We start from the raw sequence: 230,686 nt of genomic DNA, 5'->3' as shown, positions 1-230,686 counted from the left end.
GGATCATCGGCACGAAGATGTCCGAGGGGTCGACATGCAGGGCGCTGGCCGCCCGGGCGGTAGGGCCGCCCCAAGGAGTCATGTTCATCACCCCGCCAGCCAGGATAATCAAGCCGGCCATGATCCGCGGGCTCATGCCGATGCGGCTGTACAGCGGCAGCATGGCGGCCACGCAGATCATGTAGGTAGTGGCGCCGTCACCGTCCAGTGATACCACCAGGGCCAGCACCGCGGTACCCACCGAGACCTTCAGCGGGTCGCCCTTGACCAACTTGAGGATCTTGCGCACGGCCGGGTCGAACAGGCCGGAGTCGATCATCAAGGCAAAGTAGAGGATGGCGAACATCAGCATTACGCCGGTGGGCGCAAGCTTGGTGATGCCCTCGAGCATCATCGGGCCGATCTTGGGCGCGAACCCGCCGAACAGCGCGAACAGAATCGGGATCACGATCAAGGCGATCAAGGCCGACAGGCGCTTGGTCATGATCAGGAACATGAAGGTGATAACCATGGCAAAGCCAAGGAAAGTCAGCATGGTAATACTCCAGGCCAGGGGCTACGAAGGCAGGGCGAACGGGTGGGTTCAGCGCAATGCGACGAGGGCGTGGAATAGGCAGGCGGGTGCAGCGACGGGACGGGAAGCGCAGGACATCAGGATCACCATTGTTGTTTTTGAATCAGCCGGTCTGTGCCGGTGGTGGGGCGATGCTAATGGGCGAAGCTTTCAGCCAGCTTTCGATGTGGGTTTGCCGACCGGAGGTATGTATCTGAATGAGTGGTGGGTTTTACGCGGATGAACCGCCGCTCCCGTAGGAGCGGATTCGTCCGCGAACCAGGCAACGCGGTCTATCAGGGCAACTCAATCCCGCCTGCAGCCTTGTGCAGTGCGCGTAGGTGTTCGCTCATCTGCTTGAGGTTTTCTTCGCTGGCGGCAATCTCGGCGGCGCGCGATGGCTCGAGCAAGGCGCGTACCTCCTTGTCCAGGTCCACGCTCAGGCTTTGCAGTTGTTTCTGGCGCTCGCTGCTTTCCGATTCCAGGCGCTGCCATTCGGCCTTCTGCGGCAAGCCGTAGCCGCCGCTGTCGAGCAGTTCGGCCGGGCGGCTGAGGAAGCCGCTATTGGCAAGGATCGCCTGCAAGGTCTTGTTGGCACTGGCCAGGCTGTTGTCGCCCTGGTCGCGGCCGGCCAGGTAGCGCTTTTTCACCTCTTCCTGGGCCACCAGCAATTGCCGGCGAAAGCTGGCCTGCTCCAGTAGCAACATCGCCGCGCTGGCACGCAGGTCGGCCTGGGCGAACCAGGGCCGGCGCTTCTCGGCTGGCAACTCCAGCCAGTCTTCGACCTTGGCCTGTGGGATCGGCAAGCGCTTTTTCAGGACATCGAACATGGCCTGGTAGCGATCGCGGTAAGAGTCGAAGTGATAACCCAGGCGCAGTGCCCTCTTCTTGTCATCGAGCACGCTGGCATCTGCCATGCCTCGGGCTTCCAACACCTTGAGCAGACCGTTGGGCACAATACTGTCCAGGTCGGCCAGCTTAGGGTTGTTGGTGCCGGCGCGCAGCAGCTTGAGGGTCTCGACCGCACAGTTGTTGGACACGAAATAATAGTTGCCGTCGTAGCTCCAGTGCATCTCGGCGGCATGGCGCACCAGCGACTCGATCTCGGCGCGGGTCAGCTTGAGCGGCACCGAGGCCAGGCTGCGCAACTCGGTCTTGGTGTACTCGTCGATCACCTGGCCCAGCGGCAGCACGAACAGCCGCGACGGGTAGCCCCCGGTCAGGCCACTCCAGGTGGACAGTTGCACGTCATTGACGAACGCGCGGTACGACAGCACCAGGCTGCGGTCCAGGTCCAGCCGGCAATCAGGCCCGCGTGGGCGCCCTGGCGCGCAGATCACCAGGCGCAGCATGCTGTGGCCCCAACGGCTGACCCATTCCTGGTTGGCTTCGGCCAGCAGGTAGTCCACTTCGTACACGCGCTCGGGGTCGATCTCGCCCAAGGGGGTGCGGCCAAAGTCGTTACCGGCGTTCAGGAATGGGTAGGTGGTGGGGCATGTCTCTTTGTTCGGCGGTGCCCAGCCAAAATGTGCCTTGTAGTATTCGTACAGCTCGGGCCGACGGCAGGCGTAGGCCGGGTCGAGCAGGAAGTACTCCATGTTCACTGCCACGAATTCCAGCGGGCTGGTGGTTTCGTAGATATCGGGGCTGCGCACGATCTGGCGGTTCTGTTGCTGACGATCGCCACGGGTGCCGACCGATTGTGGCCAGCCGGCCAGGTCGAGCAAGCGCGGGTCGTCGCTGAGGGTGAAGCGGCGGTCGGTCTGGCCGCGGCATTCGCTGGGCAGGCCGACCTTGCCCATGCTGCTGTCATAACGCTTGCAACGGGCAAACAGCGTGCGCTGGTCATCGGGCCAAAGGCGCGCGCGGTCGTAGATATGGGTCAGTTCATGCAGCACGGTCGCCAATAGTTCTTCGCGCACGGTGCCGTGGGGGCGATTGGTCTTGGTGGTGGCGGCGCTGCCATCGGTGAGGCTGGGCAGCAGGCTTATGTTCAGGTCCAGGCTGGAGACCGCGGACGCCTGGCCGTAGGCATTGCTAGGCATGTGCGACGTCCAACTGACGTCGATGCGCCGGTCCAGTTGCTCGACGAAGCGTGGCGGCAGGTCGCGCATCGCTTCGTCAAGCAGCGCCTGGCTGGCTTGCTGCTGCTGCGCGTTCAGGCCATCAGTCTGAAGGTGCAACTGCAGTGCGGCGGATGCGGGGTTGCCGACCATCAGCAACCCGCAAGCCAGTAGCCAGGCGCCAGGCCACCTCACAGTGCGAGGATGGCTTCGGCGAGGTCCTGGTCGCTGGCGCCTTGGGCCTCCGGCACGCGGGTACGCAGGGTGGCGAAGGCGGCTTCCAGTTGCGAGCCACGGATATCACCGTTGCTGGCGACGAAGCTGGCGGCGTCGTCCTTGGCTTCTACAACCACTTTGGAGTCACGTACCGAGGTGGTGGTGTCGGAGGTGAAATTGATCGAGCGGCCAAAGGCGCGAACGATGATGTTACTGGTTTCCACAAGGGTGTGTGCCTGAGCCACGTCGGCCAGCAACAGCAGGCCGAGGGTGGCGGCAATCAGCGGGGTACGCATGGGGGGTCTCCAGAAAAGCGGATATCAATATTGAGCGAGTATGGCCTGCGCCAGTTCCGTGTCGCTGGCTTGAAGCGTCGGTGAATTGTGCCGCAGATAGTGCAGCGCAGATTCCAGCCGTGCCCCTCTCAGTTGGCCATCAGTGGCAATGAACGCTGCAGCGTCGTCCTGCGCGGCAATTAACAGCTTTCTGTCGAAGGGCGCCTTGGTCACTTGACTGGTGACGTAGCCACTGACGACAAGGTTCTGCGTCGTAAGGTCGAAGGCTTGGCTCGACGCAGACCAACACAGGGCCAATAGTACTGAAAACACATAACGCATAGGACTCAAAAGCGCTCCAACCTGCTGCCAAGGCGAGTGGAATGCGCAGGCCAGGCATGCGCGAACATAGCGGCTGATCAGATGGCCAGGATGGCTTGGGCCAACTGTTCATCCGAGGCCTCAAGCGTTGGGGCGCTGCGACGGATCTCGGCAAAAGCACTTTCCAGTTTCACGCCACGGATATCACCGTTGCTGGCCACGAAGCTGGCAGCGTCATCGCGCGCTTCACGGATGATTTTTTTGTCACGCAGCGACGACGAGGCGTCGGAGGTGGCATTGGAAGAGGCGTTGACCGCGCGCACGACGGCGTCGGTGGTGACCACGAAGCTCGAGGCTTGCGCGCCGGTAGCCATGGCCAGCAGCAGTGTTGCGCCCAGCAGGTGGGAACGGGACATGATGAATCTCCTGTACATGGACATTATTTGACCGACTTACGTAGGTCAGACGCTACTTGCGCCTGTTACGCCACGTCCTGGCCTGCCCGCCCCTTGCCTCTGGTGCGGTGCTCAGCGCCAGAAGGGTTTTTCGAGCTCGGCCATGCGATCGGCATGGCTGACGCCGATGTCAGACAATTGTTGCTCATTTAGTTCCGAGAGTAACCGTCTGGTGCGAGAAGTTTCATGTAACTGATTGAGTCGGCGCAGTACGCGAGTCAGTAGATTCTTGAGTGTGCGGATCATGGCGGCAGTCCTTTTCGGGCCAAAATGGCCTTGAAGGCACCATGTTCCGCTGCCGAAGCAGGACCATAACAGATACAGGTATGCAATATTGTACTGGTTCAATTATTGATTAATTAAAACTGTACCTGTCCGTGGGTATAACAATTGTATGCCCGCCCATCCTGCGCCGCAGAAACGACAAAGCCCGTCGGCAGTAACCTGCGACGGGCTTTGTTTTACAAATTAGAGGCTGGCGAGAGGACTGCGCGTCCAGGGGCCAGCTAGTCCAGCATTAACGCCAGAAAGGCTTGCTCAGCTCTTCGCAACGTTGTGCTTCGCTGATACCGGCGTCGGCCAGCAGGCGAGCATCCAGACGGGCCAATTGATGGCGGCTGGAGATGCGGCGCTGCCACAACATCAGGTTGGCGAGCAGGCGCAGAGGCAGTGCAGCTTGGCTGGTTTCGGTGGTGCTGGAGAATTGCAGGTCGGAACTGAGTGTACGTTCCATGGTTGACGTCCTTCCGCTTGTGGCGGGTTTAGGTAGTGGTTTTAACTGAGATCAATGATCCTCCACTCGCGTCACTATTTGCAGGCACAGTTCACTTCAATTGTGATGGTCCAGTTAACTGTTTATGAGCACTGTTGTGATCAAAAATGAGGCAACTGTACTGGTCTGCACCGTATTGGCGCATTTTTGTACAATGAGGGTTATTTGGAGGGGGAAAAAGGCGGGAATCGACCGGTACAGCAGTACAGTTTTATTCAGAATCATTTGGTAGGCCGGCAAACTGATGCAAATGCACTTGCATCAGTCGCCAACTGTTCCGGCCTACACCGCCAGCATGCGCCCGGTTGTTTCCAGGTTGTCGTGCCAGGCCAGTGCATCGCGCAGGATGTGCGGGGTGTGCCCGCCCTTCGCACAGGCCGCGGTGAAGTACTGGTTGAGTGCGTCGCGGTAGTCGGGGTGCACGCAGTTGTCGATGATCACCCGTGCTCTTTCGCGGGGCGCTAGGCCGCGCAGGTCGGCCAAGCCCTGCTCGGTTACCAGGATGTCGACATCGTGCTCGGTATGGTCGACGTGGCTGACCATGGGCACGACGCTGGAGATCGCGCCGCCCTTGGCGATGGACTTGGTGACGAAGATCGCCAGGTGCGCGTTGCGGGCGAAGTCACCCGAGCCGCCGATGCCGTTCATCATGCGGGTGCCACACACGTGGGTGGAGTTGACGTTGCCGTACAGGTCGAACTCAAGCGCGGTGTTGATGCCGATGATACCCAGGCGACGGATCACCTCGGGGTGGTTGGAGATCTCCTGCGGGCGCAGCACCAGCCGGGATTTGTAGCGGCTGAAGTCGCTGAATACTTCTTCATGTTTTTTTGCCGACAGGGTCATGGAGCTGCCCGAGGCGAAGCTCAGCTTGCCGGCGTCGAACAGGTCGAAGGTCGAATCCTGCAGCACTTCGGAGTACATGGTCATGTCGCTGAACGGTGAGTCCAGCAGGCCGTGCATCACCGCGTTGGCGATGGTGCCGATGCCGGCTTGCAGCGGCATCAGGCTGTTGGTCAGGCGGTCTTCGCGCACTTCGTTCTTGAAGAACTCGACCAGGTGGTTGGCGATGGCCTGGGTTTCCATGTCGGGCGGCAGCACCGTGGAGGGCGAGTCGGCCTGGTTGCTGATGACGATGCCAACGATCTTGGCCGGGTCGATCTGCACCGCGGTATTGCCGATGTGGCTGTCGGCCTTGAGTACCGGGATCGGCAGGCGGGTGGGGCGGTAGCTGGGGATATAGATGTCGTGCAGGCCTTCGAGCTCCAGCGGCTGGGACAGGTTGATCTCGATGATCACTTCCTTGGCCAGGATGGCGAAGCTGGCGGAGTTGCCGACCGAGGTGCTGAGCACCAGGTGGCCTTCCTCGGTGATGGCAACGCATTCGATCACGGCCAGGTCCACGGCCTTGATCTGGCGGTTGCGCAGTTGCTCGACGGTATCGGACAGGTGCTGGTCGATAAACATCACCTTGCCGTCGTTGATCGCCTTACGCAGGGTGCTGTCGACCTGGAATGGCATGCGTCGGGCCAGCACGCCGGCTTCGGTGAGCTGCTTGTCGAGGTCGTTGCCCAGGCTTGCGCCGGTCATCAGGGTGATTTGCAAAGGGGTCTGCTTGGCCCGTTCAGCCAGTGCGTGGGGCACGGCCTTGGCTTCGCCTGCGCGGGTGAAGCCGCTCATGCCGACGGTCATGCCGTCCTGAATCAGGGCAGCGGCGTCGGCCGCACTCATCACCTTGTCTTGCAAGGAAGCTAAACGGATACGGTCACGGTACATGGATTGTTATCTCGGGTAACGGAAGCAAGTGCGCAGTCTAGTGACTTCAAAAAAAATCGGCGCGCTACGTTGGTCGTAGGTGGACCGCCTATTTAGAGCCTTTGGTCGGGTTTCACAGGAAATAAAAAACCCCAGCCTAACCAGCACCGGGGTTTTTGGTATTGCGCCAGATCAAGCTTTAATCAACGGCCTTGACCATGTCTTCGATGACTTTCTTGGCGTCGCCGAACACCATCATGGTCTTGTCCAGGTAGAACAGTTCGTTGTCCAGGCCGGCGTAACCACTGGCCATCGAGCGCTTGTTGACGATGATGGTCTTGGCCTTGAAGGCCTCCAGGATCGGCATGCCGGCGATCGGCGACTTCGGATCGTTCTTGGCCGCCGGGTTGACCACGTCGTTGGCGCCCAGCACCAGCACCACGTCGGCCTGGCCGAACTCGGAGTTGATGTCGTCCATCTCGAACACCTGGTCGTAAGGCACTTCGGCCTCGGCCAGCAATACGTTCATGTGGCCAGGCATACGGCCGGCTACCGGGTGGATCGCGTACTTCACGGTCACGCCTCGGTGGGTCAGCTTCTCGGTCAGCTCTTTCAACGCGTGCTGGGCACGGGCCACGGCCAGGCCGTAGCCAGGCACGATGATCACGGTGTCGGCGTTGGTCAGCAGGAACGTCGCGTCGTCGGCCGAACCGGATTTCACCGGGCGAGCTTCCTTGGCGCCGGCGGGGCCTGCATCAGCCACTGCGCCGAAGCCGCCACCGATCACGTTGAAGAACGAACGGTTCATGGCCTTGCACATGATGTACGACAGGATCGCACCGCTGGAGCCCACCAGGGAGCCGGCGATGATCAGCATCGAGTTGTTCAGCGAGAAGCCGATACCGGCCGCCGCCCAGCCCGAGTAGCTGTTGAGCATCGACACCACGACCGGCATGTCGGCGCCGCCGATCGGGATGATCAGCAGCACGCCCAGCACGAAGGCCAGGGCCAGCATGATGGCGAATGCGGCGTAGCTGCCGGTGAACATGAAGGTCAGGCCGAAGAACAGCGTGGCCAGGCCGATCACCAGGTTGAGCTTGTGCTGGCCAGGGAACTGCACGGGTGCGCCTTGGAACAGGCGGAACTTGTACTTGCCCGACAACTTGCCGAAAGCGATCACGGAACCGGAGAAGGTGATAGCGCCGATGGCTGCACCCAGGAACAGCTCCAGGCGGTTACCGGTAGGGATCGCGTCACCCAGTTGGGCAACGATGCCCAGCGATTGCGGCTCTACCACGGCGGCGATGGCAATGAACACCGCTGCCAGGCCGATCATGCTGTGCATGAAGGCGACCAGTTCCGGCATCTTGGTCATTTCGACGCGCTTGGCCATGATGGAGCCGGCAGTGCCGCCCACCAGCAGGCCGACGATCACGTAGGCGATGCCGCCGGTGGCCAGTTCCGAACCGAGCTTGTAGATCAGGCCCACGGTGGTCAGCACGGCCAGGGTCATGCCCAGCATGCCGAACAGGTTACCGCGCCGCGACGTGGTCGGGTGCGACAGGCCCTTGAGCGCCTGGATAAAGCAGATCGAGGCGATCAGGTAAAGGATGGTTACCAGGTTCATGCTCATTATTTGGCAGCCTCATCCTTAACTTTCGGAGCTTTTTTCTTGAACATCTCGAGCATGCGGCGCGTTACCAGAAAACCACCGAATACGTTCACCGCCGCCAGGGCCACGGCCAGGGTGCCCATGATCTTGCCCAGTGGGGTCACGGTGAGTGCGGCGGCCAGCATGGCGCCGACGATCACGATGGCCGAGATGGCGTTGGTCACCGCCATCAGCGGTGTGTGCAGCGCGGGGGTCACGTTCCAGACCACGTGGTAGCCAACATAAATGGCCAGCACGAAGATGATCAGGTTGTAGACGCCGTGGGAGATCAGCATGTCTTCCATTGTTTTTATCCTCAGCCGTTCTTGCGGATGACTTGGCCGTCGCGGCACATCAGGCACGCAGCGACGATGTCGTCTTCAAGGTTGATCTCGAACTGGCCTTCCTTGTTGAAGACCAGTTTCAGGAAGTCCAGCAGGTTGCGGGCGTACAGCGCCGAAGCGTCCGCACCGACCATGGCAGCCAGGTTGGTGGGGCCGCAGATGATCACACCGTTCTGGACCACGACCTGGTCGGCCACGGTCAGCGGGCAGTTGCCGCCTTGCGCGGCGGCCAGGTCGATGACCACAGAGCCTGGTTTCATCTGGGCAACGGTATCTGCGCTCAGCAACGTGGGCGCTTTGCGGCCAGGGATCAGCGCGGTGGTAATGACAATGTCAGCCTGCTTGGCGCGCTCGTGCACGGCCTGGGCCTGACGCTGCATCCAGCTTGCCGGCATGGGGCGTGCGTAACCGCCGACACCCACGGCGCACTCGCGCTCTTCGTCTGTTTCATACGGCACATCGATGAACTTGGCACCGAGCGACTCGATTTGTTCCTTCACCGCCGGGCGTACGTCCGAGGCTTCGATCACCGCACCCAGGCGCTTGGCCGTGGCGATGGCCTGAAGGCCGGCTACGCCGGCGCCCAGGATGAGTACGCGGGCGGCCTTTACGGTGCCGGCAGCGGTCATCAGCATGGGCATGAAGCGCGGGTAGTGGTGGGCGGCCAGCAGCACGGCTTTATAGCCGGCGATGTTGGCTTGCGAGCTCAGCACGTCCAGGCTCTGCGCACGGGAAGTACGTGGGGCAGCTTCCAGGGCGAAAGCGCTAATACCGCGCTCGGCCATCTTGGCGATGGTTTCGTTGTTGAACGGGTTCAGCATGCCGACCAGAACGGTGCCGCTCTTGATCTGAGCCAGCTCGCTGTCGTCCGGTGCCACCACCTTGAGGATCAGCTCGGCACCAAAGGCATCGCTTGCGCTGCCAATGGTCGCGCCGGCGGCTTCATAGGCACTGTCCGTAACGCTGGCATTGACGCCTGCGCCGCTCTGGACGGTGACCTTGTGGCCTTGGCCGATCAGCTTCTTGATGGTTTCCGGGGTTGCAGCAACCCGTGTTTCGCCCGTCTGCGTTTCGAGAGGAACACCAATGTGCACGTCAAATCTCCTGCGTGATCTTATTGAGTTAACCAGCGCACTACGGATGGCGCAGCTGGGGCGGCCGATCAGCACGATCCCGCCAAAAACAGGCGGGGCGCGGCATTTTGCAGGCGTTATAGCGTGCCTTCAACCAGTTATGAAAGGTGACGTCGCTATAACTACAAGTCACCCCGTGACCGAATGTCGCAAGCAACCCGCTGCAAGCCACAAAACATGGGCTTTCCAGCCTTTTTGTAGGGTTTTTACTTTTTTTTACATTTGTGGGGTGAATAGCCGACGATTGGCTGATTGATAGCCTTGCAGGCCACGTAATCAGAGGCTTTTAGCTGCTTCAAGATGCCGCAGGCACAGTTTGCTTAAATGCGTCATAGATTTATATCTGTAGGGCTTTGATTTTTCTGACTACGGGGTCAGCAAATGATTTTTCCCTTTATGTTCAATGGTATAGAGATCGGCTTCGGCCACCAGCCAGTCGCGAAAAGCCTTTAATGACGCGGATTCGACCTTTCTTTCGGGAATCATCAGGTAATAAGCCTTGTGACTGGCCAGCGCATGGGCATTGGCAACCACCAGGCTGCCCTCCCCCAATTCGCGCTGGATCAGGAATGGCGGGATCAGCGCGATGCCCATTTGGTGCGACGCTGCCTGGGCCAGCATGGAGAATAGTTCATAGCGTGGGCCTGTCATGTCGCGGCTGATGTTCAGCCCCAGTGAGTTGAACCACTGGCGCCAGGCGTACGGCCGGGTGGTCTGCTGCAGTAGCGGCAGCGTGGCGATGGTGTCTGCCGCTAGCGTGCCACCGGCCCCCAGCAAAGCCGGGCTGCAAACTGGCACCGGGTTCTCACCCATCAGGCGGTGCGATTGGGTGCCGGGCCAATCGGCATCGCCGAAGTAAATGGCGGCGTCGAACGGTGTGTCGGCAAACAGGAACGGGCGCGTACGGTTGGTCAGGTTGACCGTGACCTCGGGGTGCGCCTGCTGGAAGCCTTTGAGCCTGGGCAGCAGCCATTGGGTGCCGAATGTGGGCACCACGGCCAGTTCGATGGCGTTGGCGCCTTGCTGGCCCATCACCGAGAGGGTGTCGCGCTCCACGGCATCCAGTTGGGTTGCTACGCGACGGCTATAGGAAAGTCCGGCTTCCGTCAGCTTTACCCCGCGACGCGAGCGTCGGAACAGTTCCACATTGAGAAACTCTTCCAAGCCGGCTATCTGTCGGCAAACGGCCCCCTGGGTGAGGGAAAGCTCCTGGGAGGCCTTGGTAAAGCTCTCGTGGCGGGCGGCGGCTTCGAAGCAAACCAAAGCAGTGGTGCTGGGGATTTTGCGGCGCATGTACGGCAACCTCACTGATAGAGGCGCGTATTGGGCTTTTATGGCCTCTCGGAGTGAGAAATTAGCACAACAGCATGCGAAATCCTCGTTTGTCGGGTGGCGGTATGCGGCCTAGGCTTAGCTCATACCTATCTACCTTTACCCGAGGAGTCGACATGGGCGCCAAAGCAAGCTTCAACTGGATTGATCCGCTGTTGCTGGACCAGCAGCTTACTGAAGAAGAGCGCATGGTTCGCGACAGTGCCGAGCAGTTCGCCCAGGGCAAGTTGGCGCCGCGTGTACTGGAAGCTTTTCGCCACGAGAAGACCGACCCTGCGATCTTTCGTGAAATGGGTGAGATCGGCCTGTTGGGCGCGACCATTCCTGAGCAATACGGTGGCAGTGGCCTCAACTATGTGTGCTACGGCCTGATTGCCCGCGAGGTTGAGCGCATCGACTCCGGCTACCGTTCGATGATGAGCGTGCAGTCCTCCCTGGTGATGGTGCCGATCAACGAGTTCGGCACCGAGGCGCAGAAGCAGAAGTACCTGCCCAAGCTCGCCAGTGGCGAGTGGATTGGTTGCTTCGGCCTGACCGAGCCTAACCACGGCTCCGATCCGGGCGCGATGATTACCCGTGCGCGCTCCGTGGAGGGCGGCTATCGCCTGAGCGGCAGCAAGATGTGGATCACCAACAGCCCGATCGCCGACGTGTTCGTGGTGTGGGCCAAGGACGACGCCGGCGACATTCGCGGTTTCGTGCTTGAGAAAGGTTGGCAGGGGCTCAGTGCTCCAGCGATTCATGGCAAGGTTGGCCTGCGGGCATCGATCACCGGTGAAATCGTGATGGACAATGTGTTTGTCCCCGAAGAGAACATCTTCCCGGACGTGCGCGGCCTCAAGGGCCCGTTCACGTGCCTGAACTCCGCGCGCTATGGCATTTCCTGGGGAGCATTGGGGGCGGCCGAATATTGCTGGCACACCGCGCGCCAATACACCTTGGATCGTCAGCAGTTCGGTCGCCCATTGGCAGCCAACCAGTTGATCCAGAAAAAGCTGGCCGACATGCAGACCGAGATCACCATGGCGTTGCAAGGTTGCCTACGTCTGGGGCGCATGAAGGATGAAGGCACCGCGGCAGTGGAAATCACCTCGATCATGAAGCGCAACTCCTGCGGCAAGTCCCTGGACATCGCCCGCATGGCCCGGGACATGCTGGGTGGCAATGGCATCAGCGATGAGTTCGGCGTGGCCCGCCACCTGGTCAACCTGGAGGTGGTCAACACCTATGAAGGCACGCATGACGTGCATGCGCTGATTCTGGGGCGCGCGCAAACCGGCATCCAGGCGTTCTATTAATAGGAGCTCGGCCATGGGTGCTTTGTCTCATCTGCGCGTGCTTGACCTGTCGCGGGTACTGGCGGGCCCCTGGGCCGGGCAGATCCTTGCCGACCTGGGGGCTGAGGTCATCAAGGTCGAACGGCCCGGCAACGGCGACGACACGCGTGCCTGGGGGCCGCCCTTCCTCAAGGACGCCCGCGGCGAGAATACCAGCGAGGCGGCGTACTACCTGTCGGCCAACCGCAACAAGCAATCGGTGACCATCGACTTTACCCAAGCCGAAGGCCAGCGCCTGGTGCGCGAGTTGGCAGCCAAGTCAGACATCGTCATCGAGAACTTCAAGGTCGGTGGCCTGGCAGCGTATGGGCTGGACTATGCCTCGCTCAAGGCGATCAATCCGCAGCTTATCTATTGTTCGATCACCGGCTTCGGCCAGACCGGGCCCTATGCCAAGCGCGCCGGGTATGACTTCATGATCCAGGGGCTGGGTGGGCTGATGAGCCTGACCGGGCGCCCGGAGGGTGATGAGGGCGCCGGGCCGGTGAAGGTTGGCGTGGCGCTGACCGACATCCTCACTGGCCTGTATTCCACGGTAGCGATACTGGCCGCCCTCGCCCACCGTGATCATGATGGTGGCGGGCAGCACATTGACATGGCGTTGCTGGATGTACAGGTGGCCTGCCTGGCGAACCAGGCCATGAATTACCTCACCACCGGCGTGCCCCCGCGCAGGCTCGGTAACGCGCACCCTAATATAGTGCCCTACCAGGACTTCCCTACCGCCGATGGCGACTTCATCCTGACGGTGGGTAACGACGGGCAGTTCCGCAAGTTTGCCGAAGTGGCCGGGCAGCCACAGTGGGCTGATGATCCGCGCTTCCTGACCAACAAGCTGCGGGTGGCCAACCGAGGGGAGCTGGTACCGTTGATTCGTCAGGCGACGGTATTCAAGACCACGGCGCAGTGGGTTGAGCAGTTGGAGCTGGCCGGTGTGCCCTGTGGGCCAATCAATGACTTGGCCCAGGTGTTTGCCGACCCGCAGGTGGTTGCCCGTGGGTTGGCGGTTTCCATGCCTCACCCTTTGGCTGGCACCCTGCCCCAGGTCGCCAGCCCGATCAGGATGTCGCAGACGCCTGTGGAGTACCGGATGGCCCCTCCTCTATTGGGTGAGCATACCGACCAGGTGCTGGCTGAGTTGCTTGGGTTGCAGGCTGAAGACTTGATGCGCTTGCGTGAGCTAAAGGTGGTGTGAGCGTTGCTTCTATATAGAAGGGGGCTGGAAAGCCCTTTTCTGGCTGTTTCAGGCTATTTCACAAAACTGTCAAATAAGCGCTTGACGCCCCCGTGGATCTGTCTATAATTCGCCCCACTTCCGGCGCAGACGAAACGGAAAACTTCTTTGGAAACAAAGAGTTAACCGAAGTAAGCAGTGAGGAAGCCGCTCTTATAACCGAGAGCATGTTGTAGATCGGAAGCGGTGAAAAAAGGTGGTTGACAGCGGTTTGAAACGCTGTAGAATTCGCCTCCCGCAACGAGAGATCGAAGCGAGCCAAGTGTTTGAAGTTGTTCGGAAAATTCTGAAAGACTTCAAAATAAACGCTTGACAGGCTCTGAGGAAAGCGTAGAATGCGCGCCTCGGTTGAGACGAAAGAATCAACCAACCGCTCTTTAACAACTGAATCAAGCAATTCGTGTGGGTGCTTGTGACTCAGACTGATAGTCAAAAAGATTATCAGCATCACAAGTTACCTCCGCGAGAAATCAAAGATGTAACCAACGATTGCTGAGCCAAGTTTATAAGGTTTTCTCAAAACCTAATTGCAGTATTGAACTGAAGAGTTTGATCATGGCTCAGATTGAACGCTGGCGGCAGGCCTAACACATGCAAGTCGAGCGGATGACAGGAGCTTGCTCCTGAATTCAGCGGCGGACGGGTGAGTAATGCCTAGGAATCTGCCTGGTAGTGGGGGACAACGTTTCGAAAGGAACGCTAATACCGCATACGTCCTACGGGAGAAAGCAGGGGACCTTCGGGCCTTGCGCTATCAGATGAGCCTAGGTCGGATTAGCTAGTTGGTGAGGTAATGGCTCACCAAGGCGACGATCCGTAACTGGTCTGAGAGGATGATCAGTCACACTGGAACTGAGACACGGTCCAGACTCCTACGGGAGGCAGCAGTGGGGAATATTGGACAATGGGCGAAAGCCTGATCCAGCCATGCCGCGTGTGTGAAGAAGGTCTTCGGATTGTAAAGCACTTTAAGGTGGGAGGAAGGGCATTAACCTAATACGTTAGTGTTTTGACGTTACCGCCAGAATAAGCACCGGCTAACTCTGTGCCAGCAGCCGCGGTAATACAGAGGGTGCAAGCGTTAATCGGAATTACTGGGCGTAAAGCGCGCGTAGGTGGTTTGTTAAGTTGAATGTGAAATCCCCGGGCTCAACCTGGGAACTGCATCCAAAACTGGCAAGCTAGAGTATGGTAGAGGGTAGTGGAATTTCCTGTGTAGCGGTGAAATGCGTAGATATAGGAAGGAACACCAGTGGCGAAGGCGACTACCTGGACTGATACTGACACTGAGGTGCGAAAGCGTGGGGAGCAAACAGGATTAGATACCCTGGTAGTCCACGCCGTAAACGATGTCAACTAGCCGTTGGGAGCCTTGAGCTCTTAGTGGCGCAGCTAACGCATTAAGTTGACCGCCTGGGGAGTACGGCCGCAAGGTTAAAACTCAAATGAATTGACGGGGGCCCGCACAAGCGGTGGAGCATGTGGTTTAATTCGAAGCAACGCGAAGAACCTTACCAGGCCTTGACATCCAATGAGCTTTCCAGAGATGGATTGGTGCCTTCGGGAACATTGAGACAGGTGCTGCATGGCTGTCGTCAGCTCGTGTCGTGAGATGTTGGGTTAAGTCCCGTAACGAGCGCAACCCTTGTCCTTAGTTACCAGCACGTTATGGTGGGCACTCTAAGGAGACTGCCGGTGACAAACCGGAGGAAGGTGGGGATGACGTCAAGTCATCATGGCCCTTACGGCCTGGGCTACACACGTGCTACAATGGTCGGTACAGAGGGTCGCCAAGCCGCGAGGTGGAGCTAATCTCACAAAACCGATCGTAGTCCGGATCGCAGTCTGCAACTCGACTGCGTGAAGTCGGAATCGCTAGTAATCGCGAATCAGAATGTCGCGGTGAATACGTTCCCGGGCCTTGTACACACCGCCCGTCACACCATGGGAGTGGGTTGCACCAGAAGTAGCTAGTCTAACCTTCGGGAGGACGGTTACCACGGTGTGATTCATGACTGGGGTGAAGTCGTAACAAGGTAGCCGTAGGGGAACCTGCGGCTGGATCACCTCCTTAATCGACGACATCAGCTGTATCATGAGCTCCCACACGAATTGCTTGATTCATTGAAGAAGACGATAGAAGCAGCCCGAAATTGGGTCTGTAGCTCAGTTGGTTAGAGCGCACCCCTGATAAGGGTGAGGTCGGCAGTTCGAATCTGCCCAGACCCACCAATTTTGTGTGGGAAACGCCTGTAGAAATACGGGGCCATAGCTCAGCTGGGAGAGCGCCTGCCTTGCACGCAGGAGGTCAACGGTTCGATCCCGTTTGGCTCCACCACTACTGCTTCCGCGTTAAAGCTTAGAAATGAGCATTCCACCAAGACGGTGATGAATGTTGATTTCTAGTCTTTGATTAGATCGTTCTTTAAAAATTTGGGTATGTGATAGAAAGATAGACTGAACGTTACTTTCACTGGTAACGGATCAGGCTAAGGTAAAATTTGTGAGTAATTACAAGTTTTCGGCGAATGTCGTCTTCATAGTATAACCAGATTGCTTGGGGTTATATGGTCAAGTGAAGAAGCGCATACGGTGGATGCCTTGGCAGTCAGAGGCGATGAAAGACGTGGTAGCCTGCGAAAAGCTTCGGGGAGTCGGCAAACAGACTGTGATCCGGAGATGTCTGAATGGGGGAACCCAGCCATCATAAGATGGTTATCTTAAGCTGAATACATAGGCTTAAGAGGCGAACCAGGGGAACTGAAACATCTAAGTACCCTGAGGAAAAGAAATCAACCGAGATTCCCTTAGTAGTGGCGAGCGAACGGGGACCAGCCCTTAAGTTGGTTAGAGATTAGCGGAACGCTCTGGAAAGTGCGGCCATAGTGGGTGATAGCCCTGTACGCGAAAATCTCTTTTCAATGAAATCGAGTAGGACGGAGCACGAGAAACTTTGTCTGAATATGGGGGGACCATCCTCCAAGGCTAAATACTACTGACTGACCGATAGTGAACTAGTACCGTGAGGGAAAGGCGAAAAGAACCCCGGAGAGGGGAGTGAAATAGATCCTGAAACCGTATGCGTACAAGCAGTGGGAGCAGACTTGTTCTGTGACTGCGTACCTTTTGTATAATGGGTCAGCGACTTATATTCAGTGGCGAGCTTAACCGAATAGGGGAGGCGTAGCGAAAGCGAGTGTTAATAGCGCGTTTAGTCGCTGGGTATAGACCCGAAACCGGGCGATCTATCCATGGGCAGGTTGAAGGTTGGGTAACACTAACTGGAGGACCGAACCGACTACCGTTGAAAAGTTAGCGGATGACCTGTGGATCGGAGTGAAAGGCTAATCAAGCTCGGAGATAGCTGGTTCTCCTCGAAAGCTATTTAGGTAGCGCCTCATGTATCACTGTAGGGGGTAGAGCACTGTTTCGGCTAGGGGGTCATCCCGACTTACCAAACCGATGCAAACTCCGAATACCTACAAGTGCCGAGCATGGGAGACACACGGCGGGTGCTAACGTCCGTCGTGAAAAGGGAAACAACCCAGACCGTCAGCTAAGGTCCCAAAGTTATGGTTAAGTGGGAAACGATGTGGGAAGGCTTAGACAGCTAGGAGGTTGGCTTAGAAGCAGCCACCCTTTAAAGAAAGCGTAATAGCTCACTAGTCGAGTCGGCCTGCGCGGAAGATGTAACGGGGCTCAAACCATACACCGAAGCTACGGGTATCACCTTCGGGTGATGCGGTAGAGGAGCGTTCTGTAAGCCTGTGAAGGTGAGTTGAGAAGCTTGCTGGAGGTATCAGAAGTGCGAATGCTGACATGAGTAACGACAATGGGTGTGAAAAACACCCACGCCGAAAGACCAAGGTTTCCTGCGCAACGTTAATCGACGCAGGGTTAGTCGGTCCCTAAGGCGAGGCTGAAAAGCGTAGTCGATGGAAAACAGGTTAATATTCCTGTACTTCTGGTTATTGCGATGGAGGGACGGAGAAGGCTAGGCCAGCTTGGCGTTGGTTGTCCAAGTTTAAGGTGGTAGGCTGGAATCTTAGGTAAATCCGGGATTCTAAGGCCGAGAGCTGATGACGAGTTGCCATTAGGCGACGAAGTGGTTGATGCCATGCTTCCAAGAAAAGCTTCTAAGCTTCAGGTAACCAGGAACCGTACCCCAAACCGACACAGGTGGTTGGGTAGAGAATACCAAGGCGCTTGAGAGAACTCGGGTGAAGGAACTAGGCAAAATGGCACCGTAACTTCGGGAGAAGGTGCGCCGGTGAGGGTGAAGGACTTGCTCCGTAAGCTCATGCCGGTCGAAGATACCAGGCCGCTGCGACTGTTTATTAAAAACACAGCACTCTGCAAACACGAAAGTGGACGTATAGGGTGTGACGCCTGCCCGGTGCCGGAAGGTTAATTGATGGGGTTAGCTAACGCGAAGCTCTTGATCGAAGCCCCGGTAAACGGCGGCCGTAACTATAACGGTCCTAAGGTAGCGAAATTCCTTGTCGGGTAAGTTCCGACCTGCACGAATGGCGTAACGATGGCGGCGCTGTCTCCACCCGAGACTCAGTGAAATTGAAATCGCTGTGAAGATGCAGTGTATCCGCGGCTAGACGGAAAGACCCCGTGAACCTTTACTATAGCTTTGCACTGGACTTTGAATTTGCTTGTGTAGGATAGGTGGGAGGCTTTGAAGCGTGGACGCCAGTTCGCGTGGAGCCAACCTTGAAATACCACCCTGGCAACTTTGAGGTTCTAACTCAGGTCCGTTATCCGGATCGAGGACAGTGTATGGTGGGTAGTTTGACTGGGGCGGTCTCCTCCTAAAGAGTAACGGAGGAGTACGAAGGTGCGCTCAGACCGGTCGGAAATCGGTCGTAGAGTATAAAGGCAAAAGCGCGCTTGACTGCGAGACAGACACGTCGAGCAGGTACGAAAGTAGGTCTTAGTGATCCGGTGGTTCTGTATGGAAGGGCCATCGCTCAACGGATAAAAGGTACTCCGGGGATAACAGGCTGATACCGCCCAAGAGTTCATATCGACGGCGGTGTTTGGCACCTCGATGTCGGCTCATCACATCCTGGGGCTGAAGCCGGTCCCAAGGGTATGGCTGTTCGCCATTTAAAGTGGTACGCGAGCTGGGTTTAGAACGTCGTGAGACAGTTCGGTCCCTATCTGCCGTGGACGTTTGAGATTTGAGAGGGGCTGCTCCTAGTACGAGAGGACCGGAGTGGACGAACCTCTGGTGTTCCGGTTGTCACGCCAGTGGCATTGCCGGGTAGCTATGTTCGGGAAAGATAACCGCTGAAAGCATCTAAGCGGGAAACTTGCCTCAAGATGAGATCTCACTGGAACCTTGAGTTCCCTAAAGGGCCGTCGAAGACTACGACGTTGATAGGTTGGGTGTGTAAGCGCTGTGAGGCGTTGAGCTAACCAATACTAATTGCCCGTGAGGCTTGACCATATAACACCCAAGCAATTTGAGTCGAACGACCAGATTGCGGTGTTGTGAAGACGCATTATCCGAAAATTTGTAACTCACAAACATCACATACCCGATTCGCTGGAGTGCCCGCAACGGCATCCTGGCTACAGAATTTCTTGACGACCATAGAGCATTGGAACCACCTGATCCCATCCCGAACTCAGTAGTGAAACGATGCATCGCCGATGGTAGTGTGGGGTTTCCCCATGTGAGAGTAGGTCATCGTCAAGATTAAATTCCGAAACCCCCATCTGCTAACGCAGGTGGGGGTTTTGTCTTTAAGTAGAAGCTCCATATCTTTTTCGCTGGCACGTCACTGCGGTGACGGATCGGCATACAGAGTTTCTTGACGACCATAGAGCATTGGAACCACCTGATCCCATCCCGAACTCAGCAGTGAAACGATGCATCGCCGATGGTAGTGTGGGGTTTCCCCATGTGAGAGTAGGTCATCGTCAAGATTGAATTCCGAAACCCCCAGCTGCTAACGCAGCTGGGGGTTTTGTCGTTTAGGCCATTGGGTTTTCGCAAGGTGCGCGCTAGGTTCGACGCCTGGCTTGCCACTTGCGCCACCAGATGTACACCCCCGTGCCCGAGAGCACCGCGATCACTACGCCTAATATCGATATCAGTACCTGCCCGGTAAACCCGATAATCCGCCCGCCGTGTATCGGCAGTTGCAGCCTGTAGAAGCGCTCACCCAACGTTCCCTGGCCGGCAATCTCCTGGCCCAGTAACGAGCCGTCCGTGCCGTGCAGGAACAGCCAGGACTTGCCCTGGGCATTGGTGTCGTGGTGGCCAAACCCTGCGCCATAGAAGTTGTACTCGAAGCTGTAGTACAGCTCGCCAATGGCAGCTGTCAGCCCCAGGCGTTTGCCTTCCTGCTGTGCCAGCTCGTAGGCCTGTTGATAACTCAAACCAGTGACTCCCAGGGAGGAAGCCGGCATGCGCCCGCGTGTTTCATAAACGCTAGGGGTGATAGGGGAGACCAGTGACACCACCGGCTTGAATACTTGCGCGGGCAGGTTCATGGCCACGCTGCTGATGGCCACCGGCACCAATAGCAGCCATAACCACAACCCTCCCGCCCTGTGGATATCCATGTTCAGGCGATAGGCATGGGCGCCGCGCTTGATCTTCCAGGCTTTGCCCCACTTACCCCAAAAGGGCTTGCCGCGGGGCAGGGTGAGGATGATCGCCACAAAGCAGTCCAGCACCCACAGCAGCGCGACGATGCCCATCACCCATAGGCCAATGTGCTCGGGCAGTGCCAAGGTGTAGTGAAACTCCAGCAGGAAGGGCACCAGGTTTTGCGCAGAGAAGCAGCATTCGCCCCAATAGCGCTTACCCAGCGCTATACCGGTAACCGGATCAAGGTAAAAGACTTGGTTTTTCTCGGCAAAGGGTTTGCCAGTGGCCGGATCCATACGCGCAACGGCCGCCAGTAGCGCAGGGTGCCCGGCCTCCTGTGGATATTCCATGTACCAGACCTGCAGCCGCGGATGCTCGCCCTGCAACTTATCCACAAGCTGCCCTGGCGGCATCACTCGCCCTTGGCCTTCGGCCTGGTAGAAGTGCGGGTTAAGCCATTCATCCAGCTCGTGCTGGAAGGCCAGGATACTGCCGGTCAGCCCGGCCAGTAACAGGAACAACGCAGTCGCCAAGCCGACATAACGGTGCAGCCACACATACACATTTCGCATCATTTACCCCACTGCAGAGACGACAAAGCCAGCACCGTTTACCGGCGCTGGCTATGGGGATTACTAAACGGGTGGATCAGAACTGATAGCTGACGGTGGCCGCGACATTGCGTTCTTCGCCCTGATAGCAGAAGTTCAGACTCGCGCAGGTAGCGATATAGCTCTCATTGGTCAGGTTGTTGGCATTCAGGCGCACGTCGACACCCTTGAGGCCGACCTTGCCCAGGTCATAACCCACCGAGGCATCGAACAGCGTGTAGGCCGGTACTTTTTCGGTATTTTCCGCGTCGGCCCAGCTGTAGCCCACGTACCGTACGCCGCCACCCAGGCGCAGCCCGTCCAGTACACCGCTGGCGAATTTGTAGTCTGCCCACACCGAGGCCATGTGCCGGGGGGCCTGGGCAGGCGAGTTGCCCTTGTTCTCGATCACGTCGTCGGCCGTGCTCAGGGTGCTGATCATCGACTTGGAGTACTCAAGGTCGGTGAAGGTGTAGCTGCCCAACAGCTTCAGGTTATCGGTGACCTGGACATGTGCTTCCAGCTCAACGCCTTGTGAGCGAACGGCACCGATTGCGCGATAGAAGTTTTCTTGCGGCAGTTTGGTGGCCAGGTTCTCCTGATCGATACGGAACACCGAGGCGGTGAACAGGTTTTCGCTACCCGGTGGTTGATACTTCAAGCCGGCTTCCCATTGCGTGCCATCGGTGGGTGCCAACGGGTTGCCGGCGGCGTCCGAATAAGAGTTGGGGTTGAACGACTCGGAGTAGCTGATATACGGCGCGATACCGTTATCGAATAGGTACAGCGCACCGGCACGGCTGGTCAGCTTGGTGCGGTCGTCGCTGATTTCGGTACCCAATGGCCGGTTGTATTCGGCGACACGGTTTTCATCCGAAGTCTTTACCCAGTCCTGGCGCACGCCCAGAGAGAAGCGCCACTTGTCCAATTCGATCAGGTCTTGCAGGTACACGCCGGTCTGCTGCAAGCGTCGCAGATAGCTGGTGGGGTCGTAGTAGCTGATGGCGGCATTGCCATACACCGGATTGAACGCATCGATCGGCGCCAGACTGCCGCTGGCCCAGTCGACCACCGTCTTGCGCCGCTGATAGTCCACGCCCAGCAGGGTGGTGTGCTTGGCGGCGCCGGTGAAGTATTCGGCCTGCAGCATGTTATCGATGATGAAGGCGTGCAGCTTTTCGCTGGCACCGGAGTAGTAGCGGTTCAGCTCATTACTGGTCGGGGTCGTCCAGCCATAGGCATACACCTGGTCCAGGCTGACCTTGGAGTCCAGGTAGCGGAAGTTTTGCCGAGCCGTGAAGACGTCGTTGAAGCGGTGCTCGAACTGATAGCCAAAGGACTGCTGGTCGCGACTGTATTGGTCGATGCTCGGCTCACCTTCGAAGAAGTGCTCGGAGATGCGTTGGCCGTTGCGCTGATGCAACGCGCCGTCCGCTGGCAAGCCACCGTGGTAGCCGCCCTCGGGATCATGTTGCAGGTAAGCCTGCAGGGTCAGTGAGGTGTCTTCGGTGAAGTCGATGCTCAGCGTCGGGGCCAGGGCGTAGCGCTTTTCTTCGTTGTGATCGAATTGCGTGTCGGACTGATGCGTCAGCCCGGTCAGGCGATAGGCAATGCGCTTGTCTTCGTCCACCGGGCCGCTGAAGTCGAAACCCACGCCGCGTTGCCCTTGGGTGCCAACCGTGGCCTGTATCTCGTGGTAAGGGGCAAACAACGGCTTCTTGCTGGTCAGCGCGACCAGGCCGCCGGGTGAGCTGCGGCCATACAGTACCGACGACGGCCCCTTGAGGATGTCCACCCGTTCCAGGAAGTACGGGTCAACCTGCATGGTGCTGTAGGTACCGCTGTCGCCCATCGACTTCAGGCCGTCGAGGTAAATGTTATCCACGGAGCCGTCGTTGAAGCCGCGCATCGCCACGTAGTCATAGCGGTGTGTGGCGCCATAGGGGTTGGTGAGTACGCCGGGGGTGTAGCGCATGGTTTGCGACACTGTCTGCGCGCCTTGGTCGTCCATCTGCTGGCGGGTGACCACCGACACCGATTGCGAGGTTTCCAGCAGCGCGGTGCTGGTCTTGGTGGCGATCTGGCTGTGGGTGGCGTTGTAGCCGTCCATGCTGCCCAACGCGTTGCCCAGGGCAAAACCGCGGATGTCGGTGGAGGGCAGCGCCAGGGCATCGCCATTTGCTGCAGGGCGCAGCACGTAGCTGCTGCCATCTTGGCTCACGGCCTCAAGGCCCGAACCCGCCAACAATGTTTGCAAGGCCGCGTCGGGGCCATAGCTGCCCTGTAGTCCAGGTGACTGAAGGCCACGGGTTTGATCCGGGGTGGTGGCAAGGGTAATCCCGGCTTGGCGGGCGAACTGATTCAGTGCCTCATCCAACGGGCCGGCGGCGATGGCGTAACTACGGCTGCTGCCGATCGCAACGGCTGAGTCGGCCGCAACGGCCAGCATCGGCAAGTTGGCGAGCCCCAGGGCTGTGGATAACAGAGCACCGCGAATCGCGGTGGCGAGCAACGTTGCATCAGTGTGCTTGGCAGGCTTGGATGGGGCGCCGGTCATGGTGAAATCCTGAAAGTCAGCAAGGCAGAATGGAGGTGATTACTGTCTTAGCCGGACTCACTCGCAAAACCCGCCAAAATAAATGTCAGGCCTGGCGCTGCAGGCGTGCCCACCAGCGGGTGTGGTAGTTCAGTTGTACGGGCAGGGTATGAGGCAGTAGCTGCAGCAGTTTGTCGGTGTCCTCCAGGCGAAACACGCCCGACAGGCGCAAGTCGGCAATGTCGTCGCTGCAGGTCAGATAACCCACCCGGTAGCGCGCCACTTCGGCCAAAAAGTCGCGCAGGCGCATGTTTCGAGTCACGATCAGGCCGTCGGCCCAAGCGCCCATGTCCATGCTCGGCAACTCGGCCAGCTGTGCGGCACCCGGGGTTACCTGCCAGGTTTGCCCGGCCGTGGCCTGAATGGCCGCGCGCCCGGCGAGCAGAATGGCGACCTGGCCTTGGCTTACGCTTAACCGGGTGCAGTCGGCCTGTTGGCGGACCACGAAACGCCCTTGGGTACTTTCGAACGCCCCATCGCGGTTGCTGACCCGCAGCGGTCGACCCTGGGCGTCCGGCACGCAGTTGAGCATTAGTTCGCCATACCGGAGGCTGACCAACCGCTGGCGGGCATCGAAGTGCAGATTGGCAGCACTGTGGGTATTGAGGTCCAGGCGCGAGCCATCGGGCAGCAGGAAACCGCGGCGCTCTCCGGTTGCGGTGGCAAAGTCGGAGGTCCATTGCTGCCACGTGGTCATGTCTTTGCCCAGCCACGCTGCCGAGCCCACCATTGCCAGGCCACCCAGCAGCTTCAAGGCGCGCCGGCGGCTCAGTTGCACGCTGCCGCTTTCCAGGGTCTGCAGGGCGACGCCAGCCCCAGGCACGGTGCGGTACTGCCCGGTAAGTTCCTGATTCAAGGTTTGCACGCGTTGCCAAGCCAGCTCGTGGGAGGGGTGAGCCGCCCGCCAATCGTCCAGTTGTTGCTGTTGGCGCGGGTGTGGTCGGTTGTTACCCAGGCGCAGCATCCAGTGGATGGCCTGCTTGACGACCTGTGGCTCGGGGGGGGCTAGGTGCTCACTGCTCATAGCGCACCAGGTAGCAGTGATAAAGCGCATCGGCTACGTGCCGCTCCACCGAACGCAGTGAAATACCCAAGCGCTCGGCCACTTCGCGGTGGCTGAGGCCTTCGCACTGCGCCAACAAAAAGGCCTGGCGAACCTTTGGCCTCAAGCCTTCGAGCATGCGTGCGATGGCTTCCAGCAATTGCAGCATCACTTCACGGGTTTCTGCCGAAGGCACCTCGGCCTCGGGCAACCCGGCGATACTGTCCAGGTAGGCGCGGTGCAGTTCCTCGCGGCGCCAGTGGTCGATGACCAAGCCACGGGCGATGGTGCGCAAGAAAGCACGCGGGGCGATGACCTCGAGTTTTTCGGTGCGTTGCAGCAGGCGCAGGAAGGTGTCCTGGGCCAGGTCAGCCGCATCTGCCGCGTTGCCCAGGCGGCTGCGCAGCCAGCTGTTGAGCCAGCCGTGATGATTGCTGTAAAGCGTTTGCACCGCGAGCGCAGGACCGGACATGAGAAAGTGTCATGAATGATAATTAGTCTCATTGTTATCAGGCATCACGCTTTTTGCAACTGCCACGAACAATTTTTCCTGAACGGCAAAGCGCCCGCCCGGCAGAGCTGCCGGGCGGGCGCTGGGCAACGCTGTCAGACCAGCATCTGCCTGACGTTGTTCATTGCGTCATCGGCAAAGCCCTGTAGGAAGGCCTGAAAATCAGGCAGGGCTTCGGCGCCGCCGGTCCAGGGTTCGGCCTGGATCGTCCAGGTGGCCAAGGAGCGGCCCGGCCCGGTGCTGCTGACTTGCATCGAGGCCCACAGGTTGCCAATGTTCAGGGTGGTGTAGATCAGGCTCCAGGTCATGCAGCGGTTTACATGGTCATGGCTGTTGAGTTGCTCGATCACGACGTTTTCGCCATCGGCAAAATGTTTGACGCGGACCGAACGCACGCCGCTGCCGTGCATGTCGATGCGTTGCAACGCCGGGATGAATTTGTCGAACCCGGCGAAGTTGCCGACGATGGCCCAGACCCTATCGGCCTCGGCATTGATCTCGACTGCCGAAACCACGCGGCAGCCTTCGGGGTTGCGAACCAGGGTGTCCGGTTTGAGTACGCTCATGATGTTGCTCCTTGCGGGTGGGGGGTTAGATGAACTGGATTTCGCGCAGGTAGGCACAGCCCTTGCTGAGCAGCGCCGGGGTTTTGCGGGGGTAGCGCTCGCCCATGCGCAGCACCCCGGCCAGGGCGTTGTGGTGGTCGATGCGCGAGATGTCGCCGATGTCCTCTTCAAAGCCGTCCAGGTAGAAGCCGAGCACGCCAAACAGCGCGTTGTCGTGACCCACCCGGTTGAGTTGCTGCTGCCATTGGCCGACGCTCACCAATTCGAACTCCCGGCCTGCCGCGCGGAACGACGCCACATAGCTTTCCCAGCTCAACGGCTCTGGGTTATGCAGGTTGAACACCGCATGTTCGGCCTGGTAGCGGCTGCTGTGGAAGGCGATGAAGCGGGCCAGGAAGTCCACCGGCATCAGGTCGAAATTCAGGCTCAGGGCTGGCACCTGGCCCAGTTGCAATGAGCCCTTGAGCATCAGCATCAGGCGGTTTTTGTGCGGCTGGCAGACGCCCGTCAGGCTGTTGAAGGTAATATTCCCAGGCCGGTAAAGGTTGACCCAGGCCCCCTGTTCGCGCGCGCGCTGCAAGATGCGTTCGGCTACCCACTTGGACAGGTTGTAGCCATTGCGGATGTAGATCGGCGGGGTGTCTGCCGGGGGTTGTTCGAGCACGCTGCCGCTGGCATCGATGGCACTGGAAGCGGACAAGGTAGAGATGAAGTTGAAGATCTTTTTGCTGCGGCCCTCGCACAACTTCAGGCATTCGAACAACGGCTCGACGTTATCGGCGGCCAGCGCCTCGTAATCCAGTACGTGGTTGACGTGGGCGGCGTTGTGCACCAACGCTCCGTACTCCTGGTCGATGCGTGCGTACACCGCCTCGCTCAGGCCCAGCCGCGGCTGGGTGATGTCGGCGGCATAGACGTGCACGCGGCTCATGTCCAAGTGTTCCAGGCGGTTGTCGCGCAGGGCCTGGGCAAAGCGTTCGGCCGCCGGGCTCTCGGCGCTATCGCGGACCAGGCAGGCCACCTCGCTGGCCCCCCAAGCCAACAGGGCCTCGACGATGTGCACCCCCAGAAAGCTGTTGGCGCCGGTGACCACCACCTTGTGCACGTCACCTAACTGGCTGAGTGGCAAAGGCTGCAGGTCGAGCTCACGGTAGGCGTCGACAAATGCCTGGGGGCTGAGGGTCTGCGGGTCACCTTCGATGCCGCTGACCAGCGCCGCCAATCGTTGCAGGGTGGGCTGCTCGATGAAGCGGTTGATAGAGATCCCACGGCCAAACTGCTCGCGAATCGCCAGCAGCAATTGCGATAGCAGGATGGAGTGACCGCCCAGATTGAAGAAGCTTTCGTCCGTGGAAATTTCGGCTGCAGGCAGGTCCAGCAACTGGCTCCAGATCGCCAACAGTTGCAGCTCCTGCGGGGTCTGCGCTGGACGGTGCGCCGCCCGCGCCGGCAGTGAACGAGGCAATTGCAGCAGTGCCCTGCGATCGACCTTGCCGTTGGCGGTGGCCGGTAACTGCGCAAGCTCGGTGAACTGCTGCGGGCGCATGTAATCGGGCAGTTGTTGTTCGACCTGTCGGCGCAGTGCGTTGAGTGCCTCACCGGGTTGACCGTCGCGGGGCTGCGCGACGAACGCCAGGATGTGCCGTTGGCTATCGATGGCCACGGCCACTTGGGCGAACAACTGGCTGCTGCGCAGGCAGTGCTCGATTTCTTCGGGCTCTACCCGAAAGCCCCGGATCTTCACTTGGTTGTCCCGCCGGCCGCAGATTTCGATGCCGTTGGCCATCCACTTGCCAATATCACCGGTACGGTAGGCCCGCAGGCTGCCTGCGCCTGGCAGTTGGAGGGTAAGGTAGCGCTCGGCGGTCAGCGTCGGGTTATTCAGGTAGCCAGGCCCCACGCCGGCGCCGACGATGTACAACTCGCCCGGCGTGTCGTCCGGCACCGGCTGCAGGTCATCGTCCAAAATCAGCAATTGCGTGTTGGCGATAGGCCGCCCCAGGTCGCGGTTATTGGCCGTGGGTGTCAGCAAGCGGGTGGTGGCCAGCACCGTGGTTTCGGTGGGGCCGTAGATATTGTGCATCTGGCAGTGCCGGGCAAAGTGTTCGATCACCGCGGGCTCGCAGACGTCTCCGCCGGTAATCAGGTGCGCCAGCCCCAGGGGCGCCTCTTGCGGCAGGATACTCAACAGCGCCGGTGGCAGGAACGCATGGCTGACACGCTGCTGGCCGATCAGCTCGACCAGGCGATGGGGGTCGCGGCGCTGGTCTTCGCCGGGCACCACCAAGGTTGCGCCAACGATCAACGTAGGGATGATGTCCAGCAGCGACGCGTCGAAGCCGATGGTCGAGAACTGCAGCACCCGGCTGTGCTCGGTCAGTTGCACGTGGGCCGTGTACCAGGCCTGAAAATGGCTAAGGTTGGCCTGGCTGAGCAGCACCCCCTTGGGCTGCCCGGTGGTGCCGGAGGTGTAGATCGCAACACAAGGCTCATCTGGCCCAGGCTGACGGTCAAACAGTGAACCCTTGGCCGCCTCGGGCAGTTGCGTCAGGTCCACGCATTGCAAGCCGTCAACCTCAAAGGCCGTAGGGCCGCTATGCAGCAGCACCTGGGCGCCGGCATTTTCCAAAATGGCCCGCAGCCGCTCTGGCGGATGGCTGGGGTCCAGCGGCAGGTACACGGCCCCGTGGCTGATCACGGCCAGCAGCGCTGCGTACAGCTCGGCGGACTTGGGCAGGCACACGGCAATCATGCGGGCGCTATCGGGCAAGGTTTGTCGTACCTGCAGGGCCATCCGGTGCAGTTGTCCGTAGCTCAAGCTGTGGTGTTGCAATTGCAGGGCCGTGCGCCGTGCATGTTGCTGCAGGCTGTGTTCCAGGCGCTCGCCAATCGGCTGGCGAGCCTCGTGGAGCAAGCCTTCGTTTGCGTTGTCATTGAGCCGATGCTGGTAGGCCAGCGGCTCCAGGGCCAGCAGGCCCTGCTGGCGCTCCAGCGCCGCGGCGTCGCAGCTCTGTGCCTGGGCGAAATGCTCGGGGTTGCGCGAGTAACGGCTGATTTCCAGCGCCATGCGTGCAACCAGGTCGGCGATTGCCGCCTGGCGCAAGCCTTGGCCGTTGCCGCCAGGGTCGGCGGCCACGGCTTGGCGAATGATCAGCCGCTGGGCCCGCGCACTGCCTGCCCAGCACAGCCACTCCAATGCTGGCGTCAGGCTGATGCGCAACCCAAGGTGCACGCAGCGCAGCGTGGGGTGTTGATTCAGCGTCAGGCTGGCGTCTTCGATCAACACGTCGGCACGTGGCAGGGCGCCTGCCAGTTGCGCCTGGGTCGCCAGGTGCAAAAGCTGATGGCCGTGTTCGCTCAATTCACGGCCCAGCGCAATGAGCGCCGGGCTGTGGCCTATCAATAGAATATCGAGGCGTCTCATGCGGTGTTCCTCAAGGCAGGTATTCGGTCAGCGCGGCCTGGACACAGGGCGTATCGAGCAGTGAACTGGCGCGAAAAAACCGCAGGATGTTGCCCAGCAGCGGGTGCTGTCGGTTGATCGGGAACGCCAGCCCCCTCACTTCGAGCAGTAGCGCCTGACGCACGGCGGCATCCACAGGCAAGTGTTCGATCAGGCGTTGGTCGAAGGCTTTCTGGATGTCATTGGTCAGGTACTGGCCGATGAACACCGGCAGAATCCGAGCGATGTGCGCGTGTTCCTCAGGCCCCACGCTGTGCCAGTAGATGCGCACCAGCCGGGTCCAGAAGGTTGAGTGGCGGCCTTCGTCGAGCAAGTGATCGGCCATCAACCCCTTGATCGAGTCCTTGACCGTTTCGTCACGGGCAAATGCGGCGACATCGTTGGTCAGGGTGTTTTCGGCAATGGCCACGCAGATCAACTCCACCACGCTGCGCAAGTGTTCCGGAGCCAACGCCAGGGCGGCCGGGATGGCCCGGCTCAGCTCGATTTCGTCGGGCAAGGGGATGGGCTCAATGCCGGTCAATTCGATGGTTTGCTGCATGAAGTCCATGGCAACCAGCGCGTGGTAATCCTCGTCCACCACCACGGTCATGGCGTCGTAACGGCAGGCGAAGGGGTAGCGGAAGGCGAAGTTGTCCTTGGCGATGCTGCGAGCCACGTGGTCGACGATTTCGGTTTCGAAGATCACCACATCGTTGATGAACTTGTAGAGGCTCTGCACCAGCACGAAGTCGCGCAGGTGCGGGCACGCTTGCTGGAACGTGGCGCTCAGTACCAGCGGTTGGCGGCTGAGTGGGTAAATCAGCCGCGCGTCATTCTCCACGCGCCGCCTTGGGCGCGTGCGAATGGTGGCGCGGCCCTCCCAGGCGTCGGCGAATGATTGGTAGTCGGCGGCTTTCATGCGCTCACCTTGGCAACGCTGGCCTGCATCGATTGGCGTAGGCGGTCCCACAGGGCGATGCGGCTGTTCACGGCGGCGATGGCGGCGGCAAAGACCTGCTGCTGGCGCTGGTCGTCACCCTTTACCAGGCGGTCCAGCAACGCTTCGGCGGCGGGGCCGTGGTCTTCGGAGTCCACCTCGATGTGGCGCTCAAGGTAGTAGTGAAAGGTGGGGGCCTGTTCCTTGCTGATGCCCCAATGGCCAAGGATGCGTTGGAACATCTGCGGGATCACGCTCTCGCGGCCATGCAGGAACGCCGCGGCCACGCTGTGCGCCGGAGCATGCAGGGCGATGTCCAGGGTATCGGTGACGAAGGCGATGGCCGCGGGGTCTGCGTCCACGCTTTGCAGGGCCGTGTGGCAACTTACGCCTTCGCGCTGCAGCGCCACGAAACGTTCGGCTGCCGTGGTGCTGGCGCCGATTTCGCGCATGGCGTCCAGGTACAGTTCGAAATGGCTGTAATGGCCGCCGTGCAGGGTATCGTCGGACTCTTCACCCAGCACGATTTCATTGATCAGCCTGGCTGCCTTGGGGTCGGTGGGGGGCAGCCACGGCAGTGACACGCAGGTTAATTCACGTTGCAGTCGTTTGGTCAGTGACATGAAGTCCCAAACAGCAAACACATGCGTTTCCATAAACCGGCGAAGTACCGGTAGAGAATGAATCTCGGCAAAAATCGGATGGGTTGAAAGTTCGGATTTCTTATTGTCCAGTTCGATCTTTTGCAGGGTCATGGCATTTTCCTTATGTCGTGATAGGCGTGATCGCAGTTACGGCTTGTTACTTGTTCGCCACTTTTCAGGCGAGGGTGTGGGGCGGTTTTAAATTTCGTGTAACTATTTGTACGTACGCTGGTTTTTCGAATGTTCCATTGCAACCTGGCGGGTGCACTGGCTGGGCTGGCGAGGCTGTGCGCCGCCAGGCCTTTTCAAATTAAGCCGTTAGGAAACTTCATTTCAAGTATTTTTTTATATAAATCAAGTAGTTATATATTCGAGGCGAACGGGGGGCATATAAAACTTAAGGGCTAAGTTTTAGTGGGGTGAGCGCCGCCCTTTCGACGCAGTAGCGTCAAAATAAATAAGGGGAGGGTTAATTACCCTGATCGAAGCGCTCAGGGGCCAAACAGTTAGTAATGGAAATTTTGTAGGCGCTGGATCGAGCGAACTTTCGATCCTCAATGGCCCGTGCGGCGAACTCCTTCTGTCACTCAATAGACCGGGGTTTAGTCTGTTCGCGGTAAAGCCCAAAGGCTTCTACAGACCCGCTTAGAGTGTGCCGAAAAGGCGCGGCTTGCCATCCGTGATAGCCAAGGCGGCTAACGGAAGGGTGCGGGGGGAGGGGCGTTGCTTCGCCGGCCTGCCAAGGCCGGCGTATAGGCGGGGAAGTTATTGCTGGTTACGATTGTCCAGGAATACCTTGACCGTGCTGGCGGCTTTGGCCAAATGCTCATGCAGGATGCCGACTGCGCCTTCCACATCGCGCTTTTGCACGGCGTCGACCAACTCGGTGTGGTCCTCCTGGGTCGGCTTGCCCAAGCCCATTGAGGACAAATGGAAGCGCAGGAAGCGCTCTTCTTCGTTCAACTCGCTTTCGATCAGGCGCAGCAGCTTGCGGTTCTCGGTCTTGGCATAGAGCGAGAGGTGGAACAGGCGGTTGAGCCGACACATCTCATGCAGGCTGGTCTCGGTCTCCAGTTGGTTGATGTAGCCACGGGCCTTGGCGATGTCTTCATCGTCGAGCAACGGGATGGACTGGCGCAAGGCTTCGGTTTCGAGCAACTGGCGCAAACGGTAAGTGTCTACGGCGTCTTCGTCGATCAGGGGTGCCACCACTGCGCCTTTGTGCGTGACCACCTTGAGCAACGATTGCGCCTCCAGTTGGCGCAAGGCTTCGCGCACGGGCATGCGGCTGACGCCGAACAGCGTCGCCAGTTCCTGTTGGCGCAGGGCCATGCCGGGCGGCAGGCGGCCATCCAGGATGGCATTGCGCAGTTGCTCTTCGATGACGGAACGGGCCAGGTGGGCAGGGACCTGCTCACTGATCAGAATGCTGCTCAAGGGCTTTTTTACGGTCACTTTCGGCTTCCTGATCATTTATTTACAGACTGGATTCATTGGATCCATATAAACCTAGTTCGAGGACCGGAGTGCGTCAATTACGACGGTCCGTCGATCCCCCGCAAGCGCCCGCATTATAAGGCTTGCGTGGGTTTTCAGGGGCTATCGTGACGGAGTTTTCGACAGAATGGAAGCGGCCCTTCATGACAGCATGGTTCTGATGAAATTGATGGCAAAATGCCGTAAATACGCGGCCTGATATTGTTTTTTCGCGCGCCAGCGGCCACCATCCAACGCCTCTACCTTACCGTCGGTTGATCGCATTGGCGGCATCCACTTCCTCGCGCGGCACAGTGCTACGGTTCGCCCTGGGCGTGCTGCTCGGTACCCTGTTGCTGACCAACCTGCACGCCGATTGGGATTTTGCCCTGATCAGCAGCCGGGCGCAGGCGCTGTATGGGCCGCTGGGCGAAGGCAAGGGGCGGATTGATCAGTGGCAGCGTTTGTTGGCCACCGACAAACAACTGAGCGAACCGGAAAAACTCAAGGTGGTGAACCTGTTTTTCAACCACCAGATCCACTACGCCGAAGACATTGACGTGTGGCACGTCGAGGACTACTGGGCGACACCGGTGGAAGCCTTGTGGAAAGGGCAGGGTGACTGCGAAGACTATGCGATCGCCAAGTACATGACCCTGCGCCACCTGGGGGTAGACCGCGACAAGCTGCGCATCACCTACGTCAAAGCCCTGCAACAGAATCGCGCGCACATGGTCTTGACCTACTACGCGAGCCCGAATGCCATGCCGCTGGTACTCGACAGCCTGATGGACCCGATCAAGCCAGCCAGCCAGCGCCCCGACCTGCTGCCGGTGTATGCCTTCAACGGTGAAGGCCTGTGGCTGACCGGTGCCGGCGGCAACAAGAAGATGGGTGATACCAAGCGGCTGTCGCGTTGGCAGGACGTGTTGAAAAAAATGCAGGCCGAAGGTTTTCCAGCCGAGCCCGACAATTAACCGGGAGTACCGATGTCACTGTTCAAACAATTGCTGCTCGCCATTTGCCTGTTCCTGGTGGTCGCGTTCAGTGGCAGCTTCATGGTCAGCCTGGAAAGCTCTCGTGCCCAGGTGGTTAACCAACTGCGCTCCCATGCCCAGGACGCGGCCACCGCATTGGCGTTGTCGCTGACGCCCAATATCGATGACCCGGCGATGGTCGAGTTGATGGTCAGCTCGATTTTCGACAGTGGCTACTACGCCAGCATCAAGGTCATCGACCTGGGCGACAACAAGGTGTTGGTCGATCGCAGTGCCGAAGCCGACGCCGGCGGCGTACCGGCCTGGTTCGTCAAGCTGATCGGCCTGCAGCCGGCCGGTGGCGATGCCATCGTCAGCCGTGGTTGGCAGCAGGCAGCCCGCGTCGAAGTGGTCAGCCACCCGATGTTCGCCCTCGCCAGGCTTTGGGAAAGCGCCCTGGGCAGCCTGGGCTGGCTGTTGTTGTGCGGCGCGGTGAGTGCCGGGTTGGGCGCCTTGCTGCTGCGCCGCCAGCTCAAACCCCTGGACTACATGGTGGCGCAGTCCCAGGCCATTGCCCGTCGCGAGTTCCTCAGCCTGCCGGAACTGCCCCGCACACCGGAGCTGCGTCGCGTGGTGCAGGCCATGAACCTGATGGTGGAGAAGCTCAAGGCGCTGTTTCGCGAGCAGGCTGAGCGCAGCGAAAAATTACGCATAGAGTCTTACCAGGACGGGCTCACGGGCCTGGCCAACCGGCGTTACTTTGACATGCAACTGAACGCTCGGATCAGTCACTTGGACGAGGGCGGCGGTGGCTATTTGCTGCTGCTGCGGGTCAACGACCTGACGGGCCTGAACCAGCGTCTGGGCGGTGCCCACACCGACCAGCTGCTGCAAGCCATCGCCCAATTGCTGGTGCGCACCTGCGCACGGTTCCCGGAGCCGCTGAACCTGATTGCCCGCAGCCGCGGCGGCGAGTTTGCCGTGCTGGTGCCGGGCCTTGAGCGCGACGAGGCGATGCAGCTGGCCCGCGAGCTGGAGGCTGGCCTGGTCAGCCTGCACGAAACCGGTGCCTGCGATGTCAGCCCCGTGGCGCACATGGGCCTGGCCCCTTACAACGCCGGTGATGTGCCCAAAGCGTTGCTGGCGCTGGCCGACGAGGCGCTTGGCCAGGCCGAGAGCCGTGGTGAAGGCAGTTGGGTGTGCCTGGACCACAGCGTGATAACGGCGGCGGGCGACGATCACCGCACCTGGCATGGGCTGCTGGACCAGGCGCTGAGCCAGGATCAGTTCCAGTTGTTTTTCCAGCCGGTGGTGGCCAGCGCCGATACCGCGCAGGTGATGCACTTCAAGGTGCTCTCACGCCTGCTCGACGGCCAGGGCCAAAGCATTGCCGCAGGGCGCTTTTTGCCCTGGATCGAGCGTTTCGGCTGGGCCACGCGGCTTGATCTGTTGATGGTGGCGCGGGTGCTCAAGCACCTGCAACAGCACCATCACCCCTTGGCGCTGAACTTGTCGGCGGCCACGCTGGCCGATCCGCAGGCGCTGGAACGGCTGTTTGCGCTGTTGGCGCAGCAGCCGTTGCTGGGCAAGTACCTGACGTTCGAGATCGGCGAAGAGCAATTGCCCGAGCAGAGTGTGCTGGAAACCCTGACCAGGCGCCTGCGCGCATTGGGTTATAGCCTGAGCCTGCAGCGCTTCGGCGGGCGTTTCAGCATGATCGGCAACCTGGCGCACTTGGGCCTGGCTTACTTGAAGATTGACGGCAGTTACATCCGCGCCATTGACCAGGAAAGCCACAAGCGCCTGTTCATCGAGGCTGTCCAACGTGCGGCACACAGCATTGATCTGCCGTTGATCGCCGAGCGCGTGGAAACGGACGGGGAGTTGCGGGTTATCCGCGAGATGGGCATACAAGGTGTCCAGGGGCGCCTGGTAGGCGAACCGGCCCCTTGGTAACAGCGGCTCAGCCCTGAGCCTGGGCGGGCTTCAGATCAAGCCCGCTTCATCATCGTTGATCAGGTGGTTCAAACCGCCCAAGGCTTCACGTGCCTGGGTCCGGTCCATCAGCTTGGCCTGGGCCGCCGCCGGCAGGTCGGTGACACGGATCACGCCCTTGCTGGTGAGTACCTGAATCAAGTCGTCGAGTACCCGGATCATGTCCAGGTCGCTCTGCTTGAGTTGCTTGAGGCTGGTTTCCACGGTGTCGTTGGCGTACCACGACTGGATCTCATGGTGGTCGGCCGGCAGTGTTTCAGTGGCGCCGGCGTAGGGCGCGGCCTCCACGCGGCTGAGTTGCCCCTGTGCATCGCGTTGCACGTAGAACATGGTGTTTCCCTCGAATTTGAGTCCCTGGCCTGCACCCAGCAGCATAGGCCAACCTGTGCGGCTGTGCGTTAAGCACGACAGAGTATGCGACTGGCTGCGCGTGTGCTGCAAAATTCGCCGACAGCGCGCCAACAGCCCTGAGGCTGCCGGCGCGTACCGCATCAGTGCGAGTGATCGACCTTGATGGTCGGGTCGGAGCCGGCGATCAGCGAGCTGACCGCGGTGTGGGACCAGTCATTGCCGGTGAGCTTGATGGTGACATCGGCGTTGGTCACGCCGCCGGCATCGTTCAGCTTGCCGGTGCTGCTGACCTGCAAGGTCGAGACACCATCGGTGGTGGTGATCTTCAGGTAGCTGTCGATGTTGTTTTCATTCTCGCCCTGCAGCAGGTCGCTCAAGTCGATCTTGTCACCGTCGCCAATCTTGAAGTCGGTGATGGTGTCCTTGCCGGTGTCACCTTTGAGCCAGACGAACGTGTCTGCCCCGGTGCCGCCGGTCAGGGTGTCGCCACCACGCCCGCCGACCAGGATGTCGTTGCCGGCGCCACCGTCCAGTTTGTCGTCGCCTGCCTGGCCGAACAGGATGTCGTTGCCATTGCCGCCCGACAGGTTGTCACTGCCACCCGCGGTGCTCGAGAGGTTGAACTCGCTGACATGGTTGGTGATGTACTGGTGAAGTTGCTGGTCGGTGACCGTACTGCTGTCGCTGATGCCGCTTTTGGACGCGACATACGCTTGCAGCGCCTGGATGCCGTTGGTGCTGCCACCCAGGTTGACGATGTCACCGAACAGGATGTCGTTGCCGTCACCGCCATTGATGATGTCGTCGCCGGGAGCGATCGAGGTGGTCGAACTCTTGATAGCGGCAGCCAGGTCATTGGCGTCCACGCCGATTTTCACCACGTGGTCGGTGTCGAACAGCTGCAGCGTGGCTTTGTTGATGCCGTTGTTCAGGCCAATCGCCTCTACCGTCGAGATCGCGCTCAGAGCGTCGTAACCTTCGGTGGCATTGCTGATCGAGGCCGTAGTCGGGGTGTTCGAGCTGCTACCCGTGGTCAGGCTGTACTCAGTACCGCCGTAGCCATCGGCGTGGGAGGTCAGGGTGCCGATGGAGTGGCTGCTGAACGTGCCATTCTTGTTTTCCACCAGATCGTAAACCACGCCGGCCGCGGTGATCAGGGTGTGCTTGCCATCGGCAAGCGTCACGGTCAGGTCCTTGCCAGGCGTCCACTTGGCGATGTAGTCGCTCAGCGCCGAATCGGTGCCTTTGCGGTAGTCGACGACAGTCGCGGCGGTGTCCTGGTAATAGTTCGGCTGCCCATCGGTGATGAAGAAGGTCAGGTTGGTGGCGCCGGTGTTGCTGGTGGCTGTGTCGGTGTGGAACCAGTTGGCCGCGGTCTTGAAGGCGTCCTCGTAGTTGGTCACGCCGTCTGCCTTGATGGAATCGAGCAAGGCCGTCAGCTTGGTCAGGGCGTCCTTGTCAGACAGGTCGACGGATACTGACTTGCCGGCGTTGGTGTCGAAATCCAGCAGGTAAACGTTGACGGTGCCCGCCTTGATGCCGTTGGCGGTGTCCGACAACTGGGCGAACACCGTCTTGAGCTGGGCAACGGCTGCGGCCAGGGAGCTTTGCATGCTGCTAGAGCTGTCGAGGATGAAAGCGATGTTGTAGTTCTTGCCGGCGACGATCTCGGTGCCGTTGGTATCGCCGATCAGAATGTCGTTGCTGGCGGTGCCATTGATTGGCGTGGTATCAGTGCCCGCATTGCCGACCTGATGCTCGTACACGCCCGCAGTCACGGTGATGTTCAGCGCCGTGGTGGTGGTCAGCGACTGGGTGGTGTGGTTCTCGGTCGACACAGCGGTCACGGTCAGCGTGTCGGTGCCGTGGCTGTACGGTGCCGGGGTGTAGCTCAGCTTGCTCACGTCCCAGCCGCTGAGGCTGACTTCAGACTGGCTGCTGGTGGCGGTGAACGTGTGGGTGCCGTCAGTGAGGGTGGCGCCTACCGGAATACCGCCGATCTTGGTGATGGTCTGGGTTTCCGAGCCATCGGTGTCCAGCGAGGTGACTTTCAGGCCCAGCGCGAGGCTGTTGTTCTCGACCACTTGGGTATTGCTGGCAGTGACGATCGGCGCATCCACCACCGGAGCGATGTCCACGGTGACGGTAGCCACGGCGCTCTTGTCGGCGCCGTCGTAACCCTGCACCTGGAATTGCGCGTAGTCGGCCTTCTGGTCGCCCAGGCCGGTAGCGCTATAGTCGGCACCGCCGGACTGATGGGCAACCGGCACGAAGGCCAGGCCGTTGGCATCGATGATCGCCTTGCTGATCAGCATGCCCACGGTCACGTCTTTCCAGCCCGTGCCATCGTTGTAGATCAACTTGCCGGCAGCGGCGTCAGGCAGCTGCGTGACGATGATGCTCAGCTTGCTGGCGGCGCTGTCGTTGTCCGTCACATGCAGGCTGTCCCAGGTCAAGGTCAACTGGGTGCCTTCGCTGCCCTTGACCAAGCTGTTGGCAACCACTGGCGCCTGGTTGATGGCATCGACGGTGACCGCGATATGGGCCACATCCGATGCCGTAGAGTTGTTGCTGACCTCGGTGGCCGTGGCCGTCACGGTCAGGTTCAAGGTGCCGGTGAAGTCGGTCGGCGGCTTGATGCTCAGGGTCTGGGTGTCCCAGCCGCTGAGGTTGACCGCGCCGGTGGACGTGATGACCAGGGTCTTGCCGGTACCATCCATCAATACCGAGTTCACCGGGATCCCGCTCAGGGTGGTGACGTGGGTTTCCGAGCCGTCATTGTCGGTGTAGGTGGCCGTGATCGGGCTGATCTTGATGAAGGTGTTTTCCTGGCCATGGTTGATCGAGGCAACGGTGTAGTAACCCTCGCCGTTCAAGCCATGCAGGTCCGATACGGTCAACCCGGCCTTGGCAATGTCGTCGACGCTGGTGAAGGTCGACAGGTTGCTGGCGCTGAGGGCGGTCGCCGTAGCGCCGTTCACCGAAACAGTCAGGTTGTAGTTGCCCGGGCCGTTCTGGTTGAAGTGGTAGATGTCCAGGGTGTAGTAGCCCGAGACCGTCGGCGTGAAGCCGTCGCCACTGATCTTGCCGCTCTGATTGCCCCAGGTTGCGCTGGCGACCGTCGTGCCGCCCACGGTCACGGCCAGGCTGTCATCGGCGGTGCCGCCGAAGGTGTAGGTCTTGCCGGCTTCCAGGTAGATCAGGCCAGTGGCCTTGGTCGCGGTGCCCTGCACCACGTTGGCGGAACTGAAATCGCTGACCGTGGTGGTGCTGGCCGGGGCCGCTTTGTAGCCGTTGATGCCAGCGATCAAGGTGGCTGCGCTGGCGCCGTTGCCACCTGAGCCCAGGGTGTTATACAGCGCGGTGCTTGGCGCCCAGACCTGCTCGGCAAGGCCGGTGGAAGCATAGGTCGGCGTGGTCGCCACGACGCTCGGCTGGTCGGCTACCGCCACGATGTTGATGCCCAGGCTGCTGCTGGAACCGGTATTGGTGGTGTAGGTGATGTTTGGAACGCTGCCGCTCCAGTCCTTGACCGGGGTAAAGGTGTAGTCACCGTTGGCGGCGATGGTGATCGAACCAACCCCACTGATGGTCGTGGTTTGGCCGGCGTTCACGGTGGTGCCGTTGACGCTGAAGGTCGCGACGCTCAGCACGTTATCCACGTCGATGTCGTTGCTCAGCACGTTGCCTGTGGCGTTATGGTCTTCGTTGGCGCTAGCGATGTCGGCTTTCAACACGCTCGCATCATCTACGGCGGCAACGTGCACGGTCAGTGGCAGCGAGGTGCTGGCTGGGGCGGCCGTGCCATCGGTGGCGGTAGCGGTCACGGTCAGCTTGATGTCACCGTTGAAGTTGCTCGGCGGCGTCAACTTGAGTGCCGACAGGTTCCAGGCGGTGATATCGGCTGTGGTCGAGCCGGCTGATGCGGTGAACGTGTGGGTGCCATCGGTCAGCGTGGCGCCTACCGGTATACCGTTGAGCGTTACTGCCAGGGTTTCCGAGCCGTCCACGTCGGTGCTGTGGGCGTTGATGGTCGACAGCAGGATCGCATTGTCTTCCAGGCCCGAGTTCAGCACCTGGGTGACGTTGATGTTGTCCAGCAGGCCGCCCAGCGAGTTATCGTCGACGGCACGGAACTCCAGCTTCTGGGTACCGTCGGTGGTCACCGGTACATCGAAGCTGTAGTGCTGCATGCCCGCAGTGGTGGTGTTCAGGGTGGCAATCAGCTGGCCGCCCCAGTACACATTGATGACCGAGTTATCCAGCGCGCCCACGCGCGGCGCGTAGTCGAACGCCACGGTGTAGGTGGTGCCGGCCTTGGCGCTGATATTGGTGTAGAGGTTGCTTGGGTCGCCGGTGTTGCGCTCAAGTTCGATGACCTGGCTGTTGGTGCCGGTGCCATAGACGCTGCCCTTGCCGATTTCTACCGTGCCACCGCTGTTGTCGGTGTGCCAGACGCCATTGCCGAGCTTGCTCACATCGACGCTGCTGACATTGGCTACGGTGACTTCCTGCAAGTCTGTCGAGGCAACGGTGCCGCCACCGGTCAAGGTCAGGCTTGGGGTGTCGGAAACCGGGTTCACCACGATGGTGCCGGTGGCCGAAGCGGCCGAGGTCAGGCCCTGGTTGTCGGTGCTGGTGTAGGTGAAAGTGGTGGTGCCGCTGTAGTCGCCGGTTGGCTTGAAGTACACCGTCGTGCCGTTGGCAGTCGCGCTGATCACGCTACTGGTGGTCAAGGCGATGGTGCCCGCGGCGTCTGCGAAAAAGGCACCATGGGCTGGCAGGCTGGTCAGGGTGAAGTGATCGATGCTGCCGTCCACGTCGCTGCCGCCCAAGGTGACGGCAATGGTGTGGTCTTCATCGCCCGAGGCCTGGGTGGTATTGACCAGCGGCGCGTCGTTTACCGAATTGACGGTGATGGTGAGCGTGCTGGTCGAACCGGTGTTGGTGGTGTATGTGACGGTGGGAACGGTGCCGTTCCAGTCCTTGACCGGGGTAAAGGTGTAGTCGCCATTGGCAGCGATGGTCAAGGTACCGATACCCACGATGGTCACCGGTTTGCCCGCGTCGGTACTACCGCTCACGCCGTTGACGCTGTACGTGGCGACAGTCAGCACGTTGTCCACGTCCAGGTCGTTGTTCAGGACGTTGCCAGTAGCGGTGTGATCCTCATCGACTGTGTTGGTATCGGCCTTCAACACGCTTGGGTCGTCGACCGCAGTTACAGTGATGTTAAGGGTCGATTCCACGTTTGTGCCCGAGCCGTCTGTCACGGTGTAGCTAACGGTGGGGACGGTGCCGTTCCAGTCTTTGACGGGGGTAAAGGTGTACTCACCGTTCGCACCGATTACCAGGGTACCGACGTTGGCGATTGTCGCGGTGGTGCCAGCAGCGTAGGTGGTGCTGCCGATGGTGAAGTCCACCACGCTGACCGGGCCGTCGACGCTGGAGGTGCCGGTCAATACGCTGCCGGTGGCGACGCTGTCTTCTGGGCTGGATACGATTTCGCTGGCGTCGGTAAAGCTGTCATCGACTGGCGTGACGTTGATGTTCAGCGTCGAGGTGACATCGGAACCCGAACCATCGGTGACGGTGTAGCTAACGGTCGGCACTTCGCCGTTGTAGTTGGCGACCGGGGTAAAGGTGTATTCACCGTTCGCACCGATTACCAGGGTACCGACGTTGGCGATGGTCGCGGTGGTGCCAGCGGTATAGGTGGTGCTGCCGATGGTGAAGTCCACCACGCTGACCGGGCCGTCGACGCTGGAGGTGCCGGTCAATACGCTGCCGGTGGCGACGCTGTCTTCTGGGCTGGATACGATTTCGCTGGCGTCGGTGAAGCTGTCATCGACCGGAGTGACGTTGATGTTCAAGGTCGACTTCACGTCGGCACCCGAACCATCGGTCACGGTGTAGCTGATGGTCGGGACGGTGCCGTTCCAGTTTGTGGTTGGAATGAAGGTGTAGCTGCCATCAGCGGCGATGGTCACGCTGCCGATCGTTGCGTCCGAAGCAGTTTCGCCGGCCTTATAGGTAACGCCGCCGACGGTGAAGTCCACGACACTGACCGGGCCGTCGACGCTGTGGGTACCTTCCAGTACGTTGCCGATGGCATTGTGGTCTTCCAGCACGGTGACCTTTTCACTGCGGTCGGTGAAGCTGTCGTCCACCGGGGTCACGGTGATGTTCAGGGTGCTGGTGGAACCCGTGTTGGTGGTGTAGTTGATGGTCGGCACGCTGCCGTTCCAGTCCGGCTTGGGTGCGAACAGGTAGGTCCCGTTGCTTTCCAGAACCAGGATGCCGACACCGGCGATGACCACTGGTTGGCCTGCCTTGAAGGTGCCGTTCACGCCGTCGATGGTGAAGGTGGCGACCTTCAAGACGTTGTCCACATCCGAGTCATTGCTCAGCACGTTGCCGATGGCAAGGTGATCTTCGGCGATGGCCTTGAGGTCGGCTTGCAGCACGCTCGGGTCGTCGACCGCAGTGACGGTGATGCTCAGGGTCGACTTGACGTCGGTGCCCGAGCCATCGGTCACGGTGTAGCTGATGGTCGGTACGGTGCCGTTCCAATTCGCGGTCGGAATAAAGGTGTAGCTGCCATCGGCGGCAATGGTCAGGCTGCCGATTGTTGCGTCGGTAACAGTTTCACCGGCTTTGTAAGTGACACCGCCAACGGTGAAGTCGACCACGCTGACCGGGCCGTCGACGCTGCTGGTACCGGTCAGGACGTTGCCCACGGCACTGTGGTCTTCGTCGATGGTGACCTTTTCGGAGGCATCGGTGAAGCTGTCGTCGACCGGCGTGACGCTGATGTTCAGGGTCGAGGTGACGTTATCGCCGGAGCCGTCGGTCAGGGTGTAGCTGACGGTGGGTACCGTGCCGTTCCAGTTGGGTGCCGGGGTAAAGGTGTAGCTGCCATCGGCGGCAATGGTCAGGCTGCCGATTGTCGCGTTGGTAACAGTTTCACCGGCTTTGTAGGTGACGCCGCCGACGGTGAAGTTGACCACGCTGACCGGGCCGTCGACGCTGCTGGTGCCATCGAGTACCGAGCCTTTGGCCACGGTGTCTTCGTCGATGGTGACCTTTTCCGAGGCATCGGTGAAGCTGTCGTCGACCGGGGTGACGTTGATGTTCAAGGTCGACTTCACGTCGGCACCCGACCCATCGGTTACGGTGTAGCTGATGGTCGGTACGGTGCCGTTCCAGTTTGCAGTTGGAATGAAGGTGTAGCTGCCATCGGCGGCAATGGTCAGGCTGCCGATTATTGCGTCGGTAACAGTTTCACCGGCTTTGTAAGTGACGCCGCCGACGGTGAAGTCGACCACGCTGACCGGGCCGTCGACGCTATGTGTGCCGTCGAGCACGTTACCGATGGCGTTGTGGTCTTCCAGCACGGTGACCTTTTCACTGCGGTCGGTGAAGCTGTCGTCCACCGGGGTCACGGTGATGTTCAGGGTGCTGGTGGAACCCGTGTTGGTGGTGTAGTTGATGGTCGGCACGCTGCCGTTCCAGTCCGGCTTGGGCGCGAACAGGTAGGTCCCGTTGCTTTCCAGAACCAGGATGCCGACACCGGCGATGACCACTGGTTGGCCTGCCTTGAAGGTGCCGTTCACGCCGTCGATGGTGAAGGTGGCGACCTTCAAGACGTTGTCCACATCCGAGTCATTGCTCAGCACGTTGCCGATGGCAAGGTGATCTTCGGCGATGGCCTTGAGGTCGGCTTGCAGCACGCTCGGGTCGTCGACCACAGTGACGGTGATGCTCAGGGTCGACTTGACGCCGGTGCCCGAGCCATCGGTCACGGTGTAGCTGATGGTCGGTACGGTGCCGTTCCAGTTCGCAGTCGGAATGAAGGTGTAGCTGCCATCGGCGGCGATGGTCAGGCTGCCGATCGTGGCGTTGGAGGCGGTTTCACCGGCTTTGTAAGTAACGCCGCCAACGGTGAAGTCGACCACGCTGACCGGGCCGTCGACGCTGCTGGTACCGGTCAGGACGTTGCCCACGGCACTGTGGTCTTCGTCGATGGTGACCTTTTCGGAGGCGTCGGTGAAGCTGTCATCGACTGGCGTGACGCTGATGTTCAGGGTCGAGGTGACGTTCTCGCCGGAGCCGTCGGTCACTGTGTAGGTGACGGTCGGCACGATCCCGTTCCAATTGGGTGCCGGGGTGAAGGTGTAGCTGCCATCGGCGGCAATGGTCAGGCTGCCGATTGTCGCGTTGGTAACAGTTTCACCGGCTTTGTAGGTGACGCCGCCGACAGTGAAGTCGACCACGCTGACCGGGCCGTCGACGCTGCTGGTGCCATCGAGTACCGAGCCTTTGGCCACGGTGTCTTCGTCGATGGTGACCTTTTCCGAGGCATCGGTGAAGCTGTCGTCGACCGGGGTGACGCTGATGTTCAGGGTCGACTTGACGTCGCTGCCCGAGCCGTCGGTCACGGTGTAGGTGACGGTCGGCACCGTGCCGTTCCAGTTGGGTGCCGGGGTGAAGGTGTAGCTGCCATCGGCGGCAATGGTCAGGCTGCCGATTGTTGCGTCGGTAACAGTTTCACCGGCTTTGTAAGTGACGCCGCCGACGGTGAAGTCGACCACGCTGACCGGGCCGTCGACGCTATGTGTGCCGTCGAGCACGTTACCGATGGCGTTGTGGTCTTCCAGCACGGTGACCTTTTCACTGCGGTCGGTGAAGCTGTCGTCCACCGGGGTCACGGTGATGTTCAGGGTGCTGGTGGAACCCGTGTTGGTGGTGTAGTTGATGGTCGGCACGCTGCCGTTCCAGTCCGGCTTGGGCGCGAACAGGTAGGTCCCGTTGCTTTCCAGAACCAGGATGCCGACACCGGCGATGACCACTGGTTGGCCTGCCTTGAAGGTGCCGTTCACGCCGTCGATGGTGAAGGTGGCGACCTTCAAGACGTTGTCCACATCCGAGTCATTGCTCAGCACGTTGCCGATGGCAAGGTGATCTTCGGCGATGGCCTTGAGGTCGGCTTGCAGCACGCTCGGGTCGTCGACCGCAGTGACGGTGATGCTCAGGGTCGACTTGACGTCGGTGCCCGAGCCATCGGTCACGGTGTAGCTGATGGTCGGTACGGTGCCGTTCCAGTTCGCAGTCGGAATGAAGGTGTAGCTGCCATCGGCGGCGATGGTCAGGCTGCCGATTGTTGCGTCGGTAACAGTTTCACCGGCTTTGTAAGTGACACCGCCAACGGTGAAGTCGACCACGCTGACCGGGCCGTCGACGCTGCTGGTACCGGTCAGGACGTTGCCCACGGCACTGTGGTCTTCGTCGATGGTGACCTTTTCGGAGGCATCGGTGAAGCTGTCGTCGACCGGCGTGACGCTGATGTTCAGGGTCGAGGTGACGTTATCGCCGGAGCCGTCGGTCAGGGTGTAGGTGACGGTCGGCACGGTGCCGTTCCAATTGGCGACCGGGGTGAAGGTGTAGTCGCCGTTAGAGCCGATCACCAGGGTGCCGACGTTGGCGATGGTCGCGGTGGTGCCAGCAGTGTAGGTGGTATCGCCGATGGTGAAGTTCACCACGCTGACAGGGCCATCGACGCTGCTGGTGCCGGTCAGAACGCTGCCGGTGGCCACGGTGTCTTCGTCGATGGTGATCTGTTCGGAGGCGTCAGTGAAGCTGTCGTCCACCGGGGTCACGTTGATGTTCAGGGTGGACGTTACATCCGAACCCGAACCATCAGTCACGGTGTAGCTGACGGTTGGCACTTCGCCGTTGTAGTTGGCAACTGGCGTGAAGGTGTACTCACCGTTCGCGCCGATTACCAGGGTGCCGACGTTGGCAATGGTCGCGGTGGTGCCAGCGGCGTAGGTGGTGCTGCCGATGGTGAAGTCCACCACGCTGACCGGGCCGTCGACGCTGCTGGTGCCGGTCAGCACGCTGCCGGTGGCGACGCTGTCTTCGGCGCTGCTAACCGTCTCGCTGGCGTCGGTGAAGCTGTCATCGACTGGCGTGACGCTGATGTTCAGGGTGCTGGTAGACCCGGTATTGGTGGTATAGCTCGCCGTCGGCACAGTGCCGTTGTAGTTGGCGTCCGGGGTAAAGGTGTAGTCGCCATTGGCGGCGATGGTCAGGCTGCCGACCCCGTCGATGATGGCGGTCTGGCCCGCGCTGAACGTGCCGTTCACGCCGCTGACGGTGAAGGTGGCCACGCTCAGCACGTTGTCCACGTCGCTGTCGTTGCTCAGCACGTTGCCGCTGGCTGCGGTGTCTTCGGCCACGGTGTTGCTGTCGGCGACCAGCACGCTGGGGTCGTCGACCGCGGTCACGGTGATGTCCAGTGTACTGGTGGCGCCGGTATTGGTGGTGTACGTCACCTGCGGCACGCTGCCGTTGTAGTTGGCGTCCGGGGTGAAGGTGTAATCGCCGTTGCTGCCGATCACCAGGGTACCGACGCCGGTGATGGTCGCGGTCTGGCCAGCGGCAAAGGTGCCGTTCACCCCGGCGATGGCAAAGCTGGCGACGCTGAGCGGGGTATCGACGTCGCTGTCGTTGCTTAGCACATTGCCGGTGGCGATCGAGTCTTCCGCCAGGGTTGCAGTGTCGGCATTAAGCACGCTTGGGGCGTTGGTTGCCGTCGTGGCCCCAGCCGCCAGCAGGTTGGCATTGGCGCCGCCGTTGCCCAGGCCGTCGGTTGGGAAACCGATGGTCGGGTCTACCCGGCCTGCGGTGGCGTCCAGCACGACAAAGCTGTGGCTGCCACCGCCGTCACCGGCTGCGCCTGCTGCGGTCGGGCCTGCTGCCGTGGCTTCAAGGTCTTTGGTGGGGTCGGCGCCGGCCGCGATCGCTTGCTGCAGTTCGGCAACCGACGGTGCGTTCTGCGCGGCGGCTTCCTGCAGGTTGGCGGCGGCGGTGTCTGGCGTATTGGCGCTCCACTGCGTATCGCGGCCCAGGTCGATGGTCCGGCCATCCTGCAATTCCAGGCTCACGGCACCTGCCAACCCAGTGTCTACCTGATCCCCGGCAAACAAGCGATCGCCCTCAATGAGCACTCGACGAACCCCTTCCGGGGACACAGCGACGACTTGACCAACAATGCTTTTGACGATGGCAACAACACTGCTCATTGGGACTCTCCGGAATACAGCTCAGATGACTTCCATGGGACCGACCGGCTCTTGTGCTAGCCGTTTCAGACTGAAAATGGACGTTTAATTTTGACAGGGTTAATCGTCAATTTATTGGCTATAATTTTTCGCGATTAACTTTATGCCAAAGTATTGACCTATAGCGCGCCATCCTAAACAATCCGCACCGCAATGTCACATTGATATTGATCCGGCGTACCGTCTCCCATTGTGTGTTCCAGTTCGCACCCAGAACTCATCGACATCCAGTCCATACGGTTGCCCTTTTTTCCAATGCAGCGACCAGTTTTGCTGTGCTTCGAGACACGAAGTCTTCGGGATAATAACCACAATGCGTGCGCACCTTTTCAAGGCTATACCCTTTGTTTTAGCGGCCAGTTTCGTACAAGCCCAGACCCTTCCCGAGGCCATGCAGCAGGCCATGGACGTGCACCCGGACATCCAGGCCGGCGTGAACAGCCGCCTGGCTGCCGACGGTCAGTTGCGGGCTGCCAAGGGCGGCTACCTGCCGAAGGTCGACGTGCTGGCGGGCTATGGTCGCGAGGGTTCGGACAACCCCACCACCCGTGCCGACCTGGGCACGGACAAGTGGCAAACCCTTAACCGGGGCGAGGCCAGTGTGCGTCTGCAGCAAATGCTTTTTGACGGTTTTGCCACTTCCAGCGAAGTCGGGCGCCAGCAAGCGACCGTGAATTCCCGTGCCTACTCGCTGCTGGGTACCTCGGAAAAAACCGCGCTGACCGTCGCCCAGGTCTACCTGGACGTACTGAACCGCCGCGAGATGGTGCAACTGGCCGAAGAAAACTTGCGCAACCATGAGCGCGTCTACGATCAGATCAAGCTGCGCACCAGCCGTGGCGTGGGGCGTACCGCCGACCTGGATCAGGTCGAGGCGCGCGTGGCTCAGGCCCAGAACAACCTGATCACCGAGCAGACCAACCTGGCCGACGCCAAGACCAACTACCTGAGCGTGGTGGGCTCGCTGCCCGACGAGTTGGAGCAGCCCCAGGGTTTCGTCGCAATGTTGCCGGCGACGCTGGACGAAGCTCGCACGCAGATGGTAGAAAGCAGCCCGATTTTGCGCTCGGCCGAGTCCGACATTACTGCGAGCGAAAAACAGTATGACGCCGCCAAGTCGACGTTCTACCCACGCTTCGATGCAGAACTGGGCCGCACGGCCGATAACAACATTGGCGGCGAAGAAGGCCATAACAATGGCTGGGAAGCCATGGTGCGCATGCGCTTGAACCTGTACTCGGGTGGCAGCAACAAGGCTGACCTGGAATCCAAGGCTTACCAGGCCACCCAAGCGCTGGATATTCGCAACAACGCGCTGCGCCAGTTGAACGAAGAACTGGGCCTGGCCTGGAACGCCTACAACAACGCCAACGCGCAATTGCCCAACGCCCAGCAGTACGTGGACCGTACCAGCATCGTGCGCACTGCCTACCAGAAGCAGTTCAGCCTGGGCGAACGTACCTTGCTCGACTTGCTCGACAGCGAAAACGAGCTGTTCACCGCGCGCCAGCGCCTGGCGCAGGTCAAGACGCTGCAGCTGTACACGCAGTACCGTATCAAGGCCACCATGGGCCAGTTGTTGAAGAGCCAGGGTGTGGTAGCGCCGATGGCCACCGTGGTGCAGAACGATGTAAAGCCCAGGATCAATCTGCCTGGCATGAACTGATTCCACTGAATCAGATCGTCAATCGCTTAAGTTGAGAGTGTCAGCGTGGAATCAGAAGTTAGTCGAGTTCAACTCAGTCATGATCCACGCAGCCAGCACGACGACCCGTTGCTCGACGGGTTGCTGACACTCTGTTCGCTGCACCAGAAGCCTGCCAGCCGGTCGATGCTGACCACTGGCCTGCCGCTGCCCTCGCAACGCCTGAGCCCCGAGCTGCTGCCCCGCGCCGCCGCCCGGGCCGGCCTGCAAGGGCGGTTGATGCAGCGCAAGTTGGAGCAAATCCCTGCCATCGCCTTGCCAGCCATGCTTTTGCTAAAGGAAGGCCGCAGTGCCATCCTGGTTGGCTGGAACGGTGACAGCGCACGCCTGCTGCTAAGCGAAAGCGACGGTGGTGAAGTACAGGTGGGGCGCGACGCCCTGCTGGAGGACTACAGCGGCCGGGTTTTTTTCGCCCAGCCGCAACACAAATTCGACGTGACCCATGGCAGCCTGATCCCTCGGGCCCGCTCGTGGTTCCGTGACACCCTCAAGCGTTCCCGTTGGCTGTATGCCGACGCTATCGCGGCGAGCCTGGTGATCAACATCATCGCCCTGGCCGCCCCGCTGTTTGTGATGAACGTGTACGACCGCGTCGTGCCCAACCAGGCCACGTCCACTCTATGGGTGCTGGCGGCAGGCATTACCGGCGCCTACCTGTTCGATTTGTTGCTCAAGGGCCTGCGTGGCTTGTGCCTGGATTTGGCTGGCAAGAAGACCGACCTGATCATATCGGCCACGCTGTTCGAGCGCATCGTCGGCATGGCTATGAAGAACCGCCCGGCGCGGGTCGGCAGCTTCGCCCAGAACATCCATGAGTTCCAGGGCATGCGCGACTTCCTCACGTCGCTGACCCTGACCAGCCTGATCGATCTACCGTTTACCCTGCTGATCCTGCTGGTGATCGCGATCATCGGCGGTCACCTGGTGTGGATACCGATCGTGGCCTTCCCGCTGGCGCTGGGCATTGGCCACCTGCTGCAAAAACCGCTGACCGCGACCCTGGAGCGAACCATGGCCCTGGGCGCCGAGCGCCAGTCGAGCCTGATCGAGACCCTGGCCGGCCTGGATGCGGTCAAGGTCAACAACGCCGAGAGTGAACGCCAGTATCAGTGGGAACAGACCATCGGCACCCTGAGCCGCCTGGAGCTGCGCGTGAAGGTGCTGTCCAGCCTGGCGATGAACATTACCTTGCTGATCCAGAGCCTGGCCGGCGTTACCATGATCATCTGCGGGGTTTACCTGATCATTGCCGGCGACCTGAGCATGGGCGGCCTGATTGCCTGCTACATGTTGAGTGGTCGTGCCTTGGGGCCTTTGGCTTCACTGGCCGGTTTGCTGACCCGTTACCAGCAGGCCAAGGTGACCATGGTCTCGGTCGACCAGATGATGGAGCTGCCCCAAGAGCGTAACTTCGAAGAGCGCCCCATGAGCCGCCAGGTGCTGCAAGGCGCGCTGGAGTTTCGCAACGTCGACTTCACCTACCCCAACCAACAGAACATGGCACTGCGCGGCCTGAACCTGAGCGTTCAGCCGGGCGAGAAAATCGGCATCATCGGCCGTAGCGGCTCGGGCAAAAGCTCGCTGGCCAAACTGCTGGTGGGCCTCTACCAGCCCGATGCCGGCGCGTTGCTGGTGGACGGCGTGGACGTGCGCCAGATCGACGTCAGCGAATTGCGCCACAACATCGGCTACGTGCCCCAGGACATTCAACTGCTGGCGGGCACCCTGCGTGACAACCTGGTCAGCGGTGCTCGTTACGTCGAGGACGAGCTGGTGCTGCAAGCGGCCGAGCTGTCTGGTGTGCACGAATTCGCCCGGCTGCACCCGCAAGGCTACGAGCTGCAAGTGGGCGAGCGCGGCCAGAACCTTTCCGGTGGCCAGCGCCAAAACGTAGCGCTGGGCCGTGCACTGCTGCTGAACCCGCAAATCCTGCTGCTCGACGAACCGACCAGCGCCATGGACAACACCGGCGAAGAGCGCTTGAAACAGCGCTTGCAGGCCGTCATCGAGAAAAAGACCGTGATCCTGGTAACTCACCGCGCTTCGCTGCTGTCATTGGTCGATCGCCTGATCGTCATCGACCGCGGGCAAATACTTGCCGACGGGCCAAAAGCGGCCGTGATGGAAGCGCTGAAGAAGGGGCAGATCGGTGTTGCTTAAATCTGGCCCAGGGCGTTTCAAGGACGCCATTACCCGTTACTTCAAAGGCACCGAGTCACTCGAAGGCCAGCCGCTGCCGGAGGTCAACAAGGCGTTGATCGACGACGCTCCGCGCATCGTTCGCCTGACCATCTGGGCGGTGATCGCATTCTTCCTGTTCCTGTTGGGCTGGGCCCACTTCGCGGTCATCGATGAAGTGACCCGTGGCGAGGGCAAGGCCATCCCGTCCTCGCGGGTGCAGAAAGTGCAGAACCTGGAAGGTGGCATCGTCGCGCAAATCTACATTCATGAAGGGCAGATCGTCGAGGTTGGTGATCCGCTGTTGCGTCTGGACGATACCCGCTTCGTTTCCAATGTCGGTGAAACCGAAGCCGATCGCCTGGCCATGGAACTGCGCGTCGAGCGTTTGAGCGCCGAGGTGGATGACCGCCCGCTGAACTTTACCGATGACGTGCGCAAGAAGGTGCCCAAGCAGGCCGCCAACGAACAATCGCTGTACCAGAGCCGTCGCCAGCAGTTGCAGGACGAAATCGGCGGGCTGCAACAACAGATGGTGCAGCGCCAGCAGGAGCTACGCGAATTCAGTTCCAAGCAGGCGCAATACCGCAGCAGCCTGGCCTTGCTCAAGCAAGAGATCGACATGTCGGAGCCGCTGATTTCCCAGGGCGCTATTTCCCCGGTGGAAGTGCTGCGCCTCAAGCGCTCGGAAGTTGAAACCCGTGGGCAAATGGATTCCACCACCTTGGCCATCCCGCGTGCGGAAGCGGCCATCAAGGAAGCCCAGAGTAAAGTCGATGAAGCGCGCGGTAAATTCCGCAGCGATGCCCTGACCCAACTGAACGAAGCCCGTACCGACCTGAGCAAGGCCCAGGCCACCGGCAAGGCGCTGGAAGACCGGGTCAACCGCACCATGGTCACCTCGCCGGTGCGCGGCATCGTCAAACAGCTGTTGGTGAACACCGTGGGCGGTGTGATCCAGCCAGGCAGTGACCTGGTGGAGATCGTGCCGTTGGACGACACCCTGCTGGTAGAAGCGCGCATTCGCCCGCAAGACATCGCCTTCCTGCACCCGGGCCAAGAAGCCATGATCAAGTTCACGGCGTATGACTACACCATCTACGGCGGGCTAAAAGGCAAGCTGGAACAGATCGGCGCCGACACCATCCAGGACGAAGAAAAGAAAAACACCTTCTACGTGATCAAGCTGCGCACCGACCGTAGCCACCTGGGTACAGACGAGCATCCGCTGCTGATCATTCCCGGCATGGTGGCTTCGGTCGACATCATCACGGGCAAGAAGAGTGTGTTGAGCTACCTGCTCAAGCCGATCATTCGGGCCAAGGCCGAGGCGTTACACGAGCGCTGAGGTGAGCCCTTCGCGGATAAATCCGCTCCTACAGGTAGGAGCGGATTTATCCGCGAAGCAAACCCCACGGTCTGTGGTCGGATTTATCCGCGAAGCAAACCCCACGGTCTGTGGTCGGATTAAACCGCGAAGCAAACCCCACGATCTGTGGTCGGATTAAACCGCGAAGCAAACCCCACGATCTGTGGTCGGATTAAACCGCGAAGCAAACCCCACGATCTGTGGTCGGATTAAACCGCGAAGTAAACCCCACGATCTGTGGTCGGATTAAACCGCGAAGCAAACCCCACGATCTGTGGTCGGATTAAACCGCGAAGCAAACCCCACGATCTGTGGTCGGATTAAACCGCGAAGCAAACCCCACGATCTGTGGTCGGATTAAACCGCGAAGCAAACCCCACGGTCTGTGGTCGGATTAAACCGCGAAGTAAACCGACGGTCTGTAGGAGCGGATTTATCCGCGAAGCAAGCGCTACGGTTTCAGTTCGGCGGCGTAAACTGCGAAGCCAACTCGCGCAGCAGCACTTCTGCCTCCAACACCTTGGTCACCACGTCTTCAGCCTTTTCGCGGCTCAGGTCCAAGCGTTCGAACAGCTCGTCGGGGATGGTTTCGTCCACGCCCGAGCCGATGCCGCGGCTGCGCAGCAAACGCACGGCCAGGCAGACGAGATTGGGGTACTGGGCGAATTCACCGTCGTACATCGGGTCGTGCTGGAAGCGCAGGGCGTTGGACAATTCGTCCGGCATGTCCCAGTTGCGCATCAGCCAGGCGCCAATCTGCTCGCGGGTGATGCCCAGCAAGTGCTGCTCGACATAGGTGTGGCACAGGTGCGGGTTGGCTTCCAGGTGGCGACAAATCAGCGAGAAATGCGGCGGGAAAACGTGCGCCAGCAACAGGTAGCCAAAGTTGTGCAGCAGGCCGGCCAGGTAGGTCAGGCCGGCTTCCGGGCGCTCGGCGCGGGGGATGGCGCGGGTCAGGCCTTCGATCACCGCGGCGGTGTAGATCGACTGCTGCCAGTAGGGCGTGGCGTGTTGTGGCTGGTCCTTGGGCAGGCTCAGGGTTTTGCCCAAAGCCAGGCCGAGTGCCAGGTTGATCACCAGATCAAAACCCAGTACGCGGACGATGGCGTCCTCGACCGAGCGGATCTTGCCGGGTGAAGCGTAGTAAGGCGAAGCGGCCCAGCTGACCACCTGCGCGGCCAGTGCCGGATCTGTTTCGACCACGCCAGTGATGTCATCGATGGTCGCGTTGGGGTCCACCCGCAACTTGATGATCTTCTGCGCGGTTTCAGCCAGCGGCGGGATCTCGATGGTCGCTTCCAGGCGTTGCTGGATGCGGCGGGCGGTGAAGGCCTGCATGGCCTGGGTGATTTCCTTGCGGTCGTCATCCGGGCGGTCGAGGTTGGGGCGGATGGAGCTCAAGGGTTCGCCGAACGAGGCGGCACTGGCCTTGGTCAGCATTTTCTTGAAGTCGTCGCTGCGCACTTCCAGCAGCAAGCCCGGTTCCCCGGAGTTGATCAGCAGTTCGGGCTCGCGTAGCAGGGCTTCTTCGTACAGGCAGGGCGAACTGGTCAGCGATGGCAAGCCCGGCAGAACGCTCAGGTTATGCTTGCCGAGCATCTTTTCCAGGCGGTCCAGCTTGATCGCCGTCAAGGTCCGGCCGGTCAGCTCTGTCAGGCGGCTGAGGTCCAGCAGGTGGTTTTGCGGGAACAGCACCATGAGGGCGCCCACCGAGTCATCGAGTAGCACGGCCTGTACCTTGCGCGCAGGGTTCAGCGCCGGGTGGTCGGCTACCTCGCGGTAGGCGATGCCCAGCTTGCCCAGTAGCAGCCGGATGACGGATGGGGCGTGCGGGGTTGCGGTGTCCAATGCAACTTCAGTCATGGCCTGTATCCATATACGTACAATCGCGACAGTATAACCAGCTTATCGGGTTTGCTGGCTCTGTCTGCTGACAGTCTTTACACCTGGCCATATTGTTGGCCATGGCGCAGCCAGCGATCCAGTAATGGGCTGACGTGATCAGGCCAGCGGGCCAGCAGGGCTTGGGCCGCATCGCGTACTGCCGGCAGCAGGTCGGCATCGCGCATCAGGTCGGCAACCTTGAACTGTAGCAAACCGGTTTGACGGGTGCCGAGCATCTCGCCCGGGCCGCGTATTTCCAAGTCTTTTTCCGCGATCACGAAGCCGTCATTGGTTTCGCGCATGATGCCCAGGCGCTGGCGACCGATCTGCGAAAGCGGCGGATGGTACAGCAGCACGCAGTGGCTGGCGGCACTGCCCCGGCCGACCCGGCCGCGCAGTTGGTGCAGTTGAGCCAGGCCCAGGCGTTCGGGGTTCTCGATGATCATCAGGCTGGAGTTGGGAACGTCCACGCCCACTTCGATCACCGTGGTTGCCACCAACAACTGCAGGTTGCCCTGTTTGAACTCGGCCATCACCGCAGCCTTTTCCGCAGGCTTCATGCGCCCGTGGATCAAGCCCACGCGCAGTTCGCCCAAGGCGCTACTCAGTTCTTCGAAGGTGGTTTCGGCCGCCTGGCAGGTCAGCTCCTCGGACTCTTCGATCAGCGTACACACCCAATAGGCCTGGCGCCCTTCGGCGCAGGCGGCGCGAACGCGCTCGACCACTTCGATGCGACGGCTGTCGGCGACCAGCACAGTGTTGACCGGGGTACGTCCGGGCGGCAGTTCGTCGAGGATCGAGGTGTCCAGGTCGGCGTAGGCGCTCATGGCCAAGGTACGCGGGATCGGCGTGGCGGTCATGATCAACTGATGCGGGCACATGCGCCCGCCCACGCCTTTCTGGCGCAGGGCCAGGCGTTGTTGCACGCCGAAGCGGTGCTGTTCGTCGATGATCACCAGGGCCAGGTTCTTGAACTGCACCTCCGGCTGGAACAGCGCGTGGGTGCCGACCACCATGGGTGCGCCGCCGGCGATTTGCTCCAGCGCTGCGGCGCGGTTCTTGCCCTTGAGCTTGCCAGCCAGCCATGCTACCTCGATGCCCAGGGGTTCGAGCCAGCGCTGGAAGGTCACGTAGTGCTGTTCGGCGAGGATCTCGGTGGGTGCCATCAGTGCCACCTGGTAGCCCGCTTCCAAGGCCTGCAACGCGGCCAAGGCGGCCACCACGGTCTTGCCTGCGCCCACGTCGCCCTGCACCAGGCGCAGCATCGGTTCATGCTGGTTGAGGTCGTAGGCGATTTCTTTGCCCACCCGCTGTTGCGCGCCGGTGGGGGCGAACCCCAGGTTCTTCAGGTACTGGGCCGGCAAACGCTTGGCCGGCGGCAGATTGGGCGCGCGTTGCGAGCGCAGGCTTTCGCGCAAGCGCTGCTGCGACAACTGGTGCGTCAGCAGCTCCTCGAATGCCAGCCGGTGTTGCGCCCAGTGATGCCCCAGGGACAGTTCCTCCAGGTCCGCATCGGCGGGCGGGTGGTGCAGGTAGCGAATGGCGTCGGCGAGCGGCGCCAGTTGGTAGTCGCGGGCCAGTTCTTCGGGCAGCCAGTCGGGCAGGCTGCGTGGGCCAAGCATGCCCAGGGCCTGTTCGCACAGTTGGCGCAGGCGTGCCTGGGTCAAGCCCTCGGTGGTCGGGTAGATGGGCGTGAGGGTTTGCTCCACCGGGTAATGCTCGTCACCCGTCAGGGCGCGGTATTCCGGGTGGTAGATCTCCAGGCCCGAAGCTCCGGGGCGAGCTTCACCGTAGCAACGCAGGTGGGTGCCACGTTTCATGGCTTCCTTCTGCGCGTTGCTGAAGTGATAGAAGCGCAAGCTCAATGAACCGGTGCCGTCACCCAGGCGCACCAGCAGGCTGCGACGCTTGCCCATGGCCACGTCGGCACCGCTGACCACGCCTTCGATCACGGCATCCTGACCAGGCCGCAGTGCGCCGATCGGCACCACGCGGGTGCGGTCCTGATAGCGCAATGGCAGGTGGAACAGCACGTCCTGGAGGTTTTCCAGGCCGACTTTGGTCAACTTTTCGGCCATGGCTTCGCCAATGCCTTTGAGTGCCGTTACCGACACTTTGGACAGCTCTGTCATGTTGCGGTTTTACTCGCCACGGTCGGTTTGGCGACCGAACACAGGCGGATCGAGTCAGCGAGGATCTCGATGGCCTTGGGCCGCGGGAAGCTGGCGCGCCAGGCGATTGCCACGGTGCGGAACGGCGTGGGTGGCGTCAGCGGGCGCACATCGATCACGCCGGGGGCGTAATGATGGCTGTCGATCGCCGACAAGGGCAGGATCGATATGCCCAGCCCCGAGGCCACCATGTGCCGAATGGTTTCCAGGGAGCTGGACTCCACCGTGGTGTGCTTGTTGCCGTCGGCACCCTTGGCCAGGGTGGGGCAGGCTTCCAGCACCTGGTCGCGGAAGCAGTGGCCTTCGCCCAGCAGCAGCAGACTTTTGTCGTTGAGCAGCGCCGAGTCGATGGTCTCTTTCTGCGTCCAGGGGTGCCCGGCGGGCATCAGCACGTAGAAGGGCTCGTCGTACAGCGGCAGGGTCAGCACGTCGGCTTCGTTGAATGGCAGGGCGATGATCACCGCGTCCAGTTCACCGTTACGCAATTTGTCGCGCAGGATGTGGGTGAAGTTTTCTTCGATGTACAGCGGCATCTGCGGCGCAACACGGTGCAATTGCGGGATCAGGTGCGGGAACAGGTAAGGACCGACGGTATAGATCGCGCCCACCTTGAGGGGGGCGGTCAGTTGGTTCTTGCCGGCCTGGGCCAGTTCGCGGATGCCTTGGGCCTGCTCGAGGACCTTTTGGGCCTGGGCGACGATGCCCTCACCGACGGGCGTCAGACGCACGGCACTCTTGCTGCGCTCGAAAATCAGCACGCCCAGTTCGTCTTCGAGTTTCTTCACCCCCACCGAAAGGGTGGGCTGGCTGACATGGCAGCGCTCGGCGGCATGGCCGAAGTGTTGCTCTTGGGCCAGGGTAACGATGTAGCGCAATTCTGTGAGAGTCATAACGTGCGTCCATGAAGTTGCCGGCCCAGCATAGCGGCTGCAATCGATAGACGCACGTTATCAACCGTGCTTGTGTGTATCAAAACGACGTATTTATCGTTTATCCAGCGAATACACGAACGGAGCGACCACTTCCAGGCTGCCGTTGTTGAGCAATTCCTTGGGTGGCGGAGGCAGCGGCTGCGCCCGGCGGATCATTTCCAGGGTGGCTCGGTCCAATGATGCACTGCCCGAACCACCGGCCAGCGAGTAGGACAAGACCTTGCCTTCGCCGTCGACCACGAAGCGCAGGCGGTTGACCCCCTGCATGCCGCGGCGGCGCGCGTCGTCCGGGTACTTCTTGAACTTGGCCAGGTGACGCAGCAAGTCGCTTTGCCAGGTCGGCAGGGCATTGCTGTTGGTGGCGACGCTTGGCTGCGGCGCAGCGGATTTAACCGGTGGCGCGTTGGTGGGCGGCGTATCCACGGTCTGCTCTGCAGGCGGCTTTTCCTGCGGCGGCTCCGGCTTTTTCTCAGGCTTGGGCGGTTGCGGCTTGGCCTTGGGCTTCACAGGCTTTGGCACTGCAATCGTCGGCTTGGGGGCCTCGACCAGTTTGGGCAGCGGCGGCTCTTCGACCGGGGCCGGAGGTTGCGGCGGCTGCACCACTTTGGGCGGTGGCGGCGGTGCGGGCTCTGGCAACGGTGCCATTTCCACGACCATGGCCGCAGGCGGCAACTCCATAGGCTGCGGCCGCGACCAGTTCAACGCCAGCACGATGGCCACGGCGTGGATGCCCAGCACGACCGCGAGGCTAGCCCCGTAACGCGTCAGCTTTTGGCGCGTCGTGATCATTTCTTGGCTGCCGTCTCAAGCCCTACCAGTCCGACTTTCAGGTAGCCGGCGGCCCGCAGGGAGTTCATCACTTCCATCAACTGACCGTAGTCCACGCCTTTGTCGGCCTGGAAGAAGATCGTGGTGTCCTTCTTGCCTTTGGTCTTGGCGTCGAGGATCTGGCCCAGTTGTGCGCGGTCGACTTTCTCGTCGCCCACGAACAGGTTCTGGTCTGCCTTGACGCTGAGGAAGATCGGCTTCTCCGGCCTTGGCGCCGGTTTGGCGGTGGAGGCGGGCAGGTCGACCTTGATGTCTACGGTCGCCAGGGGCGCCGCGACCATGAAAATGATCAGCAGTACCAACATCACGTCGATGAACGGCGTGACGTTGATTTCGTGGTTCTCGGCGAGGTCGTCGCCACCTTCGTTCAGATGCAGGCCCATGGATTACCCCAGTTTGACCATGTGCGGCGGAGCGGAGCGCTCGGCCGGCTGATGGTCCAGGTCGCGGCTGACCAGCAGCAGGACCTGTGCGGAGGCGTCCGAAACCTGCGCCTTGTAACCGGCGATGGAGCGGGCGAAGACGTTGTAGATGACCACGGCCGGGATCGCGGCAACCAGGCCCAACGCGGTGGCCAGCAGGGCCTCGGCGATGCCTGGGGCAACCACGGCGAGGTTGGTGGTCTGGGTTTTGGCGATGCCGATGAAGCTGTTCATGATGCCCCACACGGTGCCGAATAGACCGACGAACGGCGCGGTGGAGCCGATGGTGGCCAATACGCCGGTACCGTTGCTCATGTTGCGACCGCAGGCAGCCACCAGGCGCTCCAGGCGGAAGCTGACGCGTTCCTTGATGCCTTCACGCTCGCGGCTGTTGACCGACAGGTGCATCTCTTCCATGGCGTCCTGTACCAGCAAATGGGCCAGGGTGCCTGGCTTGCTGGCGGTTTCGGCGGCAGCCTTGAGGGTAGTGGCCTTTTTCAGGTTGGCGATTTCGCCACGCAGGCGGCGCTTGGCGCCCAGTAGTTCGAAGCCCTTGGCGATCCAGATGGTCCAGGTGATGATCGATGCGATTGCCAGGCCGATCATCACGATTTTGACGATGATATCGGCGTTCTGGAACATGCCCCATGGGGACAGATCGTGGCCGATGCCGAAGCCGGTATCAACGGTAGGCTCATCGCTGCTGGCGTCTTCGGCCACAACCGGAGCATCGCTTGGCAGGGCCGCAGCCTCGGCGCTGTTGGCTGGCGCCGCTGCAGCAGCGGCAGCCGGTGCGGTGTGGCTCTGGTTGGCAGGTTCGTCGGCGAAGGCGGCCGGCGTCAGCGCGAGGCCGATGACCAGGGCTGCGATACCGCGCCATGGACGGGACACACTGCGGGTTGGCGAAGCGGGAGGTAGAATACGAGTCATGCTGGCCGGACCTGAACGAAGAGAATGAGGTGGTTGTTCTGCCAAGCCTCGCGGGGCCGAGAACAAAATGGTCGGCCATTATTGCAAGTAATTCTTGTTAACAAAAGCGTTACGACTGTTTTTCTGTCTTCCCTACCTGTTGCCAGACGAGCTGGAACAGGTCGAAATCCATGATCAAGGAGCTGCACGATGTCCGCGCCCACCGTTGTAATCGCCGGTTGCGGTGATGTTGGAAGCCGCCTGGCGCGCCAGTTGCTGGCCGCCCAGTGGCAGGTCTATGGACTGCGCCGCGACGCCTCGAAGTTGCCCGAGGGGGTGATCGGTATCCCGGGTGATCTGTTTTCGCGCGACGCACCGGACACCTGGCCGATCGATGCGGTGGATTACCTGGTGTACTGCGTTGCCGCCAGCCAGCACGACGAGGCCGGCTATCGCGCCGCCTACGTCGAGGGCGTGAAGCACGTGCTGGAGTGGCTGGACGATTTTGGCCAGGCACCTGAGCGGGTCATTTTCGTGTCCAGCAGCAGTGTCTATGAGCAGCAGGGCGGGGAATGGGTGGATGAGCAATCGCCTACCCAGCCTGCGGGCTTTTCCGGGCGGTTGATGCTGGAGGCCGAGCAGGTGGTGCGCGGCTGTGGTTTCCCCGCCACCGTGGTGCGCCTGACCGGGATCTACGGGCCAGGGCGCGAACGCCTGCTGACTCAGGTTCGGCAGGGGTATCGGGTGGCCGAGGAGCCGCCTTTATACGGTAACCGCATCCACAGCGACGATGCGGCCGGTTTGTTGGCTTTTCTGTTGCAGGCAGATGCGCGCGGTGAGCCTGTTGGCGATTGCTACATCGGCGTGGATGACAGCCCGGCGCCACTGGCCGAGGTGGTGGCCTGGCTGCGCGAGCATCTTGGGGTCAGCGATTGGTCGGAGGTTGAAAGCGTGCGCCGCACCGGCAGCAAGCGCTGTAGCAACGCCAAGGCACGGGCTTTGGGCTGGGCGCCGCAATACCCCAGCTACCGCGAAGGTTACGGGGCTATCCTCGGCGCTTGACCATTGTGTAGGAGCCTTTGCGAAAAGAGCGCCGCGATCCATGAGGTATCACGCGGCGCGGCCTTCGCGGATGAATCCGCTCCTACAGAAAAGGCCTATTGCTTGACCAGCTCCCATTGCTGCGCACCTGGCGACAGCGTGGGCATTTCGTCGGCGTGGGCATTGTTCACGGCCTGGAAGATATCCAGCTTCTTGCCCTTGCGGGTAAAGACCCATGAGTTGCCTTGGCCGGCCTGTTGCAGCCAAATCGTGTCATTGCCGCCGCTCATCGAAGCGCAATCACCCGCTAGGCACAACGCATAGCGGTCAGCGCCAGGCAAGCCCTGTACCGAGCCGTCGCTCTGGAATTGCACGGTGCTGCCTTCGCCGGGCCCGCTGGCAATTTTCCAGCTGCCGCCCAGGTAGCTGCCGTACAGCGCGCGCTCGAAGTTGGCACCCAGCGGGGCGCCTTCCGGGGCTGGGTCCTTGGCTTGCTCGAAGGTCTGGTCTGGCTCGTTCTCGGTCGCGGCCTGATGCAACGAGCGGCCGTCACGGCGCAGTTCGCTGGCGGAGCTACCGTAGAAGTCGACCTTCCAGGTGCCAGACTGGTCATCCACCAGTTTGCCTTCGACATTTTCAAAACCATTGGTATAGCGAGCCTGGCCGGCCTTGGTGTTCACGTCCCATTCCAGGTTCGGGCCATTGGCTTGCAGTGCTTCGCGCAGGGAGCCACCTTTGGATGCGGCGTCGATGGCCGCCTGGTTGATCCAGGTGCCGCCGATGTCCCGGTCTGCAGGGTTGCTGGCACAGCCACCGAGAATCGCCGCGAGCAAGGAGAAAGCTAGCGCTTTACGCATGAAGTAGTCCTTTGAGTACGAAATCGGCGCAACCTGGGCGGTCGCGCCGGGCGAATCACTCGATGACGAGGATCGCGTCCATTTCAACTTGTGCACCCTTGGGCAGGGCGGCCACGCCGATGGCGGCGCGGGCAGGGTATGGCTGTTCGAAGTAACGGCCCATCACTTCGTTGACCTTGGCGAAGTGGCTCAGGTCGGTCAGGAAGATGTTCAGCTTGACGATGTCCTTGAACGAGCCGCCAGCGGCTTCTGCCACCGACTTCAGGTTTTCGAAAACCTGAACGGTCTGGGCTTCGAAGCCTTCCACCAGTTCCATGGTTTTTGGATCGAGCGGGATCTGACCGGACATGTAGACGGTATTGCCAGCTTTGATGGCCTGCGAGTAGGTACCGATGGCAGCAGGGGCTTTGTCGCTGGTGATAACTGTCTTGGTCATGAAGGACTCCTTGGAATTGAGGGGCAAAAACCTTTAGGCGCGCATTCGGGTGATACGGATGACGCCGGTCAAGGCGCGCAGTTTCTTGATCACGCGCGCCAGGTGCACGCGGTCGTGCACGCTGACGACCAGTTGGACCACGCTGATGCGGCCATCGCGCTCGTCCATGCTGATCTTCTCGATGTTGCCGTCGGCCGCGTTGACGCTACTGGCCAGCAGGGCAATCAGGCCGCGCTGGTGTTCAAGCTCCACGCGCAGCTCGACGTTGAATTCGCCGGTGACATCCTTGGCCCAGGACAACTGGATGCATTTTTCCGGGTTGTGGCGGATTTCGCTGATGTTGCGGCAGTTTTCCAGGTGCACAACCATGCCCTTGCCGGCCGACAGGTGCCCGACAATCGGGTCGCCCGGGATCGGCGTGCAGCATTTGGCGAAGCTCAGTACCAGGCCTTCGGTGCCGCGGATTGCCAGCGGGCCCTCCGGGCTTGGCAGTTGCTCGCCTTCGCTGGCCAGCAGGCGCCGCGCCACCACGTATGCCATGCGGTTGCCCAGGCCAATGTCTTCGAGCAGATCTTCGATGACTTCCAGGCGGTATTCGGTGAGCATCGCCTGCACGCGCTCGACCGGAATGCGCTCCAGCGCGCTATCGAAACCATTGAGTACCTTGTTCAGCAGGCGTTCGCCCAGGCTGATGGACTCGGAGCGACGCTGCAGCTTGAGTGCATGGCGGATATGTGTGCGCGCCTTGCCGGTGACCACGAAGTTGAGCCAGGCCGGATTGGGTCGGGCCCCCGGTGCGCTGACGATCTCTACCGTGGAGCCGCTTTGCAGCGGTTCGGACAGCGGCGCCAGGCGACGGTTGATGCGGCAGGCAATGCAGCTGTTACCCACGTCGGTATGCACCGCGTAGGCGAAGTCGACCGCGGTGGAGCCTTTGGGCAGCTCCATGATGCGGCCTTTGGGCGTGAATACGTAGACCTCGTCCGGGAACAGGTCGATCTTCACGCTTTCGATGAATTCCAGCGAGTTGCCGGCACGTTGCTGCATCTCCAGCACGCCCTTGACCCATTGGCGCGCGCGGGCGTGGGTGCCCTTGGGTTGCTCGTCGTCGCTGGACTTGTACAGCCAATGGGCGGCGATGCCGTTGTTGGCCATCTCTTCCATTTCACGGGTGCGGATCTGGATCTCGATCGGTACGCCGTGCATGCCGAACAACGTGGTATGCAGCGATTGGTAGCCGTTGGCTTTGGGGATCGCGATGTAGTCCTTGAAGCGGCCGGGCAACGGCTTGTACAAATTATGTACGGCGCCGAGTACGCGGTAGCAGGTATCGACCTTGTCGACCACGATGCGGAACGCGTACACATCCATGATTTCGTTGAAGGCGCGGCGCTTGCCGCGCATCTTCTTGTAGATGCCATAGATGTGCTTTTGCCGTCCGCTGACATCGCCCTCGATGCCGTCCACGGCCAGGCAATGGCTCAGGGACTGCTCGATCTTGTTGACGATTTCCTTGCGGTTGCCGCGCGCGCGCTTGACCGCCTGGAGGATGCGCGCCGAGCGCATCGGGTACATGGCCTTGAAACCCAGGTCTTCGAATTCGACGCGCACGTTGTGCATGCCCAGCCGGTTGGCGATGGGGGCGTAGATTTCCAGGGTTTCCTTGGCGATGCGCCGGCGCTTTTCGCCGGACAGGACTTCCAGGGTGCGCATGTTGTGCAGGCGGTCGGCCAGCTTGACCAAGATCACGCGAATATCGCGGGCCATGGCCATGGCCATCTTCTGGAAGTTTTCGGCCTGGGCCTCGGCCTTGGTCTCGAAGTTCATCTGGGTCAGCTTGCTGACACCATCGACCAATTCGGCCACGGTTTCGCCAAACTGCGCGCAGAGCGCCTCTTTGGCTATGCCGGTGTCTTCGATCACGTCATGCAGCATGGCCGCCATCAGGCTCTGATGGTCCATGTGCATGTCGGCAAGAATATTCGCCACTGCCAGCGGGTGCGTGACATAGGGCTCGCCGCTGCGCCGGCGTTGGCCGTCGTGGGCTTGTTCTGCGTAGAAATACGCTCGGCGGACCAGGTTGACCTGGTCATGGCCGAGGTAGGCCGACAAGCGATCGGCGAGGGCGTCTATGCTCGGCAAAGGATGACCTCCTGCCGATTGCGTTTGCCCTGCGCCGTACTACGTCGACCAGGCATAGGCTTAGACGGCCTCGTTGGACTCGTCCTCGAACGCTGCGAACAGCGGCTCGTCTTCGACGATTTCAGCTTCTGCGATGACAGCGTAATCCATCAGGCCAGCAGCGATTTCGCGCAGTGCCATAACGGTAGGCTTGTCGTTTTCCCATGCCAGCTTCGGCTCTTTGCCGCCGGTAGCCAGTTGACGGGCACGCTTGGTAGACAGCATGACCAGCTCAAAGCGGTTATCCACGTGTTCTAGACAGTCTTCAACGGTTACGCGGGCCATGGTCTTCCTCGTAGCAAAATGCAGTATGCGCGCCGCCCGGATGGGCGAGCGGACTCGATAGTTTAAAAAATCACCAGCGTTTAGGGAAGCGCTGTTTTTGCAACAACGCTGCCAGCCCCTGCGCAGACACCTCTAAGGTACTTGATCGCAGCGCGGAAAGCTTCATTCACGCCAGTAATTGGCTCAGCAATTCAGTAAAACGCTGTTGCTGAGGCTTTTGCAGCAGGCGGTTGGCGCGGAAAATCGCCTTCAGGTCTTCCAGTGCCGAGGCGAAGTCATCGTTGATCACCAGGAAATCATATTCCACGTAGTGGCTCATTTCGCTGACGGCTTCGCGCATGCGCCCCTCGATGATCTCGTCGCTGTCCTGGCCACGGTTGGTCAGGCGCTGGCGCAAGGCCTGTTGGGTCGGCGGCAGAATGAAGATCGAACGGGCCTCGGGCATCAATTTGCGCACTTGCTCGGCGCCCTGCCAGTCGATTTCCAGGATCAGGTCGTGGCCTTCGTCCAGGGTTTGTTGCAGGGTGCTTTGCGAGGTGCCATAGAGGTTGCCGAACACTTCGGCCTGCTCCAGGAAATCGCCATGCTCGATCATGCGCACGAATTCGGCACGGTCGACGAAGTGGTAGTTCACCCCGTTGACTTCGCCCGGGCGCATGGCGCGGGTGGTGTGCGAAACCGAGACGCGAATGCTCGGCTGTGCGTCGATCAGGGCCTTTACCAGGCTGGTCTTGCCTGCGCCCGAAGGGGCGGAGACGATATAAAGGGTGCCGGTGCTGTGGGTCATTTCGGGGTTGCCTTACTCAATATTCTGCACTTGTTCACGCATCTGCTCGATCAACACCTTGAGGTTGACCGCAGCCTGGGTGCTGCGCGGGTCGAAGGCCTTGGAGCCTAGTGTATTCGCTTCTCGGTTGAGTTCCTGCATCAGGAAGTCCAGGCGCCGGCCTGCCGCGCCGCCGGCCTTGAGCACGCGTCGCACTTCGGTGACGTGGGTGCTGAGGCGGTCGAGTTCTTCGGCGACATCGCTTTTTTGCGCCAGCAACACCAATTCTTGCTCCAGGCGCTGGGGGTCGAGTTCGGCCTGCATGTCGGCGAAGCGGTCGAGGATTTTCTGCCGTTGGGTGGCCAGCATGTGCGGCACCATGGTGCGCAGCATCGCCACTTCGGTGGTCATGGCGTCCAGGCGGTCGTTGATCAGTTTGGCCAGCTCCATGCCTTCGCGGTCACGGCCGGCCTTGAGTTCGTTGAGTGCTTCGGCAAACAGCGAGGTGGCTTCCAGGTTCAACGCCTGCGGGTCGGCGGCGTCGGCTACCAGTACGCCGGGCCAGGCCAGTACTTCCAGTGGGTTGAGGGCCGCTGGTTGCTTGATCAGGCTGGCCACGGTCTCGGCGGCGGCCACCAGTTGCGCGGCACGCTCGCGGTCGACCTGCAGCGGTTTGCCGGTGCTTTCTTCGTTGAAACGCAGGGTGCACTCGACCTTGCCGCGCGAAATGCCCTGGCGCAGGGCCTCGCGCACGGCGCCTTCGAGGTCGCGGAACGCCTCGGGCAAACGCAGGTGCGGTTCAAGGTAGCGGTGGTTTACCGAGCGCAGCTCCCAACTGAGGGTACCCAGGGCAACGGCCCGCTCGACGCGGGCGAAGGCAGTCATGCTATGCACCATGGTGAGTACCTCGCAGTAGGGGTTGAAAGCCGGATGGCTGCAAAGGCGCAGGATTGTAGCGCAACCAGGCCACCACGCCCAATGTGGCGATGTCTCGGAATGTTGACCGTTTGGCCGAAACATCCGGCGATGGCCTGCCCGCACGCCGGCGGCTTCTGCTGCTACAATGCTCGGCAGTTTTATGTCCTCCAGTACAGGTATCCCAGATGAAACGTCCAAGTGGTCGCGCTGCCGATCAGCTCCGCTCGATCCGCATCACCCGCAACTACACCAAGCATGCCGAGGGGTCTGTACTGGTCGAGTTCGGTGACACCAAGGTCATTTGCACGGTCAGCGTCGAAAACGGCGTGCCGCGCTTCCTCAAAGGCCAGGGCCAAGGTTGGTTGACCGCCGAATACGGCATGCTGCCGCGCGCTACCGGCGAGCGTAACCAGCGTGAAGCCAGCCGTGGCAAGCAAGGCGGCCGTACCCTGGAAATCCAGCGCTTGATCGGTCGCTCGCTGCGCGCAGCCCTGGACATGTCCAAGCTGGGCGACGTTACCCTGTACGTCGATTGCGACGTGATCCAGGCTGACGGCGGCACCCGCACCGCGTCCATTACCGGCGCGATGGTGGCCTTGGTCGACGCTTTGAAAGTGATCAAGAAACGTGGCGGCCTGAAAGGTGGCGACCCGCTCAAGCACATGATCAGCGCTGTGTCGGTGGGCATGTACCAGGGCGAGCCGGTACTGGACCTGGACTACCTGGAAGACTCGGCCGCCGAGACCGACCTGAACGTGGTGATGACCAGCGCCGGTGGTTTCATCGAGGTGCAGGGCACCGCCGAGGGCGCGCCGTTCCAGCCTGCAGAGCTGAACGCCATGCTGGCGTTGGCACAGAAGGGCATGACCGATCTGTTTGAGCTGCAAACGGCGGCGTTGGCTGACTAAAGCTTTCGCGGATAAAACCGCTCCTACCGGGGCGGGCACAAAAAAGCCGACCACCAGGGTCGGCTTTTTTGCGTCTTGACCTTTTAGATGGTCAAGGTCCAGTCATAGTCCACGATCAGTGGCGCATGCTGGGAGAACCGCGGCTGGCGCGGCAGGCGCGCGCTGCGAACGAAGCGGCGCAGGCCTGGGGTCAGCAGCTGATAGTCGAACCGCCAGCCCAGGTTGAGCATCTCGGCCTGCTCGTTGTCGGGCCACCAGCTGTACTGGTCGCCTTCACGGCTGACTTCGCGCAAGGCATCGACATAGCCCATGTTGCCAACGATCTCGTCCATCCAGGCGCGTTCCGGCGCCAGGAAGCCTGGAGACTGCTGGCTGTCGCGCCAGTTCTTGATGTCCAGCTTTTGCTGGGCGACGTACAGCGAGCCGCAGTAGATGTATTCGCGACGCTTGCGGCGCTGCTTGTCCAAGTACTTGGCGAAGTCGTCCATCAACTTGAATTTCTGATTCAAGTCTTCATCGCCGTTCTGCCCCGAGGGGAGCAGCAAGGTGGCGATGCTCAATTTGTCGAAATCTGCTTGCAGGTAGCGCCCGTAGCGGTCGGCTGTCTCGAAGCCGAGGCCGCTGATTACCGCCTTGGGTTGCAAGCGCGAGTAAAGTGCCACGCCACCTTGGGCGGGAACTTCGGCATCGCATGCATAAAGGAAGTAGCCATCCAATTGGAAGGCTGGGTCGTCCAGTTCAAAGGCGGAGGCACGAGTATCCTGCAGGCAGATGACGTCGGCATTCTGTGCTTGCAGCCAACTGAGGAGACCTCGTTCGACTGCCGCATGAATACCATTAACGTTCACACTGATGATCCGCATAAATGGCCCCAAAAATCTCGTGCGTGTATGATACCCGAGCTCTACCTAATTAGCTAAATCCGTGGTAATCGGGACTTTTTCATGCACGCCTATCAGCGCGACTTCATTCGTTTTGCCATCGACCGCGGCGTTCTGCGTTTCGGTGAATTCACCCTGAAATCCGGGCGCACCAGTCCTTATTTCTTCAATGCCGGCCTGTTCAGCAGCGGTGCCGCCCTGGCCCAGTTGGGCAAGTACTACGCGGCAGCCGTGGTCGAGAGCGGCATCGCCTTCGACGTGCTGTTTGGCCCAGCCTACAAGGGCATCCCCTTGGCGGCAGCCACTGCTGTGGCCTTGGCCGAGCACCATGGCATCGATATCCCTTGGTGTTTCAACCGCAAGGAGGCCAAGGATCACGGTGAAGGCGGCAGCCTGGTAGGTGCGCCACTGACCGGCGATATCCTGATCATCGACGACGTAATCACCGCAGGCACGGCGATTCGCGAAGTGATGCAGATCATCACTGCCCAGAACGCCAAGGCGGCGGGCGTGCTGATCGCCTTGAATCGCCAGGAACGTGGCAACGGCGAGCTGTCGGCCATCCAGGAAGTGGAGCGCGACTTCGCCATTCCTGTGGTCAGCATCGTTTCGCTGGACCAGGTGCTGGAGTTCCTGGCCGATGACGCCTCGCTCAAGCAGCACCTCCCGGCCGTTCAGGCTTACCGCGCCCAGTACGGTATCTGATGCATGCGTAAAGGCTGGCGGCTGCTGTGGTTGACGTGGGGGTGCCTGGCATCCTTGCCGTCGATGGCTGCCGACACGCCTGGTTTCGTGCTGTATCGCTATATCGACAGCCGTGGCGTCACCGTGCTCGACCGCCAAGGCGTGCCGCCCGATGTGGTCGCCAAGGGTTACCAGGTACTCAACCAGCAGGGGCGGGTCATCCAGACCGTGCCCCCGGCGCCGAGTGCCGATGAGGTGCGCGCGCAGATCAAGGCGCGCGACCAGGCGATAGCCGATGCCCAGTTGTTGCGCCAATACTCAAGCCTTGATGACCTGGACCGGGCCCGTGCGCGCAAGTTGGCCGAGGTCGACGGCATGATTGCCGTGGCCAACGGCAACCTGCAAACCTTGCAGGCACAGCAGGATGCCGTGCAGGCTCAGGCTGCCGACCAGGAGCGTAACGGCCGGCAAGTGCCTCAGGTACTGTTGGACCAGGTGGCCAGGTTGCGTGAAGAGCGTGCCCGAGTGATGGCAAAAATTGCCGATTGCCAAGCCTCCCGGCCGCAGGTCGAGCAGGCGTTCGCCGAGGATCGCGCACGGTTGGCGCAAGTATTGAGCAGGCCACCAGGCGCGGATTGATCGGCGAAAAAAAACGCCGCGGTGCAGGTCATGCAGCGCGGCGTTTTTTTGATCAGCCGTAATCAGTGACGCTTGCGATTGCTGATCATGGTGCCCATGCCGATATCGGTGAAGATCTCCAGCAATACGGCGTTGGGTACGCGGCCGTCGATGATGTGCGAGCTGTTGACGCCGCCTTGCACCGCCTCCAGCGCACAACGAATCTTGGGCAGCATGCCGCCGTAGATGGTGCCGTCGGCGATCAGGCCGTTGACCTGCTCGGTGTTCAAGCCGGTCAGTACTTCGCCTTCCTTGTTCATCAGGCCGGAGATATTGGTCAGCAGGATCAATTTCTCGGCCTTCAGGGCCTCGGCCACTTTACCGGCAACCAGATCGGCGTTGATGTTGTAGGACTCGCCTTCAGGGCCCACGCCAATTGGCGCGATCACCGGGATGAAATCGCCCTTCACCAGCATGTTAAGCAGGTCGGTGTTAACCCCGACCACTTCGCCCACGTGGCCGATGTCGATGATTTCCGGCTTGGTCATTTCCGGCGTCTGGCGGGATACCGTCAGCTTTTTCGCGCGGATCAGTTCCGCGTCCTTGCCGGTCAGGCCGATGGCGCTGCCGCCATGGCGGTTGATCAGGTTGACGATGTCCTTGTTTACCTGGCCGCCGAGCACCATTTCAACCACGTCCATGGTCGCCGCATCGGTCACGCGCATGCCATCGATGAAGTGGCTTTCGATGGACAGGCGCTTGAGCAGATCACCAATCTGTGGGCCGCCGCCGTGCACGACCACCGGGTTGATGCCCACGGCCTTCATCAGCACGATGTCGCGAGCGAAGCCGGTTTTCAGCTCTTCGCTCTCCATAGCGTTGCCGCCGTATTTGATCACCAGCGTCTTGCCGACAAAGCGGCGGATGTAAGGCAGCGCTTCGGACAAAACCTTGGCGGTGTTGGTGGCGGCATCGCGTTCGAGGGTCATGCAGGGCTCCAGTGGAACAATCAGAACGGTAGTTGGAGGTCAGGGGCAACGGCTTTGAGCTGGGCGCGGAACACTTCCTGGATGCGTTCGAGCTCGGCCTGATCGTCGGCTTCGAAACGCAGTACCAGCACAGGGGTCGTGTTGGAGGCGCGAACCAGGCCCCAACCCTTGGGGTAGTCGACCCGCACACCGTCGATGGTGGTCAGGTTGGCTTCGCCCCACTGTGCGTCGCTTTGCAGCGCGTCAATGATGCTGAATTTATTCTCGTCGGTCACATGTATATTGATTTCCGGCGTAGAAATATCATTCGGGAAGGCGTCGAACAGCTCTTCGGCGGTGGTTTTCTCTTGGCTGAGGATCTCCAGCAGGCGTGCGGCGCTGTAGATGCCGTCATCAAAGCCGAACCAGCGCTCCTTGAAGAAGATGTGCCCGCTCATTTCACCGGCCAGCAGCGCGCCGCTGACTTTCATCTGTTTTTTGATCAGCGAGTGGCCGGTTTTCCACATCACCGGGCGGCCACCGTAGCTGGTGATCAGCGGGGTGAGGCGGCGGGTGCATTTGACGTCGAAGATGATGTCGGCGCCAGGGTTGCGCGACACCACGTCCTTGGCAAACAACATCAGCAGGCGGTCCGGGAACACGATGGTGCCCTTATTGGTCACCACGCCGACGCGGTCGCCGTCGCCATCGAAGGCCAGGCCCAGGTCGGCATTGGTTTCCTTGACCTTGGCAATCAGGTCGACCAGGTTTTCAGGCTTGCCCGGATCCGGGTGGTGGTTGGGGAAGTTGCCGTCCACGTCGCAGAACAGCGGGATCACTTCGCAGCCCAGGGCCTCGATCAGTTGCGGTGCAATCACGCCGGCGGCGCCGTTGCCGCAGTCCACCACCACCTTGAGCTTCTTGGCCAGCACGATATCGTCGCGGATCTGCTTGAAGTAGCGGTCCAGGATCTCGACCTTCTCGATGCTGCCCTTGCCGCTGCTCAGGTCGTTGGTTTTCAGGCGGTCATGCAGGGCCTGGATCTGCTCGTTGGCGAGGGTGTCGCCGGCGATCACGATCTTGAAACCGTTGTAGTCAGGCGGGTTGTGGCTACCAGTGAGCATGACACCGGATTTGCCAGCCAGCACATTGGCGGCGTAGTACAGCGCCGGGGTCGGTACCAGGCCCACGTCGCTGACCTGGCAGCCACTGTCGGCCAGGCCTTGGATCAATTGCTGTACCAGCATCGGGCCAGACAGGCGGCCGTCGCGACCAACCGATACGTTCGGCTCGCCCTGGGCCAGGCTTTGTGTGCCAATGGCACGGCCGATCCAGTAGGCAGTCTCGGCCGTCAGGTCTTTGCCGACCACGCCACGGATGTCGTATGCACGGAAGATGCTGTCAGGGAATTTGGGTGCCACTTGCGCTGGGCTATTCATAGCTGGGTGGTGCTCCGTTCTCAGGAATTCCTGGTCTTCATCGAGTATGTCGATATCGAGAATATCGGTGTCTTGAAACAGCGGGCTTGCCCGGTGCTCAGGGGTAATGCTGGCCTGGGCCGCCGCCGGATCATCGCCGGGCAGTGGCCCTGGCGTGGTATCGGCTGCGGGCTTGATGGCAGTGGCCGGCGCACCCCGCAGCGACAGTTTGGCCAAGGCTTGAGCCAGGACATTAAGCTCTGGCAGGCTCAAACTGAAGGCTTTGACGGCTTTTCCGCCAGAGAGTTCTTGAATCAACTGGGTCAACTGTCGGACGTCGCCGGCGATCTGCCCGTGCAGGCGTCGCGAGGCCTGGGTGATGGCAACCCAGGCGGCGCCCATGATCACCAGTATCGCCAGCAGCCAAAGGACTGCGCCGGCCCACGGTAGCGGCGCCTGGTAGGCCTGGCCAGGGGTAAACGCCAGGCTGAGGTTGGGCGTGCCTGCCGAGAAGGTCAAGGCTGGCCAGTTGGCCCCGATGCCTTGTTGGTACAGGACCTGCGCCGGCCCATCGTTGAACTGCTGTTGCAGGGAGATTGCGCCCGCTTCCGGGGGCAGGCTGGCGAGTGCTGACGTCAGCCGGTGCAGGTCGTAAGTGACCAGCAAGGTCCCGATGGCGGGCGAGCCAACGGGGACCACATTGTAGAGCAGCCACTGGTCGGCGACTTTCAAGGCTTCAATGGGCGGGTTCTTGCCCGATTCGGCCTGGCGAATCATGTCCAAGGCGGAAAAATTCAAGGGTGCGAGGCGGCTGTTGTCCAGTTCGGCCTGGCCACTGGGGGTGAGCTTGGCATCTACAACGCCTGGGCCAAAGCGCAGTGCCTGTTCGGCCCGCTGGATTTGCCCGGGGTCTTGGCTGCGCAAGGCCTGCAGCACCTCGGGGGTGCGTGCCGCAGCGTTGGTTTGCTCGGCCAACTGCGCAAGGTTGCGCTGCAGTTCGCTGGCCTGGCCCTGAGCGAGCGCCCGGGCCAATTGCAGGCGTTGGGCTTGGGCGGAGGGGCCGGGCAGGCCCAGCCACACCAATGCCGCTGCCACCAGCACGGCGACCGCGACCACCATCAGCCCGGGCCTGAGGGCCTGGGTTTCAGCGGTTTCGGCCTGCTTTTGGGCACCGTCGCTTCGGGTAAAGGCTTTCAAATAACGTCCTCGCGGTGTTCATCCTGAAGTGCAAAGCGTCGTTCCAGCCGTAAGGGCCGATGCAAACGGGTGTATCCAGCGTAGTCAATGACTGCCGGAGTGGCCGAAACCGCCTGCACCGCGTTGGCTTTCGTCGAACGTCTCGACCAGCTCGAAATGGGCTTGCACCACCGGTACCAGCACCAATTGCGCAATGCGCTCGCCTACCGCGATGTTGAACGCGTTTTGGCCACGGTTCCAGCAGGACACCATCAGTTCACCCTGGTAATCCGAGTCGATCAAGCCGACCAGGTTGCCCAGCACGATGCCGTGTTTGTGGCCCAGGCCGGAGCGCGGCAGGATCATTGCCGCCAAGCCAGGGTCGCCAATGTATATCGACAGGCCGGTAGGAATCAGTAGGGTCTGGCCCGGCTCCAGCACGGTGTCTTGCTTGAGCATGGCGCGCAGGTCGAGGCCGGCGGAGCCAGGCGTGGCGTATTGCGGCAGTGGGAATTCATTGCCGATGCGAGGGTCGAGAATCTTGGCTTGCAAAGCGTGCATGGTTAAACCTGGTCGAGCCGTTGGGCGATAAAAGTGATCAGCTGGCGGGCAATCTTGCCTTTGCTGGTCTGGGCGAAGAGAGTCACGTTCAACTCCCGGTCAATCACGCTGCAGGCATTTTCTTCGCTGTTGAAGCCAATGCTGGGATTGGCCACGTCGTTGGCGACGATCATGTCGAGGTTCTTGCTCTTCAGTTTGCGTGCAGCGTAGTCGAGCAAATGCTCGGTCTCGGCGGCAAAACCCACGCTGAACGGGCGGTCCGGACGAGTGGCGATGGTCGCCAGGATGTCCGGGTTGCGCACCATCTGCAGCAGCAGGCCGTCGCCGGTGGTAGGGTCTTTCTTGAGTTTTTGCGGGGCCACGACTTCCGGGCGGTAGTCGGCGACCGCAGCCGAAGCGATGAACACGTCACAGGGGATCGCCGCCTCGCAGGCGGCGAGCATGTCACGGGCGCTGACCACGTCGATGCGGTTGACGCGATCCGGGGTGGGCAAGTGCACGGGGCCGGTAATCAGGGTTACGCGGGCACCGGCTTCCACCGCCGCTTCGGCCAGGGCGAAGCCCATCTTGCCGGAGCTGTGGTTGGTGATGTAGCGCACCGGGTCGATGTTTTCCTGGGTAGGGCCTGCGGTAATCACCACGTGCTTACCGGTCAGCGCCTGGCGCTGGAAGCAATCGGCGGCGCACTGCGCAAGCTCGGTGGCTTCGAGCATGCGGCCCAGGCCGACGTCGCCGCACGCCTGGCTCCCGGAAGCGGGGCCGAACACGCGAAAGTCGCGGCTTTGCAGCACTTGCAGGTTGGCCTGGGTGGCCGGGTCACGCCACATGGCCTGGTTCATTGCCGGGGCCAGGGCCACGGTGGCGTCGGTGGCCAGTACCAGGGTGGTCAGCAGGTCGTTGGCAAGGCCTTGGGCCAGGCGCGCGATCAAGTCGGCCGTGGCGGGCGCGATCAGCACCAGGTCGGCCCACTTGGCCAGCTCGATATGGCCCATCGCGGCCTCGGCAGCCGGGTCCAGCAGGTCCAGGTGCACGGGGTGGCCGGACAGTGCCTGCAGGGTCAGCGGCGTGATGAACTCGCTGCCACCACGGGTCATGACCACGCGCACTTCGGCGCCCTGGTCGATAAGTCGGCGAACCAGCTCGGCGCTTTTGTAGGCGGCAATGCCGCCGCCCACGCCCAGAACGATGCGTTTCCGATACAGCCGCTGCATAGGTCTGCCTTTAGATCCAATGATTACGCGACGGCGACGGCGCCTCCCCGGGCCAGATCGCCGCGCAAAAAAGATGGGCTAAGATAGCACAGCGCTCGCTATGGAACAGCGAGGCAAACAGGCAGGGAAATGCGATGAGTATTCGAGACTGGCCCGCGGCGGAGCGTCCGCGGGAGAAGCTGTTGGCGTGGGGGGCGAGCGTTCTTTCGGACGCCGAGTTGCTGGCGATCTTCCTGCGCACCGGCGTGCAGGGGAAAAGCGCCGTGGACCTTGCCAGACACCTGCTGCATCAATTCGGCAGCCTGCGCGCTTTACTTGAATCCGACCAGCAAACGTTCAGTGCAGAGTTGGGTTTGGGCCCGGCGAAATTTGCGCAGTTACAAGCCGTCATGGAAATGGGCCGCCGGCACCTGGCCGAGCGCATGCAGGGCGAATCCGCCCTGGAAAGCCCGGAGGCCGTGCGCTCCTACCTGAAGTCCATGTTGCGCCACGAAGATCACGAAGTGTTCGGCTGCCTGTTTCTGGATTCCAAGCATCGTCCGCTGGGCTTCGAAGCGCTGTTCAGGGGGTCGATCGACAGTGCCGCGATCTATCCACGCCAAGTGATCAAGCGTGCCTTGGCCAACAACGCGGCGGCGCTGATCCTGGCCCACAACCATCCATCAGGGCACAACGAACCCAGCCAGGCCGACTTCGTGCTGACCAAGCGCCTCAAGGAGGCGCTGGCCTACGTGGATGTGCGGGTGCTGGACCATTTCATCATCGGAGAGGGTGACCCATTGTCGATGAAGGAGTATGGCTGGGGGTAATGCCCTATTTCCCGACCGTCACCTTCGAGAAGTCCTGGCGGCCAAAGGGGCTGGCCTCGTAGCCATTGACGGTGCTGCGGGTCAATACCGCAGCGCTGGGGTGCGCCAGCGGCAGCCACAGGGCCTGTTCCTGGATCTGCTGCTGGGCTTGGTGGTAAAGCTTGCTGCGCTCGGCCTGGTCGCTCTTGGCCTTGCCTGCGCTGATCAACTGATCCAGGCCTTTGTCGCAATAGCGGGCGAAGTTAGTACCTGACTGCACGGCGGCGCAGGAAAACTGCGGGGTGAGGAAGTTGTCCGGGTCGCCGTTGTCGCCGGCCCAGCCCATGAACAGCAAGTCATGTTCGCCGGCTTTGGCGCGGCGGATCAATTCGCCCCATTCGATGACGCGGATCTGGGCCTTGATGCCAACCTTGGCCAGGTCCGCTTGCAGCATCTGCGCGCCCAGGCTGGGGTTGGGGTTCAGCAGGCTGCCGGACGGGCGCGTCCAGATGGTGGTGCTGAAACCATCCTTGAGGCCGGCCTTGGCCAGCAGTTGGCGGGCTTTTTCCGGGTCATGGGCGTAGCCGGGCAGGTCCTTGGCGTAGCTCCAGGTATTGGGTGGGTAAACGCCATTGGCCGCGACCGCCGTGCCCTCGAACACGGCCTTGAGGTAGCTCTGCTTGTCGAATGCCAGGTTGATGGCCTGGCGCACTTCAGGCTTGTCCAGCGGTGGGTGCTGGCTATTGAGGGCGACAAAGGCGGTCATGAACGCCGGCGTCTTGACCACCTTCAGGTCAGGGTCCTGGCTGGCGGTGCCGATGTCCAAGGGTTTGGGCGACAGAGCGATCTGGCATTCGTTGCGGCGCAGCTTCTGCAGGCGCACGTTGGCGTCAGTGGTGATCGCGAAAATCAGTGGGTCGACTGCGGGCTTGCCGCCAAAGTAGTCCGGGTTGGCCTTGTAGCGCACCACGGCATCTTTCTGGAACCGGCTGAAAATGAACGGCCCGGTGCCGATCGGCTGGCTGTTGAGTTTTTCCTGGGCGCCTTGCTTGAGCAGTTGGTCGGCGTACTCGGCCGAATAGATCGAGGCGAAACCCATGCTCAGGGTGGCCAGGAACGTCGAGTCGGCATGGTTCAGGGTAAAGCGCACGGTCAACGGGTCGGGAGCGTCGATCTTTTTGATCAGGCTGGGCAGTTGCATCGACTGGGCATGGGGGAAGCCGCTTTGGGCCACTTTGTGCCAAGGATTGGCCGGGTCAAGCATGCGCTCGAAGCTGAACACCACGTCCTGCGCGTTCAGCTCGCGCGTGGGCTTGAAATAGTCGGTCTGGTGGAATTTGACCCCCGGGTGCAGCTTGAACTGGTACGTCAGGCCGTCGGCCGAAATGTCCCAGCTGTCTGCAAGGCTGGCAATGACTTTGCCTTTGCCTGCGTCAAAATCGACCAGCCGGTTCATCAGCACGTCGGCCGAGGCGTTGGTGGTGGTCAGCGAGTTGTACTGCACCACGTCGAAGCCCTCGGGGCTGGCTTCGGTGCACACCGTCAGCGCCGCGGCATGGGCCAGCACGGGGCTGAGCAGGGGGGCGAACAAGAGTGGTAGAATCGCAAGACGCATGGGGAAATTCCTTGGCTTATCGATGGCCCATCTGCCTGTGCAGTCTGGAAAAGTTCTACCCTAGAGATCTCTTGGGCAAATGACTATCCAATTTTTTCATAATCGAGCGACGAGCGGTTGGCAGCCAACGCGCCCAGCAGGGGCGGCATATACGGCGCCAGAGCGGTTGTTCGAGACGATTCAAAGCGCAGTGAGTGTTGTTGCAAGCCAGTCTTTCTGGTATAAAGCAGCGCTCTTTTCTAGGGGCCCGGTCCTTTGCCATTGTGCGAGGCTGGTAAGACCCCTGAAGAAACGCGGCGCCTGGCGCCAAATGACTGAGAGATAAGCGGCCAACCCATGCCGGGTTGGGCATGTGGTTTTAGAGGGCTGAGGCATGTCGAGAGTATGTCAAGTTACCGGTAAGGGTCCGGTGACTGGGAATAACATTTCCCACGCAAACAACAAAACCCGTCGTCGTTTCCTGCCGAACCTGCAGCATCACCGCTTCTGGGTCGAGTCCGAGAAGCGTTTCGTGCGTCTGCGCGTATCTGCCAAAGGCATGCGTATCATCGACAAGCGTGGCATTGATGTCGTGCTGGCCGAAATTCGCCTTGCTGGCGCTAAGGTCTAAGGGAGCTAATCATGCGTGAATTGATTCGTTTGATTTCGAGTGCCGGTACTGGTCATTTCTACACTACCGACAAGAACAAGCGCACTACTCCGGACAAAATCGAGATCAAGAAATTTGATCCGGTTGTTCGTAAGCACGTGATCTACAAAGAAGGCAAAATCAAGTAATTGATTTCGCCCGATGAAAAAAGGCCCGTATCTCACGATACGGGCCTTTTTTTATGCTTTGCGAGCTACATCAGCCGAAATGGAACGACACGATAGTGCCGGCGGCATCCGCTGCGATGTGAATGCGCGTGGTGTCGTATTCCTTGGTCGACATTTCGTTGGGGCCGACAATGCGCGGGCGCTGGGTCAGCTCACTGATGTAGCTTTTGATGCTGGGCACATAGCGGCTGCCGATCAGGTGGCCGAGTGCGGCTAATGCTTCGTCATTGGTCATCAGGGGCTTCCTTGTAATCGATTGAGTCCTTGTGGACGCCCGCATCATGTTTGCTTCGCTCTGTGCCCGTGCAGAGGGTAATTAATCCTTCTGTTCGAAGATCACATAGATCTTGCGGCAGGCTTGCAGCACCTCCCACGTGCCACGAAAGCCGGCTGGGATGACGAAGCGATCACCCACCCGCAGTGTCTTGGCGTTGCCGTCCTGGTCACGCAGCACAGACACGCCCTGCAGGATCTCGCAGTATTCGTGCTCCGTGTAGTTGACCGTCCACTGGCCGACAGCACCTTCCCAAACGCCAGCGTTCATCTGGCCGCACGGGCTTTCGAAGTGGTTGAACACCGCTTGCTCGGGATCGCCCTTGAGCACTTTTTCGGCAGCTGGGCGGTAGCGCTCTGCGGCCGTGGTGGCTTGGCCAAAGTCGACGATGGTTTCGATACTCACAGGATTTCCCCCTTTGTTGTTTAATAAAACGAACATGAGTAGGCTTTTGGCGCGCTTGTGTCAATTATATTGAAAAGATTAGTGCCGGTGGTTTAGGGTGGTGGGTGCTATCGGCGGCTATGCTGCCAAGCGGGAATTTTTTGCAGGCGTGCGCGAATCCGTCGCGGGCGCTCCCAACCCAATAACAGGAGGGGATTCGTATGACCACTTTGACTCGTGCCGACTGGGAAAAGCGTGCCCAGGAACTGAAGATCGAAGGCCGTGCATTCATCAACGGCGAATACACCGCCGCTGTCTCGAATGCCACCTTCGAGTGCATCAGCCCGGTCGACGGCCGCCTCCTGGCGAACATTGCCAGTTGCGACGAAGCCGACGCCAAGCGTGCCGTGGAAAACGCCCGCGCCACGTTCAATTCCGGCGTGTGGTCGCGCATGGCTCCGGCCAAACGCAAGTCCACCATGATTCGCTTCGCAGGTTTGCTCAAGCAGAACGCCCAAGAGCTGGCGCTGCTGGAAACCCTGGACATGGGCAAGCCGATCAGCGACTCGCTGGGCATCGACGTGCCTGGCGCAGCCAACGCGCTGAGCTGGAGCGGCGAGGCGATCGACAAGATTTACGACGAAGTTGCCGCCACCCCCCACGACCAACTGGGCCTGGTGACGCGTGAGCCAGTGGGTGTGGTCGGCGCCATCGTGCCGTGGAACTTCCCGCTGATGATGGCCTGCTGGAAGCTCGGCCCGGCGCTGTCGACCGGTAACTCGGTGATCCTTAAGCCGTCTGAAAAATCGCCGTTGACGGCCATCCGCATCGCCCAACTGGCGGTCGAGGCCGGCATTCCGAAAGGCGTGCTGAACGTGCTGCCAGGTTATGGCCACACCGTGGGCAAGGCCCTGGCCCTGCACATGGACGTTGATACCCTGGTGTTTACCGGCTCCACCAAGATCGCCAAGCAGTTGATGATCTATTCCGGTGAGTCGAACATGAAGCGCGTGTGGCTGGAAGCCGGCGGCAAAAGCCCGAACATCGTCTTCGCCGATGCGCCGAACCTGCAGGCGGCGGCAGAATCGGCAGCCAGCGCCATTGCCTTCAACCAAGGTGAAGTCTGCACCGCAGGCTCGCGCCTGTTGGTGGAGCGTTCGATCAAGGACACATTCCTGCCGCTGGTGCTCGAGGCCCTGAAGGCCTGGAAACCAGGTAACCCGCTGGACCCGGAAACCACCGTGGGCGCCCTGGTGGATACCCAGCAGATGAACACCGTGCTGTCCTACATCGAGGCGGGCCACAGCGATGGCGCCAAGTTGCTGGTAGGTGGCAAGCGCATCCTGCAGGAAACCGGCGGCACCTACGTGGAGCCGACGATTTTCGATGGCGTGAACAACGCCATGAAGATCGCCCAGGAAGAAATCTTTGGCCCGGTGCTGTCGGTCATCACCTTCGACACCGTCGAAGAGGCGATCAACATTGCCAACGATACGCCGTACGGCTTGGCCGCTGCGGTATGGACTGCCGACCTGTCCAAGGGGCACCTCACCGCCAAGGCACTGCGTGCCGGCAGCGTGTGGGTCAACCAGTACGACGGCGGGGACATGACTGCACCGTTCGGCGGCTTCAAGCAGTCGGGTAACGGCCGCGACAAGTCGCTGCACGCGTTCGACAAGTACACCGAGCTCAAGGCTACCTGGATCAAGTTGTAAGGTTCAGCCGTTCGCGGCCCGTCAACGGGGCCGCCTGCACAGCCGGGCTTTCCTACCCAGGAAGCCCGGCTGTGTCGTCTCTGCAATTACCCACAGGAGCGTGGTCATGCGTTGGGGTACGTATTTCGCTGTGCTGAGCGCCGTATTGAGCGTAGGCCTGGCGTTGGGCGTGAGTATGCCGTTGGTGTCGTTGCGGCTTGAAACCTGGGGCTACGGCCCGTTTGCGATCGGTGTCATGGCATCGATGCCTGCCATCGGCGTGCTGTTGGGCGCCAGCCTGTCCAGCCGCCTGGCGGCCTATTTCGGCACTCCCGGCTTGATGCGCCTGTGCCTGTGGGGCGGGGCGCTGTCCATTGGTTTGCTCGCGCTGTTGCCCAGCTACCCGGTATGGCTGGCCTTGCGCCTGTTGATCGGCATGGTGCTGACCATCGTGTTCATCCTCGGCGAAAGCTGGATCAACCAGATCGTCGTGGAGCAGTGGCGTGGGCGCTTGGTGGCGCTGTATGGCAGCAGCTATGCGCTGAGCCAGCTGTGCGGCCCATTGTTGCTGGGCGCCTTGGGCACCGACAGCGATTTTGGTTTCTGGTTTGGCGGCGCCTTGCTGGTTTTTGCGCCGTTGTTGCTGCTGGGCCGAAGTGGCGCGCCCAGTACCGAATCGTGCAGCGTGACCCTGCGTGACCTGGCCGGCTTTTGCTACAGGCTGCCGGTCATTGCCTGGGCCATTGCCCTGTTCGCGGCCTTCGAGGCGATGATTTTGACACTGCTGCCGGTGTACTGCCTGCAGCAGGGCTTCAGTTCGCAGGTCGCGTTGTACATGGTCAGCACGGTGGTAGTGGGCGATGCCTTGCTGCAGTTGCCGATCGGCGCAATGGCCGATCGCATGTCGCGGCGCACGCTGTTTTCCGGCTGCGCAGTGACGCTGATGCTGTCCAGCCTGGCGATCCCGCTGTTGCTCGATACACCGCTGATCTGGCCGCTTTGGGTGCTGTTTGGCGCCAGCGCGGGGGGCTTGTTTACCTTGTCGCTGGTGTTGATTGGCGAGCGTTACCGTGATGACGCGCTGGTGCGGGCCAATGCCCATGTCGCGCAGCTGTGGGGGATCGGTTGCCTGATCGGGCCGTTGGTGGCCGGCGCCGGTAGCCAGTGGGTCAGCGGCCACGCCCTGCCGTTGCTGATGGCAGCGGGTGCCTTTGGCCTGGTGTTGCTGGCCCGGCGGCCGCAATCGCTGGAGCTGCCGGCCTAGAGCATTTTCTCCAGGCCCACGGCGCTGCTCATCCAGGCATTGAAGCGGCGCCACCAGTCGCCTGGCTCGGTGTGCAGGGTGTGCAGGTGGTGGTTGTCTTCGGTCACCCAGACCACTTTGCCCTGCTCCAGGCGGGCGTGGTAGCTGAGCGCGGGCGACATGCCCTGCAACGCCAGCGCGCGAACGTGCTCGGCCAGCTCCGGGCTGTCGACCAGCACGCCGACCTCGGTGTTCCACAAGACCGAGCGGGGGTCGAAGTTGAACGAGCCAATAAAGGCTTTCTTGCGGTCGAAGATTATCGCCTTGCTATGCAGGCTTGAGTCCGAGGCGCCGGTAAAGCGGATCTTGCTGCGATCGCCGGGTTGGCGGCGCAGCTCGTACACTTGCACACCGTGCTCCAGCAGGGCTTTGCGGTAAGGGGCGTAGCCGCCATGCACGGCAGGCACGTCGGTGGCTTCCAGCGAGTTGGTCAGCAGCGTGACCGACACGCCTGAATCGGCCAGCCCGGTCAGGTAGACCAGGCCTGGCTCGCGGGGCACGAAGTAGGCTGAAACCAGCATGAGCTCACTCTTTACGTTCTCAAGGTCGGGCTTGAGCTGCGTGGTTAGCAACAGGCTTGGGTCGGGTTCGTCGTTGGACAGGACCTTGCTGGGCGCATCCCACAATACTTGGCTGTAGGCCCAGATCAGTTCATTGCGCCAGATATCCATGCGTGGGGCGTCGCGATAGCGCATCAGGCGCTCGTACAGCGCCGGATGCTGTTGATGGGCGTCGGCGAGCCAGGCGTGCAGGCGCGCACGGGTCTTGACCAGGTCCTGGGGCGTGCGCTGGTGGTAGAGGAACTCACCGATCGACCGGCTCAGCGCACTGTTCCAGTATTGGTCGAAGCTTTTGCCCAACTGCTCGGCGGCGGGCCCTGCACTGAGCATGTCGATGTCAGTGAAGTTGAGGTTGGGCTCGGCGTCGAAGTATTCATCACCCAGGTTGCGGCCGCCGACGATAGCCATGCTGTTGTCGGCGATCCACAGTTTGTTGTGCATGCGCCGGTGTTGTTGCGACAGGTTGAACAGCCGCCCCATGGCACGGGTTACCCCGGTGGCGCGGCCCAGGTGCAGGGGGTTGAACAGGCGGATGTGAATATTGGGGTGCTGGGCCAGCGTGGCGATGACTTCGTCGAGGCCATCGCTGGTGGTGTCGTCGAGCAGGATGCGCACGCGCACGCCACGGTCGGCGGCCTTGAGCAATTCGTCCACCAACGCGCGGGTGCTGAGCCCGTCGTGCACGATGTAGTACTGCAAATCGAGGCTGGTTTGGGCGTTACGAATCAGCTCGGCGCGGGCGCTGAATGCCTCCACGCTGTTGGACAGCAGGCGAAAGCCCGAGCGGCCCTGATGGCTGGCGGCCTGGGCCTGCACCGAGCGGCCGAATGCCGACTCACTGGCGGGCAGGGCGTCGCTGGGGTGGCGCGGGCCATTGGTGCTTGCGCAGCCGCCGAGGCCAAGCCCCAGCGCTAGCAGGAAAGGCAGGAGCCATGAAATTCGCAACGTCGCTCCTTAGCGGCGGCCTGTGGGATCAAGTTGAGCGGGCGGGTGCGGGTCGATTTCGGCCAACAACTGCGCGGCCATGGCGCCGACCTTTTTTACCGCCGCCTCGATCTCGACGTTGGCACGGGAGGCAAAGTTCATCCGCAGACAGTTTCGATACTTGCCCGAGGCCGAGAAGATGCTGCCCACGGCAATTTGCACACCCTGCTCCAGTAAAGCTCGGTTCAGGCGCAGCGTGTCGAAACTTTCCGGTAATTCCACCCACAACATGAAGCCCCCCATGGGCCGGCTGGCGCGGGTGCCCGCGGGGAAATAGCGGGTGACCCAATCGATCATCTGGTCGCGGCTGCGCTGGTACTGGCTGCGCATGCGGCGCACATGAGGTTCGAAATGACCGCCGGCCAAAAAGTCCGCGATGGCCAGCTGTGGTTGGGTGGCAGTGCAGCCGGTGCCAATGTATTTCATGTGCAGCACTCGCTCAAGATAGCGGCCCGGTGCCACCCAGCCGATGCGCAGGCCGGGTGCCAGGGTTTTGGAAAAGGAACTGCAAAGCAATACACGGCCGTCTTCGTCGAACGACTTGATGGTGCGCGGGCGCGGGTAGGTGTAGGCCAATTCGCCGTAGACATCGTCTTCGATGATCGCCACGTCGTAGCGCTGGGCAAGGGTCAACAGGGCCCGTTTGCGTGCTTCGGGCATGATGTAGCCCAGCGGGTTATTGCAGTTGGGGGTGATCTGGATGAGTTTGATGGGCCACTGTTCCAGCGCCAGTTCCAGCGCCTCCAAGCTGATGCCCGTGACGGGATCGGTGGGGATCTCCAGTGCTTTCATACCCAGGCCCTTGAGGGTTTGCATGGCGCCATGGAAGCTGGGCGAGTCCACCGCGACGATATCCCCCGGCTCGCACACTGCCCGGATGCTGCTGGACAAGGCCTCATGGCAGCCGGTGGTAATGACCAGGTCTTCGGCGCCCAGATGGCAGCCGGAGTCCAGCAACAAGCGGGCGACCTGTTCGCGCAGGGCGAGGATGCCGTAGATGGTGTCGTAGTACATGCCTGGCATGTCCTGCCGTCGACTGATCTGGGCCAGGCTGCGCAGCAATGGCTTGAGCGTGGGGCTGCTGATGTCGGGCATGCCGCGGCCCAGTTGCACCACGTCCTTGCGAGGCGGGTTGCGGATCAGCTCGATCACTTGGTCCCACTGGGAAATTTCCACTGGGCGTTGGGCTGGCCGGCCTACGGCTGGTAGCGCCGGCAGTTCACGACCATTGCTGACGAAATAGCCTGACTTGGGTTTCGGCGTTGCCAGCCCATTGTCTTCCAGTACCCGGTAGGCCTGCTGCACGGTGCTCAGGCTGACCCCATGTTCAGCGCTCAAGGCGCGCACCGAAGGCAAGCGATCACCGGGGCGATAGAAGCCTTGTTCGATGCGTGAGCCCAGCAATTCAGCCAGGTTGACATAGAGGGTCATGGGCATACTCCGGTGGCGAGGCGCTGAACAACCCATACAGATGGACAGAAAAATCGGGATTCAGCTGGTTACAGAAAATATCTGTATGGAAATAATAATGGATATTTGGATCTGTAACGAGATCTGTATTGCGTTCACTCTTGTTCCAAGGCGACCCCCACCTTGAGGAGCATGAAAATGAACGGCTTGACCGATGTACGGCTGATGTTGCTGAATCAGGAACTGCTGGATGAACAGGGCAACTGCGTGCGTCACGCCAGCGCCCCATCTGGCATGAACCGCTGGCAGCTGATGTGGCATCGTCTGACCACCCGCCGGGCCTTGCGTGAGCTGGACGCCGATCAACTCAAAGATATCGGCCTGACACCCCGGCAAGCGTATCGCGAGGGGGTCAAGCCGTTCTGGCGCGACTGATCCGACGGCGTGAGGCTTTCCTGGGCGCGGCAGGGCAGGCAAAATAGCCCTTCAAACGCACAGGAAATGCCCCATGAGTTGCAACAGCCACAAAATCCGCTTCCTGCGCGATCAAATCCCCTCGTTCGAATGCGTGCCCGGTTGCCACGACTGCTGTGGGCCGGTGACCACGTCTTCCGAAGAAATGGCCCGCCTGCCACGCAAGACTGCGGCCGAGCAGGAAGCGGCACTCAACGAGTTGAACTGTGTGCATCTGGGGCCCAATGGCTGCACAGTTTATGAAGAGCGGCCGCTGATTTGCCGGTTGTTTGGCACCACGCCCAAGTTGCCCTGCCCCAATGGGCGGGGACCGGCGCAGATGATTGATCCGCTGGCCGAGAAGCAGGTGCATCACTACATCGCGACGACGCGTCAGGTGTTGGTCTGATCCGTACGCGACGGTAGATCAATCCGGAATCGGCAAATTCAGGCTCTCTTTCACCTCTTCCATCACGATATAGCTCTTGGACTCACGCACGTGGGGCAGCTTGAGCAGGATGTCGCCCAGCAGCTTGCGGTAAGAAGCCATTTCTGAGATCCGCGCCTTTACCAGATAGTCGAAGTCCCCTGACACCAGATGGCACTCCAGTACGTGGGGAAGCTTCAGCACGGCGCGTCGGAATTCTTCGAAGGTGTCGCCAGACTTGTAGTCCAGGCTGATCTCCACGAACACCAGCAGGCTGCCCTTCAGGTGTTGCGGGTTGAGCCGGGCGTTGTAGCCCATGATGATCCCTTCGCGCTCCAGCCGGCGTACGCGCTCGGTGCAGGGCGTGGTCGACAGCCCCACCTTTTCGCCAAGTTCCGTGAAGGAAATCCGCCCGTCTGCCTGCAGGATGCGGAGGATATTGCGGTCGATCTTGTCGAGCTCACGTTTGCTCTGATGTTGCGTGCGCATAGGAGATGCCCCTCCGTAAAAGCCGTTTTTGCCGAGAATTGTCGCCAAATATAGGCTTTTATATAGTGAAATGCACTGGCTGAAGATTTTTATACTGCGCACATATTGGCAATAAACACCAAATGTCAGCGGTTATCCGCGTTGAGGGTTTGATCATGCGAGTTCTGGTTCTTGGCGGCGGCGTCATTGGCACGGCCAGTGCGTACTACCTGGCTCGGCAAGGCTTTGAAGTCGTGGTGGTCGATCGGCAACCGGCGGTGGCCATGGAAACCAGCTTTGGCAATGCCGGGCAGGTTTCGCCAGGCTATGCCTCGCCATGGGCAGCGCCAGGTGTGCCGCTAAAGGCCATCAAATGGCTGCTGGAGCGCCATGCGCCCTTGGCGATCAAGGCCACGGCAGATATCGACCAGTACCTGTGGATGGCGCAAATGCTGCGCAACTGCACGGCCAGCCGCTACGCAGTGAACAAGGAACGCATGGTTCGCCTGTCCGAGTACAGCCGTGACTGCCTTGACGAATTGCGCGCCGAAACGGGTATTTCCTACGAAGGGCGCTCCCTGGGTACGACGCAACTGTTCCGCACCCAGGCCCAGCTGGACAATGCCGCCAAGGACATTGCCGTGCTGGAGCAGTCCGGCGTGCCATATGAGTTACTGGATCGTGCCGGGATCGCCCGTGTTGAGCCGGCCCTGGCCAATGTCACGGATATCCTGGCTGGCGCCCTGCGCCTGCCTAACGACCAGACGGGCGATTGCCAGATGTTTACCACGCGCCTGGCCGAGATGGCTGTGCAGTTGGGCGTGGAATTTCGTTTCGGCCAGTCCATCGAACGCCTGGACTTCGCCGGCGACCGCATCAATGGCGTGTGGATCGATGGCAAGCTTGAGACCGCCGACCGCTACGTGCTGGCACTGGGCAGCTACTCGCCGCAATTGCTCAAGCCGTTGGGCATCAGGGCGCCGGTCTACCCGCTCAAGGGTTACTCGCTGACCGTACCTATCACCAATGCAGCGATGGCGCCTACCTCGACCATTCTGGATGAAACCTACAAGGTTGCCATCACCCGCTTCGATAACCGCATCCGCGTGGGCGGCATGGCTGAAATCGCCGGTTTTGACCTGTCGCTTAACCCGCGTCGTCGCGAAACACTGGAGATGATCGTCAACGATCTCTATCCTCAAGGTGGTGATCTGCAACAGGCCAGTTTCTGGACCGGCCTGCGGCCGACCACCCCGGATGGCACGCCTATCGTCGGTGCCACGCCGTTTCGCAACCTGTTCCTCAATACTGGCCACGGCACCCTCGGCTGGACCATGGCCTGTGGCTCTGGCCGCCTGTTAGCCGACCTGATGGCGCGCAAAAAACCGCAAATCAGTGCCGAAGGCCTCGATATTTCCCGCTACGGTAATTCCCAGGAGACTGCAAAGCATGTCAATCCAGCGCCAGCTCACCAATGAGCGCCTGAGCCAGATCGTCACCCATAACGGCACCGTTTACCTCGCCGGCCAAGTGGGCGACGACATGGCTGCAGGCGTCGAGCAGCAAACCCGCGAGACCTTGGCCAACATCGAACGCCTGCTGGACCTGGCCGGTACCGACAAGAGTCGCATCCTGTCGGTAACCATCTACCTGAAGGACATCGACGCGCATTTCGAAGGCATGAACAGCGTGTGGGACAAGTGGCTGCCAAAAGGCATCGCCCCGGCCCGCGCTACCGTGGAAGCCAAGCTCTGCGAGCCGGAAATCCTGGTAGAGCTGTCGGTTATCGCGGCACTGCCTTAAGCAAGATCCCTCGCCCGGCGTCGCCTTGTCGTCGCCGGGTTTTTTTCGACATTAGCCAGCCCAGAAGAAGACCATGCGTCCTGCCCGTGCCCTGATCGACCTCCAAGCGTTACGCCATAACTATCGCCTGGCCCGTGACACCACCGGTGCCAAGGCCCTTGCCGTGATCAAGGCCGATGCCTACGGGCATGGTGCCCTGCGTTGTGCCCAGGCGCTGGAAGCCGAGGCCGACGGTTTTGCAGTGGCTTGCATCGAGGAAGCACTGGAGCTTCGCGCCGGAGGTATTCGTGCGCCGATCCTGTTGCTGGAGGGGTTTTTCGAAGCCAGCGAGCTGGAGCTGATCGTCGAGCATGACCTCTGGTGCGTTGTGCATTCGTTGTGGCAGTTGGAAGCGATCGAGCAAACCCGTGTGGCCAAGCCGTTGAACATCTGGCTCAAGCTGGATTCGGGCATGCACCGCGTGGGCCTGCACCCCAAGGATTTCCAGGCCGGCTACCAGCGCTTGCTGGCCAGCGGCAAAGTCGCGCGCATTGTGCTGATGAGCCACTTCGCCCGTGCCGATGAACTCGATAGCCAGGCCAGTGCCGAGCAGGTCGTGGTGTTTGAAGAGGCCCGCAAGGGTTTGGCGGCTGAAGTCAGCCTGCGCAATTCACCCGCCGTACTGGGCTGGCCGAACATACCTAGCGACTGGGTACGCCCAGGCATCATGTTGTACGGCGCCACGCCGTTTGAAGTACCCCAGGAAGTTGCCGCGCAGTTGCAGCCGGTAATGACCCTGGAGTCCAAGGTGATCTGCGTGCGTGAGCTGCCGGCGGGCGAGCCGATCGGCTATGGGGCCAGGTTCATCACCCCTAAACCCATGCGCATCGGCGTGGTCGCCATGGGCTATGCCGACGGTTACCCGCGCCTGGCGCCAACGGGTACCCCGGTGATGGTCGCCGGCAAACGCAGCCAATTGCTGGGCCGCGTGTCGATGGACATGCTGTGCATCGACCTGACCGACGTGCCCGAGGCAGGCTTGGGCAGCACTGTGCAATTGTGGGGCAAGGACGTGCTGGCCAGCGACGTGGCCATTGCCGCCGGCACCATCCCCTATCAGATCTTCTGCAACGTGCGCCGGGTACCGATGCTCTATTCCGAGGGCTGAAGCCTGGGTAGACCTTCTGAAAGGTGCGGATATGGGTCCAAGTGTTGTAAATACTGAACGCTGTTGCCATGATAACGTTCATCTTGACCCTATTCGCAACACCCAGGAGGCTCCAGCATTGGACGTCGGTGAACGACTGCAAGCCATTCGCAAACTCAAAGGTCTGTCCCAGCGTGAGCTCGCCAAGCGTGCGGGTGTCACCAACAGCACCATTTCGATGATCGAAAAAAATAGCGTGAGCCCCTCCATCAGTTCTCTGAGAAAGGTGCTTGGCGGCATTCCAATGTCCATGGTGGAGTTCTTTTCCGAAGAGCTGGCGCCAGAGAACCCTACCCAAATCGTTTATAAAGCCAACGAGCTGATCGATATCTCCGATGGTGCCGTTACCATGAAGTTGGTCGGCAAGGCGCACCCGAGCCGGGCAATCGCATTTCTCAACGAGATTTATCCACCGGGCGCCGATACCGGTGTCGAAATGCTCACCCATGAAGGCGAAGAAACCGGGATCCTGCTGGAAGGCCGCCTGGAGCTCGTGGTGGGCCTGGAAACCTTCGTGCTCGAGGCCGGCGACAGCTATTACTTCGAGAGCACCAAGCCCCATCGGTTTCGCAACCCCTACAGCGAGCCGGCCCGTCTGATCAGCGCCGCCACCCCTGCCAACTTCTGATTGCCGATACACCGCTACACTCTTGTCTTGAGGGGGCCGTGACGAACTGCCGTCACGGTAATACCCTTTAAGACTATAGGGTCGTTTCAGTGTGGCGGGCATCCCGCTATACTGGCCACCGCCTGCGAAAACCGTGGCCGCAGGCGTGAAAAGCCACCATGAGGGTGTACGCGTGAATAAAAAGATCAAGAAGATGCTGGCCGCACCGGCAACCGTATTGGCCCTCTGGGCTGTTTGTGCTCAAGCTGCGACAAACGACGACATTGCCAAGCGCCTGGAGCCGGTGGGCCAGGTGTGCGTGCAGGGCAAAGAGTGCCCGGGCATGGAGGTCGCCGCTGCTGCCGCTGGTGGTGCCGCCAAGACCCCTGATGAGGTGATTGCCAAGCACTGCAACGCGTGCCACGGCACTGGCCTGCTCGGCGCCCCTAAAATCGGTGACGCGGCCGATTGGGGCAAGCGAGCCAAAGAGCAGGGCGGGGTCGATGGCTTGCTCGCCAAGGCCATCACCGGGATCAACTCCATGCCGCCCAAAGGCACCTGTGCCGATTGCTCCGATGATGAGCTCAAGGGTGCGATCAAGAAGATGTCCGGGCTCTAGTCCTGGCAGCGTCGGTGGTGAGGACGTCATAGCCCTCACCGCCCAATTCGAAATGGGCGACGGTCTGCATTTTCAATTTGCGGTGTGCGCCCAGCGAGGGCCCGTTCGACTGCTTGATGAACAGGATGCCCTGGCGGTGGAGCATGACCTCATCCAGGGCGTCGAACAGGATGCCCAGTACGCCTTGGCCACTCATCGACGCATCAATGCATACCGGGCCGTAGGCGTAGGCATCATCGTTGCCGGGGAACACTTTCAGCATCGCCACCACGGGCGGTACTTGCGCCTCCGCCTTTTCTGCACTGAACAGTACGCCAACCACACGGCCTTGCCTGATTGCCAGCATCACTGGCGAGCCCGTCTTCACCCAATCGCCTACGGTTTGCAGCGTCCAGTTGCCGCTAAGGGGCTTGTCTTTGCCAGCGTAGGGCGCCATCAGGTCGACAATGTCTTGAACATCGCTGGTTGTGGCTAGTCTTGTTGCTATGGTCATGTTGCCAAACCCTGTTAGTTGGATCATTTCAGTATGGCGAACTATCAGCAGCGAGCGAGTTGATTACTGTAACAAGTGGTCTAAGCCCAACTGAATAAAAAGCCCGGAGGTTTTCGATGACGCAAACCTGTTCAATCGAGCGTGCGGTGGACGAGGTGCTGGCGCGCCTGCCCGCGCATATCCACATGGGCATGCCGCTGGGGCTGGGCAAGCCGAATCGTTTCGCCAATGCGTTGTATAAGCGAGTGAGCCAACTGCCGAATCGTCGGTTGACCATCTACACCGCCCTGAGCCTGGGCCGCCCATCCTTGGGGGATGGGCTGCAGAAGCGCTTTCTCGAACCCTTCGTGGAGCGGGTATTTGGTGACTATGTGGAGTTGGACTTCCTGGCCGACCTGCACCACGACAGCCTGCCCGCCAATATTCGCGTGGAGCAGTTTTTCATGCAGCCTGGCAGCCTGTTGCACAGTGCGCCGGCGCAACAGGACTACGTCAGCAGCAATTACAGCCACGCGGCGCGAGACATCAATGCCCAGGGCCTGAACCTGGTGGCGCAGCTTGTGGCCCAAGACCGCTATCGGCCGGATCACTTGAGCCTGAGTTGCAACCCCGACATCACCCTCGACCTGCTGCCGATGATTGCCAAGCGCCGGGCTGCGGGCGAAACCATTCTGATGCTGGCGCAAATTCACGCCGACCTGCCCTACATGCCCGGCCATTCGGAAATCCAGAGCGAGCAGTTTGACCTGCTGATCGACGAGGCCGAGCGCACCACGCTGTTTTCCACGCCCAACATGCCAGTGGGTTTGCAGGACCATTTCATCGGTTTGCACGCCAGCACGTTGGTGCGCGACGGCGGTACCCTGCAAATCGGCATCGGCTCCATGGGCGACGCCCTGACCGCGGCCCTGCTGGCGCGCCAGGCGGATAACGTCGGCTATCAGGCACTGATGGGCGACCTGGACCTGGCACCTTGGCAAGGCTTGATCCACCGCGAAGGCGGCCTGGCACCCTTTGCCAGCGGGCTGTACGGTTGCAGTGAAATGTTCGTCAATGGCCTGCTGGCCCTGGCTGAAGCGGGCATCATCCGCCGCCGTGTCTACCCGGATGCAGAGCGCCAGGCGCAGGCCAATGCCGGCACCCTGGACGAGACACGGGAGCCCGATGGCGTGGTGATCCACGGCGGTTTTTTCCTTGGGCCGCAGCATTTTTACCAGCGGCTGCGCGAAATACCCAACTGCGCGCTGAAGCAGTTCGACATGACTGCCATCAGCTATATCAACGAACTGTACGGCGACGAAGCACTCAAGCGCCTGCAGCGGCGCGATGCGCGGTTTATCAATACCGTGTTCACCGTCACCCTGTTGGGTGCAGCCGTTTCCGATCAATTGGAAGACGGCCGGGTGCTGAGCGGGGTTGGCGGGCAGTACAACTTCGTGGTGCAAGGGCATGCCCTGCATGACGCGCGTTCGATCCTCATCCTGCGCAGCTGGCGTGAATCGGGCGGCGACGTCAGCTCCAATATTCTCTGGGAGTACGGCCATTGCACGATCCCGCGGCACCTGCGCGACATCGTCGTGACCGAGTACGGCATTGCCGACCTGCGTGGCAAGACCGACGCCCAAGTGATCGAGGCACTGTTGACCATCAGTGATTCACGCTTCCAGCAGGGCTTGATGGAGCAGGCGCAAATCGCCGGCAAATTGCCCAAGGATTTCCGCCTGCACCCGCGTTTCACCGACAACACGCCACAACGGCTGCAAGCGATCAAGGAGCGGCACGAGAAGCTGTTCCCCGAATACCCGTTGGGTTGTGATTTCAGCGGCGAAGAGCGTGATTTGCTGCGGGCGTTGAACTGGCTGAAAAGCAAATTCAAGCTGACCGAATTGCTCGACCTGGGCAAGGCGGCGTTGGATGCGCCCGAGGCGTCGGCGTTCCCGCTGCATTTGCAGCGCATGCAGTTGGCAAAGCCTGAGGGGTTGCGCGAGGACTTGTTGCAGCGGTTGCTGCTGGCGGGGTTGCAGGCGACTTATGTGCCAGAACCGTTGAGCTACTTGAGGGGTTGAGGGGGCTTTCGCGGATAAATCCACCCCCACGTTGTTTGTAGGAGCGGATTCATCCGCGACGCTTTTGACGCTTATTCGATGAACGTCACGACACCACCGGCCAGCGACTTGACTCGCGCCAGCGATTCCACGTGGTAACCCTGCGCGTCCAACTCCGCGCGGCCGCCCTGGAACGACTTTTCGATGACGATACCCAGGCCCGCCACGCTGGCGCCGGCTTGCTTGATGATCGAGATCAGTGCCTGGGAGGCTTTGCCGTTGGCCAGGAAATCGTCGATCACCAGCACGCGGTCGCTGCTGTTGAGGTGGCGGGGCGAGATGGCAACGGTGCTTTCGGTTTGCTTGGTGAACGAATACACCGTGGCCGACAGCAGGTTTTCAGTCAGGGTGAGCGACTGGTGTTTGCGCGCGAAAATCACCGGCACGCCCAGCTTCAAGCCAGTCATCACGGCCGGGGCAATGCCGGAAGCTTCGATGGTGACGATCTTGGTCACGCCGGAATCGGCGAACAGGCGGGCGAATTCGTCACCGATCTGCTGCATCAGCACCGGGTCGATCTGATGGTTCAGAAAGGCGTCGACCTTCAGTACCTGTTCGGAAAGCACGATGCCTTCTTCGCGAATCTTCTTGTGCAGTGCTTCCACGGCGGTTCCTCAATATACGCAATGGCCCCGGCAGCAGGGCCAGGGCGTTGTTGAATTATCGTTTGAGCATGGCGCGGATATCCGCCAGTGCTGTGTTGCCGCGTACGGCTTTGACTTCCGTCGGCGTGTCGTCGTTGCCTTCCCAGGCCAGGTCATCGGGCGGCAGCTCATCGAGGAAGCGGCTAGGGGCGCAATCGATGATCTCGCCGTACTGCTTGCGCTTGGCCGCGAAGGTGAACGCCAGGGTCTGGCGGGCGCGGGTGATGCCCACATAGGCCAGGCGGCGCTCTTCTTCGATGGTGTCGGCCTCGATGCTGGAGCGGTGCGGGAGGATTTCCTCTTCCATGCCCATGATGAACACGTAGGGGAACTCCAGGCCTTTGGATGCATGCAGCGTCATCATCTGCACGCCCTCGGCCCCGTCTTCCTCTTCCTGCTGACGTTCGAGCATGTCGCGAAGCACTAGTTTACCAATGGCTTCCTCGATGGTCATGCCGCCATCTTCGTCTTTTTCCAGGGTGTTCTTCAGCGCCTCGACCAAAAACCACACGTTGCTCATGCGGTAATCGGCGGCCTTGTCGCTGGAGCTGTTGGTGCGAATCCAGTTCTCGTAGTCGATGTCCATGACCATGCTGCGCAGCGCACCGATCGGGTCCTCGCCGGCGCATTGCTCGCGCACCTTGTCCATGTAGCGCTTGAAGCGCGACAAGCGATCGGTGAAGCGGCTGTCCAGGTGTTCGCCCAGGCCGATTTCGTCGGTGGCGGCATACATCGAGATTTTACGCTCGGTGGCGTAGTTGCCGAGTTTTTCCAGCGTGGTGGAGCCGATCTCGCGGCGCGGCACGTTGATCACGCGCAAAAAGGCGTTGTCGTCGTCGGGGTTCACCAGCAGGCGGAAGTAGGCCATCAGGTCTTTGACTTCCTGGCGCCCGAAGAAGCTGTTGCCGCCAGACAGGCGATAGGGCACCTGGTGGTGCTGCAGTTTCAGCTCGATCAGCTTGGCCTGGTAGTTACCGCGGTACAGGATGGCGAAATCGCTGTAGGGCCGATCGGTGCGCAGGTGCAGGCTGAGAATTTCCACGGCCACGCGCTCGGCTTCGGCGTCTTCGTTCTTGCAGCGGATCACGCGGATTTCATCACCGTGGCCCATCTCGCTCCACAGCTGCTTTTCGAAGGCGTGGGGGTTGTTGGAGATCAGTACGTTGGCGCAGCGCAGGATGCGGCTGGTGGAGCGGTAGTTCTGCTCCAGCATCACCACTTTCAACGACGGGTAGTCGTCCTTGAGCAGCATCAGGTTTTCAGGCCGCGCGCCGCGCCAGGCATAGATCGACTGGTCGTCGTCGCCCACCACGGTGAATTGGTTGCGGGTGCCGATCAACAGCTTCACCAGCAGGTATTGGCTGGCGTTGGTGTCCTGGTATTCGTCCACCAGCAGGTAGCGCACCTTGTTTTGCCACTTCTCCAGGATATCGGCGTTGTCCTGGAACAGTTTGACCGGCAACAGGATCAGGTCGTCGAAGTCCACTGCGTTGAACGCCTTGAGCGTACGCTGGTAGTGGGTGTAGACGATGGCGGCCGTCTGCTCCTTGGGGTTGCGCGCAGCCTCCAGGGCTTCGGCAGGCAGGATCAGGTCGTTTTTCCAGGAGCCGATCATGTTCTTGATCTCGTCGACGCCGTCGTCGCCCGAGTATTCCTTTTGCATGATGTCGGTCATCAGCGCCTTGACGTCGGTTTCGTCAAAGATCGAGAAACCCGGCTTGTACCCCAGCCGCGCGTGCTCCTTGCGGATGATGTTCAGGCCCAGGTTGTGGAACGTCGAAACCGTCAACCCGCGACCCTCGCCGCCGCGCAGCAGGGTGCCGACCCGCTCCTTCATCTCGCGCGCGGCCTTGTTGGTAAAGGTCATGGCGACGATGTACTGGGCTCGGATACCGCAATTCTGGATCAGGTGCGCGATCTTGCGGGTGATCACGCTGGTCTTGCCGGAGCCTGCACCGGCGAGCACCAATAGAGGGCCGCCGACATAGTTCACGGCTTCTTGCTGCCGGGGATTGAGTCGGGACATGCGGAAAAAGGATCGCTAGCGAAATGGTCGCGCATTTTAACAGGGTCTGCGAAATGTGCAGCGACCATCCGACACTGTGACGCATCCCTCTATCTAAATTTGCCGGTTTTGTTACTTTCGCGCAGGATGCGTAAGAATTTTTATGCGAACGGCGATATCCGCAGCGCTTGAATGTTAATGTTAATCATTCAAATGAGTGGTTTTCGAAATGCCTGCCAATGCCGACAGCCATCGATTGTGCCAATACCCTAAGGAATGAGCTTGTCTACGCCTGTCGAACCCGTGCGGTTGCTGCTTCTGGCCGATGATCTGCAGTGGGCTGTGTCGTTGCGCGAGTGCCTGGCGCCGCTGGGGGCTGCGGGCAATTTGATCGAGGCCGCGTCCTGGGACGCGGTCTGCGATTTGTTTGACGAAGACCGGCCGGCGCTGCTGCTGACCACCCCGGCATTGCAACCGGCACCCGGGCGCTGCAGCCTGCCGATGGTCATGCTGCTTGAAGCGGAGCCAGAACAGGCCCCCATGGGGGTCAGTGACTGGTTGATCCGTGACACGCTTAACGTCGATACGGTGCGCCGCTGCCTGCGCCACGTGCGTGAGCGCGGGGTATTGGAAAACACCCTGCAACGGTTGGCCGAGCAGGACCCGTTGACTGGCGTGGCCAACCGTCAGGGTTTCCAGACGCTATTGGCCGCGCGCCTGGCAGAGTTCGAAGGGCGTGGGATTGCCTTGGGCCACCTGGACCTGGACAACTTTCGCCATGCCAACGATGCGCTTGGGCACCAGGCCGGCGACCGGCTGATCCTGCAGGTGGTGGCGCGGCTGAAAAGCCAGCTGGAAGCCGGGGATCAACTGGCCCGCCTGGGCAGCGACGAATTTGCCTTGCTGATCGACACCCGCCGCGACCCATTGCGCGCGGAGCGGGTGGCCGAGGGCATCACTGAAGCCATGGCCGAGCCCTACTGGATCGACGGCGAAAGCCTGTTGATCGGCTGTAGCCTGGGCATTGCCCATGCCCGCGCCCAGGCGGGTGCCGACCCATTGATGTGGCACGCACACATTGCCATGCAGCAGGCCAAGAGCACCCAGGGCTGTACCTTTCATATCTTCAACGAACGCATCAACCGCAACGCGCGAAGCCTGGCCGACCTTGAAAGCGAGCTGCGCCGGGCCTTGCGCCGCGACGAGCTGGAATTGCACTACCAGCCACGCCTGGACCTGGTCAGCGGCAACATCGTCGGCCTGGAAGCGTTGGTACGCTGGCGTCATGCCGAGCGCGGCCTGTTGCCGCCCAGCGAGTTCGTGCCCTTGGCCGAACAAAGCGGGCTGATCGTGCCGCTGGGCTATTGGGTGATCTCCCGCGCGCTGCGGGACATGCAGTCACTGCGCGAAAGCGGCCTGCCGCCGTTGCACATGGCAGTCAACTTGTCGTTCCGACAATTTCAGGACAGCCAATTACTGTCCACCTTGAGCCGCTTGATCAGCGAGCGGGGCGTGGATGCCCAGTGGCTGGAATTCGAGCTGACGGAAACTGCGGTGATGCGCCGTAATGACCTGGTCAAGCAGACCATGGACGCGCTGGGGCGCTTAGGGGTGAGGTTTTCGCTGGATGACTTTGGTACCGGGTTTTCGTCCTTCGTACACCTCAACAGCCTGCCGATCGCCCTGCTCAAGGTCGACAAGAGTTTTGTGGGTGGCATGGAGCAGCGCGAAGAAAACCGCAAGCTGGTGCACGCCATGATCAACCTGGCCCACAACCTGAATCTGGAAGTCGTGGCCGAAGGCGTGGAAACCCCCGAGCAACTGGCGCTGCTCAAGGGCTTTGGCTGTGATCAGGTGCAAGGCTACTTGATCAGCAAGCCTTTGCCTTTGGCCGAGCTGCTCGAATACTTGCTGTTTGATCTATCGCAGCAGGCAGTTCAGCGGCCCGGTTAGCCTGCGCCTGTGCCAGCAGGCGCTTGACCCGCCATTCAAAAGCCAAGGTCAGGCTCACGGCCGCGCACAGCAACCCCAGTGCCAGCCCCCACCACACGCCGACCGCGCCGCCGCCGAAGGTGAATGCCAGCAGCCAGGCCGCCGGTGCACCAATCAGCCAGTAGCACCCCAGGCCCACCAGGAAGGTGGTCTTGGCGTCCTTGAAGCCGCGAATGGCACCCATGGCGATGGTCTGTACGCCGTCGAACAGCTCGAACCAGGCGGCAATGGCCAACAGGCTGACTGCCAGCTGGATGACGTCATGGAAGGCCGGGTCGGCCTGATCCAGGAACAGCCCTACCAGCGCGTTGGGCGCCAGCCAGAACAGCATCGCAAAGGCCAGCATGGCGACCGCCCCGAAGCCGATCCCCACACGCCCGGCCAGCCGCGCCGCCAGCAGGTTGCCGCCACCGTAGTGCTTGCCGATGCGCATCGTCACCGCGTACGAAATCCCCGCCGGAATCATGAAGGCGGCCGAGACGATCTGCAGGGCGATCTGGTGCGCCGCCAGCTGCGTGCTGCCCATGGTGCCCATGCACAGCGCGGCGAAGGCGAACAGACCGACCTCGACCGCGTAGGTGCCACCAATCGGCAAACCCAGCCGCCACAGCTCGCGCAGGGCTGCGCTCGAAGGCCGCAGCAGGCCCTTGCGAATGGGGTAAGGCGCGTAGGCCGGGTGCCGGCGGATGTATAGCATCAGCACCAGGCACATGCAGTTGGCGACAATGGCCGTGACCAGGCCGATCCCCACGAGGCCCATCTTGGGCACGCCAAACAACCCGTGGATAAACGTGTAGTTAAGGGCGTAGTTGGCCACGGTACCGCCCAGGCTGATGACCATGATGGGTGTGGTGCGGCCGATGGCACTGGTGAAGCCGCGCAAGGCCATGAAGCTGAGGTAGCCGGGCAAGGCCAGGGGCAGTAAGAGTAGAAACTGGGCCGCGTTGGCGACGTTCTCGGGCGTTTGGCCCAGCGTCAGCAGAATCGGTGACAGGTTCCACAGCAGCACGGCGGCGATCAATGCCATGATCCAGGCCAGCCACAGCCCTGCCTGGGTCAGGCGCGCGGCCCCCACTTTGTCACCCGCACCCTGGCGGATCGCGACCAAGGTACCGACCGCAGCCATCACGCCCAGGCAGAAGATCGACACGAAGGAATAGCTGGCCGCACCCAGGCCGCCACCCGCCAAGGCTTGGGGGCTGATCTTGGCCATCATCAAGGTGTCGGTCAGCACCATCAGCATGTGGGCCAATTGCGAGGCGATCAGCGGCCCTGCCAACCGCAACAGGGCGCTAAGTTCGATACGGGCGGCGGCGGCATGCATGGCATCAGGCTCGGAAATGGAGGTTTGGCAGAGCCGTCAATTCTCGGCCTTTGCCAACGGATCCACAAAAGGATAAAAACGATGGCTGGCATGAGTTTTACTCATGCGAGTAGTATTCAGTGAAAGGAGCTATGCCCACGTAGGAATATTCGTTATGGCCCGTAATCTACCGCCTCTATATGCCTTGAGGGCCTTCGAGGCTGCCGCTCGACACAGCTCGTTTACCCGCGCCGCAGATGAGTTATCGATTACCCAAAGTGCGGTCAGCCGCCACATCCGCACGCTGGAAGATCACTTCGGCTGCCGGCTGTTCCAGCGTAACGGGCGCAACTTGCAGCTGAGCGAATCGGCTCGCCTGCTGTTGCCCGGCGTACGTGAAGGCTTCACCGCGCTGGAGCGGGCTTGCAGCACCTTGCGCAGCGAAGACGACATTTTGCGCATGAAGGCGCCGTCGACCTTGACCATGCGCTGGTTGTTGGCGCGCCTGAGCCGCTTTCGTCACCTGCAGGCCGGTAATGAGGTACAGCTGACCAGCGCGTGGATGGACGTGGACCATGTCGACTTCAACCATGAGCCGTTCGATTGCGCGGTGCTGCTGGGCAACGGGCATTTCCCGCAAGACTGGGAAGCCACGCTGCTGTTTCCCGAACTGCTGATCCCGGTCGGCTCCCCAGCGTTGATAGACGACCAACCCTGGGCAGTCGAGCAATTGGCGGCGGTGGAGTTGCTGCACCCCACGCCCGACCGGCGCGACTGGCGTGCCTGGCTGGAACGCATGGGCTTGCTGGAGGCCATTTCACTCAAGGGCGGACAGGCCTTCGATACCTTGGAACTGGGCATGATTGCTGCGGCGCGTGGCTACGGCGTGGCCATTGGTGACCTGTTGATGGTGGCCGAAGATGTAGCCCAGTTGCGCCTGAGCCTGCCGTGGCCGACGGCGGTGGCCAGTGGCTTGAGTTATTACCTGGTATGGCCGAAAACCCGCCCCGGTGGTGAGCGCCTGTTACGCCTGAGCGACTTCCTGCAAGCCGAGGTTAAAACCATGCAAATGCCCGCAGTTCAGGTCTTGTACTAGCGTTCCAGGTCGGCGCTTGCGCGCCACTGGTCAAACGTTTGCGAATAACCGCCCCGTGCGCTCAAGTATTGGCCCAGGCCGCCGAACCTGTAGGTGCAGGACCTCATTAGAAAGGTCCCATTTCCTATTAGAATTATGCCAGGCGCAATGACCAGATCCACAGGATCGGTGCGCCGGGTCTGGAGCCATAATGACTCAACCTCGTGCACGAATTGCTTCGCAACTTGGCGTTGCCCTGACGGTGATCCTCGCCGTCGTGATCAGCGGCAGCACCATTTTCGCCCTGCGCTCTTTGGACAGCGCCAACCTCGCCACTCGCCAGGAACACCTGGCCAGTGAGGCAAGGCTGATGGCCGACCAGCTCAGCACCTTCCACGGTACCCTGCGCGACAGCACCCAGCGCTTGAGCGGGCTGTTCGACAAGCGTTTTACCAGTGGCCTCAGCCTGCGCGCCGATGAACAGATCGCCGTGGCCGGCATGCAGACCCCTGGCCTGTATCTGGCCGGCAATGCGCTGAATAACAACTTCCGTGAGGTGGACGACTTCCGGCAGATGACCGCGGGCGTGGCGACGGTGTTCGTGCGCAAGGGCGACGACTTTGTGCGCATCAGCACCTCCCTGAGCAAACAGGACGGTACGCGCGCCATCGGCACCTTGCTCGACCATCAACACCCGGCCTACCAGCGCCTGATGGCCGGGCAAAATTACGTGGGCCGCGCGGTATTGTTCGACCGCTCCTACATGACGCAGTACACCCCGGTCAGCGACAGTGCTGGCCGCGTGATCGCCGTGTTGTTCGTCGGGTTTGATTACACCGACGCGCAGAACGCCCAGTTCGACAACCTCAAGCGCTTCCGTATTGGCCAGACCGGTTCATTGGCCCTGCTCGACGAGAACAACCACTGGCTGGTGCCGCCGGCTGGAGTCAAAGACCTCGACCAGGCGACACAATCGCTCGACGACTTCATCAAACACCCGGGCAAGGGCGCCTTCTGGAGCGATACCAACGAAGACTTCTACACCGTTGCCGTGCCGTTTGCCGGAGGCCCGTGGGATGTATTGGCGACCATGCCCCAGGCGGAGATCCGGGCGGTCACCTGGAGTGTCGGTACTCGCCTGGCCATTGGCAGCCTGCTGGCGATGCTGATCTCGGTGGGCGCGGCCATGTGGTTGCTGCGCAGCAAGCTCAGGCCGCTGGGCGACCTGGTGCGCCAGGCCGAAGCGCTGGGCGCGGGCGATCTGCATGCGCGGCTGAGTGTGTCGAGCAATGACGAGATCGGCCAACTGGCGCGCAGCTTCAACCAGATGGGTGAAGCGCTGTCGACCATGGTGGTGCACATCCGCAACGCCGCCCACGAGGTCAGCACGCGGGCCCAGGCACTGTCGGGGCTGTCCACCGGTGCGTACGAAGGCATGGAACAGCAGTCCGGCGAAATCACCAGCATGGCCGGTGCCGTGGAAGAGTTCAGCGCCACTTCGCTAAATATTGCCGACAGCATGGGCAACACCGAGCGGGTCGCCAAGGACAATGCCGAGCAAACGCGCATCGGCCGCAGCTCCATGGACGAGGCCTCATCCTCGTTGCAACAGATCTCCGGAGCGCTGAACAGCACCGGCACGGTGATCAACACCCTGGGGCAGCGATCCCAGGAAATCGGCGGGATTGTTGGGGTGATCACTTCGATTGCCGAACAGACCAACCTGCTGGCCTTGAACGCCGCCATCGAAGCCGCCCGTGCCGGCGAGCAGGGTCGTGGGTTTGCCGTGGTTGCCGATGAGGTGCGCAGCCTGGCGTCACGCACGCGTCAGGCCACCGACGAAATCTCGAGCATGATCGGCAGCATTCAGCACGAGACCAGCAACGCCATCAGCACCATGGAGCAAGGCCGCGAGTTAATGGAAGAGGGGTTGTCGCGCAATGCCAAGGTAGCGGCGGCACTGGCGCAAATCGACGAGCAGAGCCGCTCGGCCGGTCAGCAGTTCGCCGCGATCACCACGGCCACCCAGGAGCAGAGCAGCACTGCCACCTTGCTCAGCAGCAACCTGCAGAGCATCGCCTTGGCCAACAGCGAGCAGCGCGAAGTGGTCTCCAACCTGGCCATTACCGCCCGTGAACTGGAAGGCCTGGCGGCGGAGTTGCGCCAGGAAGTTAACCGCTTTCGCGTCGACCGCTAGAGGTCCAGGCTGGCAAGGCCCAGTTGCGCCGCGCACGCGTCCAGTGAGCGGCGCTGGCTGTCGGCGTACAGCGCCAGTTCATCCAGCACGCTACTGCCCAGCGCCTGGTGGAAGGCCGCCTGGGTCGAGCCACCGGCATAGTGGCTTTGGGCGTTGTCGCCCAGGTTGGACTGGAATATCCCGGCGGCGCTTACCGGCAAGAAGTCCTCATACACCAGTGGTTCGAAACGCAGGTGCCCGGCCGCCAGCAACCCTGGCAGGCTGGTGGGACGGTTCTGCTCGTTGCGTGAGGCCTTGCCGGTTTCGGTGACGAAATAGCGGAAGTAGGCCAGGCCTTGCTCGCGCAACTGTGCCAGATCATCCGGAAAGTCTCGGAACTGCTCACCCAGCAAGCGCATGTATTCCATGGCGTTGCCTTCGCTGGGGAAACCGGCAAGCGCCTCTCGGGACTGGTTCAGCAAACGGTCGTACAACGAACGCCCCTCGGGGGTGAGCGCGGCGCCGCGCTGCTCGATTTCGCCAAAGCGCGCGGTGTGGCTGCCGTTGGCGGCGCCTGGTTGATCGGTGAACGCAACGTTTTCCTGCAAGGCCTTGAAGCTGGTCTGGCGCAGCAGAATCGGGTGCTTGCGCGGTGGCGGGCCCTCGATCACGGCTTTGGGCGTGATGCCCTTGGCTGGCATGTCGGCCTGAACCGCGTCGATGTCCAGCGTGCGCGGGGTCAGGTGGTTGATGTGCGGGCCCTTGAACGCAACCACGTCGGCGATCAGCCGATGCTGGTCGTGCAGTTCACGGTATTGCTCGGCCGTCACGGTGGCGTCGTGGTGCCAGCGAAAGGTTTCCAGTGCCTGGCTTACAAAATCGTTGGCATCGTTGAGGCACAGGCCGCCTTCGGCTTCGAAGCGGTTGATCAGCTCCAAGGCCCTAGGGGTAAAGATCTGCCGGCGGGCAAGGATCGTTTCGGCCAAGGCCCGAACGTTGCCGTCCTCGATCAGTTCGAGGCGCAGCAACGAGGTGAACACCCGAAACGGGCTGACCTGCAGCGACTGCTCGTGCACCGCGCGAAATGCCGTGGAATGCACCGGCACGCCGGCTGGCGTCAGGTCGTAGTAGCCAACCGGTTGCATCCCCATGACCGCGAACAGCCGGCGCAACGTGCAGAGTTCGGCTGCTGTGCCGACCCGGATGGCGCCGTGGCGCTCCGCGTCCAGGCGCTGGATTTCGCCGGTGCGTTGCAGCGATTCGGCGAGGTGCGGTTGTTGCGCCATCACCCTTTCGTTGGTTTCCCCGACCAGGGCCAGCAGGTCCGCATAGAGTGGCACCTCCTGCTTGTACATGTCCGACATCGCCATGGAAAATCGCGCGCGAATCTCGTCGGGGCTGACGAAACCTTGGGTGGTCATGGGAAAACTCCTGTGGTGAGCTGCCTTATGAAAGCGAGGAATGCTGGACCTGCGCAAGCGAAAAAAAGTGCTTGGGTCATTCCGCCAGGTTGCGACCCGCCGCCCCTACAACTGCGCTTGAATCCACCCCACCAAGGCCCTCACCTTGGGCACCTCCGCCGAATGCTCGGGAAATGCCAGGTGGTGCGCGCCATTGCTGCGCATCGCGTGGGCCCAGGGCACTACCAGTTTGCCTTCGCGCAAGTCCTGCTCGACCAGGTAGCGCGGCACCAGCGCCACGCCGCAGCCTGCCTGCGCCGCACTCAAGCACATGTAGAAGGTATCGAAGCGTGGTCCGTGGTAGCTGTTGGCCGAGTGCAGGCCCTGCTCCAGAAACCATTCGTGCCAGGCTTCGGGGCGCGAGGTGCTTTGCATCAGCACCAGGTGCGACAGCTCTTCGGCGCTGAGCAAGTTTTTGCCGTCGAGCAGTTCGGGCGCGCAAACCGGGATCACTTCTTCGCCGAACAGCTCGATACAGGTCGCCCCGGGCCAAGTGCCCTGGCCGAAGAAAAACACCACGTCGGCCTTGGCTTGTAGCACGGCGAACGGTTCCAGCTCGTTGCGGATATCCAGATGGATATTTGGGTGCGCCTTGCCAAAGCCCTTCAGGTGCGGGATCAGCCAGCCCACGCCGAAGCTCGGTTGCGTGACCACGGTCAGCACTTCGGTTTCCTGGCCGTAAGACAGGATGTAGCGGCTGGACATGTCGACCTGGGTCAGGATCTTGTGCACTTCGGCCAGGTACAGCGAGCCTGCCGGGGTCAACTGTAGACGCCGGCGAATGCGCAAGAACAGGTGGTGGCGCAGCATCTCCTCCAGTTGTGCCACTTGTTTGCTGACGGCGCTCTGCGTCAGGTGCAATTCTTCGGCCGCGCGAGTAAAACTCAAGTGCCGGGCGGCGGCCTCGAAACACTGCAGGGCGGTCATCGAAGGCACGAGGCGTTTGGACATGTCGTTCTCGCTGGAAAGCTAAGCACATCATTACCAGCGGGAATGATGTGGCGAATAAAGGTCGTTTGTAGCGCAAGAGGCTGCGGATTAATACTGATCCCACTCAACGAATACAACCACTCATCGTATGCAGGAGAAGAAAATGGTTGATGGACTGCTTCAAGGCCTGGGTGTCCCGGCTAACGCCTATACCCACGGCAACCATCCCGTTCATACCCCCATCGATGGCAGCCAGATTGCCTCGGTTACCCTGGAATCGAAAACCCAGGTGCTGGGCAAGATCGACGTCGCCCAGCAAGCCTTCCTGGCCTGGCGCGACGTGCCGGCGCCGCGCCGCGGTGAGTTGGTGCGCCTGTTTGGCGAAGTGCTGCGTGAGCACAAAGCGCAATTGGGCGAGCTGGTTTCGGTGGAAGCCGGCAAGATCACCCAGGAAGGGCTGGGCGAAGTGCAGGAAATGATCGACATCTGCGACTTCGCGGTCGGCCTGTCCCGCCAGCTTTATGGTTTGACCATTGCTTCCGAGCGCCCGGGCCACCACATGCGTGAGTCCTGGCACCCGCTGGGCGTGGTCGGGGTGATCAGCGCGTTTAACTTCCCGGTGGCCGTGTGGGCGTGGAACACCACGCTGGCGCTGGTGTGCGGTAACGCCGTGTTGTGGAAGCCCTCGGAGAAGACCCCGTTGACTGCCCTGGCCTGCCAGGCGCTGTTCGAGAAAGCCCTGAAGAAATTCGGCGAGGCCCCACAAGGGCTGTGCCAACTGATCATTGGTGATCGCGAAGCCGGCGAAGCCCTGGTCGATGACCCGCGGGTGCCACTGGTCAGTGCCACCGGCAGCACGCGCATGGGCCGGGAGGTCGGCCCACGCGTCGCCGCACGCTTTGGCCGCAGCATTCTGGAGCTGGGCGGCAACAACGCCATGATCCTTGCGCCAAGCGCCGACCTGGACCTGGCCGTGCGCGGCATTCTGTTCAGTGCCGTGGGCACTGCCGGGCAGCGCTGCACCACCCTGCGCCGGGTGATCGTGCACAGCTCGATCAAGGATGAGGTGGTGGCACGCGTCAAGGCCGCCTATGCCAAGGTGCGCATCGGCGACCCACGCAAGGACAACCTGGTCGGCCCGCTGATCGACAAGGCCTCTTTCGATGCCATGCAAGGCGCATTGGGCAAAGCCCGTGACGAAGGCGGCGAGGTGTTTGGCGGCGAGCGCCAATTGCAGGACCAGTACCCGAATGCCTACTACGTGACCCCAGCCATCGCCCAAATGCCGGGCCAGACCGAGGTGGTTCGCCACGAGACCTTCGCGCCGATCCTGTACATCATGGCCTACGACGAGTTTGAAGACGCCCTGCGCCTGAACAACGAAGTGCCGCAAGGTTTGTCATCGTGCATCTTCACCACCGACCTGCGCGAAGCCGAGCGCTTCCAAAGTGCATCGGGCAGCGACTGTGGCATTGCCAACGTCAACATAGGCACCAGCGGTGCCGAGATCGGCGGCGCATTCGGCGGCGAGAAGGAAACCGGTGGTGGCCGTGAGTCGGGCTCCGACGCCTGGAAGGCCTACATGCGCCGGCAGACCAACACCGTCAACTATTCCCGCGAACTGCCGCTGGCCCAGGGCATCGTCTTCGACTGAGGTTCCACCCACTTCCCTCTGGTTTGGCAAGGTTGTAGTCATGACTCAATTGCGTCAGGAATGTCTTTGGGAACACCTTACGCCGCAGCCGTCTTCGGCGGCGGCATTGGCCAGTTCAATCAGTGCCGATGCCTGCGTGATCGGCGGCGGCATCACCGGCTTGTGCGCCGCCCTGCAGTTGCTCGAGCAGGGCAAGCGCGTGGTCGTGCTGGAGTCGCATCAAGTGGGCCATGGTGGTTCGGGGCGCAACGTGGGGCTGGTGAACGCCGGTACCTGGATCCGCCCCGATGATGTCGAAGCCACGTTGGGCGTCAAGCAAGGCAGCCGCTTGAATACCCTGCTGGGCGAGGCCCCGGCGGCGGTGTTCGCCTTGGCTGAGCGCCTGGGCATCCAGTGCCAGGCGCATAACCAAGGCACGCTGCACATGGCTCACAACACCGCCGGGGTGACCGACCTGCAAGCCCGTCACGAGCAGTGGAGTCGGCGCGGCGCTCATGTAGAGCTGCTCGACGGTGCACGCTGCGAGGAGTACTGCGGAACCGACAAGATCGCTGCGGCCTTGCTCGACCATCGCGCCGGCACCATCAACCCCATGGCGTATACCCAAGGGTTGGCAGCGGCCGTGGTGCGCCTGGGCGGGCAATTGTTCCAGCATTCGCCGGTGCAGGGGTTGCAACGCGACGGCGATGGCTGGTTGGTAAAAACCGCCAAGGGCGCGGTCAGCGCGCAGAAAGTGGTGATTTCAACAGGCGCGTACACCGAGGGCGACTGGACCGACCTGCAGCGCAATTTTTTCCGTGGTTACTACTATCAGGTGGCCTCCAAGCCACTCAGTGGTGCTGGCGCAGATGATGTGCTCAGGCACGGCCAAGGCTCCTGGGATACCCGCACGGTGCTCAGCAGCATCCGCCGTGACGATGCCGGGCGTTTGTTGCTGGGCAGCCTGGGCCGGCTCGATAACAAACCGGCGTGGTTCGTGCGCAGTTGGGCCGACCGCATCCAGAGCCATTACTTCCCGAAACTGGGCAAGGTTGAGTGGGAGATGCACTGGACCGGCTGCATCGACTTTACCCCAGACCACTTGATGCGCCTGTTCGAGCCGGCACCCGGGATCGTTTCGGTGACCGGCTACAACGGACGCGGCAATACCACGGGTACAGTGATCGGCAAGGCGCTGGCGGATTACCTGCTCACTGATTCGCGTGATGGTTTGCCGATACCGTTCTCACCGAACAAGCCGGTATCGGGCTCGGCGTTGCGTACGGGGTTTTACGAGACGGGCTTTTCGCTGTATCACGCGGGGCAGTGCTTGCGGGTGGTACTTTGAAATCCCTTCGCGGATAAATCCGCTTCTACACGGGTTGTGCAGGGGCGAATTTATTCGCGAGGCAAGCGCCGCTATTTTTTGTGCAGCCAATTGAGAAACCCGCCGCGCTTTATCTCTGCGGGTTTTTGCAGTAACAACGACTGGCTCGCCCGCTGCCGGTAGTGCTGCAACTTGGTCAGCGCTGCTTTGACTTCGCTGCGCTGCTCTACCCCGGCGCGAATCGCTTCCTTGTCGATACGGAACAGAATGCAGGTGGTGAGGGTGCGGAACTCCGCCTCCGAAGTGCCTTCGGTGATGATGTTCTCTTCGCCCATGATCTCCCCCGGGCCCATCCTGCCGGCCTCCACCAGGGCGCCGTTGCTGGGGATGAGTGCCGATACCACGCCAGTGCCAATGATCAGCAAATGCTCGGAAACCGCGCCCAAGGCCAGTATCACCTGGCCCGCCGGGTACTCCACCGGCAGCATCTTCAGGCTCAGTTGGTCCTTGTCTTCACTGCTCAGCGAGCGGAATACCTTTACCTCTTCGAGCAAGGTGCGTTGACGTGTCCACGGCTGGTTGGCGATGTCGCTGTTCCACACCACGCCTGCGGCTTCCAGGTGCCGATGGGCCAGGTCGAACAGCAGGTTGCGGACCTCGCCCTTGTTCTCCATGGTGTTGATGAAGCCGCAGGCCTCGTACTCCATGAACTCAACGCTGGCGCTTTTTACCGACACCTTCGGGCGCGGTGAAATCATCAACGCCGAGGTGCCTTGCAGGGCCCTGTCCAAGGCGTCGAGTACCCGCTGCGGGCGAACCTGGGTGGGCACCTGGATCAGGATGCTGACGCCATGCACGTTTGCCGGGCGGCTCAGGTTGATGATCTTGGCCTTGGCCGCCACCGAATTGGGGATCACCACCAGGCTGCTTTGGCTGGTCAGCAGGCGGGTGGCGCGCCAGTCGATGTCGATGACCTTGCCTTCGGTTCCATCAATCGAAATCCAGTCATCGATCTGGTAGGGCTTGGTGGTGTTGAGCACGATCCCGGAGAACACGTCACTGAGCGTGCTTTGCAGCGCCAGGCCGACCACGATCGCCATCGCCCCGGACGTGGCCAGCAGGCCCTTGACCGGCAGTTGCATCACATAGGCGGCCGCCCCGACGATGGCGACCAGGAAGATCGCCGCCCCGATCACATCCTGCAATAGCCGGCCGGTGTGGCCGTTGCGCTGGATAAGCAGGGTGCCGATGACCACCGTGAGCAAGCGTGCGGCAAACAACCACCAGATGATCTCGAGGATCGTCGCCATCAGGTTAAGCGCCAGGTCATCGGGCCAGGGTGCCGGTTGCAGCGGGCTCAGGCCAGCCGAAATCAGTACCCAGCTGAACAACACAAAAGCGCTGATGCGCGCCAGCAAGCGGGCAACGCGTTGCTCGGGCGGCACGCCATGCCAGACCGCGATGTCCAGCAACAAAAAGGCGGTGCCGACCAGCAAGGGATGGTTGTCAATGAGGCTGAACATGACGCGCTCCAAGGGCGGCGCTGCGCCGACGATGCTCAGATTCTAGGCAAAGCGCAGCCGTTACAAGGGGCAGAGAGAAGTATTGCTGTCAGCCAATGCGCTTGGCACTGCTGGCGCGCACATGCAGCACCGGTTTGTAGAGGATTGACTGCACCGGTTTGCCGGCCAGGCGCGCCATCAGCATATGCACGGCCTCGCGGCCCATCTGGCGCATGGGCACGGCGATGCTGCTCAAGGCGATGGGCAACTGCGCGGCCAAGGGCGTGTCGTTGTAGCCGACTACGGCAATGTCACGACCAACTTCCAGCCCGTGATCGCGTAGGGCGCCCATCAGGCCGATGGCGAGGAAATCGTTGACGGCGAAAATCGCCGTGGGCAATGCGCGACCTTGTGCCTGATGGCTGCGCAGCAGGTGTTCGCCCGCATCGCGGCCCGCCAACGTATCGAAAGCCCCCGGCAGGATCAGCTCGGGGGCAATCTCGCAGCCTTGCTCGCGGTAGAACTCCACGAACCCGCGCGTGCGGTCTACACCCGTGGAGGCGTGGCGTTCACCGGCCAATACCGCGACATGGCGGTGCCCTGACTCGAACAGATGCTGCGCGACCAGCCGGCCCCCCAGCACGTCGTCGCAGCCTACGCTCAAATGCTCCGGGTGGGTGCGGCACACCAACACGTAGGGGATATTTTTCCCGGCCAGCTTGTCCAGCAGCGGTTGCTCGCTTCCCACGTGGGAGTCGCTGATCAGCAGGCCCGCCACTTGATGGCGCAATGCACGTTCGGCGCGCTCCTGCTGGCGGGACGGGTTGTCGACGGTATTGGACACGAATGTGACATAGCCGGCTTCGTCCGCCGCCTCGTCAATGCCCTCGTAGATAGTTGCCATTACCAGGTCGGAGAGTTTTGGCATCAGCACCCCCAACTCTTTGCTGCGCCGGGTTTTCAGGCTGGCGGCCTGGGCATTGGGGCGATAGTCCAGCTCCTCGGCCAACTGGCGAATGCGTTGCACCACCTCGGCTGAGGCCGCCTTGCTGGCCATTTTCGCATCGCCATTGAGCACCCGCGACACGGTGGAAATATCCACGCTCAAGGTCGCGGCCATGGATTTGAGGGTGACGGGGCGGTTGCTGCTGGCCATGCGCGAGATTCGATTGGCAGTAAAACGGTGATTTTCGCACTTTTTCCGACAGTCGCCGAATCTAAATGAATTTTCGTCTACCCAAACGATTGACTAAATTGGATTGGGCTTTTAGATTCGGTTAACCCAAACGTTTGGGTTTGTTCTTCAAAAGACGCCAAAAATAACAATAACGCTAGGTTGGTTCCCTTGGGCCCAGCCATTCCTCTGCCAAAATTCTGCATTCTGAGGGTCGCCATGAAGAGCTCATCCGTTGCGCGTTACCGCTACTACATCTTTTTCCTGATCATGTTGATGGCCTTGCTCAACTACATCGACCGGGGTGCGATTGCCTATGCCGCCGCCAGCGTCACTGCCGAATACGGCTTCGACAAGGGCGCCTGGGGTTCGGTGCTAGGCTATTTCGGTTATGGCTACATCCTTGGCGCGCTGTGCGGGGGTGTGCTGGCCGACCGCTTCGGCCCGCGCAAGGTCTGGTTCATCGCCGGGGCCACCTGGTCGCTGTTTGAAATCGCTACCGCATTTGCTGGCGACTTTGGCTTGGCCATGTTGGGTGGGTCGGCTATCGCAGGCTTTGCCACTATTCGCATCCTGTTCGGGTTTGCCGAAGGGCCGGCGTACTCGGTCATCAACAAAAGCGTGGCCAATTGGGCGACGCCCAAGGAGCGCGGGTTCGTCGTGTCCGTGGGGTTGCTCAGCACGCCATTGGGTGCGCTATTGACCGCACCGATCGCCGTCGGCTTGCAAACACTCACTGGTGACTGGCGCAGCATGTTCGTCATCCTGGGGGTAGCCAGCCTGGCGCTGCTGTTGTTTTTCATGCGCCGCTTCACCGACCGGCCCGATCAGAACCCGCGTGTCAGCCCTGAGGAGCTTGCCTATTTGCGCGCTGAGCGGGGGGAGGCCAAGCAGGTCGAATCGACCGACGTGCTGCCGTGGTGGAGCTTTTTCCAGAACCGTAACCTGGTACTCAATGCCATCGGTTACTTTTCGTTCGTGTACGTGACGTTCCTGCTGTTGAGCTGGACGCCCAAGTACCTGCAGGACCAGTTCCAGTACAACCTGTCGTCCCTTTGGTACATGGGCATGATCCCCTGGACCGGTGCCTGTTTCACGGTACTACTGGGCGGCCGTCTGTCAGACAAGTTGCTGCGACGTACCGGCAGTCTGGTGGTGGCGCGCAGCTGGTTGGCCGCGAGCTGCCTGCTGCTGACCACGTTGTGCTTCATCCTGGTGTCGCAGGCACAGACCATCTGGGGCGTGATTGCCTTGATGACCCTGGCCAACGCGCTGAACTCGCTGCCCAACTCGGTTTACTGGGCTGTGATCATCGACAGCTCGCCGGCCAATCGCACCGGCACCTACAGCGGCCTGACCCATTTCATTGCCAACACCGCCTCTTTTATCGCGCCCACTCTGACCGGTTATCTGACCGTGCATTACGGCTATTCCTCGATGTTCGTCGCTGCTGCAGTGGCCACCGCTATTGGCATGGCCGCGATGCTGATGGTTCGACCGGGTGTGCGCCAGGTGCCAGGTCCTAAAGCCCATTTGAATGAGCAAGCCGTATGAATACATCTCTACCCATGGATGCAGGCTTCTTCGTCAACACTGACGTGGCAGACTTGGGGCGCCGCCTGCGAGCAGGCGAGACAAGTTGTGTACGCTTGGTTCAGGCTGCGCTGGACAGCATCGCGCGCTTGAACCCCAGGTTGAACGCCTTTGTGCACGTGGATGCCGAAGGCGCCTTGCGCAACGCGGCGGCCGCCGACCTGGCATTGGCCCACGGCCGGGATGCCGGGCCCCTGCATGGCATTCCGGTGGCCGTGAAAGACAATATCGACACCGCCGACATGCCCACTACTTATGGCTCCGCACACTTTGCCGGCCATCAGCCTGAGCGCGACGCGCTGTGTGTGACGCGCCTGCGCGAGGCAGGGGCGATCATCGTGGGCAAGACCCTGACCCATGAATTTGCGTACGGGCCCACCGGCGATCGCTCGTTGCAGGGCGCCGCGCGAAACCCGTGGGATAGCACTGCCATGACCGGTGGTTCGAGTGCCGGCAGTGCCTGCGCGGTGGCGGCGGGCATGGTACCGCTGGCGGTGGGCACTGACACCGGCGGGTCTATCAGGATCCCCTCGGCCTTTTGCGGCGCCGTGGGCTTCAAGCCGAGTTTCGGCGCTGTACCGGTGGACGGTGTGTTTGCCCTGGCGAGCAGCCTGGACCATGTGGGGCCCATCGCGAACAACGTGGCAGATGCCGCACTGTTGTTCCGGGTGCTCAGCGATACGCAGGCTTTGCCCGATTCAAGCGTTGAGCCCTTGCGGGTTGGTTGGGTGCCCCCCGAGGTATTTGGGCCCATCGATGCGGCGGTTCGTGATGCGGTTTGGCGCCAGGCTGTGGCGCACTTTGGGCAAGCGCCGGCGATGGTCAGCGAAATCGAAGCGCTGGTGCCGCGCTTGCAATCAAGCATGACGGCCTTGCAGCGAGCCGAGGCTTATGAGGTGCATGCCGAGCGAATCCGCCAAGCCCCGGAGCTTTTTGACCCAGAAGTGCGTGAGCGCTTGCACCTGTCTGCAGAGGTCCGCGGCTGGGAATACATTCGCGCTGTTCGCGACCAGGCGCAGTTGGTTGTCGACATGGCGGCGCTGTTCGAGCACTACGACGTGTTGGTGATGCCAACGCTGCCCATCACTGCGCCGCAACTGGATCAGCGCGACGTCATTGTGCAGGGGCGGGCAGAACCGGTACGCAGCGCGGTGCTGAGCCTGACCAGTGCCTGGAACGTCACCGGTTTGCCGGCCATCAGCTTGCCGGCAGGATGTGTGAACGGCATGCCCATTGGCTTGCAGGTGATTGCCGCACGTGGACGCGATGGCTGGTTGTTGAGCAGGGTGTAGCAAGCACTTACAAATTATTGGAAGCAGGCTAGACTGGCTGTTAGCTGAAACGATTCACTAACAGCGCAGTCAATAATTCCAATAAGGACTACTTCATGAAATCCCTTCGCCTGCTGATCGGCTTGAGCACCCTTGCCACCGCTTCCCACGCCCTGGCGTGGGACTATGTGCTGCTCGACAGCGACAAGCCTGCACAAAACCAGCAAATCACCAGCCAGCAGTTGGGTGTGAAAACTGCCAAGCCGTTTTCCGTGACGATGCGCACCCTGCATGGTGGCCGTCAGGAAGGCGTGAGCGTGATCGATATCGACAACGGCACGCTAAAAGTCTCGGTGGTGCCCACCCGTGGCATGAACGTATTGCACGCCTCGGTGGGCGATGTGCGCATGGGCTGGGATTCGCCCGTGCAAGAGGTCGTGAACCCCGCGTTTATCGAGCTCAATGGCCGCGGCGGCCTGGGCTGGTTGGAAGGCTTCAACGAGATGGTCGCACGCTGCGGCTACGAATGGGTCGGCCACCCCGGCATGGACAACGGCGAACTGCTGACCCTGCACGGTCGCGCTGCCAACATCCCGGCCAGCAAGGTCACCCTGCACATTGACGAGCAACCGCCTTACGCCATCCACCTAAAGGGCGAGCTCAAGGAGCAGGCGTTCAAGAAAGTCGATTTCGACGTGCAAACCGAACTGGTCACCGAACCCGGTACCGCCCAGTTTGCCCTCAACGACACGCTGACCAACAACGGCGATTACCCCAAGGAATATCAGGCGCTGTACCACAGCAACTTCAGCACCCCGTTCCTGGAGCAGGGCGCCAAGGTCGCGATACCGGTGAAGCAGGTGTCGCCGTTCAACGAAAAAGCCAAGGGCGACCTCGCTGATTGGCAAACCTACCGCGCGCCTACACCCGACTACGACGAAACCGTCTACAACGTAGTGCCCTACGCCGACGCCAAGGGCCAGACCCTCGCCGTGCTGCATAACAAGGCCGGTAGCCTGGGCGTGGCCGTCGGCTTCAACACCCAGCAATTGCCGGTGTTCTCCCTGTGGAAAAACACCGACACCCACGGCCAGGGCTATGTCACGGGCCTTGAGCCGGGCACCAGCTTCTCCTACAACCGTCACTACCAACGGCCACTGAACCTGGTGCCCACCATTGGGCCCAAGGAGCAGCGCCAGTTCCAGATCAGCTACAGCCTGCTGGCAGACAAGGCGGCTGTGGATAAGTCGCTCAAGCAGGTGGAAACCGTTCAGGCGGGTAGGGCCACAGAAGTGCGCAAGGAGCCGCTGGTTGATTTGAGCAAGGAATAAAGGCCGCTTCACGCGTCTGGTGAGGAAGCAATTCATCACCAGAATCTTCCTACGCGGCACGCTGAACGCTCTGATATGAACGCGAACAGCCGCTGCAGTAAGGTCCGCTACCCCATGAAAACATGGGGTTACGTATCCGCATTGAGATACAGCCAATCCTTATCTGTAGCAAGGAAGTACTTCGTGAACATGTTCCTCAAGTGTGCCGCTCTCTCGACCCTCATCGCCACTGCCAGCGGCTGCGTCAGCTATAACGCCAGCCAGCCATCGGCCCCGATCGACAGCAGCGTCAAAGCCGACCTGAAGGCTGACGTCGCCGTGGGCGAAAGCATCACCGGCCAGTCTTCGGTGAACATCCTGTTTGGTTTCCTGAAGTTCGGCGGTGACACCCAGTTCGCCGATGGCGTGGCCTACGGTGGCGGCACCGGCGGCGGCCTGAGCATGTTGGACCCGGTCAGCGCCGTTAAATCCGCCGCAGCCTACAAGGCTGTCAAGGCTTCGGGCGCCGACCTGATCGTGGCACCGCGTTATGAAGTGACCGAGCAAAACTACTTCATCTTCAAGAAGGTGGATGTAACGGTCAAAGGCAACAAGGGCAACATCCGCAGCATCCGCTAAAGGCGGCCTCCCCGGCAAGGTTCTGGCCTTGTCGGGGGCTTGGGTACAATGGTTCAGAAGGGCAGCACAATAGGTAACCCGGATCCAGTGTGTCTTCGATGTACCCCCACGGAAGGGCTGAAATCCTAACTAGACAAGGCAGTTACAGAAAATCGGAAGTTTCCTGCACGGTGTGAATAACTCTCCTCAGACCATTCCTACTAAAGGTTAACCACTCACTGCCCCGAAGGCCGATACTGCAACGCCTCCGCCACATGCCCCCGCCCAATTTGGTCCTCCTTCTCCAGATCCGCCAAAGTCCGCGCCACTTTCAACAACCGATGCGCCGCCCTCAGTGACAGGGTCAGCCGCTCGCACGCGGTCTCCAACCATTTTTCGTCTTCTGTGGATAACTTGCAGTGTTCCCTGAGGCCCGGCAGGTCCAGGAAGGCATTCGCGCAGCCCTGGCGTTGCAACTGCCTGTCGCGCGCCTCGGCTACACGGGCTGCGGCACTGGCAGTGTCGTCGCCGGGTTGTGCTACCGGGGTGAGCGCCGTGGTTTCCCGGGCGACGGTAAGGTGCAGGTCGATACGGTCCAGCAGCGGGCCGCTGAGTTTGTTGCGGTAGCGGGCGATCTGGTCGGTGCTGCAACTGCAACGCCCGCTGGGTTCACCGAGATATCCACAGGGGCAGGGGTTCATGGCGGCAACCAATTGGAAGCGCGCCGGGAAGCGAATTTTGTCGCGAGCCCGGGCGATCACGATCTCGCCGGATTCCAGCGGCTCCCGCAGAACCTCGAGCACCTTGCGATCAAACTCGGGCAGCTCATCGAGAAACAGCACGCCATGATGCGCCAGGGTGATTTCGCCGGGTTGCGGCCGGCTGCCACCGCCGACCAGCGCGGCACCTGATGCTGAGTGGTGCGGGTGCCTGAAGGGCCGCTGCGGCCAGTTTTTCAACGGCACGTGGCTGGCGACGGATTGGATGGCCGCCACCTCCAGCGCTTCCTTTTCAACCAGCGGCGGCAGCAAACCCGGTAGGCGGCTGGCGAGCAGGGTTTTGCCGGTGCCCGGCGGGCCACTGAAAAGCAGATTGTGGGCGCCGGCCGCGGCCACCAGCAGCGCGCGTTTGGCGGCGACCTGGCCTTGTACTTCGTTCAGGTCGGGGTAGGGCTTGCTGATCAGCAACAGGCCGTTGGCGCTGTAGGGCGCGATGATGTGCTGCCCATTGAAGTGCGCCACCAGCTCTTGCAGATTGTTCGCGGCGATCACGCTCAACCCGGAGGCCAGGCAGGCCTCCTCGGCGTTGTCCCGGGGTACCACCAGCGCCCGGCCGGCCTCCCGCGCGGCGAGTGCTGCCGGCAACACGCCCTGCACCGAGCGCACCGCCCCGGAAAGCGCCAGTTCACCCAGGCACTCCACCTCCCGCAACGAAGCAATCGGCACCTGCCCGCTGGCCGCCAGGATGCCCAAGGCAATGGCCAGGTCAAAACGCCCACCGTCCTTGGGCAGGTCGGCAGGGGCCAGGTTCAGGGTAATACGCCGGTTGGGAAAGTTGAGCCCGGAGTTGATGATCGCGCTGCGCACCCGGTCTTTGCTTTCTTTCACCGAGGCTTCCGGCAGGCCGACCAGGGTCAGCGCCGGCAAGCCGTTGGCCAGGTGCGCCTCAACCGTGACGGCCGGCGCACCCACGCCCACCTGGGCGCGGCTGTGGACGATGGATAGGGCCATGTTTGCTCCATGCACTCAAGGGGAGCCGCTTCCTGCGGCATGTGTTGAGGATAGAGCGCTAAGGCTTTTGGGGCAGGAAAGTCTGAGTCGTGATGTTGCCCTCTAGATCCTGAACTGCCCCACCAGCGCGCCCAGCCGCTGGCCAAGCCCGGCCAGATTGCGCGAGGTCTGTGCACTCTGCTGCGTTTCATCGGCCATGCTGTCCACGGCCGTGGCGATCTGGTGCACGCTGCGGTTGATCTCTTCGGCAACCGCTGTCTGTTCTTCGGCGGCACTGGCGATTTGCGCGTTCATGGAGTTAATGGTGCCGATCAGTTGGGCGATCATGTCCAGCGAGGCGCCGGCTTCGTTGGCGCGCTGCGAAGTGCCTTCGCCGGCTTCGCTGGAGCGGCGCATGGAGTCCACGGCGGTTTGCGTGCCTTTTTGCAGGCGGTCGATCATGCCCTGGATTTCCTGGGTGCTCTGTTGGGTACGGCTGGCCAGGGCCCGGACTTCGTCGGCGACCACGGCGAAGCCACGGCCGGCTTCACCTGCGCGGGCAGCTTCGATGGCCGCGTTGAGGGCCAGCAGGTTGGTTTGCTCAGCGATGGAGCGGATCACGCCGAGCACGCTGACGATCGATTGCACGTCGCCTTGCAGGCTGTCCAGCGAGGCGCCACTGCCGCGTATGTCGCCGATCAGTGCATGGATCTGCGCGATGCTGCCGTCCACCACGCGTTTGGCGTTTTGGCCTTCGGCGTCTGTCTGTTGCGCGGCGACGGCGGCGCCTTGGGCGCTTTTCGCCACTTCCTGGGCCGCCGAGGACATCTCGTTGATGGCTGTGGCCACCTGATCGGTTTCCTGGCGCTGGCGCTCCATGGTGTTTTCCGAACGCTGGGCCTGGTCGGCCACTTCAACCACCAAGCCGGTGAGTTGGCTAGTCATTTCGGCGATCTGGCGCACCAGTCCGTGGATCTTGTCGACGAACAGGTTGAAGGAGTGCGCCAATTGGCCCAGCTCATCCTTGCTGGTAATCGGCAGGCGGCGGGTCAGGTCGCCTTCGCCGGCGGCAATGTCGTCCAGGTTGGCCTTGATCGCGAACAGCGGCCGCACGATGGTGTTTGCCATTACCAAGCCGACCAACGCGATGACCAGCAGCAACACGGCGGTAATCCCCAGAATGCTCAGCAACATTTTTTGCATGTCGGCGCTAACGCGGGCCTGCACCTTGGCAGTCAGCGCGTCGATGTTGTCCAGGTTGATCGAGGTGCCTACCACCATGTCCCATTTGGGCAGGTATTCGGTGTAGCCCAGTTTGGGTACTAGCACATCACTGCCCGGCTGAGTGGAGCTGTACTGGGCGTAATGGCTACCGTCCTTGGCCACGCGTACCAATTCACGGTTCACGTACACGCCGTTGGGGTCGCGGTTGTCCTTGAAGGATTTGCCGACGCCGTCGGGGCTGTTGCCCTTGAACAGGCGCACGGTGTCAGAATCGTAACCGAAGAAATAGCCGTCCTTGCCGTAGGTGATGTTCGACAGCAGCTTGACGACCTGGTCACGCGCCCCGGTATCGCCAGCGGCTGCGGCGTCGTAAAGGGGTTTGATGGTGTTGAGCGCCACTTCGACATAGCCATGCAGCGTTTCGCGGGATTCGGCGATGAGCCGTTCGCGGGTGTCGCTGACTTCCTGATCAGCCTGCTGGCGCAAAATCCAGTAGGTGCTGATGCTGATCACCGCCGCAAACAACAGCACCGGGACCACGGCCAGGGAAAGGACCTTACCCTTCAGACTGAGACTCATTTTATTTTTCTCTCGTGAGTATTTGCCAGGGGGACGCAAAGGCGATTGCCTAGCCAGTATGTCGGCGCAAGGCGAGGTAAGTTGAGGGCGCGCGGTGTCAGTGCGGCAAATCGCTCATGAACGCTTCCAGTCGCGAGCGCAGCCAGCGCTCCGCAGGGTCGGTGTCCATTACGCTCAGCCATACCATCGACAAATCCAGCGTCGGTGTATCAAAAGGCAGCGGCTCATCGAAAAGATGCCCGGAAGCGGCCATGGCCTTGGCGGTGTAGTCCGGAAGGCCTGCTAAAAGATCCGTGCCGGCCAGCAGTGCAGGCAAGGCGCTGAATTGGGGCACGGAAAGCACGACGTGGCGTTTGCGGCCGATTTCTTCCAGCCACTCATCGGCCACGCCGCTGATGTTGGCGGTGTGCGAGACCAGCACGTGGGGCCGCGTGCAGTATTCGTCGAGGGTCAGCGGTGTATCGGATTTGTCGGCGCGCAGCACCCTGGGCTGGATGCGTCGCAGCAATTTACGCTTGGCGTTGGCTGGCAGGCCACGGGTTTGGCTGATGCCCACGGTGATGTCACCGGAGGCGAGCAGGTCGGGCACCCGCCAATAGTCGACGTGTTGCACCACGAATACCACTTTGGGCGCTTCTTCGCGCAAGGCTCGCAGCATGGGCGGCAATAGGCCGAACTCGACATCGTCGGACAAGCCGATGCGAAAGGTCATGGTGCTGCTGGTGGGGTCGAAGTCGTGGGTCAGGCTGATCGCCACCGACAGTGCGTCGAGGGCTGGCGACAGGTGTCGAGCAATTTCTTCTGCGCGCGCGGTGGGCTCCATGCGATGGCCGACACGCACGAACAGCGGGTCGTTGAACATGGTACGCAAGCGATTGAGAGCAGCGCTGATGGTCGGTTGGCCGAGGAACAGCTTCTCGGCGACTCGCGTCACGTTGCGTTCGAGCATCAACGTCTCGAACACCACCATGAGGTTCATGTCGGCCTTGCGCAGCTCGTTTCGATTCATCGGCGATGCCCCCTCGGTGATTGACCGGAGTGTAGGGAGGGGGGGAGGTGGCGTCTAGCAGGATTGGCGGGGCGTTATGTGGGGGCACGGCTTGCTGGCGATGGCGGCAGTAAAAGCGCCATCGCCAGCAAGCTGTGCTGCCACAGGAGCGGGTTTACTCGGCGGCGGGCGTCAGGCGCGCTTCAAGCTCGGCCACCTTGGCCTCCAGGGTTTCGAGCCGCGCACGGGTGCGGGCCAATACCACCATTTGGCTGTCGAATTCTTCACGGCTGACCAGGTCCAGTTTGCTGAAGCCACTTTGCAGCAGCACCTTGAACTGGCTCTCGAGTTCGGCGCGCGGTTGCGCGGTGTCGCCGCTGAAAAGACGCGTAGCGTGGTCGCCCAGGGCGTCGAGGAAGGCTTTAGGCGCGAGCATGGTCAGGTTCCTGAATCAGATTGGCGGCAGTGTATCACGCAGGTGTCTATAGTCAGTGACCGTGGGCTGCACGCATTTCGTGCGGCTCGACCCAATAGGGCGCACCGGGTTGGTGCGTAACCGTTGATCAGGAACCTGTTGCAGTCCCGAGTTTGCTGGCAACAGGCCGAAATTGTTGGGTTGCGACGACATGGCAAGCTTTCTGCTTAGACACTACTGACCCATGCACTGATGCAGTCACTGGTGACGAATGCAGTGCGCAGGCTGAAAGGGAAGTGTTTCGTCAGGAGTGGTTTCTGGTGTCGATCAGGGGATGCAAGATCGACGACGCGTTACAAAGCCAGACACTGCGCTTAGACTTGAGTCGGGTTTGTTTTCCTGGGGCAAGTCCACCAATTCGGGAGAGAGTTTCATGAAGCTAGTCACTGCCATCATCAAGCCGTTCAAGTTGGACGACGTACGCGAGTCGCTGTCTGAAATCGGCGTGCAGGGCATTACCGTTACTGAAGTCAAAGGCTTCGGGCGGCAGAAGGGCCACACCGAGCTGTACCGCGGCGCGGAGTACGTGGTTGATTTCCTGCCCAAGGTAAAGATTGACGTCGCCATCGACGACAAGGATCTGGACCGGGTTATCGAGGCAATCACCAAAGCCGCCAACACCGGCAAGATCGGTGATGGCAAGATTTTCGTGGTCAATCTGGAACAGGCGATTCGCATCCGTACCGGCGAAACCGATACCGACGCGATTTAAGCCGCCAAACCCAACGCCCCAGGAGAAAACAATATGACTCTGCGTCAATTCGCAGGGCTAGGAGCCCTGTTGTCCCTCGCTTTACCCGGTCTGGCCCTGGCGGCTGACCCGGTTCCGGCCCCCGTCCTCAACGCCGGCGATACGTCCTGGATGTTGACCTCGACGGCCCTCGTGCTGTTCATGACTATTCCTGGCCTGGCGCTGTTCTACGGCGGCATGGTCCGTTCCAAGAACGTGCTGTCGGTGATGATGCAGTGTTTCGCAATCACCGGCTTGATCAGCATTCTCTGGATCCTCTACGGCTACAGCCTGGCCTTCGATACCACGGGTATGGAAGCTGGCGTCGTCAACTACAACTCCTTCGTGGGCAGCCTGGCCAAGGCGTTCCTCGCGGGTATCACCCCGGCGAGCATCACAGGCCCTGCGGCGCTGTTCCCCGAGGCGGTGTTCGTTACCTTCCAGATGACCTTCGCCATCATCACCCCGGCGCTGATCGTCGGTGCCTTCGCAGAGCGGATGAAATTCTCCGCCATGCTGGTGTTCATGGGCATCTGGTTCACCCTGGTGTACGCGCCAATCGCGCACATGGTCTGGAGCGGCCCGGGTTCGCTGCTCGGTGACTGGGGCGTGCTGGACTTCGCTGGTGGCACCGTGGTGCACATCAACGCTGGTGTGGCTGGCCTGGTCGCATGCCTGGTACTGGGCAAGCGCAAAGGCTTCCCGACCACCCCGATGGCCCCGCACAACCTGGGTTACACCTTGATGGGCGCGGCCATGCTGTGGGTCGGCTGGTTCGGCTTCAACGCAGGTTCCGCTGCAGCTGCCAACGGCACCGCCGGCATGGCCATGCTGGTTACCCAGATCGCTACCGCCGCCGCTGCACTGGGCTGGATGTTCGCCGAGTGGCTGACCCACGGTAAGCCAAGTGCCTTGGGCATCGCCTCGGGTGTGGTTGCCGGCCTGGTTGCCATTACCCCGGCCGCCGGTACCGTGGGCCCGATGGGCTCCCTGGTGATCGGCCTGGCTGCAGGCGTGGTGTGCTTCTTCTGCGCAACCACCCTGAAACGTAAAATGGGCTACGACGACTCCCTGGACGCCTTCGGCGTGCACGGCATCGGCGGTATCCTGGGCGCCATCCTGACCGGCGTGTTCGCTGCCCCCTCGCTCGGTGGCTTCGGCACCGTGACCGATATCGGCGCACAAGTCTGGATTCAGTTCAAAGGCGTGGCCTTCACCGTGGTTTACACCGCCATCGTCACCTTCATCATCCTCAAGGTGCTGGACGTGGTCATGGGCCTGCGTGTGAACGAAGAGGAAGAGTCCGTCGGCCTCGACCTGGCGCAACACAACGAGCGCGGCTACAACCTGTAACCATCGCAAAAAAAAATGCCCGGTTCGCCGGGCATTTTTTCGTCTGGACTTTGTCATTTCAAACAGGCGCAAACGGTTTACGTGGCGGTTATGCCGTGTTGTCTGGCGTCCTGTTATAAAAAGGCCATTGGCTTACAGAATTAAGAGCCTGAAAGCCTCTTTGCTTTTTCCCTGAGCGCGCTAGAATGCGCCCCGAACGTGTGGAGAATGGTATGTGGCAGCAGACCCTGATTACCTTGCGGCCCCGGCCCCGGGGGTTTCATCTGGTAACCAATGAGTTGCTGGAAAGTCTGCCGCAAGTACGATCATGTCGTATCGGCCTGCTACATTTGTGGCTGCAACATACCTCGGCCTCGTTGACCATCAACGAAAATGCCGACCCTGCGGTTCGTCGTGACTTCGAACGTTTCTTCAACCGGATGGTGCCCGAGGGTGCCGCAGGCTTTGAACACAACGACGAAGGCGCTGATGACCTGCCGGCGCACTTCAAGGCCAGTTTGCTAGGCTGCCAAGTGACTCTTCCGGTCTCGGACGGTCGGTTGGCGATGGGTACCTGGCAAGGTGTTTATTTAGGCGAGCACCGCGATCATGGCGGTGCGCGCAAGGTTCTCGCCACGTTACAGGGCGAGGGCGTTTAGCCGCTGACGTCAGCGGATGTGAATTTTTCCTGGCGGCCTTCAACTAGGGCTGAAGCTGGGCTATAAAATAAATCTGCTTTTCGCAAGTCATGAGGTAGAACATGAGCGACGATGATCTGGAAAACGACGAACTCGAAGTAGGCGACGAGGACGATACCGAGGAAAGCCTTGAAGTGGCTGCCGAGGACGTTGCGGACGACGATGGTGGCGATGCTCCCGCGCCCACTGCCAAAGGCAAGGCCAAGGCAGCGGTGTCGGTCGACGAACTGCCGAGCATAGAAGCCAAGAACAAGGAGCGTGATGCCCTTGCCCGGGCGATGGAAGAGTTTCTGTCGCGCGGTGGCAAAGTGCAGGAAGTCGAGCCGAACGTGGTAGCCGACCCGCCCAAGAAGCCAGACAACAAATACGGCAGCCGCCCTATCTGATTGCCTGATTCAAATGAAAAAGCCCGCCGTCGCTGCGGGTTTTTTCATGCCTGGGATTTGTGTTGTGGTTTGCGCCCCGGTAGGCGCGGATTTATCCGCGAACCAAGTGCCGCGGCCTACCAGGCTGCCAACACCCCAGGCAGCTCCGAAAGGCTTTGGATCTCGGCATCCGGCTGATGCTCGGCGTCCCATGCCTTGCCCTGCGGGTTGTACCAGACGGCCCGCATACCGGCCTGCTGCGCGCCAAAGATGTCATCGCCGGGGTGGTCGCCGATATGCACGGCGGCACTTGCAGGGATCTGCACGCGGTTCAGGGCTTCCTGGAACAAGCGCACATCCGGTTTGCCGATGCCAATGTCCTCGGCGCACAGGATCACTGCGAAATGGTCTTCCAGGCCCAGGCGGCGTACGTCGGCGTTGCCGTTGGTGATCACCCCCAGGGTGTAGCGCTGGGCAAGCGCCTCCAGGGTCGGGGTGACCTCCGGGAATACTTCGATCTGGTGCCGGGCGTGCAGGAATACCTCAAAGCTTTGGTCGGCCAAGGACTGCGCGCGCGCCTCGACGTAGCCGGCATCGTTCAGGGCATGGAACAGCACCTTGCGCCGCAGTGCGCTGATGCGATGTTTCAAGCCAGGTTCTGCCTCTATCAGGCGCTGGCGGATGGCGAACAGGTGCTCCACCGGTACGCCGCCCAATTTGGGTGCATGCTCGGCCAGCCATTCGCGCAACACGGTCTCGGCGCTGATGATCACAGGCGCCGTGTCCCACAGGGTGTCGTCAAGATCGAAGGTGATCAGCTTGATGCTCATGAATCACTGTCCTTGCTGCGTTTGGCCCGCGGGTGGGCGCTGTCGTAGACCGTGGCCAGGTGCTGGAAGTCCAGGTGGGTGTAGATCTGCGTGGTGGCGATGTCGGCGTGGCCGAGCATCTCCTGAACCGCGCGCAGGTCCTGGGACGATTCCAGCAGGTGGCTGGCAAATGAGTGTCGCAACATGTGCGGGTGAAGATTTTGCCCCAGCTCGCGCTCGCCAGCAGCCTTGACCCTTAGCTGGATGGCCCGTGGCCCCAGGCGCCGGCCTTGCTGGCTGACGAATACGGCGTCGTCGGGCGGGTTGCTCAGGGCGCGCAGGGGCAGCCACTGTTGCAACGCTTCGCGGGCCTTGCGGCCGACCGGCAACACGCGGACCTTGCTGCCTTTGCCGTGCACTTGCACCAGGCCATCGGCCAAGTCCAGTTGTTCAAGGTTCAGGCTGGTCAGTTCGGACAGGCGCAGGCCCGAGGAATAGAACAGCTCCAGCATGGCTTGATCGCGATGGGCAAGGAAGTCGTCTTCCACCGCGCCATCGAGCAATTGCAGGGCACGGTCGGTGTCCAGGGTGCGGGGCAGGCGCCGTTCGCCCTTGGGCGGCGACAGGCCGTTGGCCGGGTCGTGGCTGCAGATGCCTTCGCGGTTGAGGTAGCGATAAAAGCCCCGGACCGCCGACAGCAGGCGCGCCAGGCTGCGGCCCGATTGGCCGAGTTGATGCTGGCGGGCAACCAGCCGGCGCAACTGCTGGATGTCGAGCGCAGCCCAAGTGGCCAGGTGCTCTTTCTGGCAGAACGCGAGCACCTTGTTCAGGTCGCGGCGGTAAGCTTCCAAGGTGTGGCCGGACACTTGCCGCTCACTGCGCAAGTGCGTGCAGTAAGCATCCAGGTGCGCTTCCATGGGCTAGCGAACCGAGCGCAGGGCGCTGGTATGGCGAGGCAGTACGCGGCCCAGTATTTCGGCGATGTAGCTGAGGAACAGCGTGCCCACCGAGCTCTTGTAGTGCTGCGGGTCGCGGCTGCCGATGGCCAGCACGCCATGCAGGCCTTGATGGACCAGGGCGACCACTGCCGTGGAGCCGACCTGCTTGCGCTGCTCTTCGCCAAACAGGAAGTCCAGTTCGTGATCACGCAGGTTGCCGCTGACGGTCTTGCCGCTCGACAAAAGCCCACCGATGGCTTGCTGGGCGTCGCCGCTGCTGACCCAGCGGCCCACGGGGGTAGCGATCTCGCTGAACAGGATCAGGCTGACAAAGGGCACCTGGAATTCCTGGCGCAAGCTGTCTTCGACGCAAATCACCACTTCTTCCAGGCTGCTGGCGTCCAGCACGTCGAGGATCAGCCGGCGGGTTTTCTCGAACAGGCGATCATTGTCCCGGGCCACGTCCATCAGTTGCGACAGGCGATGGCGCATCTCGATGTTGCGGTCGCGCAGCAATTTCATCTGCCGCTCTACCAACGACACGGTGTCGCCCCGTTGGTGTGGCAGGCGAAGGCTTAGCAGCAGGTCTTCGCGCTCCACGAAATAGTCCGGGTTGGCGTGCAGGAACTCTGCGACGGCGTCAGCCTCAAGTACTGGCTTCAAGCCGTCGGAGGTAGGCTCACTGAGCTTTTTGGCGGGAGCCTGAGGCTGGTCGGTCATGGTCTGTACTCACTCATAGACGAACTTGTCCTTCGTATACCCGTACTGCGGGGCCGGTCATCATGACTGGGTGGCCGGGGCCGGCCCACTCGATGGACAGGCGCCCACCTGGCAGGTCGATCAGCAGTGGTGATTCCATCCAGCCCTGGCTGATGGCCGCCACGGCGGCTGCGCAGGCACCGGTACCGCAAGCCTGGGTTTCCCCGGCACCGCGCTCCCACACACGCAATTGTGCGCGCTGGCGATCCACGACGTGCAGGAAACCGACGTTTACCCGCGCCGGGAAGCGCGGGTGGTGTTCGATCTTCGGCCCCAATTGGTGCACGGGGGCATTGTTGATATCGTCCACGCGCAGCACGGCATGGGGGTTGCCCATGGACACGGCGGCGACCTGCACGGTCTGGCCGTCGACCTCCAACGGGTAGCTGGTGGCTTGTGCCGGCGCCTGGAACGGAATATCGGCAGGCACCAGGCGTGGCGGGCCCATGTCGACGCAGATCTGGCCGTCGCTGCGGATATCCAACTGGATGATGCCGCTCTTGGTTTCAACGCGGATGAGTTTTTTGGCCGTCAGGCGCTTGTCCAGCACGAAGCGGGCGAAGCAGCGGGCACCGTTACCGCATTGCTCCACTTCCGAGCCGTCGGAGTTGAAGATCCGATAGCGGAAGTCCACGTCCGGATTACTCGGCGCCTCGACGATCAACAGTTGGTCGAAGCCGATACCGGTGTGGCGATCGCCCCACTGTTTGGCGTGCTTTGGCAGGATGTGCGCGTGCTGGCTGACCAGGTCCAAAACCATGAAGTCATTGCCCAGCCCGTGCATCTTGGTAAAACGCAGCAGCATGGGCTTACTCCGGCAGCAGGCTTTCGCCAGCAAACAGCTCGGCCACCGTCTCGCGACGGCGAACTTCGAAGGCAGTGTCACCGTCGACCAGGATCTCGGCACCAACGCCCGCGGGTGTTGTAGTTCGAGCTCATAACGAAACCATAGGCGCCTGCCGAGTGAACGGCCAGCAGGTCACCCTCTTCAAGGGCCAATTGGCGGTCCTTGGCGAGGAAATCACCGGTTTCGCAGATCGGGCCGACCACATCGTAGGCGCGGCTGGCACCCTCGCGTGGCTGCACGGCGGTCACGTCCATCCAGGCCTGGTATAGCGCCGGGCGAATCAGGTCGTTCATCGCCGCGTCGACGATGGCGAAGTCCTTGTGCTCGGTGTGCTTGAGGTATTCCACGCGGGTCAGCAGCACGCCGGCGTTGGCGACGATGTAGCGACCCGGCTCGAACACCAGGGCCAGGTCGCGATCACCCAGGCGCTCGCGCACGGCCTTGATGTAGTCGGCGGCCAGTGGCGGCTCTTCATCGCTGTAACGCACGCCCAGGCCGCCGCCCAAGTCCAGGTGGCGCAGGAAGATCCCGCAGTCGCCCAGCCGGTCGATCAGATCGAGCAAGCGGTCCAGGGCATCCAGGAAAGGTGCCAGGCTGGTCAGCTGTGAGCCAATGTGGCAATCCACGCCCACCACTTCCAGGTTGGGCAACTGCGCGGCGCGGATATACACGTCCTCGGCTTCGCTGATGGCGATGCCGAACTTGTTCTCTTTAAGGCCCGTGGAGATATACGGGTGGGTGCCGGCATCGACGTCCGGGTTCACGCGAAGCGATATGGGCGCGCGTACGCCCATCTCGGCCGCCACCACTTGCAGGCGCTCCAGCTCATCGGTGGACTCGACGTTGAAGCAGTGCACGCCCACTTCCAGGGCGCGGCGCATGTCGTCGCGGGTTTTGCCCACGCCAGAAAACACAATGCGATCGGCTTTGCCGCCGGCTGCCAGCACCCGCTCCAGTTCACCACCGGAGACGATGTCAAAGCCTGCGCCCAGGCGTGCGAGTACGTTCAGCACGCCCAGGTTGGAGTTGGCCTTGACCGCAAAGCACACCAGGTGCGACATGCCGCTCAGGGCGTCGGCGTAGGCACGGTACTGGGCCTGGATGTGAGCGCGCGAGTACACGTAGGTCGGCGTGCCGAAGCGTGCGGCTACGGCGGACAGGGCAACCCCTTCCGCGAACAGCTCGCCGTCCCGGTAGTTGAAAGCGTCCATGAGGATCCCTTAAGAGTGCTTGTGCGACTGCGTCTTTGCCTGGTCATCGGGGGATTTGCTGTCATCGGGAAGATACAGCGGGCCTTTTTGACCGCAGGCAGTGACCAGGCAAGCAACCGCGACAAGCGCAGCAAGGGAAGTGATCAGGCGCTTCATGACGAAAACCTTATGGGTAAGCATTAATTGCGCCCGAGTATACCGGCCACCCGGCGCCTTGCCTATGTAGCCTGTCACCCGTCCGGCGGCGGGGGTTGCGAAGGGGCGCGTGGTCGTTATTCTTTGCATTCGGCGGGCGGTACTCGTATCTTGCCGCGCAGCAATGCGAGTAGACACTTTTCGAGGTTCCCGCCATGAGTTTGACCGAAGCCCGCTTTCACGATCTGGTCGATGCCACCCAACAGGCATTGGAAGAGCTTTTCGAAGATCACGCCGATGACATCGAAATTTCTTCCGGCTTGATGACCATCAAGTTCGATAACGGCAGCCAGTTGATCATCAGCCGCCAGGAGCCTCTGCGCCAGTTGTGGTTGGCGGCGCGTTCCGGCGGCTATCACTTTGACTACGACGAAGAGTCGGGCAAGTGGACCTGCGAGAAGTCTGAAGAGCTGCTGGGCGAAATCCTCTTTCGCTCGACGAAGGACCAGGCCGGCGTCGAGCTGGACTTCGAAGAGATCTGACAGTGAACGCTTCCGTGGACAAGCCGCGCCCGCCCAAGCCGCTGTACAGCAACGTCAGCCCGGCCGTACCGTCGCCGTGCATCAGCCTGTGCCGGCTGGACGAGCAAAAAGTCTGCCTGGGCTGTTTTCGCCATGTCGAAGACATCCGCGAGTGGCGTGCGGCCGACGATCAGCGTCGGCGGCAAATTTGCGAGAATGCCGCGCAACGCCGCCAATCGGCTCAGTGACGTTCTGTAACAAATCTGCCGGTTAGCTTGCCCCGGTTCCTGTGCTAGTGTCCAAGCACCCTTCGCGTGACGAAGCCCCCGAAACCCCGCCTTTCCCGGCGGGGTTTTGCTTTATCTCGCCCCTGAAAAAACAACAAAGGAGTTTGCCCGGATCATGAGCACCGCCCCCAACCTTATCCTCACCCGCCTGGACGTGCAGCGTCTGGAACGCCTTATCGACAGCCTCGACGAGGCTACGCCCGGGGTGCTGGCCCTGCAGGCCGAGCTTGATCGGGCTGGCGAGGTGGTTGGCCATGACGAGGTCCCCGCGGGCGTTGTGACCATGAATTCGCGAGTGCACTGCCGCGAAGAACTCAGCGGCAAGGATTACCACCTGACCCTTGTGTACCCGCAGGATGCCGGGGCGCAAGGCCGGGTATCGATCCTGGCCCCGGTAGGCAGCGCCTTGCTCGGGCTGACGGTGGGCGAGCAGATCGACTGGCCGGCACCGGGCGGCAAACACCTGAAATTGACCCTGCTGGGCATCGAGTACCAGCCTGAGGCAGCGGGTGATTTCGCGCTTTAAAGCCTGTCCAGCGCGATATTGATCGAGCGCTCCAGGTCGGCCTTGTAGCGTAGGTACAAGTGGGTGGAGGGCTGGCCTTCACCCAGCAACCCCGACAAGTCCAGGTCGGTGATGTAGCAGCGGTAGCGCGTGGTGTCCTGGCGCTGGCCGAGGATTTCCCGGGCGACCATGGCGTACAACTGGTCGCCGTGCTCCAGGTCGCTGAATTCCTTCTGGTTGCAGTAGAGCGTGACTTGCCCCTGGGTGGGCGCCGACTTCCCGATGATTGCTTGAACGTCGTAGTACGGCTTGTCCACCGAGGTGAGTGGTGGCAGCCGCGGCTCGACGCTGCGCGGGCGTGCCGGGCCGTCGGGCAGGATCTGGTAATACAGGGTTTCCAGAGGTGCGCCAGCCAGGTTTTCCAGCGGCATCAGCGCTGCGCGCCGATAGTGGATGGACTGCAAGAAGCGCTGCAGCGGCATCAACAGACTCTGTTCGTCATGGAGCGGCAGGCGTTGGTGCCACAGGCTGTTCAGTTCATCCAGCACATAGAGCTCGGCGCGCCCCTCATGCAAGCGATAGAACACTTGCACGCATTCGGGCTGGCCCTGGGGCAGGACCACGGCCAAGTCGTGCCCATGTAGGGCGTGGCTATCCAGGTGCACCGGGCTGTAGCTGGCCAGGTCGTTGCCCAAGTACAGCAGCAAGGCCGGCAGGGTGGCCAGGGCCACGTGGGTGACCTGGCCGGGGCTCAACTCAAGTATGTGGTAATGCTGCTGCACCTGGATGAGGTAGCGATGATTAAGCCGCTGCTTCAACAATTGCTGGGCCGTGGCCAGTAGCGCCTCCACCCGTTGGGCAATGGCTGGTGCACGGTTGTGACAGAAGCAGCGCACCCGTACCCGCGGCGGATCAAGGTCCGCTGGCAGGCTGTTGAGGTAGTCGCGCAGGCATTCGAGCAGTGCGTATGGGCCATCGAAACGCAGGGTTTGTAGCTCATTCCAGCTGTTGAGCGTGACCTGGTCCAGGGTCAGCACCAGGTTTTCCCGCACGCCGGCATAGCTCAGCGAGTCGGTGCGCTCGGTGGTCATGTGTACGTTCAGTTCGCGGTGGTGCTTGAGCGGGTCGATGCCCACGTTGATCAGCAGCAATACCTCGCTGGGCACGCTGGGGCGCAACAAGCGCTCTTCCTGCACCGTGGGCAGCGGTAGGGCGACGGTTTGCTGCAGGCTGCCAAGCAGGTTGAACAGCTCCGATTCGCTCAGGTCACTGCTGCCCGGGTGCAGTGCCAGCCGGGTGCTGCTGTCGATAATCCCATTGCGGTGGCTCCAGGCGAGCAGGTCGAGCAGTTCGCGGCAGCGCTTGAAGGGCGCAAAGTGCTCCCACTCGTAGATACCCAGGCTGCCGTTGTACAGGCCCCAGTAAAACTGGCCGGGCTCGCGTCGGTTGGGCGCCTGCACCAGGGTCAAGGTGTCTTCGGCCAAGTCCGGGGCGATGCCCGGGTTGATGAATTCGATTTTTCCGGCCTTGCGCTCGAAGGCTGCGTACAGCCTGCGGCCGAGCACGTTCAGGTCGCGGGTATTGACCAGGTTGGTGGTTTGCTCGGTGCGGGCAAATTGGGTCAGGAAGCGGTAGCTGTGGTTGAGTTCGCTGACCAGTGCGCGCCGCTCGCTGCCTACCTGGCGCACCTTCCATTGGCTACGGCTGTCGAGCAAGGCCAGTTGGCGCTCATCCCAATTCCATTCCCGGGCCAGGGTTTCCAGCAGCTTGCGCTGCCAGCTTTGGCTGCGTTGCCGGCGCAGGCTGGTGAGTTTTTTGTTCACCTTCAGGTACAGGGCGCGGCGCACCAGTTCCAGGCGCTCGGTTTCGCCACGTGCTTTGAGGTACTCCTCGATGCGGCGGTACACCACCATGTACGGGTCAAGTTCGTCGAGGTCCAGGCGGTTGGCAAACACCGATTGCTTGAAACGCAGGCTCAGGCACACCACCTGGGGGTGCTCGCTGGCGTAGACCTCGGTCAGCAGCAGCTTGAGTACCGACTTGTAAGGTGACTCAATGCCCTTGAACAGTTGCCACAGCCCTGCACCGATGTATTCGCCGGGCGGGATGTGGGCCAGGTTGCCCAGGTCCAAGGTGTCGTCTGCACGAATGAAGCGCTTGGAAATCAGCGTGTGGGTGAACTCGGCGTAGCGCGGCTCCTCGTACACGGGTACCAGCCACCACAGCGGGGTGCGCCCGGCCAGCCACAGCGCAGTGCGGTAGAACTCATCCAGCAACAGGTAGTGCTGGGTGGTGCCGCAGTCTTCCGAGCTGAGTTGGGCGTCGCGTTCGCCCTTGACGAAGCGCTGCGGGTCGATCAGGAAAAAGTGTGCTTCGGCGCCCTGGCTGGCCGCCCAGGTTTCCAGCAGTTGGCACTTACGGCGCAACTCTTCCAGTTCATCCTGGCCCAGGTCGGGTGCATGGCATACCCAGACGTCCATGTCGCTTTGCTCGGTCTGCGCCAGTGAGCCCAGGCTGCCCATCAAAAACAGCCCGTGGATGGGGCGTGGCGGGTTGCCGTGGCGGGCCTTGTAGCTGAATGAGCGCGTCAGGCGCAGGGCCTCGGCCAAGGTGTCAGCTTGCGGCTCGTAGTGCGAGACGCCGGCCGGCGTCGCCCCCGATACATACCCTGGCAGCAAGGGGTGGTTGACGTGAAAAAAGAGCGGCAACAACTTGACCACGGTTTGTTGCCGGCTCGACAGGCCGTCCATGGCGCGGTTCATCCGGCCCTGGTTGAGCAGAAGAAAGCGCGCACGCAGCTGGCTGAGAACCTGACGGTCGATTCCCTGTTCCAGGTCGGGGCGTATCTCTTGGGTGCGCGTCATTTCGGGCTCGAGGTAGCGTGTACTGCGCCGTTAAATTGGCGAAGTGATGGACTCTAGCCACTTTATCGGCGCACTTGAGCGAAATTTGAGCGTATTTATGCGATTTATATCAGGCAGCAAACAGCGCCCGTGAATAAGGGCGCTGGTGCCTGAGAGGCGAAGGGGTTCAGGCGGCTTCGGCAGCCTTGGTGGTCAGTATGGTGAGCAGCGATTGGGCATGATCCGCTGCCTGCAAGCCCAGGCTGGTCAGGTAGCCGCCATCGGCTTGGGTAATCAGGGCCTTGTCGAACAGGCGCTGGGTGGCGGCAATGGCTTGGGGAGCGGCGGTGTGGTGGATCTTCAGCCCCTCCTGCTTATTGTCCAGGTTGAACAGTGCAAGGATTTCCAGTTCGGCAACCAGCTCAGGGGTATACGACATAGGTACTCCAGACTTTTCTAGATATAGACGACAGCACCCTGTGGGTGCCCGACGTGGCGCCCCGGGCGAACACATGGCAGCGGGGCTTTTCTAGTGTAGTTAGGCTATGGGAAATCTGCCGAATAAACCTTCGGCTTATTCGGGCTTGGCTTCCGGCGGCAATTCAGGCAATGCGCGAAGGGCCGCTTCGTACCAAACGGTGTCGAACGCGCGGTCTTCTTCGAGAATTTTGTCGATTTCGACGGCCAGTACATGGGCCATCATTTCGAGAATGTCGTCGCGTTCGTAGCCTACCAGGGTCAGTTTGTTGAACGTGGCCTTGGCCGCTGGCGGGTTGTCGCTTTCGATCTGGTTTTCGATGGCCTGGATCAGGGTGTCCTCGGCGAACTGCTCGTCTTCGTCGTTTTCGATCTTGGTTTGGTCGTTCATGCGGGTATTCCTGTCTGTAGGCGGCCAGTTTAACGGTATTCGGAGACTTTCCCTGCTTGGTCGAGCTGGTTTTTTGGCAAAAATTCCATGCTCTCTTTCAGCCAGGGATATGGCTACGATGCCAGCGTCTTCAATCGACGGCCAGGGAGGCCTCCGATGTTAAAATTATACGGTTTTGCGTCCAGCAACTATTTCAACATGGTCAAGCTGGTGTTGCTGGAAAAGGGCCTCGCCTTCGAAGAGGTCCTGCTACACGGTTGCCAGAATCCGGAGATTCTTGCCAAAAGCCCTCGCGGCAAGATCCCGATTCTCGAGACGCCCGAGGGCTTTGTCAGCGAGACCGACGTCATCATTGGCTACCTGGAAGAAGCAGCCGGCGGCCTGCCGCTGATGCCGGCGTCCCCCTTCGAACGGGCGCAGGTCAAGGCATTGGCCAAGGAGATAGAGTTGTACATCGAGCTGCCGGCGCGCGTGTGCTACGTGGAGGCGTTCTTTGGCGGCCGGGAAACGCCTGCGGTGTTGAAGGCCAAGGCCAGGCGCGACTTGATCAAGGGTTTCGCGGCATTGGCGGCACGCGGCAGATTTTGCCCGTATGTGGCCGGAGCGCAGTTCACCATTGCCGATGTCTATTTTTTGTACAGCGTTGATCTGGCGCAGCAGGTAGGCCAAAAACTGTTCGGCATTGACCTGATGGAGGCAATGCCCAAGGCCCAGGCACTGTTGGAGTTGCTATCGACCAGGCCTTGCGTAGAGCAAGTGGCGGCAGGCCGCGCGCTTGACGCCCCGCTATTTCTAGCGAGGCTTCAAGCGGCAGGGTAAGCGCTTAGCGCAAAGCCAGCAGGGCCTGGCCGCGAATGACTGCGGTCATGACCTGCGCCGGTGCCGTGCCGCCAATGTGGTCGCGGGCATTGACCGAGCCTTCCAGGGTCAGCACTGCAAATACGTCCTGCTCGATCTGGTCGCTGAACTGGCGCAGTTCTTCCAGGCTCATTTCCGCCAGGTCCTTGCCGCTTTCAACGCCATATTTCACGGCATGGCCGACGATTTCGTGGCAGTCGCGAAACGGTAGGCCGCGGCGTACCAAGTAGTCGGCCAGGTCCGTGGCGGTGGAGAAGCCACGCAGGGCCGCTTCACGCATGATCGCGTGCTTGGGCTTGATGGCCGGGATCATGTCGGCAAAGGCTCGCAGCGAGTCGCGCAGGGTGTCGGCGGCGTCGAACAACGGTTCTTTGTCTTCCTGGTTGTCCTTGTTGTAGGCCAGCGGCTGGCCTTTCATCAGGGTCAGCAGGCCCATCAGCGCGCCGAACACACGACCGCTCTTGCCGCGCACCAATTCGGGTACGTCGGGGTTCTTTTTTTGCGGCATGATCGAGCTGCCAGTGCAGAAGCGATCCGGCAGGTCGATGAACTGGAACTGCGCGCTGGTCCACAGCACCAGCTCTTCGGAGAAGCGCGACAGGTGCATCATCGCAATGCTGGCCGCGGCACAGAATTCGATAGCGAAGTCACGGTCCGATACGCCGTCCAGCGAGTTGCCGCCCACGGCCTCGAAGCCCAGCAGTTCGCAGGTCAGTTCGCGATCGATCGGGTAGGTGGTGCCGGCCAGTGCGGCGCTGCCCAGTGGCATGCGGTTGGCACGCTTGCGGCAGTCCACCAGGCGCTCGTAGTCGCGGCTGAGCATTTCGAACCAGGCCAGCAGGTGGTGGCCGAACGTCACCGGTTGTGCGGTTTGCAAATGGGTGAAGCCGGGCATGATGGTCGCCGACTCACGCTCGGCCTGCTCCAGCAGGCCCTTTTGCAGGCGGGTGATCTCGCCCAGGATCAGGTCGATCTCATCACGCAGCCACAGGCGGATGTCGGTGGCGACCTGGTCGTTGCGGCTGCGGCCGGTGTGCAGCTTCTTGCCGGTGATACCGATGCGATCGGTCAGGCGGGCTTCGATGTTCATGTGAACGTCTTCCAGGTCCACGCGCCACTCGAACGTACCGGCCTGGATTTCGCTTTCGATGGTTTTCAGGCCCGCGACAATCGTGTCACGTTCTGCGTCTGTCAGTACGCCGACCTTGGCCAACATGGTAGCGTGGGCAATCGAGCCCATGATGTCGTGACGGTAGAGGCGCTGGTCGAAGTTGACGGATGCGGTGAAGCGGGCGACGAAGGCGTCGACGGGTTCACTGAAGCGGCCGCCCCAGGACTGGTTGGTCTTGTCAGTACTCATGAATACGCTCGTTGAAGGCGTGAACGGGAAATTGGCCGCAATAATAACAGGGAGTCAATCCGGCCGGGGCATCGAGTGCCCGGCGGAATTCCACAATGCGCATCGACTGGTTTGGACGGCCCCGTAAGGCGGCGCCGGTAACAGAATTCTTTATCCCTGAATTGTGCGAAGCGCAGGCACTGTTCGTGCTCGTGGTATTGGCCGAACTCCTGGTTATGGTGTTGGTGCTGTCAGAGCCGATGAATCCCGGTTTCAATTGGATGCGGCTGGCCCTGACCTCGTTGTTCGTGCAGTGGATCGTGCTGCTCTCGGCGGCCTTGCTGTGTGCATTGCGCCCGGCGTTGGCGCGCTTGGACGCCGGCCTGGCAGGGGCGCTGAGTTGCCTGATCGTGGTCTTGCTGACCCTCGCCGGTACCGCCGTTACCGATTACTACCAACTCGGCGGCACCGCGCCCGCCAGCGGCGAGGTAAACCGGTACCTGCGCCACGGCCTGATCGGCTTGATCATGTCGGCGCTGTTATTGCGCTACTTTTACTTGCAGAGCCAGTGGCGCAAGCAGCAACAGGCCGAACTGGGCGCGCGGCTCGAGGCATTGCAGGCACGCATCCGTCCGCACTTCCTGTTCAACAGCCTAAACAGTATCGCGAGCCTGGTGGTGATCGACCCGCTCAAGGCCGAGCAGGCGGTGCTGGACCTTTCCGATCTGTTCCGGGCCAGCCTGGGCAAGCCGGGAAGCGTGGTGCGCTGGAGTGATGAGCTGGCGCTTGCGAAAGGATATTTGCGGATTGAGCAATATCGGCTCGGCGAGCGTCTACAGTTGGACTGGAGGATCAACACAATTCCCGATGACTTGCCGATTCCACAGCTAACCTTACAACCACTGCTGGAAAATGCGCTGATACATGGCGTTGCCCCGCGCATCGAAGGTGGGGTGGTCAGCGTCGAAGCCGACTATATAGGGGGAGAGTTCATATTGTGCATCAGCAATCCCTACGACGAAGCCTATGTGCAGCGGGCTTCGGGCGGTACTCATCAGGCACTGTCAAATATTGGTGCCCGACTTGCGGCACTTTTTGGCCCTCGCGCGAGTCTTAGCGTGGATCGCCGTGACGGTCGTCACTTCACCTGTCTACGCTATCCTTGTGCGAGACTCACGCAGGAATCCAGCGCAATATGAATGTCCTGATCGTTGATGACGAACCCCTCGCCCGCGAACGCTTGAGCCGACTGGTCAGCGATCTCGAGGGCTATAGCGTGCTGGAGCCCAGCGCCACCAATGGCGAAGAGGCCCTGGCACTGATCGACAGCCTGAAGCCGGATGTGGTCCTGCTGGACATACGCATGCCTGGCCTGGACGGCCTGCAGGTGGCCGCCAAACTGTGTGAGCGCGAAGCGCCGCCTGCCGTGGTGTTTTGCACGGCGCACGACGAGTTTGCCCTGGAGGCTTTCCAAGTCAGTGCCGTGGGTTACCTGGTCAAGCCGGTGCGCCCCGAAAGCCTGCTTGAGGCCTTGAAGAAAGCCGAGCGGCCCAATCGCGTGCAGCTCGCCGCGTTGACACGCCCGGCGGCCGAGACCGGCAGCGGGCCACGCACCCATATCAGCGCGCGAACGCGCAAGGGGATCGAGTTGATCCCGCTGGACCAAGTCATCTATTTCATTGCCGACCACAAGTACGTGACCTTGCGCCATGAAGGCGGCGAGGTGTTGCTCGATGAACCCCTGAAGGCGCTTGAGGACGAGTTCGGTGACCGCTTCGTGCGCATCCATCGCAACGCGCTGGTGGCCCGCGAGCGCATCGAGCGATTGCAGCGAACGCCCCTGGGGCATTTCCAGTTGTTCCTCAAGGGGCTCAATGGTGATGCACTGATCGTCAGCCGCCGGCATGTGGCCGGCGTGCGCAAGATGATGCAGCAGCTTTGAACCATCGTCGATGAGCCCGCATCCATCGCGGGGCTCATCGGCGAATGGTCACCCGGCCCGATGCTGGTATCATCCCCGAATCTATTCAGTTCGGATTGATCCATGTCCACTCGCGAAATCCGCATTGCCACCCGTAAAAGCGCCTTGGCCCTGTGGCAGGCCGAGTACGTCAAGGCTCGCCTGGAACAAGCGCACCAAGGCCTGCGGGTAACCCTGGTACCCATGGTCAGCCGTGGCGACAAGCTGCTCGACTCGCCGTTGTCGAAAATCGGCGGCAAGGGCCTGTTCGTCAAGGAGCTGGAAACCGCGCTGTTGGAAAACCAGGCCGACATCGCCGTGCATTCCATGAAAGACGTGCCCATGGACTTCCCGCAAGGCCTGGGCCTGTATTGCATTTGCGAGCGCGAAGACCCCCGCGACGCCTTCGTTTCAAACACTTACAAAAGTCTTGAGGCGCTGCCGCCAGGCAGTATCGTCGGCACGTCCAGCCTGCGTCGGCAAACCCAATTGCTCAATCGCCGGCCGGACCTGCAAATCAATTTCCTGCGTGGCAACGTCAACACTCGCCTGGCCAAGCTCGATGCCGGCGAGTACGACGCGATTATCCTGGCGGCCGCCGGCTTGATCCGCCTGGGCTTCGAAGATCGCATCAGCGATAGCATCAGTGTCGAAGACAGCCTGCCCGCAGGGGGCCAGGGTGCCGTGGGTATCGAGTGCCGCAGTGCCGACAGCGAGATCCATGCGCTGCTGGCCCCTCTTCATCATCACGACACCGCCGTGCGGGTAACGGCCGAGCGCGCCCTGAACAAGCACCTCAATGGTGGCTGCCAAGTGCCGATCGCCTGTTACGCCGTGCTGGAAGGCGACCAATTGTGGTTGCGTGGGCTGGTGGGCGATGCGGCCGGGTCATTGTTGCTTAGCGCGCAGGCAAGGGCGCCTCAGGCCGATGCGACAGCACTGGGCATCAAGGTTGCCGAAGACCTGCTGGCCCAAGGCGCCGACGAAATCCTCAAGGCCGTCTACGGTGAGGCCGGCCACCCGTGACGGGTTGGCGCCTGCTGCTGACCCGGCCTGCCGAGGAATCGGCAGCGCTGGCGTTGCAGTTGGCCGCTGCCGGTGTACACGGCAGTTGCCTGCCGTTGCTGGCAATCGAGCCGCTTGCAGAAGACGCCGCCATGCGTACGCTGGCGTTGCAGCTGGATCGTTACTGCGCGGTGATTGTGGTGAGCAAGCCTGCCGCGCGGTTGGGCGTTGAGCTTATAGCCCGGCACTGGCCACAGCTGCCTGCCCTGCATTGGTTCAGCGTGGGCGCGGCGACGGCGGCGATCCTCGAGCAGTACGGGCTGCGCGTGCACGTCCCGGCAGAGGGCGACGACAGCGAGGCGCTGCTGGACCTCGCCTGGCTGAACGTGGCCCTGCAAGTGCCCAACCCGCAGGTGTTGATCCTGCGCGGCGAAGGCGGGCGCGAGCTGTTGGCCGAGCGTTTGCGCGAGCGCGGTGCTAGTGTCGATTACCTGCAGCTGTACCGCCGCCGATTGCCGGAATATCCTCCACACAGCCTGCTTGAACGTATTGTGTCGGAACGCTTGAACGGGCTGGTGGTCAGCAGTGGGCAGGGTTTTGAACATTTACGGCTGTTGGCCGGCGAGGCCTGGCCACAGTTGGCAGGCCTGCCGTTGTTTGTTCCTAGCCTGCGCGTTGCCGAATTGGCCCAGGCCGCCGGTGCGCGGGCTATAGTGGATTGTCGCGGTGCCAGCGCCGCGGCGTTGATGGCGGCGTTGCAGGCTCACCCTGCCGCCGCCTTCCAGGGCGTCACCCATACCCGGTAAAAATCGGTAGAAACGCCTCAATGCAAAGGATGGATACGTGAGCGAAACAGTCTTGCCCAAAGATGATTTTCAGCCGGTGCTCGATGAGCCCACTCCAACCGTGGCGCCGGCATCGGCCAAAAGCGCCAAGGGCCTTGCTGTGGTTGCCTTGTTGCTTGGCGCGGTCGGTATCGCCGTTGGCGGCTGGGGTGTCTGGCAGGTGCGGCACCTGCAGGCCGGTCATCAGCAGCAGAGCAGCCAGCTTGAGTCCTTGAGCGCCCAGGCCCAGACACTGCAGCAGAACGAACAGCAACTGAGCAGCGAGCTGGGTAAATTGCCGCCTGCGCAAGAGCTCGAAGACCGCCGCCGCTTGGTGGCGCAACTGCAAGGTGATCAGCAACGGCTGAGCCAGCGTCTGGAAACTGTGCTGGGGGCCAGCCGCAAAGACTGGCGGCTGGCCGAGGCCGAACACTTGCTGCGCCTGGCCAGTTTGCGTCTATCTGCCTTGCAGGACATTGGTAGCGCCCGTGAATTGGTGCAGGGCGCCGACGAGATCCTGCGTGAGCAGAACGACCCCGGTGCCTTTGCCGCCCGTGAGCAATTGGCCAAGAGCACGGCTGCGCTCAACAGTGTCGAGCAGCCGGACCGCACCGGGCTGTTCCTGCAGTTGTCTGCACTGCGTGACCAGACCGTGGGCCTGACGGCGCTGGCGCCGGAATTCCAGGCCGGCAGCGTGCCGGTCGACGCCCAGGCCGACCCGGACAGCCATTGGCGCCAGTGGTGGGCGAAAATCTCCAGTTTTTTCCGTATCGACTTCAATCCGGATGACAACATCCGGCCGTTGTTGGCAGGTCAAAGCTTGAACCAGGTACGCCTGGCCCTGAGCCTGGCCCTGGAGCAGGCCCAGTGGGCCGCGCTCAATGGCGAAGCCAAGGTGTACGCCCAGGCGCTGGATGAGGCGCGCGGGGTGCTGCTGGCAGGCTTCAATCAGGACAACACTCAAAGCCGGGCAATGCTTGAACGCTTGGGTGAACTGAAGAAGCAACCGGTGTCGGTGGTAACGCCTGACTTGGCTGCCAGCCTGGGCGCCGTGCAAGCCTACCTGGAACGCCGTCACTTGCCTGCCGATGAAGGTGCGGGCCAGCCTGCCAAGCAGGAGCCAACCCAATGAAGCGAGCGTATGTCATTGTGTTCGTGGCGATTGCCCTGGCAGTCATTCTGGGCCTGGGGGTCGCCAAGCATCCAGGCTACGTACTGATCGACTACCCGCATGTGTTCCGTTACGAGTCGGGCCTGTGGTCGTCGCTGGCAGGCTTGTTTGCCGTGCTGCTGCTGGTGTTCCTGGCCTGGGTGTTGTTGAGCCTGGTCACCACCTCCAGCGGTGTGGTCAACCCCTGGTCCGGTCGCAACCGTAACCGCCGCGTGCAATTGGCGATCGAACAGGGCCAGATGGACCTCGCCGAGGGCCGCTGGGCCAGCGCCCAGAAACATTTGCATCGCGCCGCCGAAGCCGAGCGCCTGCCGTTGCTGTATTACCTGGGTGCCGCGCGCGCGGCCAACGAGCTGGGCCGCTACGAAGAAAGCGACAGTTTGCTGGAGCGCGCCCTGGAGCGTCAGCCCCAAGCCGAGTTGGCCATCGCCCTGAGCCACGCACAGTTACAGGTAGACCGTGGCGATACCGACGGCGCGCATGACACGCTCATTGCCATGCATGAGCGCCACCCCAACAACGTTCAAGTGTTGCGCCAATTGCAGCGCTTGCATCAGCAGCGCGGCGACTGGCCGGCGTTGATCCGCCTGTTGCCGGATTTGCGCAAGGCCAAAGTAGTGTCCGCTACCGAACTGGCCGAGCTGGAGCATCGCGCGTGGGGTGAAAACTTAAACCTGGCGTCCAACCGTGATGCCGGTGAGAGCGGCCTGGCTGCGCTGAATACTGCCTGGCAACAGTTGAGTTCCGGGCAGCGCCAGGAGCCGGTGCTGGTACTGGCATACGCCGAACAGTTGCGTCAGCTGGGTGCCGAGGCGCAAGCCGAAGAGGTGTTGCGCCAGGCGATCAAGCGCGGCTATGACAGCCACCTTGCGCGTCTATACGGGCTGGTGCGTGGCAGCGATCCGGCGCGCCAGTTGCAAACTGCCGAGGGTTGGCTCAAACAGCACCCTGATGATTCCAGTCTACTGCTGACCCTTGGGCGCTTGAGCCTGCAAAACAGCTTGTGGGGCAAGGCCAGGGATTACCTGGAAAGCAGCTTGAAAGTGCAGCGCAACCCCGAAGCGTGCGCTGAACTGGCCCGCCTGCTGGCCCAGTTGGGTGATACCGGGCGCAGCAATCAGCTGTTCCAGGAAGGCCTGGGCTTGCTCGATGAGCGCCTGCTGGCTTCGCCATTGCCCGAGGCCGCCAGGGCCTGATGGCACTTGTTGTCGGCACCCTTTTGCATGGGGGTGCCGACAATCGCCCCTTTAAATACGATTCCCCCTACAGGAAGCGCTTCCAAGTCTGGCGGCTGGCGCCTTGAAGCCGCTGCGGCATTTCCTCTACCGTTGGGTCCTGTCCTTTCTGTTGCAGGATTATCCATGTTATCGGCCCGCTCGCGTCAATTGTTCGTACTGGGATTTGTCGCCTGCACTGCCGCATTGGCAGTGGCAATTTATCTGGAAGCAGAGACGGGCCTGGTGCCGTGTTCGCTTTCGCTGGTGCAGCGTTTCTTCATGGGGTTGATGGCGCTGAGTTGCCTGGCGTCGGTCATCCACTGCCCAGGCCGCAAGGGCATGCTGGCGTATGCGGGCGGCAACCTGCTGTTCAGCATGTTAGGCGGCCTGGCCGCAACGCGGCATGTCTGGATGCAGGAACACGCCGACCAACCCCAGATCGTTTGCCAGCCCGGCTTTGACTATTTGCTCCAGGCTTTGCCGCTCAAGGATGTATTGACGACTCTGGCCATGGGCACCCCGGAATGCGCCCGCGTCAATTGGACGCTGCTGGACATGAGCCTGGCCGAGTGGAGCCTTTTCGCCTTCGTCGGGATGTTGGTGCTGTCGCTGTGGACGCTGCTGCAAAGCGCCCGCTAAGGCCGGCAGGGAGCTGAGGCGGGGTTGATGCATAGCTTGCGAAGTGCTTTGTTTACGGGGGTAGTAGCCCTGCGGTGGATTAAACACTTGTATGAACTTTATCCTCTGGGTACCTTGAAGCGATCCGCGCACGGGCATAATCTCCCTGCACGCACTACAGAAATCAGACTGCTTTGGTGCCGCTAGTCACGTACGGGCCTGACCCTCAATTTCGCGGGTAAGACCTCCAGCGGCACGACCCACAAGGGAAGAAATCACCATGCTGGAAAGTTGTCAGAATGCTCAGGAACGCTGGGGTGGGGTTCACCTGCTGATTGATCGCTGGTTGCAAGAGCGTCAAGAATTGGTGCGTGCCTTTGACGTTCTAGGTGAAACACCGGAGGCCCTGGCAGGCGATCGCAAGAAGCTGCGGGAATTCTGCGGGGTGTTGGTCGACTACGTTAGCGCCGGGCATTTCGAGGTCTACGAACAGTTGATCGCCGAAGCCAAAGCTTTCAAGGACGAGCAAGGCCTGGAGTTGGCCGATACGATTTTCCCTCGCATCGAGGCCATTACTCAGTCCGCCCTGGATTTCAATGATCACTGCGACAAGGGTGATTGTTCGTGCTCGGAAACCTTGGCCGGCAAGCTCAAGGATCTAGGCTCCAGCCTTCACGAGCGGTTTGAACTTGAAGACTGCCTGATCGAAGTGCTGCACAACGCGCACAAAGAGGAAGGCGTCGTAGCCTGAATTTCCGTGTTGCAGTTGCCGAAGGTGCGTCGCCTTTCCAGTGGCGTGCGGCCTTCGGTACCTACTACAGACTTCAGTTCTTCACTCCCACCAATTCAATCTCGAACGTCAGCGGTGTATAAGGCGCGATCAAATCCCCCGCCCCATCCGCGCCGTAGGCTTGAGCCGATGGAATCACCACCCGCCATTTCGACCCGGTCGGCATTTGCCGCAGCACCGTGCGCCAGCCGCTGATTACGCTGCCCAGGCGAAACCACTGCGGTTGCGAGCTCTGGTCGAACACGGTGCCGTCAGGCAAGTGGCCTACATAATTGACCTGCACTTGATCCGTGGCCTTGGGTTTTTCGCCTTGGCCTGCAGAAATTTCCGTGACGAGAATGCCGTCGGCCAACTCGCGAACGCCAGGTTTGGTTTTCTCTTGGGCGAGGTAGTCGCGTTCTGCGCTCAAGGCTTTTTCGCTGGTGGAGGCCTCGTTGTTTTGCGCTTCATGCTCGCTAAGCACTTGCGCTATGCGTGCGTCATCCAGGGCTAACGGCTTGTTCTGGTAAGCCTGCTGCAACCCTTCTACTAGAGCCTTTAACTCAAGGTCGGGTACCTGTTCGCGCAGGCGCTCACCCAAGCTTGCACCCAGGCTATAGGCATAATCGTGAGCACTGGCAGGGGCTGTTTTTTCCGCATGGGCCAAGGGCGCAAAGAAGCAAAACGACAACAACAGGCGACGCAACATGAGTGCTCTCTCCGTGTTCAGAAGACCGCGATTATGCCAGCACCCGCACCCTCTGCGAGCCCTGTGTGGCGGGGTGTTGCTAGCAGACTTTGCAAGCGCTTCTACACTTGTTTCGCACGGCCCAGAAAACAACTTTGCCCAGGCATGCAACGCGGCGTACTCGATACTGTCAACATGCCCTAGCGGCACTAACTGCAGAGGTCTAGTATGAGCCGCAATATCATCAGCCAGGAGGTAACCCATGTCGGCTAACAAGAAGCCTGTAAATACTCCGTTGCATTTGCTCCAACAGCTATCGAGCAGCCTGCTCGAGCATTTGGAAAGCGCCTGTTCCCAGGCCCTGGCTGATGCTGAGAAACTACTCGCCAAGTTGGAGAAGCAGCGCGTCAAGGCTCAGGAAAAACTGCACAAGTCGCGTACCAAACTTCAGGATGCTGCCACTGCCGGTAAAGCCAAGGCACAAGCCAAGGCCAAGACCGTGGGTACGGAACTGGAGGAGTTGCTTGATGCATTGAAAGCACGCCAAACCGAAACTCGCGCCTACATCGTGCAACTCAAGCGCGACGCGCAAGAAAGTTTGAAATTGGCCCAAGGTGTCGGTCGTGTGCATGAAGCTGCCGGCAAGGCGCTGACGACACGAGCTGCCAAACCTGCCGCTGCCGCCCCGGCCAAAAAAGCCGCGGCCAAACCCGCTGCCGCCAAGCCAGCTGTTGCCAAGCCTGCCGCCAAGGCACCGGTGAAAAAAGCCGCTTCCGCGCCAGCTGCCAAGCCTGCGGCTAAAGCGTCGGCAACCAAGGCCGCTGCCCCTAAAGCCGCCGCCAGCAAAGCCGCGGCCAAACCTGCCGCCACCAAGGCGGTCGCTGCCAAAGCCCCAGCCAAACCTGTCGCCAGCAAGGTCGCGGCAAAACCCGCAGCCAAGCCAGCAGCTAAACCCGCAGCTAAGCCAGCCGCCAAGGCACCTGCCAGCAGCGCTGCAAAACCTGCAATGGCTAAGCCTGCAGCCAAGCCCGCCGCAAAACCTGTGGCAGCCAAAACCGCAGCCGCCAAACCGGCAGCGGCCAAGCCTGCAGCCAAGCCTGCAGCCAAACCTGCAGCCAAACCTGCAGCAGCGGCCAAGCCCGCAACCGCCAAGGCGCCAGCCAAGCCAGCCGTAGCCAAACCTGCGGCCGCCAAGCCTGCAGCCAAGCCGGCCAGCAAGCCAGCTGCACGCCCTGCCGCTAAAAAACCTGCAACACCGGCCGCCAAGGCACCGGCTACTGCTACCGGCACACCTGCCGCTGCACCGGCTGCCCCAGCGCCAACCGCAGCAACGCCGTCGCCTGCTCCGGCTGCCGCTCCGGCCGCCAGCAACAGCGCCGTCAGCGCTTCCTAAGCGGACGTACTCGCGGCGTGCAGCCTTTGCAGCGCGCCGCGATTTTCCCTCGCCGAGGAGGGCACCACGCCTTCCAGCCACAGTGTCATGTCATCGGCACCCACGGCTGCCCATTCCTGGGCCAGGTTTTCGATACGGGTCAGCAACTGACGTTCGGCTTCCAGCTCCAGCGTCTTGATTTGCTCGCGCATCACTTCCAATTCCCGGTCAAGTTTGGCCGCGTTCGTCCAGTCCTGGCGCAATTTGCGCAAGGGCCGAATCACTTCGTCATGCCAAGGCCAGGCCAGCGTACGTAGCTGCGCAAGGCGCTCGGGAGTGCAGGCGACCCCCAGGTGGCCCAGCCACGCAGCCCCCAGCATCAGGCACACGTTCGCGCCGTCGGCCTGCAGTTCCAGGCAAGCCTGCTCGATGCCCAGGCGGGCATAAAGGTCCAGGGAAAAGCTCCATAGGTCAGAGTGCATAGTCCTTCTCGCGCCAGTTGTCGCCGAAGCTGGTAGACTCCGCCGCCATTATGATTCGACTTCAAAACCTTACTTTACAGCGTGGCCCGCAACGTCTGCTAGAAGACGCCGAGCTGACGCTGCACGCCGGCCAGAAAGCCGGTCTGATCGGTGCCAATGGCGCCGGCAAATCCACGCTGTTCGCCCTGTTGCGCGGTGAGCTCACGCCTGACTCCGGTGATTGCCTGCTGCCGGCGGACTGGCGTATCGCTCACATGCGCCAAGAGGTCGATACGCTCGAGAGGATAGCCGTAGATTACGTCCTTGACGGTGATTTACGCCTGCGCGAGGTCCAGCAGCAACTGGCTGCGGCCGAAGCGGCCCATGACGGGGCCGCCCAGGCACGGCTGCACGCCGAGCTAGACAGCGCCGATGGCTATACCGCCGACGCTCGGGCGCGCAAGCTGCTGGCTGGCCTTGGCTTCAGCAACGAGCAGATGGACCGTCAGGTTGGCGACTTTTCCGGTGGCTGGCGGATGCGCCTGAACCTGGCGCAGGCGCTGATGTGCCCCTCCGACCTGCTTTTGCTCGACGAACCCACCAACCACTTGGACCTCGATGCGATCCTGTGGCTGGAAGACTGGCTCAAGGGTTATCAGGGCACGATGATGCTGATCTCCCACGACCGGGACTTCCTCGACGCCGTGGTGGACCACATCGCCCACGTCGAGCAGCAGAAGCTGACCCTTTACCGCGGCGGCTACTCGGCCTTCGAGCGTGCTCGGGCCGAACGCCTTGCGCAACAGCAGCAGGCCTACGACAAGCAGCAAGCCCAGCGCGCGCACATGGAAAAGTACATTGCGCGCTTCAAGGCCCAGGCCACCAAGGCCCGCCAGGCCCAAAGCCGCATCAAAGCGCTGGAACGGATGGAGGAGCTGTCGGCGGCCCACGTCGATTCGCCGTTCGACTTCGTCTTCCGCGAGTCGCAAAAAATCTCCAGCCCGCTATTGGATTTGTCTGACGCACGCCTGGGTTATGGCGAAACGACCATCCTGGAGAAGGTCAAGTTGCAACTGACCCCGGGCGCGCGGATCGGCCTGCTGGGCCCTAACGGCGCGGGCAAGTCGACGCTGATCAAGAACCTCGCCGGCGAGCTGTCGCCCCTGGGCGGGCGCCTGGTGCGTGGGGAGAACACGGTGGTGGGCTACTTCGCCCAGCACCAGTTGGACTCCCTGGACAGCAAGGCCAGCCCCTTGCTGCACCTGCAACGCCTGGCGCCTACCGAGCGCGAGCAGGTGCTGCGCGATTTCCTCGGCGGTTTCGACTTCCGGGGTGCACGGATCGATGAGCCGGTGCTGAATTTCTCCGGTGGCGAGAAGGCCCGGCTGGCGCTGGCGCTGATCGCCTGGGAGCGGCCCAACCTGTTGCTGCTCGACGAACCGACCAACCACCTGGACCTCGAGATGCGCCTGGCCTTGACCATGGCCCTGCAGGAGTTCAGTGGTGCGGTACTGGTGGTGTCCCACGATCGCCATCTGCTCAAAAGCACCACCGACGACTTTTTGCTGGTTGCTGACGGCAAGGTGCAGGAATTCGACGGCGACCTGGACGACTACGCCCGCTGGCTGGTCGACTATCGCTTGCGCAATGCCCCGGCGAGCAACACCCCGGTCAACCCGGACAAAACCGACAAGAAAGCCCAGCGCCAACAGGCGGCAGCCCTGCGTCAGCAACTGGCGCCGCACAAGCGCCAGGCCGACAAGCTGGAAGCCGAACTTGGCAAAGTGCATGAGCAGTTGGCCAAGGTCGAGGCCGCCCTGGGCGACAGCGCGATCTACGAGGCTGCCCGCAAGGACGACCTGCGTGATCAGCTCGCTCAGCAAGCCAAGCTGAAGGTGCGCGAGGCCGAGCTGGAAGAAGCCTGGATGGAAGCCCTGGAACTGCTGGAAAGCATGCAGGCGGAGCTGGAGGCACTGTCTTGATGGGCGTTGCAGTAGCACGGCGCCCACTGACGACGGCAAAAATAATCGTGGTGCTTTTTCCTCGCACGATTTAGTTTGAAAGACTGAATTGAAACGAGGTGTGTCATGGCGCTAGAAACATGGCTGGCATTCTTTGCCGCTTGCTGGGTCATCAGTCTTTCACCAGGCGCCGGGGCCATCGCCTCGATGTCCTGCGGCCTGCAGTATGGCTTCTGGCGTGGCTATTGGAACGCCCTTGGCTTGCAACTCGGTCTGATCCTGCAGATCGCGATCATTGCCGCGGGGGTGGGCGCAGTGCTGGCAGCTTCGGCCACGGCATTCACGTTCATCAAGTGGTTTGGCGTGGTGTACCTGGTGTACCTGGCCATCAGGCAATGGCGTGCGCTGCCCATGGACATGAGCGATGACGCCGCCGTGCGGCCTATCGGCAAACCATTGGCCTTGGTGTTCCGTGGCTTTCTGGTTAACGTCAGCAACCCCAAGGCGCTGGTATTCATGCTGGCCGTGCTGCCGCAGTTCATCGACCCCCACGCTCCGCTGCTAGGCCAGTACCTGACGATTTGCGCGACCATGGTATGCGTCGACTTGCTGGTGATGGCCGGCTACACAGGGCTTGCCGCGCGGGTGCTGCGCTTGCTGCGTACCCCCAAGCAACAGCGGCGCATGAACCGCACCTTCGCCGGGTTGTTCATTGGCGCGGCGGCGTTCCTCGCGACGCTGCGTCGAGCGCCCCTTTAGCCGGCAACTACCACACGATCGGCTGCCCATCCCAGGCCCAGAAGGTGCCGCTGTGGGCCGGGCCCAGGCGGCCCACCAACTCGATGATCTGCCCTGCGGCAAAGGCCGGCTCGAACAATTGCTCGGTCGGCACGTTCGCCTGGAACGGCCGTGACAGCTCGGTATCGGTAGTCCCCGGGTGTAGCGAAAGCACCGTGGCTGCTGGGTTCAGCCGTTTCAGCTCGATGCTTGCGGTGTGCAGCAGCTGGTTGAGCGCAGCCTTGCTGGCCCGGTAGCTGTACCAGCCCCCCAAGCGGTTGTCGCCAATGGAACCGACCCGCGCCGATAGCGCGGCAAAGCTGGCCGGTTGTTGCCCGCGTAGCAGCGGCAACAAATGCTTGAGCAGCAGGATCGGGGCAAAGGTGTTTGTCGCGAAGCTGGCCTGCAAGCTGGCCAGGTCCAGTTGCGCCAGGCCCTTCTCCGCGCGCGCGCCCTCCTGATGCAAGATGCCCAACGTGCAAACAACTAGGTGCAGGTGGCCGCAGGTAGCGCTGACCGTTTTGAATAGCGTCCCCAGTGCCGCTTCGTCGCGAGCATCGCACTCGATGATGTGCAGGCGCCCGCCATGCTGCGCCTGGAGCGCTGCAAGCCCCTCAGACGCGTTGGCCTGACGAGAGACAGCCCAAAGCTGGTTCACGTCGTCACGGCCCAGCAGGGCCTCGCACAGGGCCAGGCCGATGCCTTGGCTGGCTCCGCACACCAATACGTCGGCAGGGCTTTGCAACTGCGCTATCAGGCTCATCGATGCACCTCGTGGAAGGGGGCGGTGAGGGTATGATAGGTGGCTATTGGAAACGTTCAGACGAGGAAGCCCTTGATGCGCGTGTGGATCGATGCCGACGCCTGCCCCAAGGCGGCCAAGGACCAAGTGGTCAAGTTCGCCTTGAAACGTCAGTTCGAGGTGGTGCTGGTGGCCGGGCAGCCACAGATCAAGCCGGCATTCAGTTGCGTGAAGTTGATTGTGGTGCCCAGCGGCCCGGATGCGGCCGATGATTACCTGGTGGAGCATGCCGTACCTGGTGAGCTGGTGATCTGCAGTGACATCCCGCTGGCCGACCGGCTAGTGAAGAAGGGCGTTAGTGCCCTGGACCCGCGCGGCCGCGAGTTTGATGAAAAAAACATGGGTGAACGCCTGGCGGTGCGTAACCTGTTCACCGACCTGCGCGAGCAAGGGCAGGTGGGCGGTGGGCCGCCGGGGTACGGCGACAAAGACAAGCAGGCGTTCGCCAATAGCCTGGATCGGATTCTGACGCGACTTGCACGGGGCGCTCTTCGCGGATAAATCCTGGCGTTGTTTTAGGATTTATCCGCGGGCCAGCCGCCTATTCCTGAGTCAACTCAATGACCCGATCCACTAGCTTATTAATCCCCGCAGCTGCCTCGCCAATGGTCTTGGCGCTCATGTAGGCCGGGGTACTGACCAGCTTGCGCGCGGTGTCTTCGACGATCTCGCTCACGGCGCACACTTCATGGGTGCCGCCCATCTTGTCGATCGCCTTGGCCGTGTCGGCATCGGTACCGATGGTGCAGGTAACGCCTGGGCCGTAGATTTTTGCCGCCAAGGCCGGTGAAATACAAATCAGCCCCACGGGCTTGCCCGCTTCGGCAAAAGCTTCCGCCAGTTCAAGCAACTGCGGGTTGACCGTGCAGTTGGCGCCTTTGACGGCAAAGTCGGAGAGATTCTTGGCCGCGCCAAAGCCGCCGGGCACGATCAGCGCATCGAATTCATCGACATTGGCTTCGCTTAACGCTTTGACCTCGCCGCGGGCTATGCGCGCCGACTCCACCAACACGTTTCGCGATTCGGGCATTTCTGCGCCGGTGAGGTGGTTGATCACGTGCATCTGAGCGATGTCGGGGGCGAAGCATTGCACCTGGGCGCCACGCTGATCCAGGCGCAACAAGGTGATCACGCTTTCCTGGATCTCTGCGCCGTCGTACACGCCGCAGCCGGAAAGTATTACTGCGATTTTTTTGGTCATGCGTGGTTCTCCCGGTTCATGGCGTTAATGTCCCCTAGTTTGGCACTCGTTGCCAGTACGGTTTTACCGTGCAGGGGCCTAATCTTGGAAGACGAAACTTTTGGTGGCCCCCATGGATTTCATCCTCTTCGCCGTCCCTTTTTTTTTCGTGCTCATCGCCGTCGAGTTGCTGGCCGACCGCTGGCGTGGGCTGCGTACCTATCGCCTGGCCGACGCGATCAACAGCCTCAGTGCCGGGGTGTTATCCACCACCACGGGTTTGTTGACCAAAAGCGTTGGGCTGCTGACCTATGCCTTTGCCCTTGAGCACATCAGCCTCTTCAGGCTGGCGGGTGATCAAGCTTGGGTTTGGGTGCTGGCGTTCGTGCTGTATGACTTTTGCTATTACTGGCTGCATCGCCTGGGGCATGAGCGCAACGTACTGTGGGCGGCGCATTCGGTGCACCATCAGAGCGAGGAGTACAACCTGTCCACGGCGCTGCGCCAGACCAGCACGGGCTTCATTTTCAGCTGGATCTTCTACCTGCCGCTGGCGCTGCTGGGGGTGCCGTTGCTGGTGTTCGTCAGTGTCGCGGCACTGAACTTGCTGTATCAGTTCTGGGTGCATACCCGCCATGTACCCAAACTGGGTTGGTACGAGTGGATATTCGTGACGCCGTCCAACCATCGTGTCCACCATGCGCAGAATCCTCTCTACATGGATCGCAATTACGGCGGGGTGTTCATTGTTTGGGACCGTTTGTTCGGTACTTTTCAAGAGGAAGACGAGCGCACGCCAGTGATCTTCGGCGTCACCACGCCCCTGCGCAGTTGGAACCCGCTGTGGGCCAACCTGCAGTTTTATGCCCAACTGGCCGCTGACGCACGGCGCACCCGGCACTGGGCCGACAAGCTGCGCATCTGGTTCATGCCCACGGGTTGGCGGCCTGCGGATGTGGCCGAGCGCTACCCACTTACCAAGCCGGACCTGAGCCAGTTCACACCGTTCGAGATAGCACTGGGCTGGCGGCCGCAGGTGTACGTGACCCTGCAATTTGCCGTGTACGTGGCATTGGGCAGTTATTTGCTGGGGCACGGCGCGCAACTGCCGCTGCCCGCGCTGTGGCTGGGCTGGGGCATCATGGCTTTTGGTCTGTTCGTGCTGGGGGCGTTGCTGGAGGATCGGGCCTGGGCCTTGCGGGTGGAGGCGATGCGCCTGGCACTCAATGTGCCACTGCTGGCGCTGGCGCTGTCCTCGGCCCTGCTGCCGGCCAGCGCGTTGGCGTGGCCAGCCTTGGTGGTTTACACGGTGGTCAGCGCATTAGGGCTGTATTGCCTGTGCCGCCCACTGGGGCGGCTCACGGGTAGCGCCGGCTGATCAGTCGAGCTTGGCTTTTTCAGCCTTGTTGAAGCGCGCGGCCTTGATGCGCCGCCACAGCCACAGCACGCCGCCCAGCACCAGCAAGCCACCCAGCACCCACAGCTCGTACTTTTTGATGTTGCCGAGCATGCCTTCCAGGATCGCGCCGAACTTGTAAGCCGCCAGGGCCAGTACGATCGCCCACACGGCGGCGCCGATGCCGTTCAGCAGCAAGTAGCGCCTTGGCGGGTAACCGGACAGGCCAATGGCCACCGGCATCACCGTGCGCAGGCCGTAGACGAAGCGAAAGCTCAGCACCCAGATATCCGGGTGGCGCTGGATATGTTTCAGCGCACGGTCGCCCATCGCCTGCCAGCGAGGCTTGCGGGCGAGCAATTTGCGCCCATGCTTGCGCCCCATGAAGTACCAGAGCTGATCACCGGCGTAACTGCCGAAAAAGGCAACCACCATGACCAGGTTGATATCCATGTATCCGCGGAACGCAAGAAACCCGGCCAGAACCAAAATGGTCTCGCCTTCGAAAAACGTACCGAGAAAAAGGGCTAAGTAGCCGAAATCCTGCAGGAATTGTTGGAGCATTTTCTGGATGCTGGCGAAATGAACGCGCAGCCTAACCCGTCGTGAGCAAAGGTGAAAGTGTCGAAATGTGTCTCGACGTGAACATTGACTGGCAGGACAATATCTGCGGTCATCAGTCGCAGGGTTAACTCAAGCTGTCATGCAACCGTCATAATGGCCGCTTATAACTGTCGCGCCAGCCCGCCTGCGCGGGCTTCAGGAGTCTGCCGTGAGCTTTACCCCCGCTAACCGTCTGTTCCCTGCCACGCGCCTTCGCCGCAACCGTCGTGACGAATTCACCCGTCGTCTGGTCCGTGAAAATGTACTGACTATTGATGACCTGATTTTGCCGGTATTTGTACTGGACGGTGAAAATCGTCGTGAAAGCGTAGCGTCGATGCCGGGTGTGGAGCGCTTGAGCATCGATTTGCTATTGCAGGAAGCCGACGAGTGGGTAAGGTTGGGTATCCCGGCGCTGGCGTTGTTTCCAGTGACGCCGGTTGAGAAAAAGACCCTGGACGGCAGTGAAGCCTGGAATCCCGAAGGCATCGCGCAGCGCGCGACCCGCGCCCTGCGCGACCGCTTTCCAGAGCTTGGGGTGATCACCGATGTGGCCCTGGACCCCTTCACCACCCACGGCCAGGACGGCATCCTCGACGATGAGGGCTACGTGCAGAACGACGTCACCGTGGATGCTTTGGTGCGCCAGGCGCTGTCCCATGCCAAGGCCGGCGCCCAGGTTGTGGCGCCCTCCGACATGATGGACGGGCGTATCCAGGCCATTCGCGAGGCCCTGGAGCTGGCCGGCCACGTCAATGTGCGCATCATGGCCTACTCGGCCAAATACGCCAGCGCCTATTATGGCCCGTTCCGCGACGCGGTCGGCTCGGCGCTGAACCTGGGCAAGGCCGACAAGGCTTCGTACCAGATGGACCCGGCCAACAGCGACGAGGCCCTGCATGAAGTGGCTGCGGACCTGGCCGAGGGTGCCGACATGGTCATGGTCAAGCCGGGCATGCCGTACCTGGATATCCTTCACCGGGTCAAGAATGAATTCAAGGTACCGACCTTTGTCTATCAGGTCAGCGGTGAATACGCGATGCACATGGCCGCAATCCAGAATGGCTGGCTGAGTGAGGCCGTGATTCTCGAATCCCTCACCGCCTTCAAGCGCGCAGGTGCCGATGGCATCCTGACGTATTTCGCTATACGCGCAGCTCAACTGATGAAAGGGCACTAATGCCCTTCAGGAACGCTAGATGAACAACGAAGGACTTACCGAAACAGCCGTGAAGGAATCCCAGCCCGTGATCGAGCAAGTCATCGAGACGCCGCCGTCGGTCGAGCCCGCACCGGCTCCCGAGCCCGCCGTCGAAGCCGCCACCACCCCCGCCCCGGCGCTGGTGGTGCCAGGGTTGGATGACAGCAGCCTGTACATCCACCGCGAGCTGTCGCAGCTGCAGTTCAACATCCGCGTGCTGGAGCAGGCGCTGGATGAGTCGTACCCGTTGCTCGAGCGGCTGAAATTCCTGCTGATCTTTTCCAGCAACCTCGACGAATTTTTCGAGATTCGCGTGGCGGGCTTGAAGAAGCAGATCACCTTCGCCCGTGAACAGGCCGGTGCCGACGGCCTGCAGCCGCACCAGGCGCTGGCGCGCATCAGTGAGCTGGTGCACGGCCACGTCGATCGCCAGTACGCGATCCTCAACGACATCCTGTTGCCGGAGCTGGAAAAACACCAGGTTCGCTTCATCCGTCGCCGCCACTGGACCACCAAGATCAAAACCTGGGTGCGTCGCTATTTTCGCGACGAAATTGCCCCGATCATCACCCCGATCGGCCTGGACCCGACCCACCCGTTCCCGTTGCTGGTGAACAAGAGCCTGAACTTTATCGTCGAGCTTGAGGGCATCGACGCCTTCGGCCGCGATTCCGGCCTGGCAATTATCCCGGCACCGCGCCTGCTGCCACGGGTTATCCGGGTGCCGGAAGAAGTGGGCGGTACCGGCGACAACTACGTGTTCCTGTCGTCGATGATCCATGCCCATGCCGATGACCTGTTCCAAGGCATGAAGGTCAAGGGCTGCTACCAGTTCCGCCTGACCCGTAACGCCGACCTTGCCGTGGACACCGAAGACGTCGAGGACTTGGCCCGCGCCCTGCGCGGCGAGCTGTTTTCGCGTCGCTACGGCGATGCCGTACGCCTGGAAGTGGCCGATACCTGCCCCAAGCACCTGTCAGACTACCTGCTCAAGCAGTTCAGCCTGGCCGAGAGCGAGTTGTATCAGGTCAATGGCCCGGTCAACCTGACGCGCCTGTTCAGCATCACTGGCCTTGACAGCCACCCGGAGCTGCAATACCTGCCGTTCACGCCGCAGATCCCCAAGCTGTTGCAAAACAGCGAGAACATTTTCAGCGTGATCAGCAAGCAGGACATCCTGCTGTTGCACCCATTCGAATCGTTTACCCCGGTGGTCGACCTGCTGCGCCAAGCGGCGAAAGACCCCCACGTGCTGGCCGTGCGGCAAACGCTGTACCGCAGCGGCGCCAACTCCGAGATCGTCGACGCCCTGGTGGACGCGGCGCGCAACGGCAAGGAGGTCACTGCGGTGATCGAATTGCGCGCACGCTTCGATGAAGAGTCCAACCTGCAGATGGCCAGCCGCCTGCAAGCGGCCGGCGCGGTGGTGATCTACGGCGTGGTGGGCTTTAAAACCCACGCCAAGATGATGCTTATTTTACGCCGCGAAGCCGGTGAAATCGTGCGCTATGCCCACCTGGGTACTGGTAACTACCATGCGGCCAACGCCCGCCTGTACACCGACTACAGCTTGCTGACCTCGGACGATGCGTTGTGTGAAGACGTGGGCAAGCTGTTCAGCCAGTTGATCGGCATGGGCAAGACCCTGCGCATGAAGAAGCTGCTGCATGCGCCGTTTACCCTGAAGAAGGGCATGCTCGACATGATCCTGCGCGAGACGCAGTTTGCCCTGGACGGCAAGCCCGCGCACATCATCGCCAAGTTCAACTCGCTGACCGACCCCAAAATCATTCGCGCGTTGTACAAGGCCAGCCAGTCGGGCGTGCGCATCGATCTGGTGGTGCGAGGCATGTGCTGCCTGCGGCCAGGCATCGCCGGCGTGTCGCATAATATCCACGTGCGCTCGATCATCGGCCGCTTCCTGGAGCACACCCGGGTGTTCTACTTCCTCAACGGTGGCGAAGAGCAGATGTTCCTGTCCAGCGCCGATTGGATGGAGCGCAATCTCGACAAGCGTGTCGAAACTTGCTTCCCGGTCGAGGGCAAGAAGTTGATCCTGCGGGTGAAAAAGGAGCTGGAAAGCTACCTGACCGACAACACCCACTCGTGGATCCTGCAGTCCGACGGCCGCTACGTGCGCAGCACGCCGACCGGCAACCAGAACCCACGCAGCGCTCAGGACATTCTGCTGGAACGCCTGAGCAACCCTATCCTCAGCGTGCGCTGAGGGTAACGCCGACCCGGCTCAGCCACTCGGCTTCAATGCCGAAGTCGGCCTGGGTCAGTTGGTTGTTTTCCAGCCAACCATCGGGGAACTCCACGTCCAGGCTGTTACCGTTGGCGTGCAGCTTCACTTGCGGCATTTCCTGGGTACCACGGATGTGGTGGAACAGGATCGCGAAGCGCAGCAGCACACACAGGCGGATCAGCTTGGTGCCTTCCTTGCCGAAGTCGGCAAACTTGTCCTTGGGGATGTTGCGGCGGTGGCCGCGCACCAGCAGGGCGAGCATTTGCTGGTCTTCGCGGGAAAACCCGGCCAGGTCGGAATGCTCGATCAGGTAGGCGCCGTGCTTGTGGTAGTGGTAATGGGCGATATCCAGCCCGATTTCGTGGACTTTTGCCGCCCAACCCAGTAGTTCGCGCCAGATCCCGTCTTCCAGGTCCCAGTCTGCAGCCACTTGGTCAAAGGCATGAAGCGCCTTGCGCTCGACGCGCAGCGCTTGTTCCTGGTCCACGTGATAGCGCTCCATCAACGAACTCAGGGTGCGTTCGCGCACGTCCTCGTGGTGGTGGCGGCCCAACAGGTCGTACAGCACGCCTTCACGCAGGGCGCCGTCGCAGTGCTCCATGCGTTGCAGTTCCAGGGCATCGAAAATCGCCTCCAGAATCGCCATGCCGGCCGGGAATATGGTGCGCCGGTCGGGCTTGATGCCCTCGAAGTCGATTTTGTCCACGTCACCCAGCTTGAACAGCTTGCGCTTTAGCCAGGCCAGGCCTTCGGCATTGACGTCGCCAGTGCCGTGGCCGCCAGCCTTCAGGGCCAAGCCAATGGCGCGGATGGTGCCAGAGGAGCCGATGGCCTCATCCCAGCTCAGCCGGTGCAAGGCGTTCTCGATGCTCATTATTTCCAGGCGCGCCGCCGTGTAGGCCTGGGCATAGCGAGCCGGCGTTATCTTGCCGTCGCGAAAGTAACGCTGGGTATAGCTCACGCAGCCCATCTGCAGGCTTTCGCGCAGCAGCGGTTCGAAACGCTGGCCAATGATGAATTCAGTACTGCCACCGCCGATATCGGCTACCAGGCGCTTGCCCGGGGTGTCGGCCAGGGTGTGCGATACGCCCAGGTAAATCAGGCGGGCTTCTTCTCGGCCAGAGATGACTTCTACCGGGTGCCCGAGGATTTCTTCGGCGCGGCGGATAAATTCACCGCGATTACGCGCTTCGCGCAAGGCGTTGGTGCCAACGATCCGCACGGCGCCCGGGGGCATGCCGATGATCAGTTGGGCGAAACGCTTGAGGCAATCGAGGCCGCGCTGCATCGATTCCTCGTTGAGCATGCGCTCTTCGTCGATCCCGGCCGCCAGCTGAACCTTTTCACCGAGGCGCTCGAGAATGCGGATCTCGGTATGGTGGGCTTTGGCCACGACCATATGGAAGCTGTTCGATCCCAGGTCGATGGCGGCGATCAGGGAAAGATTCTTGGCGGGAGATTGCGGCATGGTCAGGGGATCTCGGTCGATAACCTTGCCATCGTGCCACGATCTTTCACCGATGTGGAGGGTGATAGCCGTTCGCGGATAAATCCGCTCCTACAGGCCCGTGCAGGGGCGGATTTATTCGCGAGCCCGTCACCGATTACCTTAAGTAGGCTGCATGCCGATGAAATTCGCCAGTTCGGAGGTTTGCGGGTTGGCAAACAGGATTTTCGGGTCGCCCACCTCATGCACCTTGCCCTGGTGCATGAACACCAACTTGTCGCCCACCTCGCGGGCAAAGCGCATTTCATGGGTCACCATGATCAGCGTCATGCCGTCCTGGGCCAGTTGGCGCACTACAGTCAGCACCTCGTTGACCAGTTCCGGGTCCAGCGCCGAGGTGATTTCGTCGCACAGCAGCACTTTTGGCGACATGGCCAGCGCCCGGGCAATCGCCACGCGCTGTTGCTGGCCACCGGACAGGCGATCGGGGAAGGCGTCGAACTTCTCGCCCAGGCCCACCCGTTCCAACATGGTGCGCGCCAGTTCAGCGGCTTTGGCTTTCGGTACCTTCTGCACGACCTGAGGCGCGAGCATCACGTTTTCGCCCACGCTCAAGTGCGGGAACAGGTTGAACTGCTGGAACACCATGCCCACTTTCTGGCGCAAGCTGCGCAGGTCGGCCCGAGCGGCGTCGAGGTATTCGCCGTCTACTTCGATCACGCCGTCGTTGATCGACTCCAGGCCGTTCAGGGTGCGCAGCAGGGTGCTTTTGCCCGAGCCGCTGCGGCCGATGATCGCCACCACCTGGCCCTCTTCCACGGTCAGGTCGATGCCTTTGAGCACGTGGTGCTCGCCGTAGTATTTATGCAGCGCGGAAATTCTAAGCAGAGGCATGCAGTCTCCTTTCCAGATAGCGGGCACTGAGCGACAGTGGATAGCACAGGGCGAAATAGCCCAGCGCGACCAGGCCGTAGACCATGAAGGGTTCGAAAGTGGCGTTGGCGAGCATGCCGCCGGTCTTGGTCAATTCGGTAAAGCCGATGATCGAGGTCACTGCCGTGCCTTTGACCACCTGCACCGAGAAGCCCACCGTGGGCGCCACGGCGATACGCAGGGCCTGGGGCAGGATCACGTAGCGCAGTTGTTCGGTACGGGTCAGGGCCAGGCTGGCCGAGGCCTCCCACTGGCCATTGCCGATCGATTCGACGCAGCCGCGCCAGATCTCGGCCAGGTAGGCACTGGTAAACAGGGTCAGTGCCAATGCCGCGGCTAACCAAGGCGAAATATCGGCGCCCAGCAAGGCCACGCCGAAAAACACCAGAAACAGCTGCATCAACAGTGGCGTGCCCTGGAACACCTCGATATAGACGCGGGCGCATACCCGTGGCGCCGACAGCTTGCTGATGCGCAAGGTCATCACCAGCAGGCCGATCAGCCCGCCACCGATAAAAGCCACCAGGGTAAGCGCCAGCGTCCATTGCAGGCCGATCAGCAGGTTGCGCACGATGTCCCACAGGGTGAAATCCATCAGCGGCTCCTCGTGATGAAGCGTCGACCCAGCCAATTGAGCAGCATGCGGATCAGGATCGACATGGCCAAATAGATCAGCGTGGTCAGCACGTAGGTTTCAAAGGCGCGGAAGTTACGCGACTGGATGAAGTTGGCGTAGAAGCTCAGTTCCTGGGTAGCGATCTGCGAGCACACCGCCGAGCCCAGCATCACGATGATGATCTGGCTGCTCAGTGCCGGCCACACTTTGCCCAGTGCCGGTAGCAGCACCACGTGGCGGAACGCCTCGGCGCGGCTCATCGCCAGCGCCGCCGCCGCTTCCAGTTGCCCGCGGGGCACGGCCTGGATGCCGGCCCGGATGATCTCCGTGGAGTAGGCGCCCAGGTTGATCACCATGGCCAGCACGGCGGCTTGCCACTCGGTGATCTTGATGCCCAGCGACGGCAGCCCGAAGAAGATGAAGAACAATTGCACCAGGAACGGCGTGTTGCGGATCAGTTCGACGTACACGCCGAAGATCGCCGCGAACGGGCGGATCTTCCAGGCCCGCACCACGCCGCCAATGATGCCCAGGCCAACGCCGAGCAGGGCGCCGATGGCCGTCAGTTCCAGGGTGAACAGGGCGCCGCGCAACAGCAGGTCACTGTTGGCGAGCACCGGTTGGAAATTGAACTGGTAAGCCATGGGTTATCTCGGCGATCAGAGGTCGGCGGGCAGCGGCTGTTTCAACCAGGTCTGGGAGTTTTTTTCCAGGCTGCCGTCCTTCTTGGCAGCGCTGATGATCTCGTTGACCTTGGCCAGCAGTTGCGGCTCGTTCTTGTTGATACCCACGTATACCGGGGAATCCTTGAGCTTGACCTTCAGCGCCGGGATGCGCTTGGGGTTGCGCTCGCTGATGGCGACCATCACCACGTTGCCGCTGGCGATCAGGTCGACTTGCCCGGCCAGGTAGGCGGCGATGGTCGAGTTGTTGTCTTCGAAGCGCTTGATGGTCACGCCCTCGGGGGCCACTTTGGTCAGCTCGATGTCTTCGATGGCGCCACGGGTCACGCTGATGGTCTTGCCTTTGAGGTCATCAAGGGTCGCGACCGGCGCATCAGGTGGGCCGAATACCGCAAGGTAGAACGGCGCGTAGGCGCTGGAAAAGTCGATCACTTGCTCACGCTCCGGGTTCTTGCCCAGGCTTGAGATCACCAGGTCGACTTTGCCGGTGGTCAGGTAGGGGATGCGGTTGGTGCTGTTGACCGGAGTCAGTGCCAGTTTCACTTTCAGTTGGTCGGCGATCAGCTTCGCGGTGTCGATGTCCAGCCCACGTGGTTGCATGTCCGGGCCAACCGAGCCGAACGGCGGAAAGTCCTGCGGCACGGCGACTTTCAGTGTGCCGCTCTTGACGATGTCTTCCAGCGCATCGGCGTGGGCGGGTGCCTGGCTCAGCATCAGGCTGGCAAACAGGGCGGTAAGCAGGGCACTGCAACGCTTGGTCATGGTGCGATCTCCAAAATGAGTGCAAAGCCCAGTGCACAGGCCATGCCAGCATGGTGAAAAATACCTGCGGGCCGTGCGGGGCATGGTCTTACTGGTCTGAACAGTCGGCACTCTGGTCTACCTGCTTTTGCACCCTTTTGGACCAATGAATACGGGGCTTGAACCGTAATCGGGCGTCACTTGCGTGTTGGTGAAAATGGCTATAAAAGTAGCGTTTCCTGTGCAGCCGACTGCCTTACGTGATGACCTCAATGAACCGTGCCGTACCCGAAGTTGCCGTACAAGGCATTCGCCGACTGATCACCGAGCAGGGTTTCGGTGCAGGCGACGTATTGCCTTCCCAGCGCGACCTGGCCGAGCAACTGGGGGTTAGCCGGGCGTCACTGCGCGAGGCCTTGTCTACCCTCAGCGCGTTAGGCGTGGTCAGCGTGCAGCCGGGCAAAGGGGTGTTCGTGCAGGCAGAAGCTGCGCAGGTGCCGCTGGCCAGTGGCGTGGCGTGGCCGTTCGCGGCCCAGGCCACGCCTGCCGACATCTTCCAACTGCGCTACGCACTGGAAAGCTTCGCGGCCGGTTTGGCCGCGTTGACACTGACCGCCGATGAACTGGACAACCTGCAGGACAATGTCGAGGCTATGCGCCGGGAGTTGCGCGCTGGCGACTTCGAGGCGGCGGCGCGGCTGGACTTTGAATTTCACCGACGCATTCTGGTAGCCAGCGGCAACCAGGCGATGGCGAGCATCCTGGTGGCCAGCGCCGATATCTTCCTGGAAAGCCAGAAATTGCCGTTCATACGTGCCGAGCGCGCGATGGAAACCTGGCAGGAGCACCGCAAGATTCTCAAGGCCTTGGCCCGTCATGCCCCGGGGCCTGCGACCAAAGCAATGCAGGAACATATTCGGGGCGCCGCACTGCGCACTGGCATTGCTTTCACCGCACCCTGAACCGTTGATCGGTCAAATCTTGCAGAACTATAGTTAGAGTCAATCATCATCGGCTTCCTGTAGGGCCTCTGTGCCGTTATGATGGGCCACGTTTTTCCAGAATTCGACCGCGGAGACCCTTATGAGCAACGAGAAAATCGTGCACGTGACTGATGCAAGCTTTGAGGAAGCAGTGCTCAAGGCCAAGGGCCCTGTCCTCGTTGACTACTGGGCTGAGTGGTGCGGCCCTTGCAAAATGATCGCGCCAGTGTTGGACGAAATTGCCGACACCTACGCAGGCAAGCTGACCATCGCCAAGCTGAACATCGATGACAACCAGGAAACCCCGGCCAAGCATGGCGTGCGTGGTATCCCGACGCTGATGCTGTTCAAGGACGGCGAAGTGGCAGCGACCAAAGTGGGCGCACTGTCCAAGTCGCAGCTGGCTGCATTCCTGGATGCCAGCCTGTAAGGCCTGGCAATATCCGGTAAAAATAGCCCCGCACCTTGCGGGGCTTTTTCTTGGGCGCATGACTAGACGCCCGGAAACTCAGGTGGTACATTCGGCCTCGCACTGGTATCTCCTGTGCCCCCTGCAAGCCGTCGCCGACGCACTCCTACTCGAATTAGTACGCGATCCTGTCGCCTTCTCTGCGGCGCGGCCTCATTAAGCCCAAAGCTTAATTTCTCCCCTCCATACATGATTACGTCATTCCCTTATGAACCTGACTGAACTCAAGCAAAAGCCGATTACCGATCTGCTCGAAATGGCCGAACAGATGGGCATAGAAAATATGGCCCGTTCGCGCAAGCAAGATGTGATTTTCTCCCTGTTGAAGAAGCATGCCAAAAGCGGCGAGGAAATCTCGGGTGATGGCGTGCTGGAGATCCTCCAGGACGGCTTCGGCTTCCTGCGTTCCGCTGACGCTTCCTATCTGGCCGGCCCGGACGACATCTACGTCTCGCCAAGCCAGATCCGTCGCTTCAACCTGCGCACCGGCGACACCATCGTCGGCAAAATCCGCCCTCCTAAGGAAGGCGAGCGTTATTTCGCCCTGCTCAAGGTTGATACGATCAACTTTGACCGCCCGGAAAACGCGAAAAACAAGATTCTGTTCGAAAACCTGACGCCGCTGTTCCCTACCGTGCGCATGAAGATGGAAGCCGGCAACGGTTCCACCGAAGACCTCACCGGCCGCGTAATCGACCTGTGTGCGCCAATCGGCAAGGGCCAGCGTGGCCTGATCGTTGCTCCGCCAAAAGCGGGCAAGACCATCATGCTGCAGAACATCGCCGCGAACATCACGCGTAACAACCCTGAAGTTCACCTGATCGTGCTGCTGATCGACGAACGCCCGGAAGAAGTAACCGAAATGCAGCGCACCGTGCGCGGCGAAGTGGTTGCCTCGACGTTCGACGAGCCGCCAACCCGTCACGTGCAAGTGGCCGAAATGGTCATCGAAAAGGCCAAGCGCCTGGTCGAGCACAAAAAGGACGTGGTTATCCTGCTGGACTCTATCACCCGTCTGGCCCGTGCCTACAACACCGTCATCCCGAGCTCCGGCAAGGTACTGACCGGTGGCGTGGACGCGCACGCCCTGGAGAAACCAAAGCGTTTCTTCGGTGCTGCCCGTAACATCGAGGAAGGCGGCTCGCTGACCATCATCGCTACCGCGCTGGTTGAAACCGGCTCGAAGATGGATGAAGTGATCTACGAAGAGTTCAAGGGTACCGGTAACATGGAACTGCCCCTGGACCGCAAGATCGCTGAGAAGCGCGTCTTCCCGGCCATCAACATCAACCGTTCCGGCACCCGCCGCGAAGAGTTGCTGACTGCCGATGACGAACTGCAGCGTATGTGGATCCTGCGCAAACTGCTGCACCCGATGGACGAAGTCGCTGCCATCGAGTTCCTGATCGACAAGCTGAAGCAGACCAAGACCAACGACGAGTTCTTCTTGTCGATGAAGCGCAAGTAAGCCATTGCGTGATGCAAGAGCCGGGGAAACCCGGCTTTTTGCTATCTGCGATCGGCGTTACACTCTGCACCCCGGCGATTACGAGGCTGACGCATGCAATATCGCGATTTGCGCGACTTTATCCGCGGTCTGGAACAGCGTGGAGAGCTCAAGCGCATCCAGATCCCGATCTCTCCAATACTGGAAATGACTGAGGTCTGCGACCGCACCTTGCGTGCCAAAGGCCCTGCGTTGCTGTTCGAAAAACCGACAGGCTTCGACATTCCAGTGCTCGGCAACCTGTTTGGCACGCCCGAGCGCGTGGCCTTGGGCATGGGGGCAGAGGCGGTCAGCGAGTTGCGTGAGATCGGCAAGCTGTTGGCCTTCCTCAAAGAGCCCGAGCCGCCGAAGGGGCTCAAGGACGCTTGGTCCAAGCTGCCGATCTTCCGCAAAATCATTGCCATGGCGCCCAAGGTCGTCAAGGACGCCCCGTGCCAGGAAGTGGTGCTGGAGGGCGACGACGTCGACCTCGGCACATTGCCCGTGCAGCATTGCTGGCCGGGTGATGTGGCGCCGTTGATTACCTGGGGCCTGACCGTTACCAAGGGCCCGAACAAGGACCGGCAGAACCTGGGCATCTATCGCCAGCAGGTCATCGGCCGCAACAAAGTGATCATGCGCTGGTTAAGCCACCGTGGCGGCGCGCTGGATTATCGCGAGTGGTGCGAAAAACACCCGGGCCAGCCGTTCCCGGTGTCCGTGGCCCTGGGTGCAGACCCGGCCACCATCCTGGGCGCCGTTACCCCGGTGCCCGATAGCCTGTCCGAATATGCCTTTGCCGGCCTGCTGCGTGGCAACCGTACCGAATTGGTCAAATGCCGCGGCAACGACCTGCAAGTGCCGGCCACTGCCGAGATCGTGCTGGAGGGCGTGATTCACCCCGGCGAAATGGCGCCCGAAGGCCCTTACGGTGACCACACTGGCTACTACAACGAGGTCGACAGCTTCCCGGTGTTTACCGTGGAGCGCATCACCCATCGGGTGAAGCCGATCTACCACAGCACCTACACCGGCCGCCCGCCTGACGAGCCAGCGATCCTGGGCGTGGCGCTGAACGAAGTGTTCGTGCCGATCCTGCAGAAACAGTTCCCGGAAATCACCGACTTCTACCTGCCGCCCGAAGGCTGCTCGTATCGTATGGCAGTGGTGACCATGAAGAAGCAGTACCCAGGCCACGCCAAGCGCGTGATGCTGGGTGTGTGGTCGTTTTTGCGACAGTTCATGTACACCAAGTTCGTTATCGTGACCGACGACGACATCAATGCGCGGGACTGGAACGACGTTATCTGGGCCATCACCACGCGCATGGACCCCAAGCGTGACACGGTGATGATCGACAACACCCCGATCGATTACCTGGATTTCGCCTCGCCGGTCTCCGGGCTAGGCTCGAAGATGGGCCTGGACGCCACGCACAAGTGGCCCGGTGAAACCACCCGCGAATGGGGGCGCGTCATCGTCAAGGATGAAGCGGTCACCAAACGTATCGACGAGCTCTGGAACCAGTTGGGAATAGATTGATGCGTGTGACCTTGCAGCCTTCCGGGGCAGTGCTGGAATTGTTGCCCGGCGAACGGATTCTCGAAGCCGCCCAGCGGCTGGGCTATGACTGCCCGCAAAGCTGTCGCAACGGCAATTGCCACGTGTGCTGCGCCTTGCTGGTAGAGGGGCGCGTGCGTCAGGACGGCCAGGAGCGCGATCATGGCGAGCTGTACACCTGCATCGCCGAGCCGTTGGAAGATTGCGTGGTGCTGTGGGACGGCGTGTTGGCCAAAGGCGAGTTGCCGGTGCGCAAGCTGTCGTGCCAGCTCAGTGGCTGCGATGACCTGGGCGGCGACGTGTGGCGCGTGCGGTTGCGTGCACCGGCCGGTAAGCCGCCGCGTTACCACGCCGGCCAATACCTGATGATCGAACGTGAGGGCGGCGAGAGATCGGCTTTTTCCCTGGCCTCTGCGCCGCACAGTGGTCGCGACCTGGAGTTGCACGTGCTGGTGCGCGAAGCCAGTGCACAAACCCTGATCGAACAGCTCAAACGCAACGCAATGGCGCGCGTGGAGTTGCCCTTCGGCGATACCCACCTGGCCGAGTTGCCCGACGGACCACTGGTTTTGATCGCCGCAGGGACCGGCATGGCGCAAATGAATAGCCTGATCGAGGAATGCCGCTCCCGCGGCTTCAAGCACCCGGTACACCTGTACTGGGGCGTGCGCCGGCCCGAAGACTTCTATCAGATCGAGCATTGGGCGCAGTGGCAGCAGTTGCCCAACCTTTATCTGCACAAGGTGGTGAGCGATCTGTGTGGTTGGGAGGGGCGCTGCGGCCTGTTGCACGAGGCCGTTTGCGAAGACATCAAGGACCTTTCCAGCGTGCATGTGTACGCCAGCGGATCGCCGGCAATGATCTATGGCACGCTCGATGCTTTAGTCAATGCAGGCATGGACGCCCACCAGATGCGCGCGGACGTTTTTGCCTACGCGCCTCGGCCTTAGATTTGCGGCGTATTGTTCGCGGATAAATCCGCTCCTACAGACATTCCCGTGTCCCAGTAGGAGCGGATTCATCCGCGAAAAGAGCGCCGCGCAACATCAGGTACACCGCAGCGCGTTCTTCGCGGATAAATCCGCTCCTACAGGGCTTTTGCCATTCTGTAGGAACCGATTCATCCGTGAAAAGGCCACTTCGTTCTATCAGGCAGTCAGTTGCGCCGCTATCTTGAATATTTTCTTTAAATCCGGGCGCAACGACTTGTTTTCCTGAGCGTATCTGCCATACGGTAATAGTGCACTACAGCTTATCGAGTACAGTGATTGGCCTCAGCCAACTCACGGGGATATCAGGCGACTGCTTATGTCGGCAATCGAAACTGCTAGCTTGAATGTGGTTTACCCACCGTCGCTCGACCTCGGGCCGCAACTGACCCACGAGCAACTCCTTCATTCGCTCCAGAAAACCATGTCTCGCCACCAGGGTGGCCCGGTCTGGCTGTTCGCCTACGGCTCGTTGATCTGGCGCCCCGAATGCCCGGCTGTAGAGCGCCGCCGCGCGCGGGTGCATGGGTTCCATCGCGGGCTGTACTTGTGGTCTCACGAACATCGTGGCACGCCGGAATGCCCGGGGCTGGTGTTCGGCCTGGATCGCGGCGGCTCATGCAGCGGGTTCGCCTACCGCCTGCCCGAGGACAAGCTCGAAGACTCGCTGCTGGCGCTGTGGGAACGGGAGATGCCCTATCCGTCCTATCGGCCGCATTGGCTCAACTGTCGGCTGGAAGATGGCAGCAAGGTCCAGGCGCTGGGTTTTGTGCTTGAGCGTCATCTGCCCAGTTACGCCGGAAATCTGCCCGACAACCTGCTGACCCAGATCCTGGCCAGTGCTTGCGGGCGCTTCGGTACCACGCGCGACTACGTGGAACAGACCATCAGCGCCCTGCGCAGCCACGAAATGCCCGACCGCAACCTGGAAGCGCGCATCAAGCGCTGCCATGCGCGGTCGGACGGCTAGCGACCTAGCGGATATGTTTGTACAGGGTACGGTCCATGGACAGGTCGGCAGACAGTCCGGTCGCCGGGCTCAGGTAAGGCCCGTTGACCTCGCTGAAGCCCATGCCCTTGCTGCCTAGCGACACTGCGCGCTCGCCTTTTTCATTTTCCGTGATAAGGGTGTAAGAGTGCTTCTGCATGTTTATGTAGTCGCTTTCCTGAGCCAGTATCGCCTTCTGCCTCTGCTCGATGGCGCGGTCGTCGAGCATCAACATTTTGTCCAGGCTCACGTCCCAGCGGGTCAGGCAAACCTCGGCCAGGTGGCGAACGATTTCGCCAGGTTCGGCAAGTGCCTTGGTGCCCTTGTTGCCGTCCGGCGCGGCGTTGCCCACCAGAGTTCCATGGCGACCGAACATCGGGTAGATCGACACCTTGGTATTGGCCGCAGTCATGGGGATCACGCAGGCGAAGCCTTTCGAGCGTTCGTCGCGGGCATATAACCCGACGTATTCCTTGACGTTATTGCCCAGGGTGACCTTTTCCAGTTGGAAATTAAGGATGCCGGGTACCGGGTCGACGGCAAAAATATTGACCGGGATGTGCTTGAGCTCCGGGTCGGCAAGCATCGCGTTGGCCAGCATGTGGCAACTGATACCGCCGCGGCTCCAGCCGACCAAGTTGACCTGCGTGGGAAGAATGCCATCCTTGCGGAACATTCTGATGATGCCCTGCTGCAGGTCTTGCTGGGTGACCTTGCGATTGCCGTAGTCGTAAGTGCGCCACCAGAAGCGGCCTTCTTCTTCGACCTCATGGATGGGAATACCGGCCTCTTTCAGGCGGTCAAAGTTTTCCTGGGTCAGCTTCTGGCGCTTCCAGGCGACGTCACCCTTGATCATGTTGACCGCGTGATTGACGTTCTCTTCCCAGCCGGTGCCAAACGCCACGCCCGCGTAGGGGTGGTCCTTGGTCTGTATGGTCAGTTCGTCGCTCTGCAGGTTGCCGCTGCCGGGGCCATCGAGGACGATCCAGTGGGCAAATTCCTTGTCCAGAGTATTGTTGGCAAGGGTCGAAACCAGCTCGCCGTTCCAATAACTGTGATGCTGATCATCGAAGCGGTTCGAGCCGGTGCCGCAAAAGTAAACGGTAAAAGTACTCATGGCATGTGTGCCCTTCTGGTTGGAGAGGGCACACTTCAAAGGTTTTCAAGGCGCTCGGGAATGCGGAAGGCATTCCGGTTGCGGCACTGTTATTCAGCGTACCTTGACTACCACTTTGCCGACGGCCTTGCGCTGGCCCAGGGTATCGATTGCTTGGCCCGTGTGTTCCAGTGCAAAGGTTTGTGACACCAAAGGCTTGAGCTTGCCCTCGGCAAACCAGCCAAACAATTGCTTGAAGTTGGCAGCGTTATCCTGTGGCTGGCGCTGGGCAAACGAGCCCCAGAACACGCCAACGATCGACGCGCCCTTGAGCAGGGCCAGGTTAACCGGGAACTCCGGGATGCGCCCGCTGGCGAAGCCGACCACCAACAGGCGGCCATTCCAGGCGATGGAGCGCGCGGCCTGGTCGAACAGGTCGCCACCCACCGGGTCGTAGATCACGTCGGCGCCATTGCCGTCGGTGAGGCGCTTGATCTCCTCCTTGAGATTGGTCTCGGTATAGTTGATCAATTCATCGGCACCGGCCAGGCGGGCAACTTCCAGCTTTTCGCTGCTGCTGGCAGCGGCAATTACCCGGGCACCCATGGCCTTGCCGATTTCCACGGCGGCCAGCCCCACGCCTCCCGATGCGCCTAGTACCAGCAAGGTTTCGCCTGGTTGCAGTAGGGCACGCTGTTTGAGCGCGTGCATGGAAGTGCCATAGGTCATGCTGAAAGCTGCAGCCGTGACGAAGTCCATGCCATCGGGGATCGGCATCACGTTGTAGCCCGGCACGGCGATCTGCTCGGCAAAGCTGCCCCAACCCGTCAGGCCCATCACCCGGTCACCGACTTTCAGGTGGGTGATCTTCTCGCCCACCGCACTCACCACGCCGGCCGCTTCGCCACCCGGTGAGAACGGGAACGGCGGTTTGAACTGGTACTTGCCCTCGATGATCAGCGTATCCGGGAAGTTGACCCCGGCGGCGTGCACATCCAGCAGGATTTCGTTCTTCTTGGCCTGTGGGCTGGCCACTTCTTCCAGCACCAGCGTTTCGGCGGGGCCGAAGGCTTTGCACAACACAGCTTTCATCGGGCTATTCCTTTGCAGGTTTTGGCCGATAGTGTAGGTGTGCCCGTGAAGGGGTCAACGAGCATGCCCCGAGCTGATAGCCGGCCATAAGCCATGGTGGCGAGCGGAAAGTTGATATGCTTGCGCCAACTGTATGAGGAGTGAAAGTGTGAAAGCGTGGATCTTGATGATGCTGGCCCTGTCGCTGCCGGTTTCGGCGTTCGCGGAAGAGGGCGGCAAGGAAGAAGGCGGAGCGCCGAAAGTGGCCTACGTCTCGCTGACCCCGCCTTTCGTGGGCAACTACGCCTTGGACGGTAGCCCGCGCCTGCACGTGTACAAGGCCGACGTCGCCTTGAAGGTGACCGGTGCCGAGGCCGAGGCGGCCGTCAAGCACCAGGACCCGCTGATTCGCAATCAGTTGGTCGCGTTGTTCGCCCAGCAAACGGTCGACTCGCTGAGCAACGTGGAGTCCAAGGAAAAACTGCGCCAGGAAGCCCTCAAGCAGGTTCAGCAGGTGATGAACACCGAGGAAGGCAAGCCTATCGTCGAAGACCTGCTGTTCAACAACCTGATCGTTCAGTAAACCTCAGCGCAATGCCAGCACGGCTGCCCATTGTTCGGCCGTGACTGGCATCACCGAGAGCCGGCTGCCCTTTTGCACCAACGGCAATTCGGCCAGAGCCGTTTGCTGTTTCAGGTAGCCTAGGCCCAGCACCTTGCCGAAGGTTTGCACGTGGGTCACGTCGATGGCGCTCCAAGGGTTCTTGTCGGCATTGGCTTTGGGGTCGTGATAATGGCTTTGCGGGTCCAGCGCGGTAGGGTCCGGGTAGGCAGCGGCGTTGATGCGGGCGATGCCGGCGATGCCCGGCTCCGGGCAACTTGAGTGGTAGAAGAAAAACTCATCGCCTTGGGCCATTGCGCGGATGAAGTTGCGCGCCTGGTAATTGCGCACGCCATCCCAACGGGTGTTGCCCAGCCGCGCGAGGTCTTCGATGGACAGTTCATCGGGCTCGGATTTCATCAGCCAGAAGGCCATTTTGTATCTCCTTGAACAATGCGGACGGCGCCTGTGTGGCAGTTTCAATACAACCCGACAGCCGGTTGGCGTCAACGTTTGCGTGTCGCGTCATGTTGCCGCAGAATGCGCCCATTTTAAGCTTGACGCTGCTGCACGGCCTACTGAAAAACCGTCGCTGACACCGTTACTGATTTGCCTGAAGGGGGGCAATCAATGCGCCGTAACAAAGTGGATTTGCTATGGGTTCTGGTGATTTTGTTCGGTTTGGGTGTCGTGACCACAGGCTATGCACAGTCTCGCTGGGAGCGTAGCCCCGACATGCCCGTCGAATTGGTAGCCGCGCCAGCCGCACACCGATGAGCAGTTTCGCAGATGAACATGCTCCTGTAGGAGCGGATTCATCCGCGAAACAAACACCGCCTCACTGCGCCAGATACCAGCGCCTGTCCGAAACCGTGCCCTGCAGCGGCACGTCCCAACTGGCCTGGTCCAGCCGCTCTACCTTCTGACATTCATGGGCCAGCCCCAACAGCACCGGCTTGTGCCAGGCGTTGCGACGCGCTCGGTAGGCCAGGCTGCGGTCGTAGAACCCACCGCCCATTCCCAGCCTGCCCCCGACTTCGTCGAACCCAACCAACGGTAGCAGGATCAAATCCAGCGCCCAGATGGTGCGTTGGCGCGCCGGGTTGATGTGCGGCTCAAGGATGCGAAAGCGATTGGGCCGTAGTTTCTCTGCGGGCGCGATGCGCTGGAACACCATCTTGGTTCGCGGCCAGGCGCTCAGCACCGGCAGGTAGGCGTGCTTGCCGCGCTTGTGCGCCTCGCGCAGCAACAGGCGCGGGTCGATTTCGCAATCGCTGGGCAGGTACAGGGCAATGTGCCGGGAACGGCGGAAAAGCGGGTGCTGCGCCAGTTGGCGATACAAGCCTTGGGCGGCTTGGCGTTGCTCGGCTTTGGTAAGGGCGCGGCGGGCATTGCGCAGCAGGCGGCGCAACTGGGGGCGGGAAAGCGGCGCTTGAGCGGTCATGGCGCGGTTGTTCCTGAGTGACCCAGGCCAGCGCTGGGCTGGCCTGGGTTACTGAATCTGGACTCCCCGACGAACCGCTGTCGGTGTAGCCCTTGAACCCGAAAGTTCAAGGTGGAGATTGCAGGAGGCGTTCAGGCTTTCCGTCAAGCGGACATGCACACCGGCCCCAACGTGCAACCCCCGTGGTTGTGCGTATCGGCTCAGGGACATGACCGACTGGCAAGCACTCCAGGGAGCGGCGCAAGTATACCCGAAACAATTGAAATGTTTCAGCTTTGGCTTGTGTCCTGATCGGTGGCAAGCACCAAATCCACTCGTTCGAGTAGATCGCGCACTTGCTCGCGGGTCGATCCGCTCACCTGCAAGTCCGGTACATCCTGCTTGTGCAGCAGGTCGTGGGTAATGTTCAGGGCGGCCATCACGGCGATGCGGTCGGCGCCGATGACTTTGCCGCTGCTGCGGATCTCGCGCATCTTGCCGTCCAGGTAGCGGGCCGCGCTCACCAGGTTGCTGCGCTCTTCCTGCGGGCAGATGATCGAATACTCTTTGTCGAGGATCTGCACGGTGACGCTATTGCTTGAACTCATGAGTCTTGCTCCAGGGCCTTGAGGCGCGAAATCATGGACTCGACCTTACGCCGGGCGATTTCATTTTTTTCAATGAGGTGTGCGCGCTCCTCGCGCCAGGTCTTTTCCTGAGCTAATAGGAGTCCGTTTTGCCGTTTTAGTTGCTCGACTCGGTCAATCAGCGATTCAAGTCGGCCCATCAGCGCTAGCAGGTCATTGTGTTCCATGGAGTCCCGTTCGATTCGATCGGTTAGAGGCGCAAGGCCTGGCGTCAGTAACGAGTTGGCCGCGTCGATGGTCTTGGCGCGCCTGCCGGTGCTAGGATACAAGGTCTCCATTCTAGTCATTGCGCCGCTTGGCGCCTAGTTGCCCATGTCTATTCAAAATTCTCCGTATCAAGGCTTCGCCACCCTGCTTAGCGCCGGTGGTCACCCCGTTTCCCCAGCCGAGCTGCATGGCCTGTTGTTGGGCCGCAGTTGCGCTGGCGCAGGCTTCGACGCCGAAGGCTGGCTGGCCGATGCCGCGTTGCTGCTGGAAACCGAACCGGCCGACAACGTGCGTAATGCACTGATCGGCCTGCAAGAAATGGTCAAGGGCGAGTTGTCTGGCGACGACATGACCGTGGTCGTGCTGCTGCCCAGCGACGAAGCGCCGCTGACCGAGCGCGCCACGGCCCTGGGCCAATGGTGCCAAGGCTTCCTCAACGGCTTCGGGCTGAACGCTGGCGGCAAGGACCTGAGCCAGGAAGCGACCGAAATCATCCAGGACCTGGCCGCCATCGCCCAGGTTCAGGAAGCGTTGGAAGAATCCGAAGACGGCGAAGCCGACTACATGGAAGTCATGGAATACCTGCGCGTGGCGCCATTGTTGCTGTTCACCGAGCTGGGCAAACCGGTGGAAGCCGCCAAGCCTTCCCTGCACTGACGCTGAAAAAGGACACCCTGTGCCAGTCATTCATATCCCGAAGTCGGAATACGCCCGTCGACGCAAGGCTCTGATGGCGCAGATGGAGCCCAACAGCATCGCTATCCTGCCGGCAGCTGCCGTGGCGATTCGCAACCGCGACGTCGAACACGTCTACCGCCAGGACAGCGACTTCCAGTACCTGAGCGGTTTTCCGGAGCCGGAGGCGGTCATCGCCCTGATTCCGGGCCGCGAACACGGTGAGTACGTGCTGTTTTGCCGTGAACGCAACCCCGAGCGTGAGTTGTGGGATGGCCTGCGGGCCGGTCAGGAAGGTGCCATTAGGGATTTTGGCGCTGATGATGCCTTTCCGATCGCTGACATCGACGACATCCTGCCCGGCCTGATCGAAGGCCGCGACCGGGTGTATTCGGCCATGGGCAGCAACGCCGAATTCGACCGGCACTTGATGGAGTGGATCAACGTGATCCGCTCCAAGGCCAATTTGGGCTCGCAACCGCCCAACGAGTTCGTAGCCCTGGACCACCTGCTGCACGACATGCGCCTGTACAAGTCAGCCAATGAAGTAAAGGTGATGCGCGAGGCGGCGGCCATCTCGGCCCGTGCCCACGTGCGTGCCATGCAGGCTAGCCGCGCGGGTTTGCATGAGTACAGCCTGGAAGCGGAGCTGGACTACGAGTTCCGCAAGGGTGGGGCGAAGATGCCGGCCTACGGCTCTATCGTCGCGGCCGGGCGTAATGCCTGCATCCTGCATTATCAGGAAAACGATGCGGTGCTCAAGGACGGCGACCTGGTGCTGATCGATGCCGGTTGCGAGATCGATTGCTACGCCAGCGACATCACCCGCACGTTCCCGGTCAGCGGCAAATTCTCGCCTGAGCAAAAGGCGATCTATGAGCTGGTGCTCAAGTCGCAGGAAGCCGCTTTCGCCGCCATCGGCCCGGACAAGCATTGGAACCAGGCCCACGAAGCCACGGTGCGAGTCATCACGGCGGGTTTGGTGGAGTTAGGGCTGCTGCAGGGCGATGTTGGCGAGTTGATCGCCAGCGAAGCCTACCGTGCCTTCTACATGCACCGGGCCGGCCATTGGCTAGGCCTGGATGTGCATGACGTGGGCGAATACAAGGTGGGTGGCGAATGGCGGGTGCTTGAGCCGGGCATGACCCTGACCGTGGAGCCCGGTATTTATATTTCACCGGACAACCTGAATGTCGCGAAAAAATGGCGCGGCATTGGTGTTCGTATCGAGGACGACGTTGTGGTAACCCGACACGGCTGTGAAATCCTGACCGGTGGCGTACCCAAGACGGTCGCCGAAATCGAAGCCTTGATGGCTGCCGCGCGTACCCACGCCGCATGAACCGCACCGATATCGCAATAATCGGCGGGGGCCTGGTAGGGGCCAGCCTGGCGCTGGCGCTGCAGGCCGGGGCCAAGGCACGTGGCTGGAAAATCGTGCTCATCGAGCCGTTCGCGCCCGGCGACAGCTATCAACCCAGCTACGACGCCCGGTCTTCGGCACTGTCTTACGGCACGCGGCAGATCTACGAGCGCCTGGGCCTGTGGCAGCCTATCGCCCGACGTGCCGAGCCGATCAAGCAAATCCATGTGTCTGACCGTGGCCGCTTTGGCGTGACCCGCCTCACGGCGCTGGAGGAAGGCGTGCCGGCGCTGGGCTACGTGGTGGAAAACGCCTGGCTGGGCCAGACCCTGTGGCAGGCCCTGGACCCCGATGTGGTCAGTTGGCGCTGCCCGGCCGAAGTCACCCGGCTGCAGGTGCAGGAAGGCGGCTATCGCCTGACCCTGGGCGACGAGACCCAACTGGATTGCAGCCTGGCCGTGCTGGCCGACGGAGGCCGCTCCAACCTGCGCGAGCAGTTGGGCATCGGCATCCGCCGCCGCGCCTACGAGCAAAGTGCGCTGATCGCCAATATCTCGCCCAGCGAGGCCCACTGCGGGATGGCCTTCGAGCGCTTTACCGATGACGGCCCGCTGGCCTTGCTGCCGGTGACCGACAACCGCTGCGCGCTGGTCTGGACCCGCCGCGGCATGGATGCCAAGCGCCTGGCCGAGATCGACGAGCGCGGCTTCCTGCGCGAGTTGCAGGCGGCCTTCGGCTATCGCCTGGGCACCCTGCAACAGGTGGGTGCGCGGCACTTGTACCCGTTGACACTGGTAGAAGCCGAAGAGCAGGTGCGGCCGCATCTGGTCGTGCTGGGCAATGCCGCCCACGCCCTGCACCCGATTGCCGGGCAAGGCTTCAATCTGTCGCTGCGCGATGTGCAGTCACTTGCCGATGCCTTGCTGGCCAGCAAGGCTGAGCCAGGGGATTTTGCGACCTTGCGCGGTTATCGCGAGCGCCAGCGGGGTGATCAGGCCATGACCGTGGGGTTCTCCGACCAAGTCACGAAACTATTTGGCACCACCCAGCCGCTTGTCGCCGCCGGGCGCAACCTGGGCCTGTTGGGCCTGGACCTGTTGCCGCCCGCCAAGCGTTGGTTTGCCCGCCAGGCCATGGGCCTGGGCACCCGCGCCGACCTGCAGGGCTGACCGTGGCAGGGGCGTCCATTCAAATTCTTTACGTGCGGCCTGCGCCGCATAAGAGGCAAGCTTAAGCATGGAAATGCGTGCAGATCTGGTGATAGTCGGTGCCGGCATGGTCGGCAGCGCCCTGGCGTTGGCCTTGCAGAACAGCGGGTTGGAAATCCTGCTGGTCGACGGCAGCCCCATGAGCGTCAAGGCTTATGACCGGCAAGCGCCGTTCGAGCCACGGGTTAGCGCCCTGTCGGCGGCCAGCCAGCGCATCCTCGAACGCCTGGGGGCTTGGGGCGGCATGCAGGGCCGGCGCGTCAGCCCCTACAGCGACATGCACGTGTGGGATGGCAGCGGCACCGGGCAGATCCACTTCGCCGCGGCCAGCGTGCACGCCGAGCACTTGGGGCACATCGTTGAAAACCGCGTGGTGCAGGACGCTTTGCTCGAGTGCCTGCACGACAGTGAAATCGGCCTGCTGGCCAATGCGCGCCTGGAGCAGATGCGCCGCTCGGGTGACGATTGGCTGCTGACCCTGGCCGATGGCCGCACTGTGCGCACGCCGCTGGTGGTGGCGGCCGATGGTGCGCACTCGGCGGTGCGCCGCCTGACCGGCTGCGAAACACGGGAGTGGGATTACCTGCACCACGCCATCGTCACCAGCGTGCGCTGCACCCAGGCCCACCAGCGTACCGCCTGGCAGCGGTTCACCGATGATGGCCCGCTGGCGTTCCTGCCACTGGATCGCGATGACGGCGCGCACTGGTGCTCGATTGTCTGGTCGACCACGCCGGAACAAGCCCAGCGTTTGATGGCGCTGGATGACGCAACGTTCTGCCACGAACTTGAGCGGGCCTTCGAAGGCCGCCTGGGCCAGGTCGAGCATGCCGACGCCCGGGTTTGCGTGCCGCTGCGCCAGCGCCATGCCAAGCGTTACGTGGCCCAAGGCCTGGCACTGATCGGCGACGCCGCGCACACCATCCACCCGCTTGCCGGGCAGGGCGTGAACCTGGGCTTTCTGGATTCGGCAGTGCTGGCCGAGGAGTTGCAGCGCGCCCTGGACCGCGGCGAGCGGCTGGCCGACGTCAAGGTGCTGAGCCGCTACGAGCGTCGGCGCATGCCACACAACCTGGCGCTGATGGCCGCCATGGAAGGGTTCGAGCGGCTGTTCCAGGCCGATCCGCTGCCGGTGCGCTGGTTGCGCAACAGTGGTTTGAAGTGGGTGGAGCAATTGCCCGAAGCCAAGGCGGTTTTCGTCCGGCAAGCCCTGGGCCTGAGTGGCGACTTGCCGGAATTGGCCAAACCCTGAAGCTGTTGCAACATCCGGTAACTACTGACTTTCGACTTCGGTTGAGCAGCGAAATGCGATTCTCTACCATTTCGCCCTTAATTGGATATCGAGGGTCTGCACATGTCGGCACGCAAGCGTCTGTTAACCGCCTTGGCACTGGCGCTGTTCGCCACCGACGTGAAGGCTGCCGATGAAGTGGTGGTGTACTCCTCGCGCATCGATGAGTTGATCAAGCCGGTATTCGACGCCTACACCGCGCAAACCGGGGTGAAGATCAAGTTCATCACCGACAAGGAAGCGCCGCTGATGCAGCGCATCAAGGCCGAAGGCGAGAACGCCACGGCCGACCTGCTGCTCACCGTCGACGCCGGCAACCTGTGGCAGGCCGAGAAGATGGGCATCCTGCAGCCCATCCAGTCCAAGGTGATCGACGCCAACATCCCCGCGCAATACCGCTCCTCCACCCATGAGTGGACCGGCCTGAGCTTGCGCGCGCGCACCATTGTGTACTCCACCAGCCGGGTAAAACCCGAGCAGCTCTCTACCTACGAAGCCCTGGCCGACAAGGAATGGGAGGGCCGGTTGTGCCTGCGCACGGGGAAAAAAGTCTACAACCAGTCGCTGACCGCCACCCTGATCGAAACCCACGGCGCCGAGCAGACGGAAAACATCCTCAAGGGCTGGGTCAACAACCTGTCCACCGACGTTTTCTCCGATGACATCGCGGTCATCCAGGCAATCAACGCCGGGCAGTGCGACGTAGGTATCGTCAACACTTACTACTACGGCCGGCTGCACAAGCAGGACCCGGCCCTGGCCGTGAAGCTGTTCTGGCCCAACCAGGCCGACCGTGGCGTGCACGTGAACCTGTCGGGCATCGGCCTGACGCGCCATGCTCCGCACCCGCAGGCGGCCAAGGCATTGGTGGAGTGGATGACCGGTGCCCAGGCGCAAAAGCTGTTTGCCGACATCAACCAGGAATTCCCGGCCAACCCAAGTGTGTCGCCGTCGGCCGAAGTGGCCAGCTGGGGCACGTTCAAGCCCGACGCCTTGCCGGTTGAAGTGGCCGGTAAGCGCCAGGCCGAAGCCATCCGCCTGATGGACCGCGCCGGCTGGAATTGAAACTGCGCGTCACTGCGCAGGAGCGGATTTAGCCGCGAACCGGCCACCGCCGTCCCACCTGGCACACCGCGTTGTGTGCTTGGCGGATAAATCCGCGCCTACAGGAATGTGTGATTGAAATACGTGACCCAACGCCGCTGGTACCCGCTGGTGTTCGCCATCGCGGCGTTGGTTCTGCTGCCCCTCAGCGTCCTGGCGTTGTCTTGGCAACATGTCGACCAGCAGATCTGGGCGCATCTGTGGGACACCCAAATGACTCGCCTGCTGGGCAACACCCTGACCTTGATCGTCGGCGTAGGCATCGGTGTCACGCTGCTGGGCGTAAGCCTGGCCTGGCTGACCAGCCTGTGCGAGTTTCCTGGCCGGCGTTGGCTGGACTGGGCCTTGATGCTGCCTTTCGCCATCCCTGCGTACGTGCTGGCGTTTGTGTTTGTCGGGCTGCTGGATTTCGCCGGGCCGGTGCAGACGTTGCTGCGCGAGATTTTCGGCAGCGGCCTGCGGCTGCCGCGGGTGCGCTCCACCGGCGGCGTGATCCTGGTATTGGTGCTGGTGTTCTACCCCTACGTGTACTTGCTGGCCCGCACGGCGTTCCTGGCCCAGGGTAAAGGTCTGATGGAAGCTGCGCGAGTACTGGGGCAATCACCGCTGCAGGCGTTCTGGCGCGTCGCACTGCCCATGGCGCGTCCGGCCATCGGCGCCGGCGTGGCATTGGCACTGATGGAGACCCTGGCCGATTTTGGCGCGGTGGCGGTGTTCAACTACGACACCTTCACCACGGCGATCTACAAGACCTGGTATGGCTTCTTCAGCCTGTCCAGCGCCGCCCAACTGGCCAGCTTGCTGCTGGTGGCGGTGATGCTGGTGCTGTATGGCGAACGCCGGGCACGCGGGGCCCAGCTCGCCGCCAGCGAAAAGCCGCGAGGCAAGGCGCTGTACCCGCTCAAGGGCGTCAAGGCCCTGGCGGCCAGCACCTGGTGTGGGTTGGTGTTCGCCTGTGCCTTCGTCATACCCGTCGTGCAACTGGTGGCGTGGTGTTGGCAGCGCGGGCGGTTTGACTTGGACGAACGCTACAGCGGCTTGATCCTGCATTCACTTTACCTTGGCGCATTGGCGGCGCTGATTACCGTCAGCGTGGCACTGCTGCTGGCGTTCGCCCGCCGGCAGGCCCCCACGCCGGCCATACGCGCAGGGGTCAGCCTGGCGAACCTGGGCTACGCGCTGCCAGGCTCGGTGCTGGCGGTGTCGATCATGCTTGCCTTCAGCTACCTGGACCGCGAACTGGTCATCCCCGTGTCGGCGTGGTTGGGCGGTGCGGGTAAACCGTTGCTGCTGGGCAGCCTCTGCGCGTTGCTGTTGGCCTACCTGGTACGCTTCATCGCCGTGGCTTATGGGCCGCTGGAAAGCAGCCTGGCGCGTATTCGCCCGTCGCTGCCAGAAGCCGCGCGCAGCCTGGGCGTAGGCGGGCCACGGTTGTTCCTCAAGGTGTATGCGCCGCTGTTGGTGCCAGGGGCGTTGAGCGCGGCACTGCTGGTGTTCGTCGATGTGCTCAAGGAGATGCCGGCCACCTTGTTGATGCGCCCGTTCGGCTGGGACACGCTGGCAGTCAGGGTGTTTGAAATGACCAGCGAAGGGGAGTGGGCGCGCGCCTCGTTGCCGGCCCTGACGCTGGTGCTGGTGGGGTTGTTGCCGGTCATCGGTTTGATTCGACGTTCGGCACGGCAGATCGGTCAAACTTCGTAATCGGTCAGCCTTTAGGTGTCAGGGGCTGCCCTTGCAGCTACAATGCGCGGCATTCGGCGCGCACGGCCACCCCGGCCAGGTCACTGCACAAGCCTGAAAGGCCCGGTTTCAGAGGCTCTAAGCAGCAGTCGCAATTTTGCGCGCCTTCGCCACGCCCGGAAGGAGAAACCCATGGGACAGCGTACGCCTTTGTATGACCTGCACCTCGCGCTTGGCGCGAAGCTGGTCGATTTTGGCGGTTGGGACATGCCCCTGCATTATGGATCGCAGGTTGAGGAACACCACCAGGTGCGACGTGACTGCGGTGTCTTCGATGTTTCGCACATGACCATCATTGATGTCACAGGCTTTCAGGCCCAGCCGTTTCTGCGGCACCTGCTGGCCAATGATGTCGATCGTCTGCAAGGTCCGGGAACGGCCTTGTACAGTGCCATGCTCAACGCTCATGGCGGCATCGTCGACGACATGATCGTCTACCGCACCGAGGCGGGTTACCGCCTGGTCGCCAATGCCGCCACCCGCGACAAGGACATGGCCTGGCTGCGCAGCCACGCCGAGGGCTTCGAAGTCAGCCTGCAAGAGCACCCGGAACTGGCGATGCTGGCCATCCAGGGGCCGCAGGCGCGGCAGAAGATCAGCGAGCTGGTCACTCAGAACCGCGCCACCCTGATCCACCTGCTCAAACCCTTCGAAGGCCAGGCCGACGGCGAGTGGTTTATCGCCCGCACCGGCTATACCGGTGAAGACGGCCTGGAAATCATCCTGCCGGCGGCTGACGCCCTGACCTTTTTCAACGACCTGGTGGGCGCTGGCATCTCGCCGATTGGCTTGGGCGCGCGCGACACCCTGCGCCTGGAAGCCGGCATGAACCTGTACGGCCAGGATATCGATGAGCGGCACTCGCCCCTCACCTCGAACCTGGCCTGGAGCATCGCCTGGGAGCCGGCCGGGCGTGAATTCGTCGGCCGCGAGGCGCTGGAAGCCGAGCGCACCCATGGCATCGGCTCGAAACTGGTCGGCCTGGTGCTGGAGGAACGCGGTGTTTTGCGCGCCCATCAGGTGGTACGCATCGCGGAAATTGGCGAAGGTGAGATCACCAGTGGTAGTTTCTCTCCTACGCTGAGCAAATCCATTGCGCTGGCGCGCGTGCCGATGGCCACGGCCGACCGGGCCGAGGTAGAAATCCGCGGCAAGTGGTACCCGGTACGGGTGGTACAGCCGACGTTCGTGCGCCACGGCAAAACCCTGATCTGATAATTTTGCGGCCTACCGCTGACCCTGTTGAGGACAAGAAAATGAGCGATATCCCTGCTGACCTGCGATTCGCGGAAAGCCACGAGTGGGCCCGCCTGGAAGCCGATGGCACGGTTACCGTGGGCATTTCCGACCACGCGCAGGAAGCCTTGGGCGACGTGGTATTCGTCGAGCTGGCCGAAGTGGGCAAGGTGTTTGCCGCCGGTGACACGGCGGGGGTGGTCGAGTCCGTCAAGGCCGCCTCCGACATCTACTCCCCGGTTGCCGGTGAAGTGATCGCGGTCAACGAAGACCTGGGTGATGCTCCGGAATCGCTCAACAGCGAGCCCTACAGCGCCTGGATCTTCAAGCTCCAACCAAGCAATGCCGACGCGGACCTCGACAAACTGTTGGACGCCGCCGGTTACAAGGCCGCCATCGGCGAATAACTTCCGGGCGCAGGCGGCAATCTCTTTCTAGACTCTACTAGCCCTGACTTGTTGGGGCCCGGTCTTAGGTCTTACAAGAGAGAGCCGCTATGTCCCAGTCGCCATCCCTGAGCCAGCTGCAAGACGCCCAAGCTTTCCTCAGGCGCCACCTCGGCCCCGATGCGGCTGAACAACGCGCCATGCTCCAGACCCTGGGCCTTGAAAGCCGGGTCGAGCTGATCGAGCAAACCGTCCCCCCGGCCATCCGCTTCAACCGAGCCCTGGACTTGCCCTCGGCCCTGGACGAACAGGCTGCGCTGGCCAAGCTACGCGCTTATGCCGAGCAGAACGAGGTATGGAACAGCCTGATCGGCATGGGCTACCACGGCACCTTGACCCCTGCGGTCATCCTGCGCAACGTGCTGGAAAACCCTGGCTGGTACACCGCCTACACACCCTACCAACCCGAGATTGCCCAAGGTCGCCTGGAAGCCTTGCTTAATTTCCAGCAGATGACCATCGACCTGACTGGCCTTGAGCTGGCCAATGCCTCCCTGTTGGATGAAGCCACCGCGGCGGCCGAAGCCATGGCGTTGGCCCGACGCGTGGCCAAGTCCAACAGCAACCTGTTTTTCGTCGACCAGCATTGCCACCCGCAAACCCTGTCGGTGCTGCAAACCCGCGCCGAAGGCTTTGGCATCGAGTTGGTGGTCGATACGCTGGCCAACCTGGGTCATTACAAGGTGTTCGGGGCTTTGCTGCAATACCCCGACACCCACGGCGAGATCCACGACCTGCGGCCGTTGATCGAGGCGCTGCACGGGCAGCAGGCGTTGGCGTGCGTGGCCGCCGACCTGCTGAGCCTGGTATTGCTGACCCCGCCCGGTGAACTGGGCGCCGACGTGGTGTTCGGTTCGTCCCAGCGCTTTGGCGTGCCCATGGGCTACGGCGGGCCACATGCGGCGTATTTTGCCAGCCGCGAAGCGTTCAAGCGGGCTATCCCCGGGCGAATCATCGGTGTGTCCAAAGACGCTCGCGGCGGTGTCGCCCTGCGCATGGCCCTGCAAACCCGCGAGCAACATATCCGCCGCGAGAAGGCCAATTCGAACATCTGCACCGCCCAGGTGCTGTTGGCCAACATCGCCAGTTTCTATGCGGTGTACCACGGCCCCCAAGGCCTCAAGCGCATTGCCCAGCGGGTGCACCGGCTAACGGTCATCCTGGCCGCGGGCCTGGAGCGCAACGGCCTGAAGCGGCTCAACCGGCACTTCTTCGACACGCTGACCCTGGAAGTCGGCGGCAGCCAGACTGCCATCATCGAGAGCGCCAAGGCCGCGCGCATCAACCTGCGCATCCTGGGGCGCGGGCAGTTGGCAGTCAGCCTGGACGAGACCTGTGACGAGGCCACCGTAGAGCAACTGTTCGCGGTGTTCCTGGGGGCCGACCACGGCCTGGAAGTCGCGACCCTGGATTCCCAAGAGTTGGCCGACGGATTACCTGAGGGGCTGAGCCGAACCTCGGCGTTCCTCAGCCACCCGGTGTTCAACCTGCACCACAGCGAAACCGAAATGCTGCGTTACCTCAAGCAGCTGGAAAACAAGGACCTGGCCCTCAACCAGTCGATGATCCCACTGGGCTCCTGCACCATGAAGCTCAACGCTACCAGCGAGATGATCCCCATCACCTGGCCAGGTTTCGCCGCATTGCACCCCTTTGCCCCCATCGAGCAGGCCCAAGGCTACAAGGCGATGATCGATGAGCTTGAGCGCTGGCTCTGCGCGATAACCGGCTTCGATGCCATTTGCATGCAGCCCAACTCGGGTGCCCAAGGCGAGTACGCAGGCCTCTTGGCCATACGCAAATACCACGAGAGCCGCCAGCAGGGGGGGCGCGACATCTGCCTGATTCCGTCATCGGCCCACGGTACCAACCCGGCATCGGCGCAAATGGCCGGCATGCGCGTGGTGATCGTGGAGTGTGACGAGGCGGGCAACGTCGACCTGGACGACCTGAAAAGCAAGGCACATGAGGCGGGTACGCACCTGTCGTGCCTGATGGCCACCTACCCCTCCACCCATGGCGTGTACGAGGAGGGCATCAGCGAGATATGTGAAGTTATCCACAGCCAGGGCGGGCAGGTCTACATGGACGGAGCAAACCTGAACGCGCAGGTGGGCCTGGCACGGCCGGCCGATATCGGCGCCGACGTGTCGCACATGAACCTGCACAAAACCTTTTGCATCCCGCATGGTGGCGGCGGCCCGGGCATGGGGCCGATCGGCGTGCGTGCGCACCTGGCGCCCTTTGTCGCCAATCACCCGGTCATCCCCATCGACGGCCCGCAAGCCGGCAACGGTGCCGTCAGTGCCGCGCCTTGGGGCAGTGCCAGTATTTTACCGATCAGTTGGATGTACATCGCCATGATGGGCCCGCAACTGGCCGATGCCAGCGAGGTGGCGATCCTCTCGGCAAACTACCTGGCGCAACAACTGGCGGGCGCCTTCCCGGTGCTTTACAGCGGCCGCAACGGCCGGGTGGCCCATGAATGCATTCTGGACCTGAGACCTTTGAAAGCGCTGACGGGTATTACCGAGGAAGACGTGGCCAAGCGCCTGATGGATTACGGCTTCCATGCCCCGACCATGTCGTTCCCAGTGCCCGGCACCTTGATGGTCGAGCCAACCGAGAGCGAGTCCAAGGCAGAACTCGATCGATTTGTCGAAGCCATGCTGAGCATTCGTGCAGAAATCGCCCAGGTGCAGAACGGCAATTGGCCGGCCGAGGACAACCCGCTCAAGGGGGCGCCGCATACCTTGGCCGATATCACCGGGGTGTGGGAACGTACTTACAGCATTGCCCAGGCCATCACGCCCACCGCGCACACCCGTGCGCACAAGTATTGGCCTGCGGTAAACCGGGTGGACAATGTGTATGGCGATCGCAATTTGTATTGCGCGTGCGTGCCGGTAGACGATTACCGCTGACCGGCGCATTACCCGCCGGGCGCGGCGGGTAATGCGCCCGGAGGGTAATGGCGACTTACTCGTTGGCGGCGACCGAGGAGCCTTTGATCAAGATAGCGTTGGCCAAATCCATGTCACTGGCTTTCAAGCCTGGGTTGTCCGCACGAACCTGGTTCATCGCCGCTTCCAGATACGGGCCACGGATACTGCCATCGCTGGCCACGAAGCTGCCGGCGTCGTCTTGCGCCGCGACGATCAGCTTGTGGTGCCTGAAGGTCAGGTAGGTGGAACCGGTGGTTGCACCGGACGACAGTACATCACGCAGAAAACCATCGGCCATGGCAGAGCCGACCGGTAGTGACAGCAAGGCAAGTGTGACAACGGCAATTTTTAGGCGCATGGCAGGTGACTCCGACTGAGTTATCTCGGTATTTGGATTCGAAACCCTGCGTGCGAGTTCCGTGAGTGCGCAAAGCTATTTCAGATCGTTGCGTGGGGTAACGCGCAAAACCTCCTCCAAGGTGGTCAGGCCGCTGGCGACCTTTTGCGCGCCTGACAGGCGCAAGCTGCGCATGCCTTCCTTCACCGCCTGGCGCTTGAGGGCCAACAAGTCGGTTTCGGCCTGCACATGCGCCTTCACGTTGTCGGACATCAGCATGATCTCGTACACCCCGGCACGGCCACGGAAGCCGGTGTCGCGGCACTCCAGGCAGCCCATGGCACGGTTGACGGCGTGGGGTACCGGCGCCTGCCAGGGGCGTGTCAATTCCTGCCAGTCTTCGTCGCTGATCTGTTGCGGGGCCTTGCAGTGCGGGCATAGCGTGCGCACCAAGCGTTGCGCCATCACCCCCAGCACCGTGGCTTTGATCAGGTAATGCGGCACGCCCAGCTCCAACAACCGGCTGATCGCGCTGGGCGCGTCGTTGGTGTGCAGGGTCGACAGCACCAGGTGCCCGGTGAGCGCCGCCTGGATTGCCATCTCGGCGGTTTCCAGGTCGCGGATTTCGCCGATCATGATGATATCCGGGTCCTGGCGCATCAGTGCGCGCACGCCGCTGGCAAAGGTCAGGTCGATGTTGTGCTGCACCTGCATCTGGTTGAACGCCGGCTCCACCATCTCGATCGGGTCTTCGATGGTGCACAGGTTCACTTGTGGCGTGGCCAGTTTTTTCAGGGTGGTGTAGAGCGTGGTGGTCTTGCCTGAGCCGGTGGGGCCGGTCACCAGGATGATGCCGTTGGGCTGGCGGGTCATGTCCAGCCAGCGCTTGAGGTCTTCATGGCTGAAGCCCAGTTGGTCGAAGTTTTTCAGCAGCACTTCAGGGTCGAAGATGCGCATGACCATTTTTTCGCCAAAGGCGGTGGGCAGCGTCGACAGCCGCAACTCCACTTCGCCGCCCTCCGGGGTCTTGGTTTTGACCCGGCCATCCTGTGGTTTGCGCTTCTCGGCCACGTTCATGCGCCCCAGGCTCTTCAGGCGGCTGGTGATGGCCATGGTCACCTGGGGCGGAAATTGGTAGACGTTGTGCAGCACGCCGTCGATGCGAAAACGCACGGTGCCGTGTTCGCGGCGCGGCTCGATGTGGATATCGCTGGCCCGTTGCTGGAAGGCGTACTGGAACAGCCAGTCGACGATATTGATGATGTGTGCGTCGTTGGCGTCGGGCTCCTGATCGCCCGAGCCCAGGTTCAGTAGTTGCTCGAAATTGCCCAGGTTGCTGGCTTTCTGGTCGCTGGCGTTAGCGCCGCTGACCGAGCGCGCCAGGCGGTAGAACTCCACGGTAAAGCGCTGGATTTCCGCCGGGTTGGCGACCACCCGCTTGATTGGCAGCTTGAGCACGTGGGCCAGGTCTGCTTCCCAATTGCTGACGTAGGGCTGGGCACTGGCGATGGTCACGGACTTGGGGTCTGCAGCCACCGCCAGGATCCGGTGACGCTGGGCGAAGGCGTAGGACATGACGGGGGTGAGCGCCGCCACGTCGATCTTCAGCGGGTCAATGCGCAAGTAAGGCTGGCCGGCTTGCTGCGCCAGCCACAGGGTCAGGTTTTCCAGGTCCAACGATTTGCCGGGCCGGCTCAGGTCGTCGATTTGCTGGCTGGCCAGGAACTCCAGCGGGTGCAATTGGCTGTTGCGCGTGGTACGGCGCGCGGTCAGAGCGTATTCGGCCGAATCCTGGGTGATAAACCCCTGGCTGACCAGTTCACGTAACAGATCATTCAGATCCAGCCAGCGGTCCTGGGAAACAATAGCGACGGACATGCAGGCTCCTTGAGTCGGTTCCACTACATCCTGTCGGCGCGCCAAGCGTGCCGACTGAAAGGGAAGAGTAGACCGGGGGATACCCGTTATGTTGCCGCCCGTGCGGCTAAAAAGTTTCCGCGGCTTTCTGCGCCGGGCGCTTCAAACCGCTGCTTGCCACGCCGTGCGAGGGTTTGCCTGCATCAGCTCGACGGAGCAGACGCTGATCAGATTGCGCATTTTCTGACCAATGACCTCCGCGCGATGCCAGCTCAGCCCTTCGATCTGGATATCGATGTGCAGCGCATCATCCTTTTGCAGGGCATTGACCTGTTGCGGCATCAGGCCTTGCAAGGCAAACAGGTTGAGTACCCGGCACAGGCAGTCGGCCTCGGCCTCGGCCACCAGTTGGAAGTAGACCTGGGTGGTTGGCGCGTGGCGGGCCCAGGCGTCGTTGCGGGCAGCGGGGAAGGCTTCGAAAGAGGACATGGGAAGGCTCCGAACAAGTTGGAGAAATCTTCACATGGTTGGCCGGGTATTTCTTGCCCAATCACTGCGTGTTTTGCGCTATTTTGAATTACACGAGTTGTAAGGCGTGCTTTTGGAGAATTGATTATGCAAGGCGAGTTGGACATCTACGATCGGCGAATCCTCGCGCTGCTCCAAGAGGACGCTTCGCTGTCGAGCGCGCAGATCGCCGAGCAGGTTGGGCTGTCCCAGTCGCCGTGCTGGCGGCGTATCCAGCGCATGAAGGAGGAGGGGATCATTCGCGGCCAAGTCACCTTGCTGGATCGCAAGAAGATCGGCTTGAACACGCAGATTTTCGCCGAGGTCAAACTCAACGCCCACGGGCGATCCAACTTCACTGAATTCACCGACGCGATACGCGGCTTTCCGGAAGTGCTGGAGTGCTATGTGCTGATGGGGGCCGTGGACTTTCTGTTGCGTATCGTGACGCCGGACATCGAGGCCTACGAGCGGTTCTTCTTCGAAAAGCTCTCGATGGTGCCCGGTATCCAGGAGGTCAACTCGACGGTGGCCTTGTCGGAGATCAAGTCCACCACGAGCTTGCCCGTACTGCCCGGGTAATGCGCGGTCAAACTTATGTAGGCGCGGAGTTATCCGCGAAAAGCACAACGCGGTGCATCTGAAGCAACGCAGCGTTCTTTTCGCGGATCAATCTGCCCCTACGGCAGTGCGCGTTATTTACGCAGCAGTTGTTTCCAGGCGCGGCTCTGGAACACGGTCAGCGCTTGCTGAACCCGTGCATCCAGCACTTCGTCGGTGATGTCTTGGCAGGCCAGGTCATGCAGCTTGTTCAGCTCGCCGTACAGGCGGTCGACTTCCGGCAGGTCCAGCACGGCGCGGGCGTGGTGCAGCCAGGCCTGGATGCGCTCGATGCGTGGCAGTTGCTCGGCCAGGTCTTCGGGCTGTTGCTGGTAGCGCGACAATTGCAGGGCGGTTGCCTCTTCGCCGAGGAAGTGGCCCAGCCAGTTGGCCAGTTGCGCGGCGCCCTGGCGGTTGCCACGGTTGTTACGCTCGACAGTCCAGGCGCGGCCCAGCAGCCAGATCGAGGTATTCAACGAGAACTCGCCCCAGCGGGTGTCTTGCAACTCTTCCAGGAACTGCTCTGGCGCGGCCTTGCGCACGTCCTCGTCTGCCACGCCAGCGTGTACCAGCGGGCGCCAGTCTTCCAGCAGGGCGTCCAGGCTGGCGCGCAACGCGTGGGTGGTGCTGCGCGGTGCGGCTTGGCCAAGGCTGCCGGCCAGGGCGCGCAATTCGCTCAGTTGCTCGACCCAGTCCAGCAACAGGCGCCAGTGGCCATTGTGGCGGTATTGTTCGGCCAGGCGCTGGCTGCTGCCCAGCAGATGCCAGGCCAGGGCGGCGAAAGCGTCGTCCAATGGCGTTTCGGCAGTCAGTTCAGGCGCAGGCAGGCTCAAGGCGTAGCTGCCGGCGTCGAACAGGCGATAGCCGCGCTCGGCTTTGCTGATGTCGCAAGGCATCAGCGGCAACGTGGCAGCCAGTTCCGCGGCCAGTTCCAGCAGGGCAGCGGGTTCGCCTTCGCGCAATTCCAGCTCCAGCTCGCAGATTTCTTCGGACTGCTTGCCGACGATCACCTTGCCCAGGTCCAGGGCGGCTTCGATCACCACCTTAGCCTTGCCACGGCCCCAGGCGATTTCGGCGCGCTCGCGCACGAAGTCGGTGGTGAACATTGGCTTGATGGTCTTTTTGTCCAGCTCAGCCAGCGCTTCTGGCCAGCATTCGCCGTCCAGCTTCTTGAGGTCCAGCTTGGCTTTTTCCAGTTTCCAGTCGTACTCGTTGCGCTCCGACAGGCCGGCGATGCTCTGGCCGCGGGTCTTGAGGGTCTGGATCACTTCGTCGCCATCACGGCGCAGGCGCAGGGCAACCTTGGCTGCGGCCAAGTCGCGCCCAGGGGTGTCGAAGTACTGATTGAACAGCTCACGGCGTTCCCAGCCACTCTTGTTGCGCTTTTTCAGCAACGGGTGTTCGCGCAGGGCAGCCAGTGTTTCCGGGCTGACGCGCAGTTTGATTTCGGTTTCTTTTTGCATGGCGGGAGAATCCAGGCGCTGTTCTGAAAGGAGCGCAGATGACTGCTAAGGCCGTGCAGTGTACAGGAGTCGCATCCCCACGGTTTATTCTCGGCGCTCAATGGCTCTATGATGGGGCTCGGAACCCGGAGAATGCCCATGCCGTTGCCTTCGTTCAAAGAGCAGTTCGCCGCGCTGATTGCCGCGCCTTCAGTCAGTTGCACCCAGGCGAGCCTGGACCAGACCAACAAGCCGGTGATCGAGCTGCTGACCAGTTGGCTGGGCGACCTCGGGTTTGCCTGCGACGTGCGCGAAATCAAGCCGGGCAAGTTCAACCTGCTGGCCACCTACGGCAGTGGCCCCGGCGGCCTGGTGCTGTCGGGGCACAGCGACACCGTGCCTTACGATGAGAAGCTGTGGCAGACCGACCCGCTGAAAGTCACCGAGGTGGACGGGCGCTGGGTGGGCCTGGGCAGCTGCGACATGAAGGGCTTTTTTGCCCTGATCATCGACGCCGTCATCCCGCTGCTGGCGCATGACTTCAAGCAGCCGCTGCTGATTCTGGCCACCTGCGACGAGGAAAGCTCCATGTCCGGCGCCAAGGCCCTGGCCGAGGCAGGCTGGCCGTTGGGCCGCGCCGCAGTGATAGGTGAACCCACGGGCCTCAAGCCGATACGCCTGCACAAGGGCGTGATGATGGAGCGCATCGACATCCTCGGGCGCAGTGGCCATTCCTCCGACCCAAGCCTGGGCCACAGCGCCCTGGAGGCCATGTACGACGCCATTGGCGCGCTCAAAGGCCTGCGTGCGCAGTGGCAGTTGGAATACAACAACGCGCAGTTCAGCGTGCCGCAACCCACGCTGAACTTCGGCTGTATCCATGGCGGCGACAACCCCAACCGCATCTGCGGGCAATGCTCGCTGGAGTTCGACCTGCGGCCCTTGCCGGGCATGGACCCGGCCGTGCTGCGCGCGGCCATCCGCCAGAAGCTCGAACCCTTGGCCGAGGTGCATCAGGTCAAGATCGACTACGCGCCGTTGTTCAGCGAAGTGCCGCCTTTCGAACAAGGTGCCGACTGCGAATTGGTGCGGGTGGCCGAGCGCCTGACCGGCCACCGGGCGGAAGCGGTGGCATTTGGCACCGAAGCGCCTTATCTTCAGCGCCTGGGTTGCGAGACCCTGATCCTGGGGCCGGGCGACATTGCCTGTGCGCACCAGCCGGGCGAGTACCTGGAAATGTCACGACTTGAGCCTACAGTGCGTCTATTGCGTGACCTGATCGAACATTACTGCCTCAAACCAGTCAGTGTTTAAACCTTTGATGAGCCTGATCGTAACCATGAGGAGAGCGCGCGTGTCGCCAAGCCTGTTCCGACGATAACCAGCAGCCTGCTGTGCGCTTCCACTTCGTCCTCAATTTTTACAGGCTCCTCTGGTTATGCCCGAATACGTCAACTGGCTTCGTCACGCTTCGCCTTACATCAATGCCCACCGCGATTGCACCTTCGTCGTCATGCTGCCCGGTGACGGCGTCGAGCACCCCAACTTCGGCAATATTGTCCACGACCTGGTGCTGTTGCACAGCCTGGGCGTGCGCTTGGTGCTGGTGTATGGCTCGCGCCCGCAAATCGAAAGCCGCCTGGCGGCCCGCGGCCTGACCCCGCACTACCACCGTGGCCTGCGCATCACCGATGCCGCCACGCTGGAGTGCGTGGTGGACGCGGTGGGCCACCTGCGCATCGCGATCGAGGCGCGCCTGTCGATGGACATGGCGTCTTCGCCGATGCAGGGGTCGCGCTTGCGCGTGGCCAGCGGCAACCTGGTGACCGGGCGGCCGATCGGCGTGGTCGAAGGCATCGACTACCACCATACCGGTGAGGTGCGCCGGGTCGACCGCAAGGGTATCAACCGCCTGCTCGACGAACGCTCCATCGTGCTGCTGGCGCCCCTGGGTTACTCGCCTACCGGCGAGGTGTTCAATATCGCCTGTGAAGACGTGGCCACCCGCGCGGCGATCGACCTGGGCGCAGAAAAACTGGTGCTGTACGGCGGCCGACAGCGGCCTGATCGACGAAAATGGCCGGCTGGTACGTGAACTTCGCCCACAACAGGTGCCCGCGCACCTGCAGCGCCTGGGCATGGAGAACTACCAGGCCGAGTTGCTGGATGCGGCTGCACAGGCCTGCCAGGGCGGCGTCGCGCGTAGCCACATCGTCAGCTATGCCGACGATGGCGCGCTGTTGACCGAGCTGTTCACCCGTGACGGTGGCGGCACCCTGGTGGCCCAGGAGCAATTCGAACAGGTGCGCGAGGCGACCATCGAAGACGTCGGCGGCTTGCTCGACCTGATCAGCCCGCTGGAAGAGCAGGGCATCCTGGTACGCCGCTCTCGCGAGGTGCTGGAACGCGAAATCGAGCAGTTCAGCGTGGTGGAGCGCGAAGGCATGATCATCGCCTGCGCGGCGCTGTACCCGATCGCCGATTCACAGGCGGGCGAGCTGGCGTGCCTGGCGGTGAACCCGGAGTACCGGCATGGCGGGCGTGGCGATGAGCTGCTGGAACGCATCGAGGAGCGCGCCAAGGCCCAAGGCTTGAACACCTTGTTCGTGCTGACCACCCGTACGGCGCACTGGTTTCGCGAACGAGGGTTTATCCCAAGCGGCGTGGAACGCCTGCCGGCGGCGCGGGCGTCGCTGTACAACTACCAGCGTAATTCGAAGATTTTCGAGAAGTCGATCTAGCCCTGTGTGCGCACGGCGTGCCGGCGATGGCGTCCTTGAGGGCCCGATCGCCGGCAAGCCGTGCACCCACAATTGCTGTCAGTTGCTGATCGCCAGGATGCTAGCCTGATACGACCCCACGAACGTATCGAAATCCCCTACCTCGTTTTGCTCCAGTTCCGCCTGTTGGGCGATAGAGGTGCGGGCCAGGGTTTCGAACTTCGCCTGCTCTTGCACGCCCAATGATTCATTGCGGAAGTATTCGGCATGGGCGCGGCTTTGGCGCATAGAGAACTGCGCGAAGCTTTCCTTGTGCTCGGCCATTTTCGCCAGCACCTGGGCCGATGGGGTGGCGCTAGGGTCGTTGACCTTGGTCTGTTGCGCGGCCAACGCCTTGGCGTGCTCTTCGCCGCCATGGCTCTGGTCGAGCAGGGCGGCCAAGGGGGCGATACGTTCCAGCAGTTCGCCAGCCCAGGTTTTCAGCTCTACCGATTGGCCATCGCGCTGCAATTGCAGGCCAGGACGGCGGCCTTCCTTGACCACGCTGAGGAAGTTGTTGGTGCAGCCACTGCATTCGGTGCCACCCAACTGCGGGCTTTGTTCCAGGGCGCAGAACAGCAGGAAGGCATCCAGGAAGCGTGATTCGGTCAGGTCGATGCCGGTTGGCAGGAACGGGTTGATGTCCAGGCAACGCACCTCGACGTACTGCACGCCGCGAGCCATCAGCGCCTGAATCGGCCGCTCGCCGGTGTAGGTCACGCGCTTGGGGCGGATGTTGGAGTAGTACTCGTTTTCGATCTGCAGGATGTTGGTGTTCAACTGAACCCACTCGCCATCCTTGTGCGTGCCGATCTCGACGTAGGGTGCATAGGGCGTGGCCACCGCTTCGCGCAGGCTGTCGGTGTAGCTGGCCAAGTCGTTGTAGCACGGCGTCAGGCCCGCCTGGGCGTTGCTCTGGTAACCCAGGTCGCTCATGCGCAGGCTGGTGGCGTATGGCAGGTACAGGGTGTCGGCGTCCAGCTGTTCCAGCTGGTGTGCCCGGCCACGCAAGAAGCCCGCATCCAACGCGGGCGAAGCGCCAAACAGGTACATCAGCAACCAGCTGTAGCGGCGGAAGTTACGGATCAGCGCAATGTAGGACGAAGACTGGTAGTCCCGGTCGCTTTCAATTGCGCCTTCGGCTTCACGCAGCAGCGGCCAGAGTTTTTCTGGCAGCGAGAAGTTGTAGTGGATACCGGCGATGCACTGCATGGTGCGGCCATAGCGCAGGGCCAGGCCTTGGCGATACACGTACTTGAGTTGGCCGATGTTCGAGGTGCCGTAGTAGGCGATCGGAATATCTTCCTCGGCCGGCAACGGGCACGGCATCGAGTGGCTCCACAGGTACTCGCTGCCCAGCTTGCTGTAGGCAAAGCGGTGGATGGTATCCAGGCTTTTCAGGGTTTGCGCCGGGTCGGCCAAGGCTGGGGTGATGAACTCCAGCAGTGACTCGGAGTAATCCGTGGTGATCTGTTCGTGGGTCAGCGCGGCGCCCAGGGCTTCCGGATGCGGCGTCTGGGCCAGGCGGGCTTCGCCGGTAACGCGCAGGCATTCGCGTTCAATGCCGTGCAGGCACTGCTCGAGCAGGGGTAGGTTGGCACGCTCGCCCAAAAGGTTCAGGCGGCGGTTGAGAAGTTCGCTCAAGTTGGATTCCTTCACGCGTCAGTCGCCCCAATATGGGGGTGGAATTGACGGTCTACAAGGGTGAAGAAAGGAACCGGCGTTGTCGCCTGGCATTATTTGTAAGTACCGATAACTCCGGCAACTTCCAGGCTGTGAATTCCGGCACCGCATACGCAGTGCCGAAATTACCGCAGAACCGCTTGCGGGGCTAGAGAGCGGCGAAGGTGCCTTGTGCTTTTGCTACCAGTTTGTCGTCCTGAAGCACCTCGGCGTCGACCACCAAGGTGCGACGGCCGGCGTGGATCACCTTGGCGATACACAGCACCTCGCCTTCGGAAACTGCCCGCAGGTAGTTGATCTTGCACTCGATGGTCACGCTTTGCTGGTCAAAGCCATGGGCGCTGGAACAGGCCAACCCCATGGCAATGTCGACCAAGCTGAACATGGCGCCGCCGTGCAGCTTGCCACCGCGGTTGCGCAGCTCAGGCGCAAGCGCCAGGCGCACCTCGGCCACGCCTTCGCCCAGGCGCACCAGTTGGGCACCCAACAGTTTGGTGAAATTGCTGTGGACCAGATCCTGAGGGATATCCATCAGCGTTTCTTCAACTGTTTGGCGTTGGCAAACAACGACGCCATGGCGTTGTTCACTGGCGCTGCGGTCTCCTTGACGCGGGCCGGTGCACTGGACTGGCGCGGTGCCGAGCCTGGGCGGCTGCCACGGGCGCCATCGATCTTCTCGCCCGGGGTGTCGCTCATGCGCATAGACAGGCCCACGCGCTTGCGTGGAATGTCGATTTCCATGACCTTGACCTTGACCACGTCGCCGGCCTTCACCGCTTCACGCGGATCCTTGATGAACTTCTCCGACAGCGCGGAGATGTGCACCAGGCCGTCCTGGTGAACGCCGATGTCGACGAAAGCGCCGAAGTTGGTCACGTTGGTGACCACGCCTTCCAGGATCATCCCCAGTTGCAGGTCCTTCAGGTCTTCCACGCCTTCCTGGAACTCGGCAGTCTTGAACTCGGGGCGCGGGTCGCGGCCCGGTTTGTCCAATTCCTGCAGGATGTCGGTAACGGTCGGCAGGCCGAAGGACTCGTCGGTGTATTTTTTCGGGTCCAGGCGCTTGAGGAAGCCGCTGTCGCCGATCAGCGAGCGGATGTCGCGGTCGGTTTCAGCCGCGATGCGCTGTACCAGCGGGTAGGCTTCGGGGTGAACTGCCGAGGCGTCCAGCGGGTTGTCGCCATTCATCACGCGCAGGAAGCCTGCGGCCTGTTCGAAGGTTTTTTCGCCCAGGCGGCTGACTTTTTTCAGCGCCGCGCGGGTGGCGAACGCGCCGTTGGCGTCGCGGTGGGCAACGATGTTCTGCGCGAGCGTGGTATTCAGGCCCGAGATGCGTGCCAGCAGGGCCACGGAGGCGGTGTTCACGTCCACGCCTACGGCGTTCACGCAGTCTTCGACCACCGCATCCAGGCCACGCGCCAGCTTGAGCTGGCTGACGTCATGTTGGTACTGGCCCACGCCGATGGATTTCGGGTCGATCTTCACCAGCTCTGCCAGCGGGTCTTGCAGGCGACGGGCGATGGACACGGCGCCACGGATGGACACATCCAGGTCCGGGAATTCCTTGGCGGCCAACTCGGAAGCCGAGTACACCGAAGCGCCCGCTTCGGAAACCATGACCTTGGTCATCTTCAGCGCTGGGTATTTTTTGATCAGGTCAGCGGCCAGCTTGTCGGTTTCACGGCTGGCAGTGCCGTTGCCGATGGCGATCAGGTCGACCGAGTGCTTGGCGCACAGGGCGGCGAGCACGGCGATGGTCTGGTCCCACTTGTTGTGCGGCACGTGCGGGTAAACGGTGGCGAAGTCGAGCATCTTGCCGGTGGCATCTACCACAGCAACCTTGCAGCCGGTGCGCAGGCCCGGGTCCAGGCCCAGGGTCGCGCGCGGGCCGGCCGGGGCGGCCAGCAGCAGGTCGTGCAAGTTGTGGGCGAACACGTTGATCGCCTCGGTCTCGGCGCCGTCGCGCAGCTCGCCCAGCAAGTCGGTTTCCAGGTGGCTGTAGAGCTTGACCTTCCAGGTCCAGCGCACCACTTCGCCCAGCCATTTGTCAGCAGGACGGTTCTGGTTTTTCAGGTCGAAATGCTCGCCGATCATCATTTCGCACGGGTGCAGGGTGCCCGGCAGCTCTTCGCCCACTTTCAGGGCCGAGCTGAGGATGCCTTCGTTGCGGCCGCGGAAAATCGCCAAGGCACGGTGCGACGGCATGCTCTTGAGTGGTTCGTCGTGTTCGAAGTAGTCGCGGAACTTGGCGCCTTCTTCTTCCTTGCCGGCCACGACGCGGGCGCTGAGGGTGGCTTCCTGCTTGAGGTAGCTGCGCAGTTTGTCGAGCAGCTTGGCGTCTTCGGCAAAGCGCTCCATCAGGATGTACTTGGCGCCTTCCAGGGCGGCCTTGGTGTCGGCCACGCCTTTTTCGGCGTTGACGAAGCGGGCCGCCTCTTCTTCAGGGGTCAGCAGTGGGTTGCCGATGAGGCCGTCGGCCAACTCGCCAAGGCCGGCTTCCAGGGCGATCTGGCCTTTGGTGCGGCGCTTTTGCTTGTAGGGCAGGTAAAGGTCTTCGAGGCGCGTCTTGGTGTCGGCCAGCTGGATGTCGCGGGCCAATTCGGGGGTCAGCTTGCCTTGTTCCTCGATGCTGGCGAGGATGCTGATACGCCGTTCGTCGAGTTCACGCAGGTAGCGCAGGCGTTCTTCCAGATGGCGCAACTGGGTGTCGTCCAGGCTGCCGGTCACTTCTTTACGGTACCGCGAGATAAAGGGCACCGTGGAGCCTTCATCAAGTAGAGCCACGGCCGCTTCGACCTGCTGTGGGCGTACGCCGAGTTCTTCGGCGATGCGGCTGTTGATGCTGTCCATAAGACCACCTGACCAATTGTGAATGCAGAGCCGCCGGCCGGGGCTGGCGAACAATCTCGCCGGGTATTTCCGGCGTAAAAGGGCGGCATTATAACCAGCGAAACTCGCTTGGGGCGATTGCCTGGAAATGACCCGACTACCTGTGGGCATGGCAAGTCAGGAAAAATCTGCTAACAATGCACTAGGAAAGTTCATCGGCGGCTGGGCCATAATGCTTGCCGAATTAAAGGAGTGACCCATGAGCAGTACTGCACAGACAGCCGAAGGTGGAAAGATCCTCATCGTAGATGACGACAAGGGTATTCGGAGCGGCCTCGAGCGTTTTTTGGCGCAGAAGGGCTTCAACGCGCGTGGCGCCGAAGACGCCAAGCACATGGACAAGCTGCTGGAGCGTGAGTCCTTCAACCTGATCGTGCTCGACGTGATGATGCCCGGTGAAGACGGCCTCAGCGCCTGCCGTCGCCTGCGTGAAGCCGGCAACCAGATCCCGATTATCATCCTGACCGCCAAAGGCGACGACGAAAGCCGCATCAAGGGCCTGAACCTGGGCGCTGATGACTTCCTGGCCAAGCCCTTCAACCCTGATGAACTGGTTGCTCGCATCAACGCCGTGCTGCGCCGCCAGCCTTCGGTGGTGCCAGGTGCGCCGGGCAGCGAAGACGAAACCGTGACCTTCGGTGATTACGAACTGTCCCTGGCCACCCGCGAGCTCAAGCGCGGCAAGGAGGTGCACATGCTCACCACCGGTGAGTTTGCCGTGCTCAAGGCCTTGGTCATGAACGCTCGCCAGCCGCTGACCCGTGACAAGCTGATGAATCTGGCCCGTGGCCGCGAGTGGGATGCGCTGGAGCGCTCCATCGACGTGCAAATCTCGCGTCTGCGCCGCATGATCGAACCCGATCCTTCCAAGCCGCGTTACATCCAGACTGTCTGGGGCGTGGGCTACGTGTTCGTACCGGACGGCAACGCCAAGTGACGGAGCATTTGCAGGAGCGTTGATCCTGAGAGCGTTTGGGCCTTGTCATAGGCTGCGCTTTCGGGATACTCATCCCCCCGCAATCTATGCGAGCCTGGCTCGCTCCTGCAAAGTGTATGGCTGCTGTTTATGAAAACCCCGGTCTGGTTCCCCCAAAGCTTCTTCTCGCGCACCCTTTGGCTGGTGCTGATCGTCGTGCTGTTCTCCAAGGCGTTGACCTTGGTGTACCTGCTGATGAACGAGGACGTGCTGGTTGATCGCCAATACAGCCACGGCGTTGCCTTGACCTTGCGAGCCTATTGGGCGGCGGACGAGTCTGACCGCGAAAAAATCGCCGATGCCGCCGGTTTGATTCGCGTGGTCGGTGGCGGCGTGCCGGAAGGCGAGCAGCATTGGCCCTACAGTGAAATCTACCAGCGGCAGATGCAAGCCGAGTTAGGCGCTGACACCGAAGTGCGCTTGCGCGTGCATGCGCCGCCTGCCCTTTGGGTGCGCGCCCCCAGCCTGGGCGCGGGTTGGCTGAAGGTGCCGCTGTACCCGCACCCCTTGCGGGGCCAAAAAATCTGGAGCGTGTTGGGCTGGTTCCTGGCCATCGGCTTGCTGTCCACGGCATCTGCCTGGATTTTCGTGCGCCAACTCAACCAACCGCTTAAACGCCTGGTGTTTGCCGCAAGGCAACTGGGGCAGGGCCGCAGCGTGCGCCTGCCGGTTAGCGATACCCCCAGTGAAATGACTGAGGTGTACCGGGCCTTCAACCAGATGGCCGAAGACGTCGAACAGGCTGGGCGTGAACGCGAGTTAATGTTGGCGGGGGTGTCCCATGACCTTCGTACGCCGCTGACCCGGTTGCGCTTGTCAGTAGCGCTGATGAGCCCGGATAACGAGTTCTCCGCCGACATGGTGCGCGATATCGAAGACATGGACGCTATCCTCGATCAGTTCCTGGCCTTTATCCGCGATGGGCGCGACGAGGCCATCGAGGAGGCTGACCTGTGTGATTTGATTCAAGACGTTGTAGCGCCCTACAACCAGCAGCAAGAGCACGTGCGCCTGTGCCTTGAGCCCATACCACCGTTCCCGCTGCGCCGGGTTTCATTCAAGCGCATGCTCAACAACCTGATCGGCAATGCCTTGAATCATGCGGGTGATGGCGTCGAGGTGGCCGCTTACGTGTCGGGTGACAATAGCGCGCCCTACGTGGTGTTGAGCGTGCTGGACCGGGGGGCCGGTATCGACCCCTCGGAGTTGGCGGGGATCTTCGACCCGTTCATCCGGGGCGACCGCGCGCGAGGCGGCAAGGGCACCGGGTTGGGCCTTGCGATCGTCAAGCGGATTGCCGCCATGCATGGCGGCAATGTCGAGTTGCGCAACCGCTCCGGCGGCGGCCTCGAGGCCCGCGTGCGCTTGCCCCTGGGCCTGATGCTGCCGCGCGACGCGGTGTAGTCAGCCTTTGCCTTTGGTGCGGGTCATGTTAGGCCCGCTGTTTTTCTCGATGTGCTCGATGATCATCCCGGCCACGTCCTTGCCGGTGGTCACTTCGATGCCTTCAAGGCCTGGCGATGAGTTCACCTCCATCACCAGCGGCCCGTGGTTGGAGCGCAAAATGTCGACGCCCGCGACGCTCAGGCCCATCACCTTGGCGGCACGGATGGCGGTCATGCGTTCTTCCGGGGTGATCTTGATCAGGCTGGCGCTGCCACCGCGGTGAAGGTTGGAGCGGAACTCGCCGGGCTTGGCCTGGCGCTTCATCGAGGCGATGACCTTGTCGCCCACCACGAAGCAGCGGATGTCGGCACCGCCGGCTTCCTTGATGTATTCCTGCACCATGATGTTCTGCTTGAGGCCCATGAAAGCCTCGATCACCGACTCGGCCGCCTTGGTGGTCTCGCACAGCACCACGCCGATGCCCTGCGTGCCTTCCAATACCTTGATCACCAACGGTGCGCCATTGACCATCTGGATCAGGTCGGGGATGTCGTCCGGGGAGTGCGCGAAGCCCGTCACCGGCAAGCCGATACCGCGCCGCGACAGCAATTGCAGCGAGCGCAGCTTGTCGCGCGAGCGGGCGATGGCCACCGATTCGTTGAGCGGGAACACGTCCATCATTTCAAACTGACGCAGCACGGCACAGCCGTAGAAGGTCACCGAAGCGCCGATACGCGGGATCACCGCGTCGAAATTCTCCAGCGGTTTGCCGCGGTAGTGGATCTGCGGCTTGTGGCTGGCAATGTTCATATAGGCGCGCAGGGTATCGATCACCACCATTTCATGGCCCCGCTGGGTGCCAGCTTCGACCAGACGACGGGTGGAATACAGACGCGGATTACGCGACAGCACAGCGATCTTCATGCAACACCTGTGGAAGAGGTAGTAGAGGCCGGGAACGCCGGCTTGTCTTGAACGTAAGTAATGCCCGGGTTAACCACCAATTGGCCGTCGACCAGGGCTTTGGAGCCGAGTAACAAGCGATAGCGCATGGCCTTGCGGCAGGCCAGGGTGAACTCCACCTGCCAGACCCGATCGCCCAGGGCAAGGCACGTGCGGATCACGTAGCGCGTCTGGGCGTGCCCGTTGGAGCTCTTGATGGTTTTCATCGCCACCAGCGGGGCTTCGCAACGGCGATGGCGCAATTGCACCACCGAGCCCAGGTGCGCATTGAAACGGACCCATTTTTCGCCGTCGCGTTCAAACGGTTCGATCTCGGTGGCATGCAGGCTGGAGGTGCTGGCCCCGGTATCGATTTTCGCGCGCAGGCCTGCGACACCCAGGTCGGGCAACGCTACCCACTCGCGCAGGCCAATAACGGTCAAATGGTCAAATGTCTTCAAATCGGTCGATCAACCTCTATAAAGCTGTGAAAGCAGGCGGGAGTATTCACGCCTGTCACTGTAAAGCCAAGCGCAGCTTCCTTGCATCCGTCAGTGACGGTAGTACAGTTCCATTAAATTTCTGAGTGAGGGATTCCTGTGGCGCAAAAACAGGAAGAGGACGACAAGGTTCGTCTTGATAAATGGTTGTGGGCGGCGCGCTTCTATAAAACCCGCGCGCTGGCCAAGGCGGCGATAGAAAGCGGCAAGGTGCATTGCCGGGGCGAGCGCTGCAAACCTGGCAAGGAGCCGCGCCTGGGTGATGAGTTCGAGGTTCGTGCAGGCTTCGATGAGCGCACGGTGGTGGTCAAGGCACTATCGATCGTGCGCCGCGGGGCGCCGGAGGCGCAGTTGCTCTACGCCGAGACCGAGGCCAGCATTGCCAAGCGCGAGGCGGCTGCGGCCATGCGCAAGGCAGGCTCGCTGGGCGTGACTACCGATGGGCGGCCGACCAAGAAACAGCGTCGGCAACTCCATCAGTTTCACGGTGCCGGCGAGTGATCAGGCGCTGACGATACTCAGGCGGTTGATCAGCGGCAGACGTTGCAGCAGTGCGAAAATCGGCTGGGTAACCCGTACCAGCCAGTTCGAGGCGATGGCTGCGAAAGGGGTGTAGTAGCTCCAGCCCAAGGCCAGCAGGGCCATCAATACGCCGCCTATGTAGTCGTCCTGGCCCCAGTGCGCGCCAGCCACCAGGCGTGGCAGGCTGAACAGTACCGCCAGGCCCCAGATCGTCAGGTACTGGCCGAAGCGGGTGGCGAATACGCCCATGAACATGGCCCAGATCAGCAGCACCGAAGCATGGTCGCCCGGGAAGCTTTGGCTGGAGGCGTCCTTGATTTGCACGTGTTTGTCCAGGTTCGGGTACAGGTCGCTGAGGTGAACGGCATCCTTCACCACCAACGAAATGCTGTCATGTTGCCAATTCATTGCATCACAGAGCTTGGAAAACAGCGCGCGAATCACCAATAAGAGGATAAGCGTGGCGATAAAGCCGAAAAAGGCCTGGCGTACCTGCACGGCCTTGAATATCCAATTGCCGCGGATCAGCAAGAACAGCAGCACCAGGCCCACGACGATATCGAAAGGGCGCATGCTGGCGACGGTGAAAATGCCGCGCCACACTGCATTGGTCGCCAGGGGGGCATTGAGGGTGTGAAACAGCCATTCGTCGAATGTCACGCACAAAGCGTGCCCTGCGGGCCACAACCAGAAACACAGCATCGCGATCGGTATTAGATTACATAGCAGCAGGCCACGCAGGTTCCACTTCCCTTGGAACAGCACGCAATTGTTCATAAGATACCCCTTTCGACAGAGCGAAACGCACCAAGCCGGTGCTTGAAAAAGTGACGCTTTATAAGCGCATGTACACATTTTGTCATCAAACTAGATACCGAGATATATGTCCGACTTGCCAGATAGCGATTACACCCAACGTTTCATCTTCGACGACAGCGACGTCCGCGGTGAATTGGTGGCCCTTGAGCGCAGCTACGCCGAAGTGTTGGCCAAGCACCCCTACCCGCAGCCGGTCGCCGAGCTGCTGGGTGAGTTCATGGCGGCGGCGGCCTTGCTGGTCGGCACCCTGAAGTTCGACGGCTTGCTGATCTTGCAAGCGCGTTCCGATGGCCCGGTGCCGATGTTGATGGTGGAGTGTTCCAGCGAGCGCGAGATCCGCGGCCTGGCCCGTTACGACGCCAACATCAGCGCCGACGCCGGCCTTCAGGAGCTGATGCCCAACGGCGTGCTTGCCATGACCATAGACCCGACCAATGGCCAGCGCTACCAAGGCATCGTCGAGCTCGACGGCGCAGACCTGGCAACCTGCTTTACCAATTATTTCGTCATGTCCGAGCAGTTGGGCACCAAATTCTGGCTGAAGGCCGATGGCACTCGGGCACGCGGCTTGCTGTTGCAGCAATTGCCAGCGTCAGTGATCAAGGATGAAGAAGAACGTGATGGTAACTGGCAGCACGTCACGACCTTGGCTGGCACGCTGACGGCAGAAGAACTGCTGAGCTTGAACAACGAAACCGTTTTGCACCGCCTTTACCACGATGAAGCCGTGCGGGTGTTCGACATCCAGCCGCTGTGTTTCCGTTGCAGCTGTTCGCGCGAGCGCTCGGCCCGCGCACTGGTCAGCCTGGGCGAGGACGATGCCCAGCAATTGCTGATCGAACATGGCGGCAACGTAGAGATCGATTGCCAGTTCTGCAACCAGCGCTACCTGTTCGACAGCGCCGATGTCACGCAGTTGTTTGCCAGTGGCGGAGTGGAGAGCCCGTCAGATACTCGTCACTGAAAGGATTTAGCACTGCCAAGTTAAGAATTGACCGCCGGTATATCGCCGTTTCGACAGGAGGGCCCTACTTTTTCTGATCGGTTCTGGCATAATCCGGGCCAATTTTTCGCGGTAGTAGTTTTTCACGACCTACTACAAAAACGTTTGGAGCACTCGGCCCTTGGCCGACGGGGAACCTCATGACGCAAGCTAAAAACACCGTGTACACCGATCTGAGCATCGATGAGCTGGTACAAGAAGCCCTTAATCGCGGTGAAGGCGAGCTTGCCGATACTGGCGCGCTGGTCGTGAAAACCGGTCACCGTACCGGTCGTTCGCCAGTCGATCGCTTCATTGTTGAAGAACCGTCCACCCAGGCCGCCATCGCCTGGGGCCCGATCAACCGCAAGTTCCCGGCCGACAAGTTCGACGCCCTGTGGAACCGCGTCGAAGCCTACCTGGGCGAGCGCGAGCGGTTTGTTTCCCACGTTCACGTAGGGTCTGATCCAGCGCACTACCTGGCGGTCAAGATGACCACCGAGACGGCCTGGCACAACCTGTTCGGCCGTTGCCTGTTCATCAACCCTGAGCAGTACAACGAAGGCGCCAAGCAAGAGTGGCAGATCCTCAACCGCCCCTTGGTTCGTGTGTGAGCCAGAGCGTGACGGCACCAACTCCGATGGCACCGTGATCATCAATTTCGCGGCCAAGAAAGTGCTGATCGCTGGCATGCGTTACGCCGGCGAAATGAAAAAAGCCCTGTTCTCGGTCCAGAACTTCCTGCTGCCGGCGGCCGACGTGTTGCCGATGCACTGCGCGGCGAACATGGGCGAAGACGGCGACGTCACCCTGTTCTTCGGCCTGTCGGGCACTGGCAAGACCACCCTGTCGGCCGACGAAAGCCGTTACCTGATCGGTGACGACGAACACGGCTGGGGCGAAGGCGTTGTCTTCAACATCGAAGGCGGCTGCTACGCCAAGTGCATCGACTTGTCCGAGAAGAACGAGCCGGTCATCTGGAAAGCCATCCAGCACGGCGCGGTACTGGAGAACGTGGTCCTGGACCCGGTCACCAAGAAGGCCGACTACGCCGATGACAGCCTGACCCAGAACAGCCGTGCGGCCTACCCGCGCGAGCTGATCGAAAAACGCGCACCGAAAAACCTCGGTGGCGAGCCAAACGCCGTGATCTTCCTGACCTGCGACCTGACCGGCGTACTGCCGCCAGTCTCGATCCTCACCGAAGAGCAAGCCGCCTACCACTTCCTGTCGGGTTACACCGCACTGGTTGGTTCCACCGAAATGGGTTCGGGCTCGGGCATCAAGTCGACTTTCTCCACCTGCTTCGGCGCACCGTTCTTCCCGCGCCCGGCTGGCGAATACGCTGAACTGCTGATCAAGCGCATCCGTGGTTTCAACTCCAAGGTCTACCTGGTTAACACCGGCTGGACCGGCGGTGGCTACGGCGTGGGCAAGCGTTTCAACATCCCGACCACCCGTGGCGTGATTGCTGCCATCCAGAGCGGCGCTCTGATCGGTACCGAAACCGAGCACCTGGACATCATCAACCTGAGCGTGCCGAAAGTCGTGCCAGGCGTTGAAACTGGCCTGCTCAACCCACGCAACACCTGGGCTGACAAAGCTGCCTACGATGAAGCAGCCAAGGGCCTGGCCAAGCTGTTCATCGAGAACTTCAAGAAGTTTGAAGTTTCCGAAGGCATCAAGAACGCTGGCCCGCAGCTGTAAGCTGCGTACCGCGTTCAAAGGAGCCGCCCTCAGGGGCGGCTTTTTCATGGGCGTTAGGTTTACAAAACAGTGTTGGCCATTTCTCGGATTAGACCGGGGCACCGCGCCTACAGGCCGATCGGTGTCATCCGTGACGCCGCCTCCAAATCCATCAACCCCCGGCCGTAGGCCTCGCTGTTGGCGTAAATCCCGCTGCGGTTGGTAGTACTCAGCAGCAGCTCGCGAATTTCCTGCGGGCTCATTTGCGGGTAGCGGCTTTGTAGCGCCGCCAGTGCTCCGGCGACCAGGGCGGTCGCAGGCGAAGTGCCGGCGGTTTCCAGGAAATTGCCATCCGTGCCCGTGGTCAGCAAGCCATTGCCCACGCCGCCGTCACCACCTGGCACGGCGATGCACCAGCGCCTTGCCACCCCGCAGTAGTTGGATTTTGCGTTGATGACAGTGCCGTCGTTTTTCAGCGCGACAACGGCGATCCAGCCTTTTTCCAGCTCCGGCACGGCGAGCGGCAGGCCGGGTTCGGCCAAGGGCTCGCGCTTGAGTTCATTGCCCGTGGGAAACACAAACACGGCGCCTTTTTCGACCAGGGCGCGAGCTTCCTTGAGGGAGGCTTCCATGACCTGGTTGTAGCGCGCTTCGGTGATCTCCGTCGCTGGGATTGCGTTTGCCCACGAGTTACTCAGAATTTTCGCACCCTTGTCGAACGCAAATCGCCAAGACTGGGCGATCTCTTCATCAAAGAAAAACGGCTCGTTGTCGTCCCCGAAGCGCATTGGGATCATTTGGGCGTCATAGGCAATGCCATGCATGCCCAATCCGTTTTTGTTGGCCGCCAGAATACCGGCCATTTGCGTGCCGTGGCCTTTGGGGTCGAGCGTGCCAGCGGTGTTGCGTACATGGTCGTAGCCGGGGTCGGCGACACGCCCGGTGAAGGCATCCAGTTCAGCGTTCAGGCCTGAGTCGATCAAGCCCACGACGATACCTTTGCCGGTACCACCACGGGCGTAGAGGGACGAGGCCTTGACCAATGGGAGGGCCTTTTGAGCCAGGTATTCCGGGGTTTCGAAGGGGGCGCGCCGGGCGTCCAGGGTGTAGGTGTCAGCGTTCGCGGCACAGCCCGATAGCGCGGCGACCAAGCCCAGCAGGCTGCCGTGGCGGATGATGGATAAAGCGATAGTGCGTGGCATTCGAGGCTCCTTGGCGTGCATAACTCCGCACCCCGAGCTCCTGCCGGGGTGCCTTTGGCAGGTACGACTATCGCTGATTGCTTACCGTTGCAAAGCACAGGTATGTATCCATTTGTGCCCCCGGATTCACCTGCTGAATGCGCGCTATCACGCTAATAAAGTTCAAATCCCCGGCCGGCTGTTCTATGGTTCAGGCAACGCTTCGTAACCTGTTAAAGAGGATTCGCAATGAGCCAGACCCCCTTCGACATCCAGCGTGCCGCCGTCATCGGTGCCGGTACCATGGGCCGCGGCATCGTGATGTGCCTGGCCACGGCGGGCATCCAGGTGAAGTGGATGGACACCAACCCGCAAATGCTCAACCAGGCGCTGGAGATCGTCGGGCACACCTATGCGCGCAATGTCGACCAGGGGCGCATCGATGACGCCGAGGCAGCGCGGCGCCTGGCACGCATCACCAAGGTGGCCGACTATGCCGCGATCCACGATGTGGACCTGGTGATCGAGGCCGTTTACGAAAATCTTGAACTCAAGCAGCAGATTTTTCGCGAACTGGACCGTTTGCTCAAGCCCGAAGCGATACTGGCCAGCAATACCTCGGCATTGGATATCGATGCCATCGCCGCGGTCACCCGTCGGCCCGAGCAGGTACTGGGCCTGCATTTCTTCAGCCCGGCGCACATCATGAAGCTGCTGGAAGTGGTGCGCGGCGCCAAGACTTCGCCAGACGTGCTCAAGGCCGGGTTGGCGCTGGGCGAGCGCATGGGCAAGGTCAGCGTGGTGTCGGGCAACTGCCATGGTTTTATCGGCAACCGCATGCTCAATACCTATGTGCACGAAGCGCGGATGATGCTGCTGGAGGGCTCGTTCCCATTCGAAGTGGATGGCGCGTTGCAGGGCTTTGGCTTCGCCATGGGGCCATTTCGTATGTTCGATGTGGTGGGCATCGACCTGGGCTGGCGCGCACGCCAACTGTCCGGTCAGGGCATGGACGAGCCCGACGTGCAGGTAGACAACCGCCTGTGCGAGATGGGGCGTTTCGGCCAGAAGAGTGGCGATGGCTACTACCATTACGAGCCCGACAGCCGTCAGGCCGAGCATGACCAAGAGGTGGATGCACTGATCGTCGGCGTCAGCCACGGGCTTGGCTATGATCGCCGGGCCATCGGCGCTGAAGAGATCGTCGAGCGCTGCCTGCTGGCCTTGGTGAACGAGGGAGCGAAAATCCTCCAGGAGCACATTGCCGAATCCGCCCACGATATCGACTTGGTCTACCTCAACGGTTATGGCTTCCCACAAGCCGGTGGCGGCCCCATGACCTGGGCCAGCCATCAAGGCCTGGCCGAGATCGAGAAACGCCTGCTGGACCTCAAGGCGCGCCTGGGTGAGCATTGGCAGCCGGCTGAACTGATCAGCCGCCTGGCCCGCGAGGGCAAGACCTTTGCAGAGGCTTGAAGCGAATGACTGAACGGATGCCCCAGCGCGAGGATTACCGGCATTTCCAGCCGATCATCACCCGTTGGCACGACAACGATGTGTACGGGCACGTGAATAACGTGACGTACTACAGCTTTTTCGACACGGCGGTGAACACCTACCTGATCGAGCAGGGTGGCCTGGATATCCATGGCGGTGAGGTGGTGGGTTTCGTCGTCAGTTCATCGTGCGACTACTTCGCGTCCATCGCCTTCCCCGAGCGCATCGAAATTGGCCTGCGGGTGGGAAAGCTCGGTAACAGTTCGGTGCAGTACGAGTTGGCGGTGTTCAAGGCCGGCGAAGCGGATGCCTGCGCGGCGGGGCGCTTCGTGCATGTGTTCGTGGATCGTGCAACCAATCAGCCCGTGACCATCCCAACTTCACTGCGTGGCGCGCTGCAAAAACTCGAGTAGGAGCGGATTGATTCGCGAACAAAAACGCCGCGGTGTATTTGATACACCGCGGCGTTTTTTATAACGATAAAGCCAGCCTACACATCAACGATGACGCCAGTGGCGATCATGGCGGCGATGGTCCCAATGACGCGGCGGTGGCCGGCGGTCATGGCGGTAACCGCGGCGGTCGTCATAGCCACGCGAGTTATGCGCTTCACGGTTGCTCTCATTGCCCATGTAATTGCCCAGCGCGCCGCCGGCACCACCGCCAGCCGCCGAGCCGATCAGGCTGCCGGTACCGCCGCCCAGGCTGCGGCCCAAGACGTTGCCGCCCGCAGCACCCAGGCCGCCACCAATGGCTGCTTGGCCACGGCTGTGGCGGTCGGCGCCCACCGCCGCGCCACCGGCGCCACCCAGGCCTGCACCAATGGCAGAGCCGGTGCTGCCGCCGAGCTGCTGGCCGACTGCCGCACCCAGAACCCCACCCAATGCGCCGCCTATACCGGCTTCGGCAGTACCGCCTGCAGAGGCGAAGCCGCTGGCCAGGCTCAGGGACAACAACAGAATAGAGGCATACTTCATATAAGAGTCTCAGTGGGATGACGGCGCGATCATCAGGTTCTGTAAGCACTCTGACAATGTAAAACCGACGAATAACACGACTTGTACACAATTTGATAAGTCATTGTTATCAGTATGAAACTTACTGAGTTTTGTGCGGTCTTTATATATCGCCAGACGCTTTTATCTGTGTGTATGCCGGGTAATTAGGCACTTTTCGATACTTTATTTTGTTCGCGATAGTGTGACGGCGCGATACCGAAAGTGCGCTGGAAACTCCTGCTCATATGGCTCTGGTCGGCAAACCCGGTGGCAGCGGCGATCTCCGCCAGCGCGGCGCGGCTGTCTGTGATCAGTTGCCGCGCGCGCTCCAGGCGCTGCGCCGTCACAAATTGATGCGGGCTCAAGGCCAAGGTGGCGTGCAGCAGGCGGCGAAAGTGTCGCTGGCTGAGGTTGACCAAGGCCGCCAGGTCGTCCAGCGAGATGCGTTGATCGAGCCCCTCGTCGACATATTCGCGCAGCAAGCTGATTTCCCGTTGCGACAACTTCGCCCGCAGACTTTCGCCATCGGGTTGGGCATGGCCTGCACACACGCTGGCAATCAGCGCCGTGATCAGCGAATCGCCAACCAGGGCCCCGGCCGGGCTACCGGCGTACAAGTCCTGAGACATCGCCGCCAGCAAATGCTCAGCCATGGCATTGTGAGCCATGCGCCCGCGATGGCGCTCGAAGGCCTGCGGTTGCCAGCGGCTGTCCATGATTTGCTCTACGCGCCCGCGCTCCACGAACAAGAACCGATTGTTGGAGACGCCGCAGGTTTCAAAGCGCTGCTCATCACCTGGCAGCCAGATGCGCAGGCCGGGCGCGAGTGCTTCCCAGGTCGCCGATGAGCCTGTCTTGCGCTGATGGCGCGGCGCGTCAAACCATTGCAGGCACACATGGACATGGCCGTGGTCGGTAATGCCATGAGCGCGCCCGCGTACATCGGCAAAAAACGCGCCCTTCCATCCAACGGCCTGGCTGGTGACATTGAAGGTGGGCGGCTGGTCTTGCTTGTACAGATCTTGCGGATGCTTTCCGGGTTTGAGCATGGTGCGCTGCCCTCGCCCTGCTGGGCGGCGATATTGTTATGTTGATTAACTATATCGTCCGCCCGCGCAATCGGCAAACTCAGGCTGCTCGTGGCTCAACGGCAATCGAAACTGCTGGCCTGGTCCGGGTCGCCTTGGCCCCGGTATTGCGCCGCGCTTGGGAAGGGGCATAGTGGCCGGGTGAGCCCGGGCTTGAGGTGTTGGCCGGCGCTTGGCCCTGCCGATGCAGTCAGGCTTTTGGGTGCCTTCTGGTGCTCTACCCAATCGATGATGGGGTCCAGGGTGTCGAAGGTGTCCAGGGCGTAATCGCCACCACCGCAGTGGTTCATGCCAGGCACCAGGAACAGCCGGGCAAAGTCGTGGGTGCCTGCCCCGTAGCGTTGTTGCAGGCGTTGGTAGTAGTCGATGGTGTCCTGCGCGGAAAACACCGGGTCGCTGACGCCGTGGTACAGGATCAACTTGCCCTTACGCGCATGGAAAGCGCTGAGTTCGGTGCTGGCGGCTTCCATGAAATCCAGCGCCGATTGCGGGTATTGCGCGGTGCGTGCGGCGATGCCGCTGGCGATGCTTGCCATGGGCGCGGTCAAGATATCGAACTGGGCAGGGGGTGGCGTCATAAACACATGGTTCAGCGAGCCACCGCCCAAGGTCAGGTTCAATGCGGGCTTGCCGGCACTGCCCAGTTTCCAGGCGCGCCACCCTGCACTGGCGATGCCGCTGTCGTACAGCCAGTGGTTGTACAGCGGCTTGCCGGCTGCGTCCTTGGGGCCTGCGAAAATACGCTTGAGGCCCTCGACCTGCGCACCGCTCAGGCAGGCGGAGGCGTTGCCACCCGTGCACTGCAGGCTGGCCGGGTCGAAGCTGCAACGTTGCGGGGCGACGATCAATGAGTCAGCGGTACCGTCATCGCCGGCACATTGCTTGATCACCGCGTTGGCGACCAACGCCAGGTCGTTGTCGGAGAAAGCCTTGTCCAGTTGCGCCTGCCCGTTCGCATCTTTCGGGGCCAGGGCCGCGAGGGTCTGGCTGTCCCAGGCTTCGGCCAGCGCGGCGCGTGGCAGGCGGTAGCCTGGGGCGCCGGCGACGATACCGTCGAACAGGTTGCCGTAGCGTTGCATGGCCTGCAGGGCTTCCTGGCCACCTTTAGAGCAACCGGCGAAATACGACCAGCGAGGGTCTTGGGTGTAGAACGCCTTGATCAGCGAGCGGGCGACGGCCGTCACCTTGCCAATCGAGGCATAACCGTAGTCCACGCGCGCTTGTGGGTCTGTGCCGAACCCTGGGTTCTGCGCGGCGGAGTGGCCTGAGTCGGAAGTCACCACGGCAAAGCCGCGGTACAAGGCGGGCACATAGCCTGGGCCGTTCTTCAGCGAGGGCACGTGGCCCACCGCCTCGGCCACCACGCCATTGCTGCCGCCACCCCCCTCGTAATACAACCGACGGGCCCATTGCAGCGGCATGCGCAACTCGAAGTGAATGCCATAGTGGGCCGGCCCTCCCGCAGCCGGCACGCCCTCACGTGCTTGCAACTCGCCCCTTACCAGGCAATGGGCAGGCAGCGGTTGGGTGGTTTGCAGGCTGGTGGGCGATTCGCTTTGCACCCAGCGCGCTTCGGTGATGTGCAACTGTGCCAGGCTCAGCCCGGCCAGGTTTGCACAGCTGGCGGCATCCGGTGCCGCCAGTGCCGAGCAGGAAAGGCCAAGCAGGGCCATTGAAGAAAACAGAGCGATGGGCTTCATGTTCAACATCCTTTAAAAACGCAGGCGCAGGCCTGTGGAAGAGCTGAATGACAACGTGCCAGGGGCGGCGACGTTGCCGGGGCTGGTGCTCGCTGTAAGAGGGTTGGCTTGATCACCGGCCTTGATCAGGGCGCCGCTGACGAAGAACGTCAGGTTGCGGGTAATGCTGTAGTCATTGCCCAGCACCAGCATTTGCGTGTTGTTTTGATGGTTCAGGCGGTCATAGGAATAGGAGTAGGTGAGGTCCATGACATTGGCAGGGTTCAGATTCCATTTTGCACCTGCATAACCCATCAATATTTCCTGGGCGTCGGTGATGTTCGGCCATGGGCTGGTGGCGGTGCCCAGTGGTGAGCCACGCACGCCATAGGGCAAGTCGACATCGCTGACCCCGGCCCGCACCAGCACGTCGCCAATATGGCGGCCCACGCCCAGTGTCCAGTTGCGCACGTCGCGGCCATGCACGGCGGTGGTCGAGCCCCATTTTTGCAGGTAGGCGGCGCTCAGCAGCCATTTACCATCGTCATATACCAGGCCAAGCGACTGTTGCTGGCCGACCGAATGGTTGTCGTCGAACGGCACGCTGGCAGTGGCGTTGGCGTTGGTCGAGGGCTTGTAGAGCAAGCCGATGCTCAGGGCGCCGATGTTCAACTGGTAGCCAAAAGCGTTGGTAGGGTTGAAGTTGGACTGCGGCGTGCCGGTGCCCTGGCCAAAGCTCCAGGCGGCTGCCAGGGCATCGTAGGTTTGCTTGCCGTCACGCGGGTCGCCGCGTACCGAGGCCAGCCAGGCGGGGTCGTATTGCTCGCCAACGATCAGCTTGCCGTAGGGCGAGCCCAGTTGCAGGTTGAAGGTCTTGTTGAACGGGCTGTAGGTGGTGGAGGTGGTGCCGGAGTAGGTGACGCCACCACTGGCATCCAACCCGGCGGTCCAGCCGTCACGCAACTTGTACAGGGCTCGGAAGCCCAGGTTGGGTGAGCCTTCGGCGTTGCCCATGAAACCTAAATAGTTGCTGCGGTTGGGCTTGTAGGTCAGGTTGGGGCCGCCGTTGTTGCGCTGGAAGAACAGCCCCATGTCGGCGCCACCGTAAAGGGTGAACACGGTGTCGGCGGCTGGGGAAAACGACAGGCTGCCCGGCGGTGCCATTTTCAGGGCATCAGCCTTGGTTTTCTGTTCGGCTTGTTGCTGCGTTTGGGCGACCACTTCGCGGGTGTCAGCTGCGTTTTGTTGGGCGCGGGTTTGGGCAAGGTCGTGCTGCAATTGTTGCAGCAAGCGGCTCTGCTCGGCGATCTGCTGTTGCTGGGCTTGCAGCAGTTGCGCCATCGCTTCCAGCGACGGTGGTTGGGCGAACGCCTGCGTGCACGCACCGCTCAGGCCGATCAAAACAGCCAGGCGCGCGGCTGCGCCATCCAGGTAATTGGGCATTGGGCGAAGCTCCCCGAAGTACTTATTTTTATGAGAGTTGCGGGCCCGGGTGGGGGCAGTGGCAACGCTAACGGGGAGGGCGGCCTGTGGGATTGGACAATTCGGCCACGCAAGCGTGATGCGTGGCCGAATCGTTCATGCTGTTAACTATTTTTGCGGGAGTGCGCGTGCAGAGGTCAGGCGATTCGCAGTGCCGCCGTGGAGCGCTCCAGCCGAATGGCAACGAATTTGGATGTCGGTGTATGGCTGCCATCACCCACGCTTTCCAGCGGCACCAGCGGGTTCACTTCCGGATAGTAGGCGGCAGCCTGGCCGGCCGGGATGTCGAACGCCAGCAGGGTGAAGCCCTTCACGCGGCGCTCGCGACCGTCGTCCCAGATCGACACCAGGTCGGCTTTCTGCCCAGGCGTGAAGCCCAGGCGGATGATGTCGGCCTCGTTGGCAAACAGCACGTCACGCTGGCCCTTGACCCCACGGTAGCGGTCGTCCAGGCCATAAATGGTGGTGTTGTACTGATCGTGGGAGCGCATTGACTGCATGATCAGGTCCGGCGTTTGGCCGGTGGCACGCACGCTTTCATGGATCAGGTCGGCAGGCAGGGCGTTGGCCTTGAAGTTGGCCCGCCCGCTGGCGGTCACCCAACGACGCGAGCCGGCGCTGCTGCCCAGGTAGAAACCACCCGGGTGTTGCAGGCGCTGGTTGAAGTCCTTGAAGCCTGGAATGGTGTCGGCGATCAGGTCGCGGATGCGGCTGTAGTCGGCCACCAGCCATTCCCAGTCCACTGGCTGCTTGCCCAGGGTGGCCGCGGCGATGCCGGCAATCACCGCAGGCTCCGAGCGCATGTGCCTGGACAGCGGCTGCAACTGGCCGTTGGAGGCGTGCACCATGCTGAACGAGTCTTCCACCGTGACAGCCTGCGGGCCTTCGGCTTGCAGGTCGATGTCGGTGCGGCCCAGGCACGGCAAAATCAGTGCTTGCTTGCCATGGATCAAGTGGCTGCGGTTGAGCTTGGTGCTGATCTGCACGGTCAGGTCGCACTGGCGCAAAGCCTCGGCGGTGCGGGTGCTGTCTGGCGTGGCTTGGGCAAAGTTGCCGCCCAGGCCGATAAACACCTTGGCGCGGCCTTCGAGCATGGCGTGGATGGCCTCCACGGTGTTGTGGCCGTTGTCACGCGGTACGGCGAACTGGAAGCGCTTTTCCAGGGCGTCGAGCAGGAACGCCGGTGGGCGTTCGTTGATGCCCATGGTGCGATCGCCCTGCACGTTGCTGTGGCCGCGCACTGGGCACAAGCCGGCGCCTGGCACGCCGATGTTGCCGCGCAGCAGCATCAGGTTGGCGATTTCCTGGATGGTCGGCACCGAATGGCGATGCTGGGTAATGCCCATGGCCCAGCACATGATGACCTTTTCGGCCTTCAGGTACATGCGCGCGGCCTGCTCGATCTCGTGCAGGGGCAGGCCCGACTGCTCGACGATCTGCTCCCACGGGGTGTCATCGATACGCGCCAGGTAGTCGAGCACACCCTGGGTGTGTTCGTTGAGGAAGGCGTGGTCAAACACCGACGGTGCATGGTTGGCTTGGGCTTCGCGTTCCCACTGCAGCAGGAATTTGCCCATGCCGCGCATCATCGCCATGTCGCCACCCAAGGCCGGGCGGAAGTAGGCCGTGTTGGTCGGCTTGTCGCCGTTGGTGAGCATTTCCAGTGGGTGCTGCGGGTGCTGGAAGCGCTCCAGGCCGCGCTCTTTGAGCGGGTTGATGCACACCACCTGGGCGCCGCGGGTCACCGCTTCGCGCAGTGGTTCGAGCATGCGCGGGTGGTTGGTGCCGGGGTTTTGGCCCCAGACAAAAATCGCGTCGGCGTGCTCGAAGTCATCGAACGTCACCGTGCCCTTGCCCACCCCCACGCTCTGCGACAAGGCCACGCCGCTGGCCTCGTGGCACATGTTGGAGCAGTCGGGGAAGTTGTTGCTGCCAAAGGCGCGCACAAATAATTGGTACAGGTAGGCAGCTTCGTTGCTGGCCCGGCCCGAGGTGTAGAACTCGGCCTGGTTCGGCGAGTCCAGGTTCTGTAGGTGGCGGGCAATCAACGCATTGGCAGCGTCCCAGCTAACGGGCAGGTAATGGTCGCTGGCGCTGTCGTACATCATCGGCTCGGTCAGGCGGCCCTGGTACTCCAGCCAGTAGTCACTCTGCTCCAGCAAGGCGGTCACGCTGTGTTTGGCAAAGAATGCCGCGTCCACACGGCGCTTGGTGGCTTCCCAGTTGACGGCCTTGGCGCCGTTCTCGCAGAACTTCACCATGCCGCTTTCCGGCGAATCACCCCAAGCGCAACCCGGGCAGTCGAAGCCGCCGTTCTGGTTGGTCTTGAGCATCATGCGGATGTTCTTCAGGGCGTTATCGCTGGTCAGCCAGGCTTGCGTCACGCTGATCAGTGCGCCCCAGCCGCCTGCCGCACCCCGGTAAGGCTTGTAGCGGGGGGTAGGGGTCTTGTCGGCTTGGTGGTGATTACTCACGCTTTATTCTCCAACGCGGGGCTATACACCCGTGGCGCACTTTTTTGCGGCAGGTGGATAAGATTGAGGTTGTGCCGGCGTGCCCATTGCAGGGCCAGGCCGGTGGGGGCAGACAAGCTGACCAGCGTCTGAATGCCGGCGCGCAGCACTTTCTGGATCAGTTCCAGGCTGCAGCGGCTGGTGACGATGGCAGTGCCGCCCTCCAGCGCGATGGCCTGGCGGATCAAGGCACCGATCAGCTTGTCCAGAGCGTTGTGCCGGCCGATGTCTTCGCGGCCCAGCAGCAGTTCGCCCTGGTCGTTCATGAACACCGCCGCATGCACCGCGCCGCAGTGCTGGCCCAGCGGCTGGAATTCGCTGATGCGCTGGCGCAGGCCTTCCAGCCAGTGCGCCGGTGGCAGCGGGGCGCCGGGCAGTGCGTTTAATTCGGGCAGGGCCTGCTCCACCGCTTCCACGCCGCACAGGCCGCAGCCGCTGGTGCCGGCCAATTGGCGACGCTGGGTTTTGAGATTCCAGAAGGCCCGGCTGGCGATCTGCACTTCGGCCTGCTGGGCCGAGCCACGACCGCTGAGCTTGATGTCGTAGATCTCGTCGGCCGAGGCAATGATGCCGCTACCGATGCTGAAACCGACGATAAAGTCTTCAAGGTCTGTAGGGCTGACCAGCATCACCGCCTGGCTGATACCGTTGTAGGCGATCGCCAGGGCCACTTCTTCGGCCAAGGCAGTATCGGCATGGTCGTCGTGGGCAAGGGAGCTGTAGGAGTAGGTCTGGCTGGCCGCCGGCGCAGTTGAGGCTGGGGCAGGTGCCGCGCAGGCCGGGCGCTTGGTATTCATGGAGTCGTACCGGCAGTAGGTCCAATCCTAAGCCTAGGCTTGTGCGCAGGTGCCGTCTAATTGCTAGTACTGATCTATTGATAGATGGCGTCGATCACGCCAAGGGTCACTGGTCGGATCAGCCGAGCCTGGATCCCGGATTGCCTAGACTTCGTAGTTCCATATAACAACGACGAAGGAATGAATCATGAGTCTTTTAAGCTTTGTAAAAGAAGCCGGTGAAAAACTGCTCAATGCCCTCACGGGCAGCGATTCGGCGCAGGCTGCGGAGTCCTTGAAAGAGCATGTGAAGCAAGTCGGCCTGGATAATTCCAAGGTTTCGGTTGCCGTTGACGGCGACAAGGTCACGGCTACCGGCACGGTGGATACCCAAGAGGAAAAAGAGAAGATCCTGCTGGCCCTGGGCAACGTGGTGGGCGTCAGTACCGTGGATGACCAGATCACCGTGGTGACCGTGGCTGCGGTAGCGCGTTTCGTGACGGTGAAGAAGGGCGATACCCTGAGCGCGATCTCCAAGGCCGAGTATGGCGACCCGAACAAGTATCAGAAGATTTTCGAGGCGAACAAGCCATTGCTCAGCAGCCCGGACAAGATTTACCCAGGGCAGGTGTTGCGGGTTCCGGAGTGAGGTAGGCGTTGGGCTTTTCGCGGATAAATACGCTCCTACATGGCCCGCAGGAGCGGATTTATCCGCGAAACTGGCGCCGCGGTCTATAAGCCTTGTACTAAGTCCCGATAATCCTCGACCGCCGCAAACTCCTCTGTGTCCTTTGGCCCCTTTTTGCTGTCCGGCTCGCGCACCGCCAGCAGGTGTGCCACGCCAAACGCCCGGGCGCTGCGCAAAATCGGCAAGGTATCGTCGATAAACAGGCTGCGCGCTGGGTCAAAGCCGATGTCGTCCTGCAATGCACTCCAGAACTGCTGGCTTTCCTTGGGGTAGCCATAGTCGTGGGAGCTGATCAGCCGCTCGAAATAGGGCGCCAGTTGGATGCGCTCCATTTTTACCGAGAGTGAGTCGCGGTGGGCGTTGGTGATCAGGATCACCCGCTTGCCGGCCTGCTTGATTGCCGCCAGAAAGGTGTCTGCGTCTGGCCGCAGGGCGATCAGGTCAGCGGTTTCCAGCTTGAGCTCGCGCACCGGCAGGCGCAGTTCGGCGCTCCAGAAGTCCAGGCAATACCAGTTCAACAGGCCGGCGTTTTTCTCGAACAGTGGGCGCATTTCCAGTTCTGCCATGGCGCGGCTCACGCCGTGCACCTCGGCATAGCGCTGGGGCAGGTGCTCCAGCCAGAAATGGTTGTCGTAGTGCAGGTCCAGCAGGGTGCCGTCCATGTCCAGCAGAACGGTGTCGATATCGCGCCAGGTTATGGAGGGCATACGAAAGATTCTCAGGCAGTCATTAACATGTGAGCGGGCAAGCCACGGTATAGTAACCCGTTCACGCCAAGGAGCCGCCCCATGCGCCAGAAACCTACCGTACTTGCCCGCGAGATTGTCGCCACCAGCCGGATATTCCGGGTGGAAGAAGTGCAACTGCGCTTTTCCAATGGCGTAGAGCGCACCTACGAGCGCTTGGTGGGGCGTGGCACCGGGTATGGCGCGGTAATGATCGTGGCGATGATCGACAGCGAGCATGCGCTGCTGATCGAAGAATACTGCGGCGGCACCGATGAGTACGAACTGTCGCTGCCCAAAGGGCTGATCGAACCAGGCGAAGACGTGCTGGCCGCGGCCAACCGCGAGCTCAAGGAGGAAGCCGGTTATGGCGCCCATGAGCTGGAACATATTACCGAGCTGTCGTTGTCACCCGGCTACATGAGCCAGAAGATCCAGGTGGTCTTGGCCAGCGACCTGTTCGAGGAGCGCCTGGAGGGCGACGAGCCGGAGCCGATGCGCGTAGACCGCATCAACCTGCGCGAGCTGGCCAGCTTGGCGCAGCACCCACAATTTTCCGAAGGGCGGGCCTTGGCGGCGTTGTACCTGGTGCGGGACATTCTTACCGAGCGCGGGGTGTACAAGCCATGACCCAGGTGCACCCCCTGCTAGACGGTGTGATCAAGCTGGCCCATCAGGCCGGCGCAGCCATACTGCCGCACTGGCGCGCCAACGTGGCGGTTACCAGCAAGGCCGACGAGTCGCCGGTAACCGCTGCAGACCTGGCGGCGCACCACGTGATCGTCGCCGGCCTCACGGCCCTGGACCCGAGCATTGCGATCCTGTCTGAAGAAGACTGCGGCATCAGCTTTGCCGATCGCAAGCGCTGGAGCCGTTGGTGGTTGGTGGACCCGCTGGATGGCACCAAGGAATTCATCGCCGGCACCGAAGAGTTCACCGTCAACATTGCCCTGATTGAAAACGGCCGGGTGGTGTTTGGCGTAGTGTCGATGCCCACCAACGGTCGCTGCTACTACGGTGGCGCTGGTTTGGGTGCTTGGCGTAGCGAAGCGGATGGCAGTTGTGCGCCCATCCAGGTTCGTCATCAGCCGCCTGCCGGGCAAGCCTTTACCGTGGTCGCCAGCCGCCGCCATTCCAGCCCGGACCAAGAGCGTTTGCTGGCCGGCTTGAGTGCCGAGCTGGGTGAGCTGGAACTGGCCAATATTGGCAGTTCGCTGAAATTCTGCCTGCTGGCCGAAGGTTCGGCCGACTGCTACCCGCGCCTGGCGCCCACTTCGCAGTGGGACACGGCGGCTGCGCAAGGGGTGCTGGAAGGCGCGGGGGGTGAGGTGTTGACGGTGGATGGCCAGCCGTTCGACTACCCGGCGCGCGAGTCGCTGTTGAATGAGTTTTTCTTGGCGTTGCCGGCAGGTGCGCCTTGGCGCGAGGTGTTGCTTGAGCTGGCTCGGGGCTGAGTTTTCTGCGGATCAATCCGCTCCTACAGGGGCGGTTTGATCCGCGAAAGCGGCTACCGGTGCAACACATACTGCCCGCTGAACTGCACCGCCTCTTCCTCGCTTCCCTCATTGCTCAACCGCGACTGCAAGGCCAATCGCGCCCGCCCATAGCGCGCATAAGTCGCCAAGAACCGCCGCCAGACCTTCTCATCCGGCGCTTCACACACGGCGATCGCATCCCGGGTGACGGGCAGCGGATAACTGATCTGCCCCTCCTGGATCACGATATGCCCGTCCTCGATCCCGGCCTCGCGCAGGCGCAGGTGCAGCCAACCCCAGCCGGCAAGCACCGCGCCGCAGTAGAGGCTGCCGCCAAACAGGGTGCTCTTGTGGTTGACGTTGGCGGCCAGCGGCAGGCGCAGGGTCAGGCGCTGTTGTTGCCAGCCCAGCACCTGCAGGCCCATCTGGCGGGTAATGGGGATGTCGCTGTGCAGTACCGCTTGCAGGTACTCGCTGTCGTCGTTCATGGGGCGGGCTCCTGTCAGTCGTTATCGTCGCCGGCCGCGAAGTTCAGGCCGTGCTTGCGTAGTTTGTCGTGCAGGGTTTTGCGCGGCGTGCCCAGGGCCTCGGCCAGGCTGCGCATCGAGTTGTGCGGGCGGGCCATTTCGGCGGCGATCAACGAGCGCTCGAAGCTTTCCACCTGCTCGCTGAGGTTGCCGTGCAAGGGCGCCAGGGCAGGCTGGGCGGTGCTTGCCTCGGGGTTATCCAAGGCCATCTCCAGGCCCAGGGCGAAACGTTCGGCGGCATTTTGCAGCTCGCGCACGTTACCCGGCCAGGTGTGGCGCAGCAGCAACGCGCGTTGGCCCGGCAGCAATTGGTGGGGCGCCAGGCCGTGGCGTTCGCTGGCGGCATCGGCGTAATGCTGGAACAACATCAGGGCGTCTTCGCCACGCTCACGCAGGGGCGGGATGCGCAGCGAGGCCACGTTCAGGCGGTAGTAAAGGTCGGCACGAAAGCGCCCTTGGTCGGCAGCCTGGCGCAGGTCTTCCTTGGTGGCGGCAATAATGCGGATATCCAGCGGGATCAACTGGTTGCCGCCCAGGCGTTCCACCACGCGTTCTTGCAGCAAGCGCAGCAGCTTGACCTGCACGTCCAGGCTCATGCTCTCGATTTCGTCGAGGAACAGGGTGCCGCCGTTGGCAAACTCGAACTTGCCGATTCGGCGTTTTTGCGCGCCGGTGAAGGCGCCCGGTTCGTGGCCGAACAGCTCGCTTTCCACCACTGACTCTGCCAGGGCACCGGCGTTGATGGCCACGAACGGACCGTTGCGGCGGTTCGACAGGTCGTGCAGGGCCCGCGCCACCACTTCCTTGCCGGCGCCGGTTTCACCCAGGATCAGCACGTCGGCGCGGGTCGCGGCCAAGGCGCCGATCTGCTCGCGCAGGCGCGACATGGGCGCCGACTGGCCGACCAGGCGCGTGCTCAGTTCGGTGCGGTCGCTCAGGGCCAGGCGCAGGCTGCGGTTGTCCAGCACCAGCCGGCGCAAGGCCAGGCCGCGGCGCACGCTGTCGAGCAGCGCATCGCTGGCGAAGGGCTTCTCCAGGAAGTCATAAGCGCCGGCACGCATGGCTTGCACCGCCAACGGCACGTCGCCGTGGCCGGTGATCAGCAGCACGGGCAGTTCGTTGTCCAATGCATGCAACTGCTGCAGCAACTGCAGGCCGTCGATGCCGGGCATGCGGATGTCACTGACGATCACGCCGGGCCAGTCACGCTCGATGCGCTCGGCCAGCCCGGCCGCTTCGGCCAGGGACAAAATCTTCAGGCCGGCCAGGTCCAGGGTCTGGCTCAGGGCCTGGCGCAGGTGTGGATCGTCATCGATCAGCACGACCTGCACCAGGCTGTCGATGGCGGCGTCCGTACTCATGCAGAAGGGTCCTCGGGGGCTTTGATATTTACGCCAGGCTCGGCGGCACGCAGGCGCACGGTCAACAGCGCACCGCCTTGCGGGTGGTTGGCCAGCAGCAGTTCACCGCCCAGCGCACGCATCAGGGTATCGCAGATGGCCAGGCCCAGGCCAAGGCCCTGGGTGCGGGTCTTGGTGGTGAAAAATGGCTCGCGGGCGCGGGTCATGGCCTCGCTGGTGAAGCCTGGGCCATTGTCGCGGATGTACAAGTTGACGCCTTCTGCCGTCTGCTCGGCGCTCAGCCACAGGCAGCGCGGGTTGGCTTTTTCGGTGAGCGCGTCCAAGGCGTTGGCCAACAGATTGCTCAGCACCTGGCGCAAGCGGGTTTCGCCGGCCTGCACCCACAGCGGCGCATCGGGCAGGTCGCGGAACAGTTCCACGGCCATGGCCCGGCGTCGTTTGGCCAGCAGCGCCAAGGCATCGTCCAGGGCCGGCTGCAGGGCCACGCTTTCCAACGCATGCCGGTCGCGGCGGGCGAAGGCGCGCAGGTGGGCAATGATCGAGGCCATGCGCCCGGTCAGTTCGCTGATCAGCTTGAGGTTGCCGCGGGCGTCGTCGGTGCGCTGATGGTCCAGCAACACCTCGGCGTTCTCGGCATAGCTGCGGATCGCCGCCAGGGGTTGGTTAAGCTCGTGGCTGATGCTCGCCGACATGGTGCCGAGCACCGACAGCTTGCCGGCCTGCACCACCTCGTCCTGGGCGCGCACCAGTTCCTGTTGGGCGTGTTCGCGCTCCAGTACTTCCTGTTTCAGCCGGCTGTTCAGGCCCTCCAGGTCTTTGGTGCGCTCGATCACCCGCAGCTCCAGGTCGCGCCGGGCCTTGGCTTCGAAGGCCAGCCGATCGAGGTAGTTGCGCCGGCGCTGCATCATCAGGCTCAGCCACAGCATCAATACCAGCAACGCTGCCGCGCCGATCACCACGACTGTGCGCACGGGCCGGTCGATGAGTGTGCGCGGGGCCAGGATGCTGACCTCCCAACCGGTTTCCGGGATGCTGCGCGATTGCATCAGCCAGGCATGGGGCTCCAGGTTGAGTGGTTGCGGGTCTTGCGTGGGGTACGGTTTGATCGAGATGATGGCCTGGTGTTCTTGCGCGGTCAGCGAACGGGTCGCACGGAAGCGCCATTCCGAATGCGAGGTGATGATGACCACGCCGTTATGGTCGGTCAGCAGCAGCTGTTCCGGGGTTTTGCCCCACAGTGTTTCGGTGTGGTCCAGGTCGACCTTGACCACCAGGGCGCCGATCACCTTGTCACCATCGCGCACGGCGGCGGCGAAAAAGTAGCCACGCTTGGCCGAGGTGGTGCCCAGGCCGAAGAAGCGCCCCAGCCGCCCGGCAATCGCATCGCTGTAGTACGGCCGGAAGGCAAAGTTGCGCCCCACGAAGCTGTCTTTCTTGTCCCAGTTGGAGGCGGCCAGGGTGTTGCCGCTGGGGTCCAGCAGGTACATCACCTCTGCGCCGGTCTGGCTGCAAATGTCCTTGAGCAACAGGTTGGCCCGGCTCAGGGTGTCGGCATCACCGGGGGTGGCCAGCGCGGCACGCAGGGCCGGCAGGTCGCCGAGGATTTGCGGCAGGGTTTCATAGCGGTGCAGGGTGCCCAGCAGGTTGGCGACGTACAGGTCCAGGGTCTGGCGGTTCTGGCTCAGCAGTTCACTGCGGTAGTAGCGCTCGGCCAGGTGCTGCAACGGCCACAGCAGCGGGGCCAGGATCAGCGCCAGCAAGGCCAGGTTGCGCCAGCGTGGGCGACGGGGAAGGGTGGGGGTCATAAATGCGCGCCGTAATGTTACGGCGCATTATGCGCTAGGCAAGCGGCGCCAGGCACTCAATCAACGCATCGCGCCAGTTAGGCAGGTGCACGCGCCACTCGTGCTCCAGCTTGTTGCAGTCCAGCCGCGAGTTCAGCGGGCGCGCCGCAGGGGTTGGGTAGGCGCTGCTGGGGATCGGTTCGAGGATCGAGCAGGGCTTATCCTGAGCCAGCAGGTGCTTGCCGATTTCCTGGGCAAAGCCGAACCAGGAGGTTTCACCCTTGGCGGTCAGGTGGTAGGTGCCCCAGGCGCCGGGATCGCCGTTGCGCCAGTGCTCGATGATTGTGCGGGTGCTGTCGGCGATGGTGCCGGCCCAGGTGGGCGCGCCGATCTGGTCGGCCACCACGCGCAACTCGGGTTTTTCCTGCAACAGGCGCTGCATGGTCAGCAGGAAGTTGCGCCCATGCAGCGAGTACACCCAACTGGTGCGCAAAATCAGATGCTTGCCGCCTACGGCGCGGATCGCCTGCTCGCCCTCCAGCTTGCTGCGGCCGTAAACGCCCAGCGGGTTGGGTTCATCGTCCTCGTTATAGGGGCTGTCCTTGCGCCCGTCGAACACGTAGTCCGTGGAGTAATGGATCAACGGGATGTCCAGGCTGGCGGCCTCCTGGGCGAAAATCCCCGGGGCCCTGGCGTTGATCGCAAAGGCCAGGTCCTCTTCGGTTTCGGCCTGGTCCACGGCGGTATGGGCCGCCGCGTTGATGATCAGGTCCGGGCGCAGGTCGCGCACGCGCTGGCGGATGCCTTCCGGCTGGCTGAGGTCGAGCTGGTCGCGGCCCAGCACGATCAGTTCGCCCAGATCTGCCAAGCGCAATTGCAGCTCGCGCGACACCTGGCCGAACTGGCCGGTGATGAGGATTTTCAAAGGGGCTTGGCTCATGGGAACAGGTCTGCCTCCAGCAGGGTCTTGCCGTTCTGATCCTTGGCCGACAACTGGGGCACGGTGTCACCCAGCTGCCAGTCGATGGCCAGTGTGGGGTCGTCCCAGCGGATGCAGCGCTCCGCAGCCGGGTTGTAGTAATCGGTGGTCTTGTACAGGAACTCGGCCGACTCGCTGAGCACCACGAAACCGTGGGCAAACCCTTGGGGTATCCACAGTTGCCGGTTGTTCTGCGCCGACAGGGTCACGCCTACCCATTTGCCGAAGGTCGGCGACTGCTTGCGGATGTCCACGGCAATGTCCAGCACTTCGCCAGCCGTCACTCGCACCAGTTTGCCCTGGGGGTTTTCGATTTGGTAATGCAGCCCGCGCAGCACGCCACGGGCCGAGCGTGAGTGGTTGTCTTGCACGAAGCGGTGCATCACGCCCGTGGCTTCGGTGAAAGCCTTGGCGTTGAAGCTTTCGTAGAAAAAGCCGCGCTCGTCACCAAATACCTTGGGCTCGATGATCAGCACATCGGGTATTTCGCAGGCGATCACGTTCATCGAGGCTCTCCCGCCAGCGTGTACAGGTATTGGCCATAGCCGGTCTTGCCGAAGTATTTGGCGCGCACCAGCAATTGATCGCGGTCGATCCAGTTGTTCTGGTAGGCGATCTCTTCCAGGCAAGCCACTTTCAGGCCCTGGCGATGCTCGATGGTTTGCACGTATTGCGAGGCGTCCAGCAGGCTGTCGTGGGTGCCGGTGTCAAGCCAGGCAAAGCCACGGCCGAAGCGCTCCACGCGCAGGTCGCCGCGGGCCAGGTAGGCGTTGTTGACGTCGGTGATCTCCAGTTCGCCGCGTGGCGAAGGCTTCACGTCCTTGGCGATCTGCACCACGTCGTTGTCGTAGAAGTACAGGCCGGTGACCGCGTAGCTGGATTTCGGGTTCTCGGGTTTCTCTTCGATGGACAGCGCGCGGCCGTCCTCGTCGAAGTCGATCACGCCGAAGCGCTGCGGGTCTTTGACCCAATAGCCGAACACAGTGGCGCCGCTGGCCTGGTCGGTCGCACGCTTGAGCTGGTCGCTGAAGTGCTGCCCGTGGAAGATGTTGTCGCCCAAAATCAGGCACACCGGGTTGTCGCCGATGAATTCTTCGCCGATCAGGAACGCCTGGGCCAGGCCGTCAGGCGACGGCTGCTCGGCGTAGCTGATGTGGATGCCGAACTGGCTGCCATCGCCCAGCAACTGCCGGTATTGCGGCAGGTCAGTGGGGGTGGATATCAGCAGGATTTCGCGAATGCCGGCCAGCATCAACACCGAGATCGGGTAGTAGATCATCGGTTTGTCGTAGATGGGCAGCAGTTGCTTGGAAACGCCGAGCGTGATCGGGTGCAGGCGCGTGCCGGAGCCGCCCGCCAGAACGATACCTTTAGTCATGCGATAAGATCCTTGGGTTCGGTGTTGCCCAGACGTTCGCCCTGATAGCTGCCATCCTGGACCCTACGGCACCATTCTAGGTTATCCAGGTACCATTGCACGGTCTTGCGCAGGCCGGTTTCGAAGGTTTCATCCGGCACCCAGCCCAGCTCGCGTTCGATCTTGCTGGCGTCGATGGCGTAGCGCAGGTCGTGGCCGGGGCGGTCGGTGACAAAAGTGATCAGGTCGGCGTACTGCGCAACCCCCGCGGGGCGCTTGGGTGCCAGCTCGTCGAGCAGTGCGCAGATGCCACGCACCACGTCGATGTTCTTCTGCTCGTTGTGGCCGCCGATGTTGTAGGTTTCGCCCACTTTGCCTTCGGTCACCACCTTGAACAGCGCGCGGGCGTGGTCTTCGACGAACAGCCAGTCGCGCACCTGCAGGCCGTTGCCATACACCGGCAGCGGCTTGCCCGCCAGGGCGTTGAGGATGACCAGGGGGATGAGTTTTTCCGGAAAGTGGAACGGCCCGTAGTTGTTCGAGCAGTTGGTGATCAGCACCGGCAGGCCGTAGGTGCGTTGCCAGGCGCGTACCAGGTGGTCGGACGCCGCCTTGCTGGCCGAGTATGGCGAGCTTGGCGCGTAAGGCGTGGTTTCGGTGAACAGGTCGTCCACGCCGTGCAGGTCGCCATACACTTCGTCGGTCGAAATGTGGTGGAAGCGAAACGCGGCTTTCTCGCCGGCCGGCAGCTTGAGCCAGTAGTCGCGGGTGGCTTCCAGCAAGCTGTAGGTGCCGACGATGTTGGTTTGAATGAACGCCGACGGCCCGTCGATAGAGCGGTCTACGTGGGATTCGGCGGCCAGATGCATGATTGCATGGGGCGCGAAGCGGGCCAGCACGGCGCTGACCGCTGCCTGGTCGACGATGTCGGCCTGGACGAATTCGTAACGGCTGTTGCTGGCAATGCTGCTCAGCGACTCCAGGTTGCCCGCGTAGGTCAGCTTGTCGAGGTTGAGCACTTCGTGCTCGGTGTTTTCGATCAGATGGCGAACCAGGGCCGAGCCGATGAAGCCGGCGCCGCCGGTGATGAGAATTCGCATGTCGGTATCCCTTCTTCCATACATGAACTGACAGTGGGCGTTTGCAGCATAGCTTGTTGAGTTGCAGGCCGGCGTGCAAGCGTGATTGGTCGCGTGGGGCGGTTTTTTAGCGTTGCCGGCTTGCCTAACCGCCTGGTCAATGGCGATATAGGCGTCTTATAAAGACAAGAGGTGCCCCATGCCGCTCTCCACGCTGATCAGCCGAGCCAGCCTGCCCAACCCTGAAGTCAGCCGCGAGGAGGCACAGCGCCTGCTTGCCGACTTGTATGGGCTGACGGGCGTGCTCACGCCCCTGGGCAGCCAGCAGGACCTGAATTTCCGTGTAGACGGGCCGCAAGGGTGCTTTGTGCTGAAAATCTGCCATGGCACCTATGCCGCCATGGAGTTACAGGCCCAACACGCGGCCTTGCAGCATCTGGCAGCAAAAGGCTTGCCAGTGCCCGGAGTGCGCGCGGCGCTGTCGGGCGAGCAATTGCTGTCGCTGGACCTGCACGGCAAGGCCATTCACATTCGCCTGCTGGACTACATCGAGGGCCAGCCGCTCACCAACCTGGTGCACCTGGGCCATGAATTACGCGCCGGCCTGGGGCACCTGTGCGCCGAGGTCGGCAAGGCCCTGGCCGATTTCGACCACCCGGGCCTTGCACGTACCTTGCAATGGGACCCGCAGCACGCCACCGGGCTGATTCATCACCTGTTGCCGGTATTGGCAGATCCCGAGCGTCGATCCCAGGTGGCCGAGGCCGCCGCAGAGGCCGAACAACGCCTGGCCGAACTGGGGCCGCGCTTGCCGCAGCAAGCTATCCACCTGGATATCACCGACGATAATACGGTGTGGCAGCGCAATGCAGCGCGCCAATGGCAGTTGCAAGGGCTGATCGACTTTGGCGACCTGGTCCGCACCTGGCGGGTGGCCGACCTGTCCGTCACCTGCGCGGCCCTGCTGCACCATGCCCAAGGCGATCCGTTCGCCATCCTGCCCGCGATCAGCGCCTACCAGGCCAGCAACCTGCTGGTCCGGGAGGAACTGCTGGCGCTGTGGCCGATGATCGTCGCCCGCGCCGCGGTGCTGGTGCTCAGTAGCGAGCAGCAATTGCGCATTGAGCCCGGCAACGCCTATATCCAGGGCAACCTGGCCCATGAATGGGAAATCTTCGACGTTGCCACTTCTGTGCCGTTCGCCTTGATGGAAGCCGCCATCGTGCAGGCGGGCGGGTTTGCACTCCAGGCGCCCGCGCCGAGCTATTCATTGCTGCTGCCCACGCTCAAGGCGGCCGACTTCGTGGCAGTCGACCTGGGCGTGTTGAGCGAGCATTTTGAGGCCGGCAACTGGCAGCAAGGCGCGATCGACGAGCAATTGCTGGCCGGCGCGGCCTTGAAAACCGGCCAGGCGCACTCCCTGTACGGGCAATATCGGCTGTCGCGTACCCGCATCGACAGCGCCGAGGAGCCGGACACCTGCGCCTTGCATGTGGAACTGCACCTGGCGGCCAATACCCCGGTGCAGGCGCCCTTTGCCGGTGTGCTGCGGCGTGCGGCCGATGCCGGGCTGTGGCTGCAGGGTGAACAGGTCAGCTTGCACCTATGGGGCGTGGACAGTGCCCTGGCGGGCAACACACCGGTTGCGGCAGGCCAGGCGCTGGGCGTGAGCCATGGGCCGTTGCTGGTGCAGCTGTGCCTTGACGAAAACATCAGCCCGCCGCTGTTTGCCACGCCATCACGGGCCGCCGCCTGGCTGGTGCTGTGCCCCTCGCCGCAGGCCTTGCTGGGCCTGGCCTGCGATGCCGCACCACTGGCGGATGCCGGCGAACTGCTGGCCCGGCGCGACGCCAGTTTCGCCCGTTCGCAAAAGCACTATTACCAAGCCCCGCCACAGATTGAGCGCGGCTGGCGCAACCACTTGATCGACATGCAGGGCCGCTCCTATCTGGACATGCTCAACAACGTCGCGGTACTGGGCCACGGCCACCCGCGCATGGCCGCCGAAGCGAGCCGGCAGTGGTCGCTGCTCAATACCAACTCGCGCTTCCATTACGCGGCCATCGCCGAGTTTTCCGAGCGGCTGCTGGCCCTGGCGCCGGCAGGTTTTGACCGGGTGTTCCTGGTCAACAGTGGCACCGAGGCCAACGACCTGGCCATCCGCCTGGCCTGGGCCTACAGCGGTGGCCGCGACATGCTGAGCGTGCTGGAGGCTTACCACGGCTGGTCGGTGGCCACCGATGCCATTTCCACCTCCATCGCCGACAACCCGCAAGCCCTCAGCACCCGGCCCGATTGGGTGCACCCGGTCACTGCGCCCAACACCTACCGGGGCGAGTTCCGTGGCGCTGACAGCGCGCCTGGCTACCTGCGCAATGTCGACGCCACCCTGGCGCGCCTGAGCGAACAGCAGCGGCAGGTGGCCGGGTTCATTTGTGAGCCGGTGTACGGCAATGCCGGGGGTATCTCGCTGCCAGCGGGTTACTTGCAGCAGGTGTATGGCAAGGTTCGGGCAGCGGGCGGGGTGTGCATCGCCGACGAAGTGCAGGTCGGTTATGGCCGCCTGGGCCATTATTTCTGGGGCTTTGAAGAGCAGGGCGTGGTACCGGACATCATTACCATGGCCAAGGGCATGGGCAACGGCCAGCCGCTGGGCGCGGTCATCACCCGTCGCGAAATCGCCGAGGCGCTAGAGGCCGAGGGTTACTTCTTCTCGTCAGCAGGGGGTAGCCCGGTCAGCTGTCGCATTGGCATGGCGGTGCTGGATGTGATGAGCGAAGAAAAACTCTGGGAAAACGCCCGATGGGTCGGCGATCACTTCAAGGCGCGCCTCGAAGGCTTGATCGCACAGCATCCATTGGTGGGCGCGGTGCATGGCTCAGGCTTCTATCTGGGCGTGGAGTTGGTGCGCAACCGCGACACCCTGGAGCCGGCCACCGAGGAAACCGCCCTGCTGTGCGAGCGCCTGCGTGAGCTGGGCATTTTCATGCAGCCGACCGGGGACTACCTGAACATCCTCAAGATCAAACCGCCGATGTGTACCACCCGTCAGAGCGTGGACTTCTTTGTCGACTGCGTTTCTCGTGTTTTGGGTGAGAATGTTTAGTCGATATATATCGATATTTTGTGGTGTCTGGTTCGCGGATAAATCCGCTCCTACAGGCGATATAAGTACCTGTAGGAGCGGATTTATCCGCGAAGGCGTCTCCATGGCTGGTTAAATATCCCTTCCAATACCGATATTTATCGGATATAAAGCCTGCACAATTCGAGCATCCCTATGCAGGAGGTTTTTCCATGAGCCGTACCGTTTCCGTCGCCGCCACCCAGATGGCCTGTTCCTGGGACCGCCAGGCGAACCTCGCCAACGCCGAAAAGCTGGTGCGTGAAGCCGCTGCCAAAGGCGCGCAGATCATCCTGATCCAGGAGCTGTTCGAAACGCCTTACTTCTGCCAGAAGCCGAACGCGGACTACCTGCAACTGGCCACGCCGACCGAAACCAACGCGGCCATCGAACACTTCCAGGCCATCGCCAAAGAGCTGCAAGTAGTGCTGCCGATCAGCTTTTTCGAACTGGCCGGCCGCGCACGCTTCAACAGCATCGCCATCATCGATGCCGATGGCAGCAACTTGGGCGTGTACCGCAAGAGCCACATCCCGGACGGCCCGGGTTACCACGAGAAGTATTACTTCAACCCGGGCGATACCGGCTTCAAGGTCTGGAACACCCGCTACGCCAAGATCGGCGTGGGCATCTGCTGGGACCAGTGGTTCCCGGAGTGCGCGCGCAGCATGGCCCTGCAAGGTGCGGAAATTCTGTTCTACCCCACTGCCATCGGCAGCGAGCCGCACGACAAGAACATCACCTCGCGTGACCATTGGCAGCGCGTGCAACAAGGCCATGCCGGTGCCAACTTGATGCCATTGGTGGCCAGCAACCGTATCGGCAACGAAGCGCAGGACGGTTACGACATCACCTTCTACGGCTCCTCATTTATCGCCAACCAGTTCGGCGAAAAGGTCCAGGAACTCAACGAAACCGAAGAGGGTGTGTTGGTACACAGCTTCGACCTCGATAAACTGGAACACACTCGCAGCGCCTGGGGCACGTTCCGTGACCGCCGCCCCAACCTGTACAGCGCCATTAAAACTCTCGACGGTACCCTGGAGTCCTGATACGCCATGACCACACTGACCAGCACACCCCGCGCCGACGGCTTCCACATGCCCGCCGAATGGGCGCCGCAAACCCAGGTCTGGATGGTTTGGCCCGAGCGGCCAGACAACTGGCGCCTGGGCGGCAAGCCGGTGCAGGCCGACCACGTGACCTTGGCCAAGGCCATCGCCCGCTTCCAGCCAGTGACCGTGGGCGTTTCTGCCGGGCAGTACGACAACGCACGTGCCCGCCTGGACATGCCCAACATCCGCCTGGTTGAAATGAGCAGCGACGATGCCTGGGTGCGCGATACCGGCCCGACCTTTGTGATCAACCAAAGCGGCGAAGTGCGCGGGGTGGACTGGGGCTTCAACGCCTGGGGTGGTTTTGATGGCGGCCTGTATTCGCCTTGGAACCGCGACGAGCAGGTGGCCAGCAAGGTCCTGGAGATCGAACGCTCGCCGCGCTACCACACCGAAGGCTTCGTGCTGGAAGGGGGCTCGATCCACGTCGACGGCGAAGGCACCCTGATCACCACCGAGGAATGCCTGCTGAACCGCAACCGTAATCCGCACCTTTCCCGTGCGCAAATCGAAGCGGTATTGAGCGCGCACCTGTCGGTGGACAAGATCATCTGGCTGCCCGATGGCTTGTTCAACGATGAAACAGACGGCCATGTGGATAACTTCTGTTGTTACGTACGCCCGGGTGAAGTGTTACTGGCCTGGACGGATGATCCCCAAGACCCCAACTACCCGCGTTGCCGCGCGGCGTTGAATGTATTGGAAAGCACCACAGACGCCAAAGGGCGCTCGTTTGTGGTGCACCGTATGCCAATTCCTGGGCCGTTGTACGCCACCGAGGAGGAGTGCGCCGGTGTCGATCCTGTGGCGGGTACCCAGGAGCGTAACCCCTCGGTGCGCTTGGCCGGCTCCTACGTCAACTTCCTGATCGTGAACGGCGGCATCATCGCCCCGGCCTTCCAAGACCCGCGTGATGACGAGGCTAGAGCGATCCTGCAGAAGCTTTTCCCCGAACATGAAGTGGTCATGATCCCCGGCCGCGAAATGCTATTGGGCGGTGGCAACATCCATTGCCTGACCCAACAGCAGCCTGCGCCAGCAAAACGATAAATAAAGTTTCACCTAAGGCCCGTCCACTGGACGGGTTTTTTGTATCCGTACGGACAAGGTCCCATGGCTGGCACAGCTTTTGTATCGTAATCGGCGCCTTAAATGATCAGAGGGTTTATTCGTTCTGTCATCTAGCTTAGGTAATTTAGCCGCTCACGAAACCGGGGAATAAGTCCGTATGAACGCAGTCAGTGAGCCGGGTTCGCCTTCGTCCTTGATCAGCGGCGAGTCAATGCAAATGCTCGCGCAATGGTTGAAATGCAACGGTGGCATCAAGGTGAATAAATCCGACCCGCATCGCCTGATACTGGATCGCTACCCCGAAGGCCTGCTCAGCCGGGCCGAAATCGAAGCACTGCTGGGCAGCTTCCATCACTAACTACAATCAGTCATGACGACTGATCAGGGGAGGCATGGAGCCTCGCTCCCATCCAGTCGGCCAACGCGCTTGAATTGACACTCTTGTTACCCCCCCGCTAGGATTCCGGCCCTCGCCTGTGGCCAACAGCCACCTGCTCGGCACCACACTGCCTGCTGCGACCTTCGCACGCGGGCTTTTGTGTTTGTTTTTGGGGACGCCGGGTAGGCCGCACAGAGCGACTTAACCAGCAATAAGGAAAATAAGATGTTGAATAAAAGTATCGGTCTGCTCGCCTTGGGCCTGCTGAGTGCCACTCAAGCAATGGCCAGCGAACAAGACGATGCCAAGGGCTTTGTCGAAGACAGCCACTTGAAAGTGCTGTTGCGCAACGCCTACATCAGCCGTGATTACAAAAACGGCCCGGACGACAAGGCTGAGTGGGGCCAGGCGTTCATTGGTACCTTCACTTCCGGCTTTACCCAAGGCACCGTGGGCGTGGGCGTTGATGCCTTCGGCCTGTATGCCAAGCGTTTGGATGGCGGCAAAGGCGACGCGGGTGCCGGCGGCATCGACTTCTTCAAGAAGGGTGACAATGGCGAGGGCTCGGCGGCCAGTGATTTGGCTCGCGCTGGCGCCGCAGTCAAGTTGCGCATCTCCAACACCGTGATCAAATACGGTGACCAGATGCCGGTACTGCCGGTGCTGAACTACGACAACAGCCGCCTGTTGCCGGAAAGCTACAACGGTACCTACATCACGTCCAACGAGATCAAGGGCCTGGAGCTGAACGTCGGCCACTTTACCCAGGAAGTGCAAAAGAGCACCGAAAGCCACGACAGCGGCCGCTTGAAGCGCCTGGATGTCTATGGCGGCAGCTACACCTTCACCGACAACTTCAAGGCCTCGCTGTACGCAGCCGACAACGAAGACGTCATGAAAAAGCAGTACCTGGGCGCGACCTATGTAATGCCGTTCACCAAGGACCAGTCACTGACACTGGACTTCAACGGCTACAAGTCCGAACTGGATGCCCAGTATGCTGACAGCCTGAAAACAGGCACCAGCAACACCATCTGGAGCCTGGCAGCCACCTACGCAACCGGCCCGCACTCGTTCACCGTGGCGCACCAGCGCAACACCGGCAGCACCGGTTACAACTACGGCGGCTACCAGCGCAACGGCGGCACCGGCGACGGTGGCAATACCATCTACGTAGCCAACAGCTACTGGTCGGACTTCAACGGCGAAGACGAGCGTTCCTGGCAGCTGGCCTATGGTCTGGACTTCGGCGCCTACGGCGTACCGGGCCTGACCTACAAAGTGGCCTACGTACGTGGCGACAACATCAGCGTTGGCGATGCCACCAATGGCACCGAGCGTGAGATTTTCAACCAGTTCCAGTACGTGGTTCAGGAAGGCGTTGCCAAAGACCTGACCGTGCGCCTGCGCAGCTCGATCCTGCGGGTATCGAACAACGTTTCCGACTACAACGTAGGCGGTAACGAAGTGCGTGTGTTCGTTGATTACCCCATCAACGTGTTCTGATTCTGGCTGCATGAAAAAACCCCGCGCTGCGGGGTTTTTTTTGGCCATGGGTTTCCATCCTGCCCCTAGAAGAAGCGGTGGGTGGATACATTTCAGAAAGGATACGCAGGGCCGGGGAGGGGGTTCTGGATGAAAAATTCTTTATGAGTGGCTGAGTGACGGGCACAAAAAAGCCGCTCTAGGAAAGCGGCTTGTTTGTCGGGCCACAATCAGGGATCGCGACCCGTAACCTCGTAGGTACTACTAGCGTGTGAGGTGATGGTACAGCTTTGCTGCCATAGCCACCACCCAATCAGTCGCCGTTCACGCTCCTGGAAGAGCCCTAATTGTTACCAGCTTTTGCGCTTTACACTTCCCGGAAATTTCCCACGCGTAAGCTTGATACCCTCTTGCCGCCAGCAGCCGTTAGCGTCTATGGCGGGCCTTTACGGCTCGGGTGTAGGGCCCCGGCTCGGTTCTCATCGTAAAGCCCAAAGCTGGATTGCCTCCAGGTACTACTAGCGTGGTGCCCTCCCTGCTGTGAGGCCGAGAAGCATCAGGCGAGGCAGTCCTTTCGAGGACAAACAGTATGCAAG

Annotated in this window: 197 protein-coding genes, 2 tRNA genes, 4 rRNA genes, 1 other RNA gene and 3 pseudogenes (1 of these 207 cut by a window edge); 96 read left to right on the top strand and 111 right to left on the bottom strand. The window is 61.5% G+C overall.

Features of this window, described 5'->3' with window-relative positions:
- From L9B60_RS11155 to L9B60_RS11100, 12 genes are all read right to left on the bottom strand, one after another.
- Positions 1–535 carry the 5' end (the start) of a CitMHS family transporter gene (locus L9B60_RS11155; RefSeq protein ID WP_249678565.1) on the bottom strand. The gene continues 773 nt to the left of window position 1, outside the view, so 535 of the gene's 1,308 nt are visible here — the first part of the coding sequence; the start codon lies at positions 533–535; the stop codon falls past the left edge of the window.
- 314 nt (positions 536–849) lie between these two features.
- On the bottom strand, positions 850–2,811 hold the full coding sequence (locus L9B60_RS11150) for a DUF7844 domain-containing protein (RefSeq protein WP_249678563.1): 1,962 nt from the start codon (positions 2,809–2,811) through the stop codon (positions 850–852).
- Positions 2,808–3,128 (bottom strand): DUF2388 domain-containing protein, encoded by a 321-nt coding sequence (locus L9B60_RS11145; RefSeq protein WP_249678561.1) that lies wholly within the window; start codon positions 3,126–3,128, stop codon positions 2,808–2,810. Before L9B60_RS11145 ends, L9B60_RS11150 begins: the two co-directional genes overlap by 4 nt.
- 24 nt (positions 3,129–3,152) lie before the next feature.
- Complete coding sequence (locus L9B60_RS11140; protein WP_249678559.1) at positions 3,153–3,449, bottom strand: DUF2388 domain-containing protein; 297 nt, start codon at positions 3,447–3,449, stop codon at positions 3,153–3,155.
- Between the two features lie 77 nt (positions 3,450–3,526).
- On the bottom strand, positions 3,527–3,844 hold the full coding sequence (locus L9B60_RS11135) for a DUF2388 domain-containing protein (protein ID WP_249678558.1): 318 nt from the start codon (positions 3,842–3,844) through the stop codon (positions 3,527–3,529).
- A gap of 111 nt (positions 3,845–3,955) precedes the next feature.
- Positions 3,956–4,129: a DUF1127 domain-containing protein gene (locus L9B60_RS11130; protein WP_249678556.1), complete on the bottom strand. Its 174-nt coding sequence runs from the start codon at positions 4,127–4,129 to the stop codon at positions 3,956–3,958.
- A gap of 271 nt (positions 4,130–4,400) precedes the next feature.
- A complete protein-coding gene (locus L9B60_RS11125) occupies positions 4,401–4,616 on the bottom strand; it encodes a DUF1127 domain-containing protein (RefSeq protein WP_249678555.1) in 216 nt (71 codons plus the stop codon).
- 321 nt (positions 4,617–4,937) lie between these two features.
- Positions 4,938–6,431 (bottom strand): succinyl-CoA:acetate CoA-transferase ScpC, encoded by a 1,494-nt coding sequence (gene scpC, locus L9B60_RS11120; protein WP_249678554.1) that lies wholly within the window; start codon positions 6,429–6,431, stop codon positions 4,938–4,940.
- 178 nt (positions 6,432–6,609) lie between these two features.
- Positions 6,610–8,043: an NAD(P)(+) transhydrogenase (Re/Si-specific) subunit beta gene (locus L9B60_RS11115; RefSeq protein ID WP_249678553.1), complete on the bottom strand. Its 1,434-nt coding sequence runs from the start codon at positions 8,041–8,043 to the stop codon at positions 6,610–6,612.
- A complete protein-coding gene (locus tag L9B60_RS11110) occupies positions 8,043–8,366 on the bottom strand; it encodes an NAD(P) transhydrogenase subunit alpha part 2 (RefSeq protein ID WP_249678552.1) in 324 nt (107 codons plus the stop codon). The genes L9B60_RS11115 and L9B60_RS11110 overlap by 1 nt, the downstream gene beginning before the upstream one ends.
- An 11-nt stretch (positions 8,367–8,377) precedes the next feature.
- Positions 8,378–9,499: a Re/Si-specific NAD(P)(+) transhydrogenase subunit alpha gene (locus L9B60_RS11105; protein ID WP_249678550.1), complete on the bottom strand. Its 1,122-nt coding sequence runs from the start codon at positions 9,497–9,499 to the stop codon at positions 8,378–8,380.
- 405 nt (positions 9,500–9,904) lie between these two features.
- On the bottom strand, positions 9,905–10,831 hold the full coding sequence (locus tag L9B60_RS11100; protein WP_249678543.1) for a LysR family transcriptional regulator: 927 nt from the start codon (positions 10,829–10,831) through the stop codon (positions 9,905–9,907).
- A 155-nt stretch (positions 10,832–10,986) separates the two neighbouring features.
- Between L9B60_RS11100 and L9B60_RS11095 the strand changes: the two genes are divergently transcribed.
- Positions 10,987–12,168: an acyl-CoA dehydrogenase gene (locus tag L9B60_RS11095; protein ID WP_249678542.1), complete on the top strand. Its 1,182-nt coding sequence runs from the start codon at positions 10,987–10,989 to the stop codon at positions 12,166–12,168.
- 13 nt (positions 12,169–12,181) lie between these two features.
- Positions 12,182–13,402, top strand: coding sequence for a CaiB/BaiF CoA transferase family protein (locus L9B60_RS11090; protein WP_249678540.1), 1,221 nt, complete (start codon positions 12,182–12,184; stop codon positions 13,400–13,402).
- Between the two features lie 58 nt (positions 13,403–13,460).
- Here the strand turns inward: L9B60_RS11090 and L9B60_RS11085 are convergent, their stop codons facing one another.
- On the bottom strand, positions 13,461–13,892 hold the full coding sequence (locus tag L9B60_RS11085) for a hypothetical protein (protein ID WP_249678539.1): 432 nt from the start codon (positions 13,890–13,892) through the stop codon (positions 13,461–13,463).
- An 86-nt stretch (positions 13,893–13,978) separates the two neighbouring features.
- Here L9B60_RS11085 and L9B60_RS11080 point away from each other — a divergent pair.
- The 6 genes from L9B60_RS11080 to rrf (L9B60_RS11055) all read left to right on the top strand — a co-directional run bounded on the left by L9B60_RS11080 (position 13,979) and on the right by rrf (L9B60_RS11055) (position 19,384).
- Positions 13,979–15,515, top strand: a 16S ribosomal RNA gene (locus L9B60_RS11080).
- 81 nt (positions 15,516–15,596) lie between these two features.
- Positions 15,597–15,673, top strand: a tRNA-Ile gene (locus L9B60_RS11075).
- A gap of 30 nt (positions 15,674–15,703) precedes the next feature.
- Positions 15,704–15,779: transfer RNA gene (locus tag L9B60_RS11070), tRNA-Ala, on the top strand.
- A 231-nt stretch (positions 15,780–16,010) separates the two neighbouring features.
- Positions 16,011–18,902, top strand: a 23S ribosomal RNA gene (locus L9B60_RS11065).
- A 136-nt stretch (positions 18,903–19,038) separates the two neighbouring features.
- Positions 19,039–19,154 (top strand): 5S ribosomal RNA (rrf, locus tag L9B60_RS11060).
- A 114-nt stretch (positions 19,155–19,268) separates the two neighbouring features.
- Positions 19,269–19,384: ribosomal RNA gene (rrf, locus tag L9B60_RS11055) — 5S ribosomal RNA — on the top strand.
- Together the 16S, 23S and 5S rRNA genes with 2 tRNA genes alongside form the textbook arrangement of a ribosomal RNA operon.
- A 78-nt stretch (positions 19,385–19,462) precedes the next feature.
- Here rrf (L9B60_RS11055) and L9B60_RS11050 read toward each other — a convergent pair.
- The 9 genes from L9B60_RS11050 to L9B60_RS11010 form a co-directional block, all read right to left on the bottom strand.
- A complete protein-coding gene (locus L9B60_RS11050; RefSeq protein ID WP_249679708.1) occupies positions 19,463–20,626 on the bottom strand; it encodes a PepSY-associated TM helix domain-containing protein in 1,164 nt (387 codons plus the stop codon).
- A 76-nt stretch (positions 20,627–20,702) separates the two neighbouring features.
- Positions 20,703–23,201: a TonB-dependent siderophore receptor gene (locus L9B60_RS11045; protein WP_249678538.1), complete on the bottom strand. Its 2,499-nt coding sequence runs from the start codon at positions 23,199–23,201 to the stop codon at positions 20,703–20,705.
- Positions 23,202–23,286: 85 nt separating this feature from the next.
- A complete protein-coding gene (locus L9B60_RS11040; protein WP_249678537.1) occupies positions 23,287–24,264 on the bottom strand; it encodes a FecR domain-containing protein in 978 nt (325 codons plus the stop codon).
- A complete protein-coding gene (locus tag L9B60_RS11035) occupies positions 24,254–24,754 on the bottom strand; it encodes a sigma-70 family RNA polymerase sigma factor (RefSeq protein WP_249678535.1) in 501 nt (166 codons plus the stop codon). Before L9B60_RS11035 ends, L9B60_RS11040 begins: the two co-directional genes overlap by 11 nt.
- A gap of 134 nt (positions 24,755–24,888) precedes the next feature.
- Positions 24,889–25,359, bottom strand: a complete 471-nt coding sequence (locus L9B60_RS11030) for an SRPBCC family protein (protein WP_249678533.1) — start codon at positions 25,357–25,359, stop codon at positions 24,889–24,891.
- A gap of 25 nt (positions 25,360–25,384) precedes the next feature.
- Positions 25,385–28,783, bottom strand: coding sequence for a non-ribosomal peptide synthetase (locus L9B60_RS11025; RefSeq protein WP_249678532.1), 3,399 nt, complete (start codon positions 28,781–28,783; stop codon positions 25,385–25,387).
- A 10-nt stretch (positions 28,784–28,793) separates the two neighbouring features.
- A complete protein-coding gene (locus L9B60_RS11020) occupies positions 28,794–29,723 on the bottom strand; it encodes a diiron oxygenase (protein WP_249678531.1) in 930 nt (309 codons plus the stop codon).
- The gene (locus L9B60_RS11015; RefSeq protein ID WP_249678530.1) at positions 29,720–30,496 is read right to left on the bottom strand and encodes a DUF3050 domain-containing protein; all 777 of its coding nucleotides are present in this window, start codon (positions 30,494–30,496) and stop codon (positions 29,720–29,722) included. The genes L9B60_RS11020 and L9B60_RS11015 overlap by 4 nt, the downstream gene beginning before the upstream one ends.
- A 654-nt stretch (positions 30,497–31,150) precedes the next feature.
- Positions 31,151–31,840 (bottom strand): GntR family transcriptional regulator, encoded by a 690-nt coding sequence (locus tag L9B60_RS11010; protein ID WP_438866091.1) that lies wholly within the window; start codon positions 31,838–31,840, stop codon positions 31,151–31,153.
- Between the two features lie 335 nt (positions 31,841–32,175).
- Between L9B60_RS11010 and lapG the strand changes: the two genes are divergently transcribed.
- Complete coding sequence (lapG, locus tag L9B60_RS11005; protein WP_438866090.1) at positions 32,176–32,838, top strand: cysteine protease LapG; 663 nt, start codon at positions 32,176–32,178, stop codon at positions 32,836–32,838.
- Positions 32,839–32,850: 12 nt separating this feature from the next.
- Positions 32,851–34,794 carry a cyclic di-GMP receptor LapD gene (gene lapD / locus L9B60_RS11000; protein ID WP_249678527.1) on the top strand — a complete coding sequence of 648 codons (1,944 nt, stop codon included), beginning with the start codon at positions 32,851–32,853 and terminating at the stop codon, positions 34,792–34,794.
- Between the two features lie 30 nt (positions 34,795–34,824).
- Here lapD and L9B60_RS10995 read toward each other — a convergent pair whose 3' ends face one another.
- Positions 34,825–35,163 (bottom strand): tryptophan synthase subunit beta, encoded by a 339-nt coding sequence (locus tag L9B60_RS10995; RefSeq protein WP_249678526.1) that lies wholly within the window; start codon positions 35,161–35,163, stop codon positions 34,825–34,827.
- A gap of 161 nt (positions 35,164–35,324) precedes the next feature.
- On the bottom strand, positions 35,325–46,271 hold the full coding sequence (locus L9B60_RS10990) for a retention module-containing protein (RefSeq protein ID WP_249678525.1): 10,947 nt from the start codon (positions 46,269–46,271) through the stop codon (positions 35,325–35,327).
- 352 nt (positions 46,272–46,623) lie between these two features.
- On the opposite strand from L9B60_RS10990, the gene L9B60_RS10985 reads away from it, so the two are divergent.
- The 3 genes from L9B60_RS10985 to L9B60_RS10975 are packed head-to-tail and all read left to right on the top strand — an operon-like array spanning position 46,624 to position 51,541.
- The gene (locus L9B60_RS10985) at positions 46,624–47,976 is read left to right on the top strand and encodes a TolC family outer membrane protein (protein ID WP_249678522.1); all 1,353 of its coding nucleotides are present in this window, start codon (positions 46,624–46,626) and stop codon (positions 47,974–47,976) included.
- 45 nt (positions 47,977–48,021) lie between these two features.
- The gene (locus L9B60_RS10980) at positions 48,022–50,175 is read left to right on the top strand and encodes a type I secretion system permease/ATPase (protein WP_249678520.1); all 2,154 of its coding nucleotides are present in this window, start codon (positions 48,022–48,024) and stop codon (positions 50,173–50,175) included.
- Complete coding sequence (locus L9B60_RS10975; RefSeq protein WP_249678518.1) at positions 50,165–51,541, top strand: HlyD family type I secretion periplasmic adaptor subunit; 1,377 nt, start codon at positions 50,165–50,167, stop codon at positions 51,539–51,541. The genes L9B60_RS10980 and L9B60_RS10975 overlap by 11 nt, the downstream gene beginning before the upstream one ends.
- Before the next feature lie 480 nt (positions 51,542–52,021).
- On the opposite strand, the gene L9B60_RS10970 is transcribed toward L9B60_RS10975, so the two are convergent.
- From L9B60_RS10970 to exbB, 6 genes are all read right to left on the bottom strand, one after another.
- Entirely contained in the window at positions 52,022–53,425 is a 1,404-nt protein-coding gene (locus tag L9B60_RS10970; RefSeq protein ID WP_249678517.1) for an aminoacyl-tRNA deacylase and HDOD domain-containing protein, read from the bottom strand.
- A 77-nt stretch (positions 53,426–53,502) separates the two neighbouring features.
- Complete coding sequence (gene recG, locus L9B60_RS10965; protein WP_249678515.1) at positions 53,503–55,578, bottom strand: ATP-dependent DNA helicase RecG; 2,076 nt, start codon at positions 55,576–55,578, stop codon at positions 53,503–53,505.
- Positions 55,575–56,507 (bottom strand): hydrogen peroxide-inducible genes activator, encoded by a 933-nt coding sequence (locus L9B60_RS10960; protein ID WP_249678513.1) that lies wholly within the window; start codon positions 56,505–56,507, stop codon positions 55,575–55,577. The genes recG and L9B60_RS10960 overlap by 4 nt, the downstream gene beginning before the upstream one ends.
- A 93-nt stretch (positions 56,508–56,600) precedes the next feature.
- Entirely contained in the window at positions 56,601–57,338 is a 738-nt protein-coding gene (locus tag L9B60_RS10955; RefSeq protein WP_249678512.1) for an energy transducer TonB, read from the bottom strand.
- Positions 57,335–57,760 (bottom strand): TonB system transport protein ExbD, encoded by a 426-nt coding sequence (gene exbD / locus L9B60_RS10950; RefSeq protein ID WP_249678511.1) that lies wholly within the window; start codon positions 57,758–57,760, stop codon positions 57,335–57,337. The genes L9B60_RS10955 and exbD overlap by 4 nt, the downstream gene beginning before the upstream one ends.
- Positions 57,761–57,763: 3 nt before the next feature.
- Positions 57,764–58,729: a tonB-system energizer ExbB gene (gene exbB / locus L9B60_RS10945; protein ID WP_249678510.1), complete on the bottom strand. Its 966-nt coding sequence runs from the start codon at positions 58,727–58,729 to the stop codon at positions 57,764–57,766.
- A gap of 189 nt (positions 58,730–58,918) precedes the next feature.
- Here exbB and L9B60_RS10940 point away from each other — a divergent pair, with 189 nt between their 5' ends.
- The gene (locus L9B60_RS10940; protein ID WP_249678508.1) at positions 58,919–59,770 is read left to right on the top strand and encodes an SDR family oxidoreductase; all 852 of its coding nucleotides are present in this window, start codon (positions 58,919–58,921) and stop codon (positions 59,768–59,770) included.
- A 95-nt stretch (positions 59,771–59,865) separates the two neighbouring features.
- On the opposite strand, the gene L9B60_RS10935 is transcribed toward L9B60_RS10940, so the two are convergent.
- From L9B60_RS10935 to L9B60_RS10910, 6 genes are all read right to left on the bottom strand, one after another.
- Positions 59,866–60,606, bottom strand: a complete 741-nt coding sequence (locus tag L9B60_RS10935) for a hypothetical protein (protein ID WP_249678507.1) — start codon at positions 60,604–60,606, stop codon at positions 59,866–59,868.
- A gap of 55 nt (positions 60,607–60,661) precedes the next feature.
- Positions 60,662–61,042: a RidA family protein gene (locus tag L9B60_RS10930; protein WP_249678506.1), complete on the bottom strand. Its 381-nt coding sequence runs from the start codon at positions 61,040–61,042 to the stop codon at positions 60,662–60,664.
- 33 nt (positions 61,043–61,075) lie between these two features.
- Positions 61,076–63,184: a bifunctional GTP diphosphokinase/guanosine-3',5'-bis pyrophosphate 3'-pyrophosphohydrolase gene (gene spoT, locus L9B60_RS10925; RefSeq protein ID WP_249678505.1), complete on the bottom strand. Its 2,109-nt coding sequence runs from the start codon at positions 63,182–63,184 to the stop codon at positions 61,076–61,078.
- Positions 63,185–63,244: 60 nt separating this feature from the next.
- A complete protein-coding gene (gene rpoZ, locus L9B60_RS10920) occupies positions 63,245–63,508 on the bottom strand; it encodes a DNA-directed RNA polymerase subunit omega (protein WP_002551500.1) in 264 nt (87 codons plus the stop codon).
- Positions 63,509–63,674: 166 nt separating this feature from the next.
- Positions 63,675–64,295, bottom strand: coding sequence for a guanylate kinase (gmk, locus tag L9B60_RS10915; RefSeq protein ID WP_249678504.1), 621 nt, complete (start codon positions 64,293–64,295; stop codon positions 63,675–63,677).
- 12 nt (positions 64,296–64,307) lie between these two features.
- A complete protein-coding gene (locus L9B60_RS10910) occupies positions 64,308–65,171 on the bottom strand; it encodes a YicC/YloC family endoribonuclease (RefSeq protein WP_249678503.1) in 864 nt (287 codons plus the stop codon).
- Positions 65,172–65,377: 206 nt separating this feature from the next.
- Between L9B60_RS10910 and rph the strand changes: the two genes are divergently transcribed.
- Complete coding sequence (gene rph / locus L9B60_RS10905) at positions 65,378–66,100, top strand: ribonuclease PH (RefSeq protein ID WP_249678502.1); 723 nt, start codon at positions 65,378–65,380, stop codon at positions 66,098–66,100.
- A gap of 83 nt (positions 66,101–66,183) precedes the next feature.
- On the opposite strand, the gene crc is transcribed toward rph, so the two are convergent.
- A complete protein-coding gene (gene crc / locus L9B60_RS10900; protein WP_249678501.1) occupies positions 66,184–66,963 on the bottom strand; it encodes a catabolite repression control protein Crc in 780 nt (259 codons plus the stop codon).
- An 81-nt stretch (positions 66,964–67,044) separates the two neighbouring features.
- On the opposite strand from crc, the gene pyrE reads away from it, so the two are divergent.
- Both pyrE and L9B60_RS10890 read left to right on the top strand, forming a co-directional pair.
- Positions 67,045–67,686, top strand: a complete 642-nt coding sequence (gene pyrE, locus L9B60_RS10895) for an orotate phosphoribosyltransferase (RefSeq protein ID WP_249678500.1) — start codon at positions 67,045–67,047, stop codon at positions 67,684–67,686.
- 3 nt (positions 67,687–67,689) lie between these two features.
- Positions 67,690–68,304 carry a DUF4124 domain-containing protein gene (locus L9B60_RS10890; protein ID WP_249678499.1) on the top strand — a complete coding sequence of 205 codons (615 nt, stop codon included), beginning with the start codon at positions 67,690–67,692 and terminating at the stop codon, positions 68,302–68,304.
- A 62-nt stretch (positions 68,305–68,366) separates the two neighbouring features.
- On the opposite strand, the gene argB is transcribed toward L9B60_RS10890, so the two are convergent.
- The 4 genes from argB to coaBC all read right to left on the bottom strand — a co-directional run bounded on the left by argB (position 68,367) and on the right by coaBC (position 73,617).
- Positions 68,367–69,272, bottom strand: coding sequence for an acetylglutamate kinase (argB, locus tag L9B60_RS10885; RefSeq protein WP_249678498.1), 906 nt, complete (start codon positions 69,270–69,272; stop codon positions 68,367–68,369).
- Between the two features lie 20 nt (positions 69,273–69,292).
- A complete protein-coding gene (algC, locus tag L9B60_RS10880) occupies positions 69,293–70,690 on the bottom strand; it encodes a phosphomannomutase/phosphoglucomutase (protein WP_249679707.1) in 1,398 nt (465 codons plus the stop codon).
- Positions 70,691–71,950: 1,260 nt separating this feature from the next.
- A complete protein-coding gene (gene dut / locus L9B60_RS10875) occupies positions 71,951–72,406 on the bottom strand; it encodes a dUTP diphosphatase (protein WP_249678497.1) in 456 nt (151 codons plus the stop codon).
- A gap of 2 nt (positions 72,407–72,408) precedes the next feature.
- The gene (gene coaBC, locus L9B60_RS10870; RefSeq protein ID WP_249678496.1) at positions 72,409–73,617 is read right to left on the bottom strand and encodes a bifunctional phosphopantothenoylcysteine decarboxylase/phosphopantothenate--cysteine ligase CoaBC; all 1,209 of its coding nucleotides are present in this window, start codon (positions 73,615–73,617) and stop codon (positions 72,409–72,411) included.
- 134 nt (positions 73,618–73,751) lie between these two features.
- Here coaBC and radC point away from each other — a divergent pair, with 134 nt between their 5' ends.
- Positions 73,752–74,426: a RadC family protein gene (radC, locus tag L9B60_RS10865; protein ID WP_249678491.1), complete on the top strand. Its 675-nt coding sequence runs from the start codon at positions 73,752–73,754 to the stop codon at positions 74,424–74,426.
- Between the two features lie 4 nt (positions 74,427–74,430).
- Here radC and L9B60_RS10860 read toward each other — a convergent pair whose 3' ends face one another.
- Positions 74,431–76,020, bottom strand: coding sequence for an ABC transporter substrate-binding protein (locus tag L9B60_RS10860; protein WP_249678489.1), 1,590 nt, complete (start codon positions 76,018–76,020; stop codon positions 74,431–74,433).
- 373 nt (positions 76,021–76,393) lie between these two features.
- On the opposite strand from L9B60_RS10860, the gene rpmB reads away from it, so the two are divergent.
- Together rpmB and rpmG are read left to right on the top strand one after the other, a co-directional pair.
- Positions 76,394–76,630 carry a 50S ribosomal protein L28 gene (rpmB, locus tag L9B60_RS10855; protein WP_249678487.1) on the top strand — a complete coding sequence of 79 codons (237 nt, stop codon included), beginning with the start codon at positions 76,394–76,396 and terminating at the stop codon, positions 76,628–76,630.
- Positions 76,631–76,641: 11 nt separating this feature from the next.
- The gene (gene rpmG / locus L9B60_RS10850) at positions 76,642–76,797 is read left to right on the top strand and encodes a 50S ribosomal protein L33 (RefSeq protein ID WP_007894709.1); all 156 of its coding nucleotides are present in this window, start codon (positions 76,642–76,644) and stop codon (positions 76,795–76,797) included.
- A gap of 70 nt (positions 76,798–76,867) precedes the next feature.
- Here rpmG and L9B60_RS10845 read toward each other — a convergent pair whose 3' ends face one another.
- Both L9B60_RS10845 and L9B60_RS10840 read right to left on the bottom strand, forming a co-directional pair.
- A complete protein-coding gene (locus L9B60_RS10845; RefSeq protein WP_249678486.1) occupies positions 76,868–77,071 on the bottom strand; it encodes a hypothetical protein in 204 nt (67 codons plus the stop codon).
- Between the two features lie 81 nt (positions 77,072–77,152).
- The gene (locus L9B60_RS10840) at positions 77,153–77,515 is read right to left on the bottom strand and encodes a cupin domain-containing protein (RefSeq protein WP_249678485.1); all 363 of its coding nucleotides are present in this window, start codon (positions 77,513–77,515) and stop codon (positions 77,153–77,155) included.
- A 200-nt stretch (positions 77,516–77,715) separates the two neighbouring features.
- On the opposite strand from L9B60_RS10840, the gene L9B60_RS10835 reads away from it, so the two are divergent.
- Positions 77,716–79,209: an aldehyde dehydrogenase gene (locus L9B60_RS10835; protein ID WP_249678484.1), complete on the top strand. Its 1,494-nt coding sequence runs from the start codon at positions 77,716–77,718 to the stop codon at positions 79,207–79,209.
- Positions 79,210–79,315: 106 nt separating this feature from the next.
- Complete coding sequence (locus L9B60_RS10830; RefSeq protein WP_249678482.1) at positions 79,316–80,452, top strand: MFS transporter; 1,137 nt, start codon at positions 79,316–79,318, stop codon at positions 80,450–80,452.
- Here L9B60_RS10830 and L9B60_RS10825 read toward each other — a convergent pair.
- Positions 80,449–81,996 (bottom strand): phospholipase D family protein, encoded by a 1,548-nt coding sequence (locus tag L9B60_RS10825; RefSeq protein ID WP_249678480.1) that lies wholly within the window; start codon positions 81,994–81,996, stop codon positions 80,449–80,451. The two genes, L9B60_RS10830 and L9B60_RS10825, sit on opposite strands and share 4 nt — an antisense overlap.
- A gap of 9 nt (positions 81,997–82,005) precedes the next feature.
- Positions 82,006–83,466, bottom strand: a complete 1,461-nt coding sequence (locus L9B60_RS10820; RefSeq protein WP_249678479.1) for an aminotransferase-like domain-containing protein — start codon at positions 83,464–83,466, stop codon at positions 82,006–82,008.
- Positions 83,467–83,643: 177 nt separating this feature from the next.
- On the opposite strand from L9B60_RS10820, the gene L9B60_RS10815 reads away from it, so the two are divergent.
- On the top strand, positions 83,644–83,880 hold the full coding sequence (locus L9B60_RS10815) for a DUF1127 domain-containing protein (protein ID WP_249678478.1): 237 nt from the start codon (positions 83,644–83,646) through the stop codon (positions 83,878–83,880).
- Positions 83,881–83,953: 73 nt separating this feature from the next.
- On the top strand, positions 83,954–84,307 hold the full coding sequence (locus L9B60_RS10810; protein ID WP_249678477.1) for a YkgJ family cysteine cluster protein: 354 nt from the start codon (positions 83,954–83,956) through the stop codon (positions 84,305–84,307).
- Between the two features lie 18 nt (positions 84,308–84,325).
- On the opposite strand, the gene dadR is transcribed toward L9B60_RS10810, so the two are convergent.
- The gene (gene dadR / locus L9B60_RS10805) at positions 84,326–84,814 is read right to left on the bottom strand and encodes a transcriptional regulator DadR (RefSeq protein WP_008366790.1); all 489 of its coding nucleotides are present in this window, start codon (positions 84,812–84,814) and stop codon (positions 84,326–84,328) included.
- A gap of 155 nt (positions 84,815–84,969) precedes the next feature.
- Between dadR and dadA the strand changes: the two genes are divergently transcribed.
- From dadA to L9B60_RS10780, 5 genes are all read left to right on the top strand, one after another.
- Positions 84,970–86,271, top strand: a complete 1,302-nt coding sequence (dadA, locus tag L9B60_RS10800; RefSeq protein ID WP_249678476.1) for a D-amino acid dehydrogenase — start codon at positions 84,970–84,972, stop codon at positions 86,269–86,271.
- Positions 86,243–86,596, top strand: coding sequence for a RidA family protein (locus tag L9B60_RS10795; protein ID WP_249678475.1), 354 nt, complete (start codon positions 86,243–86,245; stop codon positions 86,594–86,596). Before dadA ends, L9B60_RS10795 begins: the two co-directional genes overlap by 29 nt.
- Before the next feature lie 73 nt (positions 86,597–86,669).
- Entirely contained in the window at positions 86,670–87,743 is a 1,074-nt protein-coding gene (gene alr / locus L9B60_RS10790; protein ID WP_249678474.1) for an alanine racemase, read from the top strand.
- A 118-nt stretch (positions 87,744–87,861) separates the two neighbouring features.
- A complete protein-coding gene (locus L9B60_RS10785; RefSeq protein ID WP_249678473.1) occupies positions 87,862–88,410 on the top strand; it encodes a cupin domain-containing protein in 549 nt (182 codons plus the stop codon).
- A gap of 193 nt (positions 88,411–88,603) precedes the next feature.
- Positions 88,604–89,008 (top strand): c-type cytochrome, encoded by a 405-nt coding sequence (locus tag L9B60_RS10780; RefSeq protein ID WP_249679706.1) that lies wholly within the window; start codon positions 88,604–88,606, stop codon positions 89,006–89,008.
- On the opposite strand, the gene L9B60_RS10775 is transcribed toward L9B60_RS10780, so the two are convergent.
- Positions 88,986–89,501, bottom strand: coding sequence for an N-acetyltransferase (locus tag L9B60_RS10775; protein WP_249678472.1), 516 nt, complete (start codon positions 89,499–89,501; stop codon positions 88,986–88,988). The two genes, L9B60_RS10780 and L9B60_RS10775, sit on opposite strands and share 23 nt — an antisense overlap.
- A gap of 116 nt (positions 89,502–89,617) precedes the next feature.
- Here L9B60_RS10775 and L9B60_RS10770 point away from each other — a divergent pair, with 116 nt between their 5' ends.
- On the top strand, positions 89,618–91,567 hold the full coding sequence (locus L9B60_RS10770; protein ID WP_249678471.1) for an acetyl-CoA hydrolase/transferase C-terminal domain-containing protein: 1,950 nt from the start codon (positions 89,618–89,620) through the stop codon (positions 91,565–91,567).
- Positions 91,568–91,638: 71 nt separating this feature from the next.
- Here L9B60_RS10770 and L9B60_RS10765 read toward each other — a convergent pair whose 3' ends face one another.
- Entirely contained in the window at positions 91,639–92,211 is a 573-nt protein-coding gene (locus L9B60_RS10765) for a xanthine phosphoribosyltransferase (protein WP_249678470.1), read from the bottom strand.
- 55 nt (positions 92,212–92,266) lie between these two features.
- Positions 92,267–94,276 carry a DNA helicase Rep gene (gene rep / locus L9B60_RS10760; protein ID WP_249678469.1) on the bottom strand — a complete coding sequence of 670 codons (2,010 nt, stop codon included), beginning with the start codon at positions 94,274–94,276 and terminating at the stop codon, positions 92,267–92,269.
- A gap of 261 nt (positions 94,277–94,537) precedes the next feature.
- Between rep and L9B60_RS10755 the strand changes: the two genes are divergently transcribed.
- Positions 94,538–96,208, top strand: a complete 1,671-nt coding sequence (locus tag L9B60_RS10755; RefSeq protein ID WP_249678468.1) for a putative bifunctional diguanylate cyclase/phosphodiesterase — start codon at positions 94,538–94,540, stop codon at positions 96,206–96,208.
- On the opposite strand, the gene L9B60_RS10750 is transcribed toward L9B60_RS10755, so the two are convergent.
- Positions 96,126–97,571, bottom strand: coding sequence for a NorM family multidrug efflux MATE transporter (locus tag L9B60_RS10750; protein ID WP_249678467.1), 1,446 nt, complete (start codon positions 97,569–97,571; stop codon positions 96,126–96,128). The genes L9B60_RS10755 and L9B60_RS10750 overlap by 83 nt on opposite strands.
- 154 nt (positions 97,572–97,725) lie before the next feature.
- Here L9B60_RS10750 and L9B60_RS10745 point away from each other — a divergent pair, with 154 nt between their 5' ends.
- Entirely contained in the window at positions 97,726–98,646 is a 921-nt protein-coding gene (locus L9B60_RS10745) for a LysR substrate-binding domain-containing protein (protein WP_249678466.1), read from the top strand.
- Positions 98,647–98,836: 190 nt separating this feature from the next.
- Complete coding sequence (locus L9B60_RS10740) at positions 98,837–100,822, top strand: methyl-accepting chemotaxis protein (protein WP_249678465.1); 1,986 nt, start codon at positions 98,837–98,839, stop codon at positions 100,820–100,822.
- Here the strand turns inward: L9B60_RS10740 and hglS are convergent.
- A complete protein-coding gene (gene hglS, locus L9B60_RS10735; protein ID WP_249678464.1) occupies positions 100,819–102,222 on the bottom strand; it encodes a 2-oxoadipate dioxygenase/decarboxylase HglS in 1,404 nt (467 codons plus the stop codon). The two genes, L9B60_RS10740 and hglS, sit on opposite strands and share 4 nt — an antisense overlap.
- Positions 102,223–102,327: 105 nt before the next feature.
- On the bottom strand, positions 102,328–103,212 hold the full coding sequence (locus L9B60_RS10730; RefSeq protein ID WP_249678463.1) for a LysR substrate-binding domain-containing protein: 885 nt from the start codon (positions 103,210–103,212) through the stop codon (positions 102,328–102,330).
- A 142-nt stretch (positions 103,213–103,354) separates the two neighbouring features.
- On the opposite strand from L9B60_RS10730, the gene amaB reads away from it, so the two are divergent.
- Positions 103,355–104,845 (top strand): L-piperidine-6-carboxylate dehydrogenase, encoded by a 1,491-nt coding sequence (gene amaB, locus L9B60_RS10725; protein WP_249678462.1) that lies wholly within the window; start codon positions 103,355–103,357, stop codon positions 104,843–104,845.
- Positions 104,846–104,885: 40 nt separating this feature from the next.
- Complete coding sequence (gene amaA, locus L9B60_RS10720; RefSeq protein ID WP_249678461.1) at positions 104,886–106,172, top strand: L-pipecolate oxidase; 1,287 nt, start codon at positions 104,886–104,888, stop codon at positions 106,170–106,172.
- 71 nt (positions 106,173–106,243) lie between these two features.
- Here amaA and L9B60_RS10715 read toward each other — a convergent pair whose 3' ends face one another.
- Complete coding sequence (locus L9B60_RS10715; RefSeq protein ID WP_249678460.1) at positions 106,244–107,674, bottom strand: mechanosensitive ion channel family protein; 1,431 nt, start codon at positions 107,672–107,674, stop codon at positions 106,244–106,246.
- Between the two features lie 88 nt (positions 107,675–107,762).
- Positions 107,763–108,809, bottom strand: coding sequence for a LacI family DNA-binding transcriptional regulator (locus tag L9B60_RS10710; protein WP_249678459.1), 1,047 nt, complete (start codon positions 108,807–108,809; stop codon positions 107,763–107,765).
- Positions 108,810–109,046: 237 nt separating this feature from the next.
- Between L9B60_RS10710 and L9B60_RS10705 the strand changes: the two genes are divergently transcribed.
- The 4 genes from L9B60_RS10705 (at position 109,047) to L9B60_RS10690 (ending at position 113,640) form a co-directional block, all read left to right on the top strand.
- Positions 109,047–110,381, top strand: coding sequence for an MFS transporter (locus L9B60_RS10705; protein ID WP_249678458.1), 1,335 nt, complete (start codon positions 109,047–109,049; stop codon positions 110,379–110,381).
- The gene (locus tag L9B60_RS10700; protein ID WP_249678457.1) at positions 110,378–111,712 is read left to right on the top strand and encodes an amidase; all 1,335 of its coding nucleotides are present in this window, start codon (positions 110,378–110,380) and stop codon (positions 111,710–111,712) included. Before L9B60_RS10705 ends, L9B60_RS10700 begins: the two co-directional genes overlap by 4 nt.
- Positions 111,713–111,807: 95 nt before the next feature.
- A complete protein-coding gene (locus tag L9B60_RS10695) occupies positions 111,808–113,022 on the top strand; it encodes an aldose 1-epimerase family protein (protein ID WP_249678456.1) in 1,215 nt (404 codons plus the stop codon).
- A 189-nt stretch (positions 113,023–113,211) separates the two neighbouring features.
- A complete protein-coding gene (locus L9B60_RS10690) occupies positions 113,212–113,640 on the top strand; it encodes a hypothetical protein (RefSeq protein ID WP_249679705.1) in 429 nt (142 codons plus the stop codon).
- Between the two features lie 215 nt (positions 113,641–113,855).
- Here the strand turns inward: L9B60_RS10690 and L9B60_RS10685 are convergent, their stop codons facing one another.
- The 4 genes from L9B60_RS10685 to L9B60_RS10670 form a co-directional block, all read right to left on the bottom strand.
- Positions 113,856–115,349, bottom strand: coding sequence for a YifB family Mg chelatase-like AAA ATPase (locus tag L9B60_RS10685; protein WP_249678455.1), 1,494 nt, complete (start codon positions 115,347–115,349; stop codon positions 113,856–113,858).
- Positions 115,350–115,451: 102 nt separating this feature from the next.
- Positions 115,452–117,131 carry a methyl-accepting chemotaxis protein CtpM gene (ctpM, locus tag L9B60_RS30780; RefSeq protein WP_249678454.1) on the bottom strand — a complete coding sequence of 560 codons (1,680 nt, stop codon included), beginning with the start codon at positions 117,129–117,131 and terminating at the stop codon, positions 115,452–115,454.
- Between the two features lie 97 nt (positions 117,132–117,228).
- Positions 117,229–118,140 (bottom strand): LysR family transcriptional regulator, encoded by a 912-nt coding sequence (locus L9B60_RS10675; RefSeq protein ID WP_249678453.1) that lies wholly within the window; start codon positions 118,138–118,140, stop codon positions 117,229–117,231.
- Positions 118,141–118,294: 154 nt separating this feature from the next.
- A complete protein-coding gene (locus tag L9B60_RS10670) occupies positions 118,295–118,555 on the bottom strand; it encodes an accessory factor UbiK family protein (protein WP_249678452.1) in 261 nt (86 codons plus the stop codon).
- Positions 118,556–118,967: 412 nt separating this feature from the next.
- On the opposite strand from L9B60_RS10670, the gene glnK reads away from it, so the two are divergent.
- The 4 genes from glnK to sutA all read left to right on the top strand — a co-directional run bounded on the left by glnK (position 118,968) and on the right by sutA (position 121,740).
- The gene (gene glnK / locus L9B60_RS10665) at positions 118,968–119,306 is read left to right on the top strand and encodes a P-II family nitrogen regulator (protein ID WP_002555808.1); all 339 of its coding nucleotides are present in this window, start codon (positions 118,968–118,970) and stop codon (positions 119,304–119,306) included.
- Between the two features lie 33 nt (positions 119,307–119,339).
- Entirely contained in the window at positions 119,340–120,677 is a 1,338-nt protein-coding gene (locus tag L9B60_RS10660; RefSeq protein ID WP_249678451.1) for an ammonium transporter, read from the top strand.
- Between the two features lie 212 nt (positions 120,678–120,889).
- Positions 120,890–121,315, top strand: coding sequence for a secondary thiamine-phosphate synthase enzyme YjbQ (locus L9B60_RS10655; protein ID WP_249678450.1), 426 nt, complete (start codon positions 120,890–120,892; stop codon positions 121,313–121,315).
- A gap of 101 nt (positions 121,316–121,416) precedes the next feature.
- Positions 121,417–121,740 carry a dormancy-specific transcriptional regulator SutA gene (sutA, locus tag L9B60_RS10650; RefSeq protein WP_249678449.1) on the top strand — a complete coding sequence of 108 codons (324 nt, stop codon included), beginning with the start codon at positions 121,417–121,419 and terminating at the stop codon, positions 121,738–121,740.
- Positions 121,741–121,856: 116 nt separating this feature from the next.
- On the opposite strand, the gene L9B60_RS10645 is transcribed toward sutA, so the two are convergent.
- The 6 genes and pseudogenes from L9B60_RS10645 to lptM form a co-directional block, all read right to left on the bottom strand.
- Positions 121,857–122,549, bottom strand: a complete 693-nt coding sequence (locus L9B60_RS10645; RefSeq protein ID WP_249678448.1) for an HAD family hydrolase — start codon at positions 122,547–122,549, stop codon at positions 121,857–121,859.
- Positions 122,546–123,445, bottom strand: coding sequence for a tyrosine recombinase XerC (gene xerC / locus L9B60_RS10640; RefSeq protein WP_249678447.1), 900 nt, complete (start codon positions 123,443–123,445; stop codon positions 122,546–122,548). Before xerC ends, L9B60_RS10645 begins: the two co-directional genes overlap by 4 nt.
- Positions 123,446–123,448: 3 nt before the next feature.
- Positions 123,449–124,186 (bottom strand): DUF484 family protein, encoded by a 738-nt coding sequence (locus L9B60_RS10635; RefSeq protein WP_249678446.1) that lies wholly within the window; start codon positions 124,184–124,186, stop codon positions 123,449–123,451.
- A gap of 13 nt (positions 124,187–124,199) precedes the next feature.
- Positions 124,200–125,030 (bottom strand): diaminopimelate epimerase, encoded by an 831-nt coding sequence (gene dapF / locus L9B60_RS10630; RefSeq protein WP_249678445.1) that lies wholly within the window; start codon positions 125,028–125,030, stop codon positions 124,200–124,202.
- A 4-nt stretch (positions 125,031–125,034) separates the two neighbouring features.
- Positions 125,035–126,283 (bottom strand): annotated as a pseudogene (gene lysA, locus L9B60_RS10625) (diaminopimelate decarboxylase).
- A gap of 9 nt (positions 126,284–126,292) precedes the next feature.
- Entirely contained in the window at positions 126,293–126,439 is a 147-nt protein-coding gene (lptM, locus tag L9B60_RS10620) for an LPS translocon maturation chaperone LptM (RefSeq protein WP_249678444.1), read from the bottom strand.
- 194 nt (positions 126,440–126,633) lie between these two features.
- Between lptM and cyaY the strand changes: the two genes are divergently transcribed.
- From cyaY to rnk, 3 genes are all read left to right on the top strand, one after another.
- A complete protein-coding gene (gene cyaY, locus L9B60_RS10615) occupies positions 126,634–126,960 on the top strand; it encodes an iron donor protein CyaY (RefSeq protein WP_249678443.1) in 327 nt (108 codons plus the stop codon).
- A gap of 2 nt (positions 126,961–126,962) precedes the next feature.
- Positions 126,963–127,187, top strand: coding sequence for a DUF1289 domain-containing protein (locus tag L9B60_RS10610; protein WP_249678442.1), 225 nt, complete (start codon positions 126,963–126,965; stop codon positions 127,185–127,187).
- Positions 127,188–127,341: 154 nt separating this feature from the next.
- A complete protein-coding gene (gene rnk / locus L9B60_RS10605) occupies positions 127,342–127,752 on the top strand; it encodes a nucleoside diphosphate kinase regulator (protein ID WP_249678441.1) in 411 nt (136 codons plus the stop codon).
- Here the strand turns inward: rnk and L9B60_RS10600 are convergent.
- The 3 genes from L9B60_RS10600 to L9B60_RS10590 form a co-directional block, all read right to left on the bottom strand.
- The gene (locus tag L9B60_RS10600) at positions 127,749–130,595 is read right to left on the bottom strand and encodes a class I adenylate cyclase (protein ID WP_249678440.1); all 2,847 of its coding nucleotides are present in this window, start codon (positions 130,593–130,595) and stop codon (positions 127,749–127,751) included. The genes rnk and L9B60_RS10600 overlap by 4 nt on opposite strands.
- Positions 130,596–130,761: 166 nt before the next feature.
- On the bottom strand, positions 130,762–131,013 hold the full coding sequence (locus tag L9B60_RS10595; protein ID WP_249678439.1) for a TIGR02647 family protein: 252 nt from the start codon (positions 131,011–131,013) through the stop codon (positions 130,762–130,764).
- Positions 131,014–131,148: 135 nt separating this feature from the next.
- Entirely contained in the window at positions 131,149–131,442 is a 294-nt protein-coding gene (locus tag L9B60_RS10590; RefSeq protein ID WP_249678438.1) for a hypothetical protein, read from the bottom strand.
- 156 nt (positions 131,443–131,598) lie between these two features.
- Between L9B60_RS10590 and L9B60_RS10585 the strand changes: the two genes are divergently transcribed.
- Positions 131,599–132,261, top strand: a complete 663-nt coding sequence (locus L9B60_RS10585) for a glutathione S-transferase family protein (protein WP_249679704.1) — start codon at positions 131,599–131,601, stop codon at positions 132,259–132,261.
- Between the two features lie 4 nt (positions 132,262–132,265).
- Here L9B60_RS10585 and argH read toward each other — a convergent pair whose 3' ends face one another.
- Positions 132,266–133,660, bottom strand: coding sequence for an argininosuccinate lyase (gene argH, locus L9B60_RS10580; protein ID WP_249678437.1), 1,395 nt, complete (start codon positions 133,658–133,660; stop codon positions 132,266–132,268).
- A 95-nt stretch (positions 133,661–133,755) separates the two neighbouring features.
- Between argH and L9B60_RS10575 the strand changes: the two genes are divergently transcribed.
- The 8 genes from L9B60_RS10575 to rsd all read left to right on the top strand — a co-directional run bounded on the left by L9B60_RS10575 (position 133,756) and on the right by rsd (position 141,185).
- Positions 133,756–134,838 (top strand): sensor histidine kinase, encoded by a 1,083-nt coding sequence (locus tag L9B60_RS10575; RefSeq protein WP_249678436.1) that lies wholly within the window; start codon positions 133,756–133,758, stop codon positions 134,836–134,838.
- On the top strand, positions 134,835–135,581 hold the full coding sequence (locus L9B60_RS10570; RefSeq protein ID WP_249678435.1) for a LytR/AlgR family response regulator transcription factor: 747 nt from the start codon (positions 134,835–134,837) through the stop codon (positions 135,579–135,581). Before L9B60_RS10575 ends, L9B60_RS10570 begins: the two co-directional genes overlap by 4 nt.
- A gap of 102 nt (positions 135,582–135,683) precedes the next feature.
- Complete coding sequence (gene hemC / locus L9B60_RS10565; protein WP_249678434.1) at positions 135,684–136,625, top strand: hydroxymethylbilane synthase; 942 nt, start codon at positions 135,684–135,686, stop codon at positions 136,623–136,625.
- Positions 136,622–137,410, top strand: a complete 789-nt coding sequence (locus L9B60_RS10560) for a uroporphyrinogen-III synthase (RefSeq protein WP_249678433.1) — start codon at positions 136,622–136,624, stop codon at positions 137,408–137,410. Before hemC ends, L9B60_RS10560 begins: the two co-directional genes overlap by 4 nt.
- Before the next feature lie 37 nt (positions 137,411–137,447).
- Positions 137,448–138,560 (top strand): uroporphyrinogen-III C-methyltransferase, encoded by a 1,113-nt coding sequence (locus L9B60_RS10555; RefSeq protein WP_249678432.1) that lies wholly within the window; start codon positions 137,448–137,450, stop codon positions 138,558–138,560.
- Positions 138,557–139,795: a heme biosynthesis protein HemY gene (locus tag L9B60_RS10550; RefSeq protein WP_249678431.1), complete on the top strand. Its 1,239-nt coding sequence runs from the start codon at positions 138,557–138,559 to the stop codon at positions 139,793–139,795. The genes L9B60_RS10555 and L9B60_RS10550 overlap by 4 nt, the downstream gene beginning before the upstream one ends.
- Positions 139,796–139,960: 165 nt before the next feature.
- Positions 139,961–140,455 (top strand): disulfide bond formation protein B, encoded by a 495-nt coding sequence (locus tag L9B60_RS10545; protein WP_249678430.1) that lies wholly within the window; start codon positions 139,961–139,963, stop codon positions 140,453–140,455.
- 259 nt (positions 140,456–140,714) lie between these two features.
- On the top strand, positions 140,715–141,185 hold the full coding sequence (gene rsd, locus L9B60_RS10540) for a sigma D regulator (protein ID WP_249678429.1): 471 nt from the start codon (positions 140,715–140,717) through the stop codon (positions 141,183–141,185).
- A 73-nt stretch (positions 141,186–141,258) separates the two neighbouring features.
- On the opposite strand, the gene L9B60_RS10535 is transcribed toward rsd, so the two are convergent.
- Complete coding sequence (locus tag L9B60_RS10535; protein WP_249678428.1) at positions 141,259–141,912, bottom strand: FKBP-type peptidyl-prolyl cis-trans isomerase; 654 nt, start codon at positions 141,910–141,912, stop codon at positions 141,259–141,261.
- A gap of 241 nt (positions 141,913–142,153) precedes the next feature.
- Here L9B60_RS10535 and L9B60_RS10530 point away from each other — a divergent pair, with 241 nt between their 5' ends.
- Positions 142,154–143,284: an AlgP family protein gene (locus L9B60_RS10530; protein ID WP_249678427.1), complete on the top strand. Its 1,131-nt coding sequence runs from the start codon at positions 142,154–142,156 to the stop codon at positions 143,282–143,284.
- Here the strand turns inward: L9B60_RS10530 and L9B60_RS10525 are convergent.
- Positions 143,281–143,745 (bottom strand): TIGR02444 family protein, encoded by a 465-nt coding sequence (locus tag L9B60_RS10525; RefSeq protein WP_249678426.1) that lies wholly within the window; start codon positions 143,743–143,745, stop codon positions 143,281–143,283. The two genes, L9B60_RS10530 and L9B60_RS10525, sit on opposite strands and share 4 nt — an antisense overlap.
- Positions 143,746–143,795: 50 nt before the next feature.
- Between L9B60_RS10525 and L9B60_RS10520 the strand changes: the two genes are divergently transcribed.
- A complete protein-coding gene (locus L9B60_RS10520; protein ID WP_249678425.1) occupies positions 143,796–145,706 on the top strand; it encodes an ATP-binding cassette domain-containing protein in 1,911 nt (636 codons plus the stop codon).
- Between the two features lie 105 nt (positions 145,707–145,811).
- Complete coding sequence (locus L9B60_RS10515; protein WP_249678424.1) at positions 145,812–146,444, top strand: LysE family transporter; 633 nt, start codon at positions 145,812–145,814, stop codon at positions 146,442–146,444.
- Positions 146,445–146,451: 7 nt separating this feature from the next.
- Here L9B60_RS10515 and L9B60_RS10510 read toward each other — a convergent pair whose 3' ends face one another.
- Positions 146,452–147,225, bottom strand: coding sequence for an SDR family oxidoreductase (locus L9B60_RS10510; RefSeq protein ID WP_249678423.1), 774 nt, complete (start codon positions 147,223–147,225; stop codon positions 146,452–146,454).
- Between the two features lie 75 nt (positions 147,226–147,300).
- Here L9B60_RS10510 and L9B60_RS10505 point away from each other — a divergent pair, with 75 nt between their 5' ends.
- Entirely contained in the window at positions 147,301–147,765 is a 465-nt protein-coding gene (locus L9B60_RS10505) for a YaiI/YqxD family protein (RefSeq protein ID WP_249678422.1), read from the top strand.
- Between the two features lie 40 nt (positions 147,766–147,805).
- On the opposite strand, the gene elbB is transcribed toward L9B60_RS10505, so the two are convergent.
- Positions 147,806–148,465, bottom strand: coding sequence for an isoprenoid biosynthesis glyoxalase ElbB (gene elbB, locus L9B60_RS10500; RefSeq protein WP_249678421.1), 660 nt, complete (start codon positions 148,463–148,465; stop codon positions 147,806–147,808).
- 112 nt (positions 148,466–148,577) lie between these two features.
- Here elbB and L9B60_RS10495 point away from each other — a divergent pair, with 112 nt between their 5' ends.
- Complete coding sequence (locus tag L9B60_RS10495; RefSeq protein WP_249678420.1) at positions 148,578–149,822, top strand: sterol desaturase family protein; 1,245 nt, start codon at positions 148,578–148,580, stop codon at positions 149,820–149,822.
- Here L9B60_RS10495 and L9B60_RS10490 read toward each other — a convergent pair whose 3' ends face one another.
- Positions 149,823–150,404, bottom strand: a complete 582-nt coding sequence (locus L9B60_RS10490) for a DedA family protein (protein WP_249678419.1) — start codon at positions 150,402–150,404, stop codon at positions 149,823–149,825. It abuts the gene before it with no gap.
- Positions 150,405–150,612: 208 nt separating this feature from the next.
- Between L9B60_RS10490 and hemB the strand changes: the two genes are divergently transcribed.
- Entirely contained in the window at positions 150,613–151,623 is a 1,011-nt protein-coding gene (gene hemB, locus L9B60_RS10485) for a porphobilinogen synthase (protein WP_249678418.1), read from the top strand.
- A 19-nt stretch (positions 151,624–151,642) separates the two neighbouring features.
- Complete coding sequence (ppk1, locus tag L9B60_RS10480; RefSeq protein ID WP_249678417.1) at positions 151,643–153,871, top strand: polyphosphate kinase 1; 2,229 nt, start codon at positions 151,643–151,645, stop codon at positions 153,869–153,871.
- Here the strand turns inward: ppk1 and ppx are convergent.
- The 5 genes from ppx to L9B60_RS10455 form a co-directional block, all read right to left on the bottom strand.
- Positions 153,858–155,360, bottom strand: a complete 1,503-nt coding sequence (ppx, locus tag L9B60_RS10475; RefSeq protein WP_249678416.1) for an exopolyphosphatase — start codon at positions 155,358–155,360, stop codon at positions 153,858–153,860. The genes ppk1 and ppx overlap by 14 nt on opposite strands.
- 141 nt (positions 155,361–155,501) lie before the next feature.
- A complete protein-coding gene (locus L9B60_RS10470) occupies positions 155,502–156,233 on the bottom strand; it encodes an amino acid ABC transporter ATP-binding protein (protein WP_249678415.1) in 732 nt (243 codons plus the stop codon).
- Positions 156,220–156,870, bottom strand: coding sequence for an amino acid ABC transporter permease (locus L9B60_RS10465; RefSeq protein WP_249679703.1), 651 nt, complete (start codon positions 156,868–156,870; stop codon positions 156,220–156,222). Before L9B60_RS10465 ends, L9B60_RS10470 begins: the two co-directional genes overlap by 14 nt.
- Positions 156,867–157,532, bottom strand: coding sequence for an amino acid ABC transporter permease (locus L9B60_RS10460; protein WP_249678414.1), 666 nt, complete (start codon positions 157,530–157,532; stop codon positions 156,867–156,869). The genes L9B60_RS10465 and L9B60_RS10460 overlap by 4 nt, the downstream gene beginning before the upstream one ends.
- 15 nt (positions 157,533–157,547) lie before the next feature.
- Positions 157,548–158,333, bottom strand: coding sequence for a transporter substrate-binding domain-containing protein (locus L9B60_RS10455; protein WP_249678413.1), 786 nt, complete (start codon positions 158,331–158,333; stop codon positions 157,548–157,550).
- A 242-nt stretch (positions 158,334–158,575) separates the two neighbouring features.
- Between L9B60_RS10455 and L9B60_RS10450 the strand changes: the two genes are divergently transcribed.
- From L9B60_RS10450 to L9B60_RS10425, 6 genes are all read left to right on the top strand, one after another.
- On the top strand, positions 158,576–159,274 hold the full coding sequence (locus L9B60_RS10450) for a FadR/GntR family transcriptional regulator (RefSeq protein WP_249678412.1): 699 nt from the start codon (positions 158,576–158,578) through the stop codon (positions 159,272–159,274).
- A 121-nt stretch (positions 159,275–159,395) separates the two neighbouring features.
- On the top strand, positions 159,396–159,725 hold the full coding sequence (gene trxA / locus L9B60_RS10445) for a thioredoxin TrxA (protein ID WP_249678411.1): 330 nt from the start codon (positions 159,396–159,398) through the stop codon (positions 159,723–159,725).
- A gap of 247 nt (positions 159,726–159,972) precedes the next feature.
- Complete coding sequence (rho, locus tag L9B60_RS10440) at positions 159,973–161,232, top strand: transcription termination factor Rho (protein ID WP_249678410.1); 1,260 nt, start codon at positions 159,973–159,975, stop codon at positions 161,230–161,232.
- Between the two features lie 93 nt (positions 161,233–161,325).
- A complete protein-coding gene (ubiD, locus tag L9B60_RS10435) occupies positions 161,326–162,792 on the top strand; it encodes a 4-hydroxy-3-polyprenylbenzoate decarboxylase (protein ID WP_249678409.1) in 1,467 nt (488 codons plus the stop codon).
- The gene (locus tag L9B60_RS10430) at positions 162,792–163,760 is read left to right on the top strand and encodes a CDP-6-deoxy-delta-3,4-glucoseen reductase (RefSeq protein WP_249678408.1); all 969 of its coding nucleotides are present in this window, start codon (positions 162,792–162,794) and stop codon (positions 163,758–163,760) included. The genes ubiD and L9B60_RS10430 overlap by 1 nt, the downstream gene beginning before the upstream one ends.
- 358 nt (positions 163,761–164,118) lie before the next feature.
- Positions 164,119–164,769: a gamma-glutamylcyclotransferase gene (locus tag L9B60_RS10425; protein ID WP_249678407.1), complete on the top strand. Its 651-nt coding sequence runs from the start codon at positions 164,119–164,121 to the stop codon at positions 164,767–164,769.
- 4 nt (positions 164,770–164,773) lie between these two features.
- On the opposite strand, the gene L9B60_RS10420 is transcribed toward L9B60_RS10425, so the two are convergent.
- Complete coding sequence (locus L9B60_RS10420) at positions 164,774–165,904, bottom strand: hypothetical protein (RefSeq protein ID WP_249678406.1); 1,131 nt, start codon at positions 165,902–165,904, stop codon at positions 164,774–164,776.
- Positions 165,905–165,997: 93 nt separating this feature from the next.
- A complete protein-coding gene (locus L9B60_RS10415) occupies positions 165,998–166,975 on the bottom strand; it encodes an NADPH:quinone oxidoreductase family protein (protein WP_249678405.1) in 978 nt (325 codons plus the stop codon).
- Between the two features lie 148 nt (positions 166,976–167,123).
- Here L9B60_RS10415 and L9B60_RS10410 point away from each other — a divergent pair, with 148 nt between their 5' ends.
- Positions 167,124–167,537: a flagellar basal body-associated protein FliL gene (locus tag L9B60_RS10410; protein ID WP_249678404.1), complete on the top strand. Its 414-nt coding sequence runs from the start codon at positions 167,124–167,126 to the stop codon at positions 167,535–167,537.
- 3 nt (positions 167,538–167,540) lie between these two features.
- Here L9B60_RS10410 and L9B60_RS10405 read toward each other — a convergent pair whose 3' ends face one another.
- From L9B60_RS10405 to L9B60_RS10385, 5 genes are all read right to left on the bottom strand, one after another.
- The gene (locus L9B60_RS10405) at positions 167,541–167,990 is read right to left on the bottom strand and encodes an EVE domain-containing protein (RefSeq protein ID WP_249678403.1); all 450 of its coding nucleotides are present in this window, start codon (positions 167,988–167,990) and stop codon (positions 167,541–167,543) included.
- Positions 167,991–168,393: 403 nt separating this feature from the next.
- Positions 168,394–168,999: a 5-formyltetrahydrofolate cyclo-ligase gene (locus tag L9B60_RS10400; RefSeq protein WP_249678402.1), complete on the bottom strand. Its 606-nt coding sequence runs from the start codon at positions 168,997–168,999 to the stop codon at positions 168,394–168,396.
- Positions 169,000–169,058: 59 nt separating this feature from the next.
- A non-coding RNA gene (ssrS, locus tag L9B60_RS10395) (6S RNA) lies at positions 169,059–169,237 on the bottom strand.
- Between the two features lie 31 nt (positions 169,238–169,268).
- A complete protein-coding gene (locus tag L9B60_RS10390) occupies positions 169,269–169,586 on the bottom strand; it encodes a cell division protein ZapA (RefSeq protein ID WP_249678401.1) in 318 nt (105 codons plus the stop codon).
- Positions 169,583–169,792 carry a TIGR02449 family protein gene (locus L9B60_RS10385; protein ID WP_249678400.1) on the bottom strand — a complete coding sequence of 70 codons (210 nt, stop codon included), beginning with the start codon at positions 169,790–169,792 and terminating at the stop codon, positions 169,583–169,585. The genes L9B60_RS10390 and L9B60_RS10385 overlap by 4 nt, the downstream gene beginning before the upstream one ends.
- Before the next feature lie 145 nt (positions 169,793–169,937).
- Here L9B60_RS10385 and L9B60_RS10380 point away from each other — a divergent pair, with 145 nt between their 5' ends.
- From L9B60_RS10380 to gcvP, 9 genes are all read left to right on the top strand, one after another.
- A complete protein-coding gene (locus L9B60_RS10380; protein ID WP_249678399.1) occupies positions 169,938–170,489 on the top strand; it encodes a YecA/YgfB family protein in 552 nt (183 codons plus the stop codon).
- Between the two features lie 19 nt (positions 170,490–170,508).
- Complete coding sequence (gene pepP / locus L9B60_RS10375) at positions 170,509–171,849, top strand: Xaa-Pro aminopeptidase (RefSeq protein WP_283780598.1); 1,341 nt, start codon at positions 170,509–170,511, stop codon at positions 171,847–171,849.
- Complete coding sequence (gene ubiH / locus L9B60_RS10370; RefSeq protein WP_249678398.1) at positions 171,846–173,039, top strand: 2-octaprenyl-6-methoxyphenyl hydroxylase; 1,194 nt, start codon at positions 171,846–171,848, stop codon at positions 173,037–173,039. The genes pepP and ubiH overlap by 4 nt, the downstream gene beginning before the upstream one ends.
- Positions 173,040–173,112: 73 nt before the next feature.
- Positions 173,113–174,330, top strand: coding sequence for a 2-octaprenyl-3-methyl-6-methoxy-1,4-benzoquinol hydroxylase (locus tag L9B60_RS10365; RefSeq protein ID WP_249679701.1), 1,218 nt, complete (start codon positions 173,113–173,115; stop codon positions 174,328–174,330).
- A 102-nt stretch (positions 174,331–174,432) separates the two neighbouring features.
- On the top strand, positions 174,433–175,434 hold the full coding sequence (locus L9B60_RS10360; protein WP_249678397.1) for an extracellular solute-binding protein: 1,002 nt from the start codon (positions 174,433–174,435) through the stop codon (positions 175,432–175,434).
- A gap of 114 nt (positions 175,435–175,548) precedes the next feature.
- Positions 175,549–177,174 (top strand): ABC transporter permease, encoded by a 1,626-nt coding sequence (locus tag L9B60_RS10355; protein WP_249678396.1) that lies wholly within the window; start codon positions 175,549–175,551, stop codon positions 177,172–177,174.
- A 171-nt stretch (positions 177,175–177,345) separates the two neighbouring features.
- Positions 177,346–178,428: a glycine cleavage system aminomethyltransferase GcvT gene (gcvT, locus tag L9B60_RS10350; RefSeq protein WP_249678395.1), complete on the top strand. Its 1,083-nt coding sequence runs from the start codon at positions 177,346–177,348 to the stop codon at positions 178,426–178,428.
- Between the two features lie 41 nt (positions 178,429–178,469).
- A complete protein-coding gene (gcvH, locus tag L9B60_RS10345) occupies positions 178,470–178,856 on the top strand; it encodes a glycine cleavage system protein GcvH (protein ID WP_249678394.1) in 387 nt (128 codons plus the stop codon).
- A gap of 89 nt (positions 178,857–178,945) precedes the next feature.
- Positions 178,946–181,819: an aminomethyl-transferring glycine dehydrogenase gene (gene gcvP, locus L9B60_RS10340; RefSeq protein WP_249678393.1), complete on the top strand. Its 2,874-nt coding sequence runs from the start codon at positions 178,946–178,948 to the stop codon at positions 181,817–181,819.
- A gap of 55 nt (positions 181,820–181,874) precedes the next feature.
- On the opposite strand, the gene L9B60_RS10335 is transcribed toward gcvP, so the two are convergent.
- The 3 genes from L9B60_RS10335 to L9B60_RS10325 form a co-directional block, all read right to left on the bottom strand.
- Positions 181,875–182,198 carry a DUF2388 domain-containing protein gene (locus L9B60_RS10335; RefSeq protein ID WP_249678392.1) on the bottom strand — a complete coding sequence of 108 codons (324 nt, stop codon included), beginning with the start codon at positions 182,196–182,198 and terminating at the stop codon, positions 181,875–181,877.
- Between the two features lie 75 nt (positions 182,199–182,273).
- On the bottom strand, positions 182,274–184,055 hold the full coding sequence (gene tfpB, locus L9B60_RS10330) for a type IV pilus assembly ATPase TfpB (RefSeq protein WP_249678391.1): 1,782 nt from the start codon (positions 184,053–184,055) through the stop codon (positions 182,274–182,276).
- Positions 184,056–184,196: 141 nt separating this feature from the next.
- On the bottom strand, positions 184,197–184,523 hold the full coding sequence (locus tag L9B60_RS10325) for an ACT-like domain-containing protein (protein ID WP_249678390.1): 327 nt from the start codon (positions 184,521–184,523) through the stop codon (positions 184,197–184,199).
- A gap of 126 nt (positions 184,524–184,649) precedes the next feature.
- Here L9B60_RS10325 and L9B60_RS10320 point away from each other — a divergent pair, with 126 nt between their 5' ends.
- Entirely contained in the window at positions 184,650–185,123 is a 474-nt protein-coding gene (locus L9B60_RS10320) for an Lrp/AsnC family transcriptional regulator (RefSeq protein ID WP_249678389.1), read from the top strand.
- A 113-nt stretch (positions 185,124–185,236) separates the two neighbouring features.
- Here L9B60_RS10320 and L9B60_RS10315 read toward each other — a convergent pair whose 3' ends face one another.
- Positions 185,237–186,604 (bottom strand): CYTH domain-containing protein, encoded by a 1,368-nt coding sequence (locus L9B60_RS10315; RefSeq protein ID WP_249678388.1) that lies wholly within the window; start codon positions 186,602–186,604, stop codon positions 185,237–185,239.
- A gap of 138 nt (positions 186,605–186,742) precedes the next feature.
- On the opposite strand from L9B60_RS10315, the gene argE reads away from it, so the two are divergent.
- Positions 186,743–187,897 (top strand): acetylornithine deacetylase, encoded by a 1,155-nt coding sequence (gene argE, locus L9B60_RS10310; protein ID WP_249678387.1) that lies wholly within the window; start codon positions 186,743–186,745, stop codon positions 187,895–187,897.
- A gap of 124 nt (positions 187,898–188,021) precedes the next feature.
- Positions 188,022–189,324 (top strand): annotated as a pseudogene (gene argA / locus L9B60_RS10305) (amino-acid N-acetyltransferase).
- A 78-nt stretch (positions 189,325–189,402) separates the two neighbouring features.
- Here the strand turns inward: argA and gshA are convergent.
- The 3 genes from gshA to L9B60_RS10290 form a co-directional block, all read right to left on the bottom strand.
- Complete coding sequence (gshA, locus tag L9B60_RS10300) at positions 189,403–190,986, bottom strand: glutamate--cysteine ligase (RefSeq protein ID WP_249678386.1); 1,584 nt, start codon at positions 190,984–190,986, stop codon at positions 189,403–189,405.
- Positions 190,987–191,173: 187 nt separating this feature from the next.
- Positions 191,174–191,557: a PaaI family thioesterase gene (locus L9B60_RS10295; RefSeq protein WP_249678385.1), complete on the bottom strand. Its 384-nt coding sequence runs from the start codon at positions 191,555–191,557 to the stop codon at positions 191,174–191,176.
- Complete coding sequence (locus L9B60_RS10290; RefSeq protein ID WP_249678384.1) at positions 191,557–193,875, bottom strand: Tex family protein; 2,319 nt, start codon at positions 193,873–193,875, stop codon at positions 191,557–191,559. Before L9B60_RS10290 ends, L9B60_RS10295 begins: the two co-directional genes overlap by 1 nt.
- Before the next feature lie 238 nt (positions 193,876–194,113).
- Between L9B60_RS10290 and ompR the strand changes: the two genes are divergently transcribed.
- Together ompR and L9B60_RS10280 are read left to right on the top strand one after the other, a co-directional pair.
- Entirely contained in the window at positions 194,114–194,851 is a 738-nt protein-coding gene (ompR, locus tag L9B60_RS10285; protein WP_249678383.1) for an osmolarity response regulator transcription factor OmpR, read from the top strand.
- A gap of 129 nt (positions 194,852–194,980) precedes the next feature.
- Complete coding sequence (locus tag L9B60_RS10280) at positions 194,981–196,294, top strand: ATP-binding protein (RefSeq protein WP_249678382.1); 1,314 nt, start codon at positions 194,981–194,983, stop codon at positions 196,292–196,294.
- On the opposite strand, the gene rimK is transcribed toward L9B60_RS10280, so the two are convergent.
- Positions 196,295–197,200, bottom strand: a complete 906-nt coding sequence (rimK, locus tag L9B60_RS10275; protein ID WP_249678381.1) for a 30S ribosomal protein S6--L-glutamate ligase — start codon at positions 197,198–197,200, stop codon at positions 196,295–196,297.
- Positions 197,197–197,679 carry a retropepsin-like aspartic endopeptidase RimB gene (gene rimB, locus L9B60_RS10270; RefSeq protein ID WP_249678380.1) on the bottom strand — a complete coding sequence of 161 codons (483 nt, stop codon included), beginning with the start codon at positions 197,677–197,679 and terminating at the stop codon, positions 197,197–197,199. The genes rimK and rimB overlap by 4 nt, the downstream gene beginning before the upstream one ends.
- A gap of 138 nt (positions 197,680–197,817) precedes the next feature.
- Here rimB and L9B60_RS10265 point away from each other — a divergent pair, with 138 nt between their 5' ends.
- The gene (locus tag L9B60_RS10265; RefSeq protein WP_249678379.1) at positions 197,818–198,219 is read left to right on the top strand and encodes an RNA-binding S4 domain-containing protein; all 402 of its coding nucleotides are present in this window, start codon (positions 197,818–197,820) and stop codon (positions 198,217–198,219) included.
- On the opposite strand, the gene L9B60_RS10260 is transcribed toward L9B60_RS10265, so the two are convergent.
- The gene (locus L9B60_RS10260) at positions 198,220–199,017 is read right to left on the bottom strand and encodes a phosphatase PAP2 family protein (RefSeq protein WP_249678378.1); all 798 of its coding nucleotides are present in this window, start codon (positions 199,015–199,017) and stop codon (positions 198,220–198,222) included.
- A 106-nt stretch (positions 199,018–199,123) separates the two neighbouring features.
- Between L9B60_RS10260 and hslO the strand changes: the two genes are divergently transcribed.
- Together hslO and L9B60_RS10250 are read left to right on the top strand one after the other, a co-directional pair.
- The gene (gene hslO, locus L9B60_RS10255; protein ID WP_249678377.1) at positions 199,124–200,023 is read left to right on the top strand and encodes an Hsp33 family molecular chaperone HslO; all 900 of its coding nucleotides are present in this window, start codon (positions 199,124–199,126) and stop codon (positions 200,021–200,023) included.
- A 179-nt stretch (positions 200,024–200,202) separates the two neighbouring features.
- A pseudogene (locus tag L9B60_RS10250) lies at positions 200,203–201,748 on the top strand (phosphoenolpyruvate carboxykinase).
- A gap of 107 nt (positions 201,749–201,855) precedes the next feature.
- On the opposite strand, the gene L9B60_RS10245 reads toward L9B60_RS10250, so the two are convergent.
- Positions 201,856–202,929 carry a S8 family peptidase gene (locus tag L9B60_RS10245; RefSeq protein WP_249678376.1) on the bottom strand — a complete coding sequence of 358 codons (1,074 nt, stop codon included), beginning with the start codon at positions 202,927–202,929 and terminating at the stop codon, positions 201,856–201,858.
- Between the two features lie 228 nt (positions 202,930–203,157).
- On the opposite strand from L9B60_RS10245, the gene L9B60_RS10240 reads away from it, so the two are divergent.
- Positions 203,158–204,384 (top strand): 3-hydroxyacyl-CoA dehydrogenase, encoded by a 1,227-nt coding sequence (locus L9B60_RS10240; protein WP_249678375.1) that lies wholly within the window; start codon positions 203,158–203,160, stop codon positions 204,382–204,384.
- Between the two features lie 5 nt (positions 204,385–204,389).
- Positions 204,390–204,818 (top strand): acyl-CoA thioesterase, encoded by a 429-nt coding sequence (locus L9B60_RS10235; RefSeq protein ID WP_249678374.1) that lies wholly within the window; start codon positions 204,390–204,392, stop codon positions 204,816–204,818.
- Positions 204,819–204,902: 84 nt separating this feature from the next.
- On the opposite strand, the gene L9B60_RS10230 is transcribed toward L9B60_RS10235, so the two are convergent.
- From L9B60_RS10230 to fdhD, 6 genes are all read right to left on the bottom strand, one after another.
- A complete protein-coding gene (locus L9B60_RS10230) occupies positions 204,903–205,382 on the bottom strand; it encodes a glycine zipper domain-containing protein (protein ID WP_249678373.1) in 480 nt (159 codons plus the stop codon).
- A gap of 185 nt (positions 205,383–205,567) precedes the next feature.
- Positions 205,568–206,452 (bottom strand): AraC family transcriptional regulator, encoded by an 885-nt coding sequence (locus L9B60_RS10225; protein WP_249678372.1) that lies wholly within the window; start codon positions 206,450–206,452, stop codon positions 205,568–205,570.
- Between the two features lie 95 nt (positions 206,453–206,547).
- On the bottom strand, positions 206,548–208,191 hold the full coding sequence (locus L9B60_RS10220) for a tannase/feruloyl esterase family alpha/beta hydrolase (protein ID WP_249678371.1): 1,644 nt from the start codon (positions 208,189–208,191) through the stop codon (positions 206,548–206,550).
- Between the two features lie 12 nt (positions 208,192–208,203).
- On the bottom strand, positions 208,204–209,613 hold the full coding sequence (locus L9B60_RS10215; protein ID WP_249678370.1) for a porin: 1,410 nt from the start codon (positions 209,611–209,613) through the stop codon (positions 208,204–208,206).
- A 176-nt stretch (positions 209,614–209,789) separates the two neighbouring features.
- Entirely contained in the window at positions 209,790–212,126 is a 2,337-nt protein-coding gene (locus L9B60_RS10210) for an FdhF/YdeP family oxidoreductase (RefSeq protein WP_249678369.1), read from the bottom strand.
- Positions 212,123–212,962 carry a formate dehydrogenase accessory sulfurtransferase FdhD gene (gene fdhD / locus L9B60_RS10205; protein WP_249678368.1) on the bottom strand — a complete coding sequence of 280 codons (840 nt, stop codon included), beginning with the start codon at positions 212,960–212,962 and terminating at the stop codon, positions 212,123–212,125. Before fdhD ends, L9B60_RS10210 begins: the two co-directional genes overlap by 4 nt.
- A 187-nt stretch (positions 212,963–213,149) precedes the next feature.
- Between fdhD and lysM the strand changes: the two genes are divergently transcribed.
- Positions 213,150–213,590: a peptidoglycan-binding protein LysM gene (gene lysM / locus L9B60_RS10200; protein ID WP_249678367.1), complete on the top strand. Its 441-nt coding sequence runs from the start codon at positions 213,150–213,152 to the stop codon at positions 213,588–213,590.
- A gap of 83 nt (positions 213,591–213,673) precedes the next feature.
- Here the strand turns inward: lysM and yrfG are convergent, their stop codons facing one another.
- Positions 213,674–214,336, bottom strand: a complete 663-nt coding sequence (yrfG, locus tag L9B60_RS10195; RefSeq protein ID WP_249678366.1) for a GMP/IMP nucleotidase — start codon at positions 214,334–214,336, stop codon at positions 213,674–213,676.
- 81 nt (positions 214,337–214,417) lie between these two features.
- Between yrfG and nudE the strand changes: the two genes are divergently transcribed.
- Both nudE and cysQ read left to right on the top strand, forming a co-directional pair.
- Positions 214,418–214,984: an ADP compounds hydrolase NudE gene (gene nudE, locus L9B60_RS10190; protein ID WP_249678365.1), complete on the top strand. Its 567-nt coding sequence runs from the start codon at positions 214,418–214,420 to the stop codon at positions 214,982–214,984.
- Complete coding sequence (cysQ, locus tag L9B60_RS10185) at positions 214,981–215,808, top strand: 3'(2'),5'-bisphosphate nucleotidase CysQ (RefSeq protein WP_249678364.1); 828 nt, start codon at positions 214,981–214,983, stop codon at positions 215,806–215,808. The genes nudE and cysQ overlap by 4 nt, the downstream gene beginning before the upstream one ends.
- A gap of 53 nt (positions 215,809–215,861) precedes the next feature.
- On the opposite strand, the gene L9B60_RS10180 is transcribed toward cysQ, so the two are convergent.
- Genes L9B60_RS10180 through rfbB form a run of 7 tightly spaced genes read right to left on the bottom strand, consistent with a single transcriptional unit; the run spans position 215,862 to position 222,937 of the window.
- Positions 215,862–216,317: a YiiD C-terminal domain-containing protein gene (locus L9B60_RS10180; protein ID WP_249678363.1), complete on the bottom strand. Its 456-nt coding sequence runs from the start codon at positions 216,315–216,317 to the stop codon at positions 215,862–215,864.
- 14 nt (positions 216,318–216,331) lie between these two features.
- The gene (locus L9B60_RS10175) at positions 216,332–217,717 is read right to left on the bottom strand and encodes a sigma-54-dependent transcriptional regulator (RefSeq protein ID WP_249678362.1); all 1,386 of its coding nucleotides are present in this window, start codon (positions 217,715–217,717) and stop codon (positions 216,332–216,334) included.
- Positions 217,714–219,522, bottom strand: a complete 1,809-nt coding sequence (locus tag L9B60_RS10170; protein WP_249678361.1) for a sensor histidine kinase — start codon at positions 219,520–219,522, stop codon at positions 217,714–217,716. The genes L9B60_RS10175 and L9B60_RS10170 overlap by 4 nt, the downstream gene beginning before the upstream one ends.
- 34 nt (positions 219,523–219,556) lie before the next feature.
- The gene (gene rfbD / locus L9B60_RS10165) at positions 219,557–220,441 is read right to left on the bottom strand and encodes a dTDP-4-dehydrorhamnose reductase (RefSeq protein ID WP_249678360.1); all 885 of its coding nucleotides are present in this window, start codon (positions 220,439–220,441) and stop codon (positions 219,557–219,559) included.
- Positions 220,438–220,986 carry a dTDP-4-dehydrorhamnose 3,5-epimerase gene (rfbC, locus tag L9B60_RS10160; RefSeq protein WP_249678359.1) on the bottom strand — a complete coding sequence of 183 codons (549 nt, stop codon included), beginning with the start codon at positions 220,984–220,986 and terminating at the stop codon, positions 220,438–220,440. The genes rfbD and rfbC overlap by 4 nt, the downstream gene beginning before the upstream one ends.
- Positions 220,983–221,858, bottom strand: coding sequence for a glucose-1-phosphate thymidylyltransferase RfbA (gene rfbA / locus L9B60_RS10155; RefSeq protein WP_249678358.1), 876 nt, complete (start codon positions 221,856–221,858; stop codon positions 220,983–220,985). Before rfbA ends, rfbC begins: the two co-directional genes overlap by 4 nt.
- On the bottom strand, positions 221,855–222,937 hold the full coding sequence (gene rfbB / locus L9B60_RS10150; protein ID WP_249678357.1) for a dTDP-glucose 4,6-dehydratase: 1,083 nt from the start codon (positions 222,935–222,937) through the stop codon (positions 221,855–221,857). The genes rfbA and rfbB overlap by 4 nt, the downstream gene beginning before the upstream one ends.
- 178 nt (positions 222,938–223,115) lie before the next feature.
- On the opposite strand from rfbB, the gene L9B60_RS10145 reads away from it, so the two are divergent.
- From L9B60_RS10145 to L9B60_RS10125, 5 genes are all read left to right on the top strand, one after another.
- Positions 223,116–226,022, top strand: a complete 2,907-nt coding sequence (locus tag L9B60_RS10145) for an aminotransferase (RefSeq protein WP_249678356.1) — start codon at positions 223,116–223,118, stop codon at positions 226,020–226,022.
- Positions 226,023–226,213: 191 nt separating this feature from the next.
- Positions 226,214–227,092: an N-carbamoylputrescine amidase gene (gene aguB / locus L9B60_RS10140; RefSeq protein ID WP_249678355.1), complete on the top strand. Its 879-nt coding sequence runs from the start codon at positions 226,214–226,216 to the stop codon at positions 227,090–227,092.
- A gap of 6 nt (positions 227,093–227,098) precedes the next feature.
- On the top strand, positions 227,099–228,205 hold the full coding sequence (gene aguA, locus L9B60_RS10135; RefSeq protein ID WP_249678354.1) for an agmatine deiminase: 1,107 nt from the start codon (positions 227,099–227,101) through the stop codon (positions 228,203–228,205).
- A gap of 178 nt (positions 228,206–228,383) precedes the next feature.
- Positions 228,384–228,584, top strand: coding sequence for a hypothetical protein (locus L9B60_RS10130; RefSeq protein WP_249678353.1), 201 nt, complete (start codon positions 228,384–228,386; stop codon positions 228,582–228,584).
- Positions 228,585–228,830: 246 nt separating this feature from the next.
- Entirely contained in the window at positions 228,831–230,111 is a 1,281-nt protein-coding gene (locus L9B60_RS10125; RefSeq protein WP_249678352.1) for an OprD family porin, read from the top strand.
- Positions 230,112–230,686: the final 575 nt, after the last annotated feature.

The sequence above is a fragment of the Pseudomonas abieticivorans genome (assembly GCF_023509015.1).
Classification (GTDB): domain Bacteria; phylum Pseudomonadota; class Gammaproteobacteria; order Pseudomonadales; family Pseudomonadaceae; genus Aquipseudomonas; species Aquipseudomonas abieticivorans.
Note: the sequence above shows the minus strand (reverse complement) of the source record. Positions and strands in the feature narration are given on the sequence as shown.

Coding starts and splice junctions, on each gene's coding strand:
- L9B60_RS11145 (WP_249678561.1), bottom strand. CDS start 3,128: ATGCGTACCCCGCTGATTGCCGCCACCCTCGGCCTGCTGTTGCTGGCC.
- L9B60_RS11140 (WP_249678559.1), bottom strand. CDS start 3,449: ATGCGTTATGTGTTTTCAGTACTATTGGCCCTGTGTTGGTCTGCGTCG.
- L9B60_RS11135 (WP_249678558.1), bottom strand. CDS start 3,844: ATGTCCCGTTCCCACCTGCTGGGCGCAACACTGCTGCTGGCCATGGCT.
- L9B60_RS11130 (WP_249678556.1), bottom strand. CDS start 4,129: ATGATCCGCACACTCAAGAATCTACTGACTCGCGTACTGCGCCGACTC.
- L9B60_RS11125 (WP_249678555.1), bottom strand. CDS start 4,616: ATGGAACGTACACTCAGTTCCGACCTGCAATTCTCCAGCACCACCGAA.
- scpC (WP_249678554.1), bottom strand. CDS start 6,431: ATGTACCGTGACCGTATCCGTTTAGCTTCCTTGCAAGACAAGGTGATG.
- L9B60_RS11115 (WP_249678553.1), bottom strand. CDS start 8,043: ATGAGCATGAACCTGGTAACCATCCTTTACCTGATCGCCTCGATCTGC.
- L9B60_RS11110 (WP_249678552.1), bottom strand. CDS start 8,366: ATGGAAGACATGCTGATCTCCCACGGCGTCTACAACCTGATCATCTTC.
- L9B60_RS11100 (WP_249678543.1), bottom strand. CDS start 10,831: ATGCGCCGCAAAATCCCCAGCACCACTGCTTTGGTTTGCTTCGAAGCC.
- L9B60_RS11095 (WP_249678542.1), top strand. CDS start 10,987: ATGGGCGCCAAAGCAAGCTTCAACTGGATTGATCCGCTGTTGCTGGAC.
- L9B60_RS11090 (WP_249678540.1), top strand. CDS start 12,182: ATGGGTGCTTTGTCTCATCTGCGCGTGCTTGACCTGTCGCGGGTACTG.
- L9B60_RS11050 (WP_249679708.1), bottom strand. CDS start 20,626: ATGCGAAATGTGTATGTGTGGCTGCACCGTTATGTCGGCTTGGCGACT.
- L9B60_RS11045 (WP_249678538.1), bottom strand. CDS start 23,201: ATGACCGGCGCCCCATCCAAGCCTGCCAAGCACACTGATGCAACGTTG.
- L9B60_RS11040 (WP_249678537.1), bottom strand. CDS start 24,264: ATGAGCAGTGAGCACCTAGCCCCCCCCGAGCCACAGGTCGTCAAGCAG.
- L9B60_RS11035 (WP_249678535.1), bottom strand. CDS start 24,754: ATGTCCGGTCCTGCGCTCGCGGTGCAAACGCTTTACAGCAATCATCAC.
- L9B60_RS11030 (WP_249678533.1), bottom strand. CDS start 25,359: ATGAGCGTACTCAAACCGGACACCCTGGTTCGCAACCCCGAAGGCTGC.
- L9B60_RS11025 (WP_249678532.1), bottom strand. CDS start 28,783: ATGAGACGCCTCGATATTCTATTGATAGGCCACAGCCCGGCGCTCATT.
- L9B60_RS11020 (WP_249678531.1), bottom strand. CDS start 29,723: ATGAAAGCCGCCGACTACCAATCATTCGCCGACGCCTGGGAGGGCCGC.
- L9B60_RS11015 (WP_249678530.1), bottom strand. CDS start 30,496: ATGACCCTGCAAAAGATCGAACTGGACAATAAGAAATCCGAACTTTCA.
- lapD (WP_249678527.1), top strand. CDS start 32,851: ATGTCACTGTTCAAACAATTGCTGCTCGCCATTTGCCTGTTCCTGGTG.
- L9B60_RS10995 (WP_249678526.1), bottom strand. CDS start 35,163: ATGTTCTACGTGCAACGCGATGCACAGGGGCAACTCAGCCGCGTGGAG.
- L9B60_RS10990 (WP_249678525.1), bottom strand. CDS start 46,271: ATGAGCAGTGTTGTTGCCATCGTCAAAAGCATTGTTGGTCAAGTCGTC.
- L9B60_RS10985 (WP_249678522.1), top strand. CDS start 46,624: ATGCGTGCGCACCTTTTCAAGGCTATACCCTTTGTTTTAGCGGCCAGT.
- L9B60_RS10970 (WP_249678517.1), bottom strand. CDS start 53,425: ATGACTGAAGTTGCATTGGACACCGCAACCCCGCACGCCCCATCCGTC.
- recG (WP_249678515.1), bottom strand. CDS start 55,578: ATGACAGAGCTGTCCAAAGTGTCGGTAACGGCACTCAAAGGCATTGGC.
- L9B60_RS10960 (WP_249678513.1), bottom strand. CDS start 56,507: ATGACTCTCACAGAATTGCGCTACATCGTTACCCTGGCCCAAGAGCAA.
- L9B60_RS10955 (WP_249678512.1), bottom strand. CDS start 57,338: ATGATCACGACGCGCCAAAAGCTGACGCGTTACGGGGCTAGCCTCGCG.
- exbD (WP_249678511.1), bottom strand. CDS start 57,760: ATGGGCCTGCATCTGAACGAAGGTGGCGACGACCTCGCCGAGAACCAC.
- exbB (WP_249678510.1), bottom strand. CDS start 58,729: ATGACTCGTATTCTACCTCCCGCTTCGCCAACCCGCAGTGTGTCCCGT.
- L9B60_RS10940 (WP_249678508.1), top strand. CDS start 58,919: ATGTCCGCGCCCACCGTTGTAATCGCCGGTTGCGGTGATGTTGGAAGC.
- L9B60_RS10935 (WP_249678507.1), bottom strand. CDS start 60,606: ATGCGTAAAGCGCTAGCTTTCTCCTTGCTCGCGGCGATTCTCGGTGGC.
- L9B60_RS10930 (WP_249678506.1), bottom strand. CDS start 61,042: ATGACCAAGACAGTTATCACCAGCGACAAAGCCCCTGCTGCCATCGGT.
- rpoZ (WP_002551500.1), bottom strand. CDS start 63,508: ATGGCCCGCGTAACCGTTGAAGACTGTCTAGAACACGTGGATAACCGC.
- gmk (WP_249678504.1), bottom strand. CDS start 64,295: ATGACCCACAGCACCGGCACCCTTTATATCGTCTCCGCCCCTTCGGGC.
- L9B60_RS10910 (WP_249678503.1), bottom strand. CDS start 65,171: ATGGTGCATAGCATGACTGCCTTCGCCCGCGTCGAGCGGGCCGTTGCC.
- rph (WP_249678502.1), top strand. CDS start 65,378: ATGAAACGTCCAAGTGGTCGCGCTGCCGATCAGCTCCGCTCGATCCGC.
- crc (WP_249678501.1), bottom strand. CDS start 66,963: ATGCGGATCATCAGTGTGAACGTTAATGGTATTCATGCGGCAGTCGAA.
- pyrE (WP_249678500.1), top strand. CDS start 67,045: ATGCACGCCTATCAGCGCGACTTCATTCGTTTTGCCATCGACCGCGGC.
- L9B60_RS10890 (WP_249678499.1), top strand. CDS start 67,690: ATGCGTAAAGGCTGGCGGCTGCTGTGGTTGACGTGGGGGTGCCTGGCA.
- argB (WP_249678498.1), bottom strand. CDS start 69,272: ATGACCCTCGAACGCGATGCCGCCACCAACACCGCCAAGGTTTTGTCC.
- algC (WP_249679707.1), bottom strand. CDS start 70,690: ATGAATAGCCCAGCGCAAGTGGCACCCAAATTCCCTGACAGCATCTTC.
- dut (WP_249678497.1), bottom strand. CDS start 72,406: ATGCACGCTTTGCAAGCCAAGATTCTCGACCCTCGCATCGGCAATGAA.
- coaBC (WP_249678496.1), bottom strand. CDS start 73,617: ATGCAGCGGCTGTATCGGAAACGCATCGTTCTGGGCGTGGGCGGCGGC.
- radC (WP_249678491.1), top strand. CDS start 73,752: ATGAGTATTCGAGACTGGCCCGCGGCGGAGCGTCCGCGGGAGAAGCTG.
- L9B60_RS10860 (WP_249678489.1), bottom strand. CDS start 76,020: ATGCGTCTTGCGATTCTACCACTCTTGTTCGCCCCCCTGCTCAGCCCC.
- rpmB (WP_249678487.1), top strand. CDS start 76,394: ATGTCGAGAGTATGTCAAGTTACCGGTAAGGGTCCGGTGACTGGGAAT.
- rpmG (WP_007894709.1), top strand. CDS start 76,642: ATGCGTGAATTGATTCGTTTGATTTCGAGTGCCGGTACTGGTCATTTC.
- L9B60_RS10845 (WP_249678486.1), bottom strand. CDS start 77,071: ATGACCAATGACGAAGCATTAGCCGCACTCGGCCACCTGATCGGCAGC.
- L9B60_RS10835 (WP_249678484.1), top strand. CDS start 77,716: ATGACCACTTTGACTCGTGCCGACTGGGAAAAGCGTGCCCAGGAACTG.
- L9B60_RS10830 (WP_249678482.1), top strand. CDS start 79,316: ATGCGTTGGGGTACGTATTTCGCTGTGCTGAGCGCCGTATTGAGCGTA.
- L9B60_RS10820 (WP_249678479.1), bottom strand. CDS start 83,466: ATGACCCTCTATGTCAACCTGGCTGAATTGCTGGGCTCACGCATCGAA.
- L9B60_RS10815 (WP_249678478.1), top strand. CDS start 83,644: ATGAACGGCTTGACCGATGTACGGCTGATGTTGCTGAATCAGGAACTG.
- L9B60_RS10810 (WP_249678477.1), top strand. CDS start 83,954: ATGAGTTGCAACAGCCACAAAATCCGCTTCCTGCGCGATCAAATCCCC.
- dadR (WP_008366790.1), bottom strand. CDS start 84,814: ATGCGCACGCAACATCAGAGCAAACGTGAGCTCGACAAGATCGACCGC.
- dadA (WP_249678476.1), top strand. CDS start 84,970: ATGCGAGTTCTGGTTCTTGGCGGCGGCGTCATTGGCACGGCCAGTGCG.
- L9B60_RS10795 (WP_249678475.1), top strand. CDS start 86,243: ATGTCAATCCAGCGCCAGCTCACCAATGAGCGCCTGAGCCAGATCGTC.
- alr (WP_249678474.1), top strand. CDS start 86,670: ATGCGTCCTGCCCGTGCCCTGATCGACCTCCAAGCGTTACGCCATAAC.
- L9B60_RS10780 (WP_249679706.1), top strand. CDS start 88,604: ATGCTGGCCGCACCGGCAACCGTATTGGCCCTCTGGGCTGTTTGTGCT.
- L9B60_RS10775 (WP_249678472.1), bottom strand. CDS start 89,501: ATGACCATAGCAACAAGACTAGCCACAACCAGCGATGTTCAAGACATT.
- L9B60_RS10770 (WP_249678471.1), top strand. CDS start 89,618: ATGACGCAAACCTGTTCAATCGAGCGTGCGGTGGACGAGGTGCTGGCG.
- rep (WP_249678469.1), bottom strand. CDS start 94,276: ATGTCCCGACTCAATCCCCGGCAGCAAGAAGCCGTGAACTATGTCGGC.
- L9B60_RS10750 (WP_249678467.1), bottom strand. CDS start 97,571: ATGCATGCCGCCGCCGCCCGTATCGAACTTAGCGCCCTGTTGCGGTTG.
- L9B60_RS10745 (WP_249678466.1), top strand. CDS start 97,726: ATGGCCCGTAATCTACCGCCTCTATATGCCTTGAGGGCCTTCGAGGCT.
- L9B60_RS10740 (WP_249678465.1), top strand. CDS start 98,837: ATGACTCAACCTCGTGCACGAATTGCTTCGCAACTTGGCGTTGCCCTG.
- hglS (WP_249678464.1), bottom strand. CDS start 102,222: ATGACCACCCAAGGTTTCGTCAGCCCCGACGAGATTCGCGCGCGATTT.
- L9B60_RS10730 (WP_249678463.1), bottom strand. CDS start 103,212: ATGTCCAAACGCCTCGTGCCTTCGATGACCGCCCTGCAGTGTTTCGAG.
- amaB (WP_249678462.1), top strand. CDS start 103,355: ATGGTTGATGGACTGCTTCAAGGCCTGGGTGTCCCGGCTAACGCCTAT.
- amaA (WP_249678461.1), top strand. CDS start 104,886: ATGACTCAATTGCGTCAGGAATGTCTTTGGGAACACCTTACGCCGCAG.
- L9B60_RS10715 (WP_249678460.1), bottom strand. CDS start 107,674: ATGTTCAGCCTCATTGACAACCATCCCTTGCTGGTCGGCACCGCCTTT.
- L9B60_RS10710 (WP_249678459.1), bottom strand. CDS start 108,809: ATGGCCAGCAGCAACCGCCCCGTCACCCTCAAATCCATGGCCGCGACC.
- L9B60_RS10705 (WP_249678458.1), top strand. CDS start 109,047: ATGAAGAGCTCATCCGTTGCGCGTTACCGCTACTACATCTTTTTCCTG.
- L9B60_RS10700 (WP_249678457.1), top strand. CDS start 110,378: ATGAATACATCTCTACCCATGGATGCAGGCTTCTTCGTCAACACTGAC.
- L9B60_RS10695 (WP_249678456.1), top strand. CDS start 111,808: ATGAAATCCCTTCGCCTGCTGATCGGCTTGAGCACCCTTGCCACCGCT.
- L9B60_RS10690 (WP_249679705.1), top strand. CDS start 113,212: ATGTTCCTCAAGTGTGCCGCTCTCTCGACCCTCATCGCCACTGCCAGC.
- L9B60_RS10685 (WP_249678455.1), bottom strand. CDS start 115,349: ATGGCCCTATCCATCGTCCACAGCCGCGCCCAGGTGGGCGTGGGTGCG.
- ctpM (WP_249678454.1), bottom strand. CDS start 117,131: ATGAGTCTCAGTCTGAAGGGTAAGGTCCTTTCCCTGGCCGTGGTCCCG.
- L9B60_RS10675 (WP_249678453.1), bottom strand. CDS start 118,140: ATGAATCGAAACGAGCTGCGCAAGGCCGACATGAACCTCATGGTGGTG.
- L9B60_RS10670 (WP_249678452.1), bottom strand. CDS start 118,555: ATGCTCGCGCCTAAAGCCTTCCTCGACGCCCTGGGCGACCACGCTACG.
- glnK (WP_002555808.1), top strand. CDS start 118,968: ATGAAGCTAGTCACTGCCATCATCAAGCCGTTCAAGTTGGACGACGTA.
- L9B60_RS10660 (WP_249678451.1), top strand. CDS start 119,340: ATGACTCTGCGTCAATTCGCAGGGCTAGGAGCCCTGTTGTCCCTCGCT.
- L9B60_RS10655 (WP_249678450.1), top strand. CDS start 120,890: ATGTGGCAGCAGACCCTGATTACCTTGCGGCCCCGGCCCCGGGGGTTT.
- sutA (WP_249678449.1), top strand. CDS start 121,417: ATGAGCGACGATGATCTGGAAAACGACGAACTCGAAGTAGGCGACGAG.
- L9B60_RS10645 (WP_249678448.1), bottom strand. CDS start 122,549: ATGAGCATCAAGCTGATCACCTTCGATCTTGACGACACCCTGTGGGAC.
- xerC (WP_249678447.1), bottom strand. CDS start 123,445: ATGGAAGCGCACCTGGATGCTTACTGCACGCACTTGCGCAGTGAGCGG.
- L9B60_RS10635 (WP_249678446.1), bottom strand. CDS start 124,186: ATGACCGACCAGCCTCAGGCTCCCGCCAAAAAGCTCAGTGAGCCTACC.
- dapF (WP_249678445.1), bottom strand. CDS start 125,030: ATGCTGCTGCGTTTTACCAAGATGCACGGGCTGGGCAATGACTTCATG.
- lptM (WP_249678444.1), bottom strand. CDS start 126,439: ATGAAGCGCCTGATCACTTCCCTTGCTGCGCTTGTCGCGGTTGCTTGC.
- cyaY (WP_249678443.1), top strand. CDS start 126,634: ATGAGTTTGACCGAAGCCCGCTTTCACGATCTGGTCGATGCCACCCAA.
- rnk (WP_249678441.1), top strand. CDS start 127,342: ATGAGCACCGCCCCCAACCTTATCCTCACCCGCCTGGACGTGCAGCGT.
- L9B60_RS10600 (WP_249678440.1), bottom strand. CDS start 130,595: ATGACGCGCACCCAAGAGATACGCCCCGACCTGGAACAGGGAATCGAC.
- L9B60_RS10595 (WP_249678439.1), bottom strand. CDS start 131,013: ATGTCGTATACCCCTGAGCTGGTTGCCGAACTGGAAATCCTTGCACTG.
- L9B60_RS10590 (WP_249678438.1), bottom strand. CDS start 131,442: ATGAACGACCAAACCAAGATCGAAAACGACGAAGACGAGCAGTTCGCC.
- L9B60_RS10585 (WP_249679704.1), top strand. CDS start 131,599: ATGTTAAAATTATACGGTTTTGCGTCCAGCAACTATTTCAACATGGTC.
- argH (WP_249678437.1), bottom strand. CDS start 133,660: ATGAGTACTGACAAGACCAACCAGTCCTGGGGCGGCCGCTTCAGTGAA.
- L9B60_RS10575 (WP_249678436.1), top strand. CDS start 133,756: ATGCGCATCGACTGGTTTGGACGGCCCCGTAAGGCGGCGCCGGTAACA.
- L9B60_RS10570 (WP_249678435.1), top strand. CDS start 134,835: ATGAATGTCCTGATCGTTGATGACGAACCCCTCGCCCGCGAACGCTTG.
- hemC (WP_249678434.1), top strand. CDS start 135,684: ATGTCCACTCGCGAAATCCGCATTGCCACCCGTAAAAGCGCCTTGGCC.
- L9B60_RS10550 (WP_249678431.1), top strand. CDS start 138,557: ATGAAGCGAGCGTATGTCATTGTGTTCGTGGCGATTGCCCTGGCAGTC.
- L9B60_RS10545 (WP_249678430.1), top strand. CDS start 139,961: ATGTTATCGGCCCGCTCGCGTCAATTGTTCGTACTGGGATTTGTCGCC.
- rsd (WP_249678429.1), top strand. CDS start 140,715: ATGCTGGAAAGTTGTCAGAATGCTCAGGAACGCTGGGGTGGGGTTCAC.
- L9B60_RS10535 (WP_249678428.1), bottom strand. CDS start 141,912: ATGTTGCGTCGCCTGTTGTTGTCGTTTTGCTTCTTTGCGCCCTTGGCC.
- L9B60_RS10530 (WP_249678427.1), top strand. CDS start 142,154: ATGTCGGCTAACAAGAAGCCTGTAAATACTCCGTTGCATTTGCTCCAA.
- L9B60_RS10525 (WP_249678426.1), bottom strand. CDS start 143,745: ATGCACTCTGACCTATGGAGCTTTTCCCTGGACCTTTATGCCCGCCTG.
- L9B60_RS10520 (WP_249678425.1), top strand. CDS start 143,796: ATGATTCGACTTCAAAACCTTACTTTACAGCGTGGCCCGCAACGTCTG.
- L9B60_RS10515 (WP_249678424.1), top strand. CDS start 145,812: ATGGCGCTAGAAACATGGCTGGCATTCTTTGCCGCTTGCTGGGTCATC.
- L9B60_RS10510 (WP_249678423.1), bottom strand. CDS start 147,225: ATGAGCCTGATAGCGCAGTTGCAAAGCCCTGCCGACGTATTGGTGTGC.
- L9B60_RS10505 (WP_249678422.1), top strand. CDS start 147,301: ATGCGCGTGTGGATCGATGCCGACGCCTGCCCCAAGGCGGCCAAGGAC.
- elbB (WP_249678421.1), bottom strand. CDS start 148,465: ATGACCAAAAAAATCGCAGTAATACTTTCCGGCTGCGGCGTGTACGAC.
- L9B60_RS10495 (WP_249678420.1), top strand. CDS start 148,578: ATGGATTTCATCCTCTTCGCCGTCCCTTTTTTTTTCGTGCTCATCGCC.
- L9B60_RS10490 (WP_249678419.1), bottom strand. CDS start 150,404: ATGCTCCAACAATTCCTGCAGGATTTCGGCTACTTAGCCCTTTTTCTC.
- ppk1 (WP_249678417.1), top strand. CDS start 151,643: ATGAACAACGAAGGACTTACCGAAACAGCCGTGAAGGAATCCCAGCCC.
- ppx (WP_249678416.1), bottom strand. CDS start 155,360: ATGCCGCAATCTCCCGCCAAGAATCTTTCCCTGATCGCCGCCATCGAC.
- L9B60_RS10470 (WP_249678415.1), bottom strand. CDS start 156,233: ATGCCTCTGCTTAGAATTTCCGCGCTGCATAAATACTACGGCGAGCAC.
- L9B60_RS10460 (WP_249678414.1), bottom strand. CDS start 157,532: ATGGCTTACCAGTTCAATTTCCAACCGGTGCTCGCCAACAGTGACCTG.
- L9B60_RS10455 (WP_249678413.1), bottom strand. CDS start 158,333: ATGACCAAGCGTTGCAGTGCCCTGCTTACCGCCCTGTTTGCCAGCCTG.
- L9B60_RS10450 (WP_249678412.1), top strand. CDS start 158,576: ATGACCTCAATGAACCGTGCCGTACCCGAAGTTGCCGTACAAGGCATT.
- trxA (WP_249678411.1), top strand. CDS start 159,396: ATGAGCAACGAGAAAATCGTGCACGTGACTGATGCAAGCTTTGAGGAA.
- rho (WP_249678410.1), top strand. CDS start 159,973: ATGAACCTGACTGAACTCAAGCAAAAGCCGATTACCGATCTGCTCGAA.
- ubiD (WP_249678409.1), top strand. CDS start 161,326: ATGCAATATCGCGATTTGCGCGACTTTATCCGCGGTCTGGAACAGCGT.
- L9B60_RS10430 (WP_249678408.1), top strand. CDS start 162,792: ATGCGTGTGACCTTGCAGCCTTCCGGGGCAGTGCTGGAATTGTTGCCC.
- L9B60_RS10425 (WP_249678407.1), top strand. CDS start 164,119: ATGTCGGCAATCGAAACTGCTAGCTTGAATGTGGTTTACCCACCGTCG.
- L9B60_RS10420 (WP_249678406.1), bottom strand. CDS start 165,904: ATGAGTACTTTTACCGTTTACTTTTGCGGCACCGGCTCGAACCGCTTC.
- L9B60_RS10415 (WP_249678405.1), bottom strand. CDS start 166,975: ATGAAAGCTGTGTTGTGCAAAGCCTTCGGCCCCGCCGAAACGCTGGTG.
- L9B60_RS10405 (WP_249678403.1), bottom strand. CDS start 167,990: ATGGCCTTCTGGCTGATGAAATCCGAGCCCGATGAACTGTCCATCGAA.
- L9B60_RS10400 (WP_249678402.1), bottom strand. CDS start 168,999: ATGACCGCTCAAGCGCCGCTTTCCCGCCCCCAGTTGCGCCGCCTGCTG.
- L9B60_RS10390 (WP_249678401.1), bottom strand. CDS start 169,586: ATGAGTTCAAGCAATAGCGTCACCGTGCAGATCCTCGACAAAGAGTAT.
- L9B60_RS10385 (WP_249678400.1), bottom strand. CDS start 169,792: ATGGAACACAATGACCTGCTAGCGCTGATGGGCCGACTTGAATCGCTG.
- L9B60_RS10380 (WP_249678399.1), top strand. CDS start 169,938: ATGTCTATTCAAAATTCTCCGTATCAAGGCTTCGCCACCCTGCTTAGC.
- ubiH (WP_249678398.1), top strand. CDS start 171,846: ATGAACCGCACCGATATCGCAATAATCGGCGGGGGCCTGGTAGGGGCC.
- L9B60_RS10365 (WP_249679701.1), top strand. CDS start 173,113: ATGCGTGCAGATCTGGTGATAGTCGGTGCCGGCATGGTCGGCAGCGCC.
- L9B60_RS10360 (WP_249678397.1), top strand. CDS start 174,433: ATGTCGGCACGCAAGCGTCTGTTAACCGCCTTGGCACTGGCGCTGTTC.
- gcvT (WP_249678395.1), top strand. CDS start 177,346: ATGGGACAGCGTACGCCTTTGTATGACCTGCACCTCGCGCTTGGCGCG.
- gcvH (WP_249678394.1), top strand. CDS start 178,470: ATGAGCGATATCCCTGCTGACCTGCGATTCGCGGAAAGCCACGAGTGG.
- gcvP (WP_249678393.1), top strand. CDS start 178,946: ATGTCCCAGTCGCCATCCCTGAGCCAGCTGCAAGACGCCCAAGCTTTC.
- L9B60_RS10335 (WP_249678392.1), bottom strand. CDS start 182,198: ATGCGCCTAAAAATTGCCGTTGTCACACTTGCCTTGCTGTCACTACCG.
- tfpB (WP_249678391.1), bottom strand. CDS start 184,055: ATGTCCGTCGCTATTGTTTCCCAGGACCGCTGGCTGGATCTGAATGAT.
- L9B60_RS10325 (WP_249678390.1), bottom strand. CDS start 184,523: ATGTCCTCTTTCGAAGCCTTCCCCGCTGCCCGCAACGACGCCTGGGCC.
- L9B60_RS10320 (WP_249678389.1), top strand. CDS start 184,650: ATGCAAGGCGAGTTGGACATCTACGATCGGCGAATCCTCGCGCTGCTC.
- L9B60_RS10315 (WP_249678388.1), bottom strand. CDS start 186,604: ATGCAAAAAGAAACCGAAATCAAACTGCGCGTCAGCCCGGAAACACTG.
- argE (WP_249678387.1), top strand. CDS start 186,743: ATGCCGTTGCCTTCGTTCAAAGAGCAGTTCGCCGCGCTGATTGCCGCG.
- L9B60_RS10295 (WP_249678385.1), bottom strand. CDS start 191,557: ATGGATATCCCTCAGGATCTGGTCCACAGCAATTTCACCAAACTGTTG.
- L9B60_RS10290 (WP_249678384.1), bottom strand. CDS start 193,875: ATGGACAGCATCAACAGCCGCATCGCCGAAGAACTCGGCGTACGCCCA.
- ompR (WP_249678383.1), top strand. CDS start 194,114: ATGAGCAGTACTGCACAGACAGCCGAAGGTGGAAAGATCCTCATCGTA.
- L9B60_RS10280 (WP_249678382.1), top strand. CDS start 194,981: ATGAAAACCCCGGTCTGGTTCCCCCAAAGCTTCTTCTCGCGCACCCTT.
- rimK (WP_249678381.1), bottom strand. CDS start 197,200: ATGAAGATCGCTGTGCTGTCGCGTAATCCGCGTCTGTATTCCACCCGT.
- L9B60_RS10260 (WP_249678378.1), bottom strand. CDS start 199,017: ATGAACAATTGCGTGCTGTTCCAAGGGAAGTGGAACCTGCGTGGCCTG.
- hslO (WP_249678377.1), top strand. CDS start 199,124: ATGTCCGACTTGCCAGATAGCGATTACACCCAACGTTTCATCTTCGAC.
- L9B60_RS10245 (WP_249678376.1), bottom strand. CDS start 202,929: ATGCCACGCACTATCGCTTTATCCATCATCCGCCACGGCAGCCTGCTG.
- L9B60_RS10240 (WP_249678375.1), top strand. CDS start 203,158: ATGAGCCAGACCCCCTTCGACATCCAGCGTGCCGCCGTCATCGGTGCC.
- L9B60_RS10235 (WP_249678374.1), top strand. CDS start 204,390: ATGACTGAACGGATGCCCCAGCGCGAGGATTACCGGCATTTCCAGCCG.
- L9B60_RS10230 (WP_249678373.1), bottom strand. CDS start 205,382: ATGAAGTATGCCTCTATTCTGTTGTTGTCCCTGAGCCTGGCCAGCGGC.
- L9B60_RS10225 (WP_249678372.1), bottom strand. CDS start 206,452: ATGCTCAAACCCGGAAAGCATCCGCAAGATCTGTACAAGCAAGACCAG.
- L9B60_RS10220 (WP_249678371.1), bottom strand. CDS start 208,191: ATGAAGCCCATCGCTCTGTTTTCTTCAATGGCCCTGCTTGGCCTTTCC.
- L9B60_RS10215 (WP_249678370.1), bottom strand. CDS start 209,613: ATGCCCAATTACCTGGATGGCGCAGCCGCGCGCCTGGCTGTTTTGATC.
- fdhD (WP_249678368.1), bottom strand. CDS start 212,962: ATGAATACCAAGCGCCCGGCCTGCGCGGCACCTGCCCCAGCCTCAACT.
- lysM (WP_249678367.1), top strand. CDS start 213,150: ATGAGTCTTTTAAGCTTTGTAAAAGAAGCCGGTGAAAAACTGCTCAAT.
- yrfG (WP_249678366.1), bottom strand. CDS start 214,336: ATGCCCTCCATAACCTGGCGCGATATCGACACCGTTCTGCTGGACATG.
- nudE (WP_249678365.1), top strand. CDS start 214,418: ATGCGCCAGAAACCTACCGTACTTGCCCGCGAGATTGTCGCCACCAGC.
- cysQ (WP_249678364.1), top strand. CDS start 214,981: ATGACCCAGGTGCACCCCCTGCTAGACGGTGTGATCAAGCTGGCCCAT.
- L9B60_RS10180 (WP_249678363.1), bottom strand. CDS start 216,317: ATGAACGACGACAGCGAGTACCTGCAAGCGGTACTGCACAGCGACATC.
- L9B60_RS10175 (WP_249678362.1), bottom strand. CDS start 217,717: ATGAGTACGGACGCCGCCATCGACAGCCTGGTGCAGGTCGTGCTGATC.
- L9B60_RS10170 (WP_249678361.1), bottom strand. CDS start 219,522: ATGACCCCCACCCTTCCCCGTCGCCCACGCTGGCGCAACCTGGCCTTG.
- rfbD (WP_249678360.1), bottom strand. CDS start 220,441: ATGAGCCAAGCCCCTTTGAAAATCCTCATCACCGGCCAGTTCGGCCAG.
- rfbC (WP_249678359.1), bottom strand. CDS start 220,986: ATGAACGTGATCGCCTGCGAAATACCCGATGTGCTGATCATCGAGCCC.
- rfbA (WP_249678358.1), bottom strand. CDS start 221,858: ATGACTAAAGGTATCGTTCTGGCGGGCGGCTCCGGCACGCGCCTGCAC.
- rfbB (WP_249678357.1), bottom strand. CDS start 222,937: ATGCGAATTCTCATCACCGGCGGCGCCGGCTTCATCGGCTCGGCCCTG.
- L9B60_RS10145 (WP_249678356.1), top strand. CDS start 223,116: ATGCCGCTCTCCACGCTGATCAGCCGAGCCAGCCTGCCCAACCCTGAA.
- aguB (WP_249678355.1), top strand. CDS start 226,214: ATGAGCCGTACCGTTTCCGTCGCCGCCACCCAGATGGCCTGTTCCTGG.
- aguA (WP_249678354.1), top strand. CDS start 227,099: ATGACCACACTGACCAGCACACCCCGCGCCGACGGCTTCCACATGCCC.
- L9B60_RS10130 (WP_249678353.1), top strand. CDS start 228,384: ATGAACGCAGTCAGTGAGCCGGGTTCGCCTTCGTCCTTGATCAGCGGC.
- L9B60_RS10125 (WP_249678352.1), top strand. CDS start 228,831: ATGTTGAATAAAAGTATCGGTCTGCTCGCCTTGGGCCTGCTGAGTGCC.